General features: G+C 62.6%; 205 protein-coding genes and 3 pseudogenes (2 of these 208 only partly in view). 121 read left to right on the top strand and 87 right to left on the bottom strand.

Annotated elements, in window-relative coordinates; translation table 11 throughout:
• On the bottom strand, positions 1-551 hold the 5' portion of the coding sequence (locus D8W71_RS08845; protein WP_121112745.1) for an MFS transporter. It extends 931 nt beyond the left edge of the window; 551 of the gene's 1,482 nt are visible here — the first part of the coding sequence; the start codon lies at positions 549-551; the stop codon falls past the left edge of the window.
• Positions 552-691: 140 nt separating this feature from the next.
• Here D8W71_RS08845 and D8W71_RS08840 point away from each other — a divergent pair, with 140 nt between their 5' ends.
• The gene (locus D8W71_RS08840) at positions 692-1,177 is read left to right on the top strand and encodes a DUF6764 family protein (protein WP_121118862.1); all 486 of its coding nucleotides are present in this window, start codon (positions 692-694) and stop codon (positions 1,175-1,177) included.
• Here D8W71_RS08840 and D8W71_RS08835 read toward each other — a convergent pair.
• A complete protein-coding gene (locus tag D8W71_RS08835) occupies positions 1,174-2,259 on the bottom strand; it encodes an AbrB family transcriptional regulator (protein WP_121112743.1) in 1,086 nt (361 codons plus the stop codon). The two genes, D8W71_RS08840 and D8W71_RS08835, sit on opposite strands and share 4 nt — an antisense overlap.
• Before the next feature lie 152 nt (positions 2,260-2,411).
• Here D8W71_RS08835 and D8W71_RS08830 point away from each other — a divergent pair, with 152 nt between their 5' ends.
• Positions 2,412-2,894, top strand: a complete 483-nt coding sequence (locus tag D8W71_RS08830; protein WP_121112741.1) for a MarR family winged helix-turn-helix transcriptional regulator — start codon at positions 2,412-2,414, stop codon at positions 2,892-2,894.
• A 219-nt stretch (positions 2,895-3,113) separates the two neighbouring features.
• Here D8W71_RS08830 and D8W71_RS08825 read toward each other — a convergent pair whose 3' ends face one another.
• The 3 genes from D8W71_RS08825 to D8W71_RS08815 all read right to left on the bottom strand — a co-directional run bounded on the left by D8W71_RS08825 (position 3,114) and on the right by D8W71_RS08815 (position 6,047).
• Entirely contained in the window at positions 3,114-4,121 is a 1,008-nt protein-coding gene (locus tag D8W71_RS08825) for a hemolysin family protein (RefSeq protein ID WP_121112739.1), read from the bottom strand.
• Entirely contained in the window at positions 4,118-5,521 is a 1,404-nt protein-coding gene (locus tag D8W71_RS08820) for a hemolysin family protein (protein ID WP_121112737.1), read from the bottom strand. Before D8W71_RS08820 ends, D8W71_RS08825 begins: the two co-directional genes overlap by 4 nt.
• A 112-nt stretch (positions 5,522-5,633) precedes the next feature.
• Complete coding sequence (locus tag D8W71_RS08815) at positions 5,634-6,047, bottom strand: universal stress protein (RefSeq protein ID WP_121112735.1); 414 nt, start codon at positions 6,045-6,047, stop codon at positions 5,634-5,636.
• Between the two features lie 111 nt (positions 6,048-6,158).
• Here D8W71_RS08815 and D8W71_RS08810 point away from each other — a divergent pair, with 111 nt between their 5' ends.
• From D8W71_RS08810 to D8W71_RS08800, 3 genes are read left to right on the top strand one after another with little or no spacing between them, the layout of a single operon-like run.
• A complete protein-coding gene (locus D8W71_RS08810; protein ID WP_236077798.1) occupies positions 6,159-7,166 on the top strand; it encodes a Bug family tripartite tricarboxylate transporter substrate binding protein in 1,008 nt (335 codons plus the stop codon).
• Positions 7,163-7,702: a tripartite tricarboxylate transporter TctB family protein gene (locus D8W71_RS08805; RefSeq protein WP_121112733.1), complete on the top strand. Its 540-nt coding sequence runs from the start codon at positions 7,163-7,165 to the stop codon at positions 7,700-7,702. The genes D8W71_RS08810 and D8W71_RS08805 overlap by 4 nt, the downstream gene beginning before the upstream one ends.
• The gene (locus tag D8W71_RS08800; protein ID WP_121112731.1) at positions 7,702-9,207 is read left to right on the top strand and encodes a tripartite tricarboxylate transporter permease; all 1,506 of its coding nucleotides are present in this window, start codon (positions 7,702-7,704) and stop codon (positions 9,205-9,207) included. The genes D8W71_RS08805 and D8W71_RS08800 overlap by 1 nt, the downstream gene beginning before the upstream one ends.
• A 76-nt stretch (positions 9,208-9,283) precedes the next feature.
• On the opposite strand, the gene D8W71_RS08795 is transcribed toward D8W71_RS08800, so the two are convergent.
• Positions 9,284-11,461 carry a glutamine synthetase III family protein gene (locus D8W71_RS08795; protein ID WP_121112729.1) on the bottom strand — a complete coding sequence of 726 codons (2,178 nt, stop codon included), beginning with the start codon at positions 11,459-11,461 and terminating at the stop codon, positions 9,284-9,286.
• A 293-nt stretch (positions 11,462-11,754) separates the two neighbouring features.
• Here D8W71_RS08795 and D8W71_RS08790 point away from each other — a divergent pair, with 293 nt between their 5' ends.
• Genes D8W71_RS08790 through D8W71_RS08770 form a run of 5 tightly spaced genes read left to right on the top strand, consistent with a single transcriptional unit; the run spans position 11,755 to position 14,423 of the window.
• Positions 11,755-12,975 carry an alkane 1-monooxygenase gene (locus D8W71_RS08790; RefSeq protein WP_121118858.1) on the top strand — a complete coding sequence of 407 codons (1,221 nt, stop codon included), beginning with the start codon at positions 11,755-11,757 and terminating at the stop codon, positions 12,973-12,975.
• A complete protein-coding gene (locus D8W71_RS08785) occupies positions 12,975-13,142 on the top strand; it encodes a rubredoxin (protein ID WP_121112727.1) in 168 nt (55 codons plus the stop codon). Before D8W71_RS08790 ends, D8W71_RS08785 begins: the two co-directional genes overlap by 1 nt.
• A 3-nt stretch (positions 13,143-13,145) precedes the next feature.
• The gene (locus D8W71_RS08780) at positions 13,146-13,331 is read left to right on the top strand and encodes a rubredoxin (RefSeq protein ID WP_121112725.1); all 186 of its coding nucleotides are present in this window, start codon (positions 13,146-13,148) and stop codon (positions 13,329-13,331) included.
• A gap of 37 nt (positions 13,332-13,368) precedes the next feature.
• Positions 13,369-13,992, top strand: a complete 624-nt coding sequence (locus tag D8W71_RS08775) for a TetR family transcriptional regulator (RefSeq protein ID WP_442972042.1) — start codon at positions 13,369-13,371, stop codon at positions 13,990-13,992.
• Entirely contained in the window at positions 13,989-14,423 is a 435-nt protein-coding gene (locus D8W71_RS08770; RefSeq protein ID WP_121112723.1) for a GNAT family N-acetyltransferase, read from the top strand. The genes D8W71_RS08775 and D8W71_RS08770 overlap by 4 nt, the downstream gene beginning before the upstream one ends.
• Here the strand turns inward: D8W71_RS08770 and D8W71_RS08765 are convergent.
• Positions 14,420-15,931, bottom strand: coding sequence for a PucR family transcriptional regulator (locus D8W71_RS08765; RefSeq protein ID WP_121112721.1), 1,512 nt, complete (start codon positions 15,929-15,931; stop codon positions 14,420-14,422). The genes D8W71_RS08770 and D8W71_RS08765 overlap by 4 nt on opposite strands.
• 119 nt (positions 15,932-16,050) lie before the next feature.
• On the opposite strand from D8W71_RS08765, the gene D8W71_RS08760 reads away from it, so the two are divergent.
• Positions 16,051-17,460 carry an amino acid permease gene (locus D8W71_RS08760; protein ID WP_268959860.1) on the top strand — a complete coding sequence of 470 codons (1,410 nt, stop codon included), beginning with the start codon at positions 16,051-16,053 and terminating at the stop codon, positions 17,458-17,460.
• On the opposite strand, the gene D8W71_RS08755 is transcribed toward D8W71_RS08760, so the two are convergent.
• The 7 genes from D8W71_RS08755 to D8W71_RS08725 form a co-directional block, all read right to left on the bottom strand.
• A complete protein-coding gene (locus tag D8W71_RS08755; RefSeq protein ID WP_121112719.1) occupies positions 17,431-19,578 on the bottom strand; it encodes a thiamine pyrophosphate-dependent enzyme in 2,148 nt (715 codons plus the stop codon). The two genes, D8W71_RS08760 and D8W71_RS08755, sit on opposite strands and share 30 nt — an antisense overlap.
• A 143-nt stretch (positions 19,579-19,721) precedes the next feature.
• Positions 19,722-21,134 carry an MFS transporter gene (locus D8W71_RS08750; RefSeq protein WP_121118852.1) on the bottom strand — a complete coding sequence of 471 codons (1,413 nt, stop codon included), beginning with the start codon at positions 21,132-21,134 and terminating at the stop codon, positions 19,722-19,724.
• A gap of 173 nt (positions 21,135-21,307) precedes the next feature.
• Complete coding sequence (eda, locus tag D8W71_RS08745) at positions 21,308-21,973, bottom strand: bifunctional 4-hydroxy-2-oxoglutarate aldolase/2-dehydro-3-deoxy-phosphogluconate aldolase (RefSeq protein WP_161965430.1); 666 nt, start codon at positions 21,971-21,973, stop codon at positions 21,308-21,310.
• Positions 21,970-23,388, bottom strand: coding sequence for a mannitol dehydrogenase family protein (locus D8W71_RS08740; RefSeq protein WP_121112717.1), 1,419 nt, complete (start codon positions 23,386-23,388; stop codon positions 21,970-21,972). The genes eda and D8W71_RS08740 overlap by 4 nt, the downstream gene beginning before the upstream one ends.
• On the bottom strand, positions 23,385-24,326 hold the full coding sequence (locus D8W71_RS08735) for a sugar kinase (RefSeq protein ID WP_121118848.1): 942 nt from the start codon (positions 24,324-24,326) through the stop codon (positions 23,385-23,387). Before D8W71_RS08735 ends, D8W71_RS08740 begins: the two co-directional genes overlap by 4 nt.
• An 8-nt stretch (positions 24,327-24,334) precedes the next feature.
• Positions 24,335-25,540: a D-mannonate dehydratase ManD gene (gene manD, locus D8W71_RS08730; protein ID WP_121112715.1), complete on the bottom strand. Its 1,206-nt coding sequence runs from the start codon at positions 25,538-25,540 to the stop codon at positions 24,335-24,337.
• A complete protein-coding gene (locus D8W71_RS08725; RefSeq protein ID WP_121112713.1) occupies positions 25,537-26,574 on the bottom strand; it encodes a zinc-binding dehydrogenase in 1,038 nt (345 codons plus the stop codon). Before D8W71_RS08725 ends, manD begins: the two co-directional genes overlap by 4 nt.
• A gap of 144 nt (positions 26,575-26,718) precedes the next feature.
• On the opposite strand from D8W71_RS08725, the gene D8W71_RS08720 reads away from it, so the two are divergent.
• Positions 26,719-27,420, top strand: coding sequence for a GntR family transcriptional regulator (locus tag D8W71_RS08720; protein WP_121112711.1), 702 nt, complete (start codon positions 26,719-26,721; stop codon positions 27,418-27,420).
• A gap of 73 nt (positions 27,421-27,493) precedes the next feature.
• Here D8W71_RS08720 and D8W71_RS08715 read toward each other — a convergent pair whose 3' ends face one another.
• Positions 27,494-29,080 (bottom strand): MFS transporter, encoded by a 1,587-nt coding sequence (locus tag D8W71_RS08715; RefSeq protein WP_121112709.1) that lies wholly within the window; start codon positions 29,078-29,080, stop codon positions 27,494-27,496.
• Between the two features lie 88 nt (positions 29,081-29,168).
• Positions 29,169-29,756: a TetR/AcrR family transcriptional regulator gene (locus D8W71_RS08710; protein WP_236077797.1), complete on the bottom strand. Its 588-nt coding sequence runs from the start codon at positions 29,754-29,756 to the stop codon at positions 29,169-29,171.
• A 138-nt stretch (positions 29,757-29,894) separates the two neighbouring features.
• Here D8W71_RS08710 and D8W71_RS08705 point away from each other — a divergent pair, with 138 nt between their 5' ends.
• Together D8W71_RS08705 and D8W71_RS08700 are read left to right on the top strand one after the other, a co-directional pair.
• Complete coding sequence (locus D8W71_RS08705; RefSeq protein ID WP_121112707.1) at positions 29,895-31,592, top strand: nitroreductase family deazaflavin-dependent oxidoreductase; 1,698 nt, start codon at positions 29,895-29,897, stop codon at positions 31,590-31,592.
• Between the two features lie 70 nt (positions 31,593-31,662).
• Positions 31,663-32,565: a DUF5996 family protein gene (locus D8W71_RS08700; RefSeq protein ID WP_121112705.1), complete on the top strand. Its 903-nt coding sequence runs from the start codon at positions 31,663-31,665 to the stop codon at positions 32,563-32,565.
• 16 nt (positions 32,566-32,581) lie between these two features.
• Here D8W71_RS08700 and D8W71_RS08695 read toward each other — a convergent pair whose 3' ends face one another.
• The 3 genes from D8W71_RS08695 to D8W71_RS08685 form a co-directional block, all read right to left on the bottom strand.
• Positions 32,582-35,434: an AAA family ATPase gene (locus D8W71_RS08695; protein WP_236077796.1), complete on the bottom strand. Its 2,853-nt coding sequence runs from the start codon at positions 35,432-35,434 to the stop codon at positions 32,582-32,584.
• Positions 35,435-35,511: 77 nt separating this feature from the next.
• Positions 35,512-36,156 (bottom strand): response regulator, encoded by a 645-nt coding sequence (locus tag D8W71_RS08690; RefSeq protein WP_121112703.1) that lies wholly within the window; start codon positions 36,154-36,156, stop codon positions 35,512-35,514.
• Positions 36,147-37,367 (bottom strand): sensor histidine kinase, encoded by a 1,221-nt coding sequence (locus D8W71_RS08685; protein WP_121112701.1) that lies wholly within the window; start codon positions 37,365-37,367, stop codon positions 36,147-36,149. The genes D8W71_RS08690 and D8W71_RS08685 overlap by 10 nt, the downstream gene beginning before the upstream one ends.
• Before the next feature lie 123 nt (positions 37,368-37,490).
• Here D8W71_RS08685 and D8W71_RS08680 point away from each other — a divergent pair, with 123 nt between their 5' ends.
• Both D8W71_RS08680 and D8W71_RS08675 read left to right on the top strand, forming a co-directional pair.
• Positions 37,491-38,270 (top strand): ABC transporter ATP-binding protein, encoded by a 780-nt coding sequence (locus D8W71_RS08680; RefSeq protein ID WP_121112699.1) that lies wholly within the window; start codon positions 37,491-37,493, stop codon positions 38,268-38,270.
• Positions 38,267-40,645, top strand: a complete 2,379-nt coding sequence (locus tag D8W71_RS08675) for an ABC transporter permease (RefSeq protein ID WP_121112697.1) — start codon at positions 38,267-38,269, stop codon at positions 40,643-40,645. Before D8W71_RS08680 ends, D8W71_RS08675 begins: the two co-directional genes overlap by 4 nt.
• Positions 40,646-40,668: 23 nt before the next feature.
• On the opposite strand, the gene D8W71_RS08670 is transcribed toward D8W71_RS08675, so the two are convergent.
• From D8W71_RS08670 to D8W71_RS08660, 3 genes are all read right to left on the bottom strand, one after another.
• Positions 40,669-42,222, bottom strand: coding sequence for a GMC oxidoreductase (locus tag D8W71_RS08670; RefSeq protein WP_121112695.1), 1,554 nt, complete (start codon positions 42,220-42,222; stop codon positions 40,669-40,671).
• A 161-nt stretch (positions 42,223-42,383) separates the two neighbouring features.
• The gene (locus D8W71_RS08665; protein ID WP_121118841.1) at positions 42,384-42,938 is read right to left on the bottom strand and encodes a TetR family transcriptional regulator; all 555 of its coding nucleotides are present in this window, start codon (positions 42,936-42,938) and stop codon (positions 42,384-42,386) included.
• Positions 42,939-42,966: 28 nt separating this feature from the next.
• Positions 42,967-43,878, bottom strand: coding sequence for a LysR family transcriptional regulator (locus tag D8W71_RS08660; RefSeq protein ID WP_121112693.1), 912 nt, complete (start codon positions 43,876-43,878; stop codon positions 42,967-42,969).
• Positions 43,879-44,010: 132 nt separating this feature from the next.
• Here D8W71_RS08660 and D8W71_RS08655 point away from each other — a divergent pair, with 132 nt between their 5' ends.
• Both D8W71_RS08655 and D8W71_RS08650 read left to right on the top strand, forming a co-directional pair.
• Complete coding sequence (locus D8W71_RS08655) at positions 44,011-45,096, top strand: tartrate dehydrogenase (protein ID WP_121112691.1); 1,086 nt, start codon at positions 44,011-44,013, stop codon at positions 45,094-45,096.
• A gap of 2 nt (positions 45,097-45,098) precedes the next feature.
• The gene (locus D8W71_RS08650) at positions 45,099-46,040 is read left to right on the top strand and encodes a phosphoglycerate dehydrogenase (protein WP_121112689.1); all 942 of its coding nucleotides are present in this window, start codon (positions 45,099-45,101) and stop codon (positions 46,038-46,040) included.
• Between the two features lie 42 nt (positions 46,041-46,082).
• Here D8W71_RS08650 and D8W71_RS08645 read toward each other — a convergent pair whose 3' ends face one another.
• Entirely contained in the window at positions 46,083-46,661 is a 579-nt protein-coding gene (locus D8W71_RS08645) for a hypothetical protein (protein WP_121112687.1), read from the bottom strand.
• 10 nt (positions 46,662-46,671) lie between these two features.
• Positions 46,672-47,328, bottom strand: coding sequence for a TetR/AcrR family transcriptional regulator (locus D8W71_RS08640; RefSeq protein ID WP_236077795.1), 657 nt, complete (start codon positions 47,326-47,328; stop codon positions 46,672-46,674).
• A 102-nt stretch (positions 47,329-47,430) separates the two neighbouring features.
• Between D8W71_RS08640 and D8W71_RS08635 the strand changes: the two genes are divergently transcribed.
• Positions 47,431-48,921, top strand: a complete 1,491-nt coding sequence (locus D8W71_RS08635; RefSeq protein ID WP_121112685.1) for an MDR family MFS transporter — start codon at positions 47,431-47,433, stop codon at positions 48,919-48,921.
• A gap of 13 nt (positions 48,922-48,934) precedes the next feature.
• On the opposite strand, the gene D8W71_RS08630 is transcribed toward D8W71_RS08635, so the two are convergent.
• Positions 48,935-49,174 carry a hypothetical protein gene (locus D8W71_RS08630; RefSeq protein ID WP_153275348.1) on the bottom strand — a complete coding sequence of 80 codons (240 nt, stop codon included), beginning with the start codon at positions 49,172-49,174 and terminating at the stop codon, positions 48,935-48,937.
• Between the two features lie 92 nt (positions 49,175-49,266).
• Here D8W71_RS08630 and D8W71_RS27580 point away from each other — a divergent pair, with 92 nt between their 5' ends.
• From D8W71_RS27580 to D8W71_RS08620, 3 genes are all read left to right on the top strand, one after another.
• Positions 49,267-49,407, top strand: coding sequence for a hypothetical protein (locus D8W71_RS27580; protein ID WP_201265298.1), 141 nt, complete (start codon positions 49,267-49,269; stop codon positions 49,405-49,407).
• Positions 49,408-49,505: 98 nt separating this feature from the next.
• Entirely contained in the window at positions 49,506-50,750 is a 1,245-nt protein-coding gene (locus tag D8W71_RS08625; RefSeq protein ID WP_121112681.1) for an alpha-hydroxy acid oxidase, read from the top strand.
• An 86-nt stretch (positions 50,751-50,836) separates the two neighbouring features.
• Positions 50,837-51,508, top strand: coding sequence for a response regulator (locus D8W71_RS08620; protein WP_121112679.1), 672 nt, complete (start codon positions 50,837-50,839; stop codon positions 51,506-51,508).
• Between the two features lie 6 nt (positions 51,509-51,514).
• Here D8W71_RS08620 and D8W71_RS08615 read toward each other — a convergent pair whose 3' ends face one another.
• Entirely contained in the window at positions 51,515-51,886 is a 372-nt protein-coding gene (locus D8W71_RS08615; protein ID WP_121112677.1) for a response regulator, read from the bottom strand.
• A gap of 60 nt (positions 51,887-51,946) precedes the next feature.
• On the opposite strand from D8W71_RS08615, the gene D8W71_RS08610 reads away from it, so the two are divergent.
• The 5 genes from D8W71_RS08610 to D8W71_RS08590 all read left to right on the top strand — a co-directional run bounded on the left by D8W71_RS08610 (position 51,947) and on the right by D8W71_RS08590 (position 58,567).
• Positions 51,947-53,785 carry a sensor histidine kinase gene (locus D8W71_RS08610; protein WP_121112675.1) on the top strand — a complete coding sequence of 613 codons (1,839 nt, stop codon included), beginning with the start codon at positions 51,947-51,949 and terminating at the stop codon, positions 53,783-53,785.
• Between the two features lie 124 nt (positions 53,786-53,909).
• The gene (locus D8W71_RS08605) at positions 53,910-54,731 is read left to right on the top strand and encodes an alpha/beta fold hydrolase (RefSeq protein WP_121112673.1); all 822 of its coding nucleotides are present in this window, start codon (positions 53,910-53,912) and stop codon (positions 54,729-54,731) included.
• Positions 54,732-54,969: 238 nt separating this feature from the next.
• Positions 54,970-56,541 (top strand): serine hydrolase, encoded by a 1,572-nt coding sequence (locus D8W71_RS08600; protein ID WP_236077794.1) that lies wholly within the window; start codon positions 54,970-54,972, stop codon positions 56,539-56,541.
• A 28-nt stretch (positions 56,542-56,569) separates the two neighbouring features.
• Entirely contained in the window at positions 56,570-57,856 is a 1,287-nt protein-coding gene (locus tag D8W71_RS08595; protein ID WP_121118835.1) for a serine hydrolase domain-containing protein, read from the top strand.
• Positions 57,857-57,931: 75 nt separating this feature from the next.
• On the top strand, positions 57,932-58,567 hold the full coding sequence (locus D8W71_RS08590; protein ID WP_121112671.1) for a PadR family transcriptional regulator: 636 nt from the start codon (positions 57,932-57,934) through the stop codon (positions 58,565-58,567).
• A gap of 6 nt (positions 58,568-58,573) precedes the next feature.
• Here D8W71_RS08590 and D8W71_RS08585 read toward each other — a convergent pair whose 3' ends face one another.
• Together D8W71_RS08585 and D8W71_RS08580 are read right to left on the bottom strand one after the other, a co-directional pair.
• Positions 58,574-59,713: an RNA polymerase sigma factor gene (locus D8W71_RS08585; protein ID WP_121112669.1), complete on the bottom strand. Its 1,140-nt coding sequence runs from the start codon at positions 59,711-59,713 to the stop codon at positions 58,574-58,576.
• A gap of 1 nt (position 59,714) precedes the next feature.
• Complete coding sequence (locus D8W71_RS08580) at positions 59,715-60,122, bottom strand: YciI family protein (protein ID WP_121112667.1); 408 nt, start codon at positions 60,120-60,122, stop codon at positions 59,715-59,717.
• A gap of 158 nt (positions 60,123-60,280) precedes the next feature.
• Between D8W71_RS08580 and D8W71_RS27310 the strand changes: the two genes are divergently transcribed.
• The 5 genes from D8W71_RS27310 (at position 60,281) to D8W71_RS27895 (ending at position 65,230) form a co-directional block, all read left to right on the top strand.
• Complete coding sequence (locus D8W71_RS27310; protein WP_153275347.1) at positions 60,281-60,421, top strand: hypothetical protein; 141 nt, start codon at positions 60,281-60,283, stop codon at positions 60,419-60,421.
• Between the two features lie 177 nt (positions 60,422-60,598).
• On the top strand, positions 60,599-61,396 hold the full coding sequence (locus D8W71_RS08570) for an alpha/beta fold hydrolase (RefSeq protein ID WP_121112666.1): 798 nt from the start codon (positions 60,599-60,601) through the stop codon (positions 61,394-61,396).
• A gap of 618 nt (positions 61,397-62,014) precedes the next feature.
• Positions 62,015-62,698, top strand: a complete 684-nt coding sequence (locus D8W71_RS08565; RefSeq protein WP_236077793.1) for a response regulator transcription factor — start codon at positions 62,015-62,017, stop codon at positions 62,696-62,698.
• Positions 62,695-64,101, top strand: a complete 1,407-nt coding sequence (locus D8W71_RS08560) for a sensor histidine kinase (RefSeq protein WP_121112662.1) — start codon at positions 62,695-62,697, stop codon at positions 64,099-64,101. The genes D8W71_RS08565 and D8W71_RS08560 overlap by 4 nt, the downstream gene beginning before the upstream one ends.
• 388 nt (positions 64,102-64,489) lie before the next feature.
• Positions 64,490-65,230 carry an ABC transporter substrate-binding protein gene (locus D8W71_RS27895; RefSeq protein ID WP_328588825.1) on the top strand — a complete coding sequence of 247 codons (741 nt, stop codon included), beginning with the start codon at positions 64,490-64,492 and terminating at the stop codon, positions 65,228-65,230.
• Between the two features lie 11 nt (positions 65,231-65,241).
• Here D8W71_RS27895 and D8W71_RS08550 read toward each other — a convergent pair whose 3' ends face one another.
• From D8W71_RS08550 to D8W71_RS08540, 3 genes are read right to left on the bottom strand one after another with little or no spacing between them, the layout of a single operon-like run.
• On the bottom strand, positions 65,242-65,583 hold the full coding sequence (locus D8W71_RS08550) for a GNAT family N-acetyltransferase (RefSeq protein ID WP_121112660.1): 342 nt from the start codon (positions 65,581-65,583) through the stop codon (positions 65,242-65,244).
• A 20-nt stretch (positions 65,584-65,603) separates the two neighbouring features.
• Positions 65,604-66,080 (bottom strand): carboxymuconolactone decarboxylase family protein, encoded by a 477-nt coding sequence (locus tag D8W71_RS08545; RefSeq protein ID WP_236077792.1) that lies wholly within the window; start codon positions 66,078-66,080, stop codon positions 65,604-65,606.
• A 42-nt stretch (positions 66,081-66,122) separates the two neighbouring features.
• On the bottom strand, positions 66,123-66,749 hold the full coding sequence (locus D8W71_RS08540; RefSeq protein WP_121112656.1) for a TetR/AcrR family transcriptional regulator: 627 nt from the start codon (positions 66,747-66,749) through the stop codon (positions 66,123-66,125).
• Between the two features lie 239 nt (positions 66,750-66,988).
• Between D8W71_RS08540 and D8W71_RS08535 the strand changes: the two genes are divergently transcribed.
• The 3 genes from D8W71_RS08535 to D8W71_RS08525 are packed head-to-tail and all read left to right on the top strand — an operon-like array spanning position 66,989 to position 70,439.
• The gene (locus D8W71_RS08535) at positions 66,989-68,116 is read left to right on the top strand and encodes a DUF5938 domain-containing protein (RefSeq protein ID WP_121112654.1); all 1,128 of its coding nucleotides are present in this window, start codon (positions 66,989-66,991) and stop codon (positions 68,114-68,116) included.
• A gap of 11 nt (positions 68,117-68,127) precedes the next feature.
• Entirely contained in the window at positions 68,128-69,687 is a 1,560-nt protein-coding gene (locus D8W71_RS08530) for an acyl-CoA synthetase (RefSeq protein WP_121112652.1), read from the top strand.
• Positions 69,684-70,439: an SDR family NAD(P)-dependent oxidoreductase gene (locus D8W71_RS08525; RefSeq protein WP_121112650.1), complete on the top strand. Its 756-nt coding sequence runs from the start codon at positions 69,684-69,686 to the stop codon at positions 70,437-70,439. The genes D8W71_RS08530 and D8W71_RS08525 overlap by 4 nt, the downstream gene beginning before the upstream one ends.
• 107 nt (positions 70,440-70,546) lie before the next feature.
• On the opposite strand, the gene D8W71_RS08520 is transcribed toward D8W71_RS08525, so the two are convergent.
• The 3 genes from D8W71_RS08520 to D8W71_RS08515 form a co-directional block, all read right to left on the bottom strand.
• Positions 70,547-71,410, bottom strand: coding sequence for a LysR family transcriptional regulator (locus D8W71_RS08520; RefSeq protein ID WP_121112648.1), 864 nt, complete (start codon positions 71,408-71,410; stop codon positions 70,547-70,549).
• Positions 71,411-71,419: 9 nt separating this feature from the next.
• The gene (locus D8W71_RS27575) at positions 71,420-71,608 is read right to left on the bottom strand and encodes a hypothetical protein (protein WP_153275346.1); all 189 of its coding nucleotides are present in this window, start codon (positions 71,606-71,608) and stop codon (positions 71,420-71,422) included.
• Positions 71,609-71,672: 64 nt separating this feature from the next.
• The gene (locus D8W71_RS08515; protein ID WP_121112646.1) at positions 71,673-72,371 is read right to left on the bottom strand and encodes an SDR family oxidoreductase; all 699 of its coding nucleotides are present in this window, start codon (positions 72,369-72,371) and stop codon (positions 71,673-71,675) included.
• A gap of 315 nt (positions 72,372-72,686) precedes the next feature.
• Here D8W71_RS08515 and D8W71_RS08510 point away from each other — a divergent pair, with 315 nt between their 5' ends.
• The 8 genes from D8W71_RS08510 to D8W71_RS08475 are packed head-to-tail and all read left to right on the top strand — an operon-like array spanning position 72,687 to position 84,682.
• Positions 72,687-74,006: an MFS transporter gene (locus D8W71_RS08510; protein ID WP_121112644.1), complete on the top strand. Its 1,320-nt coding sequence runs from the start codon at positions 72,687-72,689 to the stop codon at positions 74,004-74,006.
• 60 nt (positions 74,007-74,066) lie between these two features.
• The gene (locus D8W71_RS08505) at positions 74,067-76,001 is read left to right on the top strand and encodes a helix-turn-helix domain-containing protein (RefSeq protein ID WP_121118833.1); all 1,935 of its coding nucleotides are present in this window, start codon (positions 74,067-74,069) and stop codon (positions 75,999-76,001) included.
• Between the two features lie 60 nt (positions 76,002-76,061).
• Positions 76,062-77,432 carry a hydroxymethylglutaryl-CoA reductase, degradative gene (locus D8W71_RS08500; RefSeq protein ID WP_442972024.1) on the top strand — a complete coding sequence of 457 codons (1,371 nt, stop codon included), beginning with the start codon at positions 76,062-76,064 and terminating at the stop codon, positions 77,430-77,432.
• A 4-nt stretch (positions 77,433-77,436) separates the two neighbouring features.
• Positions 77,437-78,399 (top strand): hydroxymethylglutaryl-CoA lyase, encoded by a 963-nt coding sequence (locus D8W71_RS08495; protein ID WP_121118828.1) that lies wholly within the window; start codon positions 77,437-77,439, stop codon positions 78,397-78,399.
• Positions 78,400-78,436: 37 nt separating this feature from the next.
• Positions 78,437-80,488, top strand: a complete 2,052-nt coding sequence (locus tag D8W71_RS08490; RefSeq protein ID WP_121112642.1) for a hydantoinase/oxoprolinase family protein — start codon at positions 78,437-78,439, stop codon at positions 80,486-80,488.
• 20 nt (positions 80,489-80,508) lie between these two features.
• On the top strand, positions 80,509-82,677 hold the full coding sequence (locus tag D8W71_RS08485) for a hydantoinase B/oxoprolinase family protein (RefSeq protein WP_121112640.1): 2,169 nt from the start codon (positions 80,509-80,511) through the stop codon (positions 82,675-82,677).
• The gene (locus D8W71_RS08480) at positions 82,674-83,906 is read left to right on the top strand and encodes a CaiB/BaiF CoA transferase family protein (RefSeq protein ID WP_121112638.1); all 1,233 of its coding nucleotides are present in this window, start codon (positions 82,674-82,676) and stop codon (positions 83,904-83,906) included. Before D8W71_RS08485 ends, D8W71_RS08480 begins: the two co-directional genes overlap by 4 nt.
• On the top strand, positions 83,906-84,682 hold the full coding sequence (locus D8W71_RS08475) for an enoyl-CoA hydratase/isomerase family protein (RefSeq protein WP_121112636.1): 777 nt from the start codon (positions 83,906-83,908) through the stop codon (positions 84,680-84,682). Before D8W71_RS08480 ends, D8W71_RS08475 begins: the two co-directional genes overlap by 1 nt.
• 26 nt (positions 84,683-84,708) lie before the next feature.
• On the opposite strand, the gene D8W71_RS08470 is transcribed toward D8W71_RS08475, so the two are convergent.
• Together D8W71_RS08470 and D8W71_RS08465 are read right to left on the bottom strand one after the other, a co-directional pair.
• Positions 84,709-85,401 carry a type 1 glutamine amidotransferase domain-containing protein gene (locus D8W71_RS08470; RefSeq protein ID WP_121112634.1) on the bottom strand — a complete coding sequence of 231 codons (693 nt, stop codon included), beginning with the start codon at positions 85,399-85,401 and terminating at the stop codon, positions 84,709-84,711.
• A gap of 39 nt (positions 85,402-85,440) precedes the next feature.
• Positions 85,441-86,037 (bottom strand): TetR/AcrR family transcriptional regulator, encoded by a 597-nt coding sequence (locus tag D8W71_RS08465; protein ID WP_121118827.1) that lies wholly within the window; start codon positions 86,035-86,037, stop codon positions 85,441-85,443.
• Positions 86,038-86,176: 139 nt separating this feature from the next.
• Here D8W71_RS08465 and D8W71_RS08460 point away from each other — a divergent pair, with 139 nt between their 5' ends.
• The 3 genes from D8W71_RS08460 (at position 86,177) to praA (ending at position 88,985) form a co-directional block, all read left to right on the top strand.
• Positions 86,177-86,743, top strand: coding sequence for a TIGR03086 family metal-binding protein (locus tag D8W71_RS08460; protein WP_121112632.1), 567 nt, complete (start codon positions 86,177-86,179; stop codon positions 86,741-86,743).
• Positions 86,744-87,022: 279 nt separating this feature from the next.
• A complete protein-coding gene (locus D8W71_RS08455) occupies positions 87,023-88,204 on the top strand; it encodes a serine hydrolase domain-containing protein (protein WP_121112630.1) in 1,182 nt (393 codons plus the stop codon).
• 271 nt (positions 88,205-88,475) lie between these two features.
• Positions 88,476-88,985, top strand: coding sequence for an alkane oxidation protein activator PraA (praA, locus tag D8W71_RS08450; RefSeq protein WP_121118825.1), 510 nt, complete (start codon positions 88,476-88,478; stop codon positions 88,983-88,985).
• Positions 88,986-89,069: 84 nt separating this feature from the next.
• On the opposite strand, the gene D8W71_RS08445 is transcribed toward praA, so the two are convergent.
• Positions 89,070-90,269, bottom strand: coding sequence for an acyl-CoA dehydrogenase family protein (locus D8W71_RS08445; protein WP_121112628.1), 1,200 nt, complete (start codon positions 90,267-90,269; stop codon positions 89,070-89,072).
• A 37-nt stretch (positions 90,270-90,306) separates the two neighbouring features.
• A complete protein-coding gene (locus D8W71_RS08440) occupies positions 90,307-91,110 on the bottom strand; it encodes a bestrophin-like domain (RefSeq protein WP_121112625.1) in 804 nt (267 codons plus the stop codon).
• A gap of 69 nt (positions 91,111-91,179) precedes the next feature.
• Here D8W71_RS08440 and D8W71_RS08435 point away from each other — a divergent pair, with 69 nt between their 5' ends.
• Genes D8W71_RS08435 through D8W71_RS08425 form a run of 3 tightly spaced genes read left to right on the top strand, consistent with a single transcriptional unit; the run spans position 91,180 to position 93,966 of the window.
• Positions 91,180-92,124, top strand: coding sequence for an SDR family oxidoreductase (locus D8W71_RS08435; protein ID WP_201265296.1), 945 nt, complete (start codon positions 91,180-91,182; stop codon positions 92,122-92,124).
• A complete protein-coding gene (locus D8W71_RS08430) occupies positions 92,099-93,085 on the top strand; it encodes a tripartite tricarboxylate transporter substrate binding protein (RefSeq protein ID WP_121112621.1) in 987 nt (328 codons plus the stop codon). The genes D8W71_RS08435 and D8W71_RS08430 overlap by 26 nt, the downstream gene beginning before the upstream one ends.
• Positions 93,082-93,966, top strand: a complete 885-nt coding sequence (locus D8W71_RS08425) for a DMT family transporter (protein ID WP_121112620.1) — start codon at positions 93,082-93,084, stop codon at positions 93,964-93,966. The genes D8W71_RS08430 and D8W71_RS08425 overlap by 4 nt, the downstream gene beginning before the upstream one ends.
• Here the strand turns inward: D8W71_RS08425 and D8W71_RS08420 are convergent.
• The 8 genes from D8W71_RS08420 to D8W71_RS08385 form a co-directional block, all read right to left on the bottom strand.
• Complete coding sequence (locus D8W71_RS08420) at positions 93,958-95,340, bottom strand: cytochrome P450 (RefSeq protein WP_121112618.1); 1,383 nt, start codon at positions 95,338-95,340, stop codon at positions 93,958-93,960. The genes D8W71_RS08425 and D8W71_RS08420 overlap by 9 nt on opposite strands.
• 109 nt (positions 95,341-95,449) lie before the next feature.
• On the bottom strand, positions 95,450-96,091 hold the full coding sequence (locus D8W71_RS08415; RefSeq protein WP_201265370.1) for a response regulator transcription factor: 642 nt from the start codon (positions 96,089-96,091) through the stop codon (positions 95,450-95,452).
• A gap of 20 nt (positions 96,092-96,111) precedes the next feature.
• Complete coding sequence (locus D8W71_RS08410) at positions 96,112-97,335, bottom strand: sensor histidine kinase (protein ID WP_121112616.1); 1,224 nt, start codon at positions 97,333-97,335, stop codon at positions 96,112-96,114.
• Positions 97,332-99,788, bottom strand: coding sequence for an ABC transporter permease (locus D8W71_RS08405; RefSeq protein ID WP_153275345.1), 2,457 nt, complete (start codon positions 99,786-99,788; stop codon positions 97,332-97,334). Before D8W71_RS08405 ends, D8W71_RS08410 begins: the two co-directional genes overlap by 4 nt.
• 27 nt (positions 99,789-99,815) lie before the next feature.
• Positions 99,816-100,595: an ABC transporter ATP-binding protein gene (locus D8W71_RS08400; RefSeq protein ID WP_121112612.1), complete on the bottom strand. Its 780-nt coding sequence runs from the start codon at positions 100,593-100,595 to the stop codon at positions 99,816-99,818.
• 179 nt (positions 100,596-100,774) lie between these two features.
• Complete coding sequence (locus D8W71_RS08395; RefSeq protein WP_121112610.1) at positions 100,775-102,574, bottom strand: FAD-dependent monooxygenase; 1,800 nt, start codon at positions 102,572-102,574, stop codon at positions 100,775-100,777.
• Positions 102,571-103,497, bottom strand: a complete 927-nt coding sequence (locus D8W71_RS08390) for a fumarylacetoacetate hydrolase family protein (protein WP_121112608.1) — start codon at positions 103,495-103,497, stop codon at positions 102,571-102,573. Before D8W71_RS08390 ends, D8W71_RS08395 begins: the two co-directional genes overlap by 4 nt.
• Positions 103,498-103,524: 27 nt before the next feature.
• Complete coding sequence (locus tag D8W71_RS08385; RefSeq protein WP_121112606.1) at positions 103,525-104,160, bottom strand: VOC family protein; 636 nt, start codon at positions 104,158-104,160, stop codon at positions 103,525-103,527.
• 125 nt (positions 104,161-104,285) lie between these two features.
• Here D8W71_RS08385 and D8W71_RS08380 point away from each other — a divergent pair, with 125 nt between their 5' ends.
• From D8W71_RS08380 to D8W71_RS08370, 3 genes are all read left to right on the top strand, one after another.
• The gene (locus tag D8W71_RS08380; protein WP_161965429.1) at positions 104,286-104,915 is read left to right on the top strand and encodes a TetR/AcrR family transcriptional regulator; all 630 of its coding nucleotides are present in this window, start codon (positions 104,286-104,288) and stop codon (positions 104,913-104,915) included.
• 349 nt (positions 104,916-105,264) lie between these two features.
• The gene (locus tag D8W71_RS08375; RefSeq protein ID WP_153275344.1) at positions 105,265-105,981 is read left to right on the top strand and encodes a hypothetical protein; all 717 of its coding nucleotides are present in this window, start codon (positions 105,265-105,267) and stop codon (positions 105,979-105,981) included.
• Positions 105,982-106,165: 184 nt separating this feature from the next.
• Positions 106,166-106,966, top strand: a complete 801-nt coding sequence (locus tag D8W71_RS08370; protein ID WP_121118821.1) for an SDR family oxidoreductase — start codon at positions 106,166-106,168, stop codon at positions 106,964-106,966.
• A 20-nt stretch (positions 106,967-106,986) separates the two neighbouring features.
• Here D8W71_RS08370 and D8W71_RS08365 read toward each other — a convergent pair whose 3' ends face one another.
• Complete coding sequence (locus D8W71_RS08365; RefSeq protein ID WP_121118819.1) at positions 106,987-107,676, bottom strand: TetR/AcrR family transcriptional regulator; 690 nt, start codon at positions 107,674-107,676, stop codon at positions 106,987-106,989.
• 140 nt (positions 107,677-107,816) lie between these two features.
• Between D8W71_RS08365 and D8W71_RS08360 the strand changes: the two genes are divergently transcribed.
• From D8W71_RS08360 to D8W71_RS08285, 16 genes are all read left to right on the top strand, one after another.
• Positions 107,817-108,986 (top strand): VOC family protein, encoded by a 1,170-nt coding sequence (locus D8W71_RS08360; RefSeq protein WP_121112600.1) that lies wholly within the window; start codon positions 107,817-107,819, stop codon positions 108,984-108,986.
• A complete protein-coding gene (locus tag D8W71_RS08355; RefSeq protein ID WP_121112598.1) occupies positions 108,983-109,921 on the top strand; it encodes a fumarylacetoacetate hydrolase family protein in 939 nt (312 codons plus the stop codon). The genes D8W71_RS08360 and D8W71_RS08355 overlap by 4 nt, the downstream gene beginning before the upstream one ends.
• Positions 109,918-111,807: an acyl-CoA synthetase gene (locus D8W71_RS08350; protein ID WP_201265295.1), complete on the top strand. Its 1,890-nt coding sequence runs from the start codon at positions 109,918-109,920 to the stop codon at positions 111,805-111,807. Before D8W71_RS08355 ends, D8W71_RS08350 begins: the two co-directional genes overlap by 4 nt.
• Positions 111,804-113,384 (top strand): bifunctional 3-(3-hydroxy-phenyl)propionate/3-hydroxycinnamic acid hydroxylase MhpA, encoded by a 1,581-nt coding sequence (gene mhpA, locus D8W71_RS08345; RefSeq protein ID WP_121112596.1) that lies wholly within the window; start codon positions 111,804-111,806, stop codon positions 113,382-113,384. The genes D8W71_RS08350 and mhpA overlap by 4 nt, the downstream gene beginning before the upstream one ends.
• A gap of 9 nt (positions 113,385-113,393) precedes the next feature.
• On the top strand, positions 113,394-114,596 hold the full coding sequence (locus tag D8W71_RS08340; RefSeq protein WP_121118815.1) for a cytochrome P450: 1,203 nt from the start codon (positions 113,394-113,396) through the stop codon (positions 114,594-114,596).
• Positions 114,593-114,790, top strand: a complete 198-nt coding sequence (locus D8W71_RS08335; RefSeq protein WP_121112595.1) for a ferredoxin — start codon at positions 114,593-114,595, stop codon at positions 114,788-114,790. The genes D8W71_RS08340 and D8W71_RS08335 overlap by 4 nt, the downstream gene beginning before the upstream one ends.
• On the top strand, positions 114,787-115,917 hold the full coding sequence (locus D8W71_RS08330) for an NAD(P)/FAD-dependent oxidoreductase (RefSeq protein ID WP_121112593.1): 1,131 nt from the start codon (positions 114,787-114,789) through the stop codon (positions 115,915-115,917). Before D8W71_RS08335 ends, D8W71_RS08330 begins: the two co-directional genes overlap by 4 nt.
• Before the next feature lie 82 nt (positions 115,918-115,999).
• Positions 116,000-116,407, top strand: coding sequence for a hypothetical protein (locus tag D8W71_RS08325; RefSeq protein ID WP_121112591.1), 408 nt, complete (start codon positions 116,000-116,002; stop codon positions 116,405-116,407).
• 8 nt (positions 116,408-116,415) lie between these two features.
• Positions 116,416-118,062 carry an FAD-dependent monooxygenase gene (locus D8W71_RS08320; RefSeq protein ID WP_161965428.1) on the top strand — a complete coding sequence of 549 codons (1,647 nt, stop codon included), beginning with the start codon at positions 116,416-116,418 and terminating at the stop codon, positions 118,060-118,062.
• Positions 118,059-118,370 carry a WhiB family transcriptional regulator gene (locus D8W71_RS28370; RefSeq protein ID WP_161965427.1) on the top strand — a complete coding sequence of 104 codons (312 nt, stop codon included), beginning with the start codon at positions 118,059-118,061 and terminating at the stop codon, positions 118,368-118,370. The genes D8W71_RS08320 and D8W71_RS28370 overlap by 4 nt, the downstream gene beginning before the upstream one ends.
• A gap of 37 nt (positions 118,371-118,407) precedes the next feature.
• A complete protein-coding gene (locus D8W71_RS08310) occupies positions 118,408-119,658 on the top strand; it encodes an MCE family protein (protein WP_121112587.1) in 1,251 nt (416 codons plus the stop codon).
• Positions 119,659-119,763: 105 nt separating this feature from the next.
• On the top strand, positions 119,764-120,597 hold the full coding sequence (locus tag D8W71_RS08305) for an alpha/beta fold hydrolase (protein ID WP_121112585.1): 834 nt from the start codon (positions 119,764-119,766) through the stop codon (positions 120,595-120,597).
• A gap of 169 nt (positions 120,598-120,766) precedes the next feature.
• Positions 120,767-121,600, top strand: coding sequence for an NmrA/HSCARG family protein (locus D8W71_RS08300; RefSeq protein WP_121112583.1), 834 nt, complete (start codon positions 120,767-120,769; stop codon positions 121,598-121,600).
• Positions 121,597-123,231 carry an MFS transporter gene (locus tag D8W71_RS08295; RefSeq protein ID WP_121118811.1) on the top strand — a complete coding sequence of 545 codons (1,635 nt, stop codon included), beginning with the start codon at positions 121,597-121,599 and terminating at the stop codon, positions 123,229-123,231. Before D8W71_RS08300 ends, D8W71_RS08295 begins: the two co-directional genes overlap by 4 nt.
• Positions 123,228-123,626, top strand: a complete 399-nt coding sequence (locus D8W71_RS08290) for a VOC family protein (protein WP_161965426.1) — start codon at positions 123,228-123,230, stop codon at positions 123,624-123,626. Before D8W71_RS08295 ends, D8W71_RS08290 begins: the two co-directional genes overlap by 4 nt.
• A 71-nt stretch (positions 123,627-123,697) precedes the next feature.
• Positions 123,698-124,186: an FUSC family protein gene (locus D8W71_RS08285; protein WP_161965425.1), complete on the top strand. Its 489-nt coding sequence runs from the start codon at positions 123,698-123,700 to the stop codon at positions 124,184-124,186.
• A 174-nt stretch (positions 124,187-124,360) separates the two neighbouring features.
• On the opposite strand, the pseudogene D8W71_RS27890 reads toward D8W71_RS08285, so the two are convergent.
• From D8W71_RS27890 to D8W71_RS08265, 4 genes and pseudogenes are all read right to left on the bottom strand, one after another.
• Positions 124,361-124,639 (bottom strand): annotated as a pseudogene (locus D8W71_RS27890) (DeoR/GlpR family DNA-binding transcription regulator); the annotation flags it as partial.
• A gap of 368 nt (positions 124,640-125,007) precedes the next feature.
• Positions 125,008-127,272, bottom strand: a complete 2,265-nt coding sequence (locus tag D8W71_RS08275) for a glycoside hydrolase family 3 C-terminal domain-containing protein (RefSeq protein ID WP_236077791.1) — start codon at positions 127,270-127,272, stop codon at positions 125,008-125,010.
• Positions 127,269-129,758, bottom strand: coding sequence for a family 78 glycoside hydrolase catalytic domain (locus D8W71_RS08270; RefSeq protein ID WP_121112577.1), 2,490 nt, complete (start codon positions 129,756-129,758; stop codon positions 127,269-127,271). Before D8W71_RS08270 ends, D8W71_RS08275 begins: the two co-directional genes overlap by 4 nt.
• A gap of 57 nt (positions 129,759-129,815) precedes the next feature.
• Positions 129,816-131,129, bottom strand: coding sequence for an MFS transporter (locus D8W71_RS08265; protein WP_121112575.1), 1,314 nt, complete (start codon positions 131,127-131,129; stop codon positions 129,816-129,818).
• Positions 131,130-131,265: 136 nt separating this feature from the next.
• Between D8W71_RS08265 and D8W71_RS08260 the strand changes: the two genes are divergently transcribed.
• Positions 131,266-132,294: a LacI family DNA-binding transcriptional regulator gene (locus tag D8W71_RS08260; protein ID WP_121112573.1), complete on the top strand. Its 1,029-nt coding sequence runs from the start codon at positions 131,266-131,268 to the stop codon at positions 132,292-132,294.
• Between the two features lie 48 nt (positions 132,295-132,342).
• Here the strand turns inward: D8W71_RS08260 and D8W71_RS08255 are convergent, their stop codons facing one another.
• Together D8W71_RS08255 and D8W71_RS08250 are read right to left on the bottom strand one after the other, a co-directional pair.
• Entirely contained in the window at positions 132,343-132,921 is a 579-nt protein-coding gene (locus D8W71_RS08255) for a TetR/AcrR family transcriptional regulator (protein WP_121112571.1), read from the bottom strand.
• A 74-nt stretch (positions 132,922-132,995) separates the two neighbouring features.
• Positions 132,996-134,315: an MFS transporter gene (locus D8W71_RS08250; protein ID WP_121112569.1), complete on the bottom strand. Its 1,320-nt coding sequence runs from the start codon at positions 134,313-134,315 to the stop codon at positions 132,996-132,998.
• 243 nt (positions 134,316-134,558) lie between these two features.
• Here D8W71_RS08250 and D8W71_RS08245 point away from each other — a divergent pair, with 243 nt between their 5' ends.
• The 5 genes from D8W71_RS08245 to D8W71_RS08225 are packed head-to-tail and all read left to right on the top strand — an operon-like array spanning position 134,559 to position 140,331.
• Positions 134,559-135,653, top strand: coding sequence for a phosphotransferase family protein (locus tag D8W71_RS08245; RefSeq protein WP_121112567.1), 1,095 nt, complete (start codon positions 134,559-134,561; stop codon positions 135,651-135,653).
• A gap of 35 nt (positions 135,654-135,688) precedes the next feature.
• Positions 135,689-136,918: an acyl-CoA dehydrogenase family protein gene (locus D8W71_RS08240; protein ID WP_121112565.1), complete on the top strand. Its 1,230-nt coding sequence runs from the start codon at positions 135,689-135,691 to the stop codon at positions 136,916-136,918.
• The gene (locus tag D8W71_RS08235) at positions 136,915-137,712 is read left to right on the top strand and encodes an enoyl-CoA hydratase/isomerase family protein (protein ID WP_121112563.1); all 798 of its coding nucleotides are present in this window, start codon (positions 136,915-136,917) and stop codon (positions 137,710-137,712) included. Before D8W71_RS08240 ends, D8W71_RS08235 begins: the two co-directional genes overlap by 4 nt.
• Positions 137,709-138,734, top strand: a complete 1,026-nt coding sequence (locus D8W71_RS08230) for an NAD(P)H-dependent flavin oxidoreductase (RefSeq protein WP_121112561.1) — start codon at positions 137,709-137,711, stop codon at positions 138,732-138,734. The genes D8W71_RS08235 and D8W71_RS08230 overlap by 4 nt, the downstream gene beginning before the upstream one ends.
• A 10-nt stretch (positions 138,735-138,744) precedes the next feature.
• The gene (locus D8W71_RS08225; protein WP_121118807.1) at positions 138,745-140,331 is read left to right on the top strand and encodes a fatty acyl-CoA synthetase; all 1,587 of its coding nucleotides are present in this window, start codon (positions 138,745-138,747) and stop codon (positions 140,329-140,331) included.
• Between the two features lie 53 nt (positions 140,332-140,384).
• On the opposite strand, the gene D8W71_RS08220 is transcribed toward D8W71_RS08225, so the two are convergent.
• Complete coding sequence (locus D8W71_RS08220) at positions 140,385-140,915, bottom strand: nuclear transport factor 2 family protein (RefSeq protein ID WP_121112559.1); 531 nt, start codon at positions 140,913-140,915, stop codon at positions 140,385-140,387.
• Positions 140,916-141,054: 139 nt separating this feature from the next.
• Between D8W71_RS08220 and D8W71_RS08215 the strand changes: the two genes are divergently transcribed.
• The 3 genes from D8W71_RS08215 to D8W71_RS08205 all read left to right on the top strand — a co-directional run bounded on the left by D8W71_RS08215 (position 141,055) and on the right by D8W71_RS08205 (position 143,457).
• Complete coding sequence (locus D8W71_RS08215; protein WP_121112556.1) at positions 141,055-141,951, top strand: TIGR03619 family F420-dependent LLM class oxidoreductase; 897 nt, start codon at positions 141,055-141,057, stop codon at positions 141,949-141,951.
• A 44-nt stretch (positions 141,952-141,995) separates the two neighbouring features.
• Entirely contained in the window at positions 141,996-142,529 is a 534-nt protein-coding gene (locus D8W71_RS08210) for a nuclear transport factor 2 family protein (protein ID WP_121112554.1), read from the top strand.
• 172 nt (positions 142,530-142,701) lie between these two features.
• Positions 142,702-143,457 (top strand): IclR family transcriptional regulator, encoded by a 756-nt coding sequence (locus D8W71_RS08205; RefSeq protein ID WP_236077789.1) that lies wholly within the window; start codon positions 142,702-142,704, stop codon positions 143,455-143,457.
• A gap of 35 nt (positions 143,458-143,492) precedes the next feature.
• On the opposite strand, the gene D8W71_RS08200 is transcribed toward D8W71_RS08205, so the two are convergent.
• Positions 143,493-144,137 carry a PadR family transcriptional regulator gene (locus tag D8W71_RS08200; protein ID WP_121112550.1) on the bottom strand — a complete coding sequence of 215 codons (645 nt, stop codon included), beginning with the start codon at positions 144,135-144,137 and terminating at the stop codon, positions 143,493-143,495.
• A 452-nt stretch (positions 144,138-144,589) separates the two neighbouring features.
• On the opposite strand from D8W71_RS08200, the gene D8W71_RS08190 reads away from it, so the two are divergent.
• Positions 144,590-144,973 (top strand): nuclear transport factor 2 family protein, encoded by a 384-nt coding sequence (locus D8W71_RS08190; protein ID WP_121112546.1) that lies wholly within the window; start codon positions 144,590-144,592, stop codon positions 144,971-144,973.
• A gap of 39 nt (positions 144,974-145,012) precedes the next feature.
• Here the strand turns inward: D8W71_RS08190 and D8W71_RS08185 are convergent, their stop codons facing one another.
• From D8W71_RS08185 to D8W71_RS08175, 3 genes are all read right to left on the bottom strand, one after another.
• Positions 145,013-145,810 (bottom strand): IclR family transcriptional regulator, encoded by a 798-nt coding sequence (locus D8W71_RS08185; RefSeq protein WP_153275343.1) that lies wholly within the window; start codon positions 145,808-145,810, stop codon positions 145,013-145,015.
• A gap of 148 nt (positions 145,811-145,958) precedes the next feature.
• Entirely contained in the window at positions 145,959-147,500 is a 1,542-nt protein-coding gene (locus tag D8W71_RS08180; RefSeq protein WP_121118805.1) for an FAD-dependent oxidoreductase, read from the bottom strand.
• Positions 147,501-147,561: 61 nt separating this feature from the next.
• Positions 147,562-148,419: an alpha/beta fold hydrolase gene (locus D8W71_RS08175; protein ID WP_121112542.1), complete on the bottom strand. Its 858-nt coding sequence runs from the start codon at positions 148,417-148,419 to the stop codon at positions 147,562-147,564.
• Positions 148,420-148,569: 150 nt separating this feature from the next.
• On the opposite strand from D8W71_RS08175, the gene D8W71_RS08170 reads away from it, so the two are divergent.
• Positions 148,570-149,355, top strand: coding sequence for an SDR family NAD(P)-dependent oxidoreductase (locus D8W71_RS08170; RefSeq protein WP_121112540.1), 786 nt, complete (start codon positions 148,570-148,572; stop codon positions 149,353-149,355).
• Between the two features lie 96 nt (positions 149,356-149,451).
• Here D8W71_RS08170 and D8W71_RS08165 read toward each other — a convergent pair whose 3' ends face one another.
• The 5 genes from D8W71_RS08165 to D8W71_RS08145 form a co-directional block, all read right to left on the bottom strand.
• A complete protein-coding gene (locus D8W71_RS08165) occupies positions 149,452-151,146 on the bottom strand; it encodes a 3-ketosteroid-delta-1-dehydrogenase (protein ID WP_121112538.1) in 1,695 nt (564 codons plus the stop codon).
• A 74-nt stretch (positions 151,147-151,220) separates the two neighbouring features.
• Entirely contained in the window at positions 151,221-153,236 is a 2,016-nt protein-coding gene (locus D8W71_RS08160) for a flavin-containing monooxygenase (protein WP_121112536.1), read from the bottom strand.
• Positions 153,233-154,138: an SDR family NAD(P)-dependent oxidoreductase gene (locus D8W71_RS08155; protein WP_121112534.1), complete on the bottom strand. Its 906-nt coding sequence runs from the start codon at positions 154,136-154,138 to the stop codon at positions 153,233-153,235. Before D8W71_RS08155 ends, D8W71_RS08160 begins: the two co-directional genes overlap by 4 nt.
• The gene (locus tag D8W71_RS08150) at positions 154,128-155,048 is read right to left on the bottom strand and encodes an alpha/beta hydrolase (protein WP_236077788.1); all 921 of its coding nucleotides are present in this window, start codon (positions 155,046-155,048) and stop codon (positions 154,128-154,130) included. The genes D8W71_RS08155 and D8W71_RS08150 overlap by 11 nt, the downstream gene beginning before the upstream one ends.
• Before the next feature lie 193 nt (positions 155,049-155,241).
• Positions 155,242-156,129 (bottom strand): SDR family NAD(P)-dependent oxidoreductase, encoded by an 888-nt coding sequence (locus D8W71_RS08145; protein ID WP_121112532.1) that lies wholly within the window; start codon positions 156,127-156,129, stop codon positions 155,242-155,244.
• Positions 156,130-156,425: 296 nt separating this feature from the next.
• On the opposite strand from D8W71_RS08145, the gene D8W71_RS08140 reads away from it, so the two are divergent.
• The 8 genes from D8W71_RS08140 (at position 156,426) to D8W71_RS08105 (ending at position 164,269) form a co-directional block, all read left to right on the top strand.
• Complete coding sequence (locus D8W71_RS08140; RefSeq protein ID WP_236077787.1) at positions 156,426-157,976, top strand: ABC transporter substrate-binding protein; 1,551 nt, start codon at positions 156,426-156,428, stop codon at positions 157,974-157,976.
• A gap of 25 nt (positions 157,977-158,001) precedes the next feature.
• Positions 158,002-158,952 (top strand): ABC transporter permease, encoded by a 951-nt coding sequence (locus D8W71_RS08135; protein ID WP_121112528.1) that lies wholly within the window; start codon positions 158,002-158,004, stop codon positions 158,950-158,952.
• Positions 158,949-159,872, top strand: a complete 924-nt coding sequence (locus D8W71_RS08130) for an ABC transporter permease (RefSeq protein WP_121112526.1) — start codon at positions 158,949-158,951, stop codon at positions 159,870-159,872. Before D8W71_RS08135 ends, D8W71_RS08130 begins: the two co-directional genes overlap by 4 nt.
• A gap of 50 nt (positions 159,873-159,922) precedes the next feature.
• Entirely contained in the window at positions 159,923-161,023 is a 1,101-nt protein-coding gene (locus D8W71_RS08125) for an ABC transporter ATP-binding protein (RefSeq protein WP_121112524.1), read from the top strand.
• A gap of 1 nt (position 161,024) precedes the next feature.
• Entirely contained in the window at positions 161,025-162,041 is a 1,017-nt protein-coding gene (locus tag D8W71_RS08120) for an ABC transporter ATP-binding protein (RefSeq protein ID WP_121112523.1), read from the top strand.
• Positions 162,038-163,096, top strand: a complete 1,059-nt coding sequence (locus tag D8W71_RS08115) for a hypothetical protein (RefSeq protein ID WP_121112521.1) — start codon at positions 162,038-162,040, stop codon at positions 163,094-163,096. The genes D8W71_RS08120 and D8W71_RS08115 overlap by 4 nt, the downstream gene beginning before the upstream one ends.
• A gap of 110 nt (positions 163,097-163,206) precedes the next feature.
• Positions 163,207-163,554: a hypothetical protein gene (locus D8W71_RS08110; protein WP_121112519.1), complete on the top strand. Its 348-nt coding sequence runs from the start codon at positions 163,207-163,209 to the stop codon at positions 163,552-163,554.
• 67 nt (positions 163,555-163,621) lie between these two features.
• The gene (locus D8W71_RS08105; RefSeq protein ID WP_236077786.1) at positions 163,622-164,269 is read left to right on the top strand and encodes a Dabb family protein; all 648 of its coding nucleotides are present in this window, start codon (positions 163,622-163,624) and stop codon (positions 164,267-164,269) included.
• Between the two features lie 97 nt (positions 164,270-164,366).
• Here D8W71_RS08105 and D8W71_RS08100 read toward each other — a convergent pair whose 3' ends face one another.
• From D8W71_RS08100 to D8W71_RS08060, 9 genes and pseudogenes are all read right to left on the bottom strand, one after another.
• Entirely contained in the window at positions 164,367-165,608 is a 1,242-nt protein-coding gene (locus D8W71_RS08100; RefSeq protein ID WP_121112515.1) for an NADH:flavin oxidoreductase, read from the bottom strand.
• Between the two features lie 87 nt (positions 165,609-165,695).
• Positions 165,696-166,634, bottom strand: a complete 939-nt coding sequence (locus D8W71_RS08095) for a VOC family protein (protein ID WP_121112513.1) — start codon at positions 166,632-166,634, stop codon at positions 165,696-165,698.
• A 54-nt stretch (positions 166,635-166,688) separates the two neighbouring features.
• A complete protein-coding gene (locus D8W71_RS08090) occupies positions 166,689-167,870 on the bottom strand; it encodes an acyl-CoA dehydrogenase family protein (protein ID WP_121112505.1) in 1,182 nt (393 codons plus the stop codon).
• A gap of 28 nt (positions 167,871-167,898) precedes the next feature.
• Positions 167,899-169,056 carry a Rieske 2Fe-2S domain-containing protein gene (locus D8W71_RS08085; protein ID WP_121112504.1) on the bottom strand — a complete coding sequence of 386 codons (1,158 nt, stop codon included), beginning with the start codon at positions 169,054-169,056 and terminating at the stop codon, positions 167,899-167,901.
• 134 nt (positions 169,057-169,190) lie between these two features.
• Positions 169,191-170,085: pseudogene (locus D8W71_RS08080) on the bottom strand (alpha/beta hydrolase).
• Positions 170,086-170,150: 65 nt separating this feature from the next.
• Positions 170,151-171,779: a flavin-containing monooxygenase gene (locus D8W71_RS08075; protein WP_121112503.1), complete on the bottom strand. Its 1,629-nt coding sequence runs from the start codon at positions 171,777-171,779 to the stop codon at positions 170,151-170,153.
• 126 nt (positions 171,780-171,905) lie between these two features.
• Positions 171,906-172,664, bottom strand: a complete 759-nt coding sequence (locus D8W71_RS08070; protein ID WP_121112501.1) for an SDR family NAD(P)-dependent oxidoreductase — start codon at positions 172,662-172,664, stop codon at positions 171,906-171,908.
• Positions 172,665-172,706: 42 nt separating this feature from the next.
• Entirely contained in the window at positions 172,707-173,507 is an 801-nt protein-coding gene (locus tag D8W71_RS08065) for a MaoC/PaaZ C-terminal domain-containing protein (RefSeq protein WP_236077785.1), read from the bottom strand.
• Positions 173,504-174,415, bottom strand: a complete 912-nt coding sequence (locus D8W71_RS08060; protein WP_121118801.1) for an SDR family oxidoreductase — start codon at positions 174,413-174,415, stop codon at positions 173,504-173,506. Before D8W71_RS08060 ends, D8W71_RS08065 begins: the two co-directional genes overlap by 4 nt.
• A 112-nt stretch (positions 174,416-174,527) precedes the next feature.
• Between D8W71_RS08060 and D8W71_RS08055 the strand changes: the two genes are divergently transcribed.
• Both D8W71_RS08055 and D8W71_RS08050 read left to right on the top strand, forming a co-directional pair.
• Positions 174,528-175,286, top strand: coding sequence for an enoyl-CoA hydratase family protein (locus D8W71_RS08055; protein WP_121112499.1), 759 nt, complete (start codon positions 174,528-174,530; stop codon positions 175,284-175,286).
• Positions 175,287-175,326: 40 nt separating this feature from the next.
• Entirely contained in the window at positions 175,327-176,406 is a 1,080-nt protein-coding gene (locus tag D8W71_RS08050; protein WP_201265369.1) for an NAD(P)H-dependent flavin oxidoreductase, read from the top strand.
• 49 nt (positions 176,407-176,455) lie between these two features.
• Here D8W71_RS08050 and D8W71_RS08045 read toward each other — a convergent pair whose 3' ends face one another.
• A complete protein-coding gene (locus tag D8W71_RS08045) occupies positions 176,456-177,325 on the bottom strand; it encodes an aldo/keto reductase (protein WP_121118797.1) in 870 nt (289 codons plus the stop codon).
• Between the two features lie 8 nt (positions 177,326-177,333).
• On the bottom strand, positions 177,334-178,053 hold the full coding sequence (locus tag D8W71_RS08040) for an SDR family NAD(P)-dependent oxidoreductase (protein WP_236077783.1): 720 nt from the start codon (positions 178,051-178,053) through the stop codon (positions 177,334-177,336).
• A gap of 128 nt (positions 178,054-178,181) precedes the next feature.
• Between D8W71_RS08040 and D8W71_RS08035 the strand changes: the two genes are divergently transcribed.
• Genes D8W71_RS08035 through D8W71_RS08025 form a run of 3 tightly spaced genes read left to right on the top strand, consistent with a single transcriptional unit; the run spans position 178,182 to position 181,423 of the window.
• Complete coding sequence (locus tag D8W71_RS08035) at positions 178,182-179,057, top strand: CoA transferase subunit A (RefSeq protein WP_121112497.1); 876 nt, start codon at positions 178,182-178,184, stop codon at positions 179,055-179,057.
• Positions 179,054-179,821: a CoA-transferase subunit beta gene (locus D8W71_RS08030; RefSeq protein WP_121112495.1), complete on the top strand. Its 768-nt coding sequence runs from the start codon at positions 179,054-179,056 to the stop codon at positions 179,819-179,821. Before D8W71_RS08035 ends, D8W71_RS08030 begins: the two co-directional genes overlap by 4 nt.
• A 21-nt stretch (positions 179,822-179,842) precedes the next feature.
• Positions 179,843-181,423: an AMP-binding protein gene (locus tag D8W71_RS08025; protein WP_121112493.1), complete on the top strand. Its 1,581-nt coding sequence runs from the start codon at positions 179,843-179,845 to the stop codon at positions 181,421-181,423.
• Between the two features lie 67 nt (positions 181,424-181,490).
• Here the strand turns inward: D8W71_RS08025 and D8W71_RS08020 are convergent, their stop codons facing one another.
• Positions 181,491-182,261, bottom strand: coding sequence for an SDR family oxidoreductase (locus D8W71_RS08020; RefSeq protein WP_121112491.1), 771 nt, complete (start codon positions 182,259-182,261; stop codon positions 181,491-181,493).
• 200 nt (positions 182,262-182,461) lie between these two features.
• Here D8W71_RS08020 and D8W71_RS08015 point away from each other — a divergent pair, with 200 nt between their 5' ends.
• Positions 182,462-182,908: an acyl-CoA thioesterase gene (locus D8W71_RS08015; protein ID WP_161965423.1), complete on the top strand. Its 447-nt coding sequence runs from the start codon at positions 182,462-182,464 to the stop codon at positions 182,906-182,908.
• A 27-nt stretch (positions 182,909-182,935) separates the two neighbouring features.
• On the opposite strand, the gene D8W71_RS08010 is transcribed toward D8W71_RS08015, so the two are convergent.
• The 4 genes from D8W71_RS08010 to D8W71_RS07995 are packed head-to-tail and all read right to left on the bottom strand — an operon-like array spanning position 182,936 to position 187,392.
• Entirely contained in the window at positions 182,936-184,228 is a 1,293-nt protein-coding gene (locus D8W71_RS08010) for an LLM class flavin-dependent oxidoreductase (RefSeq protein WP_121112487.1), read from the bottom strand.
• Positions 184,225-185,379, bottom strand: a complete 1,155-nt coding sequence (locus D8W71_RS08005) for an acetyl-CoA C-acetyltransferase (RefSeq protein WP_121112485.1) — start codon at positions 185,377-185,379, stop codon at positions 184,225-184,227. Before D8W71_RS08005 ends, D8W71_RS08010 begins: the two co-directional genes overlap by 4 nt.
• 40 nt (positions 185,380-185,419) lie before the next feature.
• Positions 185,420-186,217, bottom strand: coding sequence for an SDR family oxidoreductase (locus D8W71_RS08000; RefSeq protein ID WP_121112483.1), 798 nt, complete (start codon positions 186,215-186,217; stop codon positions 185,420-185,422).
• A complete protein-coding gene (locus D8W71_RS07995) occupies positions 186,214-187,392 on the bottom strand; it encodes an acyl-CoA dehydrogenase family protein (protein WP_121112481.1) in 1,179 nt (392 codons plus the stop codon). Before D8W71_RS07995 ends, D8W71_RS08000 begins: the two co-directional genes overlap by 4 nt.
• Before the next feature lie 135 nt (positions 187,393-187,527).
• On the opposite strand from D8W71_RS07995, the gene D8W71_RS07990 reads away from it, so the two are divergent.
• From D8W71_RS07990 to D8W71_RS07970, 5 genes are read left to right on the top strand one after another with little or no spacing between them, the layout of a single operon-like run.
• Positions 187,528-188,394, top strand: coding sequence for an enoyl-CoA hydratase (locus tag D8W71_RS07990; RefSeq protein ID WP_121112479.1), 867 nt, complete (start codon positions 187,528-187,530; stop codon positions 188,392-188,394).
• Positions 188,391-189,563: an acyl-CoA dehydrogenase family protein gene (locus tag D8W71_RS07985; RefSeq protein ID WP_121112478.1), complete on the top strand. Its 1,173-nt coding sequence runs from the start codon at positions 188,391-188,393 to the stop codon at positions 189,561-189,563. Before D8W71_RS07990 ends, D8W71_RS07985 begins: the two co-directional genes overlap by 4 nt.
• Complete coding sequence (locus D8W71_RS07980) at positions 189,560-190,540, top strand: acyl-CoA dehydrogenase family protein (protein ID WP_121112477.1); 981 nt, start codon at positions 189,560-189,562, stop codon at positions 190,538-190,540. Before D8W71_RS07985 ends, D8W71_RS07980 begins: the two co-directional genes overlap by 4 nt.
• A gap of 2 nt (positions 190,541-190,542) precedes the next feature.
• Positions 190,543-191,661: an acyl-CoA dehydrogenase family protein gene (locus D8W71_RS07975; RefSeq protein ID WP_121112476.1), complete on the top strand. Its 1,119-nt coding sequence runs from the start codon at positions 190,543-190,545 to the stop codon at positions 191,659-191,661.
• A 23-nt stretch (positions 191,662-191,684) separates the two neighbouring features.
• Positions 191,685-192,140, top strand: coding sequence for a VOC family protein (locus D8W71_RS07970; protein WP_161965422.1), 456 nt, complete (start codon positions 191,685-191,687; stop codon positions 192,138-192,140).
• A 30-nt stretch (positions 192,141-192,170) separates the two neighbouring features.
• Here the strand turns inward: D8W71_RS07970 and D8W71_RS07965 are convergent, their stop codons facing one another.
• From D8W71_RS07965 to D8W71_RS07945, 5 genes are all read right to left on the bottom strand, one after another.
• Positions 192,171-192,815 (bottom strand): TetR/AcrR family transcriptional regulator, encoded by a 645-nt coding sequence (locus tag D8W71_RS07965; RefSeq protein WP_121112474.1) that lies wholly within the window; start codon positions 192,813-192,815, stop codon positions 192,171-192,173.
• Positions 192,816-192,965: 150 nt separating this feature from the next.
• Complete coding sequence (locus D8W71_RS07960; protein WP_121112472.1) at positions 192,966-194,177, bottom strand: acetyl-CoA C-acetyltransferase; 1,212 nt, start codon at positions 194,175-194,177, stop codon at positions 192,966-192,968.
• 115 nt (positions 194,178-194,292) lie between these two features.
• Positions 194,293-194,796 (bottom strand): nuclear transport factor 2 family protein, encoded by a 504-nt coding sequence (locus D8W71_RS07955; RefSeq protein WP_121112469.1) that lies wholly within the window; start codon positions 194,794-194,796, stop codon positions 194,293-194,295.
• A gap of 45 nt (positions 194,797-194,841) precedes the next feature.
• Positions 194,842-195,699: an SDR family NAD(P)-dependent oxidoreductase gene (locus D8W71_RS07950; protein ID WP_121112467.1), complete on the bottom strand. Its 858-nt coding sequence runs from the start codon at positions 195,697-195,699 to the stop codon at positions 194,842-194,844.
• A gap of 54 nt (positions 195,700-195,753) precedes the next feature.
• Positions 195,754-196,800: a ferredoxin--NADP reductase gene (locus D8W71_RS07945; protein ID WP_236077782.1), complete on the bottom strand. Its 1,047-nt coding sequence runs from the start codon at positions 196,798-196,800 to the stop codon at positions 195,754-195,756.
• A gap of 224 nt (positions 196,801-197,024) precedes the next feature.
• Here D8W71_RS07945 and D8W71_RS07940 point away from each other — a divergent pair, with 224 nt between their 5' ends.
• From D8W71_RS07940 to D8W71_RS07930, 4 genes and pseudogenes are all read left to right on the top strand, one after another.
• A complete protein-coding gene (locus D8W71_RS07940) occupies positions 197,025-197,825 on the top strand; it encodes a mycofactocin-coupled SDR family oxidoreductase (RefSeq protein WP_201265292.1) in 801 nt (266 codons plus the stop codon).
• Between the two features lie 89 nt (positions 197,826-197,914).
• Entirely contained in the window at positions 197,915-198,328 is a 414-nt protein-coding gene (locus tag D8W71_RS07935; RefSeq protein WP_153275342.1) for a hypothetical protein, read from the top strand.
• Positions 198,329-198,455: 127 nt separating this feature from the next.
• A pseudogene (locus tag D8W71_RS28240) lies at positions 198,456-198,632 on the top strand (VOC family protein); the annotation flags it as partial.
• Positions 198,633-198,700: 68 nt separating this feature from the next.
• Positions 198,701-199,042 carry a VOC family protein gene (locus D8W71_RS07930; RefSeq protein WP_328588819.1) on the top strand — a complete coding sequence of 114 codons (342 nt, stop codon included), beginning with the start codon at positions 198,701-198,703 and terminating at the stop codon, positions 199,040-199,042.
• Between the two features lie 63 nt (positions 199,043-199,105).
• Here D8W71_RS07930 and D8W71_RS07925 read toward each other — a convergent pair whose 3' ends face one another.
• Positions 199,106-200,608, bottom strand: coding sequence for an MFS transporter (locus D8W71_RS07925; protein WP_121112461.1), 1,503 nt, complete (start codon positions 200,606-200,608; stop codon positions 199,106-199,108).
• Positions 200,609-201,041: 433 nt separating this feature from the next.
• On the opposite strand from D8W71_RS07925, the gene D8W71_RS07920 reads away from it, so the two are divergent.
• The 8 genes from D8W71_RS07920 (at position 201,042) to D8W71_RS07885 (ending at position 209,259) form a co-directional block, all read left to right on the top strand.
• Positions 201,042-201,461 carry a VOC family protein gene (locus tag D8W71_RS07920; RefSeq protein ID WP_121112459.1) on the top strand — a complete coding sequence of 140 codons (420 nt, stop codon included), beginning with the start codon at positions 201,042-201,044 and terminating at the stop codon, positions 201,459-201,461.
• A 133-nt stretch (positions 201,462-201,594) separates the two neighbouring features.
• Positions 201,595-202,956 (top strand): MFS transporter, encoded by a 1,362-nt coding sequence (locus tag D8W71_RS07915; RefSeq protein ID WP_121112457.1) that lies wholly within the window; start codon positions 201,595-201,597, stop codon positions 202,954-202,956.
• Positions 202,957-203,094: 138 nt separating this feature from the next.
• Complete coding sequence (locus D8W71_RS07910; RefSeq protein ID WP_121112455.1) at positions 203,095-203,928, top strand: LLM class F420-dependent oxidoreductase; 834 nt, start codon at positions 203,095-203,097, stop codon at positions 203,926-203,928.
• Positions 203,925-204,428 carry a nuclear transport factor 2 family protein gene (locus D8W71_RS07905; protein ID WP_121112453.1) on the top strand — a complete coding sequence of 168 codons (504 nt, stop codon included), beginning with the start codon at positions 203,925-203,927 and terminating at the stop codon, positions 204,426-204,428. Before D8W71_RS07910 ends, D8W71_RS07905 begins: the two co-directional genes overlap by 4 nt.
• A gap of 155 nt (positions 204,429-204,583) precedes the next feature.
• Positions 204,584-206,089 (top strand): FAD-dependent oxidoreductase, encoded by a 1,506-nt coding sequence (locus D8W71_RS07900; RefSeq protein ID WP_121112451.1) that lies wholly within the window; start codon positions 204,584-204,586, stop codon positions 206,087-206,089.
• Between the two features lie 65 nt (positions 206,090-206,154).
• The gene (locus tag D8W71_RS07895) at positions 206,155-207,072 is read left to right on the top strand and encodes an alpha/beta hydrolase (protein WP_121118791.1); all 918 of its coding nucleotides are present in this window, start codon (positions 206,155-206,157) and stop codon (positions 207,070-207,072) included.
• Between the two features lie 87 nt (positions 207,073-207,159).
• On the top strand, positions 207,160-207,675 hold the full coding sequence (locus tag D8W71_RS07890) for a flavin reductase family protein (RefSeq protein ID WP_236077781.1): 516 nt from the start codon (positions 207,160-207,162) through the stop codon (positions 207,673-207,675).
• Positions 207,676-207,897: 222 nt separating this feature from the next.
• A complete protein-coding gene (locus tag D8W71_RS07885; protein ID WP_121112449.1) occupies positions 207,898-209,259 on the top strand; it encodes a flavin monoamine oxidase family protein in 1,362 nt (453 codons plus the stop codon).
• 23 nt (positions 209,260-209,282) lie between these two features.
• Here the strand turns inward: D8W71_RS07885 and D8W71_RS07880 are convergent, their stop codons facing one another.
• Complete coding sequence (locus D8W71_RS07880) at positions 209,283-210,809, bottom strand: PucR family transcriptional regulator (protein ID WP_121112447.1); 1,527 nt, start codon at positions 210,807-210,809, stop codon at positions 209,283-209,285.
• 197 nt (positions 210,810-211,006) lie between these two features.
• Between D8W71_RS07880 and gabT the strand changes: the two genes are divergently transcribed.
• From gabT to D8W71_RS07855, 5 genes are all read left to right on the top strand, one after another.
• Positions 211,007-212,365, top strand: coding sequence for a 4-aminobutyrate--2-oxoglutarate transaminase (gene gabT / locus D8W71_RS07875; RefSeq protein WP_121118787.1), 1,359 nt, complete (start codon positions 211,007-211,009; stop codon positions 212,363-212,365).
• The gene (locus tag D8W71_RS07870) at positions 212,362-213,816 is read left to right on the top strand and encodes an NAD-dependent succinate-semialdehyde dehydrogenase (RefSeq protein WP_121112445.1); all 1,455 of its coding nucleotides are present in this window, start codon (positions 212,362-212,364) and stop codon (positions 213,814-213,816) included. The genes gabT and D8W71_RS07870 overlap by 4 nt, the downstream gene beginning before the upstream one ends.
• Positions 213,817-213,863: 47 nt before the next feature.
• The gene (locus D8W71_RS07865) at positions 213,864-214,748 is read left to right on the top strand and encodes a universal stress protein (protein WP_121112443.1); all 885 of its coding nucleotides are present in this window, start codon (positions 213,864-213,866) and stop codon (positions 214,746-214,748) included.
• A 23-nt stretch (positions 214,749-214,771) separates the two neighbouring features.
• Positions 214,772-216,328, top strand: coding sequence for an APC family permease (locus D8W71_RS07860; protein ID WP_121118785.1), 1,557 nt, complete (start codon positions 214,772-214,774; stop codon positions 216,326-216,328).
• A 158-nt stretch (positions 216,329-216,486) separates the two neighbouring features.
• Positions 216,487-217,503 (top strand): agmatine deiminase family protein, encoded by a 1,017-nt coding sequence (locus tag D8W71_RS07855; RefSeq protein ID WP_121118783.1) that lies wholly within the window; start codon positions 216,487-216,489, stop codon positions 217,501-217,503.
• Positions 217,504-217,529: 26 nt separating this feature from the next.
• Here D8W71_RS07855 and D8W71_RS07850 read toward each other — a convergent pair whose 3' ends face one another.
• On the bottom strand, positions 217,530-218,099 hold the full coding sequence (locus D8W71_RS07850) for a TetR/AcrR family transcriptional regulator C-terminal domain-containing protein (RefSeq protein WP_121112441.1): 570 nt from the start codon (positions 218,097-218,099) through the stop codon (positions 217,530-217,532).
• A gap of 160 nt (positions 218,100-218,259) precedes the next feature.
• On the opposite strand from D8W71_RS07850, the gene D8W71_RS07845 reads away from it, so the two are divergent.
• The 6 genes from D8W71_RS07845 to D8W71_RS07820 all read left to right on the top strand — a co-directional run.
• A complete protein-coding gene (locus tag D8W71_RS07845; RefSeq protein ID WP_121112439.1) occupies positions 218,260-220,284 on the top strand; it encodes an amidase in 2,025 nt (674 codons plus the stop codon).
• A 116-nt stretch (positions 220,285-220,400) separates the two neighbouring features.
• Entirely contained in the window at positions 220,401-221,636 is a 1,236-nt protein-coding gene (locus D8W71_RS07840) for an MFS transporter (RefSeq protein WP_121112437.1), read from the top strand.
• The gene (locus tag D8W71_RS07835; RefSeq protein ID WP_121112435.1) at positions 221,633-223,291 is read left to right on the top strand and encodes an amidohydrolase; all 1,659 of its coding nucleotides are present in this window, start codon (positions 221,633-221,635) and stop codon (positions 223,289-223,291) included. The genes D8W71_RS07840 and D8W71_RS07835 overlap by 4 nt, the downstream gene beginning before the upstream one ends.
• Positions 223,284-226,169 (top strand): aminotransferase, encoded by a 2,886-nt coding sequence (locus D8W71_RS07830; protein ID WP_121112433.1) that lies wholly within the window; start codon positions 223,284-223,286, stop codon positions 226,167-226,169. The genes D8W71_RS07835 and D8W71_RS07830 overlap by 8 nt, the downstream gene beginning before the upstream one ends.
• Before the next feature lie 60 nt (positions 226,170-226,229).
• Entirely contained in the window at positions 226,230-229,265 is a 3,036-nt protein-coding gene (locus tag D8W71_RS07825; RefSeq protein WP_121112431.1) for an NAD-glutamate dehydrogenase domain-containing protein, read from the top strand.
• 150 nt (positions 229,266-229,415) lie between these two features.
• Positions 229,416-230,686, top strand: partial view of an APC family permease gene (locus tag D8W71_RS07820; protein ID WP_121112429.1) — the 5' portion only. Its footprint extends 319 nt past the window's final position; the window shows 1,271 of its 1,590 coding nt (coding positions 1-1,271); its start codon is at positions 229,416-229,418; its stop codon lies off the right edge, out of view.

Raw genomic sequence — 230,686 nt, 5'->3', positions numbered from 1 at the left:
AGAGACGCGACCGCGGCAACGACGAAGCAAGCATGGAAACCCCAGTAATGGGCGATCACGCCGGTCAGTGGGTAGCCGAGTCCGATGCCCGCGACGGCGGTGACCGACAATGCTGCGACGCAGGATCGCGCGCGGCGTGCGCTGAGATGATCCCGCGCGATGGCCATAGCCAGTGGCATGAGTCCCAATCCGATGCCCTGAAGCCCGCGGCCGATGACGAGCATCGCGAAGTTGCCGGGGAGAGCGGCGAACACGCACCCGAGCGCGACCACTGCCAGCGCAACGATCAAGACAGGGCGACGGCGAGGCCCGTCCCCGAGCCGTCCGAGGATGGGAACGGTGACGGCTCCGGTCAACATCGCGATGGTCAGCGACCACTGTGCGCCCGTGAACGACACCCCGTACGTCTCGGCAACCGTCGGGATCAGCGGCGCCCCCACGCTGCTGACCACTGCCACGATCGTGCACACGGCAATCAGAACCGGTACGAGCGCGCGATCTCGAACGGACGACTGCTTTTCGTCTCGGCGCTTGTCATCAATCGATGTCATCAGCTGATGATAAGCCACTCGGATGGCGTTACCGTGCGGAGATGTTTCCGTGACCGTTCTGTGACCATCGTGGTCGCATTGCCGTGCTCGCGGCGGTGGAGCGTGAAGGACGTCCGGCACGAACCTATCGGGAGGCCATCATGTCCAGAACCACACTCGTCCGCACCATCGGCGGAGCCGCCGCATTTTCGATCGCAGGCGCCTGCGCGTTGATCATGCCCGGCACCGCATCCGCCGCGCCTGTGGGATGTACGACAGCACCGGGTGGAGTTGCCGAGATTGCGCTCGACGGTCTCTCGCAGTGCGACAGCACGGCTGACGCTACGTCCGCCGCGGCAGGCTTCGGATTCGACGGCTGGGGTTCGGCGACAGCCATCGGAAACACGGCCGCATTGGCGCTCGGGTTGGCCGGAGGCACGGCAGTAGCGGACGGCGCACTCGGAGCAGGCCCGGCGACCATCGCATTCGGCCCGGGCAGCGTGGCCGTGAACGAAGGCGTCGGACCCGGACTGTCGATCGCAGTCGCCGGACCTGGTGCGACCGTCACCCTGACCCCCACCGGCGCCGTCTGCGACGGACCTTCGCTCGCAGGCAGCTTCACCACCCTGCAGGGCTGCATCGGCTAGACCGGCACCTTCTCGCGCTCCGCCTTTCGCGCACGTCGAGAGCGGAGCGCGACGAAGGCCTTGGCACCGAAGGGTGCCGCGAACAGCATGATCACCAGCCGCACCACCTGTACTGCAGCGACGAAGGTGACGTTGGCACCGCTCGCTGCCGAGACCGCCAGCACTGCGGACAGCCCACCCGGAGTCGTCGCCAGATACCCTTCGAGAAGGCTGATTCCGGTGAGGTGGGTCAGGAGCAGCCCCATCAGCGCGCACAGGACGCCTACCACCACGATCAAGAGCACGGCCCACGGCAACACTCGTCCGACGGCCCTGACACTGGCGGGCGTGAAAGCCAAGCCCGCTTGCCACCCGATCAACACGAAGGCGATCGGCAGCAGAATCGTCGGCGCGGACACCGTGTCGATCCACCCCGACAGTTCCAGCGCACCGGACGCAATCAACGGACCGAGCGTCGCCGGCGCCGGCATACGAACTACCTTGGCGAATCCGATTCCCACCGCGATGCACCCGGCAACGACGAGAAGATCGACATACCAGGGACTTCCGGCGTCAGCAGCGTGAACTGCCGCACTCGATCCGGCGCCGAAGAGAACGGTCGCGACCAACGGCATGGTCACGATGATGAGGCCGACGCGAACGTACTGCACGACCGCGACGATTCGCTCGTCGCCGCCGAGTTCGCGCGCAACTGCCACCAGTCCCTGCGCGCCACCCGCGATCATCGACAACGGTCCCGTCAGAGCGTCGACGTCCTTGTGCAACGCCAGAAGCGATCCCGCGCCCACACTCATCACCAGGGTTACCACCGACACACCGACGACCGGGAGCCAACTGGAGCCGAGGGCCGCCAGTGTGTCCGTGTCGATCATGAAGCCGATACTCACTGCCAGGATGCCTTGGGCGAGCATGCCGAGAGGGCGAGGTATGCGACCCGGCGCCAGTCCTTTGATTGCGAGAGCGGCAGCAACCACGAGTGCTGCGAACAGCGCGGCAGCGGACAATCCGACCGCCCACAGCCCCGCCCAGACGATTGCAGTGGCGAACACAAGCCCGGTACATCGGTAGATCGTTTGAGGCACACAGTAAGACTACGCTTACTATTTTCATGATCAACCCGGGATTGAAACCGACATTAGTACGGTTCCTCTTATCAATACGAGCGCGGGCCTGCGACCTGGCACGCTATGAGCTCAGTCGACCGGGGAGGCCACATGCACATGGGATATCGAATATGAGCACCGACAGGCTCTATCGCAGCGCGTCCGAACTACGTGAAGCGGTACTCGCGCTGACCCGCCGACTCCGCCGTCAGCGACCGCAGCACTATCTCACCCCGAGTCAGATGCAGATTCTCGGCGACGTGGAACGCAGCGGTGGATCGAGCGCGCCGGTCGACCTCGCGGCACTTCAAGGCGTCAGGATTCAGTCCTTGACCAGCAACCTCAACGCTCTGGAAACCGAAGGGTACGTCACCAGGAGTCCCGACCCGGGTGATCGTCGACGACTGTTGATTCGCATCACCGGTTCCGGCACCGAACTCGTCGCCGCCGACCGTCGACAACGAGACAGCTGGCTCGCTCAGGCGATGGAGTCCGAATTGAGCCAGCTCGAGCGCGACGTCCTGCATCTTGCCGCCCCGATCCTGTGGAAACTGGCACAGCGACAAGAACCTGGATCGCCTGTTGACCACACGGCCGGTTCTGGTGAAACATGAAGGGGTTCTTACCGCTATCGGATCGCTAGCGGCCGCACGCCCTAACCAGGAGTTCCGCAACCATGTCCTACCTGCTGTACGACGCTTTGCTCCCCCAGCTCGGACACGATATCGCCATCTACTGGGCCTCACTGTTGGTCGTCGGCCCGATCTGAGACCCCAAACGCAAGGGCAGCACCGAGAACCTCGGAGCTGCCCTTGCTTTGCTTTCCATGCCGGTCAGGCGTTGACAACCGCCGTAGGAAGCAGCCTCGACAGCACGTCCGAAAGCGATACGACGCCGACGGTCCGCTCGCCGTCGACCACCAACGCCAGGTGACTGCTCGTTTCCCTCATCGACGCGAGCGCCACGTACACCGGAGTGCTCGCACTCAACGTGAATACCGGACGGGTGACATCAGCGAGCGCGACGTCGCCGTTCAAGGTGTCACGAACGTGAACGACACCACTGACGCTGTCGCCGTCGCTGACCAGGATGCGCAGATGCCCCGATTCGAGCGACGCCGTACGAACGTCGTCGACGGTGCCCGTCGACGACACCGACGTCGGCACACCGGGCGTCGACACGAGGTCACCGACGGTGAGATTCTGCAGTTCCAGCGCCCCCGAGAGCTGGACCGAGTAGCTGGCGTCGAGCGCACCTACGTTCACCGAGTGCTCGACGAGCTGACGAAGGTCGTCGGGATTCTGACCGGAGCCGACGGAGTCCGCCGGCTCGACGCCGACCTTCCGCAGGCACCAGTTGGCCATGTTGTTGAGCACGACCAGGATCGGCCGGGTGACGAACATGAACCCGCGCATCGGGAGAGCGAGCATCGTCGCGGACTTCTCGGGGTGCGCGATCGCCCACGACTTGGGGGCCATCTCTCCGACGACCAGGTGCAGGAACGTGACGATGATGAGCGCAAGCACGAAGCCCGCGACGTCGGCCACCCAGTACGGGACTCCCCACGCCTCGAAAATCGGGGTGAGCCAGTAGTGCACGGCCGGTTTGGTCGTTGCGCCCAGAGCGAGCGTGCACAGCGTGATGCCGAGCTGAGAACCCGCGAGCAACACCGTGAGCTCGGACGAGCTACGGAGCGCCGCGCGAGCGGACCGGCTGGTCATCGCGGCGTCCTCGAGCCGATGACGTTTCGCAGCCAGCAGCGCGAACTCGACCGCGACGAAAAACGCACTCGCCGCGATGAGCCCGACGGTGACAGCGAAGAAAATCCAAGGATTACTCATCGGTGGTTGTCCATCTCTCGCTCGTCGCTCGGCTCCGGGGACTGTTCGCGTTGGCCGAGTTCCAGACGAACCGACGAGGGCACATAGTTGTCGATCTCGAGAACCTCGACGGAGACATACCTTTCTGGAGCCTCGTCGTCGTCGCCGATCAGGTCTGCGGAATCGGCGGGTAGGTCGACCTCGATCGTGGTTCCGACCGTGGGCAGCGAACCGTGATGCGTGATGACGAATCCGGCGATCGTCTCGTAGTCACCCGCGGGTAGATCGTGGTCGATGGACCGCTCGACCTCGTCGATGTGGATCTCTCCCGACATCGTCCACGTGCCGTCCTCGCCCGCGATCGGAGTGGTGTCGAGCTCGTCCTCGTCGTGCTCGTCGGTAATTTCACCGACGAGTTCCTCGGCGAGATCCTCGATGGTGATGACGCCAGTGAGGCCGCCGTATTCGTCGATGACACAGGCAAGCTGGTTCTTCGAACCGCGCAGCTCACCGACCGCGTCGGGAAGCGCCTGGGTCTCGGGGAGAATCAACGCGGGCCTGACGAACTCGCGGACCTCGGCGTCGTCCCGATCAGTGACGGCCAGAACGTCCTGCAAGTGCACGACGCCGACGATCCCGTCGTCCTCGTCGAGAACCGGGTAACGCGAATGCGCCTGCCCCATGAGGACTTTGAGATCCCCCAGAGTGTCGGTGGCCCGAACCGTCGCAGCGCGCGAACGCGGAATCATCGCATGTTCGACTGTGCGCGTCGGGAAATCGAGAATGCGATCGAGGAGATCGGACAGTTCGTCGGGCAGATCTCCCGAGTCTTTCGATTCGGCGACGATGTGCTCGAGGTCCCGCGGTGTCGCCGAATGTTCGACGTCGTGCACCGGCTCGATCTTCAGAGCCTTGAGCAGCAGGTTCGACGCGTGATCGAAGATCGTGATGAGCCAGCCGAAGAGGCGCAGATAAATGGTGGTCGACAGCGACAACCACATGGCAACCGGTTCCGGCCGCGCGATGGCGAAGTTCTTGGGGAACAGCTCACCGAAGAGCATCTGCACGAAAGTGGAGAACAGCAAGGCCAGGACAGCGCCGACACCGACACCAACCGCGGTGGGTACTCCGACTCCCCCGAGAATGGTGCCGAAAGACTGACCGATGAGCGGCTCGGCGACATAGCCGACCAGCAATCCGGTGACGGTGATACCGAGCTGCGCACCGGAGAGCATGAAGGACGTGCGTTTGGTGACTTGAAGGGTACGACGAGCACCTGCGTCTCCGGCCTCGGCGCGAGCCTTGAGCCGGGAGCGGTCCACGGTCATGTACGCGAATTCCTGCGCCACGAAATAGCCGGTGGCTACCGTGATCAAGAAGACGACGAGGAAGCCGAGCAAGAGGGTGAAAATCACACTCATTCGCCGGACACCGCCTCGCACATAGTCGAACAAGTGCGGGGGGCCGTGTCCGGCCCGGGTTTATCGCTGTCCATGAATCCTCTGCTTGTGGGTGGGACGTGAATGTCCGATTCTAGCGGGTGCCTCCACCTTCGGCGGCCTTCACCACCAAGACGGGTACCGGGCTGTCGAGCAGAACTCGTTGCACCGTGCTGCCCATCAGGAACTTGCCGACGGCAGAGCGACGCTTCGAACCGATCACCAACAAGCTCGCACCGGTGTCCGCGACGAGGTCGACGATGGCGCCTGCCGGGTCCCCCGCGTCCGGTTCGACGCGGATCGAGAACGCGGCGTCGGCCAGGCCCCTGCTTGCCAGAATCTGCTGCGTCGCGAGAGTTGTTGCCTCTCTGTCCTCCTCGGACACGGAGTTCGCGTCGACGACCAACAGCGCGATGAGCGGCAGGCCGCGTAACTCCGCTTCCTCCACTGCGCGAACGAGCGCCTCGCGGCCTTCGGGTGAATCACTTGCGACGACAGCTACCGTCATGCTGGCTCCGATCGAGACGATCCTCGGGAATTGGACTAATAAGACATAGCCTATCTACTCTCATGGTGTGACACATCACACGAGAGGTCGAACGCGACCGGAGCTCGCACAGTGAGCAAGAAATCACGCATGGGGTTGTCGCCCACGGTATCGAAGTCTCTGCTGGCTGTCGCCGTCGTCGCCGCCGTGACGGTGGCGGGTATCGACGCGAGCCGCAGTGGAAGCGGGTCCGATGCTCGCGCGAAGCTGACGATGATCGCCCCAGCAGCCGCGGGCGGCGGGTGGGACCTCGTCGCGCGTGAAGCGCAGCAGGCCCTCCGAAGCGACGGAATCGTCAACAACGCGCAGGTCGTCAACGTTCCTGGTGCGGGCGGCACGATCGGGTTGAGTCAGCTCGAGAGCCTCGCGGGTCAATCGACGACGGTCATGGTCACCGGCACCGTGATGCTCGGCGGCATTGCCATCAACAACTCCGAGACGACACTCGCCGATACCGTGCCCATCGCCAAGTTCGCCGAGGACTTCGAGGTGTTCGTCGTACCCAAGGACTCCCCGTACCAGAACGTCGAGGACATGATCGCGGCATGGCGCGAGAATCCGGGCGGCCTCCCCATAGGCGGAGGCTCCCTCGGCGGAATCGACCACATCGTGGCGGGTCAGCTCGCCCAGCAGGCCGATATCGATCCGGCAGCCATCAACTACATCGCGTACTCCGGCGGCGGTGAGGTACTCACGTCGTTGCTGTCCAACACCGTCGGCGTCGCGGTCAGCGGGTACAACGACTTCCGCGACCAGATCGAGGCCGGCAACGTTCGGGCACTGGCCGTGGCCGCGCCCGAACCCGTCGACGGTATCGATGTCCCGACGTTCGTCGAACTCGGATACAACGTGGACCTGGTGAACTGGCGCGGAATCGTCGCACCTCCGGGCATCTCCGACGAAGACCGGGACACGCTCATCGCAATCGCGACCGAAATGCAGGACACCGAGCAGTGGGCTACTGCGGTCGCACGTAACAAATGGAAAGTCTCGTTCCAGACGGGCGACGAGTTCGGCGAGTTCCTCGAAGTCGAACAGACCCGAATCACCGACATACTCCGAGAGCTGGGGTTGGTATGAGTACAGATACACCTGTCGCCGGAACCACCTCGGTTCCCGTGAGCTTCTGGACCGGCCGCAGTGGCCTCGTCGTTCCAGCGCTTCTCGTCGCGCTCGGCATTTTCCTCGTGTACGGAACCGTCACCATGGACGTGCCGCCCACGGCGACCTCGCCTGGGCCGCAAGTATTCCCGGCCATCGTGGCGGGTGGGTGCTTCGTCGTTGCCCTGTTGGTCACAATCCAGCTTCTGCTAAAACCAGATGTCGTGGATCGCGGGCTCGACGACAACGGTGATCCGGTGACCGGCACGGTGAGCAACTGGCGAACACTCGGCATAACCGTCGGTGCCGTCGCACTGTTCATCGCGCTACTCGATCCACTCGGGTGGGTTCTGGCCGGTGCGCTGCTGTTCTGGGGAGTATCGATCGGATTGGGTTCGCGTCGGTACGTGTTCGACGGTGCCATCGCGCTGTTGATGTCCTCGGCGGTACAGATCGCTTTCTCCGCCGGTCTTGGTCTGACCCTTCCCGGTGGCCTCCTGGCTCAGGTCTTCTGATGGATTCCCTGAGCAATCTGATCGACGGGTTCGGCACCGCGCTGACGCCGATGAACCTCGTCTGGGTTCTCGTCGGCGCCATCCTGGGAACTGCGGTAGGCGTGTTGCCCGGCCTCGGCTCCGCGATGGCCGTCGCGCTTCTTCTGCCCGTCACGTTCACGCTCGACCCCACGGCCGCTCTGATCATGTTCGCCGGCGTCTACTTCGGTGGTCTGTTCGGCGATTCCATCGCAGGCATCCTGATGAACACACCAGGAAACAGCACTGCCATCGCCGGGACCTTCGAGGGTCACCGAATGGCGAAGAACGGCCGAGCGCCGCAAGCACTCGCAACCTCCGCCATCGGCGCGTTCATCGGCGGGATCGTCGCAACGACGCTGGTCGTGTTCTTCGCACCGACGTTGGCCTCGCTCGCGACGAACTTCGGCCCAGCCGAGTACTTCGCGCTCGCTGTGTTCGCGTTCATCGCAACCTCCGCGGTGGTGTCGGACTCGGCCCTCAAAGGCCTGACGGCTCTACTGATCGGCCTGACCCTCGCCGTCATCGGTATCGACGGCCCATCCGGCGCGTCGCGGTTCACCTTCGAGGTTCCCGCGATGTTCGACGGCATCCACATCGTCGTCATCACCGTGGCCATGCTCGCTCTCGGCGAGGTCATCCATGTCGCATCTAAAATCGGCCGACCAGAAGACAACTCGCTCATCAAGTCCGAGGGTCGACCGTTCCTGAGCCGTGCGGAGTTCCGTGAGGCGCTACCGGCGTGGTTGCGCGGCACCGCGTTCGGTGTGCCGTTCGGCGTGATTCCCGCCGGCGGCGCCGAGGTGCCGAGCTTCCTCGCCTACGGCACCGAGCGCAGACTCGACCGTCGCAGCAAGAACCCTATGTTCGGTAAAGGCGCGATCAAAGGTGTTGCCGGACCGGAGGCCGCAGGCAACGCCACCGCGGGTACGGCCATGGGAGCACTACTTGCGCTCGGCCTACCGACGTCCGCAACGGCAGCGATTCTTCTTGCTGCATTTCAGCAATACGGAATGCAACCGGGACCATTGCTGTTCGACCGGAGCGGCGACATCGTGTGGGCGCTTCTCGCCAGCCTGTTCGTCGCGATGATCGTATTGCTGATCCTCAACCTGCCGTTCGCGCCGCTGTGGGCCAAACTGCTGAAGATTCCGAAGAACTATCTGTACGCGGGCATCTCGGTGTTCGCCGCGCTCGGTGTCTATGCGACGAGTGCGTCGATCGTCGACTTGATGTTCATGCTCGGACTCGGAATCCTCGGATTCATGATGCGGCGCTACGGCATTCCGCTGGCACCGGTTCTGATCGCGGTGATCCTCGGCCCGTTGGCCGAGGACTCGCTACGGCGCGCACTCGCCGTCAGCGAAGGTGACCTGTCCATCCTCGTGAGCAGCACGATCACGATCGTTCTGTACGCCCTGATCACCCTGGCCATCGTCTTCACGATCGTCAGCAAGATCCGGGCTCGCTCGAAGGTGGATTTCTAAAGGCGTAGGCGCTTCGCGCATGTGAACGGAAATACATAGCCCACTATGTATTTCCGTTCACATGCCGCGTAGCGGCCTAGAGGATGTAGAGCATTTCCTGGTACGTCGGGAGCGGCCAGAGATCGTCCGCGACCATGGCTTCGAGGACGTCTGCGGCCGATCGAACTGCTGCCATCGCAGGCAACAGCGCATCCTTGGCGTGCTCGGCCTCGGCGAGAACCTCTCCAGCCGGATCGCTTTCCAACGCGGCCTTGAGCGAGGCCAGCGCGGTCTTCAATGCTGCGAGTGGCTCGGAAACGGCGTGCAGCTCCGACATGTCCGGCTCGATCCCGGCTGCCTTGAGTGCAGAGACGTTCTGGGCCAACTCCGTCTGATACCGAACAGCCGCCGGGAGGATGGACGTCTGCCCCATCTCCAGCGTCAGACGGGCCTCGACGAACACCGTCAGCGCATACTGCTCCAACCCGATCTCGTAGCGCGAGTGCATTTCTCGGTGGTTGAACACCTTGTACTTCTCGAACAGTTCCATCGCCGAGTCGGTGATGAGCTCGGGCAGGGCATCGAGCGTCGTACGCAGGTTCGGAAGTCCGCGCGACTCGGCTTCGATCTGCCAGTTGTCGGAGTATCCGTCACCGTTGAACACCACGGCACCGTGCTCGGTGATGATCTCGGTGAGCAGATTCTGCACGGCCGTATCGAAATCGGTGCCGGATCCAATGGCCGCTTCCAAGTTGGTTGCCATGTAGTCGAGTGCCTCGGCCATGATCGTGTTGATCGTGACCATCGGCCCGTTGACGGTCTGCATCGAACCGGGCGCACGGAACTCGAACCTGTTGCCGGTGAACGCGAACGGAGACGTCCGGTTGCGGTCACCCGGGTCGGTCGGCAGCACCGGAAGGGTGTCGGCGCCGATCATCATGGTGCCCTTGCCCTTCGACGACGTCGCCGCGCCTTTGGCAATCTGATCGAACACGTCCGCGAGCTGATCGCCGAGGAAGATCGAGATGATCGCAGGCGGAGCCTCGTTGGCACCCAATCGGTGATCGTTGGTCGCCGACGCCACCGACGCACGTAGAAGCCCGCCGTACTTGTGCACCGCGCGAATGACTGCAGCGCAGAACACCAGGAACTGAGCATTGTCGTGCGGGTTGTCACCGGGAACCAGCAGCGAGCCGAGCTCGGAGTTGCCGAGCGAGAAGTTGACGTGCTTGCCAGATCCGTTGACGCCTTCGAACGGCTTCTCGTGGAACAGACATTCCATGCCGTGCTTCTTGGCGATCGTCTTGAAGGTCGTCATCAGCAGCTGCTGGTGGTCGGCAGCGATGTTGCCCCGCTCGAACATCGGCGCGATCTCGAACTGACCGGGTGCCACCTCGTTGTGCCTGGTCTTCGCCGGGATACCCAGCTTGAAGAGCTCACGCTCGGTGTCCATCATGAAGCCCAGCACGCGCTCGGGGATGGCACCGAAGTAGTGGTCGTCGAACTCCTGGCCCTTGGGAGGCTTGGAGCCGAACAACGTGCGACCGGCGTTGAGCAGGTCGGGACGTGCCAGGAAGAAGTGGCGGTCGACGAGGAAGTACTCCTGCTCCGGGCCACAGAACGAGACGATGTTCTCGATGTTCTCGTGCCCGAACAGCTTCAGGATGCGCTCGGCGTGTCCGCCCATCGCCTGCTGGCTGCGGAGCAGCGGGGTCTTGTGGTCGAGCGCTTCGCCGGTCATCGACACGAACACCGTCGGGATGCAGAGGGTGTTGCCGTTCGGGTTCTCGAGTACGTACGCCGGGCTGGTGACATCCCACCCGGTGTATCCGCGCGCTTCGAACGTGTTGCGCAGTCCGCCGTTGGGGAAGCTCGACGCGTCGGGTTCGCCCTGGATGAGGGTCTTGCCCGCGAACTCGGCCAACGCGCTGCCGTCGCCGACCGGGTCGAAGAAGCTGTCGTGCTTTTCGGCGGTCAGGCCGGTGAGTGGGTAGAAGACGTGCGCGTAGTGCGTCGCACCCTTCTCGAGCGCCCAATCCTTCATCGCCGACGCCACCGCGTCGGCGACCAGGGGATCGAGCTTCTTGCCCTTGTCGATGGTGGCCATGACCGACTTGAACACGGACTTCGGCAACCGCTTCTGCATGACGACCTTGCTGAAGACGTTCTCGCCGAAGATCTCGCCCGGCTTCTCGTCCCCGACGAAGCTGACCGCGGGCGGGACATAGGCCTCGACGTCTTTGATCGCCTGCAGGCGGACGGTATTTCCACTCATGAGCTACCCCTTGACAAGGTGCGCTCCGCAACTGGATTTCGCGGAGTCCGACCCAGCGAGAGTACGAACCTTGCATGGCGGCAGTGTTTCGCCGCTGTGACCACTGCGATTCACCCGGCGGCAATCCCTCGCGGCTGGCTACATCACACCGAAGTAGACAAATATCCATTTTTGTCTATCCAGGTTTACATTTTCGATGTATTGTCATGTTCCAAGTGATCGACACCACTGCGGGCGTCTCGCCCGGTGGGTTCTATCCGAGAGAAAAGGGAGTGGACGACGTGGCAACCCAGATGAGCCCGCAGCCGAGCGCGGGAGTCGAAGAGTGGCATGACAAGAAGCGGTACCTGTGGCTGCTGGGTTTGGTGCCGCCGACCGCGACCTTCATCGCACTCGGCATGGTGTGGGCGTTCAACCAGCTGGGCTGGAACAGCGTCTCGCCGATCTGGTGGTGGATCGGCCCGATTCTCGTCTACGGGTTGCTGCCGATCCTCGATCGGTTCTTCGGGCCGGACGGCCAGAACCCGCCCGACGAGGTCATGGAAGCGCTGGAGAACGACAAGTACTACCGCTACTGCACCTACATTTACATCCCGTTCCAGCTCGCCAGCCTTGTCATCGCCTGCTATCTCTGGACGGCCGACAACCTGAGCTGGCTGGGCATCGACGGCGGACTTGGTTTGCCCTCCAAGATCGGCCTGGCCATCAGCATCGGTGTCATGGGCGGAATCGGCATCAACACCGCGCACGAAATGGGCCACAAGAAGGACAGCCTGGAACGCTGGTTGTCGAAAATCACCCTGGCACAGACGTTCTACGGCCACTTCTACATCGAGCACAATCGCGGCCACCATGTCCGCGTCGCCACACCCGAGGATCCGGCGAGTTCGAAGTTCGGTGAAAGCTTCTGGCGCTTCCTCCCACGCAGCGTGTGGGGCAGCCTGAAGTCGTCGTGGAATATCGAGAAGACTCGCATGGATCGACTCGGCAAGTCGACGTGGAACATTCGCAACGACGTCCTGAACGCATGGCTGATGTCGGTTGTTCTGTTCGGAGTGTTGACCGCGGTGTTCGGCCCGACAATCCTGCCCTTCCTGGTAATTCAGGCGGTCTATGGATTCTCGCTGCTCGAAACGGTCAACTACCTGGAGCACTACGGGCTGCTGCGCGCCAAGACGAAATCAGGGCGCTACGAGCGCTGCGCACCGGCACACAGCTGGAACTCCGATCACATCGTCACCAACATCTTCCTGTATCACCTTCAGCGGCACAGTGATCATCACGCGAACCCGACCAGGCGCTACCAGACACTGCGCAGCATGGAAGGCGCACCGAACCTGCCGAGCGGATATGCCAGCATGATCTCGCTTGCCTATTTCCCACCGGTCTGGCGAAAGGTGATGGACCACAGGGTGTTGGACCACTACCGCGGTGACATCACGGCCGTGAACATCGAACCGAGCAAGCGCGCGAAGATCCTTGCCCGTTACGGCGCATCCTCGGAAGCCGAGTGATGGCAGCGTACGAGTGCCCGGTCTGCAACTACGTCTACGACGAGGCCACCGGCGCACCGCGCGAGGGTTTCGCGGCCGGCACCACGTGGAGCGACATCCCCGACGAGTGGCCGTGCCCCGACTGCGGTGTCCGAGAAAAAATCGATTTCGAACAGAAAGCAGGATGACTCATGGCAACGGACTTCAAGCTCTACCAATGCATTCAGTGCGGGTTCGAGTACGACGAAGAACTCGGTTGGCCCGAGGACGGTATCGAGCCGGGAACCAAGTGGGACGACATTCCCGACGATTGGAGCTGCCCCGACTGCGGTGCCGCCAAGGCGGATTTCTTCATGGTGGAGATCAGCAGGCCATGACGGCGCTAGCCGGGTCGAGGTCGAGGTGACCGATACACTGGGCGTCGTGACAACCCCTCCGGCGAACCCGAGCCCCTACAAGAGTGCGACAACGTCACTGATGCGCACCACAATTCTCGACGGGCTGCACGATCTGTTGCTCCAACGGACGTGGTCGACGGTCAACATGACCGATGTCGCGGTGTCCGCCGGAATCAGTCGGCAGACGTTGTACAAGGAGTTCGGAACGCGCAAGGGTCTCGCTCAGGGCTACGCGCTGAGGCTGACGGATACGTTCGTCTCTGCCGTCGACGACGCGGTCTACGCGAACGAGGGCGACAGTCTGCGGACCTTGTACGTGGCGTTCACCGAGTTCTTCGGCCGCAGTGCCTCCGATCCACTCGTGCTCTCCATGCTGACCGACGATCCACCGCCCGACCTGCTCCGGTTGGTCACCACCGAGAGCGGCACACTGATCGAGCACGCAGCACGTCGGTTGGCGGAAACGTTCGAACGCAGCTGGCTCCGTGCGTCAGCACACAACGCGGACGTTCTCGGCCGGACCGTCGTACGGCTCGCGCTCAGTTACATCTCGATGCCGCCGTCCAATTCGGCCGATGTCGCGGCCGACCTCGCGTCGTTGTTGACACCGTTCGTCGACACCATCAAGGGCACGGCGTGACCGAACTACATAGCGCTCCCTTCGCCGATCTGTCCGGCCACGAGGTGTACGGCCTGTGCAAACTGCGGGTCGACGTCTTCGTCGTCGAACAGAACTGCGCCTACCCGGAACTCGACGGAGCCGACGAAGATGCCTCGACGGTGCACTTCTGGCATGCCGAGGACGGTGCTGTCGTCTCCACGCTCCGATTGCTGCGAACCGAGAACGAAACTCGCATCGGACGTGTCTGCACCGCTGCATCCGCACGCGGTCGTGGACTGAGCGCGCAACTCATGACGGCTGCCATCGAGCATGCTGGCGGCGCGGACATCGTGATCGGCGCACAGGCGCACCTCGAAAAGTGGTACAGCGGTTTCGGTTTCGAACGATCGGGGCCGAACTACACCGAGGACAGCATCCCCCATCTGCCGATGATAAGGACGGCGCGCTAGCTCCCCGCGTGCGGCACATCGCCGAGCAGTCGGCATTCCAGCCACAACTCGGCCCGGTCGGTAGGTGACGAAAGATCCACCCCGAGAATGCCCTCGATTCGTTCCAACCTCTTACGGAGGGTGTGACGGTGGATTCCGAGCTCGGACGCTGCGGCGTCACCGACTCCGTTGTGCGCCAACCACACCGCAAGCGTCGGGTACAGCTCGGCGCTGCGCCCGTACTGCGCGGGATCACGAAGCGGCGACAGGTGATTGGCAGCGAAGGATCTCGACCGTGCCGGATCCAGGTACGCCGACAAACCCGTCGACGTCACTTCTTCGAAGCGGACCACGCCGCCGTCCGCATTGTGGGCTTCCCTCGCGGCCTGCGACGCCTGCCGCCGCGCTCGCGCGAAATCGTCCCACCAGTGGGCGTCGGACACGCCGACTTGGAGAGCGGGCAAGTCGACGAGGAGTTCCAAGGTGCGTTCGAGCTCTGTGTCGGACACGATCACGAGTAGTGCTCGACCCATTGCGGCGAACGCCACTGCGCGCGACAGGCTTTGTTCGAGCACGGTCGTGACTGCCGCGCGCTCGGCTTCGCCTGCATCGACGTGCAGGACCCTGAACGGCTCGACTGGGAACCCGCCCCACAGTTCGCCCGATATTCGCCGAACGAGCCCGTCGTTGCCTTCGATGAGTTGATGCATCGCCACGGTCCGCAGGTGCCGCATCGTCTGCTGCGCTTCGTCGGTCCGCGACACGATCAAGGTCAGCAGCGCAGCTGCGACAACCAACGCACCGTGATTGACTGCGCCGACACCTCCCGGCCGGCCGGCCACTATGTAGCCGAGAGTTTTACCCATCGTCACCGCGAGCGGATGCGAGACGATGTCTTCTCCCTCCACCGTCACGAAGCTGGCCTCGGCCGGACGCTGAGCCCTGGCGTCCGCACTGCGCGCCACCCCCGGCAGTACCGCGGGCCCCGAGGACTCGACGATCCGCCCTTTGCCGTCGAGGAGTGCGGCCCATCCGCCGACGAGTTCGGCCACCCGCCGCACCGTCGCGCGTGTGCCGTTGCTGCTCACCGCAGCTTGGATGAGGCGTCGCTGATCGTGCGTGTTGGAACGCAATCGTTCGAGGTCGTCCCTGGTCTGCGCTTTCGACACCGCCTTGGTCAGCGCGATGAACGGCGTGGCCAGCGGCACCTCGAACAGCGGTAGACCCTGCTGCTCGGCGGCATCCACGACGACGGCAGGTACCGACGAGAATCTGAGCCCGGTGCCGAACCCGATCGCGGACACGCCCGCTGTCACCAGCAACGACACGTATTTCTGCACTGCAGCTCGCCCGTCGGGCAACGAAGCCCCTGTGGTCAGCAGCAGCTCACCGCCGTCGAGAAACGGCGTGGGATCCGCGAGGTCGGAGATGTGCGCCCAGGTCAGCTCCCGATCCAGACGGTCGTGTCCGGTGAGAACCAGCAGACCGAAGGACGGGTCCTCGCACAGTTGGCGCACGGTCGAGAGCATCGGTCGAGTGTGCCACTGTGTACACCCGAGAGCCAATGATGTACCAAGTGTCACCTATCAGGCGAGCGAGAGCTGGGACACACTTTCGAACGAGCCCAACCACCCCACCAGGAGTTCAGTTGTCCCAACAGCATGCCAACGAGACCGAGCAGCACGGGTCGCCGCTCCAACACACGTTGAAGAAGCGACACCTCTCGATGATCGCGATCGCGGGCGTCATCGGCGCAGGTCTGTTCGTCGGGTCGGGTGCCGCGATTCGCGAAACCGGCCCCGGTGTACTCGTCTCGTACGTACTGGCCGGAATCGTCGTGATTCTCGTGATGCGCATGCTCGGCGAGATGTCGACGGCCAACCCCGAGACCGGATCGTTCTCGGCCTACGCCGACCGCGCGATCGGGCAGTGGGCCGGATTCAGCATCGGCTGGCTCTATGCCTGGTTCTGGATCATCGTGCTCGGCATCGAAGCCACCGCAGGCGCGGTCATCATGAACCGCTGGATCCCCGATGTGCCGCAGTGGACATGGGCGCTCGTCCTGATGATTCTGTTGACGCTGACCAACATCGCGTCGGTCAAGTCGTTCGGCGAGTTCGAATTCTGGTTCGCGGCAATCAAGGTCACCGCGATCGTCATCTTCCTCGCACTCGGTGTCCTGGCCATTCTTGGTCTGCTCCCGGGCGTCGAGGCTCCAGGGATGACCAACCTGACCGGACACGGCGGGTTCTTCCCCAACGGGTCAGGGGCGGTGTTCGCCGGCATCCTCGTCGTGGTGTTCTCGTTCTTCGGTGCCGAAATCGCGACGATCGCGGCCGGTGAGTCCGAGAACCCCGTCGAAGCCGTCCGCACTGCCGTCAAGTCCGTCGTATGGCGCATCCTCGTGTTCTACATCGGCTCGATCGCTATCGTCGTGACGTTGCTCCCGTGGGACAGTGCATCGGTGGCGCTGAGCCCGTACGTCGCCGTCATGGACTCCTACGGTATTCCAGCAGCGGGAACGATCATGGACGTCGTCGTGTTGACCTCAGTCCTCTCGTGCCTCAATTCGGGCCTCTACACCGCGAGCCGAATGATCTTCTCGCTGTCGAGGCGTGGCGACGCACCGAAGAGTTTCGCGACGACGAGCAAGTCCGGCGTTCCCCGCCAGGCGGTGCTGGTTTCGACGGTCGTCGGCTTCATCACCGTCGGTCTCAACTTCATCTCCCCCGACACCGTATTCCTGTTTCTCGTCAACTCCTCCGGCGCAATCGCCCTGTTCGTGTGGCTTGTCATCTCCATCTCACAGTTGCGGATGCGGCGCCGACTCGAAGCCGAAGGCCGGGAGGTCCAGCTCAAAATGTGGCTGTTCCCCTACCTCACCTGGCTGACCATCGTCGCGATCGTCGGCCTGTGTATCGGCATGGTCGTGCTGGAGGACACCAGAAGTCAGATGTTCGTCTCACTCGGCCTCGCCGTCGTCGTCGTCGGAATCGGGTTGTACCGCTACCGCTCCGGAGCGAAAGACTCAGTCGGTCGCCCGGCGCGAACCGACTGACCCGAGTGCCGCATCCAGAACGGTCTGCTCCGACAACAAGACGTGCAACGCGGCGTCACCGAGGGGTATGAAGCTGTCCTCGCTGGTGACGCGGGCTATGGAACCGTCGTAGCCTGCGTCGACCAACGCCGTGATCACACCCTCGCTGACGCCGCCCGACCGGCGGGTTTCGTCGACGACGAGGACGTTCCCGGTGGCGCGGGCGTGGGTGAGAATGTCGTCCACCGGGAGCGGCGCAAGCCAGAGCAGGTCGACGACGCGAACTCCGATCCCCCGTTCTTCGAGCCGGTGTGCGACGCGCATGCTCATCCTGACGCCGTTGCCGAACGTCACGATGGTGAGATCCGCTCCGTCGCCGTGGATCCGGGCCCGTCCGATCTGTGCGGACCCGGACCCACCGTCGCTGAGCCAGCCGCCGTCACCGTCCTCGTACAGATCCCGAGTGTGGTACAGCGCAATAGGTTCCATGACAATGCAGACGGCCCCGTGGTGCACTGCCGCATCCGCACACACCAGCAACACAGCCGCTGCATCCTCGGGCCGCGACGGTGAGGCGACGACGATCCCCGGTATGTCCCGCAGCGCTGCGACGGCATTGTCGTTGTGAAAGTGCCCGCCGAATCCCTTCTGATATCCGTATCCCGCAATGCGGACGACCATGGGATTGCGGTACTGCCGGTTCGAAAAGAACTGCAGCGTCGACGCCTCACCCCGGATCTGGTCGGCTGCATTGTGCAGGTAGGCGAGATACTGAATCTCCGCGATCGGGAGTAGACCGGAAACACCTGCACCGGTGGCCAATCCAAGGATCGACTGCTCGTCGAGCACCGTGTCGAACACCCGGGCCGTTCCGGCTTTCGACTGCAGGCCCCGGGTAACACCGTAGACGCCGCCCTTGCGCGCGACGTCTTCGCCGAACACTACCGACTGTGGATATTTGTCCAGAATCTGCTGCAATGCGGCGTTGATCGCCTGCGCGAGCGTCGACCCCTCGGCAAGTTCGACGACTGGGGGCGAGGTCTGACGAAGCGCACACTCGACCTCGCGTAATGGCTCCATGACCGCTGCCGCATCGGTTAGCTGTGGGAGTTCGGCGATCTCGCGGGCGGCGCTCAACACCTCGGTGCGCTTGGCCTCGTACAGCTCGATCACGTCGCCGGCGCTCAGCACTCCCGCATCGACGAGCAATCGAGCGCTGCCGAGTACCGGGTCTCGGGCGAAGTCCGCGGTGACCTCGCGCGCAGTCCGGTAGGAGGACTCCACATCGGACCCGGCGTGGCCCATCAAGCGAACGGTCTCGAGGTGCAAGAACGCCGGACGACGATGCATCCGAACCCAATTCGCGGCAGCGATCGAGGCCCCGCACGCTGCGGCGAGGTCGCCGCCGTCGGCGTGGAAGTACTTCAGGCCCCCACGTTCGGCGAAGTTCGACGCGATCCACCCACTCGGCGTCCTGACGCTGATCCCAATCCCGTTGTCCTCGCACACGAAGAGCAGCGGCATCGGAACACCCTGGTACGCAGCGTGGACCGCCGTGTTGACAGCACCGAGCGCGGTGGAGTGATTGGCGGACGCATCACCGAAACTGCATACCGTCACGGCGTCCGCGGGCCACGGCGATTCCACACCCAGCTTGCGGGCCCGCGCGATGGAGAAGGCGACTCCGACCGCGCGAGGTAGATGCGATGCGATCGTGGACGTCTGCGGTATTACGGCGAGGTCGGCACGGCCGAATACCTTGTGCCTGCCGCCGGAGATGGGGTCCGGGGTGGCCGCGACGAGTCCGAGCAAGACATCTCTGATGGGATCGCTGCCGCCGCCTTGGCGAGCTCGTTCGAGGAAGAATGCGCCGGAACGGTAGTGCAGCAGAGCAGGATCCGTGGCTCTGAGCGCGCCTGCCACGGCGGCGTTGGATTCGTGGCCGGACGAGCCGATGGTGTAGAAACCTCTGCCCTGAGCCCGCAGCCACCGCGCCGCGAGATCCAGATGACGGCTGCCGAGTTGGGCGTCGAACAGCTCGAGCGCCCGGGCCGGAGTGAGTCCGGCGCCGAGCGCTCTGGGTTCGGGCACAGCGGCGGAGATGGTCGTGAGGAAGTGCTCGTCGATCGGCTCGGCCATGGTGCCCAGGATATGCGGCTTCGCCGCCCGTGCGTGCGTACTTACGCCCCGACGTAACTACCCACTCACGACCAGGTCGGTGGTCGTGAGTGGGTAGTTACGTTCTGCGGTGCATTTTCACGCACGGGCGGCGGAGCCGCCGATCAGATTGCGTCGTCGAGCCTGACCAGGTCGCGCCCCCGGGTTTCGGGTGCGAGGTACGCCGAGACCAGAGTGATCGCGGAGTAGACCACCAGCATGGCGGCGATCGGCCACCAACTTCCGGTCACGGCCGTCAACGTTGCGGCCATCAGTGGTCCGATGGCTGTGGCGAGGATGCCGCCGATTTCCTTGGCGAGCGCCAGCTGCGTGAATCGGGTTCGCGCACCGAACAGTTCGGCCATGGTGACGCTTTCGAGCGAGAACAGGCCGAGCACACCGATATTGAGGGCGAGAACCACGGCGATAACGAGAGTGGCATTATTGCCGCTGGTGACCAGGTAGATCAACGGGAACGCCAACACCATCGTCGCGGCGCTGAGGATCATGTAGATCGGGCGCCGGCCGAACTTGTCGCCGAGGATGCCGATCACCGGGATGGTCACGAAGCCGAGCAGCGACCCGTAGACGATGGCCGTCGTGGCGATGGACTTGTCCAGCAGCAGTGTCGAGGCGATGTAGCCCACCAGGAACGTCTGGATCAGACCCGAGTTGCCTGCCTGTCCGAAGCGCAGGCCCAGCGCGACGAAGAACGCGCGGCCCTTGCGCTGCTTGAGACCGGATTCGAGGACGCTTTCCTTGGTCTCGGCGTCGGTCTTGTCGATCTCGTCACGCGTGAGGGCGACACCGTCGACCACGTCGGCGCGCTCTTCGAAGACCGGACTCTCCTTTAGGTTCGATCGCAGCCAGATCGCGAACAGCATCAGGAAGAAGCTGGCGAGGAACGGGATGCGCCAGCCCCAGCTGACCAACTGGTCGTCGGTGAGAACGACGAGCAGGATCGCCCAGATGCCCGACGCAGCGAGCGTGCCGGAGTTGGTACCGAGAGAAACGAGAGAGCCGATCAGGCCACGACGCTTGTCCGGTGCGTACTCCACCAGCATCACGGTTGCGCCTGCAATCTCGGCGCCCGCACCGAAGCCCTGGACGAGCCGGAGTGCGACGAGCAGGATCGGGGCGAGGATTCCGATGGCGTCGTACGTGGGCAGTGCGCCGATGAGCGTGGTCGACGCGCCCATCATTGCGATGGTGATGAACAGGACCTTCTTGCGTCCGATGCGGTCGCCCATGCGGCCGAAGTAGATCGCTCCGACGAGTCGAGCGACGTAGCCGACGCCGTAGGTCGCCATCGCCGCGATCAGGCCGATCGCGGGGCTGACGTCGGGAAAGAAGATCCGGTTGAAGACGATCGCGGCTGCCAGCGAGTAGAGCTGGAAATCCATGAATTCCATTGCGGTGCCCAGCCAGCCGGATACCGCGGCCTTGGTCAGGTCGCGAGTACTACGCGTCGGCTTGGCGGCGAGGGTGTCCGTTCCCTCGACGGCACCCTTGGCCGGTTCGTTCGTGTCCTGAGACATCATCTGCTCCGTTGTTCTTGGTGAAGACTCTCGCGCCGTGTCACGCATTCCCGTGTCCCTCGAGGTCCACCGGTGAGACGTGCGACTCGTGTCATGAGCGACAGTGGCCTTTGCCACACTGATATACAAGCACTGTTATGTCAGTGCGTCAAGAAGAATCCAGCTTTCACGGTTCAAGTGGTGACGCGAAGCCCTGCAGCAGCACGCGCCAACTCCGTCAGCGCAGCCCAATCCTTGTCCTGGACGGCTTTTCGGGGCGTGAGCCAACTGCCACCGACGCAAGCAACGTTGGAAAGGCGAAGATAGTCGGCGGCATTGGATGTCGAGATTCCACCCGTCGGGCAGAAGGTCAGGTGCGGAAGTGGTCCGGCAAGCGCTCCGAGGGCCCAGGCACCTCCCGAAGATTCCGCCGGGAAGAACTTCAGCTCGGTGTATCCAGCATCGGCGACGTTCATCGCTTCGGTGGCTGTCGACACCCCTGGTAGCCACGGCACGGTCCACTCGTGGGCGGCGTCGAGCAGGGCCGACGACGCTCCGGGTGAGACCAAGAACCGGGCACCGGCCTCGATGGACTTCTCCGCATCCTTCACCGACAGGACGGTGCCCGCGCCGATCACGACGTCTGGAACCTCCGCAGCGATGGCCGCGATCGCAGCGAGTCCCACATCCGAGCGAAGCGTCAGTTCGATGACGTTCACCCCGCCCTCGTGCAACGCTTTCGCGAGGGGTACAGCGTCTTCGAGTCGATCGACGACGACGACGGGCACGACAGGACTGATGTCCATGACCGCGCGGGTACTCAGGGCGGCTTGGGTGTTCAGGACGGATTGCGTAGTCATGACAACTCTCTTTCGACGTCTACGAGGGAGTGGGTGGACAGGACGACGGCTGCCGCCCGAACGTGCTTCCCGAAGTCGGAATCGGGACCGAGATCGGTACCGAACACGCCCTGGATGTCCAGGAGGGCGCGTACCGGTTCGGGGCCTGACGCTGCGCCTGACAGCACGTCCGCCAGCGGATCGTCGAGCACGCGTCCAGCCTGCGTTTCTTCGACGACGTACCGCGCCCATGCCGCGACGGCCACCGCCAGCCACGTCGTCGCAGTTCCCGACGCCTGCGCGTCCCGAACAGTTCCGAGTAGCCGAGGACCGAGTTTCTGGGAGCCGTCCATTGCAACCTGGCGGGTGGTGTGCGGCAGTGCTGGATTTGCAAATCTTTGGAGAACTTCGTCACCGTACGCCGCGACGTCCATATCGGGTGACATTGTGGGAGAGACATTCTCGACGATCATGCGTCGAGCAAGCGATTCGAGAGCCGGATCGGCAACAGCGTCAGCGATAGTCGTTCGACCCGCCATGGACCCGAGGTAGGCCAACAACGAGTGAGTCGCGTTCAGGACGCGAAGTTTCATCGTCTCCCATGGTTCGACATCATCGACGAACTGAACGCCCACCAGATCCCACGCAGGGCGGTCGGCCGCGAACCTGTCCTCGACGACCCACTGGCGGAACGGTTCGCAAACCACTGCGGCGTCGTCGCGCAGGCCGGTCTCGGATTCGATCCGGTCTCGATCGGCGTCGGTCGTGGCGGGAACGATGCGGTCGACCATCGTGGACGGGAAGGCAACGTTCTCGGAGATCCAACCGGCCAGAATCCGCGAATTATCCATAGCTGCAACGAAGTCCGTGACCAGTTGCGCCAGTAGGCTGCCGTTGCGGGGAAGGTTGTCGCAACACAGCACGGTCAGCGGCGAGTTCGTTGTCGCGCGCACAGCAAGGCCGGCAACGAGCTGACCGATCACGGTCCGCGGTGCGCGGCCCGTGAGGTCCGCGGCGATCTCGGGGTCATCGAGGCGGAGCCTGCCGGTGGCAGGGTCGAACCGATAGCCCTTCTCGGTGACCGTCAGGGTCACGATGCGGACGCCGGGATCACCGATCGCGGTCACCACGGCTGCGGGATCCTCCACCGCGCTGACGACGTCGACGATCGAGCCGATCACCGACGAACGTTCGACGCCGACGCCCTTCTCCACCAGGGTGAACAGTCCGTCCTGCGGAAGCAACTGCTCGGCAACGGCGTTACTGCGTTGCGTCACGCCGACGATCCCCCACGAACTGTCGCCGGTCAGCAGTGACGCCTCATGCGTGAACGCGGCTTGATGCGCGCGATGAAAAGCACCGAGACCCAGGTGCACGATGCCGGTGGACGTGGGCCGCGCCACCCCGGGCGCAGTCGACGCGGAGAGCCGAGTCATGCGGTGACGCGTTCTCTGTGTGCTCTGACCTCGCTCAGAGAACCGATGAGCCCGGTGCCGCCGCGGCCACCGACACTGAGTGAGGCTGCGCTGGCCGCGAGAGAAACTGCTTCGACGAGTGTGTCACCCAATGCCATTCTTGCAGTTAAGGTTCCGGCGAACACATCGCCCGCCCCGGTCTGGTCCACCACGTCCAGCGCAGGGACCGTGGGCTCCTCGTGGACACTTCCGTCCTCCGATACGACGGTGATGCCGTCAGCGCCGCGGGTGACTGCCACCGACGCGGCACCCCACTCACGCAATCGGGTTGCCGCAACGAGCGGATCGTCCACACCGAGGATCGCGTCGATTTCACCAGGTGCGGACGGAACGACCACCGAACAGTGCGGTGCGAGTTCACGAAGCAATGCCGCCGAGTCGGAGGCCGTTGTCAGTCGAGGGCGAAAGTTGGGGTCGTAGACGAAGCGACTCGACTTGTGTGCCGCGAACAGCACTGCGCTACGGGCAGTTTCCGACAGTGCGGCGGTGATTCCGCTCACGAGCACCGCGCCGGCAGCCTCGAGCACGTCTGCAGGCACGTCCGCAATGGTGAGCTGTGATCCGACCGAACCAGAGCGTGCGTAGGAGAACTGCCGTTGACCCTGCGGATCGATGTGCAGGAAGTAGGCACCTTGCTGGCCGTCGATGCGTTGAATGTACGTGTCGTCGATACCGAGAGCACGAATACGCGCACACACCGCGTCGCCGAGTTCGTCGTTCGAGACGCGGGCTATCAGCGCGACGGACGCACCTGCCGCGGCCGCTGCGGCGCCGGCGTTGACCACGTCACCCGATACGCCGAGGACGCTGGACACTCCGTGCACGAAGGGCTGCGTCGTGGATATCTCGACGAGCGGTTCGCCGAGGAGGACGACATCGAAAGCATTCTGGCTGTTCATGGTCCGGGTCACCAATCGTGCATGCTGCCGTCGAGACGGCGGTTGACGGGCAGGTAGCGGGGGTTGTACGGGTACTTCGCAGCGGCGACTTCGTCGAACTCGACGCCGATCCCCGGCTTGTTGCCCGGGTGCATGAAGCCGTTCTCGAACGTGTAATCGGCGTGGAAGACGTCGGACGTCGGCTCGACGTGACCCATGTACTCCTGGACGCCGAAGTTCGGGATCGACAGGTCGACGTGCAGCGCCGCAGCCAGGGACACGGGCGAAAGATCACCTGCGCCATGCGATCCCGACTTGACACCGTAGAGATCGGCAAGCGAGAAAATTCGACGCAGGTGCGTGATGCCACCCGCGTGCGACACCGACGCACGAATGTAGTCGATCCACCGGTTGGTGATCAGATCCTGGCAGTCCCAGATGGAGTTGAAGATCTCGCCGACGGCGATGGGCGTCGTCGTGTGCTGGCGGATCGTCGCGAATGCACTCTGATCCTCGGCGGGTGTCGGATCCTCGATCCAGAACATCCGCATCTCTTCGAGGTCCCGGCCCAGTCGACCGGCTTCGATCGGCGTCAGTCGGTGATGGACGTCGTGCAGAAGGTGGAAGCCGAAGCCGTGCCGTTCACGGACAGCACCGAGCATCTCCGGTGCAAACTTGAGATATGGCGCGGTGTCCCACGAATCTTCCTGTGGTGCAGCATCGGAAGCCGGTTCGTAGAATCCGTTCTTGGGAATTCCATACGTTTTGTCGAGTCCGGGGATGGCCGATTGGGCACGCACCGCCCGGTAACCCTCGTCGAGGTGGCGGCCGACGTCGTCGAGCATCTCCTCGACGCTCGCGCCACTGGCGTGCCCGTAGACCATGATTCCGTCCCGAGCCGCGCCGCCGAGCAACTGGTAGACCGGCATGTCGGCGGCCTTGCCCTTGATGTCCCACAGCGCGACATCGATGGCGGCGATGGCCGTCATCGTCACCGGCCCGCGTCGCCAGTAGGCGCCCTTGTAGAAGTACTGCCATGCGTCCTCGATGCGCGACGCGTCGCGTCCGATCAGCAAGGGCGTAAGGTGATCTCGAAGATACGATGCCACGGCGAGTTCGCGGCCGTTGAGTGTCGCATCGCCCCATCCGACGATGCCCTCGTCGGTGGTGATCTTCAGTGTCACGTAATTGCGGCCGGGCGCCGTGACGATGACGGTCGCGTCGATGATCTTCATCGTGTTTCCCCTGTGTCTATGACGATCTTGAGCTGGGTCGGGTCGGTCAGCGCGGCTTCGAGAGCGGCGGCCGAATCCGCGAGCGAAAAGCGGGAGGTGACGAGGGTGCGCAGATCGACGCGTCCCTGTGCTGCAAGACCGATGGCCTGTTCGAAAGCGGCCGGGCCGTAACGGAAGCATCCCCGGATGTCGAGCTCCCAGCGCTGAACGAGGCCGATGGGAAACTCCGCGTCCTGACGCCCCGGCACGCCGACGAGCAGGAGAACGCCTGCGGGACCGAGTGCGCGGGCGGCGTCGGCGATGGCACCTGGGTGGCCCGAGCAGTCGAAGGCCACTTCGGCCGAGGCCGGTTCCACAGCGGTTTCACCGGACAGGATTGCTGCCGACGCTCCGAGCCGGAGAGCCACGTCGAGCCTGGCCTGCGAGACGTCGGTGATCGTCACCTCTCGGGCACCGAGTGCGAGAACCGTTTGCAGAACCAGCAATCCGATCGGTCCTGCACCGGTGATCACCACGCGCTTGCCGAGTACCGAGCCTGCGCGCGAGGCAGCCCATGCCGCGACGGCGAGCGGTTCGATCAATGCGGCGACGTCGTCGGTGACGGTCTCGGGAAGTGCGTGCGCGAATGCAGCGGGCATGACGACCGAGCCTCGAAGCAATCCGTTGTTCGGAGGGGACCCGAAACAGACGACGCTCGGGTCGACGTTGTAGTGGCCCGCCAGGGCGAGCGGCGTGTGCGGAGCCGGAACTGCGGGCTCGATCGCGACGCGCTCACCGAGCCGTGCGGTGTCGACACCGTCGCCGACCTCGACGATCCGTCCGAATCCTTCGTGGCCGAGAACGGTGGGCCTGGTGAGGACATTGGCTCCGTTACGGCCGTCGGCGTAGTAGTGAAGGTCCGACCCGCACAGGCTCACGCCGTCGATCTGGACTCGAACCTGACCTGCGCCGACGTCTGCGCGGTCGATGTGTTCGATCCTCAGGTCGCGGCTGCCGTGCAGGACTGCCGCGAGGTCCTGGGCGTCTGTGCTCATCGTTAAGGCCTCGTTACTCTCGGAACTAGGTACTGAGTACTTGAATATCAGCGCTGCCATACTAGCGCCTGAGTGACGTGCGTCAAACAAGTCCGCTTGGTTCCGAATAGGTCACTACCGGCGTCGACCATTACTCTGGCGACCGTGAGCACCCGAAAAGTCACCGCGCGCGAGGCCGCATACAAGGAGCTTCGGCACCGCATCGTGTCACTGAAGTTGCCACCGGGAAGCCCATTGTCGGAGAACGAACTCGCCGAGCACCTGTCCGTGAGCCGTACCCCGGTACGCGAATCTCTCATTCTCCTCGCCGAGGAAGGACTCGTGCAGGTGTTCCCGCAACTGGGTACGTTCGTCTCGCGAGTCGATACCGACAAGGTGGCCGACGCGCAGTTCGTACGTGAGGCCATCGAAATCGCATCGCTGAAGGATGCCGTCGCAGCACGTACCGACGACGACATCGCAGCACTGCGGGAGAACCTTGCGCGCCAGAGCGAGCCCGACCTGAGCATGGACGATTTCTTCGAGCTCGACGAAACGTTCCACCAGACCTTACTGTCGGCGGGCGGACACTCCGCGGCATGGCGATCGGTCGAATCGGCGAAAGCACACCTCGATCGCGCCCGACGCCTCGGACTGCGCGACACGCGGCCGATCCCGGAACTGATCGCGCAGCACACCGCGATCGCCGACGCGGTGGAGAATGCCGATTTCGACGCCGCCGAACGCGCGATGCGCGATCATCTGCGCGCGGTGTTCGACGACGTCGAGCGAATCAAGGAGGCGAGCCCACATCTGTTCTCGGACAGCAACGAACGGCCGACGCGCCGGGTGATTTCGAGCTGGTAATTGCGGCTACGCCGCCCGTGCGCGCATACATACCTTCCGACGTAACTACCCACTCACGGGCGGCGAAGCCGCCTCATCGCCACGCCAGCAGCACACTCTCGCCCTCGGGCCGTTTCCACGGTAAGAAGATTGCTACTGCCAGAGCGCACGTCAGAGCCGAACCCACGGTGACGAAGGACGCGAGCTGGAACCCCTCGAGCGATGCCGCTTTCATGGAGTAGACGAGATCCGCCTTCTGGGCAGCGAAGATCGAATTGGTCGGCGCTTTCACGATCTCGATGACGCTGACGACGGTTTCTCGCGCAAATGCCTTCTGGTACGGCTCCATCAAGGCGTCGGGTATGGCATCGATCTTCGGTCCCACCTTCGCGGTGTAGATGGACGCGACGATCGAACCCAGAACGGCCACGCCGAGAGTGCCGCCGACCTCGCGCGTGGTGTCGTTGACGGCGGAGCCCGCGCCCGCTTCGTCGAGAGAGACCGAAGACATGATCGATTCCGTCGCGGGCCCTTGGACGATGGCAAGACCCAGGCCCATCAGCACCATCGAGATCAGCACCGGGCCAAGGTACGGAGTCTCGACTTTCACCTGCCCGGCGATGAACATTCCTGCGCTCATGACGAGGAGGCCGAAGACGATGACGGCGGTAGTTCCGATTCGCTGCGCAATCATCGTGGCAAGGGGAGCGCCGATGGCGATCGACACTGCGAACGGTAGCGAGTGGATGCCGAACTGCAGCGGGCTGAGTTCCATGACTCCCTGAAAGTACTGGGTGATCATGAAAAGAAAGCCGAACATCGAGAAGTAGCCGACGGCAATGGCCAAGGCCGGCAACGAGAATCGTCTGATCCGGAAGAGATTCATGTCGAGCACCGGCGAGTCGCTTCGTAATTCCCACCAGACGAATCCGGCGAGACACAACGCACCACCTGCGTACGCGGCGACGCTGACGGCCGACAGCCACCCCTGATGTGGGGCTTCGATGATCGCCCACACGATGACGGTGATGCCGACGATCGACAGCGTGATGCCGAGTGGGTCGTACTTACCCACGTGCGCGGCGCGGGATTCGGGTACGACCGCAACTGCAGCGAGGAGCACGACCACCGCAACCGGCACGTTGATCCAGAATACCGAGTGCCACGAGAAGTGTTCCAGCAGAAAGCCTCCCGCGGTCGGTCCGATTGCGATCGCGAAGCCGGCCATCGCAGTCCAGGCGGCGATGGCGAGTGCCCGCTCCTTGGCGTCGGTGAAAATGTTGATGATCAGGGCAAGGGTTGCTGGAAACACCGCTGCCGCACAGACTCCCATTGCAGCTCGTGCTGCAATGACCTGACCTAGGTCGGCAGCGATCGCGCCACCGATCGACATTACCGCGATGCCGGCGAGACCGACGATCATGACCTTCTTTCTGCCGTACCGGTCGCCGAGGTGACCGAACGCGAGCAGGAGTCCGGCGAACGCCAGCGTGTAGGCGTCGACCACCCACTGCAGGCCGCTGATACTCGAGCGCAACTGCAGACCCATCGACGGCAGAGCAACATTGACGACGGTGTTGTCCAGCACCACCAACAATTCGGCGGCGCAGATCACGACCAGCGCGAGCCATCGCTGCCTGGACGAAAGTACGGGCGCACGTGACGCAATCTTCTGAGGCATCGAGGAAGTCCCTTCGAATTATGACGCCGAACATAGCGCCGTAACCCGAAAGGTAACTGTAACTCTGGGTAATAGCAATACCCGGGAGTCAGGACCTCCCATCGGCCCCGTCGAGTGCGGACTCCAGCCACAACAGAAGTTCGGTTTCCACTCGGTCCAGCGCGACCGTGCTGCGCTGGGCCTTCGCAATGATCAAGGCGCCCTCGAACGAGGAGATTGCCATGGTCGCGAGGGCCCTCGAGCGCTCTTGCGACAGCCCTCGCTGCCACAGAGACGCAGCGATCGTGTCCTCCCACGACGTGAACGACTCCCCCGCGGCGGCGAGCGCCGCGGGTGAATTGGCACCCTCCAACGCTGCTGGGGCCACCGGGCACCCCGCCGTGTAACCGGTCGATTCCAACTGATCGCGAAACCCGCCGATGATCGCCTTCAACGTCTCCGCAGGACCGTGATTCGCAAGTCCAGCCGAGATCATCGACCCCATCAACGCACCGGCGGTTCGCGTCGCCTCCTCCACGAGCTGCGGTTTACCTCGGGGAAAGTGATGGTAGATCGACCCTCGCGGCGCCCCCGCATGCTCGATGACGTCGGCGAGCGAGGTGGCCTCGACGCCCTTTTCCCGAAACAACTGAGCCGCGCTGCGCAGCATGTCGTCACGGGCGGTGCTCTTACTCACGCGTACTCCTTCGACCTGATTCGAGCCCTCGAACGTGCGCCATGGACTGTTGACGTAACCGCCAGTAACGTTTACAGTCGACAGCGCTATGCATTCGAGCATAACGCTGCGAGTCGCCGCGGCGTGTAAGGAGTCACCATGCACACCGAACGTACCTCCAGCACGTTGGACTCACCTCTCACGCTCGCGTGCGGACAGGTCCTCCCCAACCGGATCATGAAGGCCGCGCTCAGCGAAGGCCTCGCGACCGGTGAACACTCCCCCGACGTCAGGCTGGAACGGCTGTACACGCAGTGGGGCGCGGGCGGGTACGGCCTCGTGTTGACCGGCAACGTCATGGTCGATCGGCGCCACATCGGCGAACCGGGCAACGTCGTCATCGAGGACGACCGCGATCACGACGCATTGTCCCGCTGGGCCAAGGCGACTCGCGACGGTGGATCGCCGGTGTGGATGCAGCTCAATCACCCGGGCCGTCAGGCCAACCCGCTGGCCACGCACGCCAAGCCGGTGGCGCCGTCCGCTGTTGCGCCCGGAATCCCCGGCCTTCCGGCACCCCGAGCACTGACCGACTACGAGATCGGTGACATCGTCGAGCGGTTCGCAGCCGCGGCCTCGGTCGCCGAAACCGCTGGATTCGACGGAGTGCAGATCCACGGTGCGCACGGGTACCTCGTCTCACAATTTCTCTCACCGTCGGCCAACAAACGCGACGATCGATGGGGCGGCGACCTCGACGGCAGGATGCGGTTCGTTCTCGAGGTCGTCCGCAGCATCAGGGCAACGGTGTCCCCCGGCTTCGCCGTCGGCATCAAACTCAATTCGGCCGACTTCCAGAAGGGCGGATTCACCGAGGAGGAGTCACGCCTGGTCGTCGAGCAGCTGACGGGCGAGCACATCGACCTCATCGAAATCAGCGGTGGCAGTTACGAATCGCCGGCGATGATGGGTCGGCCGGTTACCGTCGCCGACAGCACCCGAGCGCGTGAGGCGTACTTCCTCGACTACGCGCGGGAAGTTCGGCAGGCGGCAGGCGATGTCCCCCTCGCGGTCACCGGCGGCTTCCGCACACGGTCGGCCATGAGCGTCGCCGTCGGTTCGGGCGACTGCGATGTGGTGGGACTCGGCAGGCCCGCAGCGGTGGTGACGGCGTCGGGACACGCGTTGATTCGCGACAGCGCCGAACGCCTGGAGTCTCCCCGGATCACCCTTGGTCTTCCGAAGAAATACTCGGCACTCAAGTCGCTCGACGGCGCTCTCGATCTGCAATGGCATACCGATCAACTCCATTTGGTCGGAAACGGCGGCGACCCCGACCCCGGGCGTCCGCTGTGGAAGACCACCGCGACCATGCTGCAACGAAACGGTGTCGATGCATTTCGCAGCCGTCGAGGCTCCACCGGTCCCGACCCCGCACTACGCAAGTTCGAGCGCGAGCGGTTCATCGGGCGCTACCTCGCGAATCCTGTGATGCGAGGGCTCACCGCAGCCGGCGTGCGTATCTCTTCTATGACCGACATCGAAACCGTCGGGCGGAAGTCGGGGCTCGCACGGCAGGTCCCCGTATCGGCAAAATTCGACGCCACCGGAGCATGGATCATTTCGCAGCACGGCACCAGGTCCGGGTGGGGTGCCAACATCGCCGACGAGCCGCGTGTCCGGCTTCGGGTGGGTACCGAATGGCGTCCGGGAACAGCAGTGTTCGTGTACGACGACGATGTCACCGAACGCGCCCGCTCGTTTGCATCGAATCCGCTTCTGAGGCGTCTCGTCAGTGCAGCGTTCACTGCGCTGCAGACAACTCCGATTTCGGTACGGGTGACGTTCGACCGATAAGCGGGGGCAGAAAGAGATCGTCAGTCGCGCGACTGATGTGATTGGCGGCGGACAGCGGGATGATCGAGCAATGGACACTCGCTACGACGCATGGCCCGCCCTTCCCGTCGATTCCTGGATCGACACCCGGGACACCCTGCACCTGTGGACCCAGATTGTCGGCAAGACCCGGATGGCGCTGGGTCCTGCGATCAACCACTGGTGGGGCGTACCGCTCTACGTGGACGCCCGCGGCCTCACGACGTCGCTCATGCAGGCCGGCTCATCGTCGGGAACAGCTGTGGGCCTGGAAATCCGGTTCGACTTTCTCACACACGAACTCGAGTTCCTGGTGACCGACGGACAGACCCGCCGGATGAACCTCGAACCGAGGACTGTCGCCGACTTCTACGCGGAGTACACCAGGCATCTGCGCGATCTCGGATTCGACATCGACATCGTCGGGACACCCGTCGAACTTCCCGATGCGACGCCGTTCGCCGAGGACACCGCACACTCTTCCTACGATGCGAACGCGGTGTCTGCCTTTTGGCGGTCACTCGTCAGTGCCCATTCGGTGTTCGCGGCGTTTCGCGGTGAGTTCCGCGGCAAATCCTCACCCGTGCACTTCTTCTGGGGCGCATTCGATCTCGCAGTTACTCGGTTCTCCGGCAGGTCTGCACCTCCGCACCCGGGCGGTGTCCCCAACTGTCCCGATTGGGTGATGCACGAGGCATACAGCGACGAGGTCTCCAGCGCTGGGTACTGGCCTGGAGGTGCCGAGGAGGGCGTGTTCTACGCGTACGCCTACCCTCACCCCGATGGATACGACACCCATCCGGGGGTCGAATCACCCGCCTACTGGGACTCGGCCCTCGGCGAGTACGTCTTGCCGTACCACCTCGTCAGGCAAGCATCCGATCCCGAAGGCACCGTGCGCAAGTTCCTCGAACAGACCCACAACGCTGCTGCCGAGACTGCCGACTGGACGTGAGCGCGCCGGCTGAAGGTCAGGCGCTCCACCCCTCGGAGGCGGTGCTGTCGATGACACCGCGCAGCTCGTGTCGCTTGCTGATCCCGAGCTTCGGATACACGTGGTAGAGATGCGAACCGATCGTGCGCGGGGACAAGTGGAGTTGTTCGCCGATCTGGCGGTTGGTCAGCCCCTCGGCCGCGAGCGTGGCGATGTGCTGCTCCTGCGCGGTGAGGGAGCCCCAACCATCGCGGGCGTCGGCCGAAGCCGTCGCGCGCGCACCACCCGCGGCGCGGAGCTCGGCGCGGGCGATGTCGGCGAACACCGTCGAGCCCACTCGCTCGAAGGTCTCCAACGCCTGGGACAGCATCGGCCTCGCATCCGTCGGCCTCCGGTTGCGGCGGAGCCACTCCCCGTAATGCATGCGCGCCCTTGCGCGTTCGACCGGCCACTCGTCGGCGGCCGAGTCGAAGATTGCAAGCCGATAGTGCCGTTCGGCCGTGCGTGTCGTCTCGCTGACGAGCGCGGCGGCGAGGTGTCGAAGCAACTTGATGCGGACGGGCGGACGAGAACCGATTGCCCGTCCAATGGCAGTGACGGCACGGCGCGCCGCTGTGTGCTGTCCGCTTCGCGCGCCCGACCAGCCGAGGTCGGCGATGGCAAGAACCGACTGAACGCTGTGGGAGGGGGTGCCGTCACGTCCGAAGAGACCGTTCAGCCGTTCGAAGGCGCCGGAGAAATCTCCCCGCACACAGGCGATCAAAGCCTGAGAACGATCGAGGTCGACGGAGAGCGCAAGGTTTGCTCGCGGCTCGAACAACGTAGCCGCCCGAGCAAGATGAGCCGAAGCGAGATCGAGGTTACCTCGGTGCGTCTCCATCGTGACCCGGTGGGTTTCGACGATCGCGTCGACGATCGCCATCTTTCCGACCGCGGCGACATCGGCGGCCTCGTCGGCCGCGGCGTCGAACTCGCTCCATCGGCCCGTGTCGATCAAGGCGCCGGCGGATGCTGCCATTCCCATTGCGCCTGCGCCGAGACTTCCGGTTTCGCGCAGGGAATCGATACCTCGCGCGAAAAACGACAGCGCATCGATACTCTTCTCACTCAGGTACGCGCGGGTTCCCTCGGCGAGCAGATACGAGATCTGTGCGGCCACCGATGACGTCGGTGCGGACCATTCTCCTGTCGAGAGTCCGAGTTCTCCGGCAGCATATTCGGTGACGAGACGCCTGACGGAGTCCTTGGCGGCGTCGGGCATCGGTGAAAGGAAATACCCGTTGTCCGTTGATGATTCGGGGATCCGACCCACCAATGTCGCGAGCTTCTCACGTCGCCACTCGCCCCCACTGAAGTGCGCAGCTCCGAGCGCGGTGAACAACAACGCCAGTACGAGCCCCTCTTCGATCGACGGCGATTCGGCAAGAGTACGAACGACGACATCGAACGATTCGTCGGGTCTCGCAGTCTGCAACAGGATCGAGGCGGTGGGAAGCGCTGCTGCGCTTCGGATCTCGACCGAATCGCTCGTGCGACGCACGAGCGCGGCGAGTGCCAGTCCCCAATGCGGGTCGCCCGCCATATACGCGGCGTGGGCTGCCCGCGCGTACCGGCGCGCAGCGGCCTCACTGTCCGGCGAGCACTGGGCAGCGCGCTCCAACGCGCGTGCCACCTCGAAGAACCCACCGCGGCGTTGGGACAGCTCGGCAGCGTCTTCCAACTCGGCCGCGACGGTCTCGTCGGGTCCATCGGATCCGGCGGCTCGGTGCCACGCGCGGCACGGCGGGTCGTCGACCAACAGGTCGGCGAAATCGGCGTGTGCCCTTCGTCGTTCGTCGGAAGTACAGTCCGAGTACGCCGCCGCCCGGGCGAGCGGGTGAACGAAGTGCACCTTCCTTCCGTCCACGGAGATCAACCCGGACCGCTCGGCCTCGGACCATACCGACAGATCCGATCCGAATCCCGCTGCTGCGGTGATGACGTCCGCGCTTTCGTATCCGGATCCGGCCGCCGCGTACAGCAGGAGCTTACGGGGGGCCGCCGACAGCGCCGCGAGCCGCACGGAGAACAACGACTGGACCCGGCGGACGCGGTCGACTCCGGCTCCCGCCAACATTGAAGTACCGGACCGGGCCACCGCTCGACTGAACTCGATGATCGCCAAGGGATTGCCCTCGGCCTGGTGAATGATCTCGAGCCGGGCGGAGTGCGACGGCATTGCCGGCTGCCGATCTATCAACGCCGCTGCCTCCGCGTCGGACAGGCTGGGAACTTCGACGGCAGCCATTCCGGGCGCGACACCGTCGGGTATCCGATGGCCGCGGGCGCTGCACAGGGTCGCCATAGGACCTGCGATCCTGCGCACCGCATACACGACGAGATCGAGAGAGTCACGGTCGATCAAGTGCGCATCGTCGAGCACCAACAGCAGCGGGCGCGCTCCAGCAAGCATCTCGAGCAGGTGCAGGACCGAATGCCTGCACGCGAGCATGTCGATGACCGCGGGTGGCTGCACACGACCGAGGACCTCGTCGAGGGGTCTGCGAATCTGCTCCGGCATCTTGTCGATGTACGACATGACCGGCCAGAGCAACTGCTGGAGCCCCGAGAACACCTGCTGGGTTTCGGCGTCGACACCCGAGGCCGTCAGGACTCGGGTGCCCACCTCACGCGCGGCGTCGGACGCATACCTGAGCAGCGTGCTCTTACCGATACCGGCCTCACCGAGAAGCCACAGCGTCTTCTCGCCGCTTCCCGGTTCCGACGCCATGTCGGCAAGGGTTCGTGCGAGCTCTTCTCGCCCTACCAGAGCGGGCGCACTCACAGCCGACTCGATCTCCGGGGCGCTCGCAGCAATGCTCGGTCCCCGCAACCGACTGCCATCGAACACCGCCCAAAGTTGTAGCTACGATCATGTCGGTGTCATTGTGGCATCACGTCAGGAACAGCGCGGCACTACCAGCCGGGTCAGCTGCGCAGGTAGGCCACCACAGCCATCACGCGGCGGCTCAATCCGGTGGAGTTCGCCAGTCCGAGCTTGTCGAAAATTGCGTTGATGTGCTTCTCCGTGGAACTCACAGAGATGTGCAGATCAGTCGATATTCGCGCATTGGTGTACCCCTGAGCCATCAACTCGAGGACGTCACGCTCACGAGGAGTGAGTCGTTCGAGTGGATTGGATTGCGACGTGCGTGACAGCAGCGCTCGCACCACCTCGGGGTCGAAGGCGGTCCCGCCGGCGGCAACCCGGTTCAAGGCGTCCAGGAAGTCGTCGACCTCGGCGACGCGGTCCTTCAACAAGTACCCGACCTTCCCTCCGGAACCGCTGATCAACTCTGCCGCGTAACGGTTCTCGACGTACTGGGAGAGCACGAGTACTGCCACCTCCGGCCATCGGCTGCGAATGGTCAGCGCCGCCCGCAGCCCCTCGTCGCTGTGTCCGGGAGGCATTCGGACGTCGGTGACGACGATGTCGGGACGATCTTGTTCCACGGCGTCGAGGAGCGCATCGGCGTCCGAAACGGACGCAATTACATCGTGACCTTCGTCCACGAGCATGCGGACAAGACCCTCACGGAGCAACGTCGAGTCCTCGGCGACCATCACCCGCACGGGACGCTCGCTGTCACGATCGTCGGGCCGCCGACCGGGCTGTGCACAGTCAGGGTGCCGTCGACAGCGGTGACGCGTCGGGCCAGTCCTGACAAGCCTGCGCCACACGGATCAGCCCCACCGGGCCCGTCGTCGGTGATGGTCACAAGCACACGGTCGAACCTTTGGCGGGTGACAGTGACCTCGACCAGATTGGGGAACGCATGTTTGGCTGCGTTGGTCACCGCCTCCGAGACGACGAAATACACGACCGTCTCCACAGCGGGTCGCACCCTCTCTGTCAGTTCGTACGCGAGTCGGATGCGAACACTCGCGCGCTGTGCCATCACCTCGATCGCTGCGTGCAAACCGTCGTGATCGAGCGCCGCCGGGTACACGCGGTTGGCTACCTCACGCAGCTCCCGCATTGCGCCCTGAGATGCGGCATGAGCCCCAGCGAGGAGTTCGCTTCGCTTGTCGTCCTCCTCGGCGCGACGCGCCCTGCCGATGAGCATCCCGACCGCAACCAACTGCTGCTGTATGCCGTCGTGCAGGTCGCGCTCGATACGACGGCGTTCCTCGTCGATCGCATCGACGACGTGATCGCGGCTGCTTGTCAGTTCGGCCACCCGCCGGTGCAGCGCACGGTCGGACTGCCTGCCGAGTACGTGGACGACGAACCAGCGGTCCAGGGATCCAACACCTCCCACCCCGACAACCGCGACGAAGATCAACAGGATTCCGGGCAGCGCCGCCCCCGCTACGAGTCGACCGTCAACGCGGTCGGTGTTCTCGACAACACCCCAGCTGCCGTTGAGGATCCACGCCGAGACCATCGATCCGGCCACGACGAGACAGAGCGTCAGCAGCAGGACTACGCCGATTCCGAGTAGTCCGATCGTCCAGCGCATCCCGAGATACCAGCGGCAGCGGTGAGGGGTCAGCACGTCCGTGCGAAGCCGACCGTGGAAGCGGGTGATCCTCTTGATCTCGAGCTCGGTCAACGCGAGGGCGCCCTCGTCGACTGCGGTGCGTAGACGCACGCCCCGCCGGCCGAGGACGCGCGCCGGCGGGGCGACCAACAACGCCACCACGGTGTACAGAAGCGCCGAGACTGCCGTGACGCCACCGAGAAGAACCCCGGCGAACGCGATCATCCATCGCCGAAGTAGCGAGCTGACGGCGACCCGATCTGCCATGTCGGGTGGGTACACGACACGGTTTCCCAGCACCCCAGCAGTGTAAGCCGAGCCGCTGGCCACCGATATTGCGGTAAACCGCATGTGGTTATCCGTAATGAAGGTGTGCGACTTTCCCCGTACCGGGGGCTCGACCGCTCCGCTTCGCTTGATGGCATGGACAACAGCATCGATCAGCCCACCTGTGTGCAGCCCGCGGTTCGTGTGCGCGCCGCGCACCGCCGATACGACGTGGGCGACGAAACGGTCAACGCACTGAACGGCCTCAGCGTCGACTTCCATCGCAGTACTTTCACCGCGGTGATGGGCCCGTCGGGATCGGGGAAGTCGACGCTCTTGCAGTGCGCTGCGGGGCTCGACCGATTGGACGGCGGGGAGACTTTCATCGGCGAAGTCGAGATCGGCTCCATCGGTGAGCGGGCGCGGACCCTCCTACGCCGGTCCAAGGTGGGCTTCGTGTTTCAGTCCTACAACCTCATCGAATCGCTGACGGCTCTCCAGAATCTGGAGCTGCCCTTGCGGCTTGCCGGACTCGATCCGGACCGTTCTCGGATTACGGCGGGACTCGTGAGGGTCGGTCTAGGTGATCGCATGCATCATCGGCCGTCTCAGCTGTCCGGTGGCCAGCAGCAACGGGTCGCTGTCGCTCGGGCCCTGCTGACCGAGCCCGAAGTGGTGTTCGCCGACGAGCCGACAGGTGCTCTGGACTCCGCCGGGTCGCGATCGGTCTTGGAACTGCTGCGCAGCGTCGTCGATCACGAAAGCCAGACCGTCGTGATGGTGACCCACGATCCGACCGCGGCCTCGTTCGCCGATCGAGTGCTGTTTCTTCGTGACGGAAAAGTGGTCGATGACCTACAGCACCGGCGGGGCGCCCCGGGCGACACCCGGACCGCTGCACAGATCGCTGCCCGAATGACCGGGATCGCGGCATGATCGCATGGGCGACAGCGTCATTCCGACGCCGAATCACGGCTGCGTTGGGCGTGCTACTCGCGGTGTTCTTGGGCGCCTCGATCACCACCGCCACAACACAAGTCATGAGTGCCGCAGGACCGCAGCCACCGGAGCGTCTGCGGGGTGCGTCGTTGGTCGTCGCCGGCGAGCGAGCGACGAACGTGCTGGGACAAGCGAGCGACCGCAGTGCGTGGGGCGGAGACCGACTCGCCCAGCTGACGCAGCGGATCCGCTCGATACCGGGCATCGCCGATGTTGTGGCGGACCGCAGCTTCCTGGCGCAGATCGTCACGCCGGCCGACGCGCTGCCGAGCGAGGACCCACAGGTCGCGGGGCACGGATGGTCAGCCGCGTCGCTGGGTGCTTACCGACTGTCGTCCGGTGCGCCGCCGGAGCAGACGTCGCAGGTCGTGCTCGGCCCGGAGTTCGATGCCGTCGTGGGCGAGACGGTCATTCTTCGGACTGCGCAGCGCGATGTGGAGGTGACAGTCGCCGGCACGACCGACGGTCCTGGCATCTACTTCGACGACGCTACCGCCGAGCAGTTGGCACCGGCCGCCAGTCTCCTCGGTATTCAGGTCACCGACGATCCGTCGGCAGTCGCCTCGGTGCAGGCGGTCGCGACGGAGTTCGGCGGCGAGGTGGTGACCGATCGCAGTACGCTGCAAGAAGATTCGGTCGCGAAGAGCCGTTACCTGAGCAATCAGTTTCTGACGGTATTGGCGATCGCGTCGGCGGTCGTGAGCCTCTTCGTCGTCGCGGTCACCTCGAAGTTCGCGGTCGACGAGCGCACCCAAGAATTCGGTCTCCTCCGCGCAACCGGAGCTCTGCCCAAGCAGCTGCGACGCGTGGTGCTGCTGGAAGCCGCGATGCTGGGGACTGTGGGATCGGTCTCGGGAACTGCGGCTGGAGTGCTCGCGACGATACCGCTGACCAGCATGTTGCGGTCGTGGGGGATCCTGCCGGCCCAGCTTGTCGTGACGGTCGACTGGACCGGCGCAATGACAACCGCCCTAGCAGGGATCGTCATCGCAGTGGCCGGTGCCGCCGTCTCGGCGGTGAGCGCTTCGCGGGTGAGCCCGCTGGCCGCGATGCGACCCGAATCGAGAAGTCAGCGCAAGACCCACGGGCGGCTACGAACTGTCAGCGGAACAGCGTTGGGCGCCCTCGTCGTAGTCGAGGTGGTCGCGGGCCGTACTGTGCCGGAACTGGACTCGGTGTTGATGGCGATCGTCATCACGCTCACCGGTGCCATCGCCGCTGCATGTCTCGCGCCGGTACTGGTGCCTCGGCTCGCACGCATCCTGCTGTGGCTGCCGTGGCGGCTGCGGCCATCCGCCCCGCTCATGGTCGGCGGCGCCGAGGTCACCACGAATCCACGCCGGTCCGGCTCGATCGCAGCGCCGGCCATCATCGCGGCGGCTCTCGCCATCCTCACCAGTGGATTCATACCTACGATGCGAATTGCGTACCCGGCCGAGACCGCAGCTCAGATAAGGGGTCAGTCGGTGCTGGTGTCCGAGTCCGATTACCTCACCGCTGATCAGGTGGACCAGGCGTACGAGAAATACGACGTCGTCGAGGTCGGGATATCCAGCCGAGCCCAGCTGGTCGTTGCTGGATCCACTGTCGCGCTCCCCGTCACGGCGCTCCCCAGCGCAAGCGCCCCCACTAGCTTCGAAGTGCCCCTGTACATGGCGGAGGAATACGGCTGGCAGGCCGGCGACGCTGTCACCCTGGTGATGGCGGACGGGAGGACCCTCGACCCGAGGATTACTACGATCGTGGACGATCCTAGAGGTGAACACCCTGGCGTGGCACTTCCCGAAGTCGTTGTTCGCGAGCACGACCCCTCGGCCGTAGCGGACGAGGTGTTCGTGACCACGTCCTCCGTCCAAGCGGCCACCGCGCCCCCCGCAGGTACCCGCGTCACGGATGCGATCACCTGGTCCGGGGTCCGCTACGACAAGGACCTGACGCTGCTCGACCGCTACGTCAAGACCTTCGTCGCAGTCGCCGTCGGCTATTCGGTGCTTGCTGCCACCATCACGATCGCGATGTCCATGCGGCATCGACGGACCCAGGTGCGCGCGCTCGCGCACTCCGGTGCCACCAACCGGCAGATCAGCAGCGTGGTCGTCGTCGAGGCCGTTGTCGCCGGAGCATGCGGCGTAGTGCTGGGTGCGCTGTGTGCGCTGGTGCCGCTGCACGAGATGGCGGCCGGCCTGTCGAACACCACCGGCACCCCAGTCGTCGCTCACCTCGACTGGGTACAGGCCTCGACCGTGCCACTGGGAATCGTATGCATGATGGGAGTGACTGCGGCGGCGATGAGCTTCCGAGCCCGGCAATAGTTGAAATTGCTGCGCGCCAACCGTCAGATCAGTGTGCCCACATCCTCGGCGACCAGCTTGTCGAGTGCGCGTTCGGCGATGGCTGCGATCGTCATGGATGGATTGCAGGCAGCCGCGTTTCCCGGCAGAAGAGCGCCGTCCAGGACGTACAGGCCACGCTGTCCGAGGACTCGACCCTCGAGATCGCACACCGACCCGATGTTCGCACCACCCAACGGATGCCATGTCGTGGGAACAATTGCGTTAGTGTCGGTGAGCACACTTCTCGGGCCCGCGATCCGCGCTACCGCCGGACCGATCTTCGACAGCTGAATGCCCGCGTCACCCTCGTGCGGCCATCTGAGTACCGCGTCGTCTTTCGCGGCGTCGTAGACGAATTCTCCACGTCCCGAGCTGACGCCGTACCCGACGAGCGTCGTACTGCGCCCATCGAAACCGAACGGCGGAAACGACGCCTGAATGACGGTGTACGCCGCGCTCGGATCGTTCCACTGCAGGGTGCCGTACACGACCGGCCCACCCTGTGCAGGCCCGAAACCGTTGACCGGATCGGTCCAAACGTAGATGCGATCTGCGTTGGTACCCCAACCCTTTCCGAGTTCATCCGGCATATCCGGGATCCGGCCCGCCGCCGACGCGCGCAGAAGCAACTTCGTCGTATTGGCGCTTCCGGCTGCCATCACCAGAGCGTTCGTCGTCAAGATCTTGTTCTCGAGCACTGTGCCGGAAGAATCCGTCCGGTCGACGTACACCGTCCACCGTCCGTCGGGCGCTCTTTCGACATCACGGACTTCGTGCAAGGTCTCCACGGTAACGAGCCCGGTCGCTTCCGCTGCCGCGATGTAGGTGACATCGACCGAGTTCTTGCCACCGTTGTTGACGCCGAGAGCACCCTCGCCGTTCGTGTAGGCGGGGGCCATCTCGCCGCGCAGTTCGGCCAGCGCGTAGTTCCAGTCCAGTGGCATCGGAATCTTCGACACCTCGAATCCCTCGCGCGTCGCATTCTGCGCAAATACGCGCGCAGCCAGATAGTTGGGCGTGTCGATCAATTCGTCTGGGGCTGTGGCGAGTCCGAGCATCCGCGCAACTCGCGGGTAGTGGACGCGATCCATGGTTTTCCAGTCGAGTTCCTGCGGGAAGTTCGCATCGAACACATGCTCGGCCGGCTGAAGCGTCATCCCCTGATAGACGAGAGATCCACCGCCGACGCCGGCTGCACACAGTGCCGTCATGTTGTCACCGGTCACCGCTTCGAGGAGCCCTGCGTACGGCTCGAACGCAAGGCTGCGACCGAACAGCTGGGGGTTCGATCGATGCCACAGGATGCGCTTGTCCGGGCTTGCGGCCGAGGGGAAGGTCTTGGCGTTCGGGCCGGTCGGCCACCGCTGACCGCGCTCGAGAAGCGTCACCGGCACCCCGGCCTCCGCCAGCCGCAATGCGGTGACGCCACCGCCGAAGCCGGAACCGATCACCACAACTCGGTGCTCTTCCCGAGTCAGAGGAATGTTGTTGACACGCTTGGTTGTTCGGGCCGCCGAAGTGGACGAGCTAGTCACAGCCAGCCCGGCCGCCGCCATGCCCGCCCCGGCAATTCCCAGGAACGACCGACGATCGAAAGTCTGCGAAACCCCACGCCCGATGCCAGATCGCACGAATCCCCCTCAGCATTCCGCGTGACCCCACCGACCGCGCTGTTACAAACTAGACACTTCTGGCGACAAGTGTCAAGAATCACAGCTCAGGTAGTAAAATCGGCCAAGGCCGGAGCGAGCCATCTGGCCAAGAAGGCGCGAAGGTCGTCGTCGGTCCGAACGGCGTCACTGTCGAAGACGATCACCGACAGGCCCAGCCGCACGGTCATCTCGACAATATCGTCCAGACGGTCCTCGGCCACCTCCTGCCGCTCGAGAAGCGACTCGAATATTTGCCGCGCAACGGGTTTGGCGCGCGCGATCATGCCGTAGTCGAAGACCGGATTGCCTTGTTCGGCGACGAGTAGAGCCGCCAGCACCGGGTTGGATCGCACCGCAGCCCTGCCTGCGACGATCACTTCCACCGCATAGTCACACACGGTGCGTGCCGACTTCAACCTTGCCTCGATACTCCCCAGAACTTCCAGAGCGAGGCCCGCCATCGCCTGCGACACAACCTCTTCACGCGAACCGAAGATGCTGTACACGGTTTGCCGTGACACCCCTGCTGCGCTTGCGACGGCGGCGATACTGACACCCTCGAAACCACCGTCCTCGATCAATCGGAGAGTGGCGTTGAGTATTTTCTGTCGCGACCGCATGACTTTCATTATCTACGGACGGCGAGCACTACGGCTCGAGGCGCGCATGCAGATGCGTATGCAGGTACTCCACAGCTGCACGGACTCTACGAGGCACCTGAGGGACCGCCGAGTAGACGGCGTGAATATCGGCGGACGGTGTGTCGATGCCCTCGAGCACCTGAACCAGCACCCCCTCTCGCAGAAGAGGCCCGACATGCCACAGAGAACGCATCAACAGTCCACGCCCCTCGATGCACCAGGCGGTCGTCACGTCACCGTCGTTGCTCGTCATCCGTCCCGAGACCCGTTCCGCTCTCTCGCCGTCAGCAGTCGCGAAACGCCACAGCGCGAAGTCGCCCTCGTCCTGACGAAGGACGATGCACTCGTGTTCGCGCAAGTCCTCGATCGCAGAGGGAGTTCCGTGCTCGTCCAGGTAGCGCGGGGAGGCCACGACCACCCGCCGATTGCGAGACAAACGCTTCGCAGTCGACCGTGAATCCGGCAATGTTCCGACACGTATTTCGATGTCGAACGGCGTCGCGGACACGCTGGGAGGTTTGGCCGACAACTCGACGTCCACTTCCACACGCGGGTTGTCGGCCATGAATTCGGCCATCAACGGTGCGATGTGCGCGCGTCCCAGGCCAACGGACGAGTGAATCTGAAGTTTCCCACGCAGCTCGGCGTAATGGCCGCTGATCGATTCTTCCAGCTCCGCCATCTCGGCGGAGATCGCGGCGGCACCTTCCGCGTAGCGCTCGCCCTCCGGCGTCAGTGTGAGCCGTCGGGTGCTGCGGTGCACGAGGCGTACACCGAGGCGGGATTCCAACCGGGCGAGCCGCTTGCTCACCGAGGACACGGACACCCCGAGCTCCCGGCCGACCTGGGTCAGACTCGTCGATCTGGCGACGACGTCGAAGAAAATCACGTCGAAGGGGGCGGTGTCGTCTTTGAGCATTGCTGCACCCTTCTTTCGATTTAGGAAAGACAGTCTTGCCCGACGACGCCTTTCGCGGCGGCTTGTTGAAGCATACGGTCGAAAGCAAGGGCTTCGAGCAACCGCGCAGTGTCACCGAAACGAGGAGCAACGATGGGCGCTACACACCGCATTGCCGTCATCGCCGGAGACGGCATCGGAAAAGAGGTGGTGCCCGAGGGACTCGCCGTACTCCAGGCCGCGGCGTCCGCGTTCGATTTCACCCTCGACTACGAGGAGTTCGGATACGCGAGCGCCGAGTACTACACCGAAACAGGACAGATGCTTCCCGACGGTTGGTTCGAGGAGCTGACTCGCTTCGACGCGATCTTCTTCGGCGCAGTCGGTTGGCCGGAGGTCGTCCCCGACCACGTCTCGCTGTGGGGCAGCCTTCTGCAGTTTCGACGACATTTCGATCAGTACGTCAACCTCCGGCCGGTGAAGTTGATGCCGGGAGTGGTGAGCCCATTGGCCGGGCGCGCACCGGGCGATGTCGATTTCTACGTCGTACGAGAGAACACCGAGGGTGAATACTCGAGCATCGGCGGCAAGATATTCGAGGGCACGGACCGCGAGACCGTGATGCAGGAAACCGTCATGACACGCACCGGCGTCGACCGAATCCTGAAGTACGCCTTCGATCTTGCGCAGACACGACCGAAGAAGCACCTTACATCGGCGACCAAGAGCAACGGAATCTCCATCACTATGCCCTATTGGGACGAGCGAGTGGAAGCAATGGCCGAGGGGTACGACGATGTGCGAGTCGACAAGTACCACATCGACATTCTCGCAGCGAACTTCGTGATGCATCCGGATTGGTTCGACGTGGTCGTCGCCAGCAACCTGTTCGGTGACATCCTGTCCGATCTCGGACCTGCGTGCACCGGGACGATCGGCATCGCCCCGAGCGCAAACATCAACCCGGAGAGAGTCTTTCCGAGTCTGTTCGAACCGGTGCACGGATCTGCACCGGACATCGCGGGCCTGGGTATCGCCAACCCCATCGGGCAGATCTGGAGCGCGTCGTTGATGCTCGAGCACCTCGGTGAACCCGAAGCAGGCGCTGCCGTGCTCGACGCCATCGAAACCGTTCTGGCCGCTGGGGGTTCCAGCCTTACACCGGATATGGGTGGAACGGGCTCGACGCAGACCCTCGGTGCGGCCGTCAAGGACGAGCTTGCACGGGCAGGTCGATAGTCGTGGCACGCATCCTCGTCACCACCGACTACCTCCACCCGGGAGACGAGATCGACGACCTTCTCCGCTCGAACGGACACACCACGGTCTACAGCCCGGCACGTGGATCGCGACAACCCGGTGAACTAGCCGATCTGTTGACGACAGCCGACGCCGTACTTGCCGCGAGTGAGCCGATCACCGCCGAAATGCTCGTCCAGGCGACGTCGTTGAAGATCATCGCCCGCAGCGGTGTCGGATACGACTCCGTCGACATCGACGCTGCCGCGGCCCGCAGCATCGTCGTTACCAACACTCCCGGCGCCAACAGCAACGCCGTCGCCGAGATGGCGCTCATGCTCATACTGATGTGTGCGAGAAGGGTAGGCGACACTCTCGACGGTGTCGAGCGAGGCGACTGGCCACGTAACGACACCGTCGAGCTGCGTGGGTCGACGCTGGGAATCGTCGGATTCGGACCCAGCGCAAAGCTTCTCGCGGGTCTGGCGAGGGCTGTCGGAATGAGGGTACTGGTACATACTGCGTACCCGGACGAGACCATCGACGTCCAGTACCGAGAGCTCGACGCAGTACTGGGCGACTCGGACTTCGTGTCTTTGCACGCAAGGCCTACCGCCGACACCGTAGGCCTCATCGGTGCTCGCGAGTTCGGTCTCATGAAGAACACTGCGTCGCTGATCAACACGGCCCGAGGATCACTCGTCGACGAAGATGCGCTCGTCGCGGCCGTGCGCACCCACCAGATCGCCGGAGCCGGACTGGATGTGGTCGACGTCGAGCCACTCCCGGCGAACAGTCCACTGCGCGAATTCCCGAACGTCGTGATCACCTCGCACCTGGCAGGTCAGACCGTGCAGGCGCGGGCCAGCGCCAGTCGCGCTGCGGCCGAGGAGATTCTGCGCGTTCTGAACGGCCTGCCCCCGGCCTCCCCCGTGCGTGCATAGTTACGCTCGGCGGTAATTACTCACGCACGGGCGGCGAAGCCGCTAATGCGAGGTGTAGACCTTCAGGAACACGATCACAGCCGCGACAGCCGCGGTGACCAGCCCGGCGACGAACACCCGAAACGTCAACGGCCTGCCCCGCAGCCGTTGGGCGACAAGCTGCAACGAGGCGATTCGAAACACCACCACGCCACCGGCGATGAGCTGAGCCCAGAACGTCGGAAGAATCCACAGCCACGCCAGCGCGAGAATGATCGCAGGCACCGTGCCCGAGGACGCGATCGGAACGGCATCGCGAATCTCGTCGAGCACCGACTGCTTCTTCTCGGAATCCGTCGAGCCGTGCATCGACTCCGGAATGTTGCTGCGCGCGACAATCTCGGCGAACACGTGCGCGACGAACGTAGTGGATGCCGTCGCGAGTACCAACGCGAATGCCGCGCCGTCATCGATACTTGCGGGACTCGCAGCGACGACCGCCGTCAGCACGAGAATGTTTCCGTACACGTACGCCGACAGCCGTGCGGCGGCGCGCGCAGCAGGCAGCGGCCCACTTCGCCGGGAAGTTGCGCTCCGGTACAGCGCGGTTCGAGCGATACGGCCCGCCAGAAAATCGATCATGCGGCGAAGCCTATTGCGGCCCTGCCACCCGCCGCAGTTCAGCGCGCGTGATTCGGTAGATCTCCGACAGATCCGCAGTCTCGCCTGCATCGACGCGAGTGGCCCAGTCGTCGAAAGCGATCCGCAGGGTCATGCCCGCACTTTCCACGAGCAACCGCGCGAACGTCAGCGATGCACGACCATTCATTTTCGTCACCACCGCATCGGTGAGTCTGCACAGGGTCGTCGCATCGAGGGCGATCGCCGTCGCCCGCAGGTGTGCGTCACCGTTGATGAGTCGTCGGGCGCGCAACACTCGGCTCTTGATGTCTTCCGACGCTTCGACCAGCCGGACCGCCGCGCGCTCGTAGATCGCTTCCATTCCGGCGAGATCGATGTCGGCCGGGGGCGTGGCGTCGAGCCAGTCCTCGATCTCGGCTTCCACCTCGAGGTCGACCGACAGAATCGACTCCTCTTTGGTCTTGAACTGTCGGAAGAACGTACTCGGCGACACTCCTGCGGTCTTCGCGATCTCGTCGACGGTCGTCGCGGCGACGCCGTTGCGTTCGAACAGGTCGAGAGCGGCCGAGTTGATGTCCAACCGTGTCTCTCGGCGGCGCCGTTCGCGCAGGTCCGGCATCGCGGGGTTGCTCACCACATCGCTCACCACGGCGGTCTCCTTTCGCACGCCAACAAACTACCAGGGAATATCAAGTTGACAGTGACTGTCACATAGAACGACACTATCAACCAGACATCCGAGTTCATATTCGCAAAGGGTTCGAAAGAAATGCAGACAGACGCCGTTCAGAGTCAGCCCGAGAAAGCCGACAAGACCGAAATGCCACCCGGCGGCGCATTGCTGATCGGGATCCTCGTCGTCGCAGCGTTCGTCATGATCCTCAACGAGACGATCATGAGCGTCGCGCTGCCAAGACTCATGATCGACTTGAGCATCACCGCGACCACCGCGCAGTGGCTGACCACCGGCTTCCTGCTGACGATGGCCGTTGTCATCCCGACCACCGGATACCTGTTCCAGCGGTTCACGCTGCGGCAGGTGTTCATCGCATCGATGTCGCTCTTCACCACCGGAACAGTCCTCGCCGCGTCGGCGCCGGGCTTCGAACTACTGCTCGCCGGGCGCGTCGTCCAGGCCAGCGGTACTGCACTGATGCTCCCGCTACTGATGAACACTGTGCTGAACCTGGTTCCCGCACGCGACCGCGGCAAGATGATGGGCGTCATTTCCATCGTCATCGCCGTAGCGCCGGCCATCGGACCTACCCTCTCGGGCGTCATTCTCAGTGCGCTCGAATGGCGATGGATGTTCTGGCTCGTTCTACCGATCGCTCTCATCGCCTTCGCCATCGGCGTAAGGCTGGTCAAGAACGTCACCCCGACGAGTAGGCCGTCGTTCGACGGCGTGTCGGTCGTGCTGTCGGCGCTTGCGTTCGGCGGACTCGTGTACGGACTCAGCAGCATCGGCCATTCCGCCGAGGGGTCGACTGTGCCGGTGTGGATTCCGCTCGCAGTCGGCGTCGTCGCTTTGACCGTGTTCGTCCTGCGTCAGATCGCTCGTCAGGACGACGGTAGGGCTCTGCTGAACCTGCGACCGTTCGCGACGCCCACGTTCAGCATCGGCCTCGGCATGCTCATGATCAGCATGATGGCGCTCTTCGGAGCACTCATTTTGCTGCCCATGTACCTGCAGAACATCCTCGGTCTCGATACGTTGAAGACTGGGCTCATGTTGCTTCCCGGCGGACTGACAATGGGTCTCCTTGCGCCGTTCGTCGGCCGCGCGTTCGACAAGATCGGACCGAGGCCGCTGGTCATTCCCGGTTCGATCATTGTCAGCGCTGCCCTGTGGCTGATGACCCTGCTCGACGCCGAATCTGCACTCCCGATGGTCGTGGCGATTCACGTCCTCCTGTCGATCGGACTTGCGACGATCATGACTCCGCTCATGACGTCTTCACTCGGATCGCTCCCGACGCACCTCTACTCGCACGGCAGCGCGATCTTCAACACGCTGCAGCAGCTCGCCGGTGCCGCGGGTACGGCTTTGTTCGTGACGGTCATGTCCACCACCGCGGCGTCGCGCGTCGCCTCGGGCACTTCCGACGCAGCTGCCAGCCAGGCAGGCATCCACACGGCCTTCCTGTGGGGAGGTGCGGTGTCGCTCCTAGCCGTGGCAGCCGCATTCTTCATTCGCAGGCCGACGGTATCGGCGAACACACCGGCCGAAGCGGATCGGGGGCTCGCTCAGGTCAACTGACCGGAGCTACGAGTCAGTCGATCACGACGAGAAAAAGCAGCCCAGTGAGCAGTGCGGCGGCTATCGCGAAAGCGATAGCCGCCGTTCTCAGCTGAGGCCGAACCAAGAGGACGATCGCTGCGAGGACAACTGCAGCGGCAAGCGTCAGAGCCGCCGTCAGCGCGCCGGATTGCACCGGAATCACCTGAATTCCGGCCCACGCGAACACGAACCCGAGCACCAACCCGACCAGTACCTGACCGAAACTACGCATGTCGCCAAATGCCATCCTCACCGGTCGCTCGACCGACACTGAAACTAGCCGCACACGGTTGAATCCACCGGGGAATGGCTATCCGAGCCCACATGACATCCAAGAATTCCGAAAACCACACCGATAACGACGCCGAGCCCAAGGGTGGACACCCAGGGCCCGTCGACGAGGGCAAGAACGGCGGTATGGCTACCCGCGAGTTGGCGCCGGAGCTGACCGAGGACGAGAAGTAGCTCTTACCGAGTAGCACCACCATTTGCTTGCGGCGCCGGCGAGCTGCGCGTTACTGTGTGGTCAGACCACACAGTAACCAGGCCGACAAGGACCGTCGATGACTCAGCGCCACCTGCCCAAATTTCGCGATCTAGCGCCGCTCATGCAGTTCGAAAAGCCGAGCTTCGACTTCAAGGCCAACCGTCTTGCGAAGGCTCAGACCGTCTACGACCTGCGCAAGATCGCCAAGCGACGCACCCCGCGTGCGGCCTTCGATTACACCGAAGGCGCGGCCGAGGCCGAGATCTCGCTGGGACGTGCCCGTCAGGCATTCGAGGACATCGAATTCACCCCGTCGGTCCTACGCAACGTCGAGAAGGTCGAGACGGGATGGGACGTCCTCGGCGCTCCGGTATCGCTACCGTTCGGCATTGCGCCGACCGGCTTCACGCGCTTGATGCATACCGAGGGTGAGATCGCAGGCGCGCATGCAGCTGCACGTCACGGAATTCCGTTCTCGTTGTCCACCATGGGAACCACTGCCATCGAGGACGTCGCCGCGGCGAACCCCAACGGCCGCAACTGGTTCCAGCTCTACATGTGGAAGGACCGAGATCGGTCCATGGCACTGGTCGACCGGGCGGCCAAAGCCGGATTCGACACCCTTCTGGTCACCGTCGACGTGCCGGTTGCCGGAGCCCGATTGCGCGACAGACGAAATGGATTCTCCATACCTCCGAAGCTCACTCTCGGGACTGTCGCGAACGCCATCCCGCGGCCCTGGTGGTGGTACGACTTCCTCACCACCGACGCGCTGTCCTTCGCGTCGTTGGACAAGTGGTCGGGAACCGTCGGCGAACTCCTCGACACGATGTTCGATCCCACCGTCGACTTCGACGATCTACGCTGGATCAAGCAGCAGTGGCCGGGAAAGATCGTCGTCAAAGGAATTCAAAACGTCGCCGACGCCAAACGCGTTGCCGATGTCGGGGTCGACGGCATCATCCTGTCGAATCACGGTGGCCGGCAGCTCGACCGAGCACCGATCCCGTTCCACCTTCTGCCCGAGGTGGTCAAAGAGGTCGGTAGCGAATACGAAGTCCACATCGACACCGGCATCATGTCCGGGGCGGACGTTGTCGCTGCCGTCGCGCACGGCGCGCGTTTCACCCTGCTGGGTCGCGCGTACCTGTACGGCCTCATGGCAGGCGGAGAAGACGGCGTCAATCGGATGATCGACATCGTCGGCGAGCAGGTCACGCGGACCATGAGACTGCTCGGGGTCAGCTCACTCGAAGAGCTCACGCCCGCCCACGTCACCCAGTTGGTGCGTCTCGCGCCCCGTGCACTCACCGGAATCTGATCGATAACCGAGTCATGTGACTGATGACCCGGGCACTCGAGCTAAGAGATACTGCACCCTTGTGAAACAAACGCGGGGGATGTGAGATGGACGGACTACGAGTAGCGATCGCCGACGACGACGTTCTCCTGAGAGCAGGGCTGACCAGCCTGCTGACCGGGGCCGGACTCGACGTTGTGGGCCAGGCGGGTGACGCGGTGGAGCTCTTGGCTCTGCTGGACCGCGAGCAACCGCAGCTGGCAATCATCGACATCCGGATGCCGCCGACCCACACGACAGAGGGACTCGACGCCGCGCTGCGAATCCGCTCGGATTTTCCCGACGTCTCGATGCTTCTTCTGTCCGCGCATGTCGAAGTGGACCACGCTCTCGAACTTCTCGACAGTGGCCAGAACAGTGGGGGCAGCGGCGTCGGATATTTACTCAAGAGCCGCGTGACCGACGTCGACGATTTCGTCTCCACCCTCGGTCGCATCGCGGCTGGGGCGTCGGTCATAGATCCGGCGCTCGTCTACGAGTTGGTGGCCGCACGCAGGCGAGACGACCCGCTGGGCGCGCTGAGCTCCCGCGAGAAAGACGTGTTGACGCTGATGGCGGAGGGGCTGTCGAACTCGGGCATCGGTCGACGCCTGTGGATCACCGAGGGAACCGTCGAGAAGCACGTCAGAAGCATCCTCACCAAGCTGGACCTCGCCGAGACGGCCGACGACCACCGTCGAGTCCGGGCAGTCATCATGTATCTGGACACGGTTACGTGAAGGAGTTCACGTGAGTGAGGCCAACAGAGCATCGACCGATGCTGCCGACAACTCGAACTTCGGCAGAAATCCGATGGCCGAACTCGATTCGACCAGGTCCGCGAAATCGTCCGCGTCGTGCGTCGAGACGAGGATGATCGCGGGCACCGGCGCCGACGCAGCGTGCAGAGCCTCGACGACGTCGAACCCGCTCTCGTCACCCAGGTCGATGTCGACGAGGACGAGGTCGGGATGGACGAGGTCGGCGGTCTCCACAGCCCCAGCCAGGGTCGACGCGGTTCCTACGACGGTTATGCCGCCGGCTTCGAGCACCCTCCGGGCAGCGACGCAGAATGCATCGCTGTCGTCGACGATGAGGCAGCTGCGGGCGGAGGACATCACCCTGTCGAGAGTGTCAGAGATCAGCCCCTCCAGCATTCCGGCTAGCGGTAATTTCCCGTGACGCGCACGGTTCCCCGGCGAGATCGACTGGTCAAGCTCGTTCTGCGCACCAGGACACCACCCGTTGCCTGCGGAATTGCCCTCGCTGTCGGTGCGATCGTCGCCGAGATCCTGGCCGTGCTCCTACTGGAGCGGATCGCTCCGGGTAATGCTTTCGGAGCCGTCTTCCTGTTGGGCGTACTCGTGGTGTCCGCGGGATGGGGGTTTCGGCTGTCCATCGCCACCTCGGTCGCGAGCGCCGCAGCCTATGCCTACATTCACGTGGGAGAGAGCAGCAGCGAGACCGCCGAGAGCAGCGAGAGCTTCGTTCCGGCGATGATCGTCTTTCTCGTGCTGGCGTTGCTCACCAACGTCCTCGTCGGTCAATCACGATTGCGTGCGGTGGAGTCCGACCAGCGACGCCGGGAGGCCGACCTGCTCGCATCGCTCGCCCGCACGATGCTTCGAACGACCGACCGAACCGCCATGCTCAACGACGCAGGTGCTCGATTGTCGGAGGTGTTGGAGGTCCCGTGCGAGGTGGTCGGCCTCGATGGACCACCGAGCAGCGTCGAAGAAGAACAGATTGCGCTGCGCGACGGCGACGACGTCATCGGTTTCCTGGTGGTCCCAGCACAGCTGGTCCCGACCGCGAGGCGTCGAATAGATCGGATCGTTGCGCCACTCGAAGCGTTGATGGCTGCATCGAGCGACCGGCAGGCACTCCACGAGCGAACCCTCGCCCTTGCCCGTCAGCAGACCTCACTACGACGTGTCGCGACACTGGTCGCATTGCGTGCCGAGCCGGACGAGGTGTTCCTCGCCGTCGCGCACGAGCTGGCCGATGGCCTCGACATCGAACATGTGTCGGTCGTGCGGTACGACACCGACGCGCACTACACAGTCCTTGCCGTACGCGACCGCGTCGAATCTCACCGGTTGGCAGCGGGCGAACGGTTGCCGCTCGGTGGGCACAACGTCTGCACAATCGTCTTCTCGACCGGAATGCCCGCGGTCATCGACTTCACCGCGGCCACCGGCGACATCGCCGATCGCCTTCTCGGCCGGGGAATCCTCGAGGGGCGCGGCGTTCCGATCAAGATCGACGGCACCGTCTGGGGTGCAGTCGTCATCGGATCCACTCGCTACTCCACCAGTGCAGATCTCGGCGATCGCCTGTCCGACTTCGCCGATCTCCTCGCAACCGCTGTGTACAACAGCGATACCCGATCGGCCCTGACGCGTTCTCGGGCTCGTGTGGTAGCCGCCGCAGATCAGGCCAGACGCACCATCGAGCGCGATCTGCACGACGGCGCACAGCAGCGAATTGTGTCGCTCGGAATGGAACTACGTATCGCGCAAGCGGCAGCGCCCGCCGAACTCGTCGATCTGCGAAACAGTCTCGATCGCAGCGTGGACACCTTGTCGCAGGTGCACAACGATCTCCGCGAACTCTCACGGGGAATCCACCCGGCCATCCTCTCTCGCGGCGGCCTCGCGCCGGCGCTGAAAACGCTCGCCCGACGTTCGCCGGTGCCGGTATCGCTCACCACCGACATACCCATGCGTCTGCCGGATCCCATCGAAGTCGCCGCGTATTACGTTGTCGCCGAGGCGTTGACCAACACGGCGAAATACGCCGGGGCCACCGGCGTCGACATCGCAGCTTCGGTGGCGGACGGATGCTTGACCCTCGTCGTCGGCGACGACGGGTGCGGCGGCGCTGACATGCAGGGCGGTTCGGGACTGATCGGCTTGCACGACCGAGTGGCCGCAGTCGGAGGATCGATGACCGTCTCGAGCCCGCCGGGCGTCGGGACAACGCTGTCGGTGTCGATCGCCCTCGGTACCGGCTAGCAGGTAGTCGATCCCCCGGGATTCACTCCCCCGGTTTGGACGCCAGCAGCGACGATTTCGCGCCTGCATCGGACGAAAGTTCTCGGTATCACCCGATGAGAGTTCGAGACAGCTGGAGGACACCATGCCGTACATCACCACCACAGACGGAACCGAGATCTACTACACCGAACAGGGAACGGGAAAGCCAGTTCTCCTCAGCCACGGATGGCCGCTGTCCTCGGATGCGTGGCAGCTCGAACTCAAACTGCTCGCCGACGCCGGCTACCGCGCCATCGCACATGATCGTCGCGGTCACGGACGCTCGTCGAAGACGTACACGGGCAACGACATGGACACCTACGCACGCGACCTCGCCGAGTTGGTCGAGGCGCTCGATCTCCAGGAACTCACACTCATCGGTCACTCCACAGGCGGCGGCGAAGTGGTGCGCTACGCAGCCCAGCACGGCGGAAGCCGCGTCGCTCGCGTCATCACCGCAGGCGCCGTTCCCCCGATCATGCTGAAGTCCGAGAACAACCCCCAGGGCACACCGATCGAGGCGCTCGACGACATCCGCAGCGGAGTCCTGACCGACCGTTCGCAGTTCTACAAGGACCTCGCCGAGGCGTTCTACGGCGCCAACCGCGACGGCGCGACGGTTTCCCAGGGCGCCAAGGACGACTTCTGGCGTCAGGGAATGCTCGTCAACCTCGCTGCCGCGTACGACTGTGTGAAAGCGTTCTCGGAGACCGATTTCACCGAGGACTTGAAGGCTCTGACCGTTCCCGTCTTCATCGCGCAGGGCGACGACGATCAGATCGTCCCCATCGCCGCGGCAGCCCTGAAGTCCATCGAACTGGTCAAGGACGGCACACTCAAGGTCTACCCGGGCGCGCCCCACGGCATCTACGGCGACTACCAGAAGGCCTTGGACGCGGACATTCTCGAATTCATCGCGAAGTAAGCGACCCCGCCCGTGCGTGCGTAATTACCTTCGAAGGTAACTACGCACGCACGGGCGTTGTCTGTTACTGCAAATTACATAGTGCAAACTGCATCTCGGGGTGTAATGTCATCTCATCGGTGCGCAGCGTCCAAGTCGGAATCGGCGCGTTTCGGGTATCACCAATTCTTCGTGACGGGGTATGTCGATGGTCGGGACCTGCAGTGCCACTAGTGCTTCTCGGCGTCGATCTGTCGCGATGTCGGTCCTCGCGCTCAGTACGAGCATGCTGCTCGCCTGCAGTTCGGCCGCCGACACAGAGGCCCCCGCCCTCGCCGAGGCTCCGCCACAGGTTCCGCCCGCACAGATCGATCGCGAGGCCGTCGACGCCGCGGTCGGACAACTCGACGGTTTCGTGGGCGACATGATGGCGAACACGGGTGCGCCCGGCATCGCGGTCGCCGTCGTCTACCAGGACGAAGTGTTGTACTCCAAGGGCTTCGGCGTCCGGAAGGTCGGCGAACCGGACCTCGTGGACACCAGCACGATGTTCCAACTGGCGTCGGTGTCCAAGCCCGTCGCATCGTCGGTCGTCGCGTCGTTGGTCGGCGAAGGAAAGATCGACTGGGACGATCCGGTTCGCCAGTACGAACCAGGCTTCTCCGTCGCTGATCCCTATGTCAGCGAGCGCGCGAGCTTCACCGATCTGATGTCGCACCGATCGGGACTTCCCGATCACGCCGGGGACCTCCTCGAAGACCTCGGTTACAGCTACGACGAGATCCTCGCTCGACTCAATCAGGTTCCACTCGAACCGTTCCGAGACAATTACGACTACACCAATTACGGATTCTCCGCTGCAGGCGTTGCCGCGGCGAAATCCCAGGGCACGACCTGGGCAGATCTGTCCGAGCAGAGGATCTACGAACCACTCGGCATGACGAATACCACGTCCAGCCAGCAGGCCTGGGCAAGCGCCCCGAACCACGCCTACAACCACATTCTCGCCGACGAGGACACGAACACCTGGGCAGCGAAGTACGTCAGCAACCCCGAAGGCCAGGCGCCTGCCGGCGCGGCCGCATCCTCGGTCGACGACATGGCCAAGTGGATGCGCATGGAACTGGGCGGCGGCGAATTCGAGGGCACAACCGTCGTCGAACCGGAAGCGCTGCAGTTCACTCACAGGGCTCACGCATTTGCGCACCCGTCGACGACGCCAGGCGCACGCGACAGTTTCTACGGCATCGGATTCAACGTCGGAACCGACAATCAGGGACGCGTCGAAGTCAGCCACGCCGGCGCATTCGCACTCGGTGCGAGCACCGACGTGGTGATGTTGCCGAGCGAGCAGTTGGGGATCGTCGTTCTTGCCAACACGGCACCCATCGGAGTCGCGGAAACCATTGCAGCGCAGTTCATGGACTACGCGAAGAACGGCGAGCTCACCGTCGACTGGGCGCCGTTCCTGGCCGATATATTCGCAGGGATCGTCGAGCAGGGCCGTTCCGAGACGGACTACGCGAACCCGCCGGCCTCGGCGGCCCCAGCGAAACCGGTCGACGCGTACGTCGGCACTTATTCGAGCCCGTTCTACGGTCCAGCGGAAGTGGTCGAGAGCGGCGGCGAGCTCGTGCTGAAAATCGGAAAGAACCTCCAGTCCAGCTATCCGCTCACCCATTTCGACGGCGACACCTATTGGTTCGAACCGGTCGGAGAGAACTCGTCCGGGCCGACCGGCGCCGAGTTCACCGTCGCCGCCGGCGCACCCACAACGCTCACCGTCGAGTACCTCGACCCACTCGGTCTCGGCACCTTCACTCGCTCCTGACGCCCCCTCACACGAACGGACTATGACGATGCACCGTAGATCGCGCTCGCTCCTCGCACTTCTGCTGACGTCCGGACTCCTTGTCGCTGCGTGCTCGTCCGGTAACGACAGCACCGACAGCACCGCCACCTCGAGCACGAGCAGTGCAGAATCGAGTGCCCTCGTCCCGCTCGATTCCGCGGCCATCGATGCGATCGTGGACGAGAAGGCGAAGGAATTCCGTCAGGTCGGGATGGTGGTGTTGATCAAGACCCCCGACGGTGAGTACGTGAACACCTGGGGCAGCACCGAACTCGGCGGAACAACGCCGCCGACACTCGATACGAAGGTCCGCATCGGATCGAACACCAAGACCTGGACGGGCACCGTCATCCTCCAGATGGTGCAGGAGGGCAAGATCTCGGTCGACGACCCAGTGAGCAAGTATCGCCCGGACGTTCCGAACGGTGACAACATCACCATCGGGCAACTCCTCGACATGCGCAGCGGGCTGTACAACTACACCCAGACGCTCGAGCTCAACCGCGCACTCGACGAGCAGCCGGAAAGAGTCTGGCAGCCAGAGGAATTGGTGGCGCTCGGCCTCTCCAATCCTCCGACGTCACCGCCGGGAGCCGAATACAACTACTCCAACACCAACACCGTCCTGCTCGGTCTCATCGCCGAGAAGCTCGATGGCAAGCCGATTGCGGAGATTTACCAGAATCGACTCTTCTCCCCTCTCGGACTCGAGAACACCTCGTTCCCGGCGAACACCGACACGTCGATCCCCTCGCCGTACACCGCGGGGTATTCGTACAGCGGCAACGTCGAAACGCTCGGCGAAGGCAAGGAAGCGCTCTCGCCCGAGAGGATCGCGGCCATCGACGCAGGCACCGTCACACCGAGAACGACGACGAACGACAACCCCTCCTGGACATGGTCTGCCGGTCAAGGCATCTCGACAGCGAACGACATCGCAACCTGGGTGAAGGCACTCGGATCCGGTGAGCTGCTCGGCGCCGAGACCCAGCAACTCAGGATCGACAGCGTCCAGCCGAGCGATGCGAACGGCACCGCTGCCTACGGATACGGCATCGCCCAGATGGGCCCAATGTACGGGCACATCGGCGAGATGCCGGGGTACAACTCGTTCATGGGGTACGACCCCGCGAACGACGTCACGTTCGTCGTGTGGGGCAACCTGGCACCGACGGTCGACGGCACCGCGCCTGCCGCGATGGTCGCGAAGGAGTTGATTCCGTACGTGTACGCAGGACCGCCTGCAGCCACGTCGAACGATGTGGGAGAACACAGCGACGACGCGGGCAAGTGAGACCGGGCCCTCCCCCGGGCGCTCGCGGCTCGCCGTCGTTAGGATGGGCAATCACGCGATAGCAGGGAGATCAGGGTGGCTCAGGGCGATCTCAACACGACGTCATACGTCATATTGGGGCTTCTTGTCTCTCGCGATTGGACCGCATACGAAATCTCGGTGCAGTTCGGACGTGGTGTAGGCGAGCTGTGGCCGCGCGCCGATCGGCAGCTCTACAACGCACCCAAGAAGCTGCTCGAACGTGGACTGGTGTCGGCGACGACGGATGCTGCCGACTCGGGACGCAGCCGGACCGTCTACTCGATCACCGACACAGGTCGCGACGCCCTCTCATCGTGGCTCGCAACCGAATCGAAGCCGTCTGCACTGCAATTCGAGGGCATGATCCGCGTGTTGTTCGCTGAGCAGGGGTCACTCGACGACCTGCGCGCCAACATCACGACGATGCGGGACCAGGCCCAGCAGACCCGTTCGTTGTTCTTGTCGCACGCCGAACGACTACTCGACGTCGAGCATTCGACTTTCCCCGATCGTCAGCACCTCATGACGCTGGCCAATCGGTTCATGGTCGGACACTTCACTCACATCTCGGAGTGGGCCGACTGGGCGTTGACCGAAACCGAGACGTGGTCGGACACGAAGTCCCCGGCTACCACCCACCGCGAGCAGAGCCGAACGAGCCTGGAGGAGTCGCTGCAACGGCATCGATAGCGGTGTTCAGGAGCGCCCACCGAGCCTGGCTGCCTGCAGAGTGAGATGGTTTCGTTCGGCCAGATTCGAAGCCTGCTCCGCGGCCTCGACGTACAGACGAGCGGCGGCTACCGCATCACCTGCCTTCTCGTGCAGGTAGGCCGAGACGGCGGTATAGCGGGGCACGTCGGCGTCGATCGCCTTCAATGCAGCCAGACCTGCTGCGGCACCGTCGGCCTCACCCACCGCGACAGCCCTATTGAGCTGTACGACAGCACTTCCGGTGATACCGAGCAATTCGTCGTACCAGCCCACGATCTGCACCCAATCCGTCTCCTCGGCTCGTTGCGCGTCTACGTGCAGAGCAGCGATCGCGGCCTGGGCTTGGAACTCGCCGAGACTTGTCCGCGCCAACGCCGCCTGCAGGATGTCGACGCCTTCGGCGATCAGCGTTGTGTCCCACCGTGAGCGATCCTGCTCGGCCAGTGGAATCAGACTGCCGTCGGGCCGGGTCCTTGCACTTCTGCGCGCGTGGTGCAGCAGCATCAGCGCCAGTAACCCGGCGGACTCCTCGTCGCCGCTCAGTGCGGCCAACTGCCTGGTGAGTCGTATCGCCTCCGATGCGAGGTCGACGTCTCCGCTGTAGCCCTCGTTGAAAATCAAGTACAACACCCGCCGCACCGTGGACAGATCACCACGCTCGACGAACCGAACGTCCCGAACGGTCTTCTTGGCCCGACTTATCCGCTGGCCCATGGTCTTCTCGGGGACGAGATACGCGTCGGCGATCTGTTTCGTCGTCAGACCCCCGACGGCACGCAGCGTCAATGCAACCGCTGCCGACGAACTCAACGACGGATGCGCACAGAGGAAGAACAGATGCAACGTGTCGTCGGACGTCTCCGCAGGCCCCGACGGCGGCTCTGCGGATATCCGCAACTCACGATCACGCCGGGCTGCCTCGGCGCGGTGAGTGTCGAGAAACTTCCGCCAGGCAACCGTTACGAGCCATCCTTTGGGATCGGCGGGCATACCCTCCGGCCAGGACACAGTCGCACCGATCAGCGCTTCCTGCACGGCGTCCTCAGCCGTCGCGAAATCGAGCCCGCGACGAGTGAGGACGCCGATCACCGCGGGTGTCAGCTCCCGCAGCAGTATCTCGTCCATCTCACTCGTCGATGGTGGTGGGCGTGTCCATCATCGGCCGAACCTCCAGCCACTCGTGGATCGGCTTGCCGCCTGCGCCTGGGGCTGCCGATAGCTCACCGGCCAGTTCGAGAGCGCGATCGTAGCTATCGACGTCGATGACCATCCACCCGGCGATGAGATCCTTCGTCTCCGCGAAGGGGCCGTCGGTGACAGGCGGCTTGCCTTCTCCGTCGGAGCGAACCCACGCGCCCGCTTGCTTGAGCGCCTGACTGTCGACGAACTCGCCCGACTCCTGCAGCTTGGCCGCGAAATCGTTCATGTAGGTCATGTGCGCCTCGACCTCCTGCTGCGTCCACTCGTTCATGGGCACGTCGTTGATCGCTTCCGGTGCGCCGCGGTAGTGCTTGAGGAACAGGTACTTCGCCATGGTGATCTCCTTCTCTCGTGTGCAGTCTCTTCGACCACATCCAACTCTGGGACGGAGCCAAGCAATCGTTTTCGACATCGGCGCTGAGGAGATTTTCGGCCGGCCCCTGTAGCAGATTGCTGCACCTGCGTTCAGGTTCACAGAATACGAGGAGACCCATGACCAGCGTCGCCGACCGAGTCACCAGATTCTCCTCCGAACTGGTCGACGCCGCGCTGCCGAAGAGCACTCGTACGAAGCCGCACGAATTGCGTCGACACTTCGCAGCGTTTCGATCGACTGTGGGCGCTGGCCGCTGACGCGATCCGCCGGGTCGACCATGCGACGGTCTACGACAACACGGGCTCCGATGTCACACGCATAGTCGCCAGGTTCGTCGAGGGCGACGCCGTCCACGACATCGTGTGGCCGTCCTGGGCTCCCGCTGATCTGACACAAATATAGGTATAACCCAACTTCACAGCTAAGGTGCTCGCATGAAGATGCGGTACGACGTAACAGGCGAAGGTCCCACTCTCATGCTCGTGCACGGTGTCGTGCACCGGCGGCAGGCATGGAATCCTGTGCTCGACCTGTTGACGCCCTACCGCCGAGTGGTCACCGTCGATCTCCTCGGCCACGGCGAATCACCCGCGATCGATCCGAGTCTCCCCAACCCACTCGGTCACGTCGTCGACTGCTTGGACGAGCTGCTGGGTGAGTTCGAAACACCCGAGAGCAAGGTACACGTCGCCGGAAATTCGCTCGGCGGCTGGCTCGCCCTCGCACTCGCGTGCCGAGGGCGCGTGGCGTCGGCGACCGCGCTGTCCCCTGCTGGGTTCTTCGTGAACGAACTTGACAAGCACCGCACGATCGGAACCTTCCGGTTGCTGCGTTCACTTGCCCGCGGCATGGGAACACGTGCTCCACAGTTGCTGTCGCACAAAGCAATTCGCTATCCGGCCATTTCTGCGTTCTTCGCCCACCCAAGCCGCGTCCCATACGACGACGCCGTGGTGGACACCGCCTCGTTGGTCTCCAACACGTTCGTCGACGAAGGCCTCGACGCAATCTTCGAGCTGCCCGTAGCGGCCGAGCCTCGTGTCCCCATCACAATCGCGTGGGGGCAACGAGATCTGGTGTTGCCGATCTACCAGAAGGCCGTCGCGCGAAGGAATCTCCCCCACGCCCGGTTCATCACCGTCCCCGGCGTCGGGCACGTTCCGATGAGCGACAACCCAGAACTCATTGCGTCGATCCTGCTCGCCGGAAGTGAATCACCCACGCAGAGGTGACAACCCCGTCATGGCGTCGGGGCGCCCACGGGAGGCGCAGGTGGCACCGGCAGTTCGCCATCAGTGGACGGCGTGGGCGGAGCAGGAGGCACCGGTGGGGTCGCAGGCGCCGGCGCTGACCCGTCGGCTGGCGGGGCCGGTGGAGCTGGCGGGGCCGGTGGAGCAGACTGCCCTGGTTGCGCTGGGGCTGCGGGCGGCGCTGGGGCGCGGGCGGCGCTGGAGGCGTGGGGAGGGCTGCACAGCCCGGTAGATCGCCCTCCGGCGTCGGTGCCGGCGCTGGTGCTGCTGGTGCCGATTCCGCCGACGGGGGCGGGGTCGGGGTCGGAGCGTTCTCGCCTGGCACCGGCGGGGTCTCGGACGGGCCGTCGGCGGCGGCGATGCCAGCGCCGGTCACCGTCACGGCGACTGCGAGCACACCTGCTCCCAGCGCGATACGTCGAAAATTGTTCTTGAACACGGTCATGTTCGAACTCCTGTGTTTGCTGAAGAGGTGGACGAACATCAGCGTTGCCGCCGAACCTGAAGCTGAGCTGAAGTCTGCGGCCCGCCATGAATGCTTCAGGAGATCTTCAGCTCGCCTTGCCAGCACCGGACCGGTTCTTCGCGCATCATGGAGTGGTGAATGCACGTCCGCGCGCCGGTGCCGCGCGAGTACTGGTCGTCGAGGACAGCTCCAGCATCGGCACAGCAGTCGCCGCAGCGCTCGAGCACGTCGGCCATATCGCGTTGCACGTCGTCGACGGCCGGGATCTGGAAACGACGCTGACGCAGTTCGCACCGGATCTCGTCGTACTCGACCTCATGCTGCCAGGACGTGACGGAATCGAGTTGCTCGCCGTCGTCAAATCCAGTTCCGATGCCGGGGTCCTACTGTTGACTGCCCGCGACGGCGTCGCCGACCGCGTGAACGGGCTTCAGGCAGGAGCCGACGACTATCTGGTGAAACCGTTCGACATGCAAGAGCTCATCGCGCGCGCCGCAGCAGTTCTGCGCAGGCTCGGGCGAACACCGAGCACGATCCGCAGCGGCGACATTCTCGTCGACTCGGAATCGGGCGCCGCGACGCGTAACGGGCAGGACCTGCAGTTGACCTCGACGGAATGGCGGCTTCTGATCTATCTCGCACAGCAACGCGGTCGCACGGTGAGCAAGACTCAAATCCTCACGCAGGTATGGGGATACGACAATTACGATCCCAACGTCGTCGAGGTACACGTCAGCGCGTTGCGCAAGAAGCTCGAAAACCACGGTCCGCGGGTCATCGACACCGTACGGGGTATCGGATACGTGCTTCAGTCGTGACGAGTGGCCCGGCCCTGCGAACATCTTCGCTGCGGCGACGCCTCGTCGTCTCGACGCTCATCGCTGTTCTGCTCGTTCTCGGCGGGGCTGTCGCCGCGACCGACATCCTGGTCGGTGCTCAGCTGACTTCCTCTGCCACTTCGCGTTTGGCGGGCAACGCGGATGCAGCACAGTCAGCGCTGGATTCAGGCGCAGATCCTGCTGCCGTGGTCAGCGCGGCTCAGGGCGATGGCGTCACCGCGAGGCTCACGACATCCGACGGCCGGGTGTACGGGGATCGCGATCTCACCGCGGCACCTGCCCCGCCGCCTGTTCCGGCTCCACCGGAGCGCACGTCGGCTCCGTCTGCGCCTGCGGCGCCACCCGAACCACCGACGCCGGGTCAACCTGATCGGCAAGTGCAATCACGTGTGCTGTCGGATGGTTCGATCCTGACCGTTGCGGTGGACACCGCATCCATTTCGGCGGTGCGCACACAGCTACGCACGGTGTTGATCGCTGTCTTCGCGGCAGCGTCCGCCCTGGTTGCTCTGCTCGTCGTTCTCGTCGTCCGGCAAGCACTCGGACCGCTGAACCGCATGACCGACCTTGCTCGACGAATTGCCGGCGGCAATCGCGGCGACCGATTGAATCCGGACCGCACCGATACCGAGCTTGGAAGGACCGCAGCAGCTTTCGACGCAATGTTGGACGCCCTCGAAGGCGCCGAGAAGAGCGAGCGGGCCGCATTCGCCCGCAATCGCCGATTCTTCGACGACGCAGCTCACGAGCTCCGAACTCCTATCGCGGGTGTGCGCGCCGCAGCGGAAACTCTGGTGCGCACCGGTAGCGACGGTTCGGCAGAATCGCGCGAGCAGTTGCAAGTTCTGGTGGTCCGAGAGTCGAGGCGCGCATCCCGATTGATCGACGATTTGTTGGCACTCGCACGGATCGACGAGGGTATCGAGATCGAGCGAGTACCCGTCGATCTCACAGCCATGGTCGACGCCGATGCCGCCCGATTGCGCGTTGCGTCTCCCGGCCGACGCGTCGAGACATCCGGCACGGCATCGGCGAACCTCCAGGCCGATCCGCTACGTGTCGCTCAGATCCTGTCCAATCTCACCAACAACGCCGACGCCTACTCCCCTCCCGGCGCCGTGGTCTCGGTGACGGTGTCCGAAACGGACGGCAAGGTCCTCGTCAGCGTCCGGGACGAGGGAATCGGAGTGCCCCGGGAGGATCGCGATCGAATCTTCGAACGCATGGTCCGGCTCGATACCGCACGGACAACCGGCCACGGCGGATCCGGACTCGGACTACCGATCGCCCGCGAACTCGCACGAGCCCACGGCGGCGATGTGATCTGCCGTGGCAACGAGCCTGATCCCGGCTGCACGTTCGTACTGCAACTTCCGCTGTGACCCGATCGGCCCGGGGTGATTGACAGCACAAACATAGGTAACGCTAACCTATACATCGATTCAGACATTTGGACCGGCCGAACGAACAGGGACCCATGAAACTCCGAGCGACGATTCGCGCCGCGGTAGTACTCGCCGCGATTGCATCGACGACCATTGCGCTGGCGAGTTGCGGCAGTAGCGATCCGACCGAGGACTCGGCCGCTGCCTCGGCAGGTGCCGAAAGCTTCCCTGTCACAGTGCAACACATGTACGGCGAGACGACAATCGAGACAGTTCCAGAGCGCGTTGCTACGTGGGGCTTCGGTAGCACCGACGCCGTACTCGCACTCGGTATCGTCCCCGTGGCAATTCCGTCGGCCGAATACGGTGGAGGTGAGGATCGCATATACCCCTGGGTCGCGGATGCCATCGACGAGCTCGGCGGAGACATGCCGACCCTCCTGGACAACGCCACTTACGAACTGTCGGTCGAGCAACTTCTCGCCACGGACCCCGACGTCCTGCTCGCGCCTCATTCGGGGCTCACCGACACCGAATACAAGGCGGTCACCGACGCCGGAATCCCCGTCATCGCGCCCCCGAAGAGATCTGGTCGACGCCGTGGCGCGACGCCATCACGATCGTCGGAACTTCCCTCGGGCTGGAAGACCAATCGCGCGAACTGGTCGCAGACCTGGATCAGCAAGTGGCGCAGGCGGGTTCGGAGCATCCCGAGTTCGAGGGCAAGACCATCGCCTACGTCTCGGAAGCGGCAGACATCTACTACCTCCTTTTGCCTTCGGACCCGCGCGTCGAGCTGCTCGAAAATCTCGGGTTTACCTCGGATCCGTCGGTCACCGAGCTCGCGACCGGTGAGTCACCGTTCTCCACGACGGTCTCCGCGGAGTTCCTCTCGAAGATCGCAGCGGACGTAGCGTTCACACAGGTCGACACCGAGGAAGCCCTCCAGTCCTTCCTGTCCTCCGACAGTTCCAGACAGATCCCTGCTGTCGCCGACGGTGCCGTCGCAGGTTTCGTCGGACAGGAAGCAGGCGCCGCCATCGGCCCCACCGCTCTGTCGATCCCGTTCTTCCTGCCCACGCTCGTCGACGGGTTGGCGAAAGCAACAGCTACCGCGAACGGATGACAAGCGTCGGTCTACGACGTGGCTGACCGGATGAAGTCAAGTGCGTCCTGGGTTACCGGATCTGCGAGGTCGTCGTACTCGGAATGCTTGCGAAGGAATTTCGCGACGAGTGGGCACACGCCCACCACTCGCAGTCCGGCACGTCGGACATCGTCCAGAGCGTAGGAAACGAGTTTTCCGCTTAGCCCGTGTCCGGCGTAGGCGTCGTCGATTTCGGTGTGGAAGAAAATCCGCTGCGCTTCCCGGTCGCGGTACTGAGTGAACCCGGCAGGCGTGCCGTCCACCGAAATTGTGTATCGCTGAAGATCGGGTTCATGTGCGACGGACGTGGTGGTCTCGGATGGTGTCGACATCGATTCCTTCTCTGTTCGGATCAGCGAGCTCGGACCTGATGCGCGCTGACGATGGACAAGCGATTGAAAGCGTTCATCGCGACCGCAACCCAACTCACAGCCGATATCTCGTCGTCCGACAGAATCGAGTGCGCGTACTCGTAGTCACGCTCCTGGGTGTGAGCGTCGGGCAGCGTTGTAATGGACTCCGCCAGAGTGAGAGCGGCCTGCTCGCGGGGGCTGAACAGACTGGTCTCACGCCACGCCGTCAGCACAGCGATCCGCTGCGTCGACTCACCGGCCGCGAGGGCGGCACCGACGTGCACGTCGAGGCAGAACGCACATCGATTGATCTGCGAGATGCGAACATTGAGCAGCTCGACGGTTCTGCGGTCGAAGCCCACTTCGGCGGTGGCGTGCCGAACTGCTTTGGCCACGCCCAATTGCGCTTGATACACCGCAGGATGGGCCTTGTCGATGGGCACCCGACGTCCCGCAGCGCTTGTCTCTGAGCTCACTTCGATACTTCCCGGTCGCATGACTTCACTCAGGCGAATCTACTACGGGGTCATGACGACGAATGCGTTGGCAAGTTGCGTCCTGGCGTACGCGATCTGGTCGTCGTTTCCGGCGAACTGATGCAGAAGTGCTCGCTGGAAAATTCCATCCAATAGAACGTAGGCGCTGGCACGATCGACCGTGGGTGCCGTATCGCGCAGCTCGCAGTAGCGACTGACGACGCGCCAGATCATCTCCTCGCGTCGCTCCTCGATCTCGAGCACGTCGTCTCGGAACGTCTCGTCGAACAGGGCTTGGTTCCGCAGGTCGTACCACAGCCGATGAATTCGGGCGTCCGAGACCAGCGTGCCGAAGTAGGTGTCGGAGAAGTCGGTGAGCAACTGCTCCGCATCGGCGGCGCCGACCACCACCTCGTCGTAGCGACTCACGCAAATGGCCTCGTACTGACGGACGGCATGAGTGATCAGGTCGAGCTTGTCGGTGAAGTAGTAGTGCAGCACCCCATGCGAGTACTCGGAATTCTGCGCGATCTCCCGTAGCGACGTCCGCGCATAGCCCAGCTCGGCGAGCGTATGCAGCGTGGCCTGAGCCAACTCGGTGCGCTTGGACTCGAACTTGTTCCGTGCGCGCTCTTCGATCCGGGCGCGCGGATCGGCAACCTGGGTCATGGTCCGCCGTCCTCTCGCGCGCTCGTTATCGATCGATGATCTCCAAGTGTAGGCCCGAGTCGACTACTTCCGATATTTGGGCACTTGTCAAGATTTCTCTTGACGCTTGTCCAAATACTGCCATAGTGTGATCGGCAGCACATGGTTCGAGTGGACGGTTCGTCGATCCCCGCCGGTGCCACGAGTTCTTTACCGCCACGGTTCGATCGCCCTGCGAACCGCTCACGAGAGGGTCACACATGCCAACCGACAAGCGCGTCGTCGTCTACGGAGCGTCGGGATACACCGGTCGTCTGATCTGTGAATACCTGCGGGAGTACAACATTCCGTTCCTGGCCGCCGGACGAGACCACGATCGCGTGAAGAGCATCGTCGACGCAGTCCCCGGGATCGACACCGTCGAGTACGACATCGTCGAGGTCGAACACACCAAGGAAGCGCTGGTCGACGCCTTCCGTGGTGCCGAGGTCGTGCTGAACACCGTCGGACCGTTCTCACGGTGGGGACACGCTGTTGTCGAAGCATGCCTCGAGATCGGCGCGCACTACACCGACACCAACGGCGAACAAGACTGGATGATCGATGTCGAGAAGCGCTACGGCGCAGACTTCGCCGCCCAGAAACTCGTTCTCACACCCGGTTTGGCTCAGATGTACAGCATCGGCGAAATTGCTGCGAACATCTGTCTCGAAACTCCGGGGCTCGACACGCTGGACATCCAGGTGTTCTGGAAGGGTCACCCGACGGTCGCATCGACCAACACCATCCTCACGAACGCAGCATTCTCGAAGGCGTACTTTCTCGAGCAGAACGAGTACGTCGAGTGGCCTGCCGAGGAGGGTGTCTACCAGGTCGTGGTTCCGGGCCAGCACGACCTAGGCCTCGCGCTCCCCTGGGGTGGAACGTCCCACCCAGTGTGGTTCAAGAACGATCCGCGTGTCGCGAACGCGCGTGCCCTCGGCGGCGTCATCAACCGTCCGCTGATGCTCGCCGTACCTCAGATCATCAAGGCCGCACTGGAGCAGATGGAGGGCAAGACCGACGCCGAGAAGTACCAGATCATCGACACTGTGTCGGCATCCGTGCGCAGTGAGACGCCCCCACGCGAGAACCCGCGCATCAACACCTCGCTCGATTCGGTGTACGCCTCGGGCCCACTCGGCCGCGTGCACACCGTTATTCACGGCAACTGCAACTACAAGCAGACCGCACTGCTCAACGCCTATGCGGCCTCGCACCTGCTCCAAGCACCGCCTCGCGCAGTAGGATTCGCCTCCAGCTGCCAAGCTTTCGGACACCGCGAACTTCTCGGAGTACTGCGTGCGTTCGGATTGGTCCTCGATCCCATCGTCACCGCGCACAGCTGAGGCCGGGGACCATGCGTCTGTCCGACTATCTCGACAAGGGGGTCTCGCTCGGGCGGGATGCCCCGTGCCTCACCGTCGGTGACACCACCAGCACCTACGGCGAGGTGTACGACCGAACGGTAGCGATCGCCGCTGCACTGCAACACACTGGAGTCGACACCGGAGATCGCGTCGCCGTGCTTTCGGGCAACGATCCGCTCGCGCTGACGTGCGTGTTCGGAATCTCGCGAGCAGGCGCGGTGTGGTGTCCGATCAATCCGCGCAACGAAGCCGACGAAAACCGACAGCTGTTCGATCTGTTCGGATGCCGGTTCCTGTTCTTCCAGAAAGCCTTTGCCGACCTGGTGACACGAATCAAGGATCAACTACCGCAATTGGAGTGGTTGGTCTGCATCGACGGCGACGTCCCCGGCGCACTGTCTGTCGATCAGTGGCTCGCCGAGAACGGCGGCGAGCTCGACTCCGCTCGTCGTCCAGCCGACGGACTCGCCATGATCGCCGGCACCGGAGGCACCACCGGCAGGCCGAAGGGAGTACGCCTCACCGAGGACAACATGATGGTCTCGACGGCATCCGCGCTGATGAGTTACCCCTTCGGCGATCGGCCTCGCTACCTGGCGCTTGCTCCGCTCACTCACTCGGCAGGCGTGCTGACGTTCCCCATACTCAGCCTTGGCGGACATGTCGTCGTGATGCCTGCACCCGATGTCGGAAAGTTTCTGTCCCTCATCGAATATCACCGCATCACGCACGCCTTTCTTCCACCGACGGTCATCTACGGCATCCTCGATCACCCCGAGCTAGACGCGACCGACCTGTCCTCCCTCCGATGCCTCTGGTACGGGGCGGCGCCCATGTCACCCACACGATTGGAAGAAGCACTGACCCGAATCGGGCCGGTACTCGGACAGTTGTTCGGCCAGACGGAGGCACCGAACATGATCGCGACTCTGGCCCCGGCCGAACATTTTCGGAGTGACGGATCCATCTTCACCGAGCGGCTGAGCTCCGCGGGCAAGCCGACTCCACTGACGACCGTGGCGATCATGAACGAGACAGGCACTCTGCTGGGGCGTGGAGAACGGGGAGAGATCGTCGTCCGAGGTCCGCTGGTGATGCCTGGATATCACGAGAACCCCGACGCCACCGCCGAAGTCAGTGCATACGGCTGGCACCACACGGGCGATATCGGCTACCTCGACGAGGACAACTACCTCTTCGTGGTCGACCGGGCGAAGGACATGATCATCACCGGAGGGTTCAACGTCTACTCCGCCGAGGTGGAACAAGCCCTGCTTGCGCACCCCGCGGTCAAGGAGAGCGCCGTCGTCGGGTTGCCCGACGCCAAGTGGGGCGAAAGAGTCACCGCTGCGGTGCAACTCCGTCCTGATCAGGACGTCACCGACGTCGAACTCATCGCCTTCGTCAAGACTCGAATCGGAAGTACGAAGGCACCCAAAGAGATACACATCTGGGACGATCTCCCAAGATCCAAGGTCGGCAAAGTTCTGAAGACCGAAGTGCGCTCCACCCTGAATCATTCGTCAGCATCGAAAGGAACCACACCATGACCGAGCTCGAAGGCAAGCGGGTATTCGTCACCGGATCCGGAGCGGGTATCGGCAAGGCAATTTCGCAACTGTTCATCGAGCGCGGAGCACGCGTGGTCGTCAGCGACATCGACGAGGCATCCGCTGCGAAGGCCGCCGAGGAAATCGGTGCGGCAGGCGTAGCGAACTGCGACGTCACCGACGAGGGTCAGGTCAACGCCGCTGTGGCCCAGGCCGTCGAGATCCTCGGCGGTCTCGACATCCTGGTGAACAACGCTGGTATCGAGATCTCGTCACCTCTGCTTCAGCAGTCGACGGAGAGCTTCGACAAGATCTACGCCGTCAACGTGCGCGGCCCGTTCCTTGCCATGAAAGCGGCAATCGGAGCACTCGTCGAGTCCAAGGGCAACATTGTCAACATATCGTCGGTTGCGGGCGTCGGGGGAAGTCCGTTGCTCGGATCGTACTGCGCCACCAAGGCAGCGCTGATCCAGCTGACGCGCGTGGCCGCGGTCGAGATGCGGCCTGCGGGTGTGCGCGTCAACGCCGTGTGTCCGGGATTCGCCGACACCGCCATGGTCGAACGCCTGGTCCCCGATTTCGAAGCGGCAACTCAGGTTCCATTCCGGGACTTGGTTGCAGCCAAGCAGGGACGTCTCGGAACGCCCGAGGACATCGCCGAGGTCGCAGCATTCCTGGCCTCGGATCGGGCGTCGTGGATCACCGGGAGCCACTACATCCTCGACGGTGGGCTCTCCGCGTCGCTCGTGTAGGCCTGTGGCACTCATTGCCCGATACTCGCCCGATCGTCGGGAATCCCCGAAATCGGCGAAGTATCGGGCAATGAGTGCCGGTCGAGTTACTCGGCGCCGAGCCCCGCCTACTTGCCGCGGACGTCTCGCACGAAACGCTGAACCAGAACGTCACTGGGTGATCCGAGCATTGCGACCACGGTTCGTTGCAGCCGTGGCCGCAACGGCTTGGTGACACCGCCGAACCGAGGCGGCAGCGCAGTTTCTGGAACGAGAGCGATTCCCAATCCGGCATGAGCCAACTGCGCTGCAGTGGTGGCATGTCGTGTTCTGGTCACCGCCGTGAGATGCACGTCGTGCGAAGACGCGACGGCGTCGATCCAGAGCCGAAGACCGTTGTCGTGATGGTAGTGAACGATGGGGCGACCCGCGAGATCTACCCACGCGACCTCGGTGTGATCCATGAGATCGAGACCGGCGGGGACCACGGCGACGATGTCTTCCGTTGCAATCTCGACCACCTCGCCGAGAAATCGCGCCGATGCAGGCCCGATGGCGATATCGGCGTCACCGCTCGAGATCGCCTCGGCCATGGCGTCCGCGCTGGTGAACTCGGTGAGGTCGAGTCGGATGTCAGGGTATTTTCGCGTCCACGTGCGAAGCGTCGGCGCAAGGATCGGGACGGTCATGCTCTCGGCACAGGCAATACGCAGCCGTCCCTCGGTTCCGTCCGCCAACGCTTTTCCTGTTTGCACAACACGATTCGCCGATTCGAGGCTAGCTTTGGCGTCGGCGAGTACCGCTCGGCCGGTTGGAGTGGGCCGCACCCCTCGCGGCAATCGTTCGAGAAGCGCCGTGCCGATCTCGGTCTCGAGCGACGCCAGCTGATGCGATAGCGCAGGTTGCGACAAGTGGAGTGCCGTTGCCCCGGCGGTTATCGACCCCGCCTCCACGACGGCTACGAAACATTCCAGGGCTCGCAAAGTGGGCACGGACGAACGTTACCTGTCGTGCTCCAGGAAGCGCCGGGTCGTCTGAAGAGCGACAGTGGTGAAAAAGATTCCGATGATCGTAAGGATGATGCCGGACCTGATGTCGTTGTCGGCGAAGTTGTACACCGCGACGACGTAGGATATCAGCGCCATGACGACGCCCGCGGTGATTCTGATCCTGGGATCGATAGATGGCACGAAGCAGTTCCTCTCGTCAGTTGTTCTGTTGCACAGCAGTATCGATCAGGCCGGCTCAGTCGCTTCATACAAGCCGACCTCCCCCGTCGACATGCAGTGTTGTACCGGTCACGAAGGTATTGGTGAGCAGCGAGATCGCCGCGGCGGCTATGTCCGACGGCAGTCCCACTCTGCGAGCAGGATTCGCGGACGCGGTGTTCGCGAAGAAGGTGTCCTTGCCCGAACCCATCGCGTCCCATGCACCGGAGTCCACGATGCCCGGCGACAGCGCGTTGACCCGTATCGGAGCAAGTTCCACGGCGAGAGCCTCCGCAAGAAACGCGACGGCACCGTTGGTCGTCGCCATCACCGACAGCCCTGGAGCGGGCTTCCACGCCGCGACGCCGGAGAAGAACAGAAAGGAACCACCCTCCTCGACGAGCGGCGCGAAATGTTTGGCCAGCAGAATCGGCCCGATCACCTTGGCGTCGAACGCGCTTCTGACGTCCCCTGCGTCGAGATCACCTACCGGCCCGTTGGCGTGATCGGCTGCCAGGCTGACGACGTGATCCACTGCGCCGATCTCAGCAGCAGCTGCTTCGATCGACGACTCATCGGCGAGGTCGAGAACAACCGAGCTCGCCTTCGGCCCAAGAAGTTCGACTGCAGCATCGAGGCTCTCACGCCGGCGACCGGCGAGCACGACTTCCCCACCTCGCTCCAGAATGTCCGACGCTATCGCCCGGCCGATTCCCGACGCCCCGCTGATCAGAAGTACACGCATGATCTGTCCTCTCAGTTGATCGATTCCGCCACCCAGTCAATCCGAGGTTCAGCCATCGAACAATCGATAGATCGGCGTCTTTCTATAGAAACTATCGATATCGAGGGCAGACGGATCACCGCGGCGGCGCCCGCATCCTCTCCAATCGCAGCAGGTGGTCACGTGTCGATCGCCCACTTATCCACCCCGATAAGGTGTGGATCGCACATGTTTATGGGCGCGTATCTGCCCATACAGTGATCGTCACCACATAACTCAGGTTGCGCAGCGACCGTCGATTTCACCACTTCGATCACAAGGCCAGAAAGTAGCGACATGGATGCACAACGGCTGACCGAGCCGGTTACCCCCGCGAGCGGACCGCAGAAGACCCAACAGGCAAGCGGGATGCGCGCGGTCGTCACATCGAGTTTGATCGGGACCACGATCGAGTGGTTCGATTTCTTCGCTTACTCGACCGCGGCGGCACTCGTGCTCAATGCCCTGTTCTTCCCCACCTACGATCCCGTCGTCGGCACAATCCTGGCGTTCGGCGGAATTGCCGTCGGTTACTTCGGGCGACCGCTCGGCTCGGTGGTGTTCGGTCACTACGGCGACAAGATCGGCCGAAAGTCGATGTTGGTCATCTCGTTGATGGCAATGGGCGGCGCTACCTTCGCGATCGGTCTGCTCCCTACCTACGATTCGATCGGTGTGGCGGCACCGATTCTTCTGATGACACTGCGTTTCATCCAAGGATTCGCACTGGGAGGGGAATGGGGCGGCGCAGTACTGATGGTCGTAGAGCACTCACCACCCAAGAAGCGAGGCTTGTTCGGCAGCGCCCCGCAGTCCGGACTTGCGCTCGGCCTGACCCTCTCCACACTGACGTTCCTCGCGCTGGGTCAACTTCCGGATGCGGCGTTCGAAAGCTGGGGATGGCGAATTCCATTCCTGCTCAGCGCGACTCTCGTCATCGTCGGGCTCGTCATTCGTCTCAAGATCTCCGAGACGCCTGCGTTCAAGGCGCTACGTGAATCGAACGAACGCGTGGACATGCCGATCGTGGAGACACTCCGCAACCATTGGAAGCCCGTTGTTCTCGCGGCGTTGTGCTTCGCCAACGTCGGCGCCATCTTCTACGCATTGTTCACTTTCAGCATCACCTACGGAACCACTCATATCGGCCTCTCGCGCAACACGATGCTCCTGGTTGCAGTGGCGTGCTCGGTCGTGGCGTTCTTCGGCATTCCGGTGGCAGGTGCGCTGTCCGATCGGTTCGGACGTCGAATCGTGTTCTCGACCGGCATCGTTCTCACCGTCATCGTCGCCTTCCCGATGTTCTGGCTGATCGACAGCGGAAACATCACTCTGACGGTGCTCGGTTACCTGCTCGCCACGATCGGCTTCTGCGCGTCCTACGGAACACTCGGCATTCTCTACGCCGAAGCGTTCGCCGTCTCCATCCGGTACACGGGTATGTCGCTTGCACTGGGGATCGGCACCGTCGTCGGGTCCGCATTCGTGCCCATCATCTATCTCGAGTTGCTGTCGACGTTCGGGGGTTCGTGGGCCATCAGTCTCTACATAGTCGCGACAGGCGTGATCTCCATCTTCGCAGTGCGTGCACTGACGTCGTCGACGGCCCGACTCTAAGTTCGCTCGGCAACACGAGGAGATTGTGCGTCGCGGATGGCTGGAGGGCAGGCTGTAGCCATGAGTAGCGAGGACCTCGTCCGGGCCATCCGCGACGTCCTGTCCGCGGCGTCGGCGCACACCGGTTCCGAGGACTCGGTCGTCGAGAAGGTGCTGCGGGGGGCAGGTATCGACCGACGTGGACAAGCGGAGCTGCTGTCCGTGATCCGTCGTCACCGAGATGAACTCACACGATTGCGACGCCGCGAGCACGAGCTCGCGGCGTTGTTCTCGAGTGCCCGCGAGCTTGCCGAGGTGCACGACGTGGACGCCTTGCTCTCTCGCTTGGTGGGACGAGCACACGAGATGATGGGCACGGACGTCACCTACCTGTCCGAGTTCGATGCCGTCAGCCGCGATCTGCACGTGCGTAAGACCGTGGGTTCGGTGACCCCACAGTTTCAAAATCTGCGTGTCCCAGCCGGAATGGGGCTGGCAAGCCGCGTCGCCGATACACGTTCGGCGCAATGGGTTTCGCGCTACAGCGACTACCTCGGCGGCGCCCACGAAGACAACATCGACGACGCCGTCTTCGCCGAAGGGATCATCTCGATCCTCGGCGTCCCGATGCTGTCGGAAGGTCGCGTGCTCGGTGTCCTGTTCGCGGCCACACGTCGCGAACACGACTTCACACCCGAAGAAATCGCGGTGCTCTCTGCACTCGCCGATCATGCCTCGGTGGTACTGCAGACCGCCAACACACTCACGCAGCTGCAGAAGTCCGAGGACGAGGCGCGCCGCGCCCTCGGCACCCTGACGGCACATGTGGAAGTACGCGACCGATCCAACGTGGTGCACCAGGAACTTGTCCACGCCGTTCTACTCGGAGGCGGCTTCGCGCAAGTCGCGGACACCTTGTCGAACGCGCTCGGCCGCATCGTCACGATCGTCGATTCGTCGTCTCGTCCGGTCGCGTCATCTGTAGGACTCGGCGTGGACTCCGTAGCGATCAACTTCCCGCCCGCGGTAGAGAAGGCCATTTCCACCAGTCGCTCGACCGGCCATTGCTGCCACGTGGACGACGACAGCATCGAGATCGTCTCTGCTGTGACGGCCGGTGAGCTTTTCTTCGGCGCCGTTCTGCTGAGCACGGGCGAGATGCATCTCGGCTCGGTCGACGAACGGACGATCGAACGTGCCGCCCAGGTCGCGGCACTACTCGCGCTGCAGCAAGATGCCGTCGCGTCCGCGGACCGGCGTGTTCGCGGCGAGCTGATCGCAGATCTACTCGACGCCATTCCAGAGCGCAGGCGCGACTTGGACCGTCGGGCACGCAGTCATCGCGTGGTTCTGAACGACCTGAACACGGTTCTCGTAGTGGTTGTCGAGCCCGAGCATCGCTCGACGGCCGAGCGCATCACTGCTTCCTATTTCGCAGGTCGGGGACTTGTCGGTGAGCACGCGGGAGTCCTCGCCGTGGTCGTCCAGAGCGGCGATCTCCTTCCGACGGCATCAGATCTACGCGTGCACCTGATATCGGTTCTGTCCGGCCCGGTTCTGGTGATCGCTACACCCCCGGTCGAGGACATCGAGGGGTTCTCACGCAGCTTCGACATCGGCCATCGAACAGCACGCCTGCTCGACGCACTCGGCGTCATCGACGACGCGGTGACCACGCAGGCGTACGCGCCGTACATGGTGATGTTCGGTTCCGATCCCGAGGCGCTTCACGGCTTCATCGACGAGACCATCGGTTCCGTCATCGAGTACGACGCATCCCACCGCACCGATCTAGTGCTCACGCTGCGGGCATTCGTGCGCAACGAGGCGAGCCCGACGAAGACTGCGCGCGCACTCAACTATCACACCAACACCATTCTGCAGCGGCTCGACCGTCTCAAGAGCATCCTCGGCGACGATTGGCGTCAGGACGAACCGCTCTTTCGGATCTCGACCGCTGTGCGGTTGGACGAACTACGAGGGTCCACGCTCCAGCGGCATCGCCCCACATCCTGAGCACTGCAGTGTGTTCACGACACATGATCGATTGGCTTTCGAGGGTGGATCGCATATGTCGTGGGTTACATCCGCAGCCGTAGCGTCGAAGGCAACACCGGTTCGGCCGACGCGTTGTCCATCGCCGACGGCCGGCGCTACGAAGAAGAGGAAACAGTGACTGTCAACAGCCGAATTCCCGGATTCAAGGACTCGTCGGTCCAGCAGCGACGCGACCTGGTCGCCGAACGTACCGGCCTCGACGCGAACATCATCGCCGCGTTGGATCCGATCCATGGACTCGGCGTCGAGCAAGCCGATCACATGATCGAGAACGTCATCGGCATCATGGGGATCCCCGTCGGCATCGCGACCAACTTCACCGTCGACGGCCTGGACTACCTCGTGCCGATGGCCACGGAAGAGCCTTCCGTCGTAGCTGCTGCGAGCAATGCAGCGCGAATGGCACGTCAGCACGGCGGTTTTCACACCTCCAACAGCGGATCGGTGATGCAAGCGCAGATCCAACTGCTGGACGCCCCTGACCCCGAGGCGGCCCGGTTACGTCTGCTGGAGGCCAGAGACGAGATCATCGATCTCGCAAACGCGCAGGATCCCACCCTCGTGAAGTTCGGCGGCGGCGCGTCGGATCTGACTGTGCGCGTGCTCCCGACGAGGACCGGCACCCACGTGATCGCGCACCTCGTGGTCGATGTTCGAGATGCCATGGGTGCCAACGCCGTCAACACCATGGCCGAGGCCATTGCTCCCCGTCTCGCGGACATCGCGGGTGGACGATCTCTCCTGCGCATCCTCACCAACAAGGCCGACCACCGGATCGTGCGGGTTCGTGCGGTGTTCGACAAGGATCTCCTCGGCGGCGGAGAGGTGGTGAACAACATCGTCCACGCATCCGCAATGGCCGAGGCAGATCCCTACCGAGCCGCGACCCATAACAAGGGCATCATGAACGGCATCACCGCGGCTGTGTTGGCGTCGGGCAACGACACCCGCGCCGTCGAGGCCGGATGTCACTCGCACGCTGTCGGTGCCGACGGCCGCTACACCGCTCTCTCGCACTTCGAAAAGAACGCCGACGGCCACCTTTCCGGAACCCTCGAAGTTCCGATGGCAGTCGGCCTCGTCGGGGGCGCGACCAAGGTTCATCCCGTCGCGCAAGCCGCGGTGAAGATCCTCGGAGTCAGCACCGCAACAGAACTCGCCGCGATCATCGTCGCGGTGGGACTCGCCCAGAACTTGGGTGCGTGTCGTGCTCTTGCCGCCGAGGGTATCCAGCGCGGCCACATGAGCTTGCACGCGCGGACGGTCGCCGCCACCGCGGGCGCGACCAGCAGCGAACTGGATCTCGTGGTTCGGCGGCTCATCGACGACCGAAGCATCCGCGTCGAGCATGCCGAGAAAGTACTCGCCGAGCTTCGCAGCGGCAACTGACACCATGAGCGAAACAGTGGAGACCATCTGGCAGCCACGCCCGCAACCATTTCCGGTCAGCGGTATGCCGGCGAGCGTTCGGATCTACGAAGTCGGCCCGCGTGACGGCCTGCAAGCGGAGGCGACACTCGTACCGGTTGAGGTGAAGGCGGAGTTCTGCCGGCGCCTCGTCGACGCGGGCGTGAGCACCATCGAGCTGACGAGTTTCGTGTCACCCAAGTGGATTCCACAGCTCGCCGATGCCGAGCAATTGATGACCGAACTCGCGCTCCCCGAGACGGTCCGCCAAGTCGTGCTCGCGCCCAATCAGCGGGGATTGGACCGAGCCCTCGCCGCCGGTGCCCGAGAGGTTGCCGTATTCGTCAGTGCTACGGAGACTTTTGCAGCGAAGAATCTGAACTCGACCGTTCGAGGCGCACTCGATGCGGCTGCTCCTGTTGTTCAGGGTGCCGTCGCAGCGGGCTTGCCTGTACGCGGCTACATCTCGATGTGCTTCGGCGATCCGTGGGAAGGGCCGGTCGCACCGAGCATGGTGGCCGACGTCGCCGAGCAACTCGTGGCGCTCGGAGTGACGTCACTGTCCCTCGGCGACACGATCGGCGTCGCAACGCCCGGCCATGTACATGCGGTGCTCGGTGAAGTCCTCGCCCGAGGCATCGGCGTCGACTCGGTCGCCATGCATTTCCATGACACCTACGGTCAGGCATTGACCAACGTCTACGCCTCATTGCAGGCCGGGGTCATCGAGTTCGACAGCTCGGCTGGTGGTCTCGGTCGTTGCCCGTATGCCAAGGGCGCCACCGGCAATCTGGCCACCGAGGATCTGCTGTGGATGCTGCACGGGCTCGGCGTCTCCACCGGCGTCGATCTCGACGCGCTCGCGAGGACCTCCAGTTGGATGGCGGCTCGGATGGGCAACGAAAGTCCATCGGCCGTCGTCACCGCCCTCGCCGCCGGTCGCGCTTGAAAAGTACTCGACCACGTACGACGAACAGGAGCATGCAATGCCGATTCATGTCGGAATCGACGTCGGTGGGACCTTCACCGACGCTGTCGCGATCTCGGACGGACACACGGTCCGAGGTAAAGCCTTCTCCACCAAAGACGTCACGACCGGAATTCTCGGCGCACTCGCCGTCCTTCAATCCGAACTCGACTTGAGCGAAGCGAATTTCTTCGCCGACGTCACCCGGTTCGTGCTGGGGAACACTATCGTCACCAATGCCGTCGACGAACACAAATTCGCGCCGGTGGGCCTGCTGACCACACAGGGGTTCCGCGACACGTTGCGCATCAGCCGATCTGCACGCGGAAGCGCCCGAGATCCGCACGAGCTGGTTCCCCGCGCTGACATTCTGCCGCGCAGCAATATTCGCGAGATCGCCGAGCGCGTCGACTCCAGCGGGGTCATCCTCGCACCCATCAAGGAAGACGACATCAAAGCGGCCGTCGACGATCTCATCGACGGCGGCGCCAAAGCGATTGCAGTGTGCTTTCTGTGGTCTTTCCGCAATCCGGCGCACGAACGCGCTGTCGCCGACTTCATGGACAAGCACCACCCTGACACCCCCTACTCGACGTCCACGGAACTCACGCCGGTATACCGCGAGTACGAACGAATGATCACCACCACCCTCGATGCAGCGGTCAAGCCGATCGTCAGCACCCACTTCGGCCATCTTGCACATGATCTCGAAGGTCGCGGACTGAAGTGCCGAGTACAGATCATGCAGGTTCACGGCGGATTCCTCTCCGTCGAGGAAACCAGCAAAGCACCCATTGCGATGTTCAACTCCGGGCCCGTCGGGGGCGTCACCGGCGCCCGCCTGCTCGGCTCGCAGTTGGGCAGATCGAAGGTTCTGACCGCAGACATGGGCGGCACCAGCCTCGATGCCGCGGCCATCGTCGACGGCCAGTTCAGGGTGTCGCCCAGGGCCCAGGTCGGTGAATGGCCGACCAGCCTGACTGCCGTCGACATCGAATCCATCGGTGCAGGCGGAGGTTCGATCGCCTGGGTCGACGAGCGCGGTCTGCTTCGGGTCGGTCCACACAGTGCTGGCTCCACGCCCGGCCCCGCCTGTTACGGACGCGGCGGGACACTCCCGACGGTCACCGATGCAACGTTGACGATGGGCCTGATCAACCCCGATTACTACCTCGGCGGAACCGTCGAACTCGATCCGAAGAGCGCCGTCGCCGCCATCGACAGCGAAGTCGGCACACCGCTGGGCCTCTCGGTGGACGAAGCGGCACAGGGCATCTACCGACTGACCGTTGCTCAGATGGCCAACGCATTGCGCAAGATCACCGTCAACCGCGGCCACGATCCACGCGAGTTCACGCTCATCGCCTTCGGCGGTGCGTGCGGTTTGTTCGCTGCCGCCATCGGAGCGCAGGCAGGTGTTCGCGAAGTCGTCATCCCGCGCAACGCAGCGGTGTTCTCTGCGTACGGTCTGATGCACGCGGACAGCATCTACTCGATCGTGCAGACCAGCCCGTGGAACTTCGGACTTCCAGCTCACGACCTCGAACGCACCTTCTCCGTACTCGAAGAACGCGCACGGGCGTGGTTCGACGCCGAGGGTATCGAAGAGGACAAGCGCGAACTCGTGCGTGAGGCAGACATGAAGTTCGCAGGCCAGATCTTCGAGGTCACCACCCGCCTGTCGGCCGAGACGTTCACCGACGCCGACAAGGACGCGCTCCGCGCTCGATTCATCGCAGACTACGAAGCCGAATTCGGGTTGGGCACGGCATGGACGGAAGCCGAGATCGTGCTGATCAACACCAGAGTCCGCGCTACCGGAATCAGCGATGTTCAGGAGGCCACCGTTACAGGAACGGGTCTGACACACTCGCACACGACGCGCGAGATCGTCGACCCGTCCTCGGGCAAGCGCGTCACGGTCCCAGTGCACCGCAATGCTTTCGGTGCCACCGAGCCGCTCGCGGGTCCCTGCGTTCTGGAAGAGCCGGACACCACGATCTTCGTCCCGTCCGGAGCGACGCTGCACAACCACATCGACCACTTGCTCATCGACCTGGCGTCGAACTGATCGGAAGAGGCGACTTCATCATGACCATCACCACCCCAGCCACGGCTCACGATCCCGTCACGCTCGAAGTGATTCGAATGCGACTCGACTCGATCGTCGAGGAGATGGGCATCGCGATGATTCGTTCCAGCGGATCGCCCGTCATCACCGAAGCCGGTGATTTCAACACCGCGCTCTTCACGCCGGACGGCCGCATCTACAGCTACTCCGACTACGTTCAGTTCCACATCGGATCCGGAGGTGTCGCCGTACGAAACCTCGTTGCCACCATCGGCGACGAACAACTTCAACCCGGCGACGCATTCATCTGCAACGACCCGCACACCTCCGGATCGAGCCATCCGCCGGACACCACCGTGATCTCACCGATCTTCCACGGCGGCAAACTGATCGCATGGGCGCAGTCTCAGGCCCACCTCGTCGACGTCGGCGGAATGACCCCCGGCGGCTTCGCACCCGCCGCACTCGACTGCTACAGCGAGGCAGTACGTATCCCGCCGGGCGTCAAGGTCTTCGAAGCGGGCGTACCGGTCGAATCGACGAAACGTCTGCTGCTCAACAACGTTCGCGTGCCGGTTCTCTACTGGAACGACGTCCGAAGTCTGGTCGCCAGTAACAACACCGGAATCACACGTTTACTCGAGGCGATCGACGAGTTCGGCTACGAGGAGTTCCATCGCTACTCCGAACTCAGCTTCGAGCTCGCCGAGCACGTGGTCCGTGAGCGGGTGGCGAAGCTACCCGACGGCACGTGGGAAGCCGACGAGTGGACCGAACACAACGGACACGAGAACGGTCTCTACCGAATTCACTGCACCCTCACCAAGTCCGGTGACTCCATCACGTTCGACTTCACCGACTCGAGCGATCAGACCGGCGGGTTCGTCAATTGTTCGTACGGCGCACTACTCGGTAGCGTCGCCAGCGCCGTAGTTCCGATCCTCGCTTGGGACGTGCCGTTCAACGAAGGCGTCGTCGCAGCGTTCGACGTCGAGACCAGACGAGGAAGCATCGTCGACCCCGTACCACCGGCTCCCATCAGCAACGGCCACCTGACCACCGGCGCCCGCGTCAGCCGAGTAGTCACCAAGCTTCTCAACGAATTGTGCAGAGACAGCGACGACCGCATTCTGCGCGGGCGCACGCAGGGGGTGTGGGCGGATTCCTGGACCGGCGGAATCTCCGCAGGCACCACCGACGACGGCGAGTACACCGTGCTGTTCAACATGGACGGCGGCGCGGTGGGGGCGGGTGCACAGCCCGATACCAACGGGCTCGACTGCGCAGGCATGATGACCCAGGTCAACAATCTTCTTCCCGACGTCGAAATGAACGAAATGCTCTACCCCGTCCTGTATCTGTGGAAGAGACTCTCGCTCACCAGCGGTGGGCACGGTCGCACCCGCGGTGGTCTCGGCGCAGAATTCGCGTGGACCTTGCACGGCGCACAGTCGGTCGTTCAGACGGTCTTCGCACCCACCGCGCAGGTCCCGGCCGAAGGCTTCGGCGGCGGTTTTCCCGGCGGCGGCAGCGGCCACGAGATCTGGCGAAAGAGCAACGTCGGCAATCTGATCGACGAAGGCGTCGTGCCGTCCGAGGACGTACTCGAGTCCGAACGCCGGCAGCTGCTCGACATCAACCACACCGGACTGTCGGTCGACGCCGGGGATATCTTCGTGCAGTGGTGCGCGGGCGGTGGCGGCTACGGCGATCCACTGCTCAGGTCGGCACAGTCCGTCGCCCAGGACGTCCGAGACGCCTACATCACTGGCCTCGCAGCACGTTTCGTGTACGGCGTTGCGCTCGATGCGGCAGGCGAGGTCGACGACGCAGGCACCGAGAACCTGCGCGGGGCGCTGAGACGCGAACGACTCGGGGCCGATCCGTCGCGGACAGTCGTCAACGACAATGCCTCGGTGTTCGTCTCTCCTTCACGCACAGATACTGCATGGCTGTGCCCTGCGTGCGACGGTGATCTCGGCACAGGTGAGTCCTGGCAAGATGGTTGTGTGAGAACAACTGCGGTGGCATCCGACGCCCTCGAATCGATGGGCGTGCGTATCCGAGCACGAGAGGACGATGGCCAGGTGTATTTGGATCAGAGCGTATGCACGCACTGCGGAACGCAACTCGATGCTCGAATCCGAGTCGACGGGGTCACCACCATCGTGTCCGGGTCGAAGCCATGACGGGAATAGCCGACGCAGTCGGAACGCGTGGATCGCTGGACGGCGTGATCGTCCTCGACGTGTCGCGCGTCGTCGCGGGCCCGTACTGCTCTCAGATTCTGGCCGACCTCGGCGCGACAGTGATCAAGGTGGAGAACCCCCGCGATCCGGACTACACCCGGACGTTTCCGCCGTTCATGAACGGCGACCCCGACGGCTTCAGCGCGTTCTACGCGCAGTACAACCGCGGCAAGCAGGGAATCACCATCGATCTGGGCACAGCCGAGGGCAAACAGGTCCTCCGCGACCTCGTCGCAAAAGCAGACATCCTGGTCGAGAACTTCCGGCCAGGGACCATGGACAAGCTCGGCGTCGGGTACTCGTCACTCAAGGAGATCAATACTGCGCTCGTCTACACAGCCATCTCGGGCTACGGCCAGACCGGTCCGTTGAGCAGGCGTCCCGCATACGACAACACTGCGCAGGCGGCGGGCGGTCTGTGGTCGATGAACGGATACCCGGACCGCCCCGCGGTGCGCGTCGGGACCATCATCGGTGACCTGTCGGCAACGATGTTCGGCGTGATTGGGACCCTCGCGGCCCTTCGTCACGCCGAACGTACGGGCGTGGGTCAACTCGTCGATGTCGCACAGACCGATTCGGTCGTCGCGATGACCGAGACCGCGGTCGTCGATTACACGGTTTCCGGCAAGGTTGCGGGCCAGCTCGGCAATCAGCATCCCTTCGTCCGTCCGTACGAGCTCTTCCCGTGCAAGGACGGGTTCGTGTTCTTCGGCGGATACACCGATAAGTTCTGGCGCATCACCTGCGAGATGTTCGGACAACCCGAGTTCGCAGATGACCCCGAGATCGACACCATGACAAAGCGTTTCGTCGACGAGGTCTACGAACGCCGCGTACGACCGCTGATCAACGGATGGTTCGCCGACTACACCAAGGCCGAGCTGGAGACGATGGCCGGGGACCGAGTACCGATGACCGCCATCAAGTCGATGGACGAGGTCGTCGTCGACGAGCAAACGTTGGCCAGGGAGATGATCGTAGATGTCGACTACGACGAGTTGGGGACGCTCCGCATGTTCGGGCAGCCGATCAAGCTGAGTGAGACCCCTGCAACGCCTGCTCGCAAGGCGAACCAGGTGGGCGAGCACACCGATTCGGTGCTCGAGCACATTGCGGGATACAGCGAGTCCCACATCGAGAAGCTACGGGAATTCGGTGCAATCTGATGAGCGTTCGCTACGAGAAGACCGGTACCACGGCGGTCGTAACCATTGACCGCCCGGACAAGCTGAATTCGTTGACGCTGGCGATGTACGACGAACTCGGGCAGGCATTCGCCTCGGCGCGGGACGACGACGCAGTGGCAGCGGTGGTGCTGACCGGGGCTGGACGCGCATTCTGCGTCGGCGCAGACCTCACCGAATCGATTCCTGCCCTCGCCGAGGGCAGGTTCGACATCTCCGAATGGGACGATGCTCACCAGAAGCACTCGAGGTTGTTCAAGCCGGTGATCTGCGCCGTCAACGGTCTAGCACTGGGCGGCGGTTTCGAGATCATGCTCTCGACCGATCTTCGAATCGCCTCCGAAACAGCACGTTTCGGCCTCCCGGAAGCCGGAGTCGGCGTCGTACCTGCGGGTGGGACGCTGGCGCGGCTCACCCGTCAGATCTCCTACGCACACGCGATGGAACTCCTGATGCTCGCCGATCAGATCGACGCCTCCACAGCCTTCCGAATGGGACTCGTCAACTCTGTCGTCGAACCCAACCGTGTACTCGAGACGGCCATGGAGTGGGCTGACCGAATCGCCACGTTGTCGGGAAATGCACTGTCCGTAACCAAAAGAGCTGTACAGCAACTAGCGGACATGCCGCTCGACGCGGCATTCCACGCCGAAGCTTTGTACGGTCAGCAGGCTTTCGCCTCCGACGACGCCCGTGCCGGGTTGGCGGCGTTCGCCAATCGATCCACCCCGGTATTCCCCAGCAGGCGCGGTCGGTAGCCTCGATCGTCCGTCCCCGACGCTGTTCAGGCTTTCGATCGACCGTCGACGAGTTCGATCAGAGCCGTCGCGGCGGCTGCAGACGAGTTCGGGTTCTGCCCCGTGATCAGGATGTCGTCACTGACGACGTAGGAGTCCCAGTCCTGGCCCTTGCTGTAGTTGCCGCCGAGGCGAATCAACTCGTCCTCGACGAGGAATGGGACTACGTCGGTCAGGCCGACGCCGTCCTCCTCGCCGTTGGTGAATCCGGTGACCGTTCGGCCGGAGACAAGTGGACTTCCGTCCTCGTTGACCACATGCCGCAGCACACCGGGCGCGTGGCAGACCAATGCAACCGGGATCTGCTGGCGCAGAGCCCCTTCTATCAGTGAGATCGACGTGCGGTCCTCGGCAAGGTCCCATAGTGGGCCGTGGCCGCCCGGGTAGAAGACGGCGTCGAATTCTGCGACGTCGACGGAATTCAGAACGACGGTGTCGGCAAGTTGCGCGGTTGCGTCGCTGTCCGCTTCGAAGCGATGCGTGTCGGCCGTCTGGAAGTCTGGTTCGTTGCTTTTCGGGTCGAGCGGGGGTTGTCCACCGACCGGCGACGCCAGCACGATGTCCGCGCCCGAATCCTTGAAACGGTAGTACGGGGCGGCCAGTTCCTCCAGCCAGAAGCCGGTCTTCTTCCCGGTGTCGCCCAGCGTGTCGTGCGAGGTCAGAACCATGAGAACCTTCATCGGAAATCCTTTGTTCGAAGTGTGTAGCTTGACTGAACGTCAGAGTGCGATGTTCAGGAAAGTGCGTGTGAGGGTGAGCGCGTTGTTCATGGAATCGGCGTTTCGGTTGAGCTTGGATACGACACTTGCGCCGAGCCACAACTCGTAGAGCGCTGCGGCGGTTCTGCCCGGCTCCCCGACGAGAGTTATCGACTCGTCCGCGATACCCTCACGAAGTGCACGCTCGACGCGTCGCACGATCGCGTCGATCCCGTCTTTCAGAGCGATTCGCATCGATTCGGACAGGTCGGCCACCTCGGCACCCAGCTTGACCGCCAAGCACTTTCCCTGACAGTCGAAGCTGCTCTGCGACTCGATCCAGGACTCGAAGTAGTCCAGAATTCGTTGCGCCGCCGTGCGATTGCCACGGCCGAGGATTTCGTCGAAGTCAGCAAGATACTCGGCGAAGTACGACGACAACATCGCCTCCCCGAGCGCATCCTTGGAAGCGAAGTGGTAGTAGAACGACCCTTTGGGCACGTTGACTGCCGCAAGAATTTCACTGAGACCGACTGCCGTGTAGCCCTTTTTGGCCATCAGAGCCCTGGTGCACGCAATGATCGCTTCCTTGGTGTCGGTGCGGGCGATTGCGGGCATACTCACGACCATACACGCTAGTAGACCGGTCGTCTACTAGTCGTCTGCAGCCTTCTTCGATGACATCCTGGGCGCGTCGGAGTCTTCATAGACCGTGGGATTAGTAAAACCAGTGGCCGGCCGAAGACGAGAGGTAACAATGATCGATTTCAGGGAAGCATCCGAAGGTTTGGCGGACCTAATCGCGCTGGTGACCGACAGCGACCTGCGTCGCCCCACGCCATGCGCGGACTACGCCGTATCAGATCTCCTGCTGCACATAGACGAGGCCGCGACCGGGTTCGCCTCCGTAGCCGGTGGCGTGTCCGGGAGTCCTGCCGTCGCCGACGTCGACGACCAGCAGTCCCGACTGCGGGTTTCCGACCATGTCCGCGACCTTGCACGCGCGTGGCTGGCACCGCAGGCGTGGGACGGCGACTCGGACCTGGCCGGCCTCGAACTGTCGAACGATACGTGGGGAAAGATCGCACTCACCGAGGTGATCGTGCACGGCTGGGATCTCGCGGCAGCCACCGGCCACGAGTTCTCACCTCCCGAACACCTCGTCCTCGCATGTCACGATCACGTCGAACTCTTCTTGCCGAACGCGCCCATCCCGCAACTGTGGGGAGACCGAGTCGAGATCGTTGACGCGTCGTTGCTCGAGCGGACCGTGGCAATCGCAGGCCGAGATCCGCGATCATGGCGCAACGGCCCGTCGACCTGACTTCCTAACCTATCTCGGCGCCTGCACGTGGAACTGGTTGCCCAATACTCGCCGAACCATCGGGATTTCCCGGTGATCCTCGAAGTATTGGGCAATACGTCCCAGAATCCAGGGATCCGGTCAACGACGGCCGAGCAATTTCAAGTATGTCGAGGACCCACAGCACCCAAAACTGCGTTCGTCGCTCCATTCGGCAGGTAAAGTGACCTGGTCGAAGCTGCCGCAACCCGCTCATAGCGGCGACTCCCACTCTGCTCTGCGCACGAAGGGATCGAGCTCATGAGTTGGTCGACCACCACCCGGTTTCGCCGCACCACCGTCGTTGCCATCGCCATGGTGCTAGCCACCGCATCGTGTGGCTCCAACGGCGGGAGCGTGAACGAGACACAGCCGAGCACGACCGAGGCGTCCGTCGCGGCCGATGTTGACAGCGACAAGATATTGGAGATCGTCGGTGACAAGGTCACCGAACTCGGCCTGACCGGGGCTGTGTTCGGCGTCTGGCGCGGCGACGAGCAGGTCATCGCCGATGCCGTCGGCGAATCCCCGGTCGGCGTGCCCGCGACACCGGACATGCAGCTACGTGTCGGCCAGCCGATGGAACCGATGCTGTCGACGGTTCTGCTGCAGCTCAGCGAGGAGGGGACCATCGGTCTCGACGAGCCGATCGCGAAGTGGGTTCCCGATTTTCCTCGTGCCGACAAAATCACTCCGCGGATGCTCGCCGACAGCACCTCCGGCATCTCCGACTACGTGACCAACCCCGACTTCCTGAAGATGTTCTACGCGAACCCGATCAAGGGTTTCACCGCCCAGGAAATCTTCGATCTGGCGAACGCTCGACCGCCGTTGTTCGAACCCGGTACGAGCTTCGGGTATGCGCACAGCGACCTCTGCCTACTCGGTGTCGTTCTCGAAAAGGCCACGGATACCGAGTTGGGCGACCTGCTGCAGAACCGAATTTTCGATCCACTCGAGATGACCGCGAGCAAGGTGGTACTCACACCAGAGATGGTCGAACCGATTCTGCACGGCTACACCAACGAACGCGGCGTCTTCGAAGACTCCACGTTCTGGAATCCCACCGCGTTCCTCAACAGCGGAAACATGAACTCGACTCTAGGCGATGTCTCCCGGTGGGTTCGCGCCCTCGGGACCGGAGAATTGTTGTCCGACAACCTGTTCGACGAGATGATGGCACCGTCGACGGCCGGGCTCGGTCCGCTGACGGAGGACAAGTTCTTTGCCTTCGGAACGATACATTTCGGCAGCTGGATCTTCATGAATCCCGCCTTCGGGGGCTACAACGGCGTTGCCATGTACGACACGGACACCAAGACCACCATCGTCGTCTACGTCACTCCGGGCCCCACGACCAACGCCGAGACCAACAATGCCGTTCCGATCGGAAACGACATCGGCGCGCTCCTGCTACCCGACAATCCACCGAAGGTGCCCTGAACCTGCCGTCAGGCTCTTCAGCCGCGTCGGTGTATTTTCCCGCACGGAACGTGCCGAATGTTGCTGAACACGTTCATATTCGGGAAATTAGCCCATTTTTAGTTAAAACAAGCAACAACCACCGAGGTTGTCGGTTGTGAAATTGCACGAACTGGAACAAACCAATTCCAACACTTGATTCGCTCCCCTAACGTTCTCCTCGGCGCCGGAGTTCCGGCACTGCCGGATGCCCAACTGGGACCCGGATTCCCTGGACATGGAGGATCGATCGATGACGCTCAACCTGCCGTCCCGCTCTCGTACGCTCGCTACAATTGCCGCCGCCGTCGCGGTCGCCGGCGCAACATTGGGCGCCGGAAGCGCCAGTGCTGCAACAATTTCTCCCGCCAATACAGCCTTCACCGCGCCTGGGACCATCGTGGTCACCACGCCCGCATCGTTCGGCCTGCCCGTCACCTGCTCGATCTCGTTGTCTGGTTCCACCAGCGCCGACGGGTCCTCTGCTGCAATCACTGCCGCCCAGATCAGCGGTTCGAATCGCCTGTGCGGTCTGCCTCAACTTAAGAACCTGCCCTGGACCCTGACACCTACGAGCGCCACCACCGGCGAGGTTTCCAACGTCGGGTTCTCGCTCTTGGGCTACAACTGCGGCCCGGCCACGCTTGCAGGCACCTTCGACAACATGACCAACACGCTGACGTCCACGAACCAGCCGATGTCCGGCAACTGCACGATCAACAGCCTGTCGGTTCAGCCGGACCCTGCCTTCACCCTGTCCTGACCTCGACTGGTAGACCCGACGCGTCGGCACGGTTTCCTCACCGCAGGGATCGTGCCGACGCCGAAGGTATCTTCGTCTCGGCCCTTATGGCCCGACATCCGACCGCCCGAGAATCTCGTCGGAAATGATCCGCATTTGTATTTCGCTCGTCCCTTCGAAGATCTTGGTCAAACGCGCGTCACGCCAATGTCTTTCCACCTGAAAGTCCGTGGTGTAACCGGCACCGCCGTGAATCTGCACGGCTTCGCTGGTCACCCGTTCAGCCATTTCGGTTGCAACGAGTTTGCACATGGAGGCCTCGAGCGAACACCGTCGGCCGGTGTCGATATCCGTCGCAACCGAGAACATCAGTTGGCGGGCAGCTTCTATCTCGGCAGCCATCATCGCTATCTTGAACCGCAGGTGCTGAAAGTCTGCGAGTGGGTGTCCGAACTGGCGACGTGAGTGCATGTACGCGATGGAGTCTTCGAGTGCGGCACGGGCCAGCCCGATCGCTCGAGCAGCGGTGTGCGCTCGCCCCACCTCGAGCCCGCTGACCGCGAGGTAAAACCCCTTACCTTCCTCACCGAGCATGCTCGAAGCCGGAACATGGAAGTTGTCGAACGCCAATTCCCATGTGCTCCAGCCGAAGTAACCGATCGTACGAACTTTGGTACCGCTGATCCCGTCCGGAAAGACGCCGCGCTCCTTGTCGATCAGGAACGCGCTGATGCCGCGGTGGGGTTTCGTTCGATCCTTCTTCGGGTCCGTTCGAGCGAACAGAACGATGTAATCGGCCTCGTCCGCATAGGTGCACCACATCTTCGTGCCGTCGACGACCCAGTCGTCGCCGCGGCGAGTTGCCCGGCACGCGATGCCGGCGACATCGGAGCCTGCCTCGGCCTCCGAGAGCGCGTACGAGCCGAGGTACTTCCCGGCTGCCACCTGTGGCAACAGTTCCGCTTCTTGTTCTGGCGTGAATCCCCCGCCCATTCCGTTTCCTCGGGCCAGTAAGCCGGCCACACTCATCCACGCCCGCGACAGCTCTTCGGCAACGAGGCAGTATTCGAATACACCGAGGCCGAGACCGCCGTGCTCCTCGGGGATCAGGATGCCGAAGAATCCGACGTCGGACATCGCCTTCTTGAGCGAATCCGGGATCGTTCCGCGCACGGGGTCGAGTTCGTTCGCTATCGGCAGTACCTGGTTCATCGCGAAGTCGCGGGCGAGGTCACGGATCGCGACGCGCTCGTCGGTCATGTACCGCGGGGATTCCGTGCGGGGCTTCGATGGTCGATGGGTCACGGAACACGCTCCTGACGGGGACGCTCGCGCATGAGAGCTAGGTCGGGATGCCGCTCTCGTCGCAGGGCGCGGGATGCCCGTCGTCGATGAGCTGCAATGTCACCCGCATCTCGTCGGGTTGGATGCTGCCCGACCAGTCGGCATAGGGATGATCGAGGAACGCCACGACGACTAACGCCGAGGCCACGAGCGCCGAAACGAACGCAATAGGAATCGCCTGTACGACGGCGCTTTCACGTCGATCGGCCTGAACGCACATGTAGGTGAGAATGGCCGACGCCCCGATCCCCAGCACGATCCACAGCGGGACCGGGACCGACGGTGCTGCCTCGGCCGCGCGGGCGCGGCGACCGTCTCGTCGCTCGGCTTGCTGGTCGAACCATTGCCCGTACGCCGCCTCCTGAGAGGCGCCTACGGGTGACGTCGCTGCGAAATCCTCGACCATGGTGTCGACCCAACGCGCGACCGTCGGAGACGTCTCGCCCCGAGCCATCGCGGGCCATTCGTCGGCGACGACGGCACGCCCGTAACAAATGAGGTCACCGTGTAGGCGTTCGCCCTCGCGACCTTCGAGAACCTCGGCCACGTTGTGCAATTCGGTCAGCGCGACGGCCTCGACGCTGGCCCCGTCACGCGCACTCTGGTAGCTCTGCAGGGCGAAGAAAATGGTGAACGCCAACAGCACGGCGAACATGGTTCCGATCACCGTCAGAGCACCTGCCGCACGAGTGCTGTCGATGAACCACCCTGGGTCGGGCGCGCGGGTTCGCGCTGCAAGCTTGACCGTGACCGCCAAGACCACGACGATGACCACCACTAAACCCAGTATCCAGCTCGGCACCGGGCAACTGTAGGCGCGCTGGGGGCACAACGTGTCGCGAATGCGCCTACTTCGATTTCGCTACGCCTCATGCCGCCGCATTCTAGAGTTGGTGCCAGTGCACCGAGGTGTGGACCGGACAGAGGCGATGCTGTGATCCCGAAGGTCAGGACGGCGCTCCGGCTGGCCGGCATGCGTCCGCTCCCGCAGTTCCCGCAGTGGCGCGCAGGTGCAGCAATACCCCTGCAGGGCAAGCGGATACTCCTGACCGGCGCGTCCTCCGGTATCGGTGCCGTCGCCGCCCTGAAGCTCGCAGCCGAAGGCGCCACCGTCATCGCCGTGGCGCGCCGGGAGTCTCTCCTTACCGAGGTCGTCGACCGGATCACGGCGGCGGGTGGCGACGCCTTTGCCATCCGGGCGAACCTGTCCGAACTCGACGAAGTCGATGAGGTGGTGAGGCGTGCCGGGCCGGTGGACATCCTGATCAACAACGCAGCCAGGTCGATCAGGAGACCGCTGTCGGAGTCGCTGGAGCGCTGGCACGACGTCGAGCGAGTGATGGCGCTCAATTACTATGCGCCGCTCCGGCTGATCCGAGGAGTGTCCCCCGGCATGATCGAACGCGGTGACGGTCACATCATCAATATCGCCACCTGGCGGGTGCTCCCGGAATCCTCTCCGATGTTCGCCGCCTACAACGCTTCGAAGGCCGCACTCAGCGCTGTCAGCCGCGTGATAGACACCGAATGGGGAAAAGCGGGCGTGCACTCCACCACCATCTACTACCCCTTGGTGGCGACTCCCATGATCGCTCCCACACGGGCTTACGACGGCATCGCCTCACTCACCGCAGACGAAGCCGCCGGCTGGATGGTCACCGCTGCCAAGACCCGACCGATCCGCATCGCGCCCCGAAAAGCCCTCGCGCTGCGTGCACTCGACGTTCTTGCGCCTCGCGCCCTCAACAACATACTCGAACGAGAGACCGACCGGATGAATGCGAGAAACCATGCAGTCCACATCAATTCGAACTAGGGCCAAGCTCGCATTCGGAGCCACAATTTCTGTCACCCTCCTGCTGACCGGTTGTACGAACTCCGAGCCCGCCGCAGGCTATCCGTCTGGGCCCGTCACGATGACTGCGGGAGCGGGCCCGGGCAGCGGCTTCGACCTCACCATCCGCTCGGTGGTCGACGCTCTGCAGGCAGAAGGCATCGTCGACGTCCCGCTCCCGGTGCAGAATCGGCCCGGGGGCAGCGGCGCCGACTTCCTCGCCGAGATGGTCCAGGATCACGGCGGCGCCGACGACCAGGTCGCGGTGACATCACTGTCGATGATGGTGAATCAGGAGAGCGGCGCGTCGCCGTACGGCTATTCCGACGTCACCATGATCGCTCGACTGATGAGCGAGTACTACGTCGTCGTGACGCGGCCCGACTCCCCCTTCCGAAACCTCGGCGACTTGATGGCCGGCATCGAGGCCGATCCGTCGGGCATTGCGGTCGGGGCTGCAAACGACGACGAACTTCCTTTCGCCCTGCTGGTATCAGCAGCGGGCGGCGACCCGTCCTCCGTTCGGTACGTCACCCACGAGGGTGGCGGCGACCAGATCGCAGCACTGACGGCCGGCGACATCGACGTTGCGATAGGCGGTGTCAGCGAGTTCGTCGACCAGGTGACGGCCGGGGACCTCGCAGCACTCGGTGTGCTGGCCGAAAACCCGGTGCCCGGACTCGACGTACCGACCGCCGCAGAACAGGGACTCGACGTCACCCTGTCCAACTGGCGGGGTCTGTACGGGCCGCCGGACATGCCAGCCGACGCGCTCGACTACTGGCAAACGGCGCTCGCGCAGATGGTGCAGACGCAGACCTGGAAGGAGATCGCAGAACGCAGCAAGTTCACGACCACGTTCATGATCGACGACGAGTTCCAGACCTTCTTGGCCGCGACCCAGGAGGACGTCGACGCCGGACTACGCGTCGCACCGCGATGAGCGAATCCCCTGTCGGTCTGGGACACAAGCCTGAGAACCTCTTTCTCGGTGCAGGATTGATCACTGCGGCTTTCCTCTGCGTATCACTTGTCGGCGCGCTGGCCAAGCAATCCGGCACCTACACGTCGACTGGCGTGATATTGCTGTTCCAGAACGCCATTGGACTTCTGTTCGTCGTTCCGATTGCTCTGCGCAGCGGGACATCCTCGGTGAAGACCAGCAGGATCGGCCTGCACGTGCTGCGGGCTGCGATGGGGACAGCGTGTTGGTATTCCTTGTTCTTCGCGATCACGCAGATCCCGTTTGCCAACGCCACACTGCTGACGTACAGCGCGCCCCTGTGGATGCCGCTGATCGCGTGGGCGGTGTCCCGGCAGCGCATCGCAGGATCGACGTGGATCGGTGCCGGCGTCGGCTTCGTAGGAGTGGTGCTCGTGCTCGGCCCCCAGAGTCACGGCTTCGGCCTCGGCTCGTCGGCAGCCCTTGCAGGAGCGCTGTTTCTGGCTGTCGCGATGATGTCGGTCCGCTGGCTAGGCGCAACCGAACCAACGATCAGGGTTCTCTTCTACTACTTCCTTCTGTCGACCGTCATTTCGATCCCGATCGCCGTCGTGGACTGGCAACCGATCCCGGCGGCGGCATGGGTGTGGCTGACGGCGCTCGGGTGCGTCCAGTTGGCGTCGCAAGCCCTCATCGTTGTCGCCTACCGATACGCCCCGGCCGAAAAGATCGGACCGTTCATCTATACCGTCATCGTCTTCAGCGCACTCATCGACTGGGTCGTCTGGAATCACCGGCCGACGCTCCTCGCCGGGCTCGGCATGCTGCTCGTGATCGGTGGGGGCCTGGTCGCCGTACGAGCCAGACGCCGGTCAGGATGAGTTTCGGTCGGAGTTCAACGACACGTGGAAACCGTGTTCGGAGGAGGTGTGAATTGGGTAGCGGTTGTCCAGCTGCGCCGGATCCGATTGTGCATCGGGGAACTTGTCCAAGAACGCGTTGACGTACACGGCAATCATCGACAACGCGAAAGCCTTTCCCGGGCACGATCTGGGCCCTTTGCCGAACGGCATCACCAGTGGGACATCCGAGTGCTTCGTCAGCAGTCGACCCGGATCGAACGTTGCACCGTACGATGCGTGCAGAGCATGAATGTTCGCCATCACCAGCGTGTTTCGGAGCAGCCTGACACTTTCCCCGTCGAACTCGATGTCGAAGTCCTCGGTCACTCGACCATTGAAGACGGACCCGGGCGTGTCGACGCGCAACGCTTCCATGATGCACGCACGTAGTACCGCAGATTCCCCTGCAGACTCGGGTAGAACTGCGGTTACACGTTCCTTCCAGCGCGCATTTTTCGGGTCGAGTAGGTACTTCAGGGTCGCGAGGATCGCAGTTCGCGTGGTGTCGACAGCTGCAACGAAGGATGTCGAGGTGTCGTCCCGGACGATGTCCGCGTGGAAACCCGAGATGCCGTGCAGTCTCCGAATGTGGCCGGCGACTGTGCCATCCAGCGGGGTCGTCGCCATCACGGACATATGCTGTTGCAGCACAGCGATATTGGCTCGCATCGAACGCTGCTCGCGACTGAAGGCGATGCGCTGCAATCTCGGCTCGACCCTCATCGCATAGTGGCTCGCGAACTTCCTCAGACGCAGGAAGTTGTCGTACATCGCCTCGGCGAACGTCAGCATCTGTTGATCGCCGCGCCCATCGAGGTACGGGACGAGCTCGAGCGCCGCCTCACCCCACATCGCTTCGGCGACGGCATCGCGAACGCACGCAGTGATCACGGGACGGAGGTCGAGGAATGCGGGTCCAGCCAGAGCACCAAGCTGTTGATCGAGTGCGCGCAGAGTCGCGGTCTCGGCGTATCTGGAACTGGTCGCGACAACCAGATTCCTCTTCCTGTCCTTGAATCCGGGGTTCCGAGACGACGCGAACGTGATCGCTTCCGGGCTGAGCTGACCGAACGAATAGCGTGCCGCAGTATCTCGATCGATGAAGCGCCCGGCAATTTTCGGGTTCACTATTGCCTCGATCGCCCTGCGAGAGACTGCGTACAACTGAACCCGGCTGCCACGCCACGTTCCGATGAAGTCGGAGCCCTGGTCGCCGACGAAGACGTGATCCCTGGCCAGCTTGTGGCCGAGGGCACCCGAGACCTTCAATTCGGCCGAGAAGGGCAGCGGGCCGCCGTCGAAACGAATACCCTGCCGCCTGTAGCTGGCGCGCTGCGCAAACACCGACGTCACAGGGCCACCGTTCCTCTATATGGTCGGCCCCGCCGCACTTCGGGCCGCACGCTCAGCATAATCCGATCCGGTCGATCGACAGGCGTTACGGAGAAGCACTCGGGGGCCGTCAGGAACGTAGAAATTCGAGTACGGCCAATACGCGCCGGTTGTCACCGTCGGCAACGGCGAGACCGAACTTCGCAAAGATGTTGCTTACGTGCTTGTGCACGGCAGCCTCGGTCACCGTCAACGCGCGCGCAATCGCGCCGTTCGATCGACCTTCAGCCATCAACCCGAGAACCTGACGTTCACGCGGCGTCAGGCTCTCCAAAGGATCACGACGCCTCCTCAACAGCTGCGCAATGACGTCGGGGTCGAGCACCGTTCCCCCGCGTGCGACCGATTCGACCGCCTCGACGAAGTCTGCAATGTCACCTACTCGGTCTTTGAGTAAGTATCCGACGCCGTGCCCCAGCTGAGATTCCAGCAGAATCGATGCGTACGACTGCTCGACGTACTGGCTCAGCACGAGGACTGGCTGCTTCGGTCGTCGACGTCGAACCTCGACGGCAGCTCGAAGACCGTCGTCGCCGTTTCGCGGAGGCATACGTACGTCGGTGATCAAGAGGTCCGGCGCGAGGTCGACGACCATGTCGACAAGTGAGTCGGCTTCGGCGACAGTGCCGACGACGGTGTGCCCGAACCGTTCGAGCAGTGTTTCCAGACCGGCGCGCATCAACGTCGAATCCTCGGCGATGACCACTCGCAGTGACGGTTTCGACGAGGTCGTCATATCGATCGGCACGGAATGTCCACGTGAACGAGTGTAGGCCCACCGGGCGGACTCGACAGCCGGAGTCTGCCATCCACGACGGCCAGGCGATCGGCAAGACCTGCGAGTCCACCTCCGCTGTTCGCCTGCGCGCCGCCGGTGCCGTTGTCCCGGATCTGCATGACGAGTAGGTCGTCCCGATGCCGGATGTGAATACCGACCCTAGTTGCGCCACTGTGTTTGGAGACGTTGGTCAGGCATTCGGCAACGACGAAGTATGCCGGGCGTTCCACCTGCTCTTCCAGCCTGGGCGTGGAGACGTCGACATCGACCGGTATAGCGGAATGTGTTGCGAGGTCGGCGATCGCACCCGCGAGCCCCAGATCGCCGAGAGCCTGCGGTTGCACACCGCGCACCAAATCGCGAATCTCGCGCATCGCAACCCCCAACTGCTCCTGTGCGTCTCCGATTCGGCTGTGCACGGCCGAGCCGTCCACTGCATCCAGTCGAATCAGTCCCAGTGTCACGCGCAAGGACGCAAGCCGCTGTTGAGCGCCGTCGTGGAGATCGCGTTCGATACGGGTCCGTTCGCCGTCGAAGGCGGCGACCAATCGTGCGCGGGACGCCTTGACCTCGGTCAGCTCGTCCCCGAGTTCGGACCCGCGGGGCCCCAGGATCACCCGGGCCAAGGAACCGCGTGCGGCAGCCCAGATGGTGATGGTGAACGGCGCCGAGGGAATCAACGCAACACCCAGAATCCCCCACGGCCACACAGTGGGGTCGTCGACTGCGGATCGGATACACACGATCGGAGCACCGATCGCAAACATCAGCACTATAAGGTCGAGCCACCACAGGCCGAAGATCGACAACAGGCAGAACCCGAGCTCGCGCCACGTCACCGGCTCCGTCAGGCGAAACCGGACCATGTTGACGAAGCCGGGTCGATCAGGGACGACGTGCGAACTGGGCGCAGGATCGAGATCGATCAACCGCAGACGCCAACGCTCGACGCGCGCAACGACCGTGCTGAACAGCACTGCGGCAACGAGTAAGCCCAGCCCGACGACGACGAGCGTCAGAACTGTTCCGGCCACCGCGAGGGCGATGAGCACACTACCGGCAACTGCTCCGAAAACGACGCCGGAGCTCAAATACGCGAGACCGCGAAGTGGCCACGTCGTTGCCACGAAACGCAGCGGATGAAGCGCAATCGCCTGCCATGCAGTGCGCGGACTCACGCCCGGACCATACCCTGACGCGTCCCGTTCGCGCGCAGCGATCTGGATGCCGTGAGGGTGCCTGCGCCGATGGAAAGTACGAGACAGGCGACGATGGAAGTGGCGACCACAGTGGGATTCACTTGCGCTGACACTGCTCGACCGACGCTCGCCGAGAACCCCGAGGCAATCGCCGCCAGCGCCGGCACGGAAACCAGTAGTCCGAGAACGACACCGACCCCGACAGTGATTGCAGACTCGGCCGCAACGCATTTCACGATCTGCCGCGACGTGCCACCCGCCAGTTTCAGCGCACCGAATTGGCCTCGACGACCCTGCGCGGACATAGCGGCGGTATTCGCGACTGCAATCCCGGTGTACCCCACCGCCAGAATGATCAGCACCAGACTGAACTGACGCATGAGCCAACTGTCACGTTCGTAGTCTGCTGCTGCGTAGTCGAATGCGTCGTACACCGTCGCACCTGTCCCCAGGCTCGTGGGAGCATCGGCCTGCGGGACGAACACTGCTTCGGCCAACGACCCCGGATCGTGTGTGCGGACAGTGTCCCGCGATAGATTGAATCCAGCCATCGACGCGTCTATGTCGCGCACCGCTACGATGGTCAACTGCTCGGACTCGCCGTCACGGAAGCCCACGGCTATGGTCTGCCCCTGCTGCCACCCGAATTTGTCGGCCAGAAGAGTAGACACAACTGCATTTTCAGGCCCTCGATCACTTTCGTCGAGCCAGCCGACACCGTCGAGCACCGTCTGGGGTTTGCCCTCGGGTTCGACGAACACACGTGTCGGGAGCGCCGCACGGACAACTCCGGCCGTGGACGCCTGCGCCACTTCCTCATCCGTGAGGCCCGGTTTGTCGACCGGCCACACGATGGACTGCCCTTCGAGCGGTTCCGCTGCCTCGAGAGGATAGGCGGCCGCACTGGTAGCGACGTACCCACTTATCAGCACTGCGAAGGCGACGGTTGCAATCACAGGTGCCGCGAGCGCTGCGGTGCGCGACGTCGAGTTGATCAACTCCGCCCTCACCAACATCGCGCCGGCACCTTGGACTCGCCGCACCGGCCATGTCACGACTCGCACGATCGGACCGATCACGACCGGGGCAAGGAGCGTGGCCGAGGCGGTGAGGGCCATCGTCGCTGCCAGCGCGCTGTAGATACGAGTGTCCGCGCTCGCTGCTCCCACGACAACGATGACGACAACCCCCACCGAGGCGGCCGCGACCCCACCGATCCATCGACCACGCGACATCCCTGAGGCGGGTGCTGCGGCAGAGCGAAGCGCCTCCATCGGCGGCGTTTTCGCCGACCGGTTGCTCGCAGCCAACGCTCCGGCCACTGCCACGACGACACCCGCCACAATCGCACCGAACATCGGTGCCACGCTGAACTCGATCTCGTACCCCCGCGGTGCGACATCGATGCGCTGGAGAACGATTGCCATCAACGGTGCGGCGACGACTCCGATGGCCGCACCGACGACACCACCGGCAAGACCGATGATCAATGCTTCCCCGAGCACCATTCCGCGGACCTGAGACGGTAGTCCGCCGACATTCCTCAGCAAACCCATCTCGCGGCGTCGCTCGGCGACGTTGAACGCAAACGTCGAGGAGACCACGAAGATGCTGACGAAGCAACCGAGCAAGGCCATCGCGGTAACCAACTGCACGGCCAGGAAGCGCTCGCGTGCAAGGTAAGCCGGCTCCAAGATCGACCTCTCCTCACCACTGACGATCTTTCCGCGATCACCGACCACTGCGGCGGCTGCATCCTTCACAGCAGACGCGGATGCATCGGGCGAAAGCTGCAGGCCGATTGCCGTGACCCCGGGAGCGTGACGCGCCGCAACCTCGTCCGTGACGAATACCCCTCTTTCTGAGGCCGATTCGACGTCACCGGCAATGGAGGTGTCTACGGTGCCCGACACCAGCATCTGCCGGGGACCTTCGGTGAACAGTATCGACACCTGTTGCCCGACAGAGAATCCCAGATTCGAATCCAGAACGACCTGGTTATCGCTTCGGGGCGCGGTTCCGGTCACCAACGCGTACGGTGCGAGCGCGGCACTGCTCCAGCCGTGCCCGGCGGAGAGCGCCTCGTCGCCTGCGGCGATCGGCGCACCGTCACGTGTCGCTTGGGCGAAAAATGCGCGGTCCGCGGTCGCCTGCTCGACGCCGTCGACTTCGGAAAGCTGTTGCGTCAGCCGATCGCTTTCCTCGACCGACCACGGCCTGCTGTCGGCCGCCGTGCCGCTGACGTTCGAGGCCTGCTGAGGTACCGCAAACATATCGGTTCCCTCGACCCGTGCCGGAACCTGCGCACCCGACGAACCCCACACGAGCAAGGTCATCGTGATCAGCCCTACGCCGAGGCACACCGCCGTGAAGGCCCCCACGAAGCTGGTCCACCGCGTTCGGACGTTCGCCAGTGCGAGCGATGCGGCCACATGGTAAATCTTGACCGACAACACAGCTCACCCCTCCATGTTCGCCATGCGGGCCGCCACGGTGGCTGCGTTCGTGCGACGATCGGACCGATCCTGGAGCACTCGATCGACGATCCGTCCGTCTGCCAAGAACAACACTGCGTCGGCGTACGATGCGGCTGCCGGGTCGTGGGTCACCATGATCACGGTGTGACCGTGTCGGTCGACCAGCGAACGCAGTCGCCGCAACACATCGTGCGAGGTGTTCGTGTCCAGTGCGCCAGTCGGTTCGTCAGCGAACAGAACCGCCGGCTGGGTGAACAGAGCGCGGGCGAGGGCGACACGTTGCTGCTGGCCGCCGGACATCTCACTCGGTCGGTGGTGTGCCCGTTCGGCGAGCCCGACCTCGGCCAACGCTGCAAGCACTTCCTTCTGGTCGGGACGTGCCCCGGCGAATCGCATGGGAAGTTCGACGTTCTGGGCCGCCGTCAGCGAACCGACCAGGTTGAAAGCCTGAAAGACGAAGCCGATGTTCTCGCGGCGAAGCAGGGTTCGATCGCGCTCGCCGAGGCCGCTCAGCGCTGTGCCCGCAATGGTCACCTCGCCCGCACTCACGTCGTCGAGGCCGGCGGCGCACTGAAGTAGCGTCGACTTACCCGACCCGGACGGGCCCATGATCGCGGTGAAGGTACCCGTCGAAAAGCCAACGGACACATCGATCAGTGCCGTGACCGAGTTGTCGTTCGAACCGTAGGTCTTCGTGACCGACCGTAGTTCGACTATCTGTTCCCTCGCACGCAGCGGAGTTTCTACCGTCGAAGTGTTCATACCTCCATCCAAGAGGCTGCAGCACCCTAGAGCACGGGTGAATACGGGAGTCTTCGTGGTAGTGATAGCACGAGGTTCCACGCGTGCCGCAGTTCGGACCTGCGTGCACACAACCGTCGCCGATCGGCGAAATCCCGTCTACTTCCGTCGATAATGTGCACTGACGCTCGCCGCGCCGGTCAGATCGACGGCGCGACTGGCACGGTGAAGTAGGCACCCCAGTGTGTCTCGAGGAAGTCGACCAGGGCGGGCCGTGCGTCGTGTGCCGATGACGTTGTCCGCCAGGCGACATGGCCGTCCGGTCGGACGAGGACGGCTCCGCAATCACCGACCTCGAACAGCGTGACCAGGGCATCGCGATCGACGTCCCCGGACGCATCGAGGTCGACCAGTGTTACCCCGGGACCGGGCGCCGCAAGAGCATCTACAACCGGTGACCACGCAGCGGAGTCGAAGGTGAACAGTGACAACATGTTCCGGTCCAGCAGGTCGTGGTCCGAAACGAGCCGTCCGTCCCTCGACAGAACGGCGTGCGGCAATCGCGCACCCGGGTACGTCGTGGGCACATAGTCGACGACGTCTTCTGCAGGCCTCGCCGTCTTCTCCTGCGCGGTCAACGGTCCGTCGTGGAGATATCCGAACTGCAGACCGGTGGAGACGAAGTGCTCGACCTGGCCCGGGATAGCCTCGGCGATCTGCTGACGGAGTCGGGCCGAGCCGTCGGCACTCGGCTGCAGACGTCGCGAACGGCCCATCTGGCTCCGAGTCGCGGCAGTAGCGAGAGGGGCGACGACCCGACCGGGGAGCATGCTCGGCAGCCGTCGAGCCATTACCTGCGTCGCCTTGGCCAGCGCGAGGTTGGTGATGCCCACACGCTTGCCGATGTCGTCCATGCGGAAGTGATTGGACACGCTCTGGTCCGCGAACTTACGGACCACAGGACGACGTTCGGTGTCGTAGGTATCCAGCAGGGACGGGTCTGCGGCACCGCGCAGCACGGCGTCGAGCTTCCAGGCCAGATTGTGCGCGTCCTGCACACCCGAATTGAGCCCGAACCCGCCGGTGTGGGGAAAGCGATGTGCCGCATCGCCGAGTAGCAACAGGCGATTGTCACGAAAGCGATCGGCAGTCTGCGAGGTCATCACCCACGTACCGGTCGACTCGAGTTCGAATTCGTGTCCACCCAACACCTTCGGAAGGGTCTCCTGCCAGAACTGGCGGCTGTTTCGTGCAATGTCCTGATGCGGGTGCAAGTACGCAGTCATGAGGATGTACCGGTGGTCGGCGTGTGCGATGAGCACTCCACACAGATCAGGTGTGTAGATCCAGCTCAACAGCGGACGAGCATCGTCGGGGAAGAGGCTCGTCGAGGTGAAGAATGCGCTCCCCATGTTGGCCAGCACAGGCCCGTTCATCGAGATCCCCGCGGCATTCCGTAACGGACTGTTTGCACCATCGCACGCCAGCACGTAGTCGGCGCATACTTCGGATGTGTCACCCGGTGCAGACCCGACAACGACGCGCGCCCGGCTGGAGGTCGACTCCACGGACTCGACGGTCACTCCCCGCCGGAAATCGATGAGCGGCTCGGCGTCGACGGCGTTCCACAGGGCGGGCATCAGTATGTGTTGGCCGATGTGGGACACCATGTACGGGCTCTGGCCCTCGACCACCGCTTTGCGTTCGGGGTCGGAGAGCAGATCGATAGAACCGATGGTGCCGTCGCTGAGGTCTCCGAACCAGCTGATCAGGTTGACCTCCTCGTGCGGAGGCGACATCGCTGCAATCGACGCGGCGAACGCCGGACTGTATTCGTTCCAGATCTCCAGCGTCCGAGCGTTGACGACATGCGCGGCAGGATGGAACAGGGGGCTGGTCCGTCGATCGAGCAGTACGCTTCGTATACCTCTGCGCGCCAGGAGAAGTGCTGCCGTCGTGCCGGCCGGGCCGGCTCCTACGATGGCGACCGGAGTTGTCATCGAACGATCGTCCGCTGTGTGCCTAGGTCGATGGACCCGTCGGGCGTACGGATGGTTGCGGTGACGACATCGTCGACCGACAGGTACTTCGGGTTCTTGGCCTGTCGCGCGAAGAAGAACTTCCATTTGAGAGCCGGCGGAACCAGTTCACCGATCTTTTGAATCACCCTGGGCGGCGCCGATATCGCGGTACCGATAGGTGTGCCGGTCAACAGGACATCTCCGGCGGTCATGTTCTGGAATCGGGCCAGCCTGGTGAGCGCCTCGGCAGGAGGGGTGATGAGATCGTCGCCGATGGTCTGGTCCTGACGAGTCTCGCCGTTGACGGCCAACGTCATACGGAGCTCGGGGAGTCGCCCCAGTTCGTCGTTGGTCAGTAGAACCAACCTCGGTCCGAGCGGGGTGAACGTGGGATACGACTTGCTCTCGTAGACCTGCACTTTCGTCAACTGAATTTCTCTTGCCGATACGTCGTTGGCGACGACGAACCCTGCGACGTAGTCGGATAGATTGTCGTCGGTGACCGTGGTCCCGATGGGGATGTCGGCCCCCACCACGACGCCCAGCTCGATTTCGTAGTCCAGCAGTGTCACCTCCGGCGGCTGCCGTATCGGGTCGGTAGGACCACTGATCGACGCTGACGACTTGCGAAAGAATGTCGGCTGTAGGGTGTTCGGATCAGAACCGGCGTCCATCGCATGAGAACGGTAGTTCAGCAATTGCGCGACAACTCGGCACGGGGCGGTAATGGGAGAGACCAGTTGTAGCTCGTCGACGTTCGTTCCGGCCCCCGACGCCGCGTCGATTGCCGCGCGGTCGGCAAGTAACGCACCGGTGCTCTGCGCGTCAGTGTCGATAACGAATGCTTGATCGCCATCGAGACGCCACCAACCGTCGGCCGTTCGAATGATGTTGACAGACATGACTTTCGATCCCCCACTGTCGTTCGGTCACAAAGTTTTCGGTGTGATGGTCTTCTTGTTGGCAATCACCGGTCGTCCGGGCCTGGTTCCGGCTTCCCGACGCCTGAGTTCCTCGTGCGTTTCTCCGCGGCGAAGCCTGCTGAGGAGGTACTCGGGGTCGATGTTGACACCGATGGGGTTACGGGCGAACTCCTCGGTGAAGAAGAAGGCGGCGGTGTTCTCGGCGTCGAAGTTCTCGACCTGAAACTCGAGCCTGATGCCGTCGGGGTCTTCGTAGTAGAGCGAAATGGTCGGTCCATGATTGATGGCCCACACCGGGCGTATGCCGTGCCGTTTGAGCCGCACATAGTTCTCGAGCAGTCGCTCGAGCGATACGAAAGTCAAGGCGATGTGGTCGATTCCGTACATCTTGCGACGCAACTTGGCCAGTGGGAACAGAAATTTCAGAGCCTTGGGCACGGCAATGATGGCCAGCCGGTGCGACTCGTCATCCCATGTCAAGAAGGTGATCTCGTCGTCCTGGTAGGCAATCTCGGCACCGAACACCGTGCCGTACCACCGAACCATCTCCTCGGTGCGAGCCGATTTGACGACCCAGTGGGCGATGTAGTCCGGAGCTATCCGAGGCGCGGCGGCGATCGGTACATCTTCGGTAGCGCTCATGAATCGACCTTTCGTCGTGATCGCTGAATGGGATCGAGGTTATGCCCACTTTGACTGTCAGTCAATAAATTGATTCATAGTCAACTTTGAGCGCTTCCCGCTGGCCGTGCACTACTCTCGGGCCGGTGCCACCCACCCGCCCCCACGACCGCGAGCAGTCTTCGCATACGCGCCCGCGGCGCGACCGTCGCCAAGCATTGATCGACGCCGCGATCGAGTTGATCGCCGAAGGCGCCAGCGCTGACACCAGCGCGGCGGCGATTTCCCGTAAGGCCGGAGTCGCACACGGCCTGCTGTTCTACTACTTCGGCGACAAGCAAGGACTGGTGGCGGCAGCGCTGGCCGACGTTCTGAGCAAGTTGGCCGACGCCCAAGGCCCACGGCCCGAGGAATCGACGACGCGGGCTCGCCTGGAAGGCTTCGTACGGCGACACATCGAATTTCTGCGCGACCATCGCGTGCTGTACGTACGCGTGGTGCGGGACGCCGAACTAGGCGAAGCCGGTGTCGAGAGCGCGCTACGGCACGCCCGCGCCGAGGGTGAACGACAGGTCGGTGTGTTGGCTGGGCTTCCGGAACCCTTGCCCCCGCTCCTAAGTGCGGCAGTGTCGGGGTGGACCGGCTTTCTCGATCGGACCGCGGACGCATTCTTCGACTCTCCGGGCCTGGATCTAGACGAGCTGGTCGCACTGATCGTCGACGCATTCGAGGCCGTCGTCGACTCGGCGAGGGCCCGCAGCGAGCGGGAACTGTGACGCATGCTGCCCCGCCCCTCCGCCCGGAACCGTCCCAAAGTCGCTGAACACCTACGCATTCGGGCGATCTCCCTGTTTTTAGTTACAACAAGCAACAACCCCATCGATGGTCGTCTGTGAAAACTCACAAACCGAAAACAAACCAATGACGCCGTTTGGTTCGCTCCCCTAACGTCCTTAGTTGTTGCCGGGGAACTGGCACACCGCCGGGTGCCCTTTCGGGACCCGAATTCCTACGGACATGGAGGACCGACCGATGGCGCTGAGCCTTCGCTTCCCGCCCTCGCTCACTCGCCACTTCCACCCTGTCCTGATATCTCGTTCCGTCGACACCTTTCAAGGAGCACACGTGAGAATTCGTAACAAGCTGGTCGTCACCGTCGCGGCAGTGGCGTCGAGCATCGCGGTCGGCACTGTGGTCGCGGCTCCCGCGCACGCCGCCGAGACTCTCGGCATCGACTTCCAAGCTGATACGACAACGATCATCGCCAAGACGGGTCAACCGGTGGTGTTCCCCACCACGACCCTCGCAACGGACGTCGACTTGGTAGGAGGGACCGTCGCCGGTTCGCTCAATCTGCCGCAGGCGTCGGCGAACCTGAAAGCCGGTCCGCTGACGTTGGCCAACTTCACCATTTCGATCGTGGATCCTTCTCCCGTGTCGGGCACCCTGGTCCAGGGTGGCACCGAGGAGGCTCCCACGCTCGATCTGGATGTGCAGCAGAGCTTCAAGATTCGAATCGACTCGGTCAAGCCGCTCGGTATCGACACCGGCTCCGCCGGTGGTTCGTCCGACTTCGCGTCGGTCGGAAACAACTGCATCACCGCTCCCACCACGGCAAATCTCAAAGGTTCGATCGATGCCTTCGATCTGATCGCCAACAACACCGCAGACGCGCACATGGTCGGCTCGTACACCATTCCTCAGTTCCAGAACTGCGGAGCGTTCACACCAGTGCTCAACGCCATCATCGCAGGCCCGAACAACACCCTCGATGTGCACCTGACGAACCCGACCTTCGACGTCGGCGACCAGTCTGCCCTCGCCGCCAGGGTGGCCAAGTAACCCGACGAGATCGGGCGACCCTCGCCCCGTCCATCAGACCGGACAACGAAGGCTCCAACCACTTCTCGTGGTTGGAGCCTTCGTGTCTGTCACGGAAGATCGCGAGTCCGTCAAGGTTGACGATTTCGTCAGATTGGTGTTTAGTCGGGTATCGCCGGAGCACGAAAGACACTGGGGGTACGTGGTGGAAACAGCAATCGTCACTGGAGCATCGTCGGGGATCGGTCGCGCCGTCGCAGCAGCCCTCGTCGATCGTGGGTTCCGGGTGATCGGGACAAGCCGGAACAGCTCCACGGTCACCGACCCAGCGCCGGGCGTCGAGTACCGAGATCTGGACCTGACCGACCGAGCCTCGATACAGGGGTTCGTCAATGCGCTCGACGGGGTGGTCGTCGATGTTCTGATCAACAACGCGGGCGAATCACAGTGCGGCCCGCTCGAAGAACTGCCCGTCGACGCCATTCGAAGGTTGTTCGAGCTCAACGTATTCGGTGCCGTCGAGTTGACTCAGGCGTTACTTCCCGGAATGCGGCAACGGCGCCAGGGAAAGATCGTCAACGTCGGGTCTATGCTGGCGAGCTTTCCGCTCGCGTACCGGTCGTCCTACGTTGCCACCAAGGCCGCCATCAAAGGGTTTGCTACAGCCGCTCGCTACGAACTCCGGCCGTTCGGAATCGAGATCACTACCGTTGAACCGGGCTCGATTGCCACGGGATTGTCCGGCCGTCGAACGAAGTACGTCGGCGCGCAGTCGCCGTATCTGCAGAGCTTCACGTCCGCGATCGCCACCCTCGACGCAAAGGAGGCGAATGGGATTTCGGCGGAACAGGTTGCGCGAACGGTGATCAAAGCAGTCGACGACAAGAAGACATTGCCGATCTACGCCGTGGGCAGCAACGCACCATTGGTGTTTCTGGCACGAAGGCTGTTGCCGCGCAGCGTGATCGAGTCCGTGATGGCGAAAGCGTACAACGTGAGCGCGTGACGTACGTTCCACCAGAACACCTATGCGATCGGGTGCGCATCCACCTCGTCGCCGAGGCCGAGTGAGTTGGACACCTGCCGCACGCCTTCATCGAACGACTGAGGGAGCGGTCGGTCGCACAACTGCCGAGCTTCGTCGGTCGAGATGCCCATCGCTCGCAGAACGTCCGCGGCCATACCGTCGACCGTCGCGGTTTCCTCGCGGTCCGGGTCATCGAGCAACAGCCGGCCCATCGCAGCGAAGGCGCCGGACACCAAAGCCAACGCGCGGTCCAGGTCGTCTACATCGAATCGACCCTGGTTCGCCGCAGCTTCGATGTCGCGGCGTGAACGCGGCGCCAGCCCCTGCTCGGACGCGACGGCAGCGGCCTCCGAGCTCAGTAGCACTCGGCTCAGGTGAGGCTGAAGACGAAATGCGCGCCCGGCCAACCTGAACGATTGGGTGAACATCTCGACCGGATCGGTCAGATCTGCGGTCAAACTATCCAAATAGTCGCCGAGGGTACCGAGCGCTGAATCCACGGCCTCGCGCCAGAGGTCTTCCCGGCTGTCGAAATGGTTGTAGAACGATCCGTTCGCCACGTCGGCGGCCTGCGTGATCTCCAAAATCGGGGCGTTCACTTTGCCGGCGGCGATGAAGCCCTGGGCCGCGGCGATCAGCGCTGCACGGGTACGCGCCTTGCGGCGTTCGAGCCCATTGTTCTCCGACACGGTCGTCCTCACACCCCTTTCGTCTGCGTACGGGAATCGCCAGTGTATCCAGACTGGAGTATATGACGATTTCGTCAAAAAGCTTGACTGTGACCCGGACAATAGGTGACGATATCGTCATAAGGTTTGGAGGAGTGCAGATGACACCACCGATCACGGCGACGCCGGACGTCGACGGCCACCGAGATATTCACGTCGACCAGGGCGCCCTTCCCGGCGAGCACCCTGGTCGGGTCTCGAACCCCACCATCAAAGTGCACGACATTGCGTGGCTCGAGTTTCAGAAACCTGACCTGATCAAGGCTCGGGCCTTCGCTGAGGCGTTCGGCTTCACCGTGTCGCTGTCTACAGACAACGAGCTTCACCTACGCGGTACCACCGTCGGTTCGCCGTGCGTGATCATCCGGAAAGGCACTCGCACTCGCTTCGTCGGCGCCGCTTTTCGCGCCGCCGACGCCTCGGACGTGATGCGCTTGGCCGAGGCGACCGGCAACCGAGTCCACCGGCTTCCGGACACGATCGGCGGGGTCGCGGTCACGCTCACCGATCCGAGCGGACAGACCGTCAAGGTCGTGGCCGAACTCGACGCACACCCCGAGCTACCCGGGCAGCGAGTGCACGAATACAACTTCGGAACCCGTCACACCGCTACTTCCGACGCGCCGCGTCTCAATGCCACTCAGCGCCCACCGCGTGAACCCGCCCGCGTCGAACGCCTCGGCCACGTCGTCATCCAACGATCCCGCTACCTGGAGAACCTCGACTGGTACCTCCGGCACCTCGGACTCATCGTCAGCGACTTTCTCTACTACGACGGCCAGCGCCAACGCGGCCCGGTGATGAGCTTCATCCGATGCGACCGGGGCGGCACTCCGACCGACCACCACACACTCGCCATGGCTTTGGGTCCGTCGGACCGCTACGTGCACTCGGCCTACCAAGTGTGCGACCTCGATGCCATCGGTGCAGGCAACAGGTACCTCACCGAACGGGGATACACGCACTCGTGGGGCATCGGCCGCCATATCCAGGGCAGCCAAATCTTCGACTACTGGCGCGATCCCGACGGTTTTCTCGTCGAGCATTTCAGCGACGGCGACCTCTTCGACGCCTCACTCGAACCAGGGTGGGCACCGATGACCGCGACGGGCCTGGCCCAGTGGGGACCTCCCGCCACCAAGGACTTTCTTGGAATCTCTCCTGGTAAAGCATCACTCGAAGAACTTCGCTCGATCGTCACTTCTCTCCGCACCGACAACGAATTCGACTCCGAACGCCTCCGCGGCCTTCTGAAAGTAGCGTCCACATGAGCATCTCGGTCCTTCGCACCTCCGACGCATGGTGGGTTCAATTATCCAGCGGCGCATCGAAGATCGACACTTCGGCAACGACAACGGCTGAACTGTTGGCTGACCGTCCTGCCATCGACGCAGCCACACGCGGCACCGACACAGTTGACGTCGAAACGCTCGACCTGATCTCCCCCGTCACCGCGCCATGCCGCGTCGTCGCGCAGATGACCAATTACCGCTCGCACGTCAAAGATTCGGGCATGAACCCCGAGACGGTCCCACTCACGTTCTTCCGCAAAGCATCCGGATCGATCAGCGGGCCAGCCGACGACATCGTCAAACCCGCCCACGTCCAGCTTCTCGACTACGAGGTCGAGATCGGTCTCGTCATCGGAACCTCCCTTCCGGTCGGCACAACCGTCGACGACGCCACCGCAGCACACCATGTTGCTGCGTTGGTGATCACCAACGACGTGTCCGCTCGTGACGTCCAACTCCCCAAAACTCAGTTCTACGAGGCGAAGTCGTATCCCACGTTCACACCCGTCGGGCCCGTTCTTCTGGTACTCGAGGACGGCGACTTCGACCGGTTCGAACAGCTACGTCTGATGTTGCGCGTCAATGGTGAAGTGCGGCAGAACAGCACTGTGCACGACATGATCTATCGCCCGACGGAAGCTTTGAAGGTTCTGAGCGGATTCCAGCGCCTCGACCCCGGTGATCTGGTCCTGACGGGCACGCCTGGCGGTACCGCGTTGAAAGCGCCGCCGAAGCCGATCGAGATCATCGGTTCGCTGCTTCCGCCCGCGGTGAAGTGGAAGGCATTCTTCAAGCGGCAAGCCGGCAATCCCAAGTACCTGAAGGACAGCGACATCGTCGAACTGAACATTGCCACCGACGACGGCATGCTCGACCTCGGTATCCAGCGCACCACCGTCAGGTACGCACAATGACGCCCACTGTGGCCGAAGATCTTCTGTGGCCGACGCTGGACGGGCCCGACGATCTCGCGGACGTGGAATCGGTCCCCCTCGCAGAGCGTCGTCTCCCCGCGAGCACCTACTCGCTTCTCCAACGGGCAGGAGCCATGTGGCCCGAGCGCGATGCGATCGTGGTGCTGCCCGATGCGGCCCGGTGGCAAGAGCCGGTTCGCCGGACCTTCGCGGAACTTCTCGCGGAGGTGGAAGCTGTCGCACAGTTGCTGCACGACAACGGTATCGGACGCAACGATGCTGTCGCGCTACTCTCCCCGAACTGCGCCGAACTTGTCACCGCTACTTTGGCGGCCCAAGCCGCGGGTATCGCGGCACCGATCAACCCCGGCCTGTCAGGACGACACATCTCGAAGCTTCTCGCCCGCGCGGGTGCCCGAGTGGTAATTGCCGCAGGACCGGAACTGGATGGAACAGTCTGGTCCACCGCGTGTGAGATCGCTGCCGACGGCAACGTGACGGCACTGTTTGCGCTCCGACCGACCGGTGCAAGCGGCGAACCGCCGAGTCTGGATCGAATCGACGGTGTACACATCGCATACCTGGCCGATTCGGTTGAACCAGGCCGTCAGTTCACCGGGGGAGCAGCTGCGGTAGACGACATAGCTGCGTTGTTCCATACCGGTGGAACGACCGGAGACCCGAAACTCGCGGCGCACACGCACGGAAACGAAATCGCCAACGCCTGGATGGTGGCGCTCAACTCCGCGGTCGGAAGCGATTCGACTTTGTTTGCGGCGCTACCCCTCTTCCATGTCAACGCCGTTGTCGTCACGCTGTTGGCACCTCTGTTTCGAGGCCAGACCGTCGTGTGGGCCGGACCACTTGGCTACCGCGACCTACCGCTCTACGCCGAGTTCTGGAAAATTGTCGAGCAGTACCGCGTCGCGGCAATGAGTGCAGTACCGACAGTGTATTCCGTACTCGCGCAGTGCACGGTCGACGCCGACATCTCCAGTCTCACCTCGTGCATCGTCGGAGCGTCCTCGCTGCCCCCTGCGGTCAGGGACAGTTTCGAAACCCGCACCGGCGTCCCCCTGCTCCAGGGTTACGGCCTGACTGAGGCGACCTGCGCGAGCGCCCGCAGTTTCGCTGCATTCCCACGACCGGACTCGGTGGGACAGCGTATGCCGTACCAGCAGATCGAGGCCGTTCGGCAAACGGACGCCGGTAGCTGGATACAGTTGCCTGCAGGAGAAACCGGAACCATCGTCATCAGCGGGCCGACGGTGTTCGCCGGCTACGTCTTGGGGCGAAACGAGACTGGCTTCGACCTCGATGGACTCGGGAAGTTGGTCGACGGGTGGCTCGACACGGGCGATCTCGGACGGGTCGACGCCGACGGGTTCGTGCAATTGACTGGTCGCGCAAAGGACCTCATCATCCGCGGGGGGCACAACATCGACCCCGCCACAATCGAAGACGCACTGCTCGCACATCCGAACGTCACGGGCGCCGCTGCGGTGGGGAGCCCCGATCCACATGCCGGTGAGGTACCCGTCGCTTACGTGACCGTCAGCCCTGGCGCCGACGTCAACGTGCCGGAACTCGAAGCATGGGCTCGTGCACACGTCGTAGAACCCGCGGCAGCTCCGAGGACCGTGACCGTTCTCGATGCACTTCCCGTAACCGACGTCGGAAAACCGTACAAAATCGCGCTTCGTGCGAACGCTGCTCGCGTTGCAGCCATCGACGCCTTGAGGGGAACCGTCGACGCATCTCGAATAAGCACGAATATCGTCGATGGATCCGTGGTGGTGGTCATCAGCGGCAGCATCGAGCACTCGTTGATCGACGACCTTCTCGGACGCTATCCGATCGAGTGGCGAATCGACGCCGCGCTATGACCACGCAGCACTATCCGGTGGTCATCATCGGAACCGGTCCTACAGGCATGGTGGCCGCGTGCCTATTGGCGAGGTTCGGTATCGAGTGTCTCGTTCTCGATCGCTGGAACGATGTGTTCGTTCAACCCCGCGCGGTACACCTGGACGACGAAATCTACCGCATACTAGGTGATTTGGGTGTCGCCGACCACTTCGCCTCGATCTCTCGCCCCGGGCTTGGACTGCGCCTGATAGATCGGGACATGCGCACCATCGCGGAGTTCGTCCGTGACCCCGATGACGCCCCACACGGTTATCCTCCGGCGAACATGTTCGACCAGCCCGAGCTCGAACACGTCCTGCGCACAGCGATGAACGGGTACGACACCGTCACGTTCCGCGGCGAGGTCGAAGTCACCGACGTCGCCAACAGGCGTCAGCACGCTGTAGTCCGGTACATCGACCGGACATCCGGCGACCGCCACCACGTCACAGCCGACTACGTACTGGGATGCGATGGGGCGAACAGTACGGTCCGCGCTCGCATCGGTTCCACGATGCGAGATCTGGGCTTCGAGCAACGCTGGCTGGTGATCGATGTCGCCACCGACAGCGACCTGAAGCAGTGGGACGGAGTGCATCAGCTCTCCGATCCCGAGCGGGCCGGAACGTACATGCGGATCGGCGCCAGACGATATCGGTGGGAATTTCGGCTGCACGACGGCGAATCCACGGCGGACTATCCGGATCTCGATTCGGTTCGTCCTCTCATCGCTCCCTGGATTTCGAGCACTGCCGACGCCGATATGGAGCTCATCAGGGTAGCGGAGTACACGTTCCGCGCTCAGGTGGCGGACCGTTGGCGAGACCGTCGAGTCTTCCTGCTCGGCGACGCCGCCCACCTCACTCCCCCGTTCATCGGGCAGGGAATGGGCGCTGGGGTGCGCGATGCGAAGAACTTGATCTGGAAGCTTGCCGGTGTGGTTCGCGGAGTACAACCAGAATCCGCGCTCGAGAGTTACCAGCAGGAACGCGCGCCACACGCCGAATCGATGATCAAGCTCGCGGTGACCGTCGGGTGGGCAATGACCGGAGGTGGGGCTCGATCCGCCGCACTGCGGCAGAAATTGTTCCCTCTCGCTACGCGAATGCCCGGTGTGTCGAATCGGGTAACCGATAGCGCCACTCCAGCACTGCGTAATTCGGCTTATGTGCGGCGAACCCCAGCGCGGCGAGGGTTGGCCGGCACGCTGTGCCCGAATCCAGCACTCGGGGACGGCAGGCGGTTCGACGATGTTGCGCCCGACCAATTCGTCGTCGTGACCCTGACCAAGCCTACGGACGAACAACACCGCGAAATCCAGCGGCGAGGTGCACACGTCCTGGACGTCACCACGTCCTCAGCCCTCGGACGCTGGCTACGTCGCGGCCACGCGGTCGCGGCCATCGTACGGCCCGACAGGACAGTCATGGCCACCAGCCGATCACTCGCAGCACTCCACACAGTGGTGCCCGCGTCTGCCACCCCTGTCGATGCCCGAGGTGGTGCCCTCTCCGGGGCGTCCGTCGAGGCCGCCGTGCCGGCCTCCCGAAGTTAGGAAATGCTGATGGCAACTGAAGTCTCGGTCCCTCAGTACCGAAGCAACATCTACTCCCGATCCGCGATCCTCGATCCCTACCCGCACTACGCTGAACTGCGCGCACTCGGGCCCGTCGTATGGCTGCCCAGACATCGCGCCTACGCCGTATCTCGATACGCCGACTGCAAAACCGTGTTGCTCGACGACGAGACGTTCATCTCCGGAGACGGCGTGGCACTGAACCCGGTGGCCAATCGTCTGGGCCGCGGAACAACGTTGAACAGCGACGGCGACGAACACGCACTCAAACGTTCGGTACTCGCCCACCGTCTCACGCCCAAGGCAGTACGCACGATGAGAGCTGCTGTGGAAGAGAAGGCCGAGCAGATCGTCGACACCGCGTTGGCGAAGGGTCTTGTCGACGGGGTCGACGATCTCGCTACTGCACTACCGACGTCGATCGTACCCGATCTGGTGGGATGGCCCGAGGAGGGACGTGAGAACTTGCTTCGTTGGGCAGGAGCAACATTCGACTCTCTGGGACCGATCAATCGGCAGTCCATCGGAGCAGCCAAGGCCGCTGGGGAGATGATGGCATTCTCCAAACGCGTGGTCCGCGAACGGTCTGTTCTGCCCGGGAGCATGGGTGCCGATGTCCTCACCGCAGCGGACGAGAACAAAATTCCCGAGTCCCAGTGTCCAGCACTGATGATCGACTACTTGGCCCCGTCTCTCGACACCACCATCGGCGCCATCTCGAGCGCACTGCATCTGTTCGCGCACAACCCCGAACAGTGGCAGATTCTCCGAGACGATCCTGACCGAATTCCCAACGCGGTCAACGAAGTGGTTCGGTACGAGTCACCATTACGCGCATTTTCCCGACGCGCGGTCCGAGATACCGACATCGGCGGTGCACCCGTTCCCGCGGGTGCGAGAATCCTGGTGATCTACGCCTCCGCCAACAGAGACCCCCGCGAATGGCACGATCCCGACACGTTCGACATCACCCGAGATGCTGCCCGCCAACTCGGCTTCGGATCCGGTGTGCACGGATGTGCCGGTCAGGGGTTGGCCCGGCTGGAGACTCAAACACTTCTACGCCTACTCGCCCGCCGTGTCGAGCGCATCGAACCTGCCGGCACACCGCGGTGGGCCGTCAACAACGTCATTCATCGGTTCGACCGCCTTCCATTGAAATTGGTTGCAGCAGAAGGGACAACACCATGAAGATCGACATCGACTGGGACCGCTGCGAGGGCCACGGTATCTGCGCCGAACAAGCCCCGGACGTGTTCAGCCTCGACGACGAGGGAGACCTTCACTACGCATACGACGGCGGTGACGTACCGGACGATCTCGCGGCCGGCGCCAGGTCCGCGATCGGGGCGTGTCCGGTCGCTGCACTGCGAGAACAGAAGTGAGTCAGGCGGAACGCCGAGTTGTGATCGTCGGGGATTCCATCGCCGGCTGCACCGCCGCGCGGGAACTGCGCCGACTCGAACATACCGGCCCGATCACGATGATCGGTGCAGATCCGGACGGTTGTTACGCTCGTCCACCACTGTCGAAGCACGTCCTGAAGAATGCTGACGGACAGTCCGAGGCGTGGGACATGTCCGACCTCGACATCACCATGATCGCGTCACCCGCGGCCGGTCTGGATACCGAAGAGCGCGTGCTGCACACCTCCGATCTACAACGTATTCCGTACGACGAGTTGATCGTTGCCACCGGTGCCGCCGCCCGTCGCATCGCCGAACCCGGCCTGACCGGTGAGCTGGTGCTGCGAACCCGTGCCGACGCAACCGAACTCGGAAAACGGCTCGACACAGCAACCTCGGCGATCATCGTCGGAGCAGGCTTCCTCGGGATGGAGGTCGCCAGCGCATGTGCCGCCCGCGGCATTGCGGTCACCGTCGTCGATGTCGACGCGCCTCTCGAACGCATTCTCGGACCGTTTCTCTCCGACGCGATTGCGACCCGCACTGAATCCACCCTCGTCGACTTCCACCGACTGGATCGTCCCGCGGTCCTGATCGGCGATCCGGTCGACGGGGTAGATATCTCGGGAGAGAAACTGCACGCCGACCTGGTGGTCACGTGCGCAGGAGAGGTCCCCAGTACGCAGTGGTTGGACGGCACCGGCATCGCAGACGCGCACGGCATCGGTATCGATCGTCGTTGCGCTACAACAGCGGACAACGTCTTCGCAGCCGGTGACGTCACCTATGCGCTCGGCTCCGATACACCGACCAGAACCCCATTCTGGTCCGCTGCCGTCGCGCAGGGCAAAGTCGCCGCTGCCTCCGCCCTCGGCGTCGAGCCGACGTGTGAGCCGACCGACGACTACTTCTGGACCGAAGTCCTCGGCTTGTCCATCAAGGTGGTCGGTCCACTCCCTGCCCAAGGAGCGCCGACCATCCTGGAAGGATCCGTCGACGACGGGGCGGCACTGCTCGAATGGACACACGCCGACGGTAGAAAAACCGTCGTCGCCTACGGAATCAAGAAACCGGTAGGGAAGCTACGACGCCTCGCGTCGGCATAGTCACTCCCTCGACGACAGCATTCCGCACGCTCTTACTGTCGCACAGCATCTTTCCCAGCCCACCAAACTTTAGGACCCCCTCATGCGCCTCTCCACCGCTCCTGCACCTCGAGACAGGTATTCCCTCCTCGAGTATCTCCCCGAAATCGTGGGGGCCGCCCGAGCCGCGATCGGCGTCGCGCACATGATTGCCCCCACCCGCGCGAACGAGCTCCTCGCCGGCCCCGATGCCTCATTGGCCACGACCCGGGCTGCCGCAAGGACATTCGGGGTCCGCGAAATCTATATCGGCGGCGGCCTACTCGCCGCTACGCGCTACGCTCCGAACATCGTGCGTCCTCTGTTACGCGCAGGAGTCGTCGTCGATGTCTGGGATACGGGCGCCTTCGCACTGACCGCCCAGCTGCCCAGGAAAACAAGGATCGCCGGTTGCCTGATCGCCGGCGGATTCGCCATCGCGGGCGCGGTCGCAGACCTCGACAATCGATAGGAATACACGTGAACAGCAACCAGATTCGTCCCCTGCCGGAAAGCAATGGCGACGTTGATGTCGATGTTGTCATCGTCGGGTTGGGTCCGACAGGTGCTACGGCGGCGAATCTTCTGGGACAACGCGGGATCACCACTGCAGTGATCGAACGTGACATTTCGATTTTTCCGCGCCAACGAGCGATAGCGTCGGACGAGGACGCTCATCGTGTCTGGCAGGGGCTCGGATTGTTCGACGACATGCTGACCACCATGTCCGCCGATGTCCGTGTGCATTTCAAACACGGCAACACGACGTTTCTTTCGGTTCCTTCGGCGGAAAGTCGTGACCAGGGTGTGCCGGGTACGGCGTACTACCACCAACCCGAGCTCGAACGCGTTCTGCGCGAAGGAATAGCCAGGTTCCCCTCGGTCACGGTCAGATCGGGCCTCGAAGCTGTCGGTCTGCGTCAGACCGACGATTCGGTCACCACCACCCTCCGTCCTGTCGACGGCGGAGAGGACCAGCTGATCACATCGCGTTATGTGATTGCCGCCGACGGTGGATCGAGCTCCGTGCGCAAGCTCCTCGGTATCAGGTTGCCGGGCAAACACATCGAAGAACCTTGGTTCGATATACAGCTGCGCGCGTGGTACGACCTCCCGGCCAACGCCCCGCTGGATTTCACCTTCATCTCCGACCCCCGTCGGCCGGGTGTGGATTGTCCTTGCCCGATGGGCTATCACCGTGTCGAGTACCGCGTCAACAAGGGTGAAACGGTAGAGCAGCTACAGACCGAAGCGGGCCTCAGGGGTCTGTTGGCGGAACGCGGAATCGACTACGACAAGGTCGAGATATTCCGCAGTTGGGGGTACACCTTCCATATCAGGCAGGCTGAGCAGTGGAGCAAAGGGCGAGTCTTCCTTGCGGGGGACGCCGCGCACATCATGCCGCCGTTCGCAGGTCAAGGCGTATCGTCCGGTGTACGCGACGTCGCCAATCTTTGTTGGAAGCTCGATGCAGTACTCCGCGGCAACGCAAATGCGGATCTGCTGCAAACGTACGAATCCGAGCGACGACCCAACGTCGAAAAGCTGACCAATTTTTCACTTCGGATCGGCCGGATTGTGATGCTGCAGAACAAGTTCGCAGCACGCGTACGTGACGGCTTGTTCCTGACGGCGTCGAAAGCTCCAGGCGTTGCGGGCTTGCTCAAGGGAAACAAACTTAAACCACTGTACGAACTCGGCACCAAGGATGGGTTCTTCGGCGTCGCTTCACCTCGCCACCGCAGCCCGCGTGGGACATTCGTCAAGCAACCGTGGGTGATCGGATCGAACCTCGTGCCCACTCGCCTGGATACCGTGCTTAGCAACCGATGGACCTGGATCGGCTTCCCGGCTGCACCCATCCCACGAGAACTGGCCGAAGCCGGAGTCTCCGAGGTGAAACTCGAGTACGCCTCGGCGATTGCGACGCACACCGTCGCTGCGGGCCACTACGTGGACAGCGAAGGGGTGCTGGAGCGGCAGATGCGCCGAGCGGGCGCCGACGGCTTTCTCGTACGGCCCGACCGATTCATCTACTGCAGCGACCGCGAGTTCGCTCCCGAGGATCACCTGAGGGTGGCCGCATCGGTGGTCGGCGGCCCGCAGCCAGCCGAGAGTCGGACATGATGCTCACCGGACATCATCGGCCCCGTGTGGACGAGGAGTGCGAACGCGGAGCGTGGCAGGTTCACGGTGCATGTCGTCGACTGCCAATCGATATCTTCTTTCCGCCGTCAGGGCCCCACCAGTTTCGATTGGAATTACAGGCACGATCGATCTGCGCACAATGCACAGTCTTGAATCAGTGCAGGAGCTATGCCATCGACCGCCGAGAATCACACGGTATCTGGGGTGGTCTGACTGCCCGTGAGCGGAAGAATCTGACCCCGCGTCGACGGCAACCGCTCGCCGAGGACGTCTTCGGGCACGCATGACTCGCTTTATCGAGAAACACACGATGGGGACAAGGCTATGGTCTCGCGACTGCTCAGAGTTCAGCTGCTGATATTTGTCGTCGTTGCGGTAATCGGCACCGTCTTCATCGGAGCAAAATACGTCCGTCTCGACACCCTACTCGGATACGGCCAGTATCGCGTGACCGCTCAATTTGCCGACTCAGGAGGTATTTTCACCAACGCCGAGGTCACTTACCGAGGGGTGCCGGTCGGGACCGTCGGCGCTTTGTCGTTGACCCGCAACGGTATCGGCGTGGAACTTCTGCTCGATACATCAGGCCCGGGCATCCCGACCTCAGCGCTGGCAGTCGTAGCGAACCGCTCGGCCATCGGCGAGCAATACGTCGATCTACAGCCGACCGGCCAAGACGGCCCCTACCTCACCGATGGGTCGGTCATTGTCACTGCCGACACTCGTACGCCGGTCCCGGTCGAGAACGTTTTGGCTAGCACGGATCAGCTCATCAAGACGATCCCACTCGAGAGCCTCACTACAACGGTCAGAGAACTCGGAGCCGCATTCGACGGCAAGGGCGAAGATCTGGAGGTACTCGTGAATTCACTGGGCACTCTGTCCGGGTCAGCCGACGAAGCACTGCCCCAGACACTCGAACTGATCCGTGACAGCCGGACGGTGCTCGACACCCAGTCGCAGCAGTCGTCTGCGATCGGACAGTTCAGCGCAGATCTGAATTCCGTTACGGCGCAGCTGCGCAGCAGCGACCCTGACGTCCGCCGACTGATCGGGACCGGGACTTCGGCGAGCGACCAGACCGGGGCCCTTGTTGCCGAGGGCGGCCCGGCATTGACCACGACCCTGAGCAACATCGATTCGCTCACGTCTCTGTACGCTCCGAAGGCGTTCGCTCTCAGACCCCTACTGATCTTCTTGCCGTCGATAGCGTCGGCAGCACACACTCTCGTCCAGGGCGACGGATCCATCCATCTCAGTTTCGCCGGCTTGGAGGTGAACAATCCGCCGCCGTGCACCATGGGCTACGAGGGGACACAATTCATTCTGGACGCAGAGAAGGCCACGGATCCAAATTTCGATCCCACCGAGGTGGATTACCCGCTCAATTTGGAGGCGAACTGTCTGACGCCCCAGGGCAGCGTCACCGGCGTCCGCAGTGCCAGTCGCATCGTCTATGCCGACCCGCAGACACCACAGCCATGGGACACCAAACCCAAAGTCGATCCGGACAAGCTCAACCTGAACCCCATTGCGACACAACTCGCGCCGCTGATCGGTGTCACACCACGCTGATCAGGTGGTACACAGTTCGGAACGGAGTTTCTGTCCATATCGTGGGCCGAACAGTAGAGGGAGAATCCATGCCGGCGGCAGCGGGCTTCCCTTAGAGTCAGCGCCATGAGCATCGATCGAGTACCGGTATCAGGCGGATCCATCGCTGTGCAAATTCATACCGGGACCACCGAGCCCGTTCTCGTCGTGCATGGGGTCTCCAGCCAGCGCAAACTGTGGGGCTGGCTGCGCGCGGAAGCGCCACACCTGACGCTTGTCGCACCGGATCTACGCGGGCGAGGTGACAGCGTCGATGTCACCGGACCGTCAGCGCTCGCCCAGCACGCCGATGACCTGAAAGCCGTCGTCGATACGTTGGGGCAGGGCGCCGTGCACGTGTGCGGGATGTCGATGGGTGCGTTTGTCGCGGTGGAGTTCGCTGCCCGATACCCGTCCGCTGTGAAAAGTCTCGTTCTCGTCGACGGAGGCGTTCCGGTAGCACCGCCTGCCGGTCTGACTCGAGAGAACGTAGAGGCTGTGTTCGGAGACAAGATTGCTCGAACTCAGCAGCACTGGAACGCTGTCGAGGACTACGTCGACTTCTTGGTGTCGACCTCGTTGCCGCTGCTCGACAGCAGCGACCCGCTGCTACGGACGTACGCCGAACACGATCTGGCCGACGGGTCGGTTCGACTGTCGACCGCAGCGGTCGTCGCCGACGCCACCGACGTGTTCTTCGGCGACTCGCGGTTCGGTGAACTGACGATGCCGATTCGGTTCCTGCACGCACAATGGAGCGTCGGGGCCGACTCCGAGCCGATGTACTCGCCGCAGGTCATCGAAGGGCTCGACCTGACGTCCGTTCGCCCGATGATGGGACTCGATCACGCCGGGACGATCATGACTTCGGCAGGTGCCTCCGCCGTTGGCGCGATGATCGATGATGCCCTGCGCGAATGATGACTGCGCGCGGCAACCCCTCCCGACCAGCCGCCATACCCGCTAGCAGGTAGTCCCTCTACCGACCAACACCGAACGGCACTGGCTGCCAACACCGTTGCGATGGATACCGAACGAGACGAGCATCGTTGTCGTCCTAGTTCGATTCGTCCCAGGGAGGGAAGCCACCGTGAGCAGACCGTATTCGATCGTCGGCGCAACCGGCGGGCAAGGCGGTGCGGTCGTCGATGCGCTCCTGCTCCGCGACATGCCAGTCCGCGCGGTGGTTCGCCGTGAGTCCGCCGGTGCCGAGCGGCTGCGGGCCCGCGGCGCGGAGATCGTCGTCGCCGACATCACCGATCGCACCTCCACCGCCAAGGCGTTCGCGGACTCCGAAGGCGCGTTCGTCATGACGACTCCCTTCGAGGACGGCACCGCAGCCGAGGCCGCGCAGGGGGCCGCGCTGGTCGATGCACTGACCACTGCGCAGGTACCGCATGTCGTGTTCTCGTCGGTCGCGGACGCCGACAAAAACACCGGTATCCCGCACTTCGAGTCGAAGCTCGAGACGGAGAACCTGCTACGCGCGTCAGGTTTGTCGTTCACCATCGTGGGCCCTACGTACTTCTACGACAACCTCCTCGGCGGGTTGGATCGAATCAAGAGTGGACACCTCGACGTACCACTCCCACTCGACACCCCGCTTCAACAGCTGTCGCGACGCGATCTCGGACGCTTCGTAGCGCTCGTCCTGGCCGACCCGACGAACTTCGGATCGCGACGGATAGACCTCGCCTCCGACGCACCGACACTTCGGCAGATGGCCGCATCGCTCAGCGATGTCTTCCATCGACCTGTGCAACCCGTCCCCGGTCGAGCGGAGTCGATCTCATCGCCCGACATGCAGGCGATGTTCCAGTTTCTCACCGACACCGGGTACGACGCCGACATTTCCTCCCTGCGTGAGAACTATCCCGAGGTCGAATGGCAGACCTTCGCCCAGTGGTCGGCAGGAATCTCATGACGACCACCACGCCAACGGCGCCGACCCGCACGTCGGCGTGGGCACCGCTGCGAAACACTATCTACCGGAGCTTGTTCATCGCCCAGTTGGTCACCAACATCGGTAGTTGGATGCAAACGGTCGGAGCACAGTGGTTCCTGGTCGAACGCGAGGCGTCGACGACCGTCATTGCCGCGGTACAGACAGCAAGTTTGCTACCCACGCTGATTCTGGCCCTGCTGGCCGGCGCATTGGCCGACGCTCTGGACCGAAGAATTCTGCTGATCGTGCTCGGGATCGGCTCGGTCCTCACCGGGGCTGTCCTCACCGCGCTTGCCTGGACGGACACGCTGACTCCGTGGGGGCTCCTCGCCAGCACCTTCGTTCTCGGCTGCTGGGCTTCCTTGTCTGCGCCGGCATGGCAGGCAATTCAGCCGGAATTGGTTCCGCGCGAACAAATTCCGGCAGCGTCGGCGTTGGGAAGCGTCACGGTCAACGGGGCACGGGCCATCGGTCCCGCACTGGCCGGCATCCTCGTCGCGGTCGCTGGTCCGACTTTCGTGTTCGCGATCAACGCAATCACCTTCCTCGCCACCCTCGGCGTACTCATCGCCTGGAAGCGCCCCAAGCGAGAGGTCGCAGCCAGGGAGCGCCTCACCGAATCGATCGTCACCGGAGTCCGCTACATCCGATCCGGCCCTGTGGTTCGACGAATCATCCTGCGCTCTGCCCTGTTCGCATTCCCCGCATCTGCACTATGGGCGCTTCTGCCGTCGGCCTCGTCGTCCGTTCTCGGATTCGGATCCGTCGGATACGGTGTCCTGCTCGGCATACTCGGTGTCGGCGCCGTGATCGGGGTGGCGGTCACTCCCTGGCTGCGGCGGCGCTTCGGCGCGAACACCCTGCTCGCCGGTTCCGCCATCGGCTACGCGATCGGTGTGGCCGCGGTCGTCTGGCTGCCGGTGTGGCTGGTCTTACCTGCCCTGCTGGTGTCCGGCGTCGCATGGATCACGACGCTCACCGCCCTGAATGCATCCATTCAGCTCTCTCTCGCGTCGTGGGTGCGAGCACGTGGGATGTCGGTCTATCTCTTGGTCTTCATGGGTTCTCAGGCAATCGGTTCACTTGCGTGGGGATGGTTGGCGTCGAAGGTGGGAATTGTCGACGCACTGGCTTTGGCAGCCGCTGCACTCGTCGTCGTCGCGGCGAGTGTGTTCGTACTGCCGCTACGGCCTGAGACCGGCGTTCTCGATCGCACGGTCTCGACGGCGTGGCCCACCCCGACCGTCGTGTTCGAGCCGGTTCCCGACGACGGACCCGTCCGGGTGACGGTCACCTACCCCGTCGACGACGCGAACAGGGCCGACTTCGTTTCGGCGATGGTGGCGGTCGGTAAGGCCCGGAAACGGACGGGGGCGTTCACCTGGAGCCTCTTCCGAAGCCTCGACGACGACACGATGGTGGAGCAGTTCAGTGTGCCGTCCTGGAGCCAGTACGAGCGGCAGCGTAATGAGCGGTGGATGGGGTCCGACCACGACGCCGTGGACAGCGCGCTGCAGTTCGTGAAAGGCAACGCACCCGGTTCCGAGAAGCACGACATCGCAATTGCACTGCACGCCCGAAAGTCCGAACCACGAACGGAGAAGCCGTGAACAACGGTATACAGCGAGTCGGAAACGTCTTCTATTTCGCGGACGATCTGACTGCGGCCATCGACTGGTACACCACGTTGCTCGGCACCACTCCGGTGGATGTTCACCGACAGCTGGCCGCTTTCGATGTCGCCGGAACGCGATTGACCGTACACATCAGCGACGAGTACAACCGACCGGCCTTCACAGCGGGCGCTGTGTCCTACTGGGATGTAGACGATCTCGACTGGGTGGTAGGCGACTGCGTTCGTCGAGGCGGCGAAATACACCGCGGACCCAAGAAGGTCTTCACCGGCGAAACGCTCTGCCAGGTGCTCGACCCATTCGGAAACCTGATCGGATTTCGGGAGCCACCGCAGGTGAGCACCGTCGAACCGTCGGCGCCGGGTGACTAGCAACGATGAGTCGCCAACCGCACAGCGTTCGTGTTCCGAAAGCTCCTACTCGACATGACGTTGCCTGCTCGGTGGTGCTCGCAATCGCCTGTACCGTCACCTATCTGGTCCTGGTCGACGGAGTCGGCCCGATCCTTTCGGAGACAAGGGAGTCCAGAGAGATCGGTGCGATGTGGGCCGTCGTATCCACGATCTTCGTGTTTCGGGTGAGCGTGAGCGAAGGACTGGGCGACGCTCGAACCAGGTTGTCCGCGACGGTCATGAGTCTGGTTGTCTGCCTTGTATACCTGTTGATTTTCCCGGTTACCGCCATCGGAATCGGCGTGGTGATCGGAGTGGGAAGCCTGCTGGCCGCGGCGCTCGGTCGTCCGCAGGATGCGGTGCTCACCGGGATCACCTCGACCGTGGTTCTGGTCGTCGCGGACCTCGGCAGTTCGTCGGCTCGGTGGGTGCAGCCGGTACTGCGCCTTCTGGACACAGGGGTTGGTATCGCAGTGGGCCTGGTGGCAGCAGCCCTCGCGGCGTGGGTGAACAAACTCCTGCACCAGCGGGCAAACTAGATTGCCAGCTACGCGAGAACGACCTCGACACCACTGTTCCGGAACTCGTCGCATTGTTTCTGGGTTGCGTCGAAATCGGTGATGAGGGTGGTGCCCGGCGGAATCGGGGCCCACGCGTGAAACGGCGTTTGCTCCGAGGAAGGCCCGGTCGAAGGACACTCGACGCAGTGACGCCTCGGCCAGTGGACCGACAATGCCTTGGCTCAAGTGCCGCAGGGTGCCACCGATGCATTCGACGTGCATCTCGTCGGCGTCGGCGTCGGCCAACGCCTCCAGCGCCGTCAATCCCGCTGCGATGACGGTGAGATCGACGGCGTCGCGCAAGTACTCCGCCATGGCACCGACCGTCGTGCCGGCGTCCAGAAGGACTTTCTCCCCAGGCTGGACGTACTCCGCGGCCTTGGCGGCGATGAGTCGTTGGGCCTCGTACCCTTCGAGCGAGCGCTGCTTCACCGACGCTTCGTGGCGGCTGCCGATGGCAATGGCTCCGCCATAGGTGCGGGCCAGCAGACCCTGCTTGGTGAGGTGATCGAGATCGCCTGATGGTCGAGGCCGTCACCTGAATCAGTGACGAGAGCTCATCCACGCTGGTGAGGCCGGTCCCACGGTCCGATGCGCTCGCAACTACGCATCGGACCCGACCCCGCCGAGGCCAACCGCGACACCGTCGTACTCGCCATGATCGAAACACCACGGGCCTAGCCGATGCCGAAGAGATCTGCGCGGTTCCGGGCCTGGACGGCGTGTACGTCCCAGTATCGGCCGAGCACCTGGCGGCGGCGCGGGCGTAGGCGCACACCTCGTGCGCGAATCGTTCCCGGTTACGTCTCCTGACCAGCTGCGGTCAGCAGATCGTCGAGTGCGCCGTGTGACAAGTCGACTCCAGGAAAGCGAGCGAACTGACCCATCGACATGGACTCGACCATCTTGAGCATGGTTGAGTTCTCACTCGAATCACCTCGTTGGGCGTCGGGCATCTTCGCTGCCATCACGTCCAGGAGCAGTGGGCCGACTACCGGGTGCTCGAACCACTTCTTGACAGTCGAGTCGAGGGTCAAGTCCGACGGGCCCTCGACGTCGCCGTCGAGCCGAAACTGCAGTGTGTAAGCAATGTCGGATGCCGAACGGGCGAGCTGTAATTCGTATGTGCCGGGATCCACCCACCATCGCGATCCCGACGCATCCCAATGTGCAAATACCCGGCGGTCGAGGTCGAACGACAGCGTTCTCGACTCACCCGGTCGAAGCGCAACTTTGTCGAAGGCCGCGAGTTCGCGGATGGGCCTCCGAACATCCGATGGTGCGGGGGCGATGTACAACTGGACAACCTCGGAGCCAACCAGCTGCCCGTCGTTTCGTACGGTGACTCGCGCTGTAGCAGCGTCACTTGCGGTCACCACGATGTCCGGATCGCTGTAGACGAAGGTCGTGTAGCTCAACCCATGACCGAAGGGATAACGCACCTCCCGATTCGTGCTCGTGTAGTAGCGGTAGCCCACGAAGACACTCTCGCCGTACCGCACGACTTCCTGCTCCCCCGGAAAATTGAGGAATGCCGGCGTATCGGACAGGGCCATCGGAATTGTCTCGGCAAGCCGTCCAGAAGGGTTCACCGTGCCGGTGAGCACGTCGGCGATCGCACTTCCCACGGCTTGCCCCAGAGCCCAACCCTCCACGATCGCATCCACCTGGTCGTGCCAGGGTTCGAGCGACACGACGCCACCGTTCGACAGTACGACGACCGTGCGGGCTGCGACTTTCGCGACGGCGTCGATCAACGCGAGGTGAGATGCGGGCAGGTCCAAATGCTCGCGATCGAATCCCTCGGACTGATCCTCCTCGTACAGGCCTACGAAGATCACCGCTACATCTGCCGAAGACGCTGCTTCGCAGGCGGATTCGATCAATTCCTTTGCCGCAGTGACATTGCCGGTCCTGGAGTACCCGGCGCTGTACACGACACGCTCGGCGCCCAACGCGTCTCGAATTTCGTCGAGCGGAAGGTCGACCCTCGTCGGATTGACGTGCGAGCTGCCGCCCCCTTGAAATTGCGGATCCACTGCCAGTTCGCCCAGGACGGCAATCTTCTGACCCCGGCGTAGAGGCAGAGTGTCGGCCTCGTTTCGGAGAAGAACAATCGACTCACCGGCAGCCTTTCGGGCAAGCAGGTGGTGCGCTTCGACGTCCGAGGACCGGTCGTAGTCTGTAGTGATCGCAGTTCGATCAGCAAGGCGGCGAAGCCGGCCGACACTGGTAGCCAAGAGCTTCTCGTCCAAGCTGCCCGCCATGACCGCTGCAACCAGAGCATCTGGTCCCTCGTCACCGGAGCCTGGCATCTCGAGGTCCAGCCCCGCCGTGAGCGCCGCGACGCGATCTTTGATCGCACCCCAGTCCGACACCACAAGACCGTCGAAACCCCATTCGTCGCGAAGGATTTCGGTCAGTAGCCACCGGTTTTCCGAGCAGAACTCGCCGTTGATCGCGTTGTATGCACTCATCACCGACGTCGGCGACGCGTTCTTGACGACGTACTCGAAAGCAGAGAGATAGATCTCTCGTAGCGCGCGTTCGTCCACTACCGCATTCACACGCATTCGATCGGTCTCTTGGCTGTTGACGGCGAAGTGTTTGACCGAGGTTCCGACGCCGGTGCCCTGCACGCCTCGTACGAATGCGACGGCAAGCTCACCGGTGAGACGAGGATCTTCGGAGTAGTACTCGAACGTTCGTCCGCCGAGCGGTGAGCGTTTGATGTTGATCGCCGGCCCGAGTAGTACATCGACGCCGAGGGAGCGCGCCTCCCGCCCGAGCGCCTTGCCTACCTCGCACATCAAATCCGGATCCCAACTCGAAGCCAAACCGGCACCAGGGGGGAAACACGTCGCCGGTTGACTGTGGTTGAACCCTAGGTGGTCGGCCTCACCACCTTGCATTCGGACGCCGTGCGGACCGTCGGCCATGACGATCGAACGTATTCCGGCCCCCTCCACGGACGACCAGAAGTCTCGGCCCGACAACAGGGCGGCGTGTTGGCGAACCTGCATGGAGGTAGTCGAGTCCAGTTGTCGGCTGACGTGATCGGTCATTGCGTTCCTTCTTCGGATCGGTTCGGCTGCAGGGCGTTTTCGAGGTCGGCATGCAGTTCGTCGGAGGCGCCGGGGATGTGATGGAGCACTACGTTCAGGCTCATTGCTGCCGCTTCGGGGGCGGTCCCGTCGATGGGGATGCCCGGCAAGTGTTTGCCGAATACTTCGGTGATGCGCTGCCAAACGATGGGATCAGCGGCAAGTACGTTCAAGTTGGTATGCATGGTGTGGTCGGGAACGGCGATCGGTCGTTCGTACCGCCAAGAGTGGTCGCCTGATCCCACCACAATCTGTGTCGCGTCCGGATGCAACGGAAGCGTGACCTCAGCGTCGATACCCGTCGGCACGCTGACATCGAGGCGCACACTCGATCCCTCCACTTGCCAGCTGACAGCAATATTGCCGTACACCGTCCGATGCCGGGTGGATGCCGACGTCAAGCCCGCACCAGGTTGCGGTGCGATTCGTACACGACGGTAGCCAGGTTCTATCGGTTCGATCCCGCCGACTACACGGTGCAACCACGACGCAATCGCACCAAGCGCGTAGTGGTTCAGAGAAGTCATGCCAGACGGATTGATGGATCCGTCGGGTCGAATCGAGTCCCACCGTTCCCAGATCGTCGTAGCGCCCATTGTCACTGGATAGAGGAACGACGGGCACCGTGTCTCCATCAGCATCGCGTAGGCCTCGACGGTGTGACCGGTGCTCGACAACGCATCGGCTACGAGAGGCGTACCCGCAAATCCGGTCGAGATCATGAAGCCGTTCTCGGCAACGAGCGATGCGAGTCGATTGCCTGCGTGACTACGCTGTTCGTGCTCGAGAATGCCGAAGGCGATAGCGAGGGCGTAGGCGGTCGCCGATTCGTTCACGATGCGTCCGGCCTCGGTGACGTACTCCCGTCGAAATGCAGCACGGACCCGATCGGAGAGTGCTGCATACCGGACGGCATCGTCGTCGTTCCCGACTAGCTCTGCAGTGCGCGCCAATTCGCGCGTAGTCTTACACAGATACGCAGTTGCCACCAGATGGCGGTCTGTCTTGCCGCCCGCGGGATTGTCGATCGGTGCATCGGGGTCGAGCCAGTCACCGAACTGAAAACCGCGGGACCACAGTCCATGCTCATCCAAAAGCGGTTCGACACTGTCGATGAATGCGGTCATCGACGGATAGGCACGTCGGAGAATCTCGAGTTCTCCGTACTCCTGGTACAGAACCCACGGCAGGCTGACGGCGACGTCGGACCACAGCGCGGTGGGTGTGGACGGTGTAGACAGCACATCCGGCACTACCCACGGGACGTACCCCTTGTCCTGCTGCTCAGCTGCAAGATCTGCGAGCCACGAGCCTAGAACTCCGCGAACGTCGAACAGGTAAGCCGCGGTCGGAGCAAATGCATTGATGTCACCGGTCCAGCCGAGCCGTTCGTCGCGTTGCGGGCAGTCGGTCGGCACACCGACGAAGTTGTCACGCATCGACCACACCACATTCTCGTGCAACCGATTCACCAGCTCGTTCGAGGTCTCGAACCAACCTGTCCGTGTCATGTCACTGTGCACAACGATTGCGCGAAGGTCGTCGGCGCACAGGTTGCCAGGCCAACCGTCGACTTCGAGATAGCGGAACCCGTGGAACGTGAAGCGGGGTTCGAACGTCTCCTTGCCCTTGCCTCGCGCAATGAACACATCGGTGGCCTTGGCGGTCCTGACTGTTTCTACATCGAGTTCACCCGCGGTCAGTAGCTCTGCATGCCGCAGAGTAATGGTCGTACCACGGTCGGCTTCTACGGTGAAACGCACCCAACCCGAGATGTTCTGACCGAAATCCACAATGGACCGCCCGCCCGCGTGCGAGGTCATCGATACCGGAGCAAGCTCCTGAGTACGCCGGATCGGCTCCGCACCGGAGTCCATCAGCGACTCCAGGGGCCAGTCGAATGTTTCGACCGCACCCCATGACGAATCGTCGAAACCAGCAACATCCCAATTTTCGGGTTCGAGTCGTGCGTCGAAAACCTCCCCGTCGTAGATGCTGTTAACGCGCAGTCCGCCAGTGCCGGCGCGAAACGACTCGTCACTCACGACGGCAATGGTGTGGTTCTCGTATTCGAGGACCATCTCGAGATACAGCGCTGGTCGATTGGCATAGTGATTGCGCGCGTTCTCCCAACCCAGCCGACCGATCGCCCAACCCTCCCCTACGATCGCACCGACAACGTTGCGTCCCACGGTCAATTGTCGGGTCACGTCGTGACTGCTGACAGCCAGCCGGTGGCGGTACGATGTCCAACCAGGTACCAGCACCTCGTCACCAATCACTTGTCCGTTCAGATGTGGCTCCACGACCCCGATTGCAGTGACGCGCAACGTTCCTCGAATCAAACCGACGCGCACATCGAACTCGCGGCGGAAATAGCTCGCAGGTGCGTCAGGTTCACCTGTCGACCCAGCTGACGTGATGAAATTGGTAGTACCATCAATCATGAAGACTCCCTGCGTACTTCGCAAAACAACCGAACTTCGTCTGATCCGACCCCGCGCTCATCGAACCGAGCGAATCTGCATCACCGCGAACCCTCCGAGCAATGTCACGCCGGCGGCTACCGTGAACAGCAGCGGGTAGTTCTTGGCATCGCCACTACTTCCGATCGCCAGCAACAGCGGAGCCACAAACGGTCCGACTGCCTGTGGGATCGATGTAGCAAAGCCGGTGATTCCCATGAAACGGCCGGCCTCCAACTCTCGCTCCGGAAGCACGTCGAGCAGCAACGCCTGATCGACGGCCGAGAACATACCGATGCCAAGGGCCGCGATCAATGAACCCACTACGAGGGGAGGCAGCCCGTCCGAGTACGCCTGCGTCAGAACGCCGACTGCGAAAAGAGACGCTCCAACCAGGATGAAAATCTTACGTTGACCGAACTTGTCCGACATGAATCCACCCGAGAGCGCTCCCGCTGTGACCGCGACAATGCTCCCCACGCCGAGCGTTCCCATCACACCTGCAACCTGCCCGAGCGTCATGTCGAGTCGGTCGGCATAAAAGAACGCCGTGAATGTTGTGTTGAAGGCAATGCCGAGGTAGAACAAGAACCTCGCCAGCCAATTCAGCGAGTAATCCGGGTATTGGAGCGGGTTGTAGGTGTACCGCGCAAAGGTGTTGCGAACAGTCAGATTTTCCGGGAAAACAGCGCCTCGGGTGTCATTCTCGTGTACGAACATTACGAAAGCAGCTACGAGCACGACACCGATCGCACCGGGCACAAGGAAGAGCAGTAGCGAGTTGCCTACCAGACCACCCGAGAGGATCACGCCGACAACAGGTGCAACCTGGGTGGCAAACCCGGTCAGTCCCGCCACCTTCCCGCGTTGAGATTCCGGCAGACGGTCCGCTGTCGAAATCTGCAAGTTGGCCAGAGTGGTTCCCCAACCCAATTGAGCCAGAATCCATCCCGTCCCGAGAAGGAACACGGAAGGCGCGAGCGCCATCAGAATGAGAGCCACGATCCCGACGATCACCCCGCCGATCATGAACGGTCGTCGTTTGCCGATCCGAGTGCGGGTGCGATCGCTGAGTGTACCCAGCAGGGGCGCAGCGAGCATGACCGCCAGGGCCCCGCTACCGGTGATGTACCCCAGATACTCTTCTCGACCCGGTGCCAATTCTTGTACGCGGACTGACAGCGAAATCGCCACAGGGGTGATGAAAGCGAGGAAAACTCCGAACTGCCCCAATACCTGCAGCCAGATGTATCGCGAATCGACCTCGGGCAGCGTGCGCTCCCCGTCGAGAGGCAGGGACGCGAGGGTTGTGTCCAAGGACGGCGAGTCCGGGACGCTTCCTGGAACAGTCATATCGACTCCATTGTCGGAAAGGTCGCATTCAGGGCGCCAGTGAGCTAGCGCGTGCTAGTGATCAAGGTGACTGGTATTGTTGATCACTAGCGCGCGCAAGTCAAGGAGAATAACCGAGCAGATACCAAGGGGGATCATGACGACTCGGCCGATCGCACGACGGGTGACAGCGACGGATATCGCGCGGTCGCTGGGGATTTCGCGCGCAACCGTAGGATTTGTCCTGAACAACACCCCTGGTCAAACAATCTCGAGCGCTACCAGAGATCGAGTACGTGCCGAAGCAGCCAGATTGGGGTATCGCCCGCACCTCGCTGCTCGCGCACTCGCAAGCGGACGAACCAACATCGTGTTGATGGTCCTGCCGGACTGGCCGATAGAACACAACCTGCGTGCAAATTTGGACGAGGCAACACAAGCGCTGGACGAGGCGGGATATTCGTTGGTCCCCACAACACCTCATCCAAGCGACCACGCGAGACCGTTGTGGGAGACGCTGCAGCCAGACCTTGTCTTGAGCCTCACACCGCTCTCGGCGGAACTCGAGGCCCAGATCCGCAGCGCCGGAGCACGCCTGTTGAATCCGAAGTTGGCCGATGAGGCGACCCTCGGCATACTCGAAGAGTTCGGCCGAGGTCCCGCCCTGCAAGTTGCTCATCTGATCGAATTGGGCCACAAGAAAATCCGATTCGCATCTACGTCGGATGCGCGGTTGGCGGACCTCACTGCCGATCGAGAGCGAACGGCACGTGAGGCATCGACCGTGTTCGGCGCCGATTTCGACACACAAACAGTCGACCACCACAACATCGGGGCCACACTGCGCACGTGGCACGAAGAGGGGGTCACGGCCGTGGCTGCATACAACGACGACATTGCAGCCCTGGTCGTCAGTGCTGCAGTCAGACAGGGGCTGCCGGTGCCAGGGAGACTCGCCGTCATAGGCCACGACGACTCGCCGCTCGCCCGGCTCACAGTTCCGGCTCTGTCCACAGTTCGCGTCGACACCGGTGGAGTTGGCCGTTACATGGCGGCACTCGCATTGCGGGAGATCGGAGACGTCACCATCGGCATAGCCGAACCGCCGCCCATGCACGCGCCCCAAATCGTAATCCGAGAGTCGACTGTGCCGGTGAAACCGTCCTCGACGGTACCCACCGCCTGACGTGCCCGCGACAGTGAACGGCGGGACGAGCAATCGCCATGCGCCACACTAATGTTGGGCTCGCACCATATCCAGCGCCAGCTCACAGTACCGATCGGCCATTTCCTGCGGTGATACTGGGCCGGAGTCCTTGTACCACATAGAAATCGTGAATCCCATGGTTATAAGTGCACGGGCAGCGTCTTGCGGATGTGGCGTGTCGAATTCGCCGCTGCGGACACCACGGGCAATGATGTCGCGGAAGAGCATCTCCTGCTCGTCTCGGAGTGTGACGACCAATCGGTGGCCCTCGCGGTCCAGGCTGCGGAGCTCACTGGCACCGATAATGCCCTCTTGCCGCCTGGTCGCATGGAAGATCACCCACGCCGTCACCAAAGCGCGCAATCGGTCGACGGAGCCATTGTCTGCCTGCAGCACAGCATTTCGGGTAAGGGAGATTGTCTCCTTCAGAATGGACACCATTATCTCTTGAAGGATTATCTGCTTCGACGCGAAGTGGTGATAAATCGACGCCACCGTCATGTCGGCTCCCTTCGCGATATCCCTCATGGTGGTTCCGAAGTACCCGCGTTCGGTGAACAAACTCATTGCCGACGAGAGAATCGCGTCTCTTCCGTTTACGGCCATCAACTCTCTCCCGAGGTTCGTATTCGGTCGGTGACAGGTACCGACCGAATACGAACCCTATCGGACCGGCGAGATCACCATGTGCGCTGATCCGCGACTCTCGATCGCCGCCGCACACCCATAAGTGCGGCAAGGCCTACCAGCGCGCAAACCATCACGAAGAACGCCGGAGAGAGCACCAACCCCGTGCGGTCGATCAACCAGACTGCTGCCAGAGGTGCTGTACCTCCGGCAATCACCACACCGAGATTCCATCCCATAGCCACACCGGTGAACCGAAGATCTCGCTCGAAGAGCAGAGGCAACAGTGTGTACGCGCCGACTTGAGTCCCCACGGTGTTCACCATGACGAGTAGGTAGGCCACGGCTGCGATGAAGATTCCATGATGCATCACCGACATTGCCGGCAGTGTGAGCGCCAAGAAGCCCACCAGGCTCCACGCCATGAAGCGCATGCGCCCAATTCGATCGGCGATTCGGCCGCCGATAGGCATGGCGAGCGCCACCAGCGCGATGACCCCGAATGCGGTCCAATACGCCGTTGTTCGCGAATATCCCAATTGTGTCGTGAGGTGAATCGACATGTACGTAAGACCGATGTACGCGGTCCCGTTGCATGCCGCGCTGATACCGGTCGCCTGCAGCAACGCCAGGGGCTGACGTCGGAACAATTTGACGATCGGCGCATGATCTTCCTTGACCCCGGGGCCGTGTGCGACGTGGGTTTCCTCTACTCGCGTTCGAGCCCACAAGCAGAAGAGAGTCAACGGGAGCGCCAGCAAGAAGGGAATCCGCCATCCCCAGGACTGCAGTTGCTCGTCGGTGGTCAATGCGCTGGTCAGACCAGCGATGCCGGCAGCAAGGGCGAATCCTCCGGTGGATCCGAGTGGCGTGAACGCTCCATACGTCGCTTTGAGGTGGGCGGGCGCAGATTCGGAGATGAACGTGGCCGAACCACCGACTTCGCCGCCCGCCGAGAACCCCTGCATCAGCCTCACCAACAACAGCAACACACTCGCCCAAATCCCCACTTGCCCGTGCGTCGGCAACAACCCCATGGCCATACTGGCAAATCCCATGCAGATCAACGTGGCCAGCAACGCGGTCTTACGTCCGAACCTGTCGCCCACGTGGCCGAACACCACACCGCCCAGCGGACGCATCAAGTACGCGGTTGCGAATACTGCTAGAGAGGCCAGCAAGGACGTGGTGGGGTCACTACTGGGAAAGAACAAAGGTGCCACGACCACCGCGAGGTAGCCGTAGAGGCTGAAGTCGTAGTACTCGATGAGTGTGCCGACTCCCCCTGCTATGGCCGCTTTCCTCGCCTTGCGGTGGTCTGCCTTCGTCCACGGCGCGTTCGAAGATGTGGTCGCGGTCGTGCGATCGGTCATGGCTGCTCCTCAGCATCGGAAATAGCTTCGTGGGAGATATAGGTCACAGTTTCGATACTGTGCCAGACGAACGTACGATCGGCAAACAATGAAAATCATCCTTTAACCCCGAACCATTGTTCGAGGATGTCCGCCTCTGTACAGGGTCGATTAACGAAGCTCATCACCGGCTTGACTAGTCGAGAGCATTCCATCATGCTCAAGTTAACCGAACGTACGATCGGTTGTCGAGAGGGGCAACATATGAATTACCCACAGGCCGGTGCGCGTGCACCCGTAGCCAATCGCGAGGCCAGCCTCGACGTGCACGCCCTGACTGCGTACTTGCAGAAGGAGCTTCCCAGCGGCGTCGTGGGAGAGTTGACCGCCGAACTTCTGAGTGGTGGACGTTCGAATCCCACCTATCGGTTGGACGATGAGAAGCACTCATGGATCTTGCGCCGTCCACCGTTCGGTACCGTTCTCGACAGCGCTCACGACATGTCCCGCGAGTACCGCGTGATGTCGGCTCTGGCAGATACCGCCATCCCCGTGCCCACGACCGTGTGCATGTGCGAGGACGGCGGCGTGCTGGGTGCACCGTTCTACTTGATGGATCGACTCGACGGGATCACACTGCGTTCCCCCGAGGATGCCGCATCGTTGAGTATCGAACAGCGAGCGTCACTGGGTGCATCTGCCGCACAACTACTTTCGGAACTACACCTCGTCGATACCGACGCCGTCGGACTCGAAAATTTCGGCCGACCGAACGGCTACACCGAACGCCAACTCCGACGGTGGGCGGGGCAATGGGATTCATCGCGGACACCTTTGGTGGAAGATCTGGTCTCCACCGTCGACGACCTGTTCGAAGCCCTCACTCGCTCGCTTCCGCAGACCCGATCCGTCGGTCTCGTGCACGGCGACTTCAAGATCGACAATCTCATGGTCTCTCGCGAGGACCCGGGCAAGGTACTCGGTGTGCTCGACTGGGAGATGTCGACCCTCGGCGACTGCACGGCCGATCTCGCTGTCATGCTGAGTTTCTGGGACCAACCGGGCGAGGAACCGAATCCGATCACCGGTGGGTTGACGGCCCTCCCCGGATTCCCCAGCCGTACGGACATTCTCACCATCTACGGAGCGCACCACGATGTCGACACGGTCTCGTTGGAGTGGTATCTCGTGTTCGCGGATCTGAAGATCGCAATCATCCTCGCGGGCATCCACGCCCGGTACCAAAAGGGTCAGACCGTGGGCGACGGATTCGACGACGTGGGTGCGATGGTCCGTCCTCTGGTCGACCGAGCACAGCATGCCGCCAGAACCTCATCCATAGCGGCATTGCGTTACTGAGTCCGCACTCACCGTGATCCAGAAGGGCACTAACCATGGACTTTGCACACACCGCAAAAGTCGAATCGCTGCGCAAGAACCTGATCCACTTCATGCAGAACTCTGTCATTCCTTCGGAAGTCGCTGCAGCCGAGCATTTCCGGTCGAATTCAGACTACTGGGGGCCTTCCCCAGTCATGGCCCGGCTCAAGCCCGAAGCTCGCGAGATGGGTCTGTGGAACCTGTTTCGTGCAGGTGACGAGAACACGCCAGGCCTGACCAACCTCGAGTACGCACCACTTGCCGAGCTCACCGGATGGAGCCCGCTGATCGCTCCTGAGGCGTTGAACTGCTCGGCACCCGACACGGGAAATATGGAACTATTGAATCGCTTCGGCACCGACGAGCAGAAGTCGACATGGCTCGAGCCCCTGCTGGCTGGAGATATCCGATCATGCTTCTCGATGACCGAACCAGCTGTCGCCAGCTCGGATGCCAACAACGTGTCCACACTGATCGAGGACGCCGGCAGCGATTGGGTCATCACCGGGCGGAAGTGGTGGACAACAGGCGCATTGCGGCCAGAGTGCGCAGTCGACTTGGTCATGGGAGTGACCGACCCGGACGCTCGACAGGGGCGCAGGCACAGCATCGTTCTGGTCCCGATGGATTCGCCAGGCCTGACAGTACTCAGATCGACGTCGGTGCTGGGGTACGACGACCGCCAGGAAGGCGGGCACGGCGAGCTGGTGTTCGACGGCGTCCGAGTTCCAAAAACGAATCTGCTCGGTCCGCGGGGCGAGGGTTTCTCGGTCGCCCAGACCCGGCTTGGGCCTGGACGAATCCATCACTGCATGCGATTGATCGGCATGGCCGAACGTGCGATCGCACTGATGACTCGTCGCGCACAAGAGCGCGTGGCTTTCGGAACGCCTCTTGCAGACAAAGGCGTAGTACAGCAATGGATCGGCGAAGCACGAGTCAATGTCGATGCCGCCAGACTCCTGGTCCTCAGAGCCGCATGGAACATGGACGTCAACGGTGCCAAAGCCGCCCGCCACGACATAGCAGCAGCCAAGATCATGACACCACGCGTTGCTAAGAGCGTGGTCGACAACGCAATACAGCTTTTCGGCGGTGCCGGAGTTTCACAGGACACCACACTTGCCATGATGTATTCGCAAGCCCGCTTCCTGCAAATCGCAGACGGGCCGGACGAGGTGCACAGCCGCTCTCTCGCCCGCACCGAACTTGCTGCCGAGCCCGTGCTGAGCGTCGTCCGATGAAATACAACACGCTGACACTGAGCGAGCCCGCCCCGGGCGTTGTGCTGGCAACACTGAATCGGCCACACCGATCCAACGCGATCACCTTCGAGATGTTCGACGAGTTCGTACGCCTCCAGAGGGAGGTCGATGAGACTCCCGACGCGCGAGTGCTGATCTTGACGGGATCCGGACGTGCTTTCTGCGCCGGCCTTGACCTCGACCACGTCGCGGAACTGTCGGCCATGTCGGCCGAGGAGATGCTCGTCGGCCAAACTCATTGGGCCGCATCGGTTTCTGGATTTCACACCATGGCTACACCGGTCATCGCAGCAGTCAACGGTGCGGCCGCCGGAGCCGGAATGGGGTTGGCCTTGGCTGCCGACATCCGCATCGCCTCGTCAGCCGCTCGATTCAACGCAGCGTTCGTCAAAGTCGGCCTGTCCGGCGGGGACGTCGGAAGCTCCTATCTTCTGCCGCGGATCGTCGGCACCGGACCCGCCACCGAGATCCTGCTGACCGGGAACTTCGTCGACGCGCACCATGCGTATCGCATCGGCTTGGTTACCAGTCTGGTCGAACCAGAGGACCTGCTCGGCCGAGCCCTGGACATCGCGCTCACCATCTGTGCAAACAGCCCGATCGGGATGAGACTGACCAAGGACGTTCTTCGGATCAATGCGACAGCGCCCTCGCTGGACTCCGCTCTTTCGGTCGAAAACCGCAATCAAGTGCTCGCCACCCGCACGAGCGACATGACCGAGGCGTTGAATGCGTTCCGCAACAAGCGTGCACCGGTGTTCACCGGGCGATGACCACCCGAGACAGGAGTGTCGACATTACGATCACTACGGAGTTCACCCGCCTCTTCGGCATCGACCATCCGGTCGTCTGTGGCGGGATGACCGGGGTGGGGACTGCAGACCTGATTTCCGCGGTCGCGAACGCGGGAGCATTGGGATTCATCACTGCTCTGACTCAACCCACGCCCGACGCACTCGCTGCGGAGATAGCGAGGTGCAGAACCATGACGGACCGGCCGTTCGGAGTGAATCTGACGATTCTTCCGTCGCTGGACCCGATACCCTACGCCGCTTACCGCGACGTGATCATCGACTCAGGGGTGAAGATCGTCGAAACCGCCGGCGCGAATCCTGCTGAATACATGCCCGCCTTCAGTGCCGCGGGAGTGAAGGTCATTCACAAAGCTGTGAGCGTGAGGCACGCGATACGCGCCCAGGCGCTGGGAGTCGACGCCGTGAGCATCGACGGATTCGAGTGCGCAGGACATCCAGGCAACGACGACGTCCCTGGTCTGGTGCTCATACCCGTTGCTGCCCAGGCTCTCCAAATACCAGTCATCGCCAGCGGCGGTTTCGCCGACGGTTCCGGCCTCGTGGCCGCTCTCGCTCTAGGTGCTTCTGCGATCAATATGGGCACCAGGTTCGTCGCGACCGACGAGGCTCCGGTTCACGACAACGTCAAAAATCAGATCGTTGCCAACGACGAACGCGCAACACGCATCGTCTTTCGCGAGTTCGGCAACACCGCCCGTGTAGCACGGAACGGAATCTCGGACGAGATCGCGGAAATTTCCGCTCGCGACGGTGCAACTTTTGCAGACGTTGCACACCTTGCTTCCGGAAAGCGGGGTCGTTCCTCCGTTCTCACCGACGGCGACATGGAGGGCGGAATGTGGTGGGCCGGGCAATCTCAAGGGCTGATCGGCGAGGTGGCCTCCTGTGCAGAGGTGATCGATAGGATCATCACCGATGCCGCCCGAATAATCGCCGGCCGGCTCGCTACATCGCTGAAAGGTTCCCATGCACCGGCCTGAGGAAGACACGATGTCGACGGTACGTCGAGCCCGACAGCAGTCGATCGGGGACATCCCACGCAGAACCGCAAGGCGGTTTCCGAACAAGACCGCGATCGTCGACGGTGACACCAGGCTGACCTTCGCGGAATTCGACGAGCGGATCGACCGTGCCGCAGCAGCGCTCACAGAAGAAGGGTTCGGCAAAGGCGATACCCTCGCCCTGCTGAGTCGCAATTGTTGGCAGTTCCCGGTTCTGACGTTCGCGACAGCACGGATCGGGATGGTGTGCGTTCCGATCAACTTCATGCTCAACGACAACGAGATCGCCTACATTCTCGACCACAGCGAGGCAACTACTTTCGTTGTCGGACAGGGACTCACCGATGTCGCCGCCCGCGCGCTCGCATTGTCCAAGGGCCGGGTGCGGCTGACTGCGACAATCGGAAGCACTGACTCCCCTTCGGGCTGGTCGGCGGTAGAGGACTGGATGGACAGTCTTGGCGCAGTACCCGACTTGACTGTCGAGGACGACGATCCGGTTCGGTTGATGTACACCAGTGGCACCGAGTCTCGCCCCAAAGGTGCTGTGCTGTCTTCGCGCTCACTGATGTGGCAGTACATGAGCTGTATCGTCAGTGGAGAGATGAACGCCGAGGACGTCGAAGTTCACGCCCTGCCGCTGTACCACTGCGCTCAGCTGGATAATTTCCTCAGCACCGACATTCTTCTGGGCGCAACGAGCATCATTCTCGACGGGCCGAACATCGAGGCGCTCCTGCACACGATCGAATCCGAGCACGTCACCAATTTGTTCGGTCCTCCCACCGTCTGGATCGACCTTCTTCGTTCACCGTTGTTCGAACGCACAGACCTGTCCTCGCTCCGCAAAGGGTACTACGGTGCCTCGCCGATGCCGGTCGAAATCCTGGCCGAGATGACCAGGCGACTACCCGACGTGTCATTGTGGAACCTCTACGGACAGACGGAGATGGCCTCCGTTGCGACGATCCTCGGACCCGCCGACCAGGTCTCCCATGCCGGGTCAGCGGGCTTACCCGCCCTCAACGTGGAGACGGCGATCGTCGACGAACGCGACCACCCACTCCCCTCCGGTGAGGTCGGCGAAATCGTGCATCGTAGCCCGCAGGCCACCTCGGGCTACTTTCGTGCTCCGGAGAAGACCGCCGAGGCATTTCGCGGTGGCTGGTTCCACTCCGGCGACCTCGGATACCTGGACTCGGATGGATATCTGTTCGTCGTCGACCGAAAAAAAGACATGATCAAGTCGGGCGGCGAGAACGTGGCAACCCGCGAGGTCGAAGAAGTTCTCTATCAGATGGACGCCGTCGCCGAGGCTGCGGTGTTCGGGATCGCTCATCCTCGCTGGATCGAAACCGTCGCTGCGGCGGTGGTGCCGCGCGCGGGACGGGATCTTACCGAATCCATGGTGATCGACTATTGCCGAACTCAGTTGGCAGGGTACAAAGTTCCCAAAATCGTGCACGTCGTCGACGGCTTACCCAAGAATCCGAGCGGCAAGATTCTCAAGCGAACACTTCGCAACGAATTCGGCGCCACCGCGACGTCCTCACCCCACCGCACTGTCGACGGCTGATGTATCTGCACTCGATCGACCCCAAGTCGCGACTCGCACTGCTTATTCGGGACTCACATGCCCGGTGCCGGGTCCGTCGCCTGCGGCCGTAGCTCAGTACCCACACCGGCGGCCAACAGTTCTCGCGCATCCGAACGTCCGTCCAGCAAACGTCCGACGCGTCGACTCACCCGCCAGTGATTCCCCTCCCTGACCAATTCCCATCTGTTGGCCGTAATACGCAGAACTTTGAAATCCGCTTCTGTACCAGGGATCTTGATCACGAGCTGACTGTGACCCGTCGCTACCGCACGATCACCACAGAGCTCGATACGCGGCACGCTCATCATGTGAGCCGAGCCGTTCATGATGAAGTTCTGATGTAGCTCACCCTCGATCATGGACTTCACATCGCCTCGTCCATCGAGTATTCCGGAATCGACGTCGTACACGCCATCCTCCTGCCATAATTCGGATGCTGCATCGGCGGAACCACTGTCGACGGCCGGACCATACGTCGACAGCAACTGCAGAATCTGCCATTTGTCTTCCATTGCCTCGACTCGCAGGAATAGTGCGTCGAGATCGGGTTGCTGCCGTTCCATGAACTCCCTTTCGGTCCGTCTTGTCACACACACTATGGCCACGCCCCGTACGAGAAACCGAAACTTCCATCCAGAGAGACAAATCCGTCCAACGAAACAATTACTGTTCGTTGGAGCCGCGACGTGGTACTACTCGGTCATGCATCTGGGGATCACCACGCCTGCAGTGACTCTCTTTCCCGGCGCATGTTCCCCGTGGGAAGAGACTGCCGGTATCGACGACATTGCTCGCATCGCCTTCACAGCAGATCGACTCGGCTTCAACCACATCACCTGCAGCGAGCACGTTGCGGTTCCCGCCGACATCGCCGCGGAACGCGGGGGCACCTATTGGGATCCGCTCGCGACGCTGGGATACCTTGCCGCTCGGACAGACCGCATCCGACTCGTGACACAAGTACTGGTACTGGGATACCACCATCCCCTGGAGATCGCCAAGCGCTATGGCACTCTGGACGTGGTAAGCGGCGGCCGGTTGACCCTCGGACTGGGCGTCGGAAGCCTGAAAGAAGAGTTCGACCTGCTCGGCGTACCGTTCGAGGACCGCGGCCCCCGCGCAGACGATGCCTTAGCTGCATTACGCGCGGCGTTGTCGAGAACGCAACCGGAGTATCACGGCACCTACTATCGGTTCTCGGACTTCGTCGTCCAACCCCATGCGGCCCAACCTCGGGTTCCTCTGTGGGTAGGCGGGCGAACCCGCCGATCGCTCAGACGTGCAATCGAACACGGCGACGGGTGGGTACCGTTCGGACTCTCGCACCCGGATCTACGGTCGATGCTGGCCACGGCAGACGTGCCTGCACGTTTCGAGATAGTGCTCTCGGTTGGAGCACAACTCGATCCGATCGCAGATTCCGACGGCGCGATCTCTGCTCTACGCGAAGTGTCGAGGGCCGGGGCGACGATTGCGGGAGTCGGCCTCAGTGCGCGCGACGCCGATCACTACTGCGAGCAAATGGTCCGCTTGCGCGAGATCGCGCTCGACGAGGGTCATGACTTCCCCGATAAGTTCGAATCACCTCCCGGTCAGTAGGATTCGCGCTTCCATCGGCAGTAGATCGACGTAATCATCCTTCGATGACTTCCATAACGCTTTCAGTGGCCGAACAACTCAACGCCATCGAACAAATCAAGCGAACGTTTTCCGCTCGATTGCGGTGCATGGACACCAAGCAGTGGCACGTTTACCCGACACTGCATACCACCGACGTCATATCCGAGACATGGGGTGGAATTCCCGTCGACCGCCAGCCGAAAACGGATGGTGTCGCAAATCGAGTCGTCGGTAACGAGCGGCTGGGGAAGACCATCGAGGCGTTCTTGGACGGCGAGAAGAAAATCACCTCGGTACATCATGCCCATACACCCGAGATCGAGCTCACCTCGGACACCACGGCGACTGGCATCTGGGCGATGGAAGACAAGCTGTGGTGGTCCAAGGCCGACGGCACAGAGGAACATCTGCACGGTTACGGCCATTACCACGAAGAGTATCGCAACGTCGATGGGAAGTGGCTCATCAGCTTCCGCAGCCTGAGCCGGCTCCGCGTCGACGAGACGCCACACTTTCACGACGCCGTTACGGCGCTTGTGCGAGTCCTGTCCGACTGATTCGCGTGCGCCCAGTCCGATCGCACGAGTACTTGCCACCCTGGGGGCTCATAGAATATCGAGTGACTCGCTTCACATTTGTCCGTGTTCATGACACTATTCCTATTAGAAAAACACTGCATGAGCCTTCGTGGCCGGTGCAGGGACCTTCGTGGCGATGGGATGGTGTTCGATGAGCCAACTGATGTGTACCGACAATGACGCACCGGTCGCACTGCTGGATCGGGTGTCTTTGGTTCTGGACGCGTTCGACGGACGCGGAGAGATGACGCTAGCCGAGGTCGTGGAGGTAACAGGGCTCCCCCGCTCGTCTGCCCACCGAATACTCGAGCACCTCTCTCAGCTTCGATGGGTCACCCGCGACAAGCGGTCGTACTCACTCGGTACCCGCCTGATGGAATTGGGTCACATCGCGCTCAAACAGGATCCGCTGCACATGGCCGCACGGCCGCATCTCGAGACACTTCACCGAAGTACCGGCCTTGTCGTGCACCTCGCGGTACTGGACCAAGGCTCCCTGCTGTACCGGGAAAAACTGGGCGGCCGATTCGGCGCAGCCGTGCCGACCCGCATCGGTACACGGCGCCCTCCAGAGCGCACTGCGCTCGGAAAAGCGCTGCAGGCCTATGCAGGCGAAGCCGGCGCAGAACACGACAAGATCAGAGATGTGGGGCTCGCCTTCGAGCGTTCCGAGTCCGTTCCGGGCTATGGATGTATTGCGGCACCAGTCGGCCCACTGGGTCAGGCCAAAGCTGCCATCTCGCTCTGCGGGCCGCTCACCCACCTACCATTCGATCGAGAACGGTCGAATCTGGTCCGGCTTGCGGCGTCCGCGGTATGGCGCGATTGCAGGTCGCAGGTAACTCCGGTCCTGCAGGACAGAACGCATCGTTCGCGCAGCTACGGGCGGGCGTTGCACCCGGTTTAAATCCTCGAATACCCCTGCCCTACAGAGTAATTACGTTATCGGTGTTTCCATCTTCCCGGCTTGATCGGACGCGGCATCCCCATCGGATCCACCGTCGACCGTGCGTAGTGCTCGGCAGCGTCGTCGACAAGCTCGATCAGGTCACGGGCGAGGTCTATTTCAGCCTGGCAGTAGCGGCCGGCCCACAGCAGACTCATTCGCGAGTAAGCCCACCCGGGTTCGTCCTTCGAATGGTCGGCATGTTCGGCTGCTCGCCGCTTCTTGTCCTCCATGTTGGTGATGTGCTCTTCGAGTACGACCTTGAGGTGCTCGGGCTCATGGAGATGGCCCATCCACATTCGCAGAAGCACGCTGTGCTTGAGCACGGGATCCTCAACCGGCGCCAGCCTGGACCAGGCCGTGACGGCTCGGAGGCCGGAATCGGTGATGGAGTACATTCTGCGACCGCGTTCGCCATGCTCGGCGACGTCTCGGTACGAGACGAAGCCCTGGGTTTCGAGTTTCTTCAACTCTGTATATACCTGACTCACCGAGGGGCTCCAATAGAAAAATCCGATGCTCCAGTCGGCCCATTCTTTGAGATCACTGCCGGTCAATTCCTCACCGAATGTGAGCATTCCGAGAACCGCCCAACTGGTGGCAGGCAGAGTCGGGTAGGAGTGCGGATCAGACTGGGCCATCGCGAAAGGGTACCAAGTGCGCCGATCAATTCGATTGAGTGGGAACATATGTTGCAGTTCCGAGGTCGCGGAACGAGACTTACATTCTGCGCAATCGATTTCAACGGAAGGCACTCTCATGACGATGCAACAGCTGGATTGCGGACACTGCGGGCGAGGCGTGCTGGTCGAAAAGTTCAGTGCGGCGCACACCACGGTGCAATGGACAGACGACGCCGCCGACTGTCCACGGATCGCATCCGCACAGCGTGGCCTCGGGGACTCGGGCCGAACGTGCGATGCGCTTCGCTCGACCATCGACGAAGCTGTGCGTAACAAGGTATTGGTCGAAACCACTATAGAATTGCCCGAAATCGCAGGATCGGGATCCCGCTAGCCGCAAGTTGGCAACCGGTTCCCGTTGGATGAGACACTCGACCGCAGCACGCACAGCACACCAATAGGCTGCGTGAATGACGCTTACACCTGCTCCAGCTTCAATCCAGCGCGCCACCGTCGAGCGGTACCTGGAATTGATCAACTCCGGTACGGCCGAGGCCATTGCGGCGTTGTACACCGCCGACGCAACCGTCGAAGATCCTGCAGGCACTCCACCCAAGGTCGGAAGAGCCGCGATCGCGGACTTCTACGAGGGTGCCGCGGCACTCGATTGCACCACAACGTTGTTGACGTATCGCGAAAGCGGACAGACGGCTGCGTTTCATTTCCGGGTTTCGACGAAACTCCCCGACTCCACGGTCGACGTGTCCCCCATCGACGTCATGACGTTCGACAAGGACGGGAACATCACTTCGATGAAGGCAATATTCTCCGAAGGTGACTACGAGATCAAGTAGTCACCCAGGCTGGCTCGAGGCGCTGCGAATTGCTGTCAATCAACGACCGGAAGCGTGCGAGACATCCTGCTGCAAGTCGTTGGTCACACACGCATCCCAAACATCGCGCGCCGCCACTCGAACCACCCCGCCCAACTGCTTGAAATTCATTTCTTGAACCGGGCCGCACAGCGAGATGGCAGAACGATTGCCGTAGAAGTGGTCGGCGGGGCCGATCGACGCAGCTACACAACCGATTCCGAGTAAGGTCTCCTGCCGATCGATTGCGACACCGCGCTCTCTGGTTCGCTTCAGCTCCGAACTGAGCTGCTCCAGGTTGGAGACGCTGAACTGGGTCACTGCACGCATGGGGCCCTGCAGATCCTCGGTCACCGACTCCCACGGCCGATTGGCAAGCATTACTTTGCCAATTCCGGTCACATGGGCTGGAAGCCGCGCACCGACACGGGTCGGCAAGCGTAGAGGCGTCGAACCAGGTATCCGGTCGACATAGAACACCGAATCTCCCTCGAGATTGGCAAGGTGCACTGTCATACCGGTCGTGTGCGCCAAACGGTTCAGCACCGGGAGCGCGGCGATCCGTAACCTGTTCTGACTCAGCGCCCACTGGCCGACCTCGTAGGCACGCGCACCCAACTCGTACGTGTTGCGGTCTCGCGCGAGCCAGTGGGTCGCGGTCAGTTGTTCCAGAAGCCGATGGGCCGTCGAGCGTGGCATCCCCGTACGGCGGGTGACTTCGGACAGCGTCAACGGACCTGCGTCGCGAAATGTTTCGACTATCGAGGAGATCCGATCGACGACCGAAGCAGGATCGCTGTCATTGCGGGTCGTTCTCACCGCGGCCTCCGATCTTGTGACTTCCACCACCCTAACCAACAGGGCAGTGGTACGCCACTATGGGAGGTCAGCGAGTTGTGTGGACGTCGAAACGTTCCATCTCGACGTCCACACAACAGAGGGGGACCACAGTCGCGGTGCCGTGAACTCACTCGAGCATGTCTGTCACCGCCCGAAAGGCGAACACCATGGCGGTACCGAGCGGAACCCCTGGGCCCGGATAGAACTTGCCGGTGAGCGATGCTGCCGTGTTCCCAGCCGCGTACAGACCAGGAATGACCCCGCCGCTCACGTTCCGAACGCGCCCCTCCGTATCCGTCTCGACCCCGCCTTTCGTTCCTAGATCGCTCGTGACGATCCGGGCAGCGTAAAAGGGTGCGGTATCGATCGGCCGCAATGCAGCATTGGGTTGATCAGGTCCCGCGGGCGGACAGAAGAACCGATCGTACGGATCCTCGCCGCGAGCGAAGTCCTCGTCGATCCCCTTCTTGGCGAAGTCGTTGAATCGGGCCACGCTCGACATCACTGCGTCGATCGGGACTCCGATCTGGGCCGCGAGCGCATCGAGGGTGTCCGCCTGGACCCACGTGCCAGCGGCAAAGTGGTCCTGGGCAGGTACCTCCGGAATCGACATCGCCGGAAGAGAAGGCCCGCCCTCGCGTGAATCGAATATCAAGAACGATGGCACTGCGGGGACTTTCTCGTCTCGAGCAATCATCGCCCGACCGAACTGGTCGTAGGGCAGCGATTCATTGAGGTAACGCTCGCCGGCCGAATCGACCAGAACACCGCCGCGTACGCCCACCATGAACGCAGCTGATCCGTCGGGTAGTTCGACGCCGGGGCAGAACCAAGCCTGATCCAACAGCGCTGTGGCCGCGCCGACCTCCCGGGCGGCAATGAGCAAGTCGCCGGTGTTTGCGCCCTGCGGGCCCATGCTCCATTCCGCGCGCCCCGGCGTACCCGACTCCGATCGCAGGTCGACGTTCCCCTCGATACCGCCTGCGGCCAGAAGAACACCTCGCGCGGCCTTGATCCGTTGTGGCACGCCGTCGCGCAGTGCTTCGACGCCCACGACCCTTCCATCCTCCAGGATCAAGGAAGTCACGGCGGTGTTCAGGCACAGGTCGGCCTTTCCAGTGCCTTCGATGGCCATGGTGAGCCGACCGATCAACGCCCTGCCACCAGTCAATACCTCGTCCGGGTGCACACCGCCCACTCGGTCGACGTGCAACTCAGCACGAATGGATGTTCTCCGATCGCCGATCACGGCGCTTGGCAGGTCCACCGCGTGGATAGCCCGGCCGACGGCTTGGCGTCCTGGTCGGGCGTAGTAGTCGGGAAACGGTCGCCATTCCAATTCCATGTTCGGATCGTTCTCGAGCAAGTCGACCACGGCCTGCGCCGTGGTGACGAACGCTTCCTGTCGCTGAAGTTCCGAATCGCCTACGACAGCACGGAGATAGACGCGCGCCGATTCAGTGGAGTCGCCTGCGTCGGATCGCTCCTGCACGCTGGTTCCGGGCAACCACAGCGCACCACCGGAATATGCAGAGGTACCCCCGAGTCGGTCGGTTTTCTCCAGAACGGCCGTTCGCGCGCCACGTGCTGCCGAGGCGTAGGCACCGGTGAGCGCTCCGCCTCCCGAACCCACGACAACGACATCGTATTCGGAATCCCATTCGGACATGTTCATCACCTTTGATCGAAGCAAACGGAAAATTGTCAGGAACACTCTGATCTCGGAATAACTAACGCTCCAAGAACTCGATCACGGCCCCGAGCCACGCCTCGCGTGCCTCGATCATTGCCCAGTGGCCGCAATTGGGGAATACATGCAACTCGCCGTTCGGGATGTCTCGCATAGGAATCAACGCCATATCGACCGGACTGACGCGGTCGTCGCGACCCCAGGTCAACAGAGTCGGAGCTTCCACCCGGCCGAGTTGCGACCAGTACGGCGCACCCGGCGCCGAGGCCGAAGCCTTCATGGCTGCTCCGAACGCAGCGCTGCTGTACATGCGACGTGCAATTTCGAGCGTTGTCGGCTCCGTAGCAAGTGCGAAACGCTCCTCGATCAGTGACTCGGTAACCAACGACGGGTCGAACACCATGGCACGGAGCCAGCGGATCAAATTCTCTCGGGTGGGGTCGTCGGTGAACTCCATCAGGAGCTTGATGCCTTCACTTGGACCACTCGAGAGCACCGGACGTCCCACGCCGCCGATAGTCACAAGCTTGCTCACCCGACGCGGTTCGTCCTTCGCGACGTTGACCCCGACGATGCCACCCATCGAGTTGCCGATCACCCGGACTGCGCCGAGATCGAGCGCGTCGAGGAACAGACCTACTGATTGCTGGGCCATCATCATCGGGTGGCCAGGCCCTGGATCCGATACCCCGAAACCCGGGAATTCCAAAACGTAGCAATGGAATCGAGACGCAAGGTCTGCGAGTACGCCACGGTAGTTCCGCCAACCGGTTACCCCAGGTCCTGAACCGTGTAGCAGGAGCAATGGGGGACCATCTCCGGCCTCGTGGTAACGCAATACACCCAACTCGGTGTCGACTTCCCGCAACGTCGAATCGTGATCCAGTTCACTCGTCATACACTTAACCGTGCCATCGCACAGGTGGAGCCACCACACGAGTTCCCAATGACCGGGAGGTGCCGACCTCGATGTTGTTTCGACTGAGTAGCTTACGGACCGTCAGCCGCGCGGACGCGCAGCCGCAACATCGACAGGAGAGTCACAGGGATGAACCGCTACATAGGCAGGCGCGCACTGATTACCGGGGGCGGTTCGGGTATCGGGCAAGCCACGGTCCTTCGACTTCTCGCCGAGGGTGGGTCCGTCGTTGCTGCGGACATCAGCGAAGCCGGCCTGCACGACACCCTCACTAGGGCGGGCGAAGTCGGGGGCCGGTTGACCACTGTGGTGGTCGACATCTCGTCCGAGGCATCTGTCCGCGAGGCGGTCGGCTCTGCGGTGTCCACTCTCGGCGGCCTCGATGTGTTGGTCAACGCTGCGGGAATCCTGCGCTCGTCGCATACCGAGGACACTCCGCTCGAACTTTTCGAAACGGTCATCCGCGTCAACTTGACCGGAACGTTCTTGATGGTTCGTGAGGCAATTCCCGCTCTGTCAGCCGGCGACGGTCCTGCAGTGGTCAACTTCAGCTCGACTTCGGCCGGATTCGCGCATCCCTACATGGCCGCATACGCAGCCAGCAAAGGCGGCATCCAGTCGATGACGCATGCACTGGCTGCGGAATACTCGAAGCGCGGTATTCGATTCAATTGTGTTCAGCCCGGATCGATCTCGTCCGGAATGACCGACGGCAGCGGACAGAGCGGGCAAAGTGTCGGTCCCGGGCTGCCCGAGGATGCCGACTGGAGCTTGTTCACGAAATTGCAGCCCATTCTCGGATCAGGCTTCGCCGGTCCTGAATCGGTGGCTGGGGTTGTCGCAATGCTCGCGAGCGCCGACGGCGCCTTCATCACCGGCACCGAGGTGCGGGTCGACGGCGGCACCCACGCCTGACTCCATCGAGACACGTCCCGCCGCATCGAATCGATCGACGCGGCGGGACGGTTGATCTTACTTCAGACGGTTGATCTTACTTCGGGAAAACAATGCTCAGCTTTCCGCCGCCGCATGTGCGGCGAGATAGCCGAACACCAAACCTTGACCGATGGTGGCTCCTGCCCCGGGGTACGAATGACCGAAGGCGTTCGCAGCGGTATTGCCGATCGCGTACAGGCCGTTCACGACGCTCCGATCTTCACGGAGAACTCGCGCGCGTTCGTCGGCACGGAGTCCGCCACACGTGCCTAGATCGCTGAGGACCACCTTCACCGCATAGAATGGACCGTCGGTCAGTGGACGTAGGTTGGGATTCGGGCCGATCGTCGGGTCACCGTAGTAACGATCGTAAGCGCTGTTTCCTCTGAGGAATTCGTGATCGGAACCTGTCCGGGCCGAGTCGTTGAACACCTCTAGAGTGTTTCGGAACGCCTCGACCGGCAGTCCGACCGACCGGGCAAGCCCGTCGGCATCCGGTGCTTTGTGTGCGATTCCGGCCGAGAACCAGCTCGCAGGAAGTGGCATTCGCGGGAAGAGCTCGGCTGCCAGAATGTAGCTGTTTCGGTAGCGCTGATCGAACACCAACCACATCGATTCCACGCGCTCTCCCAGGCGCTCCAATTCCAACAGGCGTTGACCGAACGACATGTAATCCTGGGACTCGTTGATGAACCGCTTGCCGTTCTGGTCGACGATGAACGATCCCGGCAGCGATCGTTCCGCGAGCAGCACCCCTGGCGCTTTGCCCGGCAGTGGCGCAACAGCGGGAAACCACCACGACTGGTCCATCAAATCGATGTCTGCTCCGACGTCCTGCCCGACCCTGATTCCATCCCCGGTGTTTCCATCGGCGCCCAGACTGATGTCGTCGACCAAATTCTCGGACTGGAACTTTCGGCGCATCGTCATGTCGTGATCGAACCCGCCGGTCGCCAAAACCACACCACGCCTAGCAGTGACCGTGACTTCACGGCCGTCCTGGGCTACAACAGCTCCGGTCACCCGATCCCCGGACTCGACAAGTCGAACGAGGGTGGTGTTCGTCCATACGGGAATACCGGCCGTCAGAACTCCGGCGTACAGACCCGCAGCGAGCGCCTGCCCACCCGCCACGTAGCGACGGCCGATGAGGAGTCCTCCGACGCCGGTCGCCAATCGCTTCAGGATTCTCGGAAATGCTTTGGCGGGCTTACGCGTGAGCAAGTTCATCCATTTGTAGTCGGCACCCGTGACGGGCATCGGTAGACCCGCCTCCATCAGCCCCGGACGCAAGCGTTCGAGTTCCGATCCCAGAACCGAAAGGTCGAAAGGCTTGCATTCGCAGGTCCTTCCAACAGCCGATCCGCCGTCGAGCTCAGGGTGATAGTCCGAGTAACCCTCCGCCCAGAAGAACTTCATAGGAGTTGTTCGCGACAGCATGTCCATCGTGGCCGATGCGCTGTCGAGAAAAGCTTCACTCCGATCAGCTGGAGCAGTATCGCCGACCACCGCGCGCAGGTAATCGCCTGCACGAGCGCGTGAATCTCCTGCAGCACCTGTGAGCAATTTGTTGGCAGGCAACCAGAAGGCTCCGCCCGATCGGGCGGTCGACCCACCGACGTACTGGGTCTTCTCCACGACCAAAGCGGACAATCCGAGTTCGTGGGCCGTCAGGGCTGCAGCCATACCTGTACCGGATCCGATGACGAGAAGATCGACCTCTATATCCTGTACGGCCGTCTGCTGCAGCGGCTTCTTGTTCTTTGCCATACGGTTCTCCTCTGAGACTGAATTGACTTTGTAAGGGAATGTCCTTCGGAAACAGTCGTGGTTCCCCGACTGTTTCAGAGCTGACGAGACCGACTATCCGCCGAGGGCTCGGCGGATGCGCGTGCAGTGAAAGAAAACTTGCTCGGATCGGGTTCGCGCAGCATGGTCCAGTAGTCGACAATCCGCCAAGGACACGGGACGATCGGCCGTCCGGCGGTGTTGCGGTAGTAACCGGTGACCTCCTTGCCCGGATGAGCCCACACGGTCTTGTCCAACGCGTCATCGACCGCGTCGTTGTACCGATCCATAGCTTCGACGCCGACGTCCATCGATTCGTATTCGTTCTCGACGAGATACTGCAAGCACTCCACGATGTAGTGCACATGCTCTTCACTGGTGATGTTGTGTCCACCACCGTGATTGGGGGCCGCATTCGGCCCAGCGGTGACGAACAGGTTGGGAAAGTGCGGAACCTGTATGCCGAGGTACGCCCGCGGGTCGTCGCCGTTCCTCCACACGTCGGCAAGTCGCTTGTCATCGCGGCCGACAATGTCCAAGGAGGTAGCGTATTCCACGGTGAATCCGGTGGCCAACAGGATGACATCGGCGGGAATGAAAGTCCCCTCCGTCGTGACGACTCCGTCTGGCCGAACGCTCTCGAACGAGGCCCGGTGGAGCGTCACGTTGTCGCGCTTCAACGCCGCGAAGAATCCCGGGTCCTTGACGATGCGCTTGGCGTACGGCCGGAAGTCCGGTGTCAGCTTCTCGATCAAGTCGGGCCGATCGCTGAACGAATCTTGCAGGTAGCGTAGCGATACCTGCATGACGTTGTCGTTGACCTTCGATACGGACAGGTGATCCTTGGCCCACTCAGGGTCGATTCGCGGTATTGGGTACAGGTTGTCCGACGCCAGCCAGAACGCTCGAAAACGGAACCACTGCTGGTAGAACGGGAGATACCGCATCGCCCATAGTTCGCCGGCAGGAACGTCGTTCTCCACGGCCTTCTCGGGAACGATCCAGTGTGGCGTGCGCACTACAACGTCGAGTGAGCCCACCTCGTCGACGATGTTGGTGACCAACTGCACCGAGGTGCATCCTGTTCCCAACACGACGACACGCTTGCCACTCAGATCGACATCACGCCACTCTGCGCTGTGCACCAGGTCACCTGCGAACGTATCCAAGCCAGGAACATCCGGTACGTTCGGTGCACTGAGAACCCCGAGAGCGGTTACCAAAGCTCGACTTCGGTGTGTTTCCATCGATCCGTCGGCAGCGCGGGTGACGACCTCCCATTGCTGGTCCTGCTCTATCCAACGAGCACCGTCCACAGCGGTCGACAGTTGAATATGACGTGCCAGGTCGTACTTGTGGACGACTGCTTTCATGTACTTCAAATATTCCGGTCCCGAGGGGTAGTAGCGAGACCAGTCGGGGTTGAGCTCGAACGAGTACGAGTAGTAGTGACTCGGGGTGTCTACTGCGGCGCCCGGGTAGGTGTTTCGCGACCAGGTGCCACCGATGTCGTCACGAGCCTCGAAGACACGAAATGCGAATCCGGCATCCTGTAGTTTGACGGCAGCGTTGAGACCGATCATTCCGGCGCCGACAACAATGACATCCATGGCAGCAGGTGGTCTCCTGGTGACCGGAACCACCCGCTGCGCAAGCCGAAATCCAGCCTGCTCCATCAGTATCGGGACGAACTCGTCAGTCACCTCGGTCGCGCTGCACAGAGACGCGAGTCTCTTGAACAGGTCTTCGTCCAGCTCCATCAGCCGCGGATCGAGGTCACCGGCCAGTATCTCGCGCGCACGTTCACGAACGGCACTTGCAACCGAATCAGGGTAGGTGCCGTAGGGCAACGTCGTCGAACCCGACGCAACGTAGTGCGTACCCACGGCGGACGTCGCATCCGACTTGGCAGCCTTGATCAATGCTTCGAACTCGTCCACCAGTCCGAGATCGCCTGTGATGTGCACCATCGAGAGAAGTAACGCACCCGGGTTGCAGGATTCGATCACGTCGTCGAGCGTCACATCGTTGCCCGACAGTTCGTAAGTCGGCCCTGTTGTTGTGCTGGTCATTCGTCAACTCCCATAATGTTTTCTGAGTTCAGGGGTTCGGACCCGAGGTCGACACCCATACGGTCCAACATCGCTCGCGGATCCACTGGCGGACGCCGATCGATCAACTGTGCAGCCCGGCGGTCGAGAGCTTGCGCGCACAGCTCGTCGTGCGAGAAGACCCAGAAGTCGCCTCGCGCCAGACTCTCGGTCATGTGCGATGCGGCTTCGACCGGATCCAGTCCGGAACGCACGTTGTCGCGCTGCATTGCATCGAAAGCGGCATTGGCGATCCGGTTCGTGGTCGGGGCATCACGACGGGCTGCGTTGAAGATGTCGCTGCGGATCGAGTGTGGAACGATGACCGAAATCTGAATATCGGCGTCGCACAAAGACATGTCCTGGTGCAGACTCTCCGTCAGCGCGAGTACCGCGAACTTGCTGACGATGTAGGGGCCTTGCACGGCGACGCTGTTGATTCCGCCGACGGACGACATGTTGGCCACACATGCACTCTGCTGTGCGTCGATCATTCTCGGCACGAAGGCCTTGACCGCATGAAAGACGCCGTCGACGTTGATCTCCATGACACGCTTCCACCGGGGCAATTCGATTTCCCACGTCAGACCGGCCGTTTCGATACCGGCATTGTTGATCAGCAGATCGACTGCGCCGTATTCGTCGAACAGTCGCTGCGCCATGTTATCGACGGCACCGTAATCGGTCACGTCGACTGCGTAGGCGCTCGCGCTCTGGCCTGCCGCTCGGATGTCGGCAGCGACGCGTTCCCCGCCATCCGCGTCGATGTCGGCGACGACGACGGTCATTCCCCGCGATGCCAGATGTCGGACGAACCCTTCACCGATTCCAGCGGCAGCGCCGGTGACCACTGCGACGCCCCTGGTGAACCTGTCACTGTGCACGCGCGCTCACCTCATCGGTTCCCTCGGACGGAGACTCGGTTTCGAGCGACGCGCGAACGTAAGCGCTCAGGTCGTCGAACAGCACTCTCGCCGGTTGCAATTCGGCTGTCATCGTCGCGAATCCGTGCATCATTCCTCGGTAAGTTCGCGTCCTGACGTCAACACCCGCCGCCGCCAATCGCGCAGCGTATTTCTCGATCGATTCCCGCATGACATCCACTTCCGGAACTGCGAAGTAGTGCGGCGGAAGGTGATCGACGCGGACGGCACGAGCTGGGCACACACGGGGATCGGTGCGCTGAGCCGGGTCGGAATACATGTCCCAGAAGAACCTACAGTCTTCGACGGTGAGCGCACCCGTAGCGCATTCCGGGTTGGATACAATCATGTCCGGCGGCCCGTAGATATTCACCACGGCCACAGGAGTTTTCAATTCTCGCTCGGCTGCCCGATGAGCGAGCACCATGGCCATGGTTCCGCCAGCACTCTCCCCCGCCAGCACACACCGCGCGACATCGACACCGTCGAGCGCGTCCGGGCCTCGAGCGATCCATTTCCATACTGCTGCGCAATCGTCCATTGCCGCCGGATGAGGGTGTTCCGGTGCGAGCCGGTAGTCGACCGAGACCACAACAGCGTTCGTGGCAACACTCAGCTTTCTCAGGTACTCGTCGTTTTGGTTCAAACTTCCCACGGTGAATCCGCCACCGTGCATCCACTGCACGACGCCCAATCCTTCACCCCCGTGCGGTCGATAGACCCGGACCGGAACGTCAACCTCAGCAGTCGGGACCAGAGCGTCTTCCTGAGAATGGATCGGGGACACCACCGGGCGTGTGTTCTCATCCAACAAGCGCCGCAGCTCGACGACCGACAGCTCGCTCATCGCACCACCGAATCGATCGATCATGCGGTCCACGACACGGCTGGCTTCATCGGTTAGTTGCGGCGCCGAGGATCGAGACATCCTCACGTGATGCCGCGCGCTCGTCCTCGAAAGATCCACTCTCAGTGCCCCGTTCTGCATTCGATCCATCATTTACGACAACGTAGTGTGAGCACAGTCACCGGAGGAGTAGTTGTTCCATTCAGCGGCAGCGCGGCTACAAACCTGCAGGCCGAATGTTCGGATTGGCCCATGTAGGAGGTTCCAGCCGAGGCAACACGGAAGCTCCGTCCAGAGATTTCACGTCGATCCTCTGGCTCCACGGATAGTGGAGGCTGAAGGCGACGAGTCCTGTCCTCTCTGCAGCCGGTACCGTACACATTGCAAGGACGGTCTCGGCCAGGTACTCGACGGGTTCGGCTTCGTAGCCCTCCGGAAGTAGCGCCTCAGCGCCCGGGGTTCTGATGGCGGTAGAAGGTCCTACGGCGTTGACAGCTATGTCGACGTCGACCAGTTCGGCAGCCAAGCCTTCAGTGAGCCGGTGCAGCGCGGCTTTCATCGACGCGTACACGACGTCGCCGGAGGTCTTGTTGTACTCGCGGAACGGCCGGATAGGACTCAATCCCGTCGACGACCCGATGTTGACGATCCAACCGGCTCCCCGCTCCTTCATAGCCGGAATCACCGACTGAATCAACGCGAAGGGCGCACGAATGTAGTGCTCAACAGTTCGGTCGAACGTGGCCATCGACATGTCCGCCACCGCGCTGTACTCGGCGAAACCTGCGTTGTTGACCAGGATGTCGACCGAACCGCAACGCCGGATAGCCTCGGCTACGAGATACTCACGCGCGTTCGCATCTTCCAGATCCGCTGTAATGGCGACCGCCCTGCCGCCCGCCTTCTCGATGAGCGACACCGTCTGCGTCAAACTGCCCTCCAACACCACAGCCTCGCCGTCGCGGACCGAGGTCGTCGGTTCGCTCGCTCGGGCGGTCACCACCACGGTTGCCCCCTCCGCGGCTAGTCGCAGAGCAATTGCGCGCCCGATACCGCGACTACTCCCGGTAACCAGCGCAGTCTTTCCGATCAGAATCTGCTTCATCCATTCCTCCTGAGTCGATGGTGTTGGTATCCAACTCTCAGGCCTGACAGCCAATGCAGTCCTTCTCACTCCCGCCCAGTGAGACGACAAAACCCGAAATCCTGCTGTGCTAAGTCCGGGGCACCGAAGATCCCACGCAGTGGGAGTCCTCGTTGACCGCATAAGCTCACCACGGTTTATTTGTTGTAACGCAGCTCACACTCAGTCAGCCGTTGAGTGATCCCTCCACCAATCGCCCACCGGGCATCGCTCCAGCCCCCGCGACCACACGCCAAACCCTGATCAGGAGCTCAGCCTTGCCTATTCGTCGTTTCGTCAAGACTCTCGCCGCGTCGACCATGTGTCTGATCGTTGTGACGTCGTGCTCCGGCGGTGCCGCCAGCCCTACAGCGGCCGATGCCGGTGACCCCGTCCGCGGGGGCGAGATCGTGTACTCGTACAACACCGATGCACAATCCGTCGACCCAGCAACGTGCGCTGTCGGCATCGGCCTCGCACCGTGTCAGGCAATCTACGGTGCCCTGCTCTACCTCGACGTTGCGAACAACGAATTCGAGCCAGGCATGGCCGAATCCGTGACGAGCGCGGACGGGAAGGTCTGGACCTTGAAACTCCGCCCAGGAATGACCTTCACCGACGGCACCCCCTTCGACGCAGCGGCAGTCGAATACAACTGGAATCGAATTCTCGACCCCGCGAACCTCTCTCCGGGGGCAGCGACTGCAAGCAGGCTGAAGTGGGCAGTTATCGATCCACTCACTGTCGAAATTACATCCGCCGAAGTCAACTACCGGTTGGAACTCGCGTTCACCGAGGAACTTGCGTTCATCGCCTCGCCGACTGCGCTACAGCAGATGGGCCGAGATTTCGGGAACTCGCCAGTCGGTGCCGGGCCGTTCACGTTCACCTCGTGGGCACGTGGAACCGAGATGGTCCTCGACCGAAATCCGAACTACTGGGATCAACCGCGCCCCTACGTCGATCGCGTCGTGATGAAGACGATAGGCGCCGACGATCAACGGTTCAACGCGTTGCAGGCCGGTGAAGTCGACGTCATGACAGTCACCCTTGGAAAGTACGCAGACCGCGCGAGGGATGCGGGAATGAGCGTCACCCAAGCAGATCTCTTGGGTGGCGGCGGTGTTCGCCTCGCCCAGCGCGGCGCTTTGGCCGATCCCGACGTTCGGCGTGCGGTCTCGACGCTGATCGACAACGACCAGATGATCGCTGCCGTCTTCCCCGGTGAAAAGACGGCAGCCACCTTCGCAGCCGAGGGCACTGAGCTGTACGACCCAGAGGCGACATGGCCGAAACGCGACGTGGCTCAGGCGCAGAAGACAATCGATGACTATCGCGCCCGCAACGGCGGCGAGCCGATTCGCCTGCGGTACGTGACGGTCGCAGGCAGCCCGTTGTTGGCCCAGGTGTCCGAGATGTTGCAAGCGCAGATCGAGGAAGTCGACGGCATCGAATTCGAGATTGCTGCGTTGGACGGTGCTGCGTTTGCTTCGGCCCTGAACGCAGGCGACTGGGATCTGATAGTCAGTGGGCTCGGCGGCGCGAACGGCGAACGTCTCTATCGCGTGTTCCACACCAACGGCACTGCCAACAACAGTGGCTATTCCAACCCCGTCGTCGATGCCGCACTCGACACGACGCATAGTTCGAACGACCCGGATGAAGTCAACGCTGCATACAAGACGGCCATCCGCGAGTTGATGAACACAGGCGCATACAAGTTTTGGCAGCCTGCCACAACCCGTCTCCTGAGCCCCTCCAACGTGGGTGGACTCGAAGTGGCGTACCAGTACTGGTTCCGTCCTGATCTGGCCTGGGTGAACCAGTGACCGCCCTGGACACAAGGCGGCAAGTATGACGAAACTGCGATCGGCCCTACGCTATTCTGCAACGCTGGTTACGGTGCTGTTCCTGGTCAGTCTCGCGACATTCCTGCTGCTCGAGCTCGTCCCAGGCGATCCAGTCGACGGGTTGCTGCCGGACGGGGCAACCGACGAGATGCGTGCCGCAGCCACTGTGCGCTTCGGATTGGACGGATCGCTGCCCGAGCGTTACCTCGCCTGGTTGTGGAGCGCTCTTCACGGGGATCTCGGTAGATCGATGATCAGTGACATTCCGGTCACCGAAGCAATTCTCGACCGGCTCGCGGTGACACTGGAACTCGCCGCGACGTCGATCGTCGTCGCATTGTTGATCGCGGTGCCGGTCGGTGTCTACTCGGCCTACCGGTCCGGCGGCGTGGTAGATCGGATCGTCACGGTTCTGTGCTCGGTGACCCTCTCGATCCCTAGTTTTCTTCTCGGTGTACTTCTCGTGTTCATCTTCGCGGTGTCGCTGGGCGCGTTCCCGGTCACCGGTTGGACCCCGTTGTCGGCAGGATTGGTTCCACACCTTCAGTCTCTGGTGCTTCCTGTCACGACCCTCGCAGCTCTCGAGGCTGTCGCGTTCATTCGACTCCTTCGCAACGACATGGTGTCGACCCTGCAGCAGGATTTCGTCCTTTCTGCGCGAGCACGTGGTCTACCGATCCGCAGAATCTTGTTCGGCCACGCATTGCGCCCGTCCGGATTCTCACTTCTCACTGTTATGGGCGTGGCTCTTGGCCGCCTCATCGGTGGAACCGTGATCGTGGAATCGATCTTCTCGCTGCCCGGGCTGGGTTCGCTCGTCATCACCTCGATTACGGGGCGCGATCTGTTCATGATTCAAGGCATCGTGCTGGTCGTCGCGGTGGGCTACGTGCTTATCAACGCGCTCGTCGATATCGCCTATCCCCTGCTCGATCCGAGAGTGAGCGCGACATGAGCACACCTGAAAAGCTCGATGCGTCCAGATTCGATCCGACCGAGCGCATTTCGGACGAATTGACTGCCGCGCCCGCGGACATACTGCGCTCGCCGAACGGCCGACGTCGCAAGCGCGACGTCGGCGCTCTTCTCGGAGCGATCTGGGTCGTCACCATCGTCGTGGCCGCAGCGGCCGCATCGATTCTGCCGATCCCCGGTTACGACGCGATCGGTAGCGAATACTCGCTGCCGCCGTTCTCCAGCCTCGGGCACATGCTAGGCACCGATCAGCTTGGACGCGACCAGCTCAGCCGCGCGCTCTACGGCGCACGCATCTCACTATCGGTTGGGCTGGGCGCTACATTGTTGGCGCTTGTCGTCGGCACCACGATCGGTGTTCTGGCCGGTTACTACCGGGGAGCCGTCGACAAAGTCACTGGAATCGGCACCGATGTCGTGCTTGCCTTCCCGCCTCTGATTCTACTGATTGCACTGGTTGCGGTCATGGAGTCGAGTGTCTGGACTCTCGTACTCGGTCTCGGCCTGGTTGGCATGCCCACCTTCGCGCGGATCGCCCGTGCCAACACGATCGCCTTCACCCATCGAGAGTTCGTCATTGCAGCTGGTGCGATGGGTGCGAGCGACTTCCGAATACTGCTCCGCGAGCTTCTGCCCAATGTTCTGCTGCCCGTCGTATCGTTCGCGACTGTCGTGGCAGCCGGTTTGGTTGTGGCGGAGGGATCGTTGAGCTTTCTCGGGCTGGGAGTTCCGCCGCCGACACCGAGCTGGGGAGGCATGATTGCAGCAGGCCGCTCGACACTGTACGAAACTCCTTTCTTGGTGCTGGTACCCGGCGCATTCTTCTTTCTCACTGTTTTCTCCCTGAATCGAATCGGAGACTGGGCCCGATCGAATATTGGACGAGAGTCAGCGCTGTGACAGCCCAGTTCGAGACCACTCAACCGCCCTCGAGACCAGAGGCACTTCACATGGATACGGCACTCGCGATAGACGACGATGTGAGATCACCCGCGTTGAGCATCGATTCCCTTCGGGTCTGGATCGACACGCCGCGTGGAATGGTTCGCGCGGTGGACGGAGTCGATCTCGAGGTCGCCGTAGGGCAAACACTCGGCATAGTCGGTGAATCCGGCTCGGGAAAGTCCATCCTGTCACGCGCCGTCATGAACATCTTGCCACCGGCTGGACAACTTCGACCGGGTTCGCGAATCGAGATCGACGGTGTCGACACAGCCACACTCTCTCGCGCACAGGCTCGTTCGATGTGGGGAGCCCGCGCGGCGATGGTATTCCAGGATCCAATGACCGCGCTCACCCCGGTCCTTACCATCGGGAAGCAGTTAACCGAAACACTCAGGCAGCACACCGACCTCGGAAAGTCGGATGCGCTTGCGCGCGCCGAGGAGCTCCTGAGATGGGTCGGAATCCCGGACCCGAACTCGCGGCTACGCCAGTACCCACACAACTTGTCCGGTGGCATGCGACAGCGAGTCGTCATCGCGCTCGCGATCGCATGCTCACCCCAGCTCTTGATCGCCGACGAACCCACAACGGCCCTCGACGTCACGGTGCAACATCAGATACTCGATCTGCTCGCCCGACTACAGAAAACGAACCATATGGCGATGGTCCTGATCACACACGATCTCGGCGTGGTAGCGGGACGAACGGACCACATTGCGGTCATGTACGCGGGAAAAATCGTGGAATACGCGCCGACCCGAGCACTGTTCAGCCATACTCGGCATCCGTACACCCTATCGCTCCTCCGATCTATTCCCCGGCTCGCGAATCCCAGTCACACAAGGCTGCAGTCGATCCCAGGACGACCTCCGTCCGTCGTCGAACCTGCGCCCGGATGTGCGTTCGCCCCGCGATGCACGTATGCCCGGCCACGTTGTCTCGTCGAGACACCGACATTGACTCATGTCGAAGGAGACATCAACCGACACACTTCTGCATGTCACTTTCCCCCCGGCACACCGGCTGCAGCCGTCGCATTCGCCGACAATCTACGGGACGGCCGCACGGCTGCGGGACTTCCGATCGACTCGAGGGACGCGAACTGACATGGCCGGATCAGGAACTGCCCATATGCGATCGGCAGACGATCACGATGTACTGCTGTCGGTCCGCGATCTCACCGTCGAGTATCCGACTGGAGGCGGTCGCACATTCGCCGCAGTATCCGACGTGAATCTCGATATCGTCCGCGGCGAGACCGTGGGACTCGTCGGCGAGTCCGGGTGCGGCAAGTCGACCGTCGCGAAGGCAATCATGCAATTGCCGCGCCCGACGTCCGGAGTGGTGACTTTCGATGGTCGCGATCTTTCTGCCGCAGGCAAATCCGAGCTACGCAGCAGCCGACGGCGCCTGCAGATGATCTTTCAAGACCCCATCTCTTCGCTGAATCCCCTACGACGTGTTCGCCGCATCGTGTCCGAGGGTCTGGACATCATTGCCGAGGGCTCTCGATCCGATCGCGAGGCGAAGGTCGACGCGATGCTTGCGACTGTCGGTCTCGACCCCGACACTGTCGGTGACAGGCGACCGCACGAGTTCTCGGGCGGTCAGTGTCAAAGAATATCGATAGCTCGGGCAATGGTTGTCGATCCGCAGTTGGTCGTGTGCGACGAACCGGTATCGGCACTCGATGTGTCGGTGCAGGCCCAGATCCTCAACCTGTTAGAGGATATGAAAGAGCAGTATCAGCTCACCTTGTTGTTCATCGCCCACGATTTGGCCGTGGTGAAAAACATCAGCGACAGGGTAGTGGTGATGTACCTCGGCAAGATTTGCGAGATCGCCGATCCCGATGCCTTGTACTCGACTCCCAAGCATCCTTATACGGAAGCACTGCTGGCATCGATTCCGGACCCCGATCCATCTGTCACCCTCACAGAGTTACCCTTGCAGGGCGAACTGCCCTCACCACACAGTCCACCCAGCGGTTGCAGGTTCCGCACCCGTTGCCTGCGTGCGCAAAGTATCTGCGCCAGTGTCGAACCGACGATCCGAGAGGTAGCGGACAGTCACTTCGTCGCTTGCCACTTCCCCTCGACCCCCGAGAAAGGACCTCTTTCATGACCACCGTTGCACGTCACCCTATGACCCCAGCTGTGCCGCCGCAGTTGATCCAAGACATCTACACCCGCGACGAAGTCGAGCTATTGACCGACATCGTTCGCAACAACGGACCTTGGCGACTTGTCGCGGCCCACCACTTCAAGAATGCCGAAGAGTACCTGGCTGTTTCAGGAGCAAAGTCCCGTGACGCGGAGACTCCTCTGCAACTTTCGGATCTGCTTACACCGACGTTTCGGAGCTATCTCGGAGACGGCGGGATCGTGTACGAACCAGCGGCGCACGACCTGTACTACAACCGCAAGTTCATGGACATGATCAAAGGCATTCACGGCGCGGAATTCGCGATTCCCAGCAGCTACCTCTTCAACATCCGAACACCTGCCCACAGCTTCGATGCCGGCCACTTCGACGGAGCATCGTGGCGTGGCGTCAGCATGAACAATGCCCCACTGTGGTTGGTCAGCGTGATGGCCAAGTCAGGATTATTCGAGCGTTGGGAGGTCAAGACGGGCCAGGTCATTGCCTACTTCTACGACAGCGACGTCGATGGCGGATTCACCTACTGGCCGGACGGACCTGACATGCCTCCGCAACGCTTCGCCGCACCGTTCTGGAACAGCGGTTTGCTCACCAACAACGAGAAGATGTTTCATCGAGGTGAAGCGAACGGCCCTCGGGACCGACGCACAATACCGAAGCTTCAACTCGATTCCGTCATCACCGGCGACGGCGACGGCTGGGTCGTGCGCAACGGGGACGAGGACATCGCTCGATACGACGACGCAGACATGCGCATGCTATTCCACTACAGCGCATACGTTTTCAACGATCGATCCGAGGTTAAGGCGTATCTGGACCACACGGACGATCTCACGGTCGAGCAAGCGATCGGCATGCTGGTCAGCGATGTTCGCGCCCGGGGAGTTTCGATAGAGGACCCCTCGGATCCGTTGAACGACCCCGCATTCATGGCAACGCTGACATCGGTTTACGCAATGGCCCCGAGCGAGTATCCAGACGTGGCGCCGCTCGATATTCCGCGACCGGCACGATGATTCGGTCAGCGGCCCTGCGGGAGTCGACAGGGCCGCTGACGTCTCGTCGTCGATCCCACTCCACGAGAGAACTGTTCGTCGACACTGCCGAAAGGATCTAGGCTCTTCCGATGACAGATCCGAAAGTCTATGTGGTCGACCGTATTGTCGCCCGACCAGGTCTCGCAAAGCAATTCGTCGAGGCCTATCTAGCCAACTATGCGCCCGGCGCACGGAGACGGCACATGGTTCTCGAGAGCATCATTGTCAGTCCTCCCATGTGGTTGAACGACCAATCGAACGAAATCACGGTCACTTGGACGGTGCGCGGAACGACGGGGTGGTGGAACATGGCCAGAACGAGTCGTGCGGACAGCGACGTGAGACAGTGGTGGAACACGGCGGACTCGTTGGTCCTCGAGCGCCACCGATCGATGGCCGTGAGCGCGACAGACGTCGACGGACTCGTCGGTGTTTGAGATGGTGCGTGTAGTCCACGCCGTTCCAGACGCGGACCCAACCCTGTGGGCTACTACTGTCGACACGTTGACCTCGGTTTCGGAGTCCAGCCGGGCGACTCGTACGTTGATCGCACCGACGCTGCCAGGGACGATCAACGGTGGAGATCTTATCCTGCGTCTACGGTTCATGGACGAGTCCGCGGCACACATGACTGCTCGGACGCTCCATGACATCGCTTCTGCGTCTTCGGTTGTCGAACTGATGCACGGTGCCGACTATCGATCGACTGACTCACAGCCGTCATCCACCAATGGCCGGAGACGTCTCGCAACGGTCTATCGCGCGCTCCTGGTCAGAGTCTCACCGGACGCCGATCCGGCACACCTGCGCCGATTCGAACACGACACACTGTCCATGCCGAACTACATCTCGTCGATCGTGCGGTGGCGACTGTCCCCGGTGTCCGAAGCATTCGGACCCACAGAGTGGACGCACGTCTGGGAACAGGAATTCACCGACGTCGATGGTTTGCTCGGAGAGTACATGGACCATCCGGTGCACTGGGGAATCGTCGACAGGTGGTTCGACCCGGAATGCCCGGAGATGATCATTCGGGACCGCGTGTGCCACACCTTCTGCGGCATCGACACCCCGCTCCTGGATTCGGCAACGACAACCGACTGGCATACCTCGCTCGCCGAGCCTTGCCAGTCAGTTGTTCGCCAGGGCTGAATTGCCGTCTTGCCGTCAGTACCTGCTGGGCGTCAGCGCTTGTCGATCAACAGAAGATCGCGCACCACGCACGTTCCGGCGCCGAGCCCGACAATTCTCAGCGGGTGGGCAGAACCAGGCTGATGGCAGCATGCTCGGTCTCCTCGGTGGGTCCAGCTGTATCCTCGGGAATCAGAACACATCGCGTTCCAGTGAAGATCGTCGTCATGCACTTGTTGTTGTGATTGCACAAAGACCGAGTCGACGAGTCGGCTTGGATTCGGTTGATCAGATCCGGTTCACGCAACAGCGCCCGACCCATTGCGACGTACTGGAAGCCCTCAGCCATAGCACGATCCATGGTGGTGCGATTGGTCACCCCGCCCAGCAAAATCATCGGCAGGTTCACCGCCGATCGGATCTGCAAAGAATCCTCGAGCAAATAGCCGTCGTAGTAGGGGTACTCCCGCAAAACATGCTTTCCGACCAACTTTATTCCAGTGCGAATCGGCTCCTTCATCATCGCGGCGAACTCGGCGATCGGAGAGTCACCCTTGAAGAGGTACATGGGGTTGAGCAGGGAGCTCCCCGCTGTCATCTCGAGCGCGTCCACAGCGCCTGTCTGCTCGATCCATTGAGCGACCTGGCACGCCTCGTCGAGCCAGAACCCGCCGGGTACACCGTCATCCATGTTGAGTTTGGTGATGATCGCCAGCCGGTCCCCGGCCGCGTCACGCACTGCGTCGAGAATTCGGAGCGCGAGCCGTGCTCGATTTTGCAGAGAACCACCGTATTCGTCGTCGCGACGGTTGAGCTTCGGGCTGAGAAACGAGCTTGCGAGGTAGTTGTGCCCCAAATGAACCTCAACCGCGTCGAATCCGGTCTCGATGGCCATACGCGCCGCATCACCGTGCGCTGCAACGATTCTTTCGATGTCGTCGCGTCCCGCTGCTCCGACCACCCGCATGAATTGCTTGTTGAAATGGCGACTGGGGGCAATGGCACGGGTACCGGTTGCCTGAGCGTTGTTGACCGGACCTGAATGGCCGATCTGTGCGGAGATCGCCGCACCCGCATCGTGCACCGCATCCGTCAGACGACGCAGTCCTGGCTCGGCCGCGTCGCGCCAGACGATCTGGTTACCGTCCGTGCGACCATCCGGTGCCACCGCACAGTAGGCAACGGTAGTCATAGCGACTCCGCCTTGGGCGTGTTCGACATGAAAGTCAATGAGTGGTTGCGTCACAAGTCCCTCGCGGGCCATGTTCTCGTAGGTCGCGGCCTTGATCGTTCTGTTCTTGAGTTCGAGTGGACCGAGCTTGGAAGGCGAGAAGATATCGGGAATCACTTTGCCGGGCATGAGTACTCCTATGTTCGGGTCTTGTCTGCGAAAAAACCCGCCCGAACCGAAACGGTCCGAACGGGTTTCATCGAATCGCGGCGCAGCCTAGGCCTTTGCTTCGGCCTTGGCCTGCTGTTCCATTGCCTCTTTCATTTGCTTTGCCCACGCCCATTCGTGACCCCAGTAACTGTCTGCTGTGATCTCCTCGGAGGTGTAGAACGACTCGTCGACCAATTCGCCTTCGGTACCGAACTCGATGTCCCAGCCGCCAGGCACCTGAACGTAGAAAGAAATCATCTTGTCGTTGGTGTGTCGACCCAACGTCGAGGAAACCGGGAAGTCGCGCTTCACGACCTCGTCCAGAGCACGACCGACGGTGTCGAGCTTCTCGACCTCGACCATGATATGGACCAGGCCTGGATCTTTGCCCTCGGGAACCGGCATCAAGGCCAAACTGTGGTGGCGCTGGTTTACACCGAGGAACCGGATGCGCTGGGGCCCGTACTCCGGTGGGGCCGGCATACGCATCGCTCCGCGCGGGAGGAATCCCAGTGTCTCGGTGTAGAACTGATAGGTCTCGTCGAAGTTGACGGACGGGACCACCACGTGGCCGAGGCCCTGATCGCCGGTGACGAATTTGTCCGCATACTTGTTCGGTAACGGTGTGTGATCGAGGACCGGTCCGTGGAAGAACTCGAGTGGCGTGCCGCCCGGATCATCCATGACGAATGCCTCTTCCACGCGCCTGGCGTCTGCCTCATCCTGAGACATCGGCTTGACGACGTGGCCGGCTCGCTCGAGCTTGTCGCGCAGACGGGCCAACGCGAGTTGGTCCCGCACCTCCCACCCTACGGCGGTGACTCGGTCCACCGCTGCCGGCACGACAATCAGCCGCGCAGCACGTTCGTCGACTCGCAGATGTAGTGCACCTTCCTCCGGCCCAGCACCTTCCCCGAATCCTAGAACCTCGAACGCCAGCTCACGCCACCGCTCCAAGTCGGTTGCGTCCACCCGCACGTAACCCAGGCCTTTGATCTCGCTCATGACACCTCGCATAAATTGTTTGCCGAAAACCGACAAGGGTTTGGAAATTGACAGTCAGATCATGATTCGCAGAGTGCCCTGTGGATCGGCTCCCAACGAACTCAATGCCGACGAGTGATACGGAATACTGGAGACGTGAATGGCGTGGTGAAGGCCCGCGTGTGCATCGCGCCAGAACCGCTGCAACGGGTTGTCCATCCGTAGGGCATTTCCGCCGGAGCGATCGAAGATCTCGTCGGCGGCGCGCACTGCGCGCCACGCGGCGCGCGTCTGATTTCGACGGCCCTCGGCGCGCTGCTCGAAGGTGATCGTTTCTCCCGCTTCGATCCTGTCCCACATACGGTCGACGTTGGTCAACACCTGCTGCCGGGATGCATCGATCTCGGCGGCCGCTTCGCCGAGTGCGTGCAGCGTGTACGGGTCGTCCTTGATGGCAGTACCTGTGGCACCCACACGCTCGCGCTGATATGCCACGCCTGCTGCGAGGACACCTTCCGCGATACCGATGGTGGCCGACGTGATGCCGAGAGGGAACATCGTCGACCACGGCATCTTGTACAGCGTCTCGGTCACGCCGTACTCTTCAGCGGCGGTTCCGTCGATGACTTTGCCGCCATCCATCACCCGGTAATCGGGGATGAACTGCTCGGTGACCACGATGTCCTTGCTTCCCGTGCCGCGCAGTCCCACCACGTCCCAGCTGTCCTCGATGATCGAGTAGTCGGCGCGGGGCATGATGACATGCAAACTCTGTGGCGGCATGATCGGTATGCCGTTCTTGTCTCCGACCATGGCACCGAGAAAGATCCAGTCGCAATGGTCGGTCCCCGAGGAGAACTGCCATCGCCCCGACAGTACATAGCCACCCTCGACCGGAACAGCGACTCCGCCTGGCATGTAGGGCGAAGCCTGCCACGTGTCGGAATCGCTACCGAGCACCTCTTCTTGGACCTTGGGGTCCGCGAATGCGAGCTGCCAGGGGTGCACTCCCACAATGCCCGATACCCATCCGGCAGAACCGTAGATGCTTCCGGTTTTCATGACGACCTGCGCGAAATCGCGAGGATGCGCCTCGAAGCCGCCGTACTCCTTGCGAGCCAGCATCCTCATGGTGCCGGCATGTCTGATTCCCTTGGCCATGTCGTCCGGGAGCCGGCCGAGGGATTCGGCCTCGTCGGCGCGCGCGCGCAGATCCTCAGCCATGGCAATAATGTTGTCGAGAACTTCGTGACTCATCTAAACTCCTTGACTGATGCGGAAATAGCTACTGCGGGACCGGAATCGCGCTGCGGCCTGCGGCCATATTCGCGTCGACCTCTGCCTGCCAACTCTTGTTCGCGCGCTCGGTGTCGATCTCGTACTCGAACCGGTTGACCATGTCTGGTTGCACGTCTTCGATATCTACATAGAACTGGTTGTACCACCGGCGGAGCTGGTAGACCGGACCGTCCTCCTCCGACAGCAGCGGATTCTCGATGCGCGACTTGTTCTTCCAGATCTCGACGTCCTGCTCGAAACCGATCGCCACCCCGGCAGCGACGGCATCAGCGATCTGGTCGCCGACCTCAGGCGGAACATTGTCCGGCTTCTTGGCGATGACCCCGTATTGCAGGAGAAACGACGACGACGAAATCGGGTAATGGCAGTTGATCAACACGATGTTGTGTTCGCCGGAAAGGTCTCCGGTCCACAACTTGTCGATCATGTATGCAGGGCCGAAGTACGAAGCATCCGACTGGCTTTCGTTGTCGTAGCTGCTGCCGATCGAGGCGTCGACGGCATCGGCACGGGGCCTGCTTCGCATGACCTGAGTGGCCACGTGTCCCTCGAATACATTGTGGAAGAACTGGGGCATCCCGTAGTGCACGTAGAAGAAATGCGCCATGTCGACAACGTTGTCGACCAACTCGCGGCAGTTCGCACCCTCGACGAGAACGGTCTTCCAGGTCCAGTCCGTCCAGTCGGGGTTTCCGTACTCTGCGACCAGGGGGATGGTGATGTCGTCGGTGGGCTGGGAACCCTGCGGGTCGTGCCACACATACAACTGCCCATTGCGCTCGAGCGTCGGCCACGATTTGGTGCGGGCGAGTGGGGGCACACGGCGCGCGTATGGAATGTCGGTACATTTGCCCTTTCCGTTCCACCGCCAATCGTGGAATGGGCACGCGATGCTGTCGCCCTTGACCGTTCCGCGGGCGAGGTTGCCTCCCATGTGTGGGCAAAACGCATTCAGCACGCTGAGCGTTCCGCTTTCGCCCTGGAACACGACGAGCTCGGTGCCGAAGGCTGAAATCTGGTGGGGCACTCCGTCACGGAAATCACGCAAGAGACCGAGGCAGTGCCATCCGCGAGCGAAACGCTCTGGCGGGGCTCCCTTCTCGATGACGCGGTAGTCCTCGGAAGTCGCTGCTGTCGAAGCCATTGATGGTTCTCCTCATCGTTTCGGCCGAATGTTGTCCAGTGGGCCGCTGGTGTGATCACCATCTCATTCCCACCGTCGGTTGAGACCAGGTGTTCCCGAAGAGCGGGACACGGCTCCTCGCCGAGGCGGGGAACTCAGTCTGTGAACTCCCGCATCATCGCCCATATCGTTTCGCGCGCAGGACCTGTTTGCGACAAAGAGGGGAACGTCAGAAAACCATGGAACAAGCCGTCGAACCTTCGGTGTCGAACGTCGACCCCCCGCCGCTCGGAGCTTCTGCGCATAGTCGTCTCCGGACGAGCACGGGGGGTCCAACTGCGCGGTGATCACGACGGCCGGGGGCAAGCCCTTCAAGGACTTCGCCCTGGTGGGGACGAGGCGAGGATCGTCGGTCCCTGACGGGGCGTATTGCTGCCAATACCACTTCATCGCCGACGTCGTGTTGTAGAAGCCGGTGCCGAACTGCCGATAGGACTCGGTATCGAAGTCGTCGTCTATGACCGGATACATCATGACCTGAGCGATCAGATGTGGCGCTCCACGGTCTCTGGCCGCGATGGCAACGGTAGCTGTGAGGTTGCCGCCTGCGCTGTCACCCGCGAGTGCGATCCGGCTCGAATCGCCACCGTACTGCGCCGCATTCGTCGAAGCCCATTCCAGAGCCGCGTAGACATCGTCGTGTGCGGCAGGGGCAGGATGCTCGGGCGCCAATCGGTAGTCGACGGCAACCACTACGGCGCCTACGCCGTCCGCCATCGACCGGCACAACTCGTCGTGACTATCCAGGTCGCAGAACACGAAGCCACCGCCGTGCGCGAAGACCACCACCGGTAGCGCACTGCTCGCGCTGTGCGGTCTGAAAATCCGTAACGGAATGGGCCCACCTGGTCCGGTGATCTCGATGTCGGTTACCGAAACCATGTCAGGTCGTCGAGTCAACGGTGCCCGTCTGCTGCGAATCAACTCACGCAATTCCGGAACCGGCACCTTCGTGACATCCGGGAATCCCTTGTCGAGTGCATCGAGCATGGCCGCCACGTCCGGTGCTATGGCTACGGCTGTCCGGCCCGGGCCGTCGGAGTCGTGAGCCGTCATCAGACCACCGATCCCGTAGTTTCACGGTCCTCGGAGCGCAGGAGGGTGAAACCCTCGTACTCGCTGGCTGCGACCTCGGCAAGCCTGCGTCCGTAGACGGCGAAGCCTCCGATATACGGCATGAACACGCGGGGCTTCCCGGGGATGTTCGCACCCATGTACCACGAATTGGCTTGCGGAAACAGTGTTCCACTGGCCTGTCGGTTGCATTCCGCGACCCAGGACGAAGCGGCGGACGCGTCCGCCTCGATCGATGAGACATTGTTATTCCGCATGTGCTGCAGGCAGTCCACCACCCAGTTCACATGCTGTTCCGATGCCAAAACCATGTTCGACAGCACACTTGGGCTTCCCGGACCGGTGATGATGAACATGTTCGGGAAACCGTGTACACCAAGTCCTAGGTACGTGAGCGGTCCCGCTGCCCACTCCTCGCGCAGGGTCCGTCCGCCGCGTCCGCGAATGTCGATCTTGTTCAGAGCACCGGTCATCGCGTCGAAGCCGGTCGCGTAGACGATGATGTCGAGTTCGTATTCTCGGGCCGATGTCCGCACTCCGGATCCGGAGATGCCGTCGATCGGCTCTGCGCGCAAATTGACCAGGTTGACGTTGGGGCGATTGAACGTCTCGTAGTAGCCGTCATCGGTGACGATGCGCTTCGTGCCGATGGGGTGATCGACGGGAATCAGTTGTTCAGCCGTGGCAGGGTCGTCGACCAGGTCCCGAATCTTTGCCTCCGCGAACTCCCTGGCCGTCTCGTTCGCTGCTGGGTCGATCATCTGGTCGGGAAATGCCTTGCTGAACAGCACACCTCCACGCGTCCACCACTCCTCGTATACCCGCCTGCGTTCGTCTTCGTCGACGTCCATGGCCTTCCGAGGGTTCGGGATGAATGGCGACCCGCCGCCACTCTCCCACGACAGGCGGCGGCGTTCGGCATACTCGCTCGCGGACAGTCTGCGGTCGCGCTCGTCCAACGGTCGATTGCCCGCGGGAATCGAATAGTTGGGACTTCGTTGAAAGACGTACACCGACTCGGCGTCCTCAGCGATGAGTGGAATCGATTGAATCCCCGATGAACCGGTCCCGATGACTCCGACTCTCTTGTTCGTGAAATCGACGCCGCCATGAGGCCACTCGCCTGTGTGATAGGACTCGCCCTCGAACAAACGGCGACCCTCTATCGCCGGCATGTTCGTCGCCGACAGACACCCGGTGGCGAACATGCAGAATCGCGAAACGACGACGTCGCCGGCGTCGGTCGTGACATTCCACACCCCGTCCGCTTCGTCGTATTCCGCGGCCACGACTCGAGTCTCGAATCGGAAATGTCGGGCGATGTCGAACCGATCCACCACGTGCTCGAGGTACCGCAGGATCTCGGGCTGGGTAGCGTAGCGCTCGCTCCATTCCCATTCACTTTGCAGCTCGCCTGAGAACGAGTAGGAGTAGTCCAAACTCTCGATATCACACCGAGCGCCTGGATACCGGTTGTGAAACCACGTACCACCTACGCCCGACGCCGCTTCGAGGCCCTGAACGGTGAACCCAGCTTTGCGAAGTGCATGAATCGCATAGATCCCCGCAATTCCCGCTCCGACAACCACCACATCGACATCAAATTTCATTTCAATACCTCTCCATCACGACACAGCACGGTGTCGACGGTCGCTCCGTCACGCTACGAACAGTGTGGGTGGCTTGTGAAGCGACAATCCCGTTCAGCGGATTCGCGCTGCCCGCGGGGCGGGCATCTATCGCGTCTGCGACCCGCCGTTGAAGTCGATGGTCTGTCCGGTCATGCCACCCGATTCATCCGAGGCCAAATAAGCGCAGGCAGCTCCGATTTCGATGGAGTCCCCAAGCCTGCCGATAGGAATGGTCGCAAGAATGTCACGAATCATCTGTTCGGTCATCTTGCTCTCGAGATTCTTTTGGTGCCCCAAGGCAAGTATGTTGGCGGTGACACCGAACTGGCCGGTCTCCGCTGCCAGGTGCCGAATGAATCCCTCGACGCCACTCTTCCCAGTTGCGTACATCGATACACCGATGTTCTGACCGGCCCGGGCCGATCCTGACGAGATTTGCACTATTCGCCCCCATCCGGCGTCGCACATCTTGTCGAGTACCGCTTTGGTGCAATTAAGTGCGCCATAGATGTTGAGGTCGATCGGCGCCCGCCACTGATCCGGTGTCAGCTGCCTGAAGGGCAGATTCACGCGTCCCTCGGCGATGCCGGCATTATTGACCAGGATGTCGATGTGATGGTCGAATTTTTCTGCAGCCCTGTCCACATGCTCGACAACCGAGTCCAGATCGGTGATGTCGAAGGCCGCCGCAATTGCCCGTCCGCCTTCTGCGACTATCGCTTTCGAGACCTGCTCGGCTCGATCCGCGTACAGATCGTTGACGACGACCGCAGCACCTTGCCTGGCAAGCACTGTCGCAATCCCCGCCCCTACGCTCTGGCCCGCGCCTGTCACCAGAGCAACCCGACCGTGCAAATCGAACATGTCTGTATCTCCTCGAACGTAATTCGGACGTGTGTTGTAGATTCAGGGCGTTGCGAACACAGCTCTGCCGCCGTCGATTGCCACGCCACGGGGTGTCTCGACTCGAAACGCGCCATCCGGCCAACTCAGGACATCGACCGATTCACCGGGGAACACCGGGGAACTGAAACGTCCGCCCAACTCCATCAAATCGCACGGATGCGCGCCGGCAATGTCGGCCAGAACGAGAGTGGCCGCGGACAGGGTCGCGAGGCCGTGCAGAATTGGTCGCGGCTGGCCGATACCCCGCGCTGCCTCTGGATCGACGTGGATGTGGTGCCGATCGCCCGAAAGCCTGTAGAGCAGCGCACTGTTCGACGCGATAGGCAGCTGACGACGGTCGGACGGGTCGCCGCCGTCCTGCGCAACCGAAGACGGCCCACGATCGCCACCGAATCCGCCCTGCCCTGGAGCGAAAATCGACCAGGTTGCCTCGAACAACTCACAGTCGACCGTGACGTCGAAGATGGCCGCACGTCCCTTGTCCCACACTGCAGAGACTCGGGAATTCAACGTCACGCCGCCCGACGGGGGCAGTGGCGCTCGAACATTCATCCGCTGGGAACCGTGCAACGCTTTTCCGACGTCGAATGCACCTGCGTCGCCGAGCACGTCGGGTGCCCACTGCGCCAGACTGAGCCCGAACGTGGGCAACACGCGCAGGTCGCGTTCGAAGACGAGATCGAGCTGATCGGGGCGTGCACCGACTGCGAGCGCGAACAGCATGACATCGCGCTCGTCCCATGCGACGCGGCGACTCCCGAGTTCGCGTCCGATCCAGGATGAGGCATCCTGCGCTGTCACGACCGCGCGCCGTAGACCGCTTCGGGGGTACGCGCTTTCTGCAACAGGCCCCGAAGCTCGCCACCGACCTCGCGCGGATCCCACCTACGCGACACGTCGAGCGAGGGCCCGTGGACCCAGCCTTCTTCGACCGTGAGTCGTCCGCCCTCGATCTCGACGACTCGACCGGTCACATCCGCACTCTCCTCACTGGCCAACCACGCCACGATGGGTGAGACATTCGCGGGCGCCATCGCGTCGAAACCATCGACGGGTGCTGCCATCGCTTCGGCGAACGGGCCCTCCGTCATTCGAGTGCGAGCCGACGGTGCGATTGCATTGACGGTGACTCCGTACGGGGCGAGCTCCTCCGCGGCTACGATGGTGAGCCCGGCAATCCCGGCTTTTGCGGCGGAGTAGGTAGCCTGACCGACCGACCCCTGAAGTCCTGCACCCGAGGACGTGTTGATCACTCGCGCTGCGCGCGTACGGCCCGCTTTCGATTCCGCCCGCCAATAGGCAGCGGCGTGACGCAGTGGCGCGAAATGACCTTTCAGGTGTACACGGATCACCGAGTCCCACTCCTCTTCGCTGGTGTTGACCAACATCCGGTCTCGCACGAACCCGGCGTTGTTGACCAGAATGTCGAGGTGACCAAAGGTGTCGATCGCCTGACGAACCATCGCTTCCGCAGCCTCGAAGTCGGCTACGTCTGCGGTATTGACCACCGCTCGGCCTCCCGCAGCTGTGATCGTCGAGACCACCTCCTGCGCGGGTGTCTCGCCCGTGCCATCGCCGGCCAAGGTGACACCGAAATCGTTCACCACCACCGCGGCTCCGAGCCGCGCCAGTTCCAGCGCATGCTCACGCCCTAGGCCACGACCTGCTCCCGTCACAATTGCAACGCGTCCTTCGAGAAGATTCGACATTCCTTGTTCCTTTGCCTTGCCTGCGGCGATGCGCAACTTGTACGTCTTGTTGTTGACTGCCCATCCCTGGTGGCTGTTACGATACCAAGCAATCGCTAGGTTAGGAACCGACATGAGCGTCTCCACAGAGGTCTTGAACGGCAGACTCACTGTCGTCACCATGGACTACCCACCAGTCAACGCACTCCCAGTCTCAGGATGGTTCGCCGTCGCAGATGCGATGAAAGAAGCCGCCCGAGACCCGCAGATCCGCGCAGTTCTACTGCGAGCGGAGGGCCGCGGGTTCAACGCAGGCGTGGATATCAAAGAGATGCAGAAGACAGTCGGCTTCGACGCATTGGTTGGAGCAAATCGCGGCTGCTACGAAGCTTTCAAGGCAATCTACGAGTGCGAAGTACCGGTTATTGCAGCGGTCAACGGATTCTGCCTCGGAGGTGGCGTCGGCCTGGTCGGGAATTGCGACACCATCATCGCGAGTGACGATGCGTACTTCGGAGTGCCCGAAGTCGACCGGGGCGCCCTCGGCGCAGCAACACATCTGTCGCGTCTCGTGCCGCAGCACTTGATGCGCACGCTCTACTTCACCAGCCGCACCATCCCGGCCAACGAACTCGTGGGGCACGGATCTGTGTTGGAGGTAGTTCCGCGTGCACAGCTCGACGACGCCGCCCTGGCGCTCGCCGGTGAGATCACCGCGAAAGATCCGCGGGTCCTCCGCGCCGCCAAAGCCGCACTGAACGGCATCGATCCCATCGACGTCAACAAGAGCTATCGATTCGAGCAAGGATTCACCTTCGAGCTCAATTTGGCCGGGGTGGCCGACGAGCACCGCGACGAGTTCGTGCACACCGGCTCGAATCTGACTACCTGAACTCCCTTTCGAACCTCGAGACAGCGCACCCTGAAGGAGAATCGTGACCACGACCGCGCGCATTCGCACCCCACTCACCGATCTCACCGGTGTTCGACACCCGATCGTCCAGACCGGAATGGGATGGGTTGCCGGCGCGCGCCTTGTCTCTGCGACCGCCGAGGCCGGAGGGTTGGGCATTCTTGCTTCCGCCACGATGAGCCTGGAGGAGCTGGAAAAGGCCATCATCGACGTGAAGTCACGTACCCGAAATCCGTTCGGCGTCAACCTTCGCGCCGACGCGAGTGATGCAGTCGAGCGATCTCAGCTGCTGATCGACCAAGGCGTTCGTGTCGCGTCCTTTGCGCTCGCTCCGAAGAAGGATCTCATCTCACGGCTGAAAGACCATGGCATCGTAGTGATGCCGTCGATCGGTGCCGCTCGTCACGCCGAAAAAGTCGCAGCGTGGGGCGCTGACATGGTAATGATTCAGGGCGGGGAAGGAGGAGGCCACACCGGTGCGGTCCCCACCACTCTCCTGCTCCCGTCCGTGCTCGATGCGGTCGACATTCCCGTCGTCGCGGGCGGGGGATTCTACGACGGTCGAGGCCTCGCCGCCGCGCTCGCATACGGTGCTGCAGGCATCGGAATGGGCACGCGATTCCTCCTGACCAGCGACAGCGCCGTTCCCCAGTCGATCAAAGAGCAGTACCTGACATTCGGCCTCGACGGCACCGTCGTAACGCGCAAGGCCGACGGTATGCCGCATCGTCTCCTCCGCACCGAGTACGTGGAGAATCTCGAGTCCGACGGCCTGGCCCATCGCATAATCGGAACTGCCAGGCGCACAATTGCGTTCAAGAAGATGAGCGATATGACGTGGCGCCAGCTTCTGGTCGACGGACGCCAGATGAAAAGTGCGAGCGACCGCAGTTGGTCTCAGATGACGCAGGCCGCGAATACCCCGATGCTGCTCAAGGCCGGTCTCGTGGAGGGGGACACCTCGGCAGGGATGTTGGCGTCCGGCCAAGTCGTCGGGCTCATCAACAGCCTGCCCACATGCGACGAGGTAGTAACAACGATTGTTGACGATGCGCATCGTCAACTAACGCACGCTACTTCCCGGATTTCGCCAACATAGAACCTGCAGGCCCGGGCAATTCGGTTGCCCGGGCCTGCAGGTTCTTCGGTCAGTCGACGCCAACGATCGGAGCGTCGAGTAACGCCAGTTCCCGATGATCAAGCACGAGATCGACGGCGCGTATCGAGTCGCGTACCGATTCCGGTCGAGACGCTCCCGGGATGGGGATCACATGGGGCCACCGCTGCAACTGCCATGCAATTGCCACTTGTTGGACCGACACTGCATGTGCAAGTGCAACTTCGGTGAACGCGGCGAACTGAGACCCGAGGTCCTTGGCCGCACGCATTCCGCCGAGCGGACTCCAGGAAAGAAATGCAAGGCCGATCTCACCACACAGAACGACCTCCGGTTCACTCGATCGAAAACCTGGCGAATATTGGTTCTGAACCGAGACGAGCGCGTCACCGATAATCGACCGGGCAACCCTGATCTGATCGGGATTGGCATTCGAGATTCCGACCCGACGAGCCAACCCGTCGTCGACGAGTGCACGCAGCGCTACCATCGACTCCTCATACGGCCGAAAGGGATCGGGGCGATGGTGCTGATATAGAGGTAGAGGATCCAGACCCAGTCGTACGATCGAATCCTGACATGCCCGGCGCAAATGCTCTGCACTGCCGTCGATCCACCAATTGTCCCCGTGGCGAGTGTGCCCACCTTTGGTAATCACGACGACATCGTCCGTGGGCCCCGGCCAGGACCTCAAAGCGTCGGAAAGCGCGCGCTCGTTGACCCCGTACTCGTCGGTGGGTCCATAACTGTCGGCTGTGTCGAAAAGAGTTACCCCGGCATCCAGAGCGGCGTGGACGGTCCGTCGGCCTCGCTCGACATCGTACCCGGCCACCTGAGTGATGGTCATCGACCCCAGTCCGATTGCCGACACGGTAAGATCACCGAGGCTCCTCGCCGGCATCGACCCGGTCACTTGCCGACCGCCGTCCAGCCACCGTCGACCGGGACACACACACCCGTCGTATACGAGGCGTCGACCGCAAGGTGCTCGATTGCCCTCGCCATCTCGTCCGGGGTCGCCAATCGCCCCAACGGTATGCGGGCTTCGGTGGCAGCAATGTCGTATCCGTTGTCGATAAGGTCTTGAACCATGGGCGTCCGGGTGTGGCCCGGCGCCACACTGTTGACTCGGATCCCATGCTCTGCCCACTCGATCGCCAGGTTCTCGGTCAGCTGTCTGACTGCGGCTTTTGCGACCCCGTAATCCGACTGACGCCGCCACCCCCGGAACGCAGTCGTCGAAGAAATCGCTACGACCGATCCTTCTGTACCGACGTCAATCAAATCCCGGGCAACAGCGCTCGCGACCAACAATGTTCCGACGACGTGGACATCGAACATTCGACGCACATGGTCGGCGTCGAGTTCCAGCGCAGGCACGAACGCCCCTCGAATGCCGTGGCACGTCACAAGCACAGTTACCGAGCCTCGCTGCTCGATTGCACTGGCCACCGCCTCCGAAACTGCTGCAGCGTCGGTCACGTCGACGCCGATACTCGTGACGTGCTCCTCGGCTGCACCTGCAACCGTCAGATCGAACACCGTCACGTGATATCCGCGGTCGACGAGCCGGATGACCACCGCACGGCCGATACCGCTGGCGCCGCCGGTGACAATTGCGTGTTTCACACTCACTCCTGACGAAGGCCTCGAGCTACTGGGCTGTCACTGAACCGGCACCGCATTGCCCGAGAAGGGGTGGCACCATGCCCATTCAACAGTTAGAGTACCAAACAAGCGCTAGGTTAAGGAGTTGTATGACAGACAAAACGATGTCCCTGAGCGATGTCGCTGGACACGTGAAGTCGGGCATGACCATCGGAGTGGGCGGTTGGGGGTCACGCCGGAAGCCCATGGCCTTGATTCGTGAGATATTGCGTTCGGACGCTACAGATCTCACCGTGGTGACGTTCGGCGGACCGGAGGTTGGGCTTCTCTGCGCAGCAGGAAAGGTCAAGCGTGTGGTCTACGGGTTCGTCTCCCTCGACAGCATCGCGTTGGACCCACATTTCCGTGCCGCACGTGAATCGGGATCGATCGACATCACCGAATACGACGAGGGCATGTTCGTCACTGCAATCCAAGCAGGCGCGAGCCGGATGTCGTTCCTGCCCACCCGCGCAGGCCTCGCAAGTGATGTCCTGACCATGAATCCGGATCTACGGACGGTTGAATCTCCGTACGACGACGAAGAGTACGTCGCAGTTCCCGGCGTCAGAATGGATCTGGGATTGATTCACCTCAACCGCGGCGATGCGCAGGGAAATGGACAGTACCTCGGCCCGGATCCGTACTTCGACGATCTGATCTCGATGGCATCCGATCGGTGCATCATGAGTGTGGAGAAGATCGTTGCAACGACTGAGCTGACGGCAACCGCGCCGCCGCAATCTCTCCTGATCAACAGGATGTTTGTTTCCGGCGTAGTCGAGGCACCTCGCGGAGCGCATTTCACCTCGTGCGAACCCGACTACGGACGAGACGAAGCGTTCCAGTCGCACTACGCGACTTCTGCAGCGCAGCCAGAGTCGTGGTCAGCGTTCGAGAAGCAATTCCTGACCGTCGACGAGGCCGGGTACCACGAGGCCGTCGAACGGTTCACGCAATCAACCTCGAACAAGGAATCAGCATGACAATCGACATCACCCGCGCAGAGATCTGCGTGACCGCATGCGCCGACGCATGGCGCGGTGTCGGAGAGACTCTCGCTCACGCGGTGGGTACCGTACCCGCCATATCGGCACGCCTGGCTCGTCTGACGTTCGAACCGGACCTGGTCCTGAGCGACGGCGAATGCTATTTCGTCAGCGACCCGCCGCCGCTGGGCAAGACAGCAAGTCAGGGTGGTGGGACCATCGAAGGCTGGGTGCCGTTCAGGAATATCTTCGCAATTCTCAATACCGGCCGACGCCACAGCATGATGGGCGCAAGCCAGATCGACATCTACGGCAATCAGAACATCTCGGCCATCGGCGATTGGCGCCGTCCGACTCGCCAGTTGATCGGTGTACGCGGTGCGCCGGGCAACACCGTCAATCACCGCGTGGACTATTGGGTGTCGCGGCACTCCTCACGTGTCTTCGTGGAGAAGGTCGACGTCGTGTCGGGTGTCGGCAACGACCGTGCGAAAGCATATGAAGGAAAGGCACTTCGCTTTCACGATCTCGGCGTGATTGTAACCGACCTCGCCGTTCTCGACTACGGTGACGACGGCAAGATCAAGGTGCGATCGATACACCCAGGGGTCACGGCAGACGACGTTCGCGCGAACACCGGATTCGACATCGACGTCGCGGGTGCGGCGACTACCCGCAACCCGACCGACGAAGAACTACGGCTCATCCGTGAGGTAATAGACCCGAAGAACCTCCGCGACAAAGAAGTCAAAGCAAGATGAGAAACGAACAGGGATCCGACAATGGACACGAACACCATTCCTGAACTTCTCGCCGAAGGGACACAGCGTTTCGGCGACCACCTCGCTGTGGTCGACGGCGACCGTCGCCTGACCTATCGAGGCCTGGAGGACGCCGTCCGGACAGCAAGTGCCGGATTCGTCGGACGCGGAGTCGAGCCGGGCGATCGGATTGCAATCTGGGCACCGAACAAACTCGAGTTCATCGTCGCGCTACTCGGTGCCCAGCGAATCGGCGCGGCGGTTGTTCCCCTGAACAGCCGATACCGCGGATACGAAGCACACTCCATACTCGCGCGATCACGAGCAACCGCACTCGTCGTCGCCGACGGGTTTCTCGGCACCGACTACGTCACGATGCTGCAAGAAGCCGGTGAAGACCGCGAGGGGCCAATCGTTCCCGGATTGCCGCATCTGCGGGTCATCATCGACATCATGGCCAGCGGCAACTCGGACACGACACCATGGCGTGAGTTCACCGACGTCGACGAGGCCGCGCTGGACGAGGCGGACCGGTGCGCCGCTGCTGTCGAAGAATCGGCGGTAAGCGACATCCTCTTCACCTCTGGAACGACCGGGTCGCCGAAGGGCGTCGTGACCACCCAAGCCCAGACAATTCTGATCGGGAGAACGTGGGCCCGACGCGCGAGCCTGTCGCCCTCGGATCGGTACGCAATCATCAGTCCGTTCTTTCACGGTTTCGGCTACAAGGCTGGAATCATGGCCGCGCTGACGAGCGGAAGTACGATCTACCCGGTTCTGACCTTCGACCCCGTCGCGGTTATGCACTTGGTCGAGGCCGAGAGCATCACCGTAATGCCGGGTGCGCCGACGATCTTCCTCACGTTGATCGATCACCCACGACTAGCCGAATTCGATCTCTCGTCACTGCGATACGCCACCGCAGGCGCCACATCGGTGCCCGACAACCTATTTCAGCAAATGCGGGATGTATTGGGGTTCGACACCGCCGCCCAGGCGTACGGACTCACGGAATGCATGGTTGCAACACAATCACGTCCCGATGATGATCCACTCCACATAGCTCAGACGACGGGTCCTGCGGTGGATGGAATCGAGATTCGCGTGGTCGATGCAGCGTCGAACGATGTCGGCACCGGTGAGGACGGCGAAGTATGGCTGCGGGGAAAGACCGTGATGATCGGCTACTTCGAAGATCCCGAAGCAACCGCCGCCGCAATCGATTCCGACGGGTGGTTGCACACCGGTGATGTTGGCCGACTGGACGAGCACGGCTGCTTGAAGATCACCGATCGCATGAAGGACATGTTCATCGTCGGTGGTTTCAATGTCTATCCAGCAGAGGTGGAAAATGCCATCTCGACGCATCCCGATGTCGCCGAGGCGGCCGTTGTCGGCATACCCGACGCACGGCTCGGAACGGTCGCACGCGCGTTCGTGGTGCCGCGCCACGGCACGACGGTGAGCGAAACCGAACTCACGCAGTGGTGCACCGTGCGGCTCGCCAACTTCAAGGTACCGAGAGAGTTCCTCGTAGTGGACGCCTTCCCGCGCAATGCCAGTGGAAAGATACTCAAACGGGAACTGCAACAGGATATCTGAAGATCCGAACGGTATCCGCGGCGACGAATCGGGTGGGACGCTCCCAGCGTTTCACCCGATTCGTCGCTCACGCATTCGGAGTGTGCTGAAGAAATGCAGGCCATTCACCCCCACCGTCGACATTCAACACGGCCCCCGTGATGTGTGAGGCGAGAGGGGAAGCGAGCATCAGGCACGCCTGACCGATCTCTTGGGGCGTGGCCAGTTGCCCACGGGGAATGGTGGCAGCGACCTTCGCATACTGTTCGGCGTCACCGTAGTGCTCCACCGAACCCGGAGTGGCCACCAGCCCGCAGCTGACGGCGTTGACACGCACATCCGGCGCCCATTCCACGGCCAAACTCTGTGTCAGGCTCTCCAACGCCGCTTTGGCTGCCCCATACACCGCCGTGCCCGGACTCGGACGCCGCGCGGATATCGAGGTGATGTTGACGACACTCGAATCGGGTGTCGCTGCAAGAATCTTCGCAGCAGAACGACATACATATACAGCGGACGTGAAGTTCAATGCGAGCACCTTGTCGAAAAATCGACTTGAACTGTCGTTGAACTGTGCAAACGGCGCTCCCCCGGCATTGTTGACCACAACATCGATCCGCCCGTGACGCTCCGCAATCCCGTCGATCCACTGCTCCACGGCATCGGCATCACGAACATCGACACGACTCATGGTGGTTCTCCCTGCGTGGCGCTCGGTGTCGGAGGAAGAAGCACTACGGCCACACATCTCCACATACGCACCGGCTTCGACGAATACGTCAACTATCCCGGCACCAACTCCTCGGCCCCCTCCGGTCACCACGACAATTCGACCGGTCAGGTCAATTTCGAACGACATGTTCGGTCCGCCTCTCACTGATTGAACATCGCAATGATACCAAGCAAGTGCTAGCTTTAAGGATGTCATTGGACGAGACGCCTATGTTCGTTCCGTACGTGCGCAATTCCCACTCCCGAACCGTTCGGGACGCGTCCCTACCACCACTAGGCTCACGCCCTGTCCGGCAACCAGATTCACCGGAGAACAAGATGGCAGTAATGCACCAGAGTGATGGTCCGGCATTGACCGGCTCGACCTTCGTACTCAGCTACGCCGACACCGACCCTGCCGGCATCCTGTACTACGGAGCAATATTTCCTTGGATGGAGAGGCTGCAGAGCCAATGGTTCCTGGCGCATGGCCTGCGTCAGGACCGCCTCAGAGACGAACTCGGATTCTGGCTGGTCACCTGCCATACCGAATGCGACTACCTTGTTCAGGCGCGGCTGTTCGACCGTGTGAACTCCGCGCTTCGCCTCGGCCGGGTGGGGCGTCGATCGTTCGACATGGACTTCGAGTTCAACCGTGATGCCGACGGTGTCGTGGTCGCACGGGCACGCATAACACTCGTCACCGTGGCGCCGGAGGGCAACTCGGTCGACATTCCGGCGGTCCTGCACGAACACCTGGACGCGTGGTCGAGAGGACGTTCGCTGCTGCGGTGACCCGACCCTCTCGACAGCACGGTGGCACTATTCGTCGAGATGCTCGCGCAACGTAGAACCCGTATAGGACGTACGCAGCAGACCGCGGTCCTGCAACCTAGGCACCACGAGTTCCACGAATTCTTCCAACCCCACCGGAAGATCGGCGGGAAGGACGATGAAGCCGTCCGCGGCCCCTGCTGTGAACCAGAGTTCCATTTCGTCCGCGATGGAGTCCGGCGTTCCTACCAAAGGTCGGTGACCGATACTAATCCCCACCCGTTGTGCCAACTCACGCACCGTCAGACCTTCGTCGAGAGCCATGCCGATGAAGAGCGCCGGCCGAGAAACTCCGGCATGATCGGGCAATTCGGCCCTTATGTCGGGGAATTTCTCGTCCAGGTCGTACTTCGTGAGATCGAGACCCCCGAACGATTGCTGCAGAAATCCGAGAGTCGATTCTTCGCTGATCAGAGAACCGAGTTCCCTGGCGAGTTCCGACGCGTCTTGCTCGGTCCGCCCGACGATGGGCGTGATGCCAGGAAGCACCCGGACCGCATTGGAGTCTCTGCCGAACGACGCGGCTTCGGTGCGCATTGCCTCGGCGAAACCGCGCGCTGCGTCGAGGTCGTGTTGGGTGGTGAACACCATGTCTGCCACACGTGCGCCAAGTCTGACACCGACAGGAGAAGATCCTGCCTGCGCCAACGGAATACGACCCTGGGGCGAACGCGGAACCGTTAGTGGCCCCTTGACCTGAAAATGGGTGCCCTCGTGCTCGATCGAGTGAATCTTGCTCAGATCCGCCCATTCGCCCGTCTTCACGTCACCGACGATCGCGTCGGCCTCCCATGCCTCCCAGAGAGCACGTACGACATCGACAAATTCCTCGCCGCGTTCGTACCGCGCCGTGTGATCGGGGAGTCCCGCCGAACCGTAGTTGGCCGCCGCGGTCGCTATCGCGGTGGTGACTACGTTCCACCCTGCACGACCATTGCTCAGATGATCGAGCGAGGCGAATTGCCGCGCGACTGTGTACGGATCGTTGTATGTCGTGGAGCTTGTGCCGACCAATCCAATCCTGGAGGTCACCGCTGCCAGCGCCGACAGAATTACTACCGGATCGAGACGGTCGGTCGCGTCCTTTGCGATCGTCGGAGCAAGATTGAGTTGATCAGCCACGAAGAAGGCGTCGAAGCAACCGCGCTCTGCGGTCTGCGCAAGATGTGCCCAATGCTTCAACGTGTCCACCATTGCGGGATCGGTACGCGGCGAACGCCACACCGATTGGGACACTCCGACTCCCTGCGCAAAGAGCGCAAGGTGCATCGTCCGGGTCATCCGAGTCGCTCGATGATCGTCACGTTGGCTTGTCCGCCACCTTCGCACATCGTCTGCAGACCGTATCTGCCGCCGGTGCGTTCGAGCTCGTGCAGCAGGGTGGTCATCAGCCGGGTACCCGTCGCTCCGATGGGATGCCCGAGCGCGATACCGCCACCGTTGACATTGACCTTCCTCAGATCGGCTCCGGTTTCGTGCGCCCAGGCGAGGACGACCGGCGCGAAAGCCTCGTTCATCTCGATGAGGTCGATATCGTCCAGGGAAAGACCTGTGCGCTTCAACGCTCTAGCTGTTGCCGAGATCGGCCCGGTCAACATCCAAACTGGGTCGTCGGCATAGACACTGATGTGATGGATGCGAGCCCGAACCGTCAGATTATGTTCCCTGACAGCAGATTCCGATGCAATGAGCAATGCACTCGCGGCATCGGAGATCTGTGAGGCCATCGCGGCGGTCAGGACGCCGCCGTCGGTCAATGTCCGCAGACCGGACATCTTCTCGAGGGTGGTATCTCGTCGTGGACCTTCGTCAGCTGTTACACCGGCCAGCGGAGTGATCTCACGATCGAAATATCCCGCGTCGACAGCCGCCAACGCGCGCCGGTGGCTTTCGAGCGCGAACTCTTCCATTTGTAGGCGGGTGAGACCCCACTTCTCGGCGATCATCTCGGCAGCTCGGAACTGCGAGACCTCCTGATCACCGTAACGCTTGCGCCACCCCTCGGACTCGGCGAAGGGCGTCGTGAATCCGAACTGCTGTCCGACGATCATCGCGGAAGAGATGGGGATGGCGGACATGTTCTGAACTCCGCCCGCAACGATCAAATCCGCCGTACCAGACATCACGCCCTGCGCGGCAAAATGCACTGCCTGCTGGCTCGATCCGCACTGACGATCGATGGTCACGCCCGGAACGTGCTCGGGCAGACCAGCTGCAAGCCAGGCTGTGCGGGCTACGTCACCCGATTGTGAACCGAGTGTATCGGTGCACCCCATGATGACGTCATCCACGGCAGCGGGGTCGACGCCGCTACGTTCGACAAGCGCATTCAACACGTGCGCCCCGAGATCGGCGGAGTGCACCGACGCCAGGCCTCCACCTTTACGGCCGACCGGCGTACGGACGGCTTCTACTATGTATGCCTCAGGCATGAATCCTCCTAAAATCTAGTGCGTAGCTGTAAATGTGCACTCACGCATGCTGGGAACTGACGGCGACGACCTCACCTGTCATGTACGAGGCGTAGTCGCTGGCGAGAAAGACCATCACGTTCGCGACCTCCCACGGCTGCGCTGCGCGTCCGAACGCCTCGCGGCCCTTGAGCTCCTCGAGAAGTTCCGGTGTGGTCACCTTCTCGAGAAACGGATGCATCGCCAAGCTCGGAGCCACCGCGTTCACCCGAATACCATGCGAGGCAACATCGATGGCCGCCGACCGAGTGAGCGCCATGACACCGGCTTTTGCAGCAGCGTAGTGCGCTTGATCCTCCTGGGCACGCCATCCGATGACCGAGGCATTGTTCACGATCACTCCGCGAGTCCCATTCGCGATCATGCGGCGACTCGCCGCACGAACACAGCGAAACGTGCCGGTCAGGGTCACGTCGAGAACCAGAGACCACTGCTCGTCGGTCATCTCCAGCAGCGAGACCGACCCACCGAGTCCTGCATTGTTGACCATGACGTCGACTCCGCCGAACGGCTCGGCCGCGTCGATCAACGCCGTGACGTCGGCTTCCTTGGTCACGTCGCACACCAACGTCGACACCCTGTCGGCGCCGAATTCGTTGGACCATTCCGTCCGGGCCTCGGTCAGTCTGCGTTCGTGTGTATCTCCGACAACAACCGCACGAGCCCCTTCCTCGAGAGCCCTGCGTACCACCGCGGCCCCGATCCCCGCTCCTGCACCTGCCGTCACCACAACAGTCTTGCCAGCCAGAAGACTGTGTCCTGGAACGTATTCGGGTGCTGATTGTTCGATCTTGCTCACGGTCGCTGCTCCTTGGGCATTCCCAGTACTCGTTCTGCGATGATGTTTCTCTGAATTTCGTCCGAACCGCCGTAGATGGTGTCCGCGCGACTGAACAGAAAGAGCGACTGCAAGTCATCGAGGGCATAGTCGGGGCCGACCGTGAGGGCCGAGCCACCGAGGATGTCCATCGCCAATTCGCCTAGTTCACGATGCCACCGCGCCCAGACGAGTTTGGACACCGACGCTTCCGGCCCGACGGATCCGGATTCGTATGCGCTGAGCGTCCGAAGTGCGTGAAATCTCATCACCTCCAGACCGATCCGCGCCTGGGTCAGTCGATCCGCGATGACCGGATCGTCGATCATGCCGGTGGACTTCGCCCGCTCGGTGACTACCGCCAGCTCGCGGGCGAAGCCGACCTGCTGGCCGACGGTCGACACGCCACGTTCGAAACCGAGCGTCCCCATGGCCACGCCCCACCCCGCACCCGGGTCACCGACAACCATGGACACATCCGTGACAGCGCCGTCGAAGAAGACCTCGTTGAATTCCGATGTACCGGTGAGCTGAACGATGGGCCGCACCTGCACACCCGGCTGATCCATGGGTACCAGCAGATAGGACAACCCAGCATGCCGCGTCGAACCGGGATCGGTGCGTGCAACTACGAAGCACCAGTCGGAATGATGTGCCAGGGAAGTCCACACCTTCTGTCCGTCGATGATCCACGAGTCACCTTCGAGCCGAGCGCGAGTGCGCACCGCCGCGAGGTCGGAGCCGGCTCCCGGCTCCGAATAGCCTTGGCACCACAATTCTTCGACCTTGACGATCGGCTGAAGGAATCGCGCTCGTTGCTCGTCGGTACCCCACGCAATCAACGTCGGCCCGAGCAACTCCTCACCGAGGTGGTTGACACGCGCCGGCGCATTGGAACGCGCGTACTCCTCGTGAAAGATCATCTGCTGGGACAGGCTCAGCCCTCGGCCGCCGAACTCCACCGGCCATCCGAGGCAGGTGTAGCCGGCCGCACCGAGATGACGGTTCCACTCCAGGCGTTCGGAGAACGCTTCATGCTCGCGGCCGGATCCGCCGAGCCCCTTCAGCTCGGCGAAGTCTCCCGCGAGGTTGTCCGCGAGCCACTGACGGGCCTCGGCCCGAAAGTCCTCGTCCTCCGCGGAGAACGTGAGGTCCATTACTTGCTCCTTCTCGAACTGGCGCGACCGGCGCTGCACACCTTGTCACGCACGACCCTACCCCACCAAGCACTTGTTTGGTACCCTGGCTCCAGGGGCGGCTACGCCCGACAAGAACGCGTATTTGGAGGAGCAATGTCAGAGCAGGTCGAGCAGGATGTCGTGACGTACGAGGTGCGTGGACATGTGGCCGTGGTGACGCTGAATCGACCGCAGTACAGCAACGCTCAAAACTCCAAGGTGACGTATGCGCTCGACGCCGCGTTCGTGAGGGCGGTCGACGACGACGCAGTCAAAGTGATCGTTCTCGCCGGCAACGGCAAGCACTTCAGTGGTGGACATGATATCGGCACACCGGGCCGTGACATCGATCAGAGCTTCGATCGCAAGGCTGTGATCATGTGGGACCACACCGACAAAGCTGGCGCCGACTCGCGCATCGCACGCGAGTCGGAGGTGTACCTGGGCATGTGCCGCCGTTGGCGCGAGATTCCCAAACCGATGATTGCCATGGTTCAGGGAGCGTGCATCGCCGGTGGCTTGATGCTGGCATGGTCGTGCGACTTCATAGTCGCGTCGGACGACGCCTTCTTCTCCGATCCCGTCGTGCGTATGGGGATCCCCGGCGTCGAGTACTTCGCCCACCCCTGGGTGATGAATCCGCGCGCGGCCAAGGAGTTCCTCTACACCGGTGACCGATTCGACGCAGAACGAGCTCTGCGACTCGGAATGGTCAATCATGTGGTCCCCCGCGACGAACTGACGGAGTTCACGTTTGCCATGGCCGGACGTATCGCCAAGATGCCGCGGTTCGGTCTGGCTCTCACCAAGAAGGCTGTCAATCAGTGCGAGGACCTGATGGGCCAACGTGCGGGCATGGATTCGGTGTTCGGTCTCCATCACGCAGCACACGCGCACAACGGAGAAGTCGATGTCGATTCGCTGGGTGGCCTCGATGCCCGTTCGATGGCGGCTGCCAATTCGAAAGCCGAGCAGGCGTGAGCATGAAATTCACCGCCGACGAATCGGCGTTCCGAGCCGAGGCCCGACAGTGGCTGGGTGAGAATTCTCCCGGACGCCTACCGTCGATGGACACCGAGAACGGCGCGCGTGCGCATCGGCAGTGGGAACGGACGCTGGCGGCGTCACGGTGGTCGGTCGTTGCCTGGCCGGAGGACCTCGGCGGCCGCGATGCCAGCCTCACCGAGTGGGTCATCTTCGAGGAGGAGTATTACCGCAGCGGTGCACCGACCAGAATCTCTCAAAACGGGATATCACTGCTGGCACCGATTCTGTTCCAGCACGGAACCGCCGATCAACAGGCGCGATACCTGCAACCCATGACCGACGGTAGCGAGGTCTGGGCACAGGCGTGGTCCGAACCCGAAGCGGGGAGCGATCTGGCATCGATTCGCAGCCGTGCATCCCGTGACGACGAACGTGGCGGCTGGATTCTCAGTGGACAGAAGACCTGGAGCTCGAGGGCTCCGTGGGCTGACCGCGGGTTCGGTCTGTTCCGCACCGACCCGCAGGCGGAACGCCATCGCGGGTTGACGTACTTCCTGTTTCCGCTCGACGCCGAGGGCGTAACGGTTCGCCCCATCGGTCAGCTGGACGGCGACGCAGGGTTCGGCGAGATCTTCTTCGATGACGTGTTCGTGTCCGACGACGATGTTCTCGGCGCCCCCGGGGATGGCTGGCGTGTAGCTATGAGCACTGCGGGCAACGAACGTGGGCTGTCGTTGCGTTCACCAGGACGGTTCTGCGCCGCGGTGGACCGATTGGTCGCGCTGTGGAACGAGCGGGACGCCGACAGCGCAGCGACGAGCGGCGTCGTCGACTCATGGATCGCGGCACAGGCATATCGGCTGTACACCTGGGGAACGGTCGAGAACCTTTCCGGTGGAGGCGATATCGGCGCCTACGGAAGTGTCAACAAGCTTTTCTGGTCCCAACTCGACATCGGCTTGCACGAGACCGCACTCGAACTCCTCGGGCCCGACGCAGAACTGCGGGGCGAGGGCGCACCCGCGGATGGCGCTTGGGCCGACGACTATCTGTTCTCTCTTGCAGGTCCGATCTACGCCGGCACCAACGAGATTCAACGCAACATCGTCGCCGAACGAATACTCGGCCTTCCGCGGGAAATCGATGCAAGGAAGAAGCCATGAAGTTCTCACTGTCCGCAGAGCAACAAGATTTTGCGAAGTCGCTCGATGCACTACTCGGTGACTTCGACACCGTCTCGGCTTCTCGTGCATGGGCGCGCTCGGACACCGGCCCCGGCACCGACCTCTGGCGCAAGCTCGCCGAGGCTGGGGTCACCGGGTTGCTGATCCCCGAGGACCTCGGCGGCGTCGGCGGTTCACACCTGGACGTAGCTGTCGCATTCGAAAGACTCGGGTACCACGGCGCTCCGGGACCGTGGATCGAATCTGCCGTTGTCGTCCCGCTGATTCTCGCGAACTCCGACAAGCCGGAGATTCTCACCGATCTCAGCGATGGAACGCAGTGCGCCAGCATCACCGAGCCCGATGGGAGTCGCGCGCTCGACTCGCACGTCGCTGCGAATACCTTCGTCGTAGCTGGACACCGGCTGTACGAGGGAACACCTTCGAAAAAGTTGCGGTCGGTGGACCCGGTCCGCACGTTGTTCGACGTGCAGGCCGGTACTGCGATCGCGGACCTGGATCCCGAAATCTTCACGAGAGCATACGATTCGGCCGCATTGGCCTGCGCGAGCTCGCTCATCGGGGCAGGCGAAAGGCTGTTGGACGATACCGTCGCGTACGTGGTGCAACGCAAGCAGTTCGGGCGCGTGGTCGGAAGTTACCAGGCCGTCAAACACGCACTGGCAGATGTCAAGGTGGCTCTGGATTTCGCACGACCGTTGGTCATCGGCGCAGCACACGAACTCTCGGCACAGTCGGCTGTGGCCTCACGCGATGCGTCGGCAGCGAAGGTTGCAGCGAACAAGGCTGCGTACCGCGCTGCGCGCGCAGCACTTCAATTGCACGGCGCCGTCGGATACACCATGGAACTTGATCTGAGCCTCTGGATTCTCCGAGTGCAAGCACTCGTAACCGCCTGGGGCACAACCGCCCACCATCGCGATCGTATCGCCACAGCACTGACCCAGGAGAACTGATCATGCATTTCGGCCTCAGCGAGGAACAGCAGGCACTGGTCGACACCGTGAGGGCTGTCGTTGCTCGACGACAATCGTCGACCACCCTTCGCGACGCATTGTCGTCCGAGTTCGGGTACGACAGAGCATTGTGGACGGCGCTGCGCGAGCAGGTCGGCGTGTGTGCACTCGCGGTACCCGAAACTATGGGCGGGATGGGTTATTCGTCGTTCGAGACTCACATCGTACTCGAGGAACTCGGCCGCAGTCTGAGTCCGACTCCGCTGTTCGGCTCCGGCGTACTGAGCGTCCAGGCCCTTCTGTACGGCGCCGACGAGAAGTCGAAGAGCCGACTTCTTCCAGAACTCGCCGAGGGCACCGCGATCGGTGCACTGTGCTGGGCCGATCGCAGCGGTCGGTGGCGAACGGACGGTAGCGGCGTCGACGCTCGTTCCGCCGGCCAGCGATGGCTGCTCACCGGAACTGCGACGTTGGTGATCGACGGAATGGAAGCCGATCGGCTATTGGTGGTCGCGAACAGCGGCGTCGGACCAGCTCTGTTCGAGGTTGATCCGCATGACAAGACCCTGGCTCGCAGAAGTACCCCTGGAGTCGATCCGACTCTGCGGTTCGCCTCGGTCGAGCTCGTAGACACCGACGCGGAACTTCTGGGGTCGTTCGGCGATTCGCTCCCGGACCTGTACGCCGCCGCAGCTATCGCACTGACTGCTTTGCAGGTCGGCGGAGCACAAGCCGCTTTGGATCGCACGGTCTCGTATCTTGCGGATCGACGTCAGTTCGGACGTCCGTTGGCCTCTTTCCAGGCACTCAAACATCGTTGTGCCGACATGATGGTGGCCGTCGAAACCGCCCGATCGATTTCGTGGGCAGCCGCGTGGGCAGCCGCCGAACGCACACCGGACCTGCGATGGCACGCGGCTATGGCGTCCTCGTGGTGCAGTGAAGCCTTCTCCTACGTAGCCGCAGAAATGGTCCAACTCCACGGCGGCATTGCCATCACCTGGGAGCACGATGCCCACCTGTATTTCAAGCGTGCGCATTCCACGGCCCAACTACTCGGATCGCCTCACGAGCACCGTCGTCAAATCACCGGTGGCACAGTCACACCCACCGGCCGATGAGTGCATCGGCGCCCTTTTTGCCCATGACTACCGCACCCGATGGAACGATCGTCCACCACGTGGGGATCACTGTCAGCGACATCGACGCCTCGGCGCGGTTCTACGGTCGACTGCTCGGTGGTGACCTTTTCGGTCCGTATCGACGCTGCGGACCCCGAATCGATGCTGTCACCGGGCATCGAGGAGTCGTCGTCGAGCAGATGTTCGTGACTGCCACCAACGGCCGGACCATGGTTGAACTACTGAGCTACACAGGCGGACCCGAGACCGTCATAGAACCGGACAACAGTCACGTGGGCGCAGTGCACATTGCCGTCACAGTCGACGACATCGACGCGGCACTGAACCGGCTGCGGTCGCAGGGGGTCAGTGCGCTGTCCGACCCGATCGAGGCGAGCCCGCCGTTGACTGGGTGCCGCGTGGTCTATGTGCTGGACCCCGACAGGGTGCGTGTAGAACTCGTGGAGCTTCCCCGTTGATCGAGACCACAGGTCGGTCTTCTCGAAAGATCACTCACTTCTGCTGGCAGGACTGACGAGTAGCCCCGACCGCAGCATCGAGATGTACTGGTCGGCCACCGCCTCGTGGTGCAACCGGCCACCCGGCTGATACCAGCGGACCGTCGACCACACAGCGTCGCGAATGAAGCGGTACACCAGGCCCGTGTCGAGATCAGGACGGAAGTCCCCCGATTCGCGGCCGGAGTCCAGAACACCACGCCATACCGTCGCGATTTCGATACTGGCGTCGGCGACGAATCCGAATTCCGATGCGGTCATGAAGAGACCGGCCTCGTTCTGGTAGAGCGCCACCTCGTCCGGTGTCGCATCGATGCGTGCGAATGTATCGCGAATGAGACCCTCGAGGGCTTCTTGCGGCGAGGTGCTTTCCTCCACGATGACGGCAAATTGGGTACGGAGATCGTCCATGAACTGGCGGAGAATCTCGGTCAGCATCGCTTCCTTGGAATCGAAGTGATGGTAGAGACTTCCCGACAGGATCCCCGCCTCGTCCGCGATGTCCCGGACGGTGGTCTGCGAGTAGCCGCGCCGCGCGAACAACCGAGCCGCGATCGCGAGAAGCTCAGTCCGTCTGGTCGACGTCGCGCTCGCCTTGCGCCGGCTCTCGGCACCTCCCACACTGGTCGAACCCATGGACTTCCCCTTCTCCGATCTCGCCGGTCTACCCGACTCGGCTTCGGTCAGCAACTCGGTAACGGGCCGCCGTCACGATAGTTGGCGTTCTTACCATCGGTAACGTACAGCGGTACCCGACCGAGACACCTCGGCCGGGCCGCAATACGACTACGCAAGGCGTTGGACAACCATCGCCATTCCTTGACCGCCTGCAGCGCACATGGTCTCCACACCGAACTCTTTGTCGTTCCACTGCAAGGCGTTGAGAAGAGTCGCGGTCATGCGAGCGCCGGTCATTCCGTAGGGATGACCGAGCGCAATGGCACCGCCGTGCACGTTGACCTTCTCGTAGTCGAGGCCGAGCTCACGGACGGTAGGGACGACCTGGGCAGCGAATGCCTCGTTGAGTTCGACAAGATCGATGTCGTCGACGGTCATACCTGCGGCGGATACCGCGCGACGCGTGGCCTCGACGGGACTCATTCCCATCACCTCGGGAGAGAGCGCAGACACCGCGGTGGACACGATTCGCGCCAGCGGCGTCAGACCCAACTCTCGAGCGCGATCGTCGGACATGATCACCAACGCTGCAGCTCCGTCGTTCATCGGGCAGCAGTTGCCTGCGGTGACCGAACCGTCGGGCAGGAAGACCGGCTTCAGTTCGCCCAGCGCCTGCGCAGTTACGCCAGCCCGTGGACTGTCATCTGCGGTGACTACCGTTCCGTCCGGAGTGGTCACCGGCGTGATCTCACGATCGAAGAACCCAGCGGCGCGAGCCGCCTCGGCGCGGTTCTGGCTCAACGCGGCGAACTCGTCCTGGTCGCGGCGGCTCACGTTCCACCCGGAGGCAACGTTCTCGGCGGTCAGTCCCATCGACATGTAGAGGCTCGGCATCAGTCCTTCGGCACGCGGATCCGTCCACGAGGGCCCAGCGACGTCGGTTGCGCGAGTATCAGCCAAGTCGAAAATGGGGTTCTTCGAACCGGGCATGTAGTCGGACTTGCCCTGCGTGAAGCGCGAGACCATCTCCACACCGGCAGATACGAACGCGTGACCCTCACCGGCTTTGATGGCGTGAAATGCCATGCGTGTTGTCTGCAGGCTCGACGCGCAGTACCTCTGGACGGTTGTCCCAGGTAGGGCATCCAAGCCGAGCAGTACGGCCATAGCCCGCGCGAGTCCATATCCTTGCTCGCCAGCGGGTTGAGCGCATCCGACCATCATGTCGGTCAGCTCCGAAGGGTCCAGTTCGGGCACCTTGTCCAGTGCCGCCCTGACGATCGTCGCACCCAGGTCGTCACCACGCAGTTCGCGCAGTGAGCCCTTCTTGGCGCGCCCGATGGGCGATCGAGCTGCTGCGACGATCACTGCTTCCGGCATCGGTAAGTCTCCTGACTTCGGGGCTCGTCGAACGCGACGAAGCCGATAACTCACCATAGCAAGCGATTGCTTGGTATGGTGAGCTATCGGCTTCGAGGGTTCGAGGATCACACGATCATGGCGACAAACCCCATCCGGGAACGACCTCGACCCCGTCGCCGAGCGGCCGTCTCATCGACCACAGAGGGATCGCACGGCAGGACGAAATCTTCCACGTGCCGTCCTCTACGACGTATTCGTCCTCGTACTCCATCGACGCCACGGTCTCCGTGCGTGCAGACAGATCGAGCTGGCGGAATGCGAGGGTCCACTTTCCCGTAGCCTCGCCGGCTCCGGTAAGTGTGATGTCGGAGTGGAACGCATGGTGCATGTCCAACACCACGTAGGCGCCAGCGACTTTGTGCAGGGCCACATTTCGAAATATCTCGACGATCGGATCTGCGTCCTCGTACTTGCCGAGTTCCCCGTAGTCCATCACCGCGCCACGGTCGATGAAACACGCGCGGAACGCGACGGGGTCCTTCGCGTCGCACGCACGAAGGTACCGATGCTTCAGCGCCTTGATGGCATCGATTCGCTCGATGTCGTTCAGACGCTGCTCTACGGAACGTGCTGTCATGTCGCGCCTTTCGGTCGGGCAGACCGGACGACCGTCTGCCGCGGGTCAACTTATGACCGCCGCGCTGTACGTCGGCGGGTCACCCAGAAACTCTCGATGGGACGGCGGCTGCCGTCCGTCGACATCGAGTATGCCCATTTCAGCGGCGATTTCGGCACCGATGAGCACACTGCCACTTCGGTGCATCAGATTTCGATCGCGCCAGAGCGCATCGATCACCCGCCCGGTGAACTCAGGAGACTCGGCAGTTGCCACCAACTCCGCATACGAGTCCGGGGCCTCGGCGAGACCGGCCAGGGTGCGTTCGGTTTTCAACAAGCCCATCCAGATCGAGATGACGGCAACGTCGAACGGGCGGAAGTCGACCGCCATGTCGTGGGCCATCTTGTCCACGGCAGCCTTGCCAGCGCCGTACGCGGGCCCGTGCATATAGCAGCTACCACCGAAGCTGGAGGTGTTGACCACCAATGAACCGCGTCGCATCAACGGAGCGGCGTAGTAACTCGAAATGTAACTCGAACGCATTCCGACATCGAACAAGTCGAGTAGCGACAGAGGCTTCTTCCAGAACGGTCCCTCTGTGGCGAGAGCGTCCGGAACCGCGAATGCATTGTTGACCAGGATATCCACAGCGCCGCTTTCGGCACCTACTCGTTCGAACAGTGACTCGACCTGCCCGTCGACCGAGTGATCGACCACGACGGGAATTCCAACCCCTCCACGGTCGGATATCTCCTGGGCTGTGGCGAACACCGAGCCGGGTAGCGCAGAGTCGCCCTCGGCCGAGGTTCGACCCGTCACGTACACGGTCGCGCCGGTCGACCCCAGCGCCAGCGCGATCCCCTTCCCCGCACCACGGCTGGCACCGGTGACGACTGCAATACGAGCGGATTCGGAACTCACTGACGGACTCCTCGACTCGGTACTTCACGAACTTCAGTGCACTAGCTTTTGTCGTCAGTACTCGATGGCGATGTCGTCGCTGACGGCTTCCGCCTGGCAGGCCAGGATGTAGCCGTCGTCGATGTCCTGTTGCTCGAGTACTTCATTGTGGGCCAATTCGACCTTGCCCGAGGTGAGCGCACACACGCACGCGCTACAAGCGCCCTCCCTGCACGAATAGGGAGCGTCGATGCCGGCGTCGAGCAAGGCGTCCAGCAGACGCTTGGATCTGGGCCACGTGACTGTCTTCTGATCGCCATCGATACTCACCTGGACGGACACGGCGCCGACCGAACCGTCCTGTGATGGGTTCACGGTTGCGGTGGCAGTCTCGAACGGGTTCGAGCTGAGGGACACGAAACGTTCGACGTGCACACGCGAATGATCGACGCCCAAGGCCGAGAACACCGAACGCGAAAGATCCATCAACGGCACAGGTCCGCACACGTACATGGTGCGATCCGCGAACGGCGCAATCAGATCGCGGAGACCGTCGAACGTGGGGTATCCCTGCACCGACTCGAGCACGTGGACCACCGTGAGCCGATCGGCGAACTTCTCGGTCAGCTCACGGAGTTCCGCAGCAAAAATGACGGACTTCTCGTCGCGGTTGGCATACACGATGAATACGCTGCCCGTACCGCCGAAAAGTACGGTCTTGGCGATGGAGATGATCGGGGTGACCCCGCTGCCGCCTGCGACCAGCACCACCGACTGATCAAGAGAGTGCACCGTGAAGACCCCTGCGGGGGGCAGAACCTCGAGTTCGTCACCGATCGACAGATCGCCGCAGAGCCAGTTCGACCCATGCCCGTCGTGTACGCGCTTGACCGTGAACTTCAGGGTCGAATCGACCAGAGGGGAACTCGACAGCGAGTAGCAGCGCGCCGCCCCACGGCCATGATCCGGGACCCGAACGGTGATGAATTGGCCTGGCGTGTAGCCGAACTCGTGCGCGAAATCAGCCAGGGGCTCGACGAGGACAGATCGAGCATCGTAAGTCTCCTCGACCAATCCGACGACTCGAACCTTCCGTGGAAGATGTTCCGACGACGGATTCACCGCTGCACCTCCGATGGGGAGGCCGAGCCGAGATGATCGTACATGTGGAAGGTACCCCTGTATGTCCGGAAAACAAGCGCTGTCGATCGCACCATATCGCCTCGTCAGAGGCGATAATCGCACCGATCCCACTGGACGGGAAGCTTCTTCACATGGATGGCCGAAAGCGAATTCGGGTCTAATGTGTTGCAGTAGATAGTAATCGGATTTCGGACGGAGCATGGATGGATCTGTCGGGCAAGGTCGCGCTGATCACCGGAGCAGCACAGAGTCAGGGAAGGCATCACGCACTGTCGCTTGCCGCGCGGGGAGCGGACATCATCGCTGTCGATATCTGCCGTCAGATCGACTTCGTACCGTATCGGATGGGAGACGAAGCGGGCCTCGACGAGACCGTGCGCCTCGTCGAGCAACTCGGCGGAAGAATCCACGCGGCCGTATGCGATGTTCGCGACGCGCACGGCCTACGAACCGTGGTCGATTCCGCAGTCCTCGAGTTCGGCGGCCTCGACGTCGTAGTGGCGAATGCGTCGGTGTGCTCGGTACAGACGTACGACGAGGTGACCGCGGACATCTGGAAGACCACCATGGATATCAACGTCGGCGGGGTCTGGAACACGTGCGCCGCCGCCATCCCCCATCTAGTGCGGCGCGGCGGTGGCAGCATCGTGATGATCGGATCCAGCGGTAGCGTCGTCGGCCTACCCTTCTACTTGCCATACACAGTCTCCAAACACGCGCTCGTGGGCATGTGTCGATCGCTCGCACTCGAACTGTCCAACATGAATATTCGCGTGAATGCGATACTCCCGACCGGCGTCGACACCCCACAGGGACACTCGTCCGTATTGCCGCGGCTACTGGAAGAACGACCGGATCTCGCCGGCATATTCACCAACAGTCTCCCCGTCGATCGGATCGAGCCAGCCGATGTGTTCGGCGCGCTGAGCTATCTCATCTCCGATGCAGCCCGGTACGTCACCGGAGTGCTCTTGCCCGTCGACGCCGGGTCGACCGTTCGTTGACGGCAATGGCGCAGGGCAATGCGTAATGCCTCCCTTCACCAATTCACCAATTCACCACTGACACGGACAACTATTCGAGGATGATGAACATGAGCGTACGAGAGCGTCGGCTTGCCCGGATATCCGGAGGACATTGGGCGGAACTGCGCCCCGGCCAGGAGTCGACCTCCGAACGTTCACAGGACGTAATCAGAATTGCCGCCTCGGACCTGCAGGAAGCACAAGCCGCAACGGCACGGATTCGAGCACATGCGTCGAGCGAAGGCACACGTCCAGCAGTGTTCCTCGACATTCTGTATCACGTTGCAGACGACGCCCGAACAGCACGCAGGGAAGCCTCGGAATTCACTTCGCCCTCCCGTTCCGGATCGGTCCGGTATGTGGGTACTCGAACCGGACTGCGCGGCTTGATCGACGACATCACTGCCGCCGACGTAGCAGACGGCGTCACGCTCCTGCCGCTGAACCCACACGAGAACGGCTTCGTGCTCGAGGCGATGTGAATCAGTGTCGATTTCGTTGGCCCGCTCGAGTCCCGCATTCCGCCAGACGGGATGACGCCCACCGCCGGGCGAGAGAACCACGTACGTTCGCGCGGCGCTGCGAGGATACGCACGCGTACGTCTCCGAGTGCGGAGGTGGTCACTGGCCGTTCATTCGAAGAGGGAGTTCGCTGTGGCCGTTCGTAGTCTGAACCACGCAGTTCTGTTCGTGTCCGACGTCACACGAAGCGCTCAATTCTATTGCACGGTATTGGGTTTCGAGCAGATCGGACCGGACTTCGCAGGCGGGTGTTTCTTCGCGGAACCAGATCCGGGAACGATCACGATCTCGGATTGTTCCAGGCCTCGACCCCAGGGGCCGCACAAGGGGCAGTGGGACTGTTCCATTTGGCTTGGGAGGTCGAAACGTTACACGACCTCGCCGAGGCCAAGATCCGTCTCGACGAGCATGGCGCGTTGTCCGGGGCCGCCAATCACGCGTCCACCAAAGCTCTGTACGGCTCGGACCCGGACGGAATCGAATTCGAGCTCACATGGTTGGTGCCGGACGCGTTGGTCTGTGACGAACTGATACCAGGAGTTGCGCCCACGCGTCCTCTCGACATCGGCGCCGAAATTGCACAGTATGGTGCTTACACCCCTGGTGGCCCCCGCACCGATCGTCACATGATGACCCGTCTGATCGATCGACTCACCTCAGGTCAGTCTGGCTGAAGATCACCAAATACCCGGTGGATGGCTGACGAACCACCCACCGAGGATTTGGATGAGACAAAGCTAGGACACCGAAGATCGAGAAGACGGTTCGGCGGCCACGATATCGGTCTGCTCCGACGGCACGGCGAGTCTTTTCACCCGTCGCGGCATGAGGATCGAGGCAAGCACCCCAACCAGAGCGCACGCCCCAGCGAAGAGGAACGCATACTTGATTCCGTTGTCGGAGTACACGACCGCCCCCTCGGAAGCAAAGGCGACGTTCGCATTGAGTACGGCGTACATGATCACTGGCAGAGATGCAGCGAACGTGCTCTGGAAGACGGCAACGATGCTGGCGGTGGAGGCCTGGAGCTGCGGCGGCACAGCTTCGATCTGAAGGTTGGGAATCGTTGCGTACGCAATGCCCTGACCGAGTCCGAAAACTCCGATCAGCACGACAACAAGCAGCTTTCCGTCGTGCGAGAAGGCCATCGCGGATGCCCCTACTACGCTGGTCGCCAGTCCGAGGATGATCATCGTTCGGGGTTTGACGAGCTTCCGGCCGACCACCAGGCCCACAGCCAATCCACCGACGACGGCGAGAGCTCCCATCGGCGCGCCGTAGAAGGCGAACTGTTCCGCGCTTGCCCCGAACCCATAGCCCAGTCCGAGGTCAGGCGTCATGATCATCAACGGCAGCATGATCGAGATCAGAGCCGAGATGCCATACACGAACCCAGCAGCGATGGATATCAGCAGCACCGGCCGGTGCGCAAACAGTCGGAGGTCCACCAACGGGTCTTTGATGATTCGTGATGAGACGACCCACGCCGCGAGTGCAGCGATACCGCCCAGTAAGAAGAACAGCGTCGAGGTGGCGGTCCAACCCCACGTCGAGCCGAAACTGACTGCGACGAGAACCCCTCCGAGCCCACTGCCGAGAAGAACTGCACCGATGGGATCGATCGTGGAACGAAGCCTAACTGCCGATTCCGGAGTTGTGAGCAAAATCAGGACAGCGCCGACGGCGAGCACTGCAGCCAGGAACCAGAAGATGCTCCGAAAGCCAAACCCGTCCAATAGCCATCCGGCGAGAAAGGGCGTCGGGATAGCGATCAAACCCATTCCTGTGGTGGCGATACTCACCGCCAATGCGACTGTCCTGGGCGGAAATACGTCACGGATCAACGAATAGCTCAGGAAAAGCGAGGCCACGAGCAATCCGGAAATTGCCCGACCCACGACGAGGACAGTAAAGGTGGGAGCCACCGCAGACACGACGGAACCCACAATTCCGAATCCCACACACAGCATCAGGAGCCGACGCTTGCCATGTGTATCGGCAAGCTTGCCGACCACCGGACTAGCCACTGCGCCTACCAGAAGAAATGCAGCGAAAACCCACGCTCCCTGGGTGGTCCCGTAGTGAATCGACATGGCAGGCAATGCAATCGCCATCATCGCGTAGCTGAGCGTGAGCGCCTCCAGAACGATCACGATGGACGCGAGCGAGAGCACCCCGGGCAGGGTCCACCCCGCGTCGTCGTCGGCAGTTCTGTGCGCCCGCGGAGAATCGACCTTCATTCCTGGTTCCCTTCACTGAAGGCGCTCCCGACGAGCACCGAATAAGTGCCTGATCTCACACCTGGCATCAACGTGGGTTGGCAACATCTCCCGCTAGGTGGGAACAATCCAACAAACCGGGCCATTTGTCCGTTTCGAACGACGACAGGCGGCCGGCCGGTCTGACCTCCCCATTGGCAACAGTGGATTCGCGATCTTCACTCGGGGTCGAAATCGAGTGCCTACGTTGCTGTTTGTGCCCGCTGGGCGGACACCTTCATTCTCAAAACTGCAGCATGCACCTAGCCTGAATTGGTCTTTCGTTTCGCGTCGAAGAAGGGCAAATGTCGCTCGCCACCAGTACTGGCCGCCAGGTGCCGGATGACAACCACCCATAAGGCATGCCAGTCAGCCCAATCAACACGCACCTGAAGTCAACTAGGAAGAGAAAACAATGAACGCCAAAGGTCCCGTGCAGCCCACCATGCCGTTCGTCAAACTGATCACCCATGATCCGGAAGAGCTTCTGTCGTTCTACGAAGATGTGTTCGGCTTTTACGTCGTCACCCGTGTTGTAGAGCCGAATCCGGGCACGGACTTCGGGATCGAAGAGATAATCCTCCACTCCAGCGATGACACCGGGTGCAGCCTGGTACTCCTCAAGTTCCTGGAGCGCCCCAATCCTGCCGGCGGGGTCATTTTGGGAATGAAGGTCGCGGACGTCCAGGCAACCATCGAGCACGCCCTCTCCGCAGGGGCGTCGGTCGAGATGCCGCTGCAGTCGATGGAACGGCACGGGGTGAAGGTCGTCTTCCTCGCCGACCCACACGGAAACCTTATCGAGGTCATCGAAATGATCGACGCCGCAGGCTAACCGCACGATCAGGTGTCTCATACCGATACACCATCCACACATCTTCCCAATCCGCCACTTCCATACTACAGTCGTGCACCAAACTGCCAAGCGCTTGCTTGGTAGGCAGGCAACGACGAATGGAGCCTCACCGATGACTAGCCGCGAAGCAGAAAGAGACGATGCCTTCGGCACCACGCCGTCGGCAGGTGACGAGATCGTCCCACGCCAACGCGGAATACTCCGGGTCGCGCTGTCCAGCTTGCTGGGGACCACTATCGAGTACTACGACTTCTTGCTGTACAGCACGATGGCGGCTCTGATCTTCGGCTCGGTGTTCTTCCCGGACTCGAGTAGCGGAGTTGCCACCATCGCTGCGTTCGGAACTTTGGCGGCAGGGTACGTCGCACGCCCGCTCGGTGGTCTGGTCTTCGGCCACTTCGGCGATCGGCTCGGACGCAAGCGGACGCTCGTAGCCTCGATGATGCTCATGGGGGTCGCAAGTACGCTGATCGGCGTGCTGCCGGGCTACAGCACAATCGGCATTGCCGCTCCGATCCTGTTGATTCTGCTCCGCACCATCCAGGGCATCGCGGTCGGCGGCGAGTACGGCGGTGCCGCACTGATGGTCATCGAGCACGCAGGCACTCGCCGACGGGGCAGCTGGGTCGGAATCATGCAGTTGGGCTCACCTCTCGGAAACCTCGTAGCCATTGGTGCGATCGCTGTAGTCACCAGGTTGCCGGAGGACGACTTCGAAAGCTGGGGTTGGCGTATTCCGTTCCTCGCCAGCGCCCTTCTGCTGATCATCGGCCTTTACATCCGCATGAGTGTCGCAGAGAGTCCCATCTTCAAAGCAGCTGCACAACTTGCCGACGACAAGGCTCCTCCTCGGATGCCAGTCGTGGAAATCTTTGCAAGACAGAAGAAGGCGCTCTTCCTCGCCTGCGCCGTGGGGATCGGCCCATTTGCGTTGACCGCACTGATCAGTTCGCACATGGTCGCCTACGGCACCGAAATCGGATTCAGTCGCTCCGATGTGGTGGGTGCTCTCTTTTACACGACCCTCGTTGCCATGGTCTGCATTCCAGCGTTCTCTGCACTGTCCGACTTCGTCGGACGCAAACCCGTCGTCTTGGTAGGCGCGATCGGCGCGGCCCTCTGGGCATGGCCGATGTACACGATGGTCGGCAGCGGGTCCATCCTGCAGTTGACGCTCGCGATGATGATCGGCCAGGTCATGCAAAATCTCATGTATTCGCCCATGGCTCCGATGCTGTCAGAGATGTTCGAGACCGAGGTCCGGTACACAGGCGTCTCGCTCGGCTACCAGTTGGCCAGTTTGATCGGAGCCGGGTTCACGCCGATGATTGCCGCCATCCTCGTCCTGGCTTCGGACGGGTCGAGTGTTCCACTCGTGCTCATCATGGTCGGCACCGCCTGCATCACCCTGACAGCACTCGCAATACTGAAAGAGCCAAGAGGCAACAATCTCGTAGCCGAGATCAAAATCTAGTGAATAGGCCGTCAACTCGCGACGAACTGGCTGTCTCGGCAGCATCTCCCAAAGCCGTTTGCGTGCAAAAGAATATCCGATGACCACCTGTCGGGACATACGCTTGATTGTCCGAGCGCCTACTGTGACCGTCGGTGGATGCGACATGGAGTGGTGTTGTTCACCAGTGACCGAGGAATCATGCCGGCGCAGCTGGCACAAGCAGCGGAGGAGCGGGGATTCGACGCAATTTATGTACCCGAGCACACTCACATCCCGGTGAAACGCGAGGCTCCGCACCCGGGAACCGGCGACGCGACTCTGCCGGACGATCGATACATGCGCACCCTGGATCCGTGGATTGCACTCGCCACAGCGGCCGCAGTCACCGAGAGGATCGAACTGTCGACGGCTGTGTCGCTGCCTGCACAGCATGACCCGATCGCTCTGGCGAAAACCCTCGCAACACTCGACTTCCTATCCGGCGGACGGGTGAGCATATGTGCCGGATTCGGTTGGAACGCAGACGAATTGGCCCACCACGGTGTCCCGTTCAACCGGCGGCGTACCGTCCTGAAGGAACACATCGAAGCGATGCGTGCGCTGTGGACCCAGGAAGAGGCCTCCTACGAGGGTGAATTCGTCTCCTTCGGCCCGTCCTGGGCATGGCCGAAACCTCAGCACCACATACCTCTGATCATCGGAGCCGAGGCAGGTCCGAAGACACTCGCATGGATCGCCGCGCACGCTGACGGATGGATGAGTACGCCCCGCACCGATGATGTGGTCGCGCGTTCGAGCGAACTCGTCGACAGCTGGGCTGCCGCCGGCCGCAGTGGCGCACCGATCATTCGAGCGTTGGCCCCCGATCCCGAGCGTCTCGACGAGTACGAGGCCGCTGGAGTCACGGACGCGTGCTGGGGCGTTGGAGACGGTTCCGAAGCCGAGGCAATGACAACGCTCGACGAGATCGCCACGAGGTTCGAACTATGACCTCGATCGACAACTCCGGCGCACCGGGCACGGAGTCGAGTCTGCATCCCGAGCTGCAGATCTTGATCGATCGCCGCGCTATCCACGATGTGGTCTTGCGCTACTGCAAAGCTATCGACCAGGTCGATGCCGATCTCGTGCGCAGCTGCTATCAGGACGGGGCTCTCGACTATCACCTCGGTTTCACCGGAACGGTGGACGAGTTCATCGCGTGGTGTTGGCCGGCGCTCGAACAGCTGAACGGCACCAGGCATGTGCTTGCGAATCACCTGTCCGAAGTGGACGGGGATGTAGCTACGGCAGAGTCCTACGTGCTCGCCTACCACTGGCAGGAGCCGTTCGACGATCCTGCGAGAAACTATGTCGGACACGGTAAGTACATCGACCGATTCGCTCGTGGTGGCGACGGGGTCTGGCGGATCTCCGAGCGCCGAGTAGTCGCAGACTTCATCACCGGGATATCCGCGATTACCGTTCCCCCCGTAGAGGACAACGGCTAGCACCCGTCCCGAAACGACGGTCGACAGTCCCCCGTGGTCGTCCGGCCCACTGCCGATTCGTTCCGTCCGAAGTCTCGCTGGGCGGGAAGTCGACTGTTGTCCGGACCACCGGCCGACTGTACTGACAGTTCCGCACAACCACTACGGAGGTCACCATGATCGATCCGACCATCAAACCTGTACGTGACATGGCCGTCGCTGACTGGTCCCATCGAGCAGACGTAGTCGTTGCGGGCTTCGGTATCGCCGGTGTCACTGCGGCGATCGAAGCTGCGCGGGCAGGCGCACGCGTTCTTGTTCTCGAGCTACTTGGCGGCGGTGGTGGCGCAGCGGCGATGTCCGGCGGTTTCATCTATCTGGGCGGGGGCACCCCACTGCAGAAGTCCCTCGGTTTCGAGGACTCCGTCGACCACATGAAGGCTTTCATGAAAGCCGCTCTGGGGCCTGGCGTCGATGTCGCCAAAATCGAGGAGTACTGCGAAGGCAGTGTGAACCACTACAACTGGCTCGTCGATGCCGGCGTCGAGTTCGAAGAATCCTTCTGGGGTGAGCCAGGCTGGGAACCTCCACACGGTGAAGGACTCATGTATTCCGGTGGTGAAAATGCCGCCCCGTTCAATGCAACGATTCCGCCGGCTCCTCGTGGGCACCTGCCCAAGAAGTCGGAATCGGCGGAGGGACAACAACTCCCCGGCGGCCACATGCTCATGCAACCGCTCATCGAGACGGCCAGGTCGCTCGGAGTGGACGTACTCTACGACTGCCGTGCCAAGTCTTTGATCGTCAACGACGACGGACTGGTCACCGGAGTGATGGTTCGCCGATACGGATCCGATTTCGCAGTTCGCGCCGAACGCGGGGTCGTGCTGGCCACAGGGAGTTTCGCATACGACAACGACATGCTCACCGACAGCGCGCCCCACATCCTGGGCCGGCCCGCCGCGTCGATCGAAAGCCATGACGGACGGTCGATTCGGATGGCGCAGGCGCTAGGTGCAGCGACCGCCCATATGGACGCAACGGAAATCGCAATATTCAGCGATCCACAACTGATGGCACGCGGAATCCTCGTCAACGGTCGAGGTCAACGCTTCGTCGCGGAGGACACGTATCCGGGGCGCATCGGGCAGGAAGTGCTGCTACGTCAGGGCGGCGATGCATTCCTCGTCATCGACGAGGCATCCTACGAAGAGGCGTCGGCGACCGTGTCTACAAGTTCCATCATGCGTTCGGCACCGAAATGGGTGTGCGAGAGCGTCGCCGAACTTGAGTCCGAGATGGGAATCCCTGCCGGTGGACTGACGTCGACCGTAGAAGTGTACAACCGTCACGCAGTCTCGGAGTCCGACCCGTTCCTGGGAAAGAAGCCCGAATGGGTACGCACGTTGGGGACACCGATCGCAGCGTACGATCTGCGAGGGATGACGGGCGGGTTCACGCTCGGAGGCCTCAAGACGACGGTCGATTCCGAGGTTCTGCACGTCTCGGGAGAACCGATACCCGGATTGTTCGCGGCGGGTCGGTGTACGTCCGGGGTGTGTGCCGGCGGTTACGCCAGCGGCGCCAGCTTGGGTGACGGCAGCTTCTTCGGTCGTCGCGCGGGGAAGAGTGCCGCCGCTTCGACTCGGACGACACCCGCAAGTGATCAGGTACCTTCGTGAATCCGTCACTCGACGGCACCACCGACTACCGCTACGACCCAGAGGTTCAAGCGCGCGTCGACCTCATGCGTGACAACGCCGTACCGCCTATGCATCTCTCGGGTGTGCACTCGGCACGCGCAAAGTTGGAATCGATTCAGCGCCCACCGGGTCCGGATATGAATTCGGTGGACCGCCTCACGATCGACGGTCCACATGGCTCGATTCCGATCCGGATCTACAGACCCCATTGCGCCCCAGCGACCGACGCACCCGCGCTGGTGTGGTTCCACGGTGGCGGAATGATCATGGGCACATTGGATTCGTTCGACAGGATGGCGCGGGAGATATCAGCGGGAACGGGTGCTGTGGTGGTGAATGTCGATTACCGACTCGCTCCTGAGTTTACTTTTCCTGTTGCAAATGACGAGGCCTACGCAGCGACCGAATGGGTGGTGGCGCACGCAAAGAACTGGGGCGTCTCGGCGAGCCGGGTCGCCGTGGGGGGTGACAGCGCGGGCGGCGGCCTTGCCGCTGCCACCTCTCTGCGGGCCCGAAACACCGCTGGTCCACATTTAGTGCAGCAGATTCTGGTGTACCCGGGGGTCGAACGCAGGCAAGACCGCCCGTCGATGCGGCAGTTCGGGGACAGCCCGCTGCTGAGCGCTGGAGACATCGATTGGATGAAAGCCCTCTATCTCGGCGATGATCCAGCCGCCGACGACGAATACGGCACCCCAGCCAAGGCCAGCGATCTCTCCGGCCTTCCGCCTGCAATCGTCGTCTCTGCCCATGGCGATCCCATTCGAGACGGCGTCGAAGAATACGGTCGCCGATTACAGGACGCGCACGTCCCCACTGCGATGATCCGATACCCGGGTCTCGCCCACGGATTCCTCATGCACACGGCAACCGTTCCGCGTGCCCGCGTCGCAATGGCCGAGATCTGTGCGCTCGCATCAGCACGCTTCGCGGCGACGGAAGTCTGCGGTGGACTCACATGAAGCGAGCAACCAAGCGATCGCTTGGTATGCTGCTGCGGTGAGGACGGACTCGCCGCCCACCCCGACCCGGAAGGCGGTCTCGCACAAGTGAACCAGCCATCGAACATCACTGACGCCTCTGCTGCGATCTCCCCGGACGCTCTGCGGTCGGTACTCGGCCACTTCGCGACCGGAGTCGTTGCGATCACGGCCCTCGAACCCGACAGCGGCGTTCCGGTCGGCCTGGCAGCCAACTCGTTCACCTCGGTATCGCTGGAACCTCCGCTGGTCGCATTCTGCGTTGCCCACACCAGTACATCGTGGCCGAGCGTGATGAAGGCGCGCAGAATCGCGATCAATATTCTCTCCGACGGTCAGGAATCGATTGGAAGGCAACTCTCCCGTCGCAGCGCGGACAAGTTCGAGAACTTATCCTGGACCCCCTCCCCGGGTGGCGCGCCGATCTTCGCCGAGGCTGCGGCCTGGCTCGAAGTCGAAGTCGAAGCCCAACACGAGGCAGGCGATCACATGATCGTGGTCTCGCGGGTGCACCACGTGCACTCGGACGATCGCAATCCACTGCTTTTCCATCGAGGTAGATACGGCAACCTTCTGACCCAATGATCGTCGGCAGATCCAATTCACGAGCACCTCATCCCCGCTCGGTTCGAATGCCTCGAAAAACCGTAGGTTTCTCGATTCGCGAGCGCACCCGGGGGTCCGAAACGGAGCGTAAGCGGACATCGGATTAGCCACATCGTCGCATGCGTCGTGCGACGCCAGCGGGAAGAATTCGGGTTGCGATCGGAAAGATGCCGATGTACCGCTGGCCAAAGGAGCTCGACAGTGCCCACCCTCGAACGTGACGTCGCCATCGTCGGCGCCGGTCCCTCCGGCCTGGCCGCGGCAACCGAACTCCGCAAGGCGGGACTCTCGGTCGCCGTCCTCGAGGCTCGTGATCGCGTCGGCGGACGCACCTGGACCGACACCATCGACGGCGCGAGTCTGGAAATCGGGGGCCAATGGGTCTCCCCCGATCAGGAGTCCCTCATCGCACTGATCGACGAACTCGGGCTGGAGACGTTCGACAGGTACCGCGAGGGCGAATCGGTCTACATCTCGTCCGCAGGTGAGCGAACTCGGTATTCGGGTGACTCGTTTCCCGTCGACGGCACTACCGAGAAGGAAATGGATCGCCTCGTCGCCGTCCTCGACGATTTGGCCGCGCAGATCGGGCCGGAGGAGCCGTGGGCGCACCCACTTGCCCGCGAACTGGACACGATCTCGTTCGAGCAATGGTTGATCGGCCAATCCGACGACTCCGAGGCCCGCGGCAACATCGGCATGTTCATCGCCGGCGGCATGCTGACCAAACCCGCGCACGCGTTCTCCGCCCTGCAGGCCGTGCTGATGGCCGCCTCGGCCGGCTCGTTCTCGCATTTGGTGGACGAGAACTTCATCCTCGACAAACGCGTCGTCGGCGGCATGCAACAGGTGTCGATCCGTATGGCAGCCGCCCTCGGCGACGACGTCTTTCTCGGCGCCCCGGTCAGAACCGTTCGATGGAACCCCGAGGGAGCAGTGGTGATCGCCGACGGCGACATCGAAGTGCACGCGTCGCGCGTGATTCTCGCCGTTCCACCGAACCTCTACTCCCGCATTTCGTACGACCCCCCGTTGCCGCGGCGTCAACACCAGATGCACCAACACCAATCGCTCGGACTCGTCATCAAGGTCCACGCCGTCTACAACACGCCCTTCTGGCGCGAGGACGGCCTGTCGGGAACCGGCTTCGGCGCCTCCGAAATCGTCCAAGAGGTCTACGACAACACCAACTACCAGGACAACCGCGGCACCCTCGTCGGTTTCGTGTCGGACGCCAAAGCCGACGCGATGTTCGAGTTGGACGAACAGCAACGTCGCGCAAAGATTCTCGGCTCGTTCGCACGCTACCTCGGACCGAAAGCCGCTGAGCCCGAGGTCTATTACGAATCCGACTGGGGTTCGGAGGAATGGACCCGCGGCGCGTACGCAGCCAGCTTCGACCTCGGCGGATTACACCGCTACGGCAAGGACAGCCGCACCCCGGTCGGGCCGATCCACTTCTCCTGCTCCGATATTGCCGCTGAGGGATATCAACACGTCGACGGCGCCGTGCGAATGGGGCACCGCACCGCCGCGGCAATCGCCGCGGCTGTCGGCAGTTAGTTCTTTCGGTCTGTGCCCGGCGGTCACGACTGCCGGGCGTGGATCGCGAGCAGCAGTTCCGCACGCACCCTCGCGTTGTCCAGATCGCACTCGATCAGCGATTCGATTCGCGAGATTCGGCTCCGCAACGTGTGGCGATGAACCCCGACCACGGCCGCAGCGGACTCCCAGTGACCGTTGGCTTCGAGGAATGCTCGGAGCGATCTGAGTAGGTCGGTACCATGCGCGACGTCATGCTGATCGATCGGCGTGATCACGTTGTCTGCCAACGAATTGAGAACTTCGCGCGTCGACGCAAAGGTCAACAGTGCGCGTCCCGTCAGCGTCGCGAAATCCACCGGCTCCGCCCCGGATTCTGCTACCGACGCGGCCAGCCGTGACTGCTCGATGGACGCCACCACATCAGCCACCTCCCGCTTCCCGCCGAGGCCTACCCGCAGGACTTTGCGCGCCGACACGGATAGGGCGCTGAGCAACGAACGCGCGAATTCGACGTCGTCGGTTCCCCTAAGCAGCACGGTGACGCGCGATTCGTGACGCCGTGTGAAGACCTGCCTTCCAGCCTTGGCCAACGCCGCATCGACGACGTCCTGCACGCGTTCGGCGAACTCCGAGCTGTCGGCCACGATGGTCATACCGCGGAGCATTCCGTTCGCATCCGCCGCTTGCCGCACCTGAGACCAGGCCGGAGTCAGATCGCGGTCGTCGGCGAGCAAGAGACCCAAGGCGTGCGAATTGAGCTGGTTCTGCGCAACCCTGAGCCGGACCGGTTTCTCGAAGTCCAACGCCAACAACGAGTTCGCGTGGCCCAGCAAAATTTGATCCACATAGCCGAGCGTGACCGGACTGATGACAACCAGGTGTCCGTGCGACGTGCTGCCCACCTTGATCTGTTGCACCGTGATGGAAGCCCCGGATCGCACCAGCGACACACTGCTCGACGACCCGCCGGTGCCGGCTCCGAGCACTTCACGCACCTCGGTGAGCTCGGTATCGGAAGGCTGCGCCGGGTGAGATTCCAGGACTCGTCCGGATTCATCGAGAAGTATCACCGACGCGGAGGTAGCAAGTGCCAATTCGCGAACCGTCGCGCCGGTGCCCCCGACGACTACAGCTCGGGTCATCCTCGTCTGCGCACGCGAGGCCCGGAGCACCGCCTCGTACTCCTGCTCCGCGAGACGACTCATCACGCGTTTCACCACCGCGGCGAACGGGGTCGGCAACGGGACTTCCAGCAGCGGAACACCGATCTCGTCTGCAGCGACGATGAGGTCCGCCGGCACCTCGGTGTGGGATAGGCCGGTACCGAAACCGATGGCAGCGACCCCGGCTTCGCTCAGGGCGCGCAGATAGGTGGCTCGGTCCGCTATTGCCGAGGGCAACCGGAGGCCCGTGGTCAGCAGCAGTTCGCCGCCGGACAACCACCGGACGGGGTCTCGTAGCTCGGTTGTGTGCGCAAAGGTGATCTCGTTGTCGAGTCCCTCTCGCCCGCCTGCCAACTCGAGCGCCAAGTCCGGCTGCGTCAGCAACCAACGAACAGAGACGGTCATGTCAGCTCCCACGGTAGGTCTTATCTGCTACAGAGTGCACCCCACCGGCGTACTGGACAAGTTGGTCAGGTCGGCGGTGGGCCGATAGACGTTTTGTCAGCTCCCGCACCTCTATGCAGGAGCGCACACTGAACCTCACTGCACGTACGGCTTCGCGTACCGATCAACTTCGACACACCACCGAGGACAGCATCCACATGAAAGACATTCACTACCGGTTGCCGCAACACCGTGCACTGGTCACCGAACTTCCCGGCCCCGCTTCGACCGCCCTCACTGCTCGCCGCCGTGCGGCGGTGGCTGCGGGCGTCGGCTCGAGCGTCCCGGTGTACACCGCCGATGCCGACGGCGGCGTGATCGTCGACGTCGACGGTAATTCTCTGGTCGACTTGGGTTCGGGCATCGCGGTCACCAGCGTCGGTGCGTCCGATCCCGCTGTTGTCGAAGCGGTTCGAGAGCAGGTCGGGCATTTCACCCACACGTGCTTCATGGTGACCCCGTACGAAGGGTACGTTCGTGTCGCGGAGGAGCTCGCCGCCCTGACCCCCGGCGACCACGAGAAGCGCACGGTGCTGTTCAACTCCGGCGCCGAAGCTGTCGAGAACGCAGTCAAGGTGGCCCGCCTAGCCACCGGCCGAGATGCGATCGTGGCCTTCGATCACGCCTACCACGGACGCACCAACCTGACGATGGCGCTTACCGCGAAGTCGATGCCGTACAAAGCACATTTCGGACCGTTCGCCCCCGAGGTGTACCGGCTTCCGATGTCGTACCCCTACCGCGACGCGGACGGTCTCTCCGGCGAACAGGCAGCGCAGCGCGCCATCGATCAGATGGAGAAGCAGATCGGCGCAGATTCGCTGGCGGCCATCATCATCGAACCAATCCAGGGCGAGGGCGGATTCATCGTTCCGGCCGACGGGTTCTTGCCGACTCTGGCGACATGGGCGCGTGAGCACGGCGTCGTGTTCATAGCGGACGAGGTCCAGACCGGCTTCTGCCGCACCGGTTCGTGGTTCGCGTCCGATCACGAAGGCATCGTCCCGGACATCATCACCATGGCCAAGGGGATGGCGGGCGGTATGCCACTGTCCGCCATCACCGGTCGAGCCGACCTGCTCGACAAGGTGCATCCCGGCGGACTCGGCGGCACCTACGGCGGCAATCCCGTGGCCTGTGCCGCGGCGCTTGCCGCGATCGACACCATGCGCGAATACGATCTGCCTGCCCGCGCGCGCCGGATCGAAGGCCTCGTACTGCCACGATTGCGCGCACTGGCCGACGAGGTCGGTGTCATCGGAGACATTCGAGGTCGCGGGGCGATGCTGGCTATGGAGTTCGTGCAACCCGGGACCGACAAGCCCGACCCGGAGCTGACCAAGGCGATCGCCGCGGGTGCGCTCACGCAGGGCGTGATCGTGCTGACCTGCGGAACCTACGGCAACGTCATCCGCCTCCTCCCCCCACTGGTGATCGGCGACGAACTACTGGACGACGCGTTGACCGTCATCGAGGAAACGGTGCGGTCCCTGGTCCGCGAAAAGAGCTTGGTATGAACAACTTCGACGACCTCCGACGCACTCTGCCCACCGGGCTGTGGATCGACGGCGAACAGACCGCAGCAGTAGACGGCGGCGTCTTCGCAGTGCAGGATCCGGCTACCGGTGCGCACATCGCCGATGTCGCCGACGCGCGCGTGAAAGACGCCGTGCGTGCCCTCGATTCCGCAGAACGAGTGCAGGAGGAGTGGGCTGCAACCGCGCCGCGACAGCGATCGACCATCTTGCGTGCGGCATGGGAGCGGGTCATCGATCGCACGGAGGACTTCGCTCTGCTGATGACGATGGAAATGGGCAAGGCCCTGGCGGAGAGTCGCGGCGAGGTCGCCTACGGTGCCGAGTTCCTACGCTGGTTCAGCGAGGAAGCCGTCCGCATTCAGGGCCGCTACACCACCTCTCCGTCGGGGAACGGAAGGATTCTGGTTACCAAGGTTCCAGTCGGTCCCACCCTGGCGGTGACACCGTGGAACTTCCCACTCGCGATGGGCACCCGCAAGATCGGCCCGGCTCTGGCAGCGGGGTGCACCATCATCGTCAAGCCTGCGGAGGACACCCCTCTGACGATGCTGCTGCTTGCGGAGGTCTTCGCCGAAGCTGGACTACCGCCGGGCGTGCTGTCGGTGCTTCCCGCGTCCGATGCCGTTGCCGTGACCGAGCCGTTGCTCGCCGATCCGCGTCTGCGAAAGGTCACCTTCACCGGTTCCACTCGAGTCGGCAAGATCCTGATCGGAGCGTCGGCCGAGAACGTTCTACGCACCTCGATGGAACTCGGCGGCAACGCACCCTTCGTGGTGTTCGACGACGCCGACGTCGACGCGGCCGTGGACGGAGCCATGGCCGCCAAGATGCGCAACGGCGGTGAGGCCTGCACTGCCGCCAATCGCCTGATCGTTGCAAACTCGGTGCGGGAGGAATTCACGAGCAAGCTGACAGCCAGAATTTCCGCACTCACGCTGGGACCCGGCACAGACGCCGAGACCGATATCGGCCCTCTCGTCAACGAGAAACAGCGCCGCAACGTTGCCACCCTCGTCGACGACGCGGTCGCGGCAGGGGCACGGGTACGCACCGGCGGACACAGTGTCGACGGTCCCGGTTACTTTTTCGAGCCCACGGTTCTCGACAATGTGCCCGCGAACTCCCTCATCACGACGCAAGAGATATTCGGACCCGTCGCCGCCATCACCGGGTTCGATACCGAAGCCGAGGGTATTGCGGCCGCAAACGCCACCGAATACGGTCTCGCTGCCTATATTTACACGCAGAGCGTCGATCGTGCTTTCCGCGTCGCCGACAAGATCGACAGCGGCATGGTCGGCGTCAACCGAGGCGTGATCTCCGACGTCGCGGCGCCATTCGGTGGGATGAAGCAGTCCGGCCTCGGTAGCGAAGGGGGTACCGAAGGCATCGAGGAGTATCTGGAAACCAAATACATCGGTTTCGCCTGAGCTGCTTGCCAATCCCTCCCCCGCCCGTTACAAGAGGAGCCGTCGTCATGCGTTTGATCGTTGGATATCTCGCTACCCCGAGTGGTGAGGACGGCCTCGTCCTGGGGGCTCAGCTCGCGCGGAGTTTGGGTGCGCGGCTGGACATCTGTATGGTGCTCCCGCCGGACCGCCGAGTCCCGACCCGGGTTCCTGCGGAGTCCGGGTTCGAGGACATACTCGCCTCCCGCGCGCAGAAATGGCTGGACGAGGCACGGCACATGGTGGCCGACGACATCGACGTCGAGGTTCATCTGAGCTTCCATGAATCGTTCGCCCAGGGTCTGCTCGACGAGGTGGAGCGGTTGGACGCCCAGGCGATCGTCGTCGGAGCGTCCGGGGACGGTCTGCTCGGCCGACATTCGGTCGGATCGGTGTCGACGGAGTTGCTGCATTCGGCGCACGTTCCGCTTGCGCTCGCACCGCGCGGTACACGGCATTCGTCGGCATCGAAGATTCGAGAAGTCACGTGCGCGCTCGGCACTCGGATCGGAGCCGACGTACTGCTGCGCACTGCAGTGCGGACGGCCGAGAGGATGCACACTCCGCTCCGGCTGATATCTCTCGTATCGCTCGATCCGCAGAACGACCTTCGCGACGAACATGACACATCCGACACCGTTCGCGAACGTTCCGTACGACATGCGGCCGAGACTCTCGACGAAGCAAGATCGGCACTACCGCCGGACTTTCCGGTATCGGTCACCATCGCCGACGGGTCCTCGGTGGAGTCTGCGGTGCGCACACTGGACTGGCAGGACGGCGATCTGGTGATGGTGGGGTCCAGTCGACTCGCTCAACCCCGTCGACTCTTCCTGGGATCGACGGCCACCAAGATGCTCCGCGTGCTGCCGGTCCCCATGGTGGTAGTCCCCAAGCAGGAATTCGACTCGTGACCAGGCCGACCGGAGGAGCGAGCATGGCGAACAACGAGGGCGCAGACGTATCGACAACGGGTGCCGTCAGCGCCAAAGGCCTCGCTACCGGAACCGTGGGCACGTTCTCCGGTGCAGTCCTGGGAATCTCCTCGGTGGCACCGGGTTACACACTGACGGCCAGCATCGGCCTGATCGTGGCGGCCGTGGGATTGAAGATGCCTGCGATCCTCATCGCCGGCTTCATCCCGATGTTTCTCACCGCGTACGCCTACCGGGAACTCAATTCCGAATCACCGGATTGCGGAGCATCCTTCACCTGGTCGACCAAGGCCTTCGGCCCGTACGTCGGATGGATGTGCGGGTGGGGAATGGTCATCGCGACCATCATCGTGCTGTCGAACCTCGCAGCCATTGCCGTTCAATTCTTCTACCTGTTCATCGCCAAGCTGACCGACACCCCGTCCATTGCCGATCTGCCCGGCAACAAGTTGGTCAACGTGGGAACCACGTTGGTGTTCATAGCCCTTGCCACCTGGATTGCCAGTAGAGGTATCACCACGAGCGAGAAGTTACAGCTCGCACTGGTCGGATTTCAGATGGTGCTTCTCGTCGCATTCGCCGTCGTCGCGCTCGTCCATGTCGGAGCAGGAGACTCCCCCGCCGGCCTCACCTTCGAGCTGGATTGGTTCAACCCGTTCACAGGCGTCGCCTTCGGTGCGTTCGTGATCGGTCTCACCGGATCCATCTTCGCCTTCTGGGGTTGGGATACGTGCCTGACCCTCGGCGAGGAGTCGAAGGATCCGAAACGGACACCCGGCCGCGCCGGATTGCTCTGCGTTGCAACCATTCTTCTCACATATTTGCTGGTGTCGGTTGCTGCGATGATGTACGCCGGAGTGGGCGAGAGCGGGCTCGGATTGGGCAATCCGGACAACGCGGAGAACGTGTTCGGCACTCTTGCAGACCCGGTACTCGGAAAGTGGGGCGGGATGCTGTTGTTCCTGGCTGTTCTGGTCTCCTCACTCGCGAGTTTGCAGACCACGTTCCTGCCCGCTGCGCGAACGATGTTGGCCATGGGTGCCTACGGCGCGTTTCCCAAGAAATTCGCGGAAGTATCACCGCGTTTTCTGGTGCCGACCTTCGCAACCCTCGTCGCAGGCGTCGTGACCGCGGTGTTCTACACCGTCGTGACCTTCTTGTCCGAGCGCACCCTGATCGATACCATTGCGGCACTGGGCATCATGATCTGTTGGTACTACGGCATCACCGCCTTCGCCTGCATCTGGTATTTCCGCGCCAGTCTCTTCACGAGCGCACGCAATGCTGTGTTCCGATTCCTCTTTCCCCTCCTGGGCGGACTCACGCTGCTTGCCGTGTTCGTCGTCTCGATACAAGAGAGCATGAACCCGGACAATGCCAGTGGGGCGTCCATCGGCGGGATCGGTCTCGTGTTCTTCCTGGGGTTCGGGACTCTGATGTTCGGCGCAGCGTTGATGATCTTCAGGAGATTCCACAGTCCGGCCTTCTTCCAGGGAAAGACGCTCGACCGCAGCACCTCCGCGCTACGCGACGAAAGCCAGTTGGTCGACGGCCAGTAGCCGGACACCCGAGATTCGACGCTTCACCGAGCTGCACACAATTCATCACCTGCTTGTGCCCTGACAACCGAGGAAAGACAATGTCGACGAACACCGCGCAGACCTCCGACGCACTCCCGAGCACCACGCCAGGCGGTCGGGCCGTGACCGGGTGGCGGATGCCGGCCGAAGGCGCTCGGCACGAACGCACCTGGATGGCCTATCCCTCTGCCGGGTACTCCCTCGGCGACACGGCCGAAGAACACCACGAGGCTCGTGCCACGTGGGCCGCAGTGGCGCACGCGGTCGCCCGGTTCGAACCGGTCACCGTCGCCGTCGATCCCAACGAGGTCGAGGTCGCCCGCACTTATCTGTCGGCTGACATCGACATCGTCGAGGCGCCCCTGAACGACGCCTGGATGCGCGACATCGGACCGACATTCGTGCTGTCCGAGGGCGGCCGTCTGGGCGGCGTCGACTGGGTGTTCAACGGCTGGGGCGGACAGGACTGGGCCCGCTGGGACAAGGACTCGAAGATCGGAGCACTGGTCGTCGATGCCTCCGGGGCCGAACTGATCGACTCACCGATCGTCAACGAGGGCGGCGGTATTCAGGTCGACGGACTGGGTACCGTTCTGGTGACCGAGACAGTGCAACTCGACCCCGGCCGCAATCCCACGCTGTCCAAAGCTGATATCGAGGCAGAGCTGGCCCGGACGATCGGTGCCACCAAGGTAATTTGGCTGCCTCGTGGGCTTACTCGTGATGCCGACACCTACGGAACGCGTGGCCATGTCGACATCGTCGCCGCTATCGCATCGCCCGGCGTAGTTCTCGTACACGATCAACGCAATCCCGAACATCCCGACTACGCCGTCAGCAAGACCATCGTCGAGATTTTCGAGAACAGCACTGACGCGCGAGGCGAGAAGTGGACCATCGTGAAGGTCCCGGCTCCCGAGGTACTGCGCGACGCCGAAGGCTATGTCGATTACAGCTACATCAATCATTACGTCGTCAATGACGGCGTGATCGCCTGCAGCTTCGATGATCCCGCGGACGACGAGGCCGTCGCACTACTCTCGGCGGCCTACCCGGGCCGGACTGTCGTCACCGTCGACGCTCGTCCACTCTTCGCCCGCGGGGGCGGCATTCACTGCATCACACAGAACCAGCCGCTCGTTCAGCCGAAGTAGACACAACGGCGGGCCGGCCGCTGATGTCAGCGCGGCGGCCGTGCCGATGCGATGAGCATTTTCAGACCCAACTCGAAAGCTCGGGTCGCGATCGGATCGTCGGCATCCTCGTCTTGGAGCGTCTCGTAGGCCGCGGCCAATCGCGGAAAGCGCTCCTCCTGCCCTACCGGATCGAACACCACAGTCGGACCCGACATGTCGAGCACGCTACCCAGGATGAAGGACTCGAACGCAGTCAACAGTGGGAGCACTTCCGAGCTCGCCCACCCGACCGCCTCGGCCGCGACGGCGAAGTCTTCGTACTCCGCGAGCAGCACCGGTGAGGATGCGCGTGTCGTCATGAGCAGGGGTACCGCCCGGTGATGCCGAGCAAAGGCCAGCCGGTAGGACCTTGCCCAAGCGAGAAGGCCTTCTTCCCAGGGCAATTGGCGTAGCGGTGCCGAGTCGATTCGATTCGACACCAACGCCCGGAGGTCTTCGATCATGGCCGCGCGGTCGGCAACGTGGTTGTACAGCGAGGTGGGGTTGACGCCCAGCTTCTGTGCCACGCCTCGCATGCTGGCGCCCTCGGCGCCATGCCGGTCGACCAAGGCCAAGGCAGTCCGGGCGATGAGGTCGCGACTGAGAATTGCGCGGGATGGTCGTGCGATGGTCGTCTCCTCTCAGGCCAGCACGAGCCTACAGGCAGCATTTTCGACCGAACATCGACGCGGCCGAAGTCTTCCAAAAACCGACAGTGTGTGTTTTAGTTCAATCATGACTTCCTCCTCATTCAGCGTCGCCGAGGCCGACATCGAGTGCCTGGCCACAGCCCTCGCGGATGGCACGGTCACGAGCGTCGAGATCGTGGCGCGCTACCTGAACCGAATCGGCCACTACGACCGATCGGGAATCCTGCTCAACTCGGTCCCGGTGTTGAATCCGAATGCTTTCGAGGAAGCGCGCGCGTCGGACCGACGCCGCGCCCTCGGACAGGCTCGAGGCCCGTTGGACGGAATCCCGTACACAGCGAAGGCCAGCTACAAGGTGCGCGGCTTGCCGGTCACCGCAGGCTCGCCCGCCTATGCGGACCTCGTTGCGAACGACGACGCGTTCGCCGTGGGGCGACTGCGGGCAGCGGGAGCGATCTGCCTAGGTATGACCAACATGCCCCCGATGGCCGCCGGCGGAATGCAACGCGGACTCTACGGTCGCGCCGAGAGTCCATATTCCGCGGAGTTTCTCACGGCCGCTTTCGGGTCGGGATCGTCGAACGGCTCGGGCACGTCCACGGCGGCGAGCTTCGCCGCCTTCGGCCTGGCCGAGGAGACGTGGTCCTCCGGCCGCGCTCCCGCGTCGAACAATGCACTCGTCGCGTACACCCCGTCCCGTGGTGTGATCTCGGTGCGGGGGAACTGGCCGTTGGTCCCCACGATGGACGTCGTGGTGCCGCACGCACGCTCGGTCGACGACCTACTACGTCTGCTCGACGTCGTCGTCGCCGACGATCAGGTTGCCGAGGGCGACCTCTGGCGTCAGCAACAATGGATCGAACTACCGCAGGCTTCCGCAGTGCGGCCGGCGTCCTACGTCGATCTGCCCCCGTTACCGCTGAAGGGCCTCCGACTGGCTGTACCCCGCCTCTACATCAACGGCGACCCCGCCAGCGCCAATCCGATCCACACTCGCGCATCCGTGATGTCGCTCTGGCAGCACATGCGTGACGATCTCGAGGCCGCAGGCGCGGAGGTCGTCGAGACCGACTTCCCTGTCGTGGAGAACTACGAAGGTCTGCATCCCGAGTCTCGGACCATGGTCGACCGCGGCTTCGTTCCCCCCGAGTTCCTCGAACGAGAATTGGACGAGCTGTCCATCTGGGCATTGGACAGCTTTCTGGCCGCGAACGCTCAGCCCGGCCTCAGCCGCTTGGCCGATACAGACCCCGCCCTCATTTTTCCCCACCCCACCGGTGCGCTGCCCGATCAGTACGGCGTCCTCCCCTTCGACGTTGCCTACGACCTTGCGGACTACGTCCCGCGAGCGGCGGCCGGAGTGACGCCCTTCGACCACATTTCGTATGTGGAGGCGGGGATGCGCGGACTGGAGGAGACCCGGCGCGTCGACTTCGAGAATTGGCTGCAGACCAACGGATTCGATGCAGTCGTCTTTCCTGCTGCTGCAGACGTGGGCCCCGCCGACGCCGACGTGGACGCTTCCGCCGCCGCGATTGCCTGGAACAACGGAGTGTGGGTGTCCAACGGCAACCTCGTTCCCCGCCACCTCGGGATCCCCACCGTCACAGTCCCGATGGGCATAATGGAGGACAGTGCAATGCCGGTCGGTCTGACACTGGCCGGTGCCGCGTATTCGGACTCCACGCTGTTGCGTCTGGCCCGGTCGGTCGAAGCAACCGGGGTTCGAAGGCCTGCCCCGGCACGCACCCCCGTACTGCCGGACGAGCAGATCTTCGCGCACCCCGGCACGGCCGCGGAAGGCGATCTCTCCGTTGCCATCGGCGATGTACTACTCAGACCCGGTCCGGCAGGCGACGAACTCGGCTTCGTCGTCGAGGTCACCGACGGTCCCGCCGAGGAAATTCAGGCGTTCGTCGACGGAGTGCGCGTACCGCTCCGGACGACGGGAGGCGTTGTGAGCGGGTCCGTTTCGGTACCGGAGGGCGCCCACAGCGCGGCACACAGCGAATGGCGGACTCCATACGGGCCGCTCATCGTCGTCGTCGCGCGTTCCGCACAGGGCGGGGTGTCCGGAGCACTCGCAACGACCGACGGATCACCGCTGTAGCGAGTACAGCGGAAGTCGCTCCCAAAATCATCCGCCGAAGGGCCTGCAACTCTAAAACATACGGTGTATGTTTTAGAGCATTCGGGCCTTCCGCGCCCGCCGAAGCGAGGTAGTTCATGACGATCCCCTTCACGCCCGACAGCACCCGACTGCCGTTGAACACCCGGCGCGCAACATCGGTTTTCGGGATGTCCGTACTCGGGCTGCTGACCGCGAATCTGTTGCCCTTCATGGTGATCGCGCTACAGGATTCGCTCGGCGTCAGCGTCGGCGAAGCCGGAACCATCATGACGGGATCGCTGCTGGCGACCGCCCTCGTCTGTATCGCCGTCACCCGCCTTGCGGAAGGGCACCGACGAATGGTGGTAGCCCGGGCCGGTCTCGTCGTGACCGCAGTGGGTTTCGCCCTCGCGGCGCTGCCCCTAGGCGCGTTCACGACGATCGCCGGGGTGATCGTGGGCGGCGCTGGAGCCGGTGGCGCATTGGCCGCAAGCGGGGCGGCCCTTGCCGCACTGCGTAACCCCAACCGCATGTCCGCGGCCAGCGGGCTCGTCAACCGTGCGGTGGTAACCGTTGTGCTCGCGATAATCCCCCTCGTGGGGGTCACGTTGGGAAGCGTGTACGGATTCGTCGCCGGTCTTGCGATCGTACTGCTGGTGACATCCCGATGGCTCCCCGCAGCACCGATCGTCGACAAGCCCTACCTGGTTCGCCAGGCCACTTCCGCTCCAGCTGACAACCGAGACACCACCATTGCCGGAATTGCCTTGCTGGCGATGTATGCGGTGTGGGCGATCAGCGAGGACTCGCTTTGGGCGATCGCGGGCACCATGGGAACCGACAATGCACAGCTCACCGACACCTCCCTGGGCGTCGTACTCAGCGCCTCCAGCGCCGGAGGCTTCGTTGCCGCACTCGCGTTGATCCTCCTCGGCGACCGATTGGGCCGCGCGCTTCCGTTGGCCGTCCTCCTCGTTCTCGGCGGAGCCCTCAAACTCGGCACGTCGCTCGCGACCGATCCCACCGTGTACGGCGTGCTTCTGGTCACTTGGAACTCGGTGTACCTGGCCGCCTTCTTGCTGTTCATCGCCACGGCAGCCGCATTGGACGCCAACGGCCGGTTCTCCGGCCCCTCGCTCGGGGTGTACCTCGTCGGTACCAGCTTTGCACCCGTGTTCGGCGGCTGGCTGGTCGAGGCCTTCGGGTACAGCACATTCGGCTGGGTCGTCGGGGCTATGAGCTGGGCGCTCGTCCTCCCGGTCGTGCTGGTCGCGAGACTGTCCACCCGAATCGAACACGCGGAAAGCGCCACACGTCAGTCGGTTTCGCAACAGCAGGAGACACATCGATGACTACCGACACCGTACGAACCGCACTGGTGCACGCCAGGATCATCAGTTCCTCCGGTTCCCTGGAGGCAGTGGCCGACGGCGCAATCGAGGAAGCGGACTGCGTAGTGATCGAGGGTGACCGTATCGCCGAGGTGCACTCGGTCGACGCTGCGCGCAATCCGACCGCCGATCTCACGATGGATCTCGAAGGACGGTTCGTCGTCCCCGGATTCGTCGACTCGCACGTGCACCTGTTGTGGCTCGGCGCTGGGCTGAGCAGCGTCGCCCTTACCGACGCAGGCGAGCTCACAGAGATTCAGCAGCGCCTGCGAGACGCACGAAGGGCACTAGGCGCCGACGCGACCATGCTGCGCGGCCGAGGATGGCTTTTCGACGCCGTCGACGGTGAACCCACCGCAGCCATGATCGACGAGGCGGTCTCCGACATCCCGGTCTTCCTCGACTCCAACGACATGCACTCGATCTGGGTCAACAGCGCGGCACTGAAGGCAATGGGGCTCGACGCGTCGACGGCGGATCCGGCCGGTGGTCGGCTGTCTCGTCTGCCGGACGGCTCTCCTGCCGGGATGCTCTACGAGCGGGCCGCTCACGACCTGGGCTGGGCGTACCTTTCCTCCGTCACTTCGGACCAGGATAGGGAGGGACACATTGGCCGTGCGCTCGAGACCTTCGCCGCCGCCGGCGTCACCTCGGTCGTCGACATGGGGATGGACGAAGACGGTTGGCGAGCCCTGCTCGGGTACGCGAAACGCCTCGGCGGACGTCTGCCCGTGCGCGTGTCAGCGCATTGGCTCGTTGTCGACGCAGGCGATCGAGCCGCCAATCTCGCTCAGGTGGAACGGGTTCTGAAGCTGTGCGGCGATCCGACGCCCTGGCTCGAACTCGTAGGCATCAAGCTCGTACTCGACGGCGTTATCGACGCGTGCACCGCCGCGATGTCCTACCCCTACGCCGATGGATCGAACGGTGATCTGCTGTGGAGTCCCGAGGCCCTTCTTCCCGTTCTCGTGGCCGCCGACGCTGCTCGACTGCGTCTGGCCATCCATGCGATCGGCGATCTGGCCAGTGACATGGCCCTTGACGTCCTCGAAGAGGTAATTCGAGTGAATCCGCAGTGGGACAGGCGACCACGGCTCGAACACCTGGAAGTCGTCAGCGATCTGACACCGGCCCGGATGGCGCGGCTGGGAATCACCGCATCGGTTCAGCCTGTGCACTCCGATCCCGCCATTCAACCGAACTGGCGCGCTCAACTGGGCGACGACCGGGTCGAGCGGGGTTACCCGTGGACCGAGTTCACTGCGGCAGGGGCTCGCCTGGCATTCGGAACCGATGCACCGACAGCACCCCATGAAGCGTTGACGAATCTCTACATCGCCACCACGCGACGCTCGGCCACCGACCACTCTCTGCCTCCGAACGAGCCGCGGTTCACCGTGTCTGTCGACGCCGCACTCCGCCACGCCACGTTCGATTCCGCGGCCTCGTTCGACGCCGATTTGCGGATCGGTCGGGTGCGATCGGGCATGTTCGCCGACCTCGTGGTGTTGGACGGCGACTTCCTCGGCGGCAATCTCCTACAAGTATCCGTGGTGCGCACCATCGTCGGCGGCGTCACCGTTTTCGAGAAAGAGCAGATCGAAACCCATGGCTGACAGAGTGTTCGACTTCTTCGCGCAGCCCGAGCTGCCCACCCCGACACTCGACGTCGACGAGGTTCGGCAACTGATGTACGAGACCTTCGGGCTGACGTGCGCTGTTACCGAACTCGGCAGCCAGCAGGATCAGAACTTCGTGGTCCGGGACCTCGACAGTTCCGCACCGGTCGGCGTCCTCAAACTCAGTAACCCTGTCTTCAGCGAGTCCGAGATCGAACTGCAGGATCTTGCCGCTCGAATCGTTGCCGAACGGGAGCCGACGTTGCGGACTCCGCAGGTGGTCGCCGGTCCCCGCGGACCGATGTCTGCGTGGTGGGACACCTCCCAGGGACGCATCCACGGCCGCATGATCGAATTCATCTCGGGCACAACACTGATGGGTTCGAGCTACCTATCCCCCGCGACGGTGGCACGAATGGGCGAGCTCGCCGGCAAGGTGAGCGTGGCACTCTCCGAGGTCGACCACCCCGCTTCGGGCCGGGTGCTGCAATGGGACCTGCGCTACGCGGACCGCGTCATCGCCACGCTACTGCCCGACGAGCCGGACGTCGACGTCAGCCGCTTCATCGCTGCCGCCACGGAGTCGGCCGGCCGACAGTTGAATACGGTCGCGTCGGCTCTGCCTCGTCAGCTCGGCCACTTCGACATCACCGACGACAACGTTCTCGCGGCGACTACACCCGGGTCGCTACCCGACGCCGTCATCGATTTCGGCGACGTCAGCGAGTCGTGGGCGGTCAACGAGATCGCGGTGACCGTCTCCTCGTTGCTGCACCACGACGGTTTCACTCCGGTCGATGCCATGCCCGCCATCCGTGCGTTCCATTCGGCACGTCCGCTGAGCGAGGGCGAGATCGACGCACTCTGGCCGCTCGTCGTCCTCCGCGGAGTAGTCCTGGTCCTCAGCGGTCGTCAGCAAGTTCGGCTCGACGCCGGCAATTCGTACGCCGACGCCGCACTTGACCGCGAATTTCGGATCCTCCGCCAGGCAGTGTCGGTGCCCTGTGCCGTCATGACCGAAACCATTCGGTGCGCACTGGGTTTCGCTCCTCGATCACGGCCGACATGGCGAGGAACGCCCTTGATCGGCGGTGTGGCCGACGCGGTGACCATCGACGCGAGTACCACCTCGACTATCAACGACGAGGGGTGCTGGCTGGACCAGCAGACCCTCGAGGACGCTGCATTCACGGCTCTGGACGCGGGCGCTCCCGCCGTGGTGGTACCGGCGTGGTCCGCTCGACTGACCGGTGCCCCCAGCCGTACTCCCGCCGAACCTGCCACCGTCTCCACCGCCCTGACGCTCTGGCTCGCCCAGGACACCGCTCTCGACTTGCCTGCGGACGGGGTGATCACTCAGGACGACAACGGCATCACCGTCATGTCGGGGGAAGACCTCATCCACTTCGTCGGCATGCCCGTCTCGGCGAATACCGTTGTGCTGCCTGGACGTACACCGATCGACATTCAGCTCACGCGAGCGGGGTCGGAGGCAGTGCCACTGCGCGTGGAACCGTCGTACGCCCGTGGTTGGTTCGTACTCGCCGGTGACCCTGCGCCGATTCTCGGGCTGCCTGCAACGATCGTCGACGCAGACGACGACACTCTGGAGCGCCGCGAACGGCTGCTAGCAGAGGTGCAGGAGCACTACTACGCGGATCCACCACGCATCGAGCGGGGTTGGCGTGAGTACCTCGTAGATGTCGATGGTCGGGTCTACCTCGACATGGTCAACAATGTCGCGTCCGTCGGCCATGCCCACCCGAAGGTGGTGGCGGCCGCCCATCGACAGATGCACCTGCTCAACACCAACTCGCGCTTCAATTATCGCGCGATCACCGAGTTCGCGGAACGAATCACTGCGACACTTCCCGACGAACTCGACACCGTGTTCTTCGTGAACTCCGGTTCGGAGGCAACCGATCTGGCCATCCGAATCGCGATGGCCGCGACCGGACGGACCGATATCGTGGCCATGAGGGAGGCCTACCACGGGTGGACCTTCGCCAGCGACGCCGTGTCGACCTCGATAGCCGACAACCCCAATGCCCTGGCCACCCGACCGGACTGGGTACATACCGTCGACGCAGCGAACTCGTACCGCGGACTGCACCGAGGTGATGACGCCGCCCGATACGCCCCCGAGGCCGTGCAGTTCATCGACGATCTGGCCGCGGCAGGAACGCTGCCCGCCGGGTTCATCTGCGAGTCCTATTTCGGTAATGCCGGAGGTGTCGCGCTTCCCGACGGCTACCTTCAGCAGGTGTACGCCGCGATCCGCAAGCACGGAGGCGTCACGATCTCCGATGAAGTGCAGGTGGGGTACGGCCGACTCGGCGAATGGTTCTGGGGGTTCGAGCAGCAGAAGGCCATTCCCGACGTTGTGGCAGTTGCGAAATCCATCGGTAGCGGCCAACCCGTCGGCGTCGTCGTCACGACCAGAAAGATCGCCGATCGCTACCGCACCGGCGGCTACTTCTTCTCGTCCACGGGCGGGTCCCCGGTGTCGTCGATGATCGGCCTCGCCGTGCTCGACGTAATCCAACAGGAAGGCCTGCAGGAGAACGCCCGCGAGGTGGGCGGCCACCTGAAGTCTCGACTACAGGCGCTCGCTACCGAGCACCCCATCGTGGGCACGGTGCACGGCTCGGGTCTGTATCTGGGACTCGAGTTCATCCGCGACCACACCACACTCGAACCCGCCACCGAGGAAACCGAGGCCATCTGCAATCGGCTGCTCGAATTGGGAGTCGTCATGCAACCCACCGGTGACTTCCAGAACGTGCTCAAGATCAAACCACCGCTGTGTGTTTCGAAGGATTCGGTCGACTACTTCGTCGACTCGTTGGACAGAGTCCTGACGACCGGTTGGTGATCAACCGGCCCGACTGGGTCCGCGTTGGACCGATCACACACCTCACAGAAAGGGCGTTCGATGCCGAACGCGACCACGGTCACTGCCCGAAAAATGCAGTTCGACGGCCGGAATTCATGCATCATCACGTGGCCTGAGGGCGAGCCTTCGCTGGCCGAACTCACCGAGAGCTTCGCGGATCTGGGCCTGCGGCCTCTGACACACCGGCCGTTGCCACCCGCCGGCGGGTCCTCCGGATCGATGCACATGTTCACCTTCGAACCTGTTTCCTTCCCCGATACGGCGTTGACGAAGCTGGCGGCGGCGTTCGACGCGAAGGCTGCAGGCGAGACACAGCTCGACATCTACTCCCGCCTCATCGCGACCGCAGACGTCGGCTGGCGAGAAGCCGCGCTGATCCGTGCGTTGTGCCGCTTCCTGCTCCAGGCCGACATCGGTTTCTCCGAGAACTACATCGTCGATACCCTCGAGCAGCAGCCCGCGTTCGTCGCCGGCCTCATCGCTCTGTTCGCCTCAAGGTTCGATCCGATCACCGTCGACCGAGACCGGACCACGGCTGCCGCGCTCACCGCAGTGGACACGCACGTGGACGAAGCACGAACACTCGATCAGGATCGAATCCTGCGCGCCCTCAGATCTTTTGTCCTCGCCACGCTGCGCACCAACTGGTATCAGCGCGACGACCTCGGGCGCGTCAAACCGTGGGCATCCTTCAAACTGGATTCGAGACTGCTCACCGCGACAGGGCCAGTCGTGCCGTTCCGCGAGATATACGTCCATGCCCGCCACGTCGAGGGTGTGCACTTGCGCAGCTCCCTCGTTGCTCGCGGCGGCCTTCGATGGTCGGACCGCCCCGAGGATTTCCGTACCGAGGCGCTGAGCCTGATGAAGACTCAGAGCGTCAAGAATGCGCCGATCGTCCCGGGCGGGGCCAAGGGCGCATTCGTGACGATCGGACCCGGGGAGGATCGCGACACTGCCGCCGTCCGAGCGTATTCGACATTCGTACGAGGGATTCTGGACGTCACCGACAACATCGTCGACGGGCAAATTGTACGGCCCCCGAACACGATCGCATACGACGACGAGGACGCGTACCTCGTAGTGGCCGCAGACAAAGGCACCGCAAGTTTCTCCGACACTGCGAACGCCATTGCGCGTGAATATCGATACTGGCTCGGTGACGCCTTCGCATCGGGAGGATCCGTCGGCTACGACCACAAAGCCATGGGCATCACTGCTCGGGGAGCCTGGGTGGCCGTGCGGCGACACTTCCTCGAACGAGATCTCGACGTCGACACGGACGAATTCGACGTCGTCGGCATCGGAGACATGTCCGGAGACGTGTTCGGGAACGGAATGCTGTTGTCTCGCAGCATCAAGCTCGTTGCGGCGTTCGATCATCGCCACATCTTCATCGATCCGTTGCCGAATGCCGAACGCTCGTTCGTCGAGCGCAGAAGACTCTTCGACCTGCCACGATCGACCTGGTCCGATTACGACCGAGAATTGATTTCGGAGGGCGGCGGCGTCTGGCCCCGTACCGCCAAATCGATCACACTGTCCGGTCCCGCTCGCGCGGCATTGGGGATCGACGACACGACGCTGACTCCTCACGACTTGATCAAAGCCATTCTGTGTGCGCCGGTGGACCTACTGTGGAACGGTGGCGTCGGCACTTACGTCCGAGCCTCCGACGAGAGCAACGCCGACGCAGCCGATCCGGCGAACGATGCTGTGCGAGTAGCTGCAGCCGCGCTGCGTACAACGGTCGTCGGCGAGGGCGGCAATCTCGGCTTCACTCAACGGGCACGTATCGAATATGCAACGCGCGGCGGTCGAATCAACGCGGACTTCATCGACAACGCGGCGGGCGTTGCCACCTCGGATCTCGAAGTCAATCTCAAGATCTCGCTCGGCACCGTAGCGAACGACGAGCGGGACACGCTACTGTCCTCCGTCACCGACGAGGTCGCCGAAGCGGTGCTGCGCTCGAGCCGCGACCAAACTCTGGCGATCAGCGTGGCCGAGCGTCGCGCACCATCGCTACTCGACCAGCACGACCGCCTCATCGAAGACCTCTGCGCCACTGGAGTTCTGGACCGACACTCGGAGGTACTCCCGGACGAGACGACACTCGCCGCGCGGGCCGCGGCCGGTCTGGGACTGGTGCGGCCGGAAGTTGCGGTCCTGGTGGCACAGTCGAAGAACATACTGGCATCCGAGCTACTCGCATCCAGCGTTCCCGAGAACGTGATCTTCTCCGGACGGCTGGCGGAGTACTTCCCGGAATCGGTTCGAAATGCCGCCGGCGACAGCCTCGTCCAGCATCGACTCGGTCGTGAGATCGCGGCCACGTCCATCGCAGACGAGCTCGTGAACCGTCTCGGTCCCGGAGTGTTCTACAGATTGGAGGAGAGACTCGGGGTCAAGAGTCCGCTCGGAGCGCTTGCCTACGGCCTGGTGTGCGCCGTGCTACCGACGGACCAGCTTCGCGACGACATCCTCGCTTCCGGGCTTCCTGCGTCGGACATGTTGGACTCGATGGTCAAACTTCAGCAGCTCATCGAGTCCGAAATGGTGTGGGTATTGCGGCGTCCCGGCGTGACGAGGCGGCTCGCCATCGATTCGAGCGCAGATATTGCCCGTTGGCGGCCGCCGGTGACCGTTCTCGCCGCATCCGATTCGGTTCAGGGCAGAATCGAGTCACTGTTCGGTGCGCTCGGACTGGCGGACGCCGCGATCCAGGGAAACACGTCGGTGGAACTCGTGTCGAAAGTTCACCACGATCTGGCGCGCCGTCTCGATCTCACGTCCCTCCTCGTAGGCACCGGCGACACCGCGTCCACGTCGCATTGGGACATGATGGGCTGCGCATCGGTTCACGCACGCATCGGCGATACGTTCTCGGAGCTGGTCGGCCAGGTGTTGGACAACTTCTCCGATTCCCCGGAGCCCGTATCGATGTGGCTGACCGAAAACTCCGACAGAGCATCTCGTTTCACCGCATCGATGTCTCGATCGAGGCGAGGCGGCACCGTCGATTTAGCGCACATGTGTGCCGTCGAGGCGGAGCTGGAACTGCTCGTGCGCTGACAACTGTTCACCGTCCACGTGCCCGGCATCGTTCTCGCTCGTGCACGACCTGGTCATGGCGGGTTGGAGTCGACTCGCGCAACCTCGTCAACTGGTGATCGTACCCAAGCAGGACTTCGAATCACGAAGCGAACGAACGAAGGATCAGATATGACGAGCACTGCAAGCGGGCCGGTCGATCCGACGAGTACCGTGAGCGCCAAAGGCCTTGCTACAGGCACTGTCGGCACTATTTCCGGAGCTATTCTGGGGATTTCGTCGGTGGCGCCGGGGTGCACCCTGACCGCCAGTATCGGGCTGATCGTGGCGGCCGTTGGCCTGAAGATGCCCGCTATATTCATCGCGGGTTTCATTCCGATGTTCCTCACCGCGTATGCGTACCGCGAACTGAATTCGGCGTCACCGGACTGCGGCGCGTCGTTCACCTGGTCGACGAAGGCGTTCGGGCCGTACGTCGGGTGGATGTGTGGGTGGGGCATGGTGATCGCCACGATCATCGTGTTGTCCAACCTTGCTGCGATCGGCGTCCAGTTCTTCTACTTGTTCATTGCAAATCTGTTCGAAAGTCCATCCATTGCAGACCTTCCCGGCAACAAACTGGTCAACGTCGGCACTACGTTAGTGTTTCTCGGTATCGCGACGTGGGTCGCCAGTCGAGGAATCACGACAAGCGAGAAGTTGCAGGTCGCACTCGTCGGTTTTCAGATGATTCTGCTTGCCGTCTTCGCCGTAGTTGCCCTCGTCGAAGTCGGCGCGGGCGACTCCCCGGCCGGACTGACCTTCGATCTCGATTGGTTCGATCCGTTCACCGGAGTGACTGCCGGTGCATTCGTGATCGGTCTGACGGGGTCGATCTTCGCCTTCTGGGGTTGGGACACCTGCCTGACGCTGGGCGAGGAATCCAAGGACCCGAAGAGAACGCCCGGCCGCGCTGGACTGCTCTGTGTATTGACGGTTCTCCTCACGTACTTGCTCGTGTCGGTCGCCGCGATGATGTACGCGGGAGTGGGCGACACCGGCCTCGGACTCGGAAACCCCGACAACTCGGAGAACGTGTTCGGCGCGCTTGCCGACCCGGTTCTCGGTAAGTGGGGCGGGCTGATGCTGTTCCTCGCCGTGTTCGTTTCCTCGGTGGCAAGCCTGCAAACCACGTTCCTCCCCGCAGCGCGCACGATGCTCGCTATGGGTGTGTACGGCGCGTTCCCGAAAAAGTTCGCAGAGGTGTCCCCCCGTTTTCTCGTGCCGTCGTACGCCACACTCGTTGCAGGTGTCGTGACCGCAGTGTTCTACACCGTGGTGACCTTCCTCTCCGAACGAATACTGATCGATACCATTGCGGCGCTGGGCATCATGATCTGCTGGTACTACGGCATCACGGCGTTCGCCTGCATCTGGTATTTCCGCGGTGAACTGTTCGACAG

The sequence above is a fragment of the Rhodococcus sp. P1Y genome (assembly GCF_003641205.1).
Lineage (GTDB): Bacteria > Actinomycetota > Actinomycetes > Mycobacteriales > Mycobacteriaceae > Rhodococcoides.
This window is presented reverse-complemented; position numbering and strand designations above follow the sequence as displayed.

What these genes read in the sequence shown, in the direction of transcription:
- D8W71_RS08840 (WP_121118862.1), top strand. Translation starts at nt 692, where the DNA reads ATGTCCAGAACCACACTCGTCCGCACCATCGGCGGAGCCGCCGCATTT.
- D8W71_RS08830 (WP_121112741.1), top strand. Translation starts at nt 2,412, where the DNA reads ATGAGCACCGACAGGCTCTATCGCAGCGCGTCCGAACTACGTGAAGCG.
- D8W71_RS08825 (WP_121112739.1), bottom strand. Translation starts at nt 4,121, where the DNA reads ATGAGTAATCCTTGGATTTTCTTCGCTGTCACCGTCGGGCTCATCGCG.
- D8W71_RS08820 (WP_121112737.1), bottom strand. Translation starts at nt 5,521, where the DNA reads ATGAGTGTGATTTTCACCCTCTTGCTCGGCTTCCTCGTCGTCTTCTTG.
- D8W71_RS08815 (WP_121112735.1), bottom strand. Translation starts at nt 6,047, where the DNA reads ATGACGGTAGCTGTCGTCGCAAGTGATTCACCCGAAGGCCGCGAGGCG.
- D8W71_RS08805 (WP_121112733.1), top strand. Translation starts at nt 7,163, where the DNA reads ATGAGTACAGATACACCTGTCGCCGGAACCACCTCGGTTCCCGTGAGC.
- D8W71_RS08800 (WP_121112731.1), top strand. Translation starts at nt 7,702, where the DNA reads ATGGATTCCCTGAGCAATCTGATCGACGGGTTCGGCACCGCGCTGACG.
- D8W71_RS08795 (WP_121112729.1), bottom strand. Translation starts at nt 11,461, where the DNA reads ATGAGTGGAAATACCGTCCGCCTGCAGGCGATCAAAGACGTCGAGGCC.
- D8W71_RS08790 (WP_121118858.1), top strand. Translation starts at nt 11,755, where the DNA reads ATGAGCCCGCAGCCGAGCGCGGGAGTCGAAGAGTGGCATGACAAGAAG.
- D8W71_RS08785 (WP_121112727.1), top strand. Translation starts at nt 12,975, where the DNA reads ATGGCAGCGTACGAGTGCCCGGTCTGCAACTACGTCTACGACGAGGCC.
- D8W71_RS08780 (WP_121112725.1), top strand. Translation starts at nt 13,146, where the DNA reads ATGGCAACGGACTTCAAGCTCTACCAATGCATTCAGTGCGGGTTCGAG.
- D8W71_RS08765 (WP_121112721.1), bottom strand. Translation starts at nt 15,931, where the DNA reads ATGCTCTCGACCGTGCGCCAACTGTGCGAGGACCCGTCCTTCGGTCTG.
- D8W71_RS08755 (WP_121112719.1), bottom strand. Translation starts at nt 19,578, where the DNA reads ATGGCCGAGCCGATCGACGAGCACTTCCTCACGACCATCTCCGCCGCT.
- D8W71_RS08750 (WP_121118852.1), bottom strand. Translation starts at nt 21,134, where the DNA reads ATGTCTCAGGACACGAACGAACCGGCCAAGGGTGCCGTCGAGGGAACG.
- eda (WP_161965430.1), bottom strand. Translation starts at nt 21,973, where the DNA reads ATGACTACGCAATCCGTCCTGAACACCCAAGCCGCCCTGAGTACCCGC.
- D8W71_RS08740 (WP_121112717.1), bottom strand. Translation starts at nt 23,388, where the DNA reads ATGACTCGGCTCTCCGCGTCGACTGCGCCCGGGGTGGCGCGGCCCACG.
- D8W71_RS08735 (WP_121118848.1), bottom strand. Translation starts at nt 24,326, where the DNA reads ATGAACAGCCAGAATGCTTTCGATGTCGTCCTCCTCGGCGAACCGCTC.
- manD (WP_121112715.1), bottom strand. Translation starts at nt 25,540, where the DNA reads ATGAAGATCATCGACGCGACCGTCATCGTCACGGCGCCCGGCCGCAAT.
- D8W71_RS08725 (WP_121112713.1), bottom strand. Translation starts at nt 26,574, where the DNA reads ATGAGCACAGACGCCCAGGACCTCGCGGCAGTCCTGCACGGCAGCCGC.
- D8W71_RS08715 (WP_121112709.1), bottom strand. Translation starts at nt 29,080, where the DNA reads ATGCCTCAGAAGATTGCGTCACGTGCGCCCGTACTTTCGTCCAGGCAG.
- D8W71_RS08705 (WP_121112707.1), top strand. Translation starts at nt 29,895, where the DNA reads ATGCACACCGAACGTACCTCCAGCACGTTGGACTCACCTCTCACGCTC.
- D8W71_RS08700 (WP_121112705.1), top strand. Translation starts at nt 31,663, where the DNA reads ATGGACACTCGCTACGACGCATGGCCCGCCCTTCCCGTCGATTCCTGG.
- D8W71_RS08680 (WP_121112699.1), top strand. Translation starts at nt 37,491, where the DNA reads ATGGACAACAGCATCGATCAGCCCACCTGTGTGCAGCCCGCGGTTCGT.
- D8W71_RS08675 (WP_121112697.1), top strand. Translation starts at nt 38,267, where the DNA reads ATGATCGCATGGGCGACAGCGTCATTCCGACGCCGAATCACGGCTGCG.
- D8W71_RS08670 (WP_121112695.1), bottom strand. Translation starts at nt 42,222, where the DNA reads ATGGCGGCGGCCGGGCTGGCTGTGACTAGCTCGTCCACTTCGGCGGCC.
- D8W71_RS08665 (WP_121118841.1), bottom strand. Translation starts at nt 42,938, where the DNA reads ATGCGGTCGCGACAGAAAATACTCAACGCCACTCTCCGATTGATCGAG.
- D8W71_RS08660 (WP_121112693.1), bottom strand. Translation starts at nt 43,878, where the DNA reads ATGCTCAAAGACGACACCGCCCCCTTCGACGTGATTTTCTTCGACGTC.
- D8W71_RS08655 (WP_121112691.1), top strand. Translation starts at nt 44,011, where the DNA reads ATGGGCGCTACACACCGCATTGCCGTCATCGCCGGAGACGGCATCGGA.
- D8W71_RS08645 (WP_121112687.1), bottom strand. Translation starts at nt 46,661, where the DNA reads ATGATCGATTTTCTGGCGGGCCGTATCGCTCGAACCGCGCTGTACCGG.
- D8W71_RS08635 (WP_121112685.1), top strand. Translation starts at nt 47,431, where the DNA reads ATGCAGACAGACGCCGTTCAGAGTCAGCCCGAGAAAGCCGACAAGACC.
- D8W71_RS08630 (WP_153275348.1), bottom strand. Translation starts at nt 49,174, where the DNA reads ATGCGTAGTTTCGGTCAGGTACTGGTCGGGTTGGTGCTCGGGTTCGTG.
- D8W71_RS27580 (WP_201265298.1), top strand. Translation starts at nt 49,267, where the DNA reads ATGACATCCAAGAATTCCGAAAACCACACCGATAACGACGCCGAGCCC.
- D8W71_RS08625 (WP_121112681.1), top strand. Translation starts at nt 49,506, where the DNA reads ATGACTCAGCGCCACCTGCCCAAATTTCGCGATCTAGCGCCGCTCATG.
- D8W71_RS08620 (WP_121112679.1), top strand. Translation starts at nt 50,837, where the DNA reads ATGGACGGACTACGAGTAGCGATCGCCGACGACGACGTTCTCCTGAGA.
- D8W71_RS08615 (WP_121112677.1), bottom strand. Translation starts at nt 51,886, where the DNA reads ATGTCCTCCGCCCGCAGCTGCCTCATCGTCGACGACAGCGATGCATTC.
- D8W71_RS08605 (WP_121112673.1), top strand. Translation starts at nt 53,910, where the DNA reads ATGCCGTACATCACCACCACAGACGGAACCGAGATCTACTACACCGAA.
- D8W71_RS08600 (WP_236077794.1), top strand. Translation starts at nt 54,970, where the DNA reads ATGTCGGTCCTCGCGCTCAGTACGAGCATGCTGCTCGCCTGCAGTTCG.
- D8W71_RS08595 (WP_121118835.1), top strand. Translation starts at nt 56,570, where the DNA reads ATGCACCGTAGATCGCGCTCGCTCCTCGCACTTCTGCTGACGTCCGGA.
- D8W71_RS08585 (WP_121112669.1), bottom strand. Translation starts at nt 59,713, where the DNA reads ATGGACGAGATACTGCTGCGGGAGCTGACACCCGCGGTGATCGGCGTC.
- D8W71_RS08580 (WP_121112667.1), bottom strand. Translation starts at nt 60,122, where the DNA reads ATGGCGAAGTACCTGTTCCTCAAGCACTACCGCGGCGCACCGGAAGCG.
- D8W71_RS27310 (WP_153275347.1), top strand. Translation starts at nt 60,281, where the DNA reads ATGACCAGCGTCGCCGACCGAGTCACCAGATTCTCCTCCGAACTGGTC.
- D8W71_RS08570 (WP_121112666.1), top strand. Translation starts at nt 60,599, where the DNA reads ATGAAGATGCGGTACGACGTAACAGGCGAAGGTCCCACTCTCATGCTC.
- D8W71_RS08550 (WP_121112660.1), bottom strand. Translation starts at nt 65,583, where the DNA reads ATGTCGACACCATCCGAGACCACCACGTCCGTCGCACATGAACCCGAT.
- D8W71_RS08540 (WP_121112656.1), bottom strand. Translation starts at nt 66,749, where the DNA reads ATGACCCAGGTTGCCGATCCGCGCGCCCGGATCGAAGAGCGCGCACGG.
- D8W71_RS08535 (WP_121112654.1), top strand. Translation starts at nt 66,989, where the DNA reads ATGCCAACCGACAAGCGCGTCGTCGTCTACGGAGCGTCGGGATACACC.
- D8W71_RS08530 (WP_121112652.1), top strand. Translation starts at nt 68,128, where the DNA reads ATGCGTCTGTCCGACTATCTCGACAAGGGGGTCTCGCTCGGGCGGGAT.
- D8W71_RS08525 (WP_121112650.1), top strand. Translation starts at nt 69,684, where the DNA reads ATGACCGAGCTCGAAGGCAAGCGGGTATTCGTCACCGGATCCGGAGCG.
- D8W71_RS08515 (WP_121112646.1), bottom strand. Translation starts at nt 72,371, where the DNA reads ATGCGTGTACTTCTGATCAGCGGGGCGTCGGGAATCGGCCGGGCGATA.
- D8W71_RS08510 (WP_121112644.1), top strand. Translation starts at nt 72,687, where the DNA reads ATGGATGCACAACGGCTGACCGAGCCGGTTACCCCCGCGAGCGGACCG.
- D8W71_RS08505 (WP_121118833.1), top strand. Translation starts at nt 74,067, where the DNA reads ATGAGTAGCGAGGACCTCGTCCGGGCCATCCGCGACGTCCTGTCCGCG.
- D8W71_RS08495 (WP_121118828.1), top strand. Translation starts at nt 77,437, where the DNA reads ATGAGCGAAACAGTGGAGACCATCTGGCAGCCACGCCCGCAACCATTT.
- D8W71_RS08490 (WP_121112642.1), top strand. Translation starts at nt 78,437, where the DNA reads ATGCCGATTCATGTCGGAATCGACGTCGGTGGGACCTTCACCGACGCT.
- D8W71_RS08485 (WP_121112640.1), top strand. Translation starts at nt 80,509, where the DNA reads ATGACCATCACCACCCCAGCCACGGCTCACGATCCCGTCACGCTCGAA.
- D8W71_RS08480 (WP_121112638.1), top strand. Translation starts at nt 82,674, where the DNA reads ATGACGGGAATAGCCGACGCAGTCGGAACGCGTGGATCGCTGGACGGC.
- D8W71_RS08475 (WP_121112636.1), top strand. Translation starts at nt 83,906, where the DNA reads ATGAGCGTTCGCTACGAGAAGACCGGTACCACGGCGGTCGTAACCATT.
- D8W71_RS08470 (WP_121112634.1), bottom strand. Translation starts at nt 85,401, where the DNA reads ATGAAGGTTCTCATGGTTCTGACCTCGCACGACACGCTGGGCGACACC.
- D8W71_RS08465 (WP_121118827.1), bottom strand. Translation starts at nt 86,037, where the DNA reads ATGCCCGCAATCGCCCGCACCGACACCAAGGAAGCGATCATTGCGTGC.
- D8W71_RS08460 (WP_121112632.1), top strand. Translation starts at nt 86,177, where the DNA reads ATGATCGATTTCAGGGAAGCATCCGAAGGTTTGGCGGACCTAATCGCG.
- D8W71_RS08455 (WP_121112630.1), top strand. Translation starts at nt 87,023, where the DNA reads ATGAGTTGGTCGACCACCACCCGGTTTCGCCGCACCACCGTCGTTGCC.
- praA (WP_121118825.1), top strand. Translation starts at nt 88,476, where the DNA reads ATGACGCTCAACCTGCCGTCCCGCTCTCGTACGCTCGCTACAATTGCC.
- D8W71_RS08435 (WP_201265296.1), top strand. Translation starts at nt 91,180, where the DNA reads ATGCCGCCGCATTCTAGAGTTGGTGCCAGTGCACCGAGGTGTGGACCG.
- D8W71_RS08430 (WP_121112621.1), top strand. Translation starts at nt 92,099, where the DNA reads ATGCAGTCCACATCAATTCGAACTAGGGCCAAGCTCGCATTCGGAGCC.
- D8W71_RS08425 (WP_121112620.1), top strand. Translation starts at nt 93,082, where the DNA reads ATGAGCGAATCCCCTGTCGGTCTGGGACACAAGCCTGAGAACCTCTTT.
- D8W71_RS08400 (WP_121112612.1), bottom strand. Translation starts at nt 100,595, where the DNA reads ATGAACACTTCGACGGTAGAAACTCCGCTGCGTGCGAGGGAACAGATA.
- D8W71_RS08395 (WP_121112610.1), bottom strand. Translation starts at nt 102,574, where the DNA reads ATGACAACTCCGGTCGCCATCGTAGGAGCCGGCCCGGCCGGCACGACG.
- D8W71_RS08390 (WP_121112608.1), bottom strand. Translation starts at nt 103,497, where the DNA reads ATGTCTGTCAACATCATTCGAACGGCCGACGGTTGGTGGCGTCTCGAT.
- D8W71_RS08385 (WP_121112606.1), bottom strand. Translation starts at nt 104,160, where the DNA reads ATGAGCGCTACCGAAGATGTACCGATCGCCGCCGCGCCTCGGATAGCT.
- D8W71_RS08360 (WP_121112600.1), top strand. Translation starts at nt 107,817, where the DNA reads ATGACACCACCGATCACGGCGACGCCGGACGTCGACGGCCACCGAGAT.
- D8W71_RS08355 (WP_121112598.1), top strand. Translation starts at nt 108,983, where the DNA reads ATGAGCATCTCGGTCCTTCGCACCTCCGACGCATGGTGGGTTCAATTA.
- D8W71_RS08350 (WP_201265295.1), top strand. Translation starts at nt 109,918, where the DNA reads ATGACGCCCACTGTGGCCGAAGATCTTCTGTGGCCGACGCTGGACGGG.
- mhpA (WP_121112596.1), top strand. Translation starts at nt 111,804, where the DNA reads ATGACCACGCAGCACTATCCGGTGGTCATCATCGGAACCGGTCCTACA.
- D8W71_RS08340 (WP_121118815.1), top strand. Translation starts at nt 113,394, where the DNA reads ATGGCAACTGAAGTCTCGGTCCCTCAGTACCGAAGCAACATCTACTCC.
- D8W71_RS08335 (WP_121112595.1), top strand. Translation starts at nt 114,593, where the DNA reads ATGAAGATCGACATCGACTGGGACCGCTGCGAGGGCCACGGTATCTGC.
- D8W71_RS08325 (WP_121112591.1), top strand. Translation starts at nt 116,000, where the DNA reads ATGCGCCTCTCCACCGCTCCTGCACCTCGAGACAGGTATTCCCTCCTC.
- D8W71_RS28370 (WP_161965427.1), top strand. Translation starts at nt 118,059, where the DNA reads ATGATGCTCACCGGACATCATCGGCCCCGTGTGGACGAGGAGTGCGAA.
- D8W71_RS08310 (WP_121112587.1), top strand. Translation starts at nt 118,408, where the DNA reads ATGGTCTCGCGACTGCTCAGAGTTCAGCTGCTGATATTTGTCGTCGTT.
- D8W71_RS08305 (WP_121112585.1), top strand. Translation starts at nt 119,764, where the DNA reads ATGAGCATCGATCGAGTACCGGTATCAGGCGGATCCATCGCTGTGCAA.
- D8W71_RS08295 (WP_121118811.1), top strand. Translation starts at nt 121,597, where the DNA reads ATGACGACCACCACGCCAACGGCGCCGACCCGCACGTCGGCGTGGGCA.
- D8W71_RS08275 (WP_236077791.1), bottom strand. Translation starts at nt 127,272, where the DNA reads ATGACCGATCACGTCAGCCGACAACTGGACTCGACTACCTCCATGCAG.
- D8W71_RS08270 (WP_121112577.1), bottom strand. Translation starts at nt 129,758, where the DNA reads ATGATTGATGGTACTACCAATTTCATCACGTCAGCTGGGTCGACAGGT.
- D8W71_RS08265 (WP_121112575.1), bottom strand. Translation starts at nt 131,129, where the DNA reads ATGACTGTTCCAGGAAGCGTCCCGGACTCGCCGTCCTTGGACACAACC.
- D8W71_RS08260 (WP_121112573.1), top strand. Translation starts at nt 131,266, where the DNA reads ATGACGACTCGGCCGATCGCACGACGGGTGACAGCGACGGATATCGCG.
- D8W71_RS08255 (WP_121112571.1), bottom strand. Translation starts at nt 132,921, where the DNA reads ATGGCCGTAAACGGAAGAGACGCGATTCTCTCGTCGGCAATGAGTTTG.
- D8W71_RS08250 (WP_121112569.1), bottom strand. Translation starts at nt 134,315, where the DNA reads ATGACCGATCGCACGACCGCGACCACATCTTCGAACGCGCCGTGGACG.
- D8W71_RS08245 (WP_121112567.1), top strand. Translation starts at nt 134,559, where the DNA reads ATGAATTACCCACAGGCCGGTGCGCGTGCACCCGTAGCCAATCGCGAG.
- D8W71_RS08240 (WP_121112565.1), top strand. Translation starts at nt 135,689, where the DNA reads ATGGACTTTGCACACACCGCAAAAGTCGAATCGCTGCGCAAGAACCTG.
- D8W71_RS08235 (WP_121112563.1), top strand. Translation starts at nt 136,915, where the DNA reads ATGAAATACAACACGCTGACACTGAGCGAGCCCGCCCCGGGCGTTGTG.
- D8W71_RS08230 (WP_121112561.1), top strand. Translation starts at nt 137,709, where the DNA reads ATGACCACCCGAGACAGGAGTGTCGACATTACGATCACTACGGAGTTC.
- D8W71_RS08225 (WP_121118807.1), top strand. Translation starts at nt 138,745, where the DNA reads ATGTCGACGGTACGTCGAGCCCGACAGCAGTCGATCGGGGACATCCCA.
- D8W71_RS08220 (WP_121112559.1), bottom strand. Translation starts at nt 140,915, where the DNA reads ATGGAACGGCAGCAACCCGATCTCGACGCACTATTCCTGCGAGTCGAG.
- D8W71_RS08215 (WP_121112556.1), top strand. Translation starts at nt 141,055, where the DNA reads ATGCATCTGGGGATCACCACGCCTGCAGTGACTCTCTTTCCCGGCGCA.
- D8W71_RS08210 (WP_121112554.1), top strand. Translation starts at nt 141,996, where the DNA reads ATGACTTCCATAACGCTTTCAGTGGCCGAACAACTCAACGCCATCGAA.
- D8W71_RS08205 (WP_236077789.1), top strand. Translation starts at nt 142,702, where the DNA reads ATGAGCCAACTGATGTGTACCGACAATGACGCACCGGTCGCACTGCTG.
- D8W71_RS08200 (WP_121112550.1), bottom strand. Translation starts at nt 144,137, where the DNA reads ATGGCCCAGTCTGATCCGCACTCCTACCCGACTCTGCCTGCCACCAGT.
- D8W71_RS08190 (WP_121112546.1), top strand. Translation starts at nt 144,590, where the DNA reads ATGACGCTTACACCTGCTCCAGCTTCAATCCAGCGCGCCACCGTCGAG.
- D8W71_RS08180 (WP_121118805.1), bottom strand. Translation starts at nt 147,500, where the DNA reads ATGTCCGAATGGGATTCCGAATACGATGTCGTTGTCGTGGGTTCGGGA.
- D8W71_RS08175 (WP_121112542.1), bottom strand. Translation starts at nt 148,419, where the DNA reads ATGACGAGTGAACTGGATCACGATTCGACGTTGCGGGAAGTCGACACC.
- D8W71_RS08170 (WP_121112540.1), top strand. Translation starts at nt 148,570, where the DNA reads ATGAACCGCTACATAGGCAGGCGCGCACTGATTACCGGGGGCGGTTCG.
- D8W71_RS08165 (WP_121112538.1), bottom strand. Translation starts at nt 151,146, where the DNA reads ATGGCAAAGAACAAGAAGCCGCTGCAGCAGACGGCCGTACAGGATATA.
- D8W71_RS08160 (WP_121112536.1), bottom strand. Translation starts at nt 153,236, where the DNA reads ATGACCAGCACAACAACAGGGCCGACTTACGAACTGTCGGGCAACGAT.
- D8W71_RS08150 (WP_236077788.1), bottom strand. Translation starts at nt 155,048, where the DNA reads ATGATCGATCGATTCGGTGGTGCGATGAGCGAGCTGTCGGTCGTCGAG.
- D8W71_RS08145 (WP_121112532.1), bottom strand. Translation starts at nt 156,129, where the DNA reads ATGAAGCAGATTCTGATCGGAAAGACTGCGCTGGTTACCGGGAGTAGT.
- D8W71_RS08135 (WP_121112528.1), top strand. Translation starts at nt 158,002, where the DNA reads ATGACGAAACTGCGATCGGCCCTACGCTATTCTGCAACGCTGGTTACG.
- D8W71_RS08130 (WP_121112526.1), top strand. Translation starts at nt 158,949, where the DNA reads ATGAGCACACCTGAAAAGCTCGATGCGTCCAGATTCGATCCGACCGAG.
- D8W71_RS08125 (WP_121112524.1), top strand. Translation starts at nt 159,923, where the DNA reads ATGGATACGGCACTCGCGATAGACGACGATGTGAGATCACCCGCGTTG.
- D8W71_RS08120 (WP_121112523.1), top strand. Translation starts at nt 161,025, where the DNA reads ATGGCCGGATCAGGAACTGCCCATATGCGATCGGCAGACGATCACGAT.
- D8W71_RS08115 (WP_121112521.1), top strand. Translation starts at nt 162,038, where the DNA reads ATGACCACCGTTGCACGTCACCCTATGACCCCAGCTGTGCCGCCGCAG.
- D8W71_RS08110 (WP_121112519.1), top strand. Translation starts at nt 163,207, where the DNA reads ATGACAGATCCGAAAGTCTATGTGGTCGACCGTATTGTCGCCCGACCA.
- D8W71_RS08100 (WP_121112515.1), bottom strand. Translation starts at nt 165,608, where the DNA reads ATGCCCGGCAAAGTGATTCCCGATATCTTCTCGCCTTCCAAGCTCGGT.
- D8W71_RS08095 (WP_121112513.1), bottom strand. Translation starts at nt 166,634, where the DNA reads ATGAGCGAGATCAAAGGCCTGGGTTACGTGCGGGTGGACGCAACCGAC.
- D8W71_RS08090 (WP_121112505.1), bottom strand. Translation starts at nt 167,870, where the DNA reads ATGAGTCACGAAGTTCTCGACAACATTATTGCCATGGCTGAGGATCTG.
- D8W71_RS08085 (WP_121112504.1), bottom strand. Translation starts at nt 169,056, where the DNA reads ATGGCTTCGACAGCAGCGACTTCCGAGGACTACCGCGTCATCGAGAAG.
- D8W71_RS08075 (WP_121112503.1), bottom strand. Translation starts at nt 171,779, where the DNA reads ATGAAATTTGATGTCGATGTGGTGGTTGTCGGAGCGGGAATTGCGGGG.
- D8W71_RS08070 (WP_121112501.1), bottom strand. Translation starts at nt 172,664, where the DNA reads ATGTTCGATTTGCACGGTCGGGTTGCTCTGGTGACAGGCGCGGGCCAG.
- D8W71_RS08060 (WP_121118801.1), bottom strand. Translation starts at nt 174,415, where the DNA reads ATGTCGAATCTTCTCGAAGGACGCGTTGCAATTGTGACGGGAGCAGGT.
- D8W71_RS08055 (WP_121112499.1), top strand. Translation starts at nt 174,528, where the DNA reads ATGAGCGTCTCCACAGAGGTCTTGAACGGCAGACTCACTGTCGTCACC.
- D8W71_RS08045 (WP_121118797.1), bottom strand. Translation starts at nt 177,325, where the DNA reads ATGCCGGCGAGGAGCCTCGGTGATCTTACCGTGTCGGCAATCGGACTG.
- D8W71_RS08035 (WP_121112497.1), top strand. Translation starts at nt 178,182, where the DNA reads ATGACAGACAAAACGATGTCCCTGAGCGATGTCGCTGGACACGTGAAG.
- D8W71_RS08030 (WP_121112495.1), top strand. Translation starts at nt 179,054, where the DNA reads ATGACAATCGACATCACCCGCGCAGAGATCTGCGTGACCGCATGCGCC.
- D8W71_RS08025 (WP_121112493.1), top strand. Translation starts at nt 179,843, where the DNA reads ATGGACACGAACACCATTCCTGAACTTCTCGCCGAAGGGACACAGCGT.
- D8W71_RS08020 (WP_121112491.1), bottom strand. Translation starts at nt 182,261, where the DNA reads ATGTCGTTCGAAATTGACCTGACCGGTCGAATTGTCGTGGTGACCGGA.
- D8W71_RS08015 (WP_161965423.1), top strand. Translation starts at nt 182,462, where the DNA reads ATGCACCAGAGTGATGGTCCGGCATTGACCGGCTCGACCTTCGTACTC.
- D8W71_RS08010 (WP_121112487.1), bottom strand. Translation starts at nt 184,228, where the DNA reads ATGACCCGGACGATGCACCTTGCGCTCTTTGCGCAGGGAGTCGGAGTG.
- D8W71_RS08005 (WP_121112485.1), bottom strand. Translation starts at nt 185,379, where the DNA reads ATGCCTGAGGCATACATAGTAGAAGCCGTCCGTACGCCGGTCGGCCGT.
- D8W71_RS07995 (WP_121112481.1), bottom strand. Translation starts at nt 187,392, where the DNA reads ATGGACCTCACGTTCTCCGCGGAGGACGAGGACTTTCGGGCCGAGGCC.
- D8W71_RS07990 (WP_121112479.1), top strand. Translation starts at nt 187,528, where the DNA reads ATGTCAGAGCAGGTCGAGCAGGATGTCGTGACGTACGAGGTGCGTGGA.
- D8W71_RS07980 (WP_121112477.1), top strand. Translation starts at nt 189,560, where the DNA reads ATGAAGTTCTCACTGTCCGCAGAGCAACAAGATTTTGCGAAGTCGCTC.
- D8W71_RS07975 (WP_121112476.1), top strand. Translation starts at nt 190,543, where the DNA reads ATGCATTTCGGCCTCAGCGAGGAACAGCAGGCACTGGTCGACACCGTG.
- D8W71_RS07970 (WP_161965422.1), top strand. Translation starts at nt 191,685, where the DNA reads ATGACTACCGCACCCGATGGAACGATCGTCCACCACGTGGGGATCACT.
- D8W71_RS07965 (WP_121112474.1), bottom strand. Translation starts at nt 192,815, where the DNA reads ATGGGTTCGACCAGTGTGGGAGGTGCCGAGAGCCGGCGCAAGGCGAGC.
- D8W71_RS07960 (WP_121112472.1), bottom strand. Translation starts at nt 194,177, where the DNA reads ATGCCGGAAGCAGTGATCGTCGCAGCAGCTCGATCGCCCATCGGGCGC.
- D8W71_RS07955 (WP_121112469.1), bottom strand. Translation starts at nt 194,796, where the DNA reads ATGACAGCACGTTCCGTAGAGCAGCGTCTGAACGACATCGAGCGAATC.
- D8W71_RS07940 (WP_201265292.1), top strand. Translation starts at nt 197,025, where the DNA reads ATGGATCTGTCGGGCAAGGTCGCGCTGATCACCGGAGCAGCACAGAGT.
- D8W71_RS07935 (WP_153275342.1), top strand. Translation starts at nt 197,915, where the DNA reads ATGAGCGTACGAGAGCGTCGGCTTGCCCGGATATCCGGAGGACATTGG.
- D8W71_RS07925 (WP_121112461.1), bottom strand. Translation starts at nt 200,608, where the DNA reads ATGAAGGTCGATTCTCCGCGGGCGCACAGAACTGCCGACGACGACGCG.
- D8W71_RS07920 (WP_121112459.1), top strand. Translation starts at nt 201,042, where the DNA reads ATGAACGCCAAAGGTCCCGTGCAGCCCACCATGCCGTTCGTCAAACTG.
- D8W71_RS07915 (WP_121112457.1), top strand. Translation starts at nt 201,595, where the DNA reads ATGACTAGCCGCGAAGCAGAAAGAGACGATGCCTTCGGCACCACGCCG.
- D8W71_RS07910 (WP_121112455.1), top strand. Translation starts at nt 203,095, where the DNA reads ATGCGACATGGAGTGGTGTTGTTCACCAGTGACCGAGGAATCATGCCG.
- D8W71_RS07905 (WP_121112453.1), top strand. Translation starts at nt 203,925, where the DNA reads ATGACCTCGATCGACAACTCCGGCGCACCGGGCACGGAGTCGAGTCTG.
- D8W71_RS07900 (WP_121112451.1), top strand. Translation starts at nt 204,584, where the DNA reads ATGATCGATCCGACCATCAAACCTGTACGTGACATGGCCGTCGCTGAC.
- D8W71_RS07895 (WP_121118791.1), top strand. Translation starts at nt 206,155, where the DNA reads ATGCGTGACAACGCCGTACCGCCTATGCATCTCTCGGGTGTGCACTCG.
- D8W71_RS07880 (WP_121112447.1), bottom strand. Translation starts at nt 210,809, where the DNA reads ATGACCGTCTCTGTTCGTTGGTTGCTGACGCAGCCGGACTTGGCGCTC.
- gabT (WP_121118787.1), top strand. Translation starts at nt 211,007, where the DNA reads ATGAAAGACATTCACTACCGGTTGCCGCAACACCGTGCACTGGTCACC.
- D8W71_RS07870 (WP_121112445.1), top strand. Translation starts at nt 212,362, where the DNA reads ATGAACAACTTCGACGACCTCCGACGCACTCTGCCCACCGGGCTGTGG.
- D8W71_RS07865 (WP_121112443.1), top strand. Translation starts at nt 213,864, where the DNA reads ATGCGTTTGATCGTTGGATATCTCGCTACCCCGAGTGGTGAGGACGGC.
- D8W71_RS07860 (WP_121118785.1), top strand. Translation starts at nt 214,772, where the DNA reads ATGGCGAACAACGAGGGCGCAGACGTATCGACAACGGGTGCCGTCAGC.
- D8W71_RS07855 (WP_121118783.1), top strand. Translation starts at nt 216,487, where the DNA reads ATGCCGGCCGAAGGCGCTCGGCACGAACGCACCTGGATGGCCTATCCC.
- D8W71_RS07845 (WP_121112439.1), top strand. Translation starts at nt 218,260, where the DNA reads ATGACTTCCTCCTCATTCAGCGTCGCCGAGGCCGACATCGAGTGCCTG.
- D8W71_RS07840 (WP_121112437.1), top strand. Translation starts at nt 220,401, where the DNA reads ATGACGATCCCCTTCACGCCCGACAGCACCCGACTGCCGTTGAACACC.
- D8W71_RS07835 (WP_121112435.1), top strand. Translation starts at nt 221,633, where the DNA reads ATGACTACCGACACCGTACGAACCGCACTGGTGCACGCCAGGATCATC.
- D8W71_RS07830 (WP_121112433.1), top strand. Translation starts at nt 223,284, where the DNA reads ATGGCTGACAGAGTGTTCGACTTCTTCGCGCAGCCCGAGCTGCCCACC.
- D8W71_RS07825 (WP_121112431.1), top strand. Translation starts at nt 226,230, where the DNA reads ATGCCGAACGCGACCACGGTCACTGCCCGAAAAATGCAGTTCGACGGC.